Source organism: Microbacterium sp. NFH-22A-Y, assembly GCF_021401375.1.
GTDB lineage: Bacteria > Actinomycetota > Actinomycetes > Actinomycetales > Microbacteriaceae > Microbacterium > Microbacterium hominis.
Window position 1 is genome coordinate 964,104 of sequence record NZ_JACBGF010000001.1, and the last position, 225,799, is coordinate 1,189,902.

General features: G+C 71.6%; 210 protein-coding genes, 6 tRNA genes and 1 pseudogene (2 of these 217 only partly in view). 117 read left to right on the forward strand and 100 right to left on the reverse strand.

The genetic code is table 11. The annotated features are described in order from the left end of the window. From L0965_RS04560 to L0965_RS04590, 7 genes are all read left to right on the forward strand, one after another. On the forward strand, positions 1-994 hold the 3' portion of the coding sequence (locus L0965_RS04560) for a hypothetical protein (RefSeq protein WP_061782356.1). Its footprint begins 167 nt before the window's first position; 994 of the gene's 1,161 nt are visible here — the last part of the coding sequence; its start codon lies off the left edge, out of view; it ends in the stop codon at positions 992-994. Between the two features lie 40 nt (positions 995-1,034). Continuing rightward, on the forward strand, positions 1,035-2,651 hold the full coding sequence (locus L0965_RS04565; protein ID WP_101305807.1) for an anti-sigma factor: 1,617 nt from the start codon (positions 1,035-1,037) through the stop codon (positions 2,649-2,651). A gap of 175 nt (positions 2,652-2,826) precedes the next feature. Further along, complete coding sequence (locus tag L0965_RS04570) at positions 2,827-3,924, forward strand: DUF916 domain-containing protein (protein WP_232784002.1); 1,098 nt, start codon at positions 2,827-2,829, stop codon at positions 3,922-3,924. Continuing rightward, a complete protein-coding gene (locus L0965_RS04575) occupies positions 3,921-4,691 on the forward strand; it encodes a hypothetical protein (RefSeq protein WP_101305809.1) in 771 nt (256 codons plus the stop codon). The genes L0965_RS04570 and L0965_RS04575 overlap by 4 nt, the downstream gene beginning before the upstream one ends. After that, positions 4,688-5,653 carry a sortase gene (locus L0965_RS04580; protein WP_101305810.1) on the forward strand — a complete coding sequence of 322 codons (966 nt, stop codon included), beginning with the start codon at positions 4,688-4,690 and terminating at the stop codon, positions 5,651-5,653. Before L0965_RS04575 ends, L0965_RS04580 begins: the two co-directional genes overlap by 4 nt. Before the next feature lie 192 nt (positions 5,654-5,845). Beyond that, positions 5,846-6,661, forward strand: a complete 816-nt coding sequence (locus L0965_RS04585; protein WP_191009640.1) for a phosphate ABC transporter ATP-binding protein — start codon at positions 5,846-5,848, stop codon at positions 6,659-6,661. 5 nt (positions 6,662-6,666) lie between these two features. Continuing rightward, the gene (locus L0965_RS04590; protein WP_157831570.1) at positions 6,667-7,551 is read left to right on the forward strand and encodes a lytic murein transglycosylase; all 885 of its coding nucleotides are present in this window, start codon (positions 6,667-6,669) and stop codon (positions 7,549-7,551) included. On the opposite strand, the gene L0965_RS04595 is transcribed toward L0965_RS04590, so the two are convergent. Next, positions 7,436-7,924, reverse strand: coding sequence for a hypothetical protein (locus tag L0965_RS04595; RefSeq protein WP_101305811.1), 489 nt, complete (start codon positions 7,922-7,924; stop codon positions 7,436-7,438). The two genes, L0965_RS04590 and L0965_RS04595, sit on opposite strands and share 116 nt — an antisense overlap. 122 nt (positions 7,925-8,046) lie before the next feature. Here L0965_RS04595 and L0965_RS04600 point away from each other — a divergent pair, with 122 nt between their 5' ends. From L0965_RS04600 to L0965_RS04615, 4 genes are all read left to right on the forward strand, one after another. Beyond that, a complete protein-coding gene (locus tag L0965_RS04600) occupies positions 8,047-9,348 on the forward strand; it encodes an aspartate kinase (RefSeq protein WP_101305812.1) in 1,302 nt (433 codons plus the stop codon). Between the two features lie 146 nt (positions 9,349-9,494). After that, positions 9,495-10,568: an aspartate-semialdehyde dehydrogenase gene (locus L0965_RS04605; RefSeq protein ID WP_060958315.1), complete on the forward strand. Its 1,074-nt coding sequence runs from the start codon at positions 9,495-9,497 to the stop codon at positions 10,566-10,568. A 123-nt stretch (positions 10,569-10,691) separates the two neighbouring features. Next, on the forward strand, positions 10,692-12,167 hold the full coding sequence (locus L0965_RS04610) for a malate:quinone oxidoreductase (RefSeq protein WP_101305813.1): 1,476 nt from the start codon (positions 10,692-10,694) through the stop codon (positions 12,165-12,167). Positions 12,168-12,186: 19 nt separating this feature from the next. Beyond that, the gene (locus tag L0965_RS04615; protein WP_101305814.1) at positions 12,187-12,789 is read left to right on the forward strand and encodes a thymidine kinase; all 603 of its coding nucleotides are present in this window, start codon (positions 12,187-12,189) and stop codon (positions 12,787-12,789) included. Here L0965_RS04615 and L0965_RS04620 read toward each other — a convergent pair. Continuing rightward, positions 12,782-13,618 carry a DUF1295 domain-containing protein gene (locus L0965_RS04620; RefSeq protein WP_101305815.1) on the reverse strand — a complete coding sequence of 279 codons (837 nt, stop codon included), beginning with the start codon at positions 13,616-13,618 and terminating at the stop codon, positions 12,782-12,784. The genes L0965_RS04615 and L0965_RS04620 overlap by 8 nt on opposite strands. Positions 13,619-13,721: 103 nt before the next feature. Between L0965_RS04620 and L0965_RS04625 the strand changes: the two genes are divergently transcribed. Next, positions 13,722-14,459 carry a FadR/GntR family transcriptional regulator gene (locus L0965_RS04625; RefSeq protein WP_101305816.1) on the forward strand — a complete coding sequence of 246 codons (738 nt, stop codon included), beginning with the start codon at positions 13,722-13,724 and terminating at the stop codon, positions 14,457-14,459. An 18-nt stretch (positions 14,460-14,477) separates the two neighbouring features. On the opposite strand, the gene L0965_RS04630 is transcribed toward L0965_RS04625, so the two are convergent. The 4 genes from L0965_RS04630 to L0965_RS04645 all read right to left on the reverse strand — a co-directional run bounded on the left by L0965_RS04630 (position 14,478) and on the right by L0965_RS04645 (position 18,973). Further along, entirely contained in the window at positions 14,478-15,242 is a 765-nt protein-coding gene (locus tag L0965_RS04630) for an HAD-IIB family hydrolase (protein ID WP_101305817.1), read from the reverse strand. A gap of 72 nt (positions 15,243-15,314) precedes the next feature. Next, a tRNA-Pro gene (locus L0965_RS04635) sits at positions 15,315-15,388 on the reverse strand. A gap of 16 nt (positions 15,389-15,404) precedes the next feature. After that, the gene (locus L0965_RS04640; protein ID WP_060958321.1) at positions 15,405-16,400 is read right to left on the reverse strand and encodes a metallophosphoesterase; all 996 of its coding nucleotides are present in this window, start codon (positions 16,398-16,400) and stop codon (positions 15,405-15,407) included. After that, entirely contained in the window at positions 16,397-18,973 is a 2,577-nt protein-coding gene (locus tag L0965_RS04645; protein ID WP_101305818.1) for a transglycosylase domain-containing protein, read from the reverse strand. Before L0965_RS04645 ends, L0965_RS04640 begins: the two co-directional genes overlap by 4 nt. 88 nt (positions 18,974-19,061) lie before the next feature. Here L0965_RS04645 and L0965_RS04650 point away from each other — a divergent pair, with 88 nt between their 5' ends. The 4 genes from L0965_RS04650 (at position 19,062) to L0965_RS04665 (ending at position 25,292) form a co-directional block, all read left to right on the forward strand. Then, on the forward strand, positions 19,062-19,280 hold the full coding sequence (locus tag L0965_RS04650; RefSeq protein WP_061782358.1) for a DUF4177 domain-containing protein: 219 nt from the start codon (positions 19,062-19,064) through the stop codon (positions 19,278-19,280). Continuing rightward, positions 19,277-19,744: a RidA family protein gene (locus tag L0965_RS04655; RefSeq protein WP_101305819.1), complete on the forward strand. Its 468-nt coding sequence runs from the start codon at positions 19,277-19,279 to the stop codon at positions 19,742-19,744. The genes L0965_RS04650 and L0965_RS04655 overlap by 4 nt, the downstream gene beginning before the upstream one ends. A gap of 214 nt (positions 19,745-19,958) precedes the next feature. Next, entirely contained in the window at positions 19,959-20,426 is a 468-nt protein-coding gene (locus L0965_RS04660; protein WP_101305820.1) for a hypothetical protein, read from the forward strand. A 120-nt stretch (positions 20,427-20,546) separates the two neighbouring features. Further along, entirely contained in the window at positions 20,547-25,292 is a 4,746-nt protein-coding gene (locus tag L0965_RS04665) for an HtaA domain-containing protein (RefSeq protein WP_101305821.1), read from the forward strand. Here the strand turns inward: L0965_RS04665 and acs are convergent. Further along, positions 25,276-27,249: an acetate--CoA ligase gene (gene acs, locus L0965_RS04670; RefSeq protein WP_101305822.1), complete on the reverse strand. Its 1,974-nt coding sequence runs from the start codon at positions 27,247-27,249 to the stop codon at positions 25,276-25,278. The genes L0965_RS04665 and acs overlap by 17 nt on opposite strands. A 377-nt stretch (positions 27,250-27,626) precedes the next feature. Between acs and L0965_RS04675 the strand changes: the two genes are divergently transcribed. The 9 genes from L0965_RS04675 to L0965_RS04715 all read left to right on the forward strand — a co-directional run bounded on the left by L0965_RS04675 (position 27,627) and on the right by L0965_RS04715 (position 36,904). Continuing rightward, positions 27,627-28,694 (forward strand): TadA family conjugal transfer-associated ATPase, encoded by a 1,068-nt coding sequence (locus L0965_RS04675; protein WP_101305823.1) that lies wholly within the window; start codon positions 27,627-27,629, stop codon positions 28,692-28,694. Beyond that, positions 28,691-29,584 carry a type II secretion system F family protein gene (locus L0965_RS04680; protein WP_234057949.1) on the forward strand — a complete coding sequence of 298 codons (894 nt, stop codon included), beginning with the start codon at positions 28,691-28,693 and terminating at the stop codon, positions 29,582-29,584. The genes L0965_RS04675 and L0965_RS04680 overlap by 4 nt, the downstream gene beginning before the upstream one ends. Before the next feature lie 74 nt (positions 29,585-29,658). Next, positions 29,659-29,898: a DUF4244 domain-containing protein gene (locus tag L0965_RS04685; RefSeq protein ID WP_060960476.1), complete on the forward strand. Its 240-nt coding sequence runs from the start codon at positions 29,659-29,661 to the stop codon at positions 29,896-29,898. Further along, on the forward strand, positions 29,895-30,230 hold the full coding sequence (locus L0965_RS04690) for a TadE family type IV pilus minor pilin (RefSeq protein WP_101305825.1): 336 nt from the start codon (positions 29,895-29,897) through the stop codon (positions 30,228-30,230). Before L0965_RS04685 ends, L0965_RS04690 begins: the two co-directional genes overlap by 4 nt. Before the next feature lie 28 nt (positions 30,231-30,258). After that, positions 30,259-30,585, forward strand: a complete 327-nt coding sequence (locus tag L0965_RS04695; RefSeq protein WP_101305826.1) for a helicase — start codon at positions 30,259-30,261, stop codon at positions 30,583-30,585. A 127-nt stretch (positions 30,586-30,712) separates the two neighbouring features. After that, positions 30,713-33,364 (forward strand): type I DNA topoisomerase, encoded by a 2,652-nt coding sequence (gene topA / locus L0965_RS04700; RefSeq protein WP_232784043.1) that lies wholly within the window; start codon positions 30,713-30,715, stop codon positions 33,362-33,364. Next, positions 33,361-33,984, forward strand: a complete 624-nt coding sequence (gene tmk / locus L0965_RS04705; RefSeq protein ID WP_061782570.1) for a dTMP kinase — start codon at positions 33,361-33,363, stop codon at positions 33,982-33,984. Before topA ends, tmk begins: the two co-directional genes overlap by 4 nt. A gap of 152 nt (positions 33,985-34,136) precedes the next feature. Then, positions 34,137-35,312 carry a DNA polymerase III subunit delta' gene (locus L0965_RS04710; protein ID WP_101305828.1) on the forward strand — a complete coding sequence of 392 codons (1,176 nt, stop codon included), beginning with the start codon at positions 34,137-34,139 and terminating at the stop codon, positions 35,310-35,312. Beyond that, positions 35,309-36,904, forward strand: a complete 1,596-nt coding sequence (locus L0965_RS04715) for an alpha/beta hydrolase (RefSeq protein ID WP_374198327.1) — start codon at positions 35,309-35,311, stop codon at positions 36,902-36,904. Before L0965_RS04710 ends, L0965_RS04715 begins: the two co-directional genes overlap by 4 nt. 18 nt (positions 36,905-36,922) lie before the next feature. Here the strand turns inward: L0965_RS04715 and L0965_RS04720 are convergent, their stop codons facing one another. The 3 genes from L0965_RS04720 to L0965_RS04730 form a co-directional block, all read right to left on the reverse strand. Then, the gene (locus L0965_RS04720; protein WP_060960471.1) at positions 36,923-37,582 is read right to left on the reverse strand and encodes an ABC transporter permease subunit; all 660 of its coding nucleotides are present in this window, start codon (positions 37,580-37,582) and stop codon (positions 36,923-36,925) included. Beyond that, positions 37,575-38,612 (reverse strand): methionine ABC transporter ATP-binding protein, encoded by a 1,038-nt coding sequence (locus L0965_RS04725; protein WP_060960470.1) that lies wholly within the window; start codon positions 38,610-38,612, stop codon positions 37,575-37,577. Before L0965_RS04725 ends, L0965_RS04720 begins: the two co-directional genes overlap by 8 nt. A gap of 79 nt (positions 38,613-38,691) precedes the next feature. Then, the gene (locus tag L0965_RS04730) at positions 38,692-39,585 is read right to left on the reverse strand and encodes a MetQ/NlpA family ABC transporter substrate-binding protein (RefSeq protein ID WP_060960469.1); all 894 of its coding nucleotides are present in this window, start codon (positions 39,583-39,585) and stop codon (positions 38,692-38,694) included. Positions 39,586-39,828: 243 nt separating this feature from the next. Here L0965_RS04730 and L0965_RS04735 point away from each other — a divergent pair. The 5 genes from L0965_RS04735 (at position 39,829) to L0965_RS04755 (ending at position 44,041) form a co-directional block, all read left to right on the forward strand. Further along, positions 39,829-39,904 (forward strand) — tRNA-Thr (locus L0965_RS04735). A 26-nt stretch (positions 39,905-39,930) separates the two neighbouring features. Continuing rightward, positions 39,931-40,326 (forward strand): hypothetical protein, encoded by a 396-nt coding sequence (locus L0965_RS04740; protein ID WP_101305829.1) that lies wholly within the window; start codon positions 39,931-39,933, stop codon positions 40,324-40,326. Between the two features lie 62 nt (positions 40,327-40,388). Continuing rightward, a complete protein-coding gene (locus tag L0965_RS04745; protein WP_101305830.1) occupies positions 40,389-42,671 on the forward strand; it encodes an efflux RND transporter permease subunit in 2,283 nt (760 codons plus the stop codon). Between the two features lie 45 nt (positions 42,672-42,716). Next, positions 42,717-43,301, forward strand: coding sequence for an isochorismatase family protein (locus L0965_RS04750; RefSeq protein ID WP_101305831.1), 585 nt, complete (start codon positions 42,717-42,719; stop codon positions 43,299-43,301). Then, on the forward strand, positions 43,298-44,041 hold the full coding sequence (locus tag L0965_RS04755; protein WP_101305832.1) for a DUF2510 domain-containing protein: 744 nt from the start codon (positions 43,298-43,300) through the stop codon (positions 44,039-44,041). The genes L0965_RS04750 and L0965_RS04755 overlap by 4 nt, the downstream gene beginning before the upstream one ends. 30 nt (positions 44,042-44,071) lie before the next feature. Here L0965_RS04755 and L0965_RS04760 read toward each other — a convergent pair whose 3' ends face one another. The 3 genes from L0965_RS04760 to L0965_RS04770 form a co-directional block, all read right to left on the reverse strand. After that, positions 44,072-45,301 carry a serine/threonine-protein kinase gene (locus L0965_RS04760; RefSeq protein WP_101305833.1) on the reverse strand — a complete coding sequence of 410 codons (1,230 nt, stop codon included), beginning with the start codon at positions 45,299-45,301 and terminating at the stop codon, positions 44,072-44,074. Between the two features lie 28 nt (positions 45,302-45,329). Next, a tRNA-Lys gene (locus L0965_RS04765) sits at positions 45,330-45,405 on the reverse strand. A 100-nt stretch (positions 45,406-45,505) separates the two neighbouring features. Then, positions 45,506-46,168: a fasciclin domain-containing protein gene (locus L0965_RS04770; protein ID WP_060960478.1), complete on the reverse strand. Its 663-nt coding sequence runs from the start codon at positions 46,166-46,168 to the stop codon at positions 45,506-45,508. A gap of 332 nt (positions 46,169-46,500) precedes the next feature. Here L0965_RS04770 and sigK point away from each other — a divergent pair, with 332 nt between their 5' ends. From sigK to L0965_RS04790, 4 genes are all read left to right on the forward strand, one after another. Next, a complete protein-coding gene (gene sigK, locus L0965_RS04775; RefSeq protein WP_060960451.1) occupies positions 46,501-47,100 on the forward strand; it encodes an ECF RNA polymerase sigma factor SigK in 600 nt (199 codons plus the stop codon). After that, a complete protein-coding gene (locus tag L0965_RS04780) occupies positions 47,097-47,921 on the forward strand; it encodes an anti-sigma factor domain-containing protein (RefSeq protein ID WP_198553681.1) in 825 nt (274 codons plus the stop codon). Before sigK ends, L0965_RS04780 begins: the two co-directional genes overlap by 4 nt. 61 nt (positions 47,922-47,982) lie before the next feature. Then, complete coding sequence (locus L0965_RS04785) at positions 47,983-48,621, forward strand: hypothetical protein (RefSeq protein ID WP_060960450.1); 639 nt, start codon at positions 47,983-47,985, stop codon at positions 48,619-48,621. Between the two features lie 244 nt (positions 48,622-48,865). Further along, positions 48,866-49,750, forward strand: coding sequence for an aminodeoxychorismate lyase (locus tag L0965_RS04790; RefSeq protein WP_101305834.1), 885 nt, complete (start codon positions 48,866-48,868; stop codon positions 49,748-49,750). Positions 49,751-50,152: 402 nt separating this feature from the next. On the opposite strand, the gene L0965_RS04795 is transcribed toward L0965_RS04790, so the two are convergent. The 5 genes from L0965_RS04795 to L0965_RS04815 form a co-directional block, all read right to left on the reverse strand. Then, positions 50,153-50,989, reverse strand: coding sequence for a type IV toxin-antitoxin system AbiEi family antitoxin domain-containing protein (locus L0965_RS04795; protein ID WP_101305835.1), 837 nt, complete (start codon positions 50,987-50,989; stop codon positions 50,153-50,155). Between the two features lie 653 nt (positions 50,990-51,642). After that, complete coding sequence (pstB, locus tag L0965_RS04800) at positions 51,643-52,422, reverse strand: phosphate ABC transporter ATP-binding protein PstB (protein WP_060960447.1); 780 nt, start codon at positions 52,420-52,422, stop codon at positions 51,643-51,645. A gap of 15 nt (positions 52,423-52,437) precedes the next feature. Continuing rightward, complete coding sequence (gene pstA / locus L0965_RS04805) at positions 52,438-53,538, reverse strand: phosphate ABC transporter permease PstA (RefSeq protein WP_060960446.1); 1,101 nt, start codon at positions 53,536-53,538, stop codon at positions 52,438-52,440. Continuing rightward, positions 53,535-54,536, reverse strand: a complete 1,002-nt coding sequence (gene pstC / locus L0965_RS04810) for a phosphate ABC transporter permease subunit PstC (RefSeq protein ID WP_060960445.1) — start codon at positions 54,534-54,536, stop codon at positions 53,535-53,537. Before pstC ends, pstA begins: the two co-directional genes overlap by 4 nt. A gap of 171 nt (positions 54,537-54,707) precedes the next feature. Beyond that, a complete protein-coding gene (locus L0965_RS04815; protein WP_060960444.1) occupies positions 54,708-55,835 on the reverse strand; it encodes a phosphate ABC transporter substrate-binding protein PstS in 1,128 nt (375 codons plus the stop codon). 192 nt (positions 55,836-56,027) lie between these two features. Here L0965_RS04815 and L0965_RS04820 point away from each other — a divergent pair, with 192 nt between their 5' ends. The 3 genes from L0965_RS04820 to L0965_RS04830 are packed head-to-tail and all read left to right on the forward strand — an operon-like array spanning position 56,028 to position 61,886. Beyond that, positions 56,028-56,657 carry a hypothetical protein gene (locus tag L0965_RS04820; protein ID WP_223848860.1) on the forward strand — a complete coding sequence of 210 codons (630 nt, stop codon included), beginning with the start codon at positions 56,028-56,030 and terminating at the stop codon, positions 56,655-56,657. A 1-nt stretch (position 56,658) separates the two neighbouring features. Further along, positions 56,659-60,588: a Pls/PosA family non-ribosomal peptide synthetase gene (locus L0965_RS04825; protein WP_101305837.1), complete on the forward strand. Its 3,930-nt coding sequence runs from the start codon at positions 56,659-56,661 to the stop codon at positions 60,586-60,588. Next, positions 60,585-61,886 carry a M1 family metallopeptidase gene (locus L0965_RS04830; RefSeq protein ID WP_101305838.1) on the forward strand — a complete coding sequence of 434 codons (1,302 nt, stop codon included), beginning with the start codon at positions 60,585-60,587 and terminating at the stop codon, positions 61,884-61,886. The genes L0965_RS04825 and L0965_RS04830 overlap by 4 nt, the downstream gene beginning before the upstream one ends. Before the next feature lie 144 nt (positions 61,887-62,030). Here the strand turns inward: L0965_RS04830 and L0965_RS04835 are convergent, their stop codons facing one another. The 4 genes from L0965_RS04835 to L0965_RS04850 all read right to left on the reverse strand — a co-directional run bounded on the left by L0965_RS04835 (position 62,031) and on the right by L0965_RS04850 (position 66,448). Then, complete coding sequence (locus L0965_RS04835; RefSeq protein ID WP_234057950.1) at positions 62,031-62,573, reverse strand: chemotaxis protein CheY; 543 nt, start codon at positions 62,571-62,573, stop codon at positions 62,031-62,033. A gap of 3 nt (positions 62,574-62,576) precedes the next feature. After that, positions 62,577-63,515, reverse strand: a complete 939-nt coding sequence (locus L0965_RS04840; protein ID WP_060959917.1) for an NUDIX domain-containing protein — start codon at positions 63,513-63,515, stop codon at positions 62,577-62,579. After that, positions 63,512-65,680, reverse strand: coding sequence for an RNA degradosome polyphosphate kinase (locus L0965_RS04845; RefSeq protein WP_101305840.1), 2,169 nt, complete (start codon positions 65,678-65,680; stop codon positions 63,512-63,514). The genes L0965_RS04840 and L0965_RS04845 overlap by 4 nt, the downstream gene beginning before the upstream one ends. Before the next feature lie 69 nt (positions 65,681-65,749). Next, a complete protein-coding gene (locus tag L0965_RS04850) occupies positions 65,750-66,448 on the reverse strand; it encodes a response regulator transcription factor (RefSeq protein WP_060959915.1) in 699 nt (232 codons plus the stop codon). A gap of 124 nt (positions 66,449-66,572) precedes the next feature. On the opposite strand from L0965_RS04850, the gene L0965_RS04855 reads away from it, so the two are divergent. The 4 genes from L0965_RS04855 (at position 66,573) to L0965_RS04870 (ending at position 69,853) form a co-directional block, all read left to right on the forward strand. Beyond that, complete coding sequence (locus L0965_RS04855) at positions 66,573-66,860, forward strand: hypothetical protein (RefSeq protein WP_061782262.1); 288 nt, start codon at positions 66,573-66,575, stop codon at positions 66,858-66,860. Between the two features lie 134 nt (positions 66,861-66,994). Continuing rightward, entirely contained in the window at positions 66,995-67,600 is a 606-nt protein-coding gene (locus L0965_RS04860; RefSeq protein ID WP_061782263.1) for an FABP family protein, read from the forward strand. Positions 67,601-67,607: 7 nt separating this feature from the next. Continuing rightward, positions 67,608-68,705 (forward strand): folate-binding protein YgfZ, encoded by a 1,098-nt coding sequence (locus tag L0965_RS04865; protein WP_101305841.1) that lies wholly within the window; start codon positions 67,608-67,610, stop codon positions 68,703-68,705. A 5-nt stretch (positions 68,706-68,710) separates the two neighbouring features. Then, positions 68,711-69,853 (forward strand): aromatic acid exporter family protein, encoded by a 1,143-nt coding sequence (locus L0965_RS04870; protein ID WP_082808069.1) that lies wholly within the window; start codon positions 68,711-68,713, stop codon positions 69,851-69,853. 21 nt (positions 69,854-69,874) lie between these two features. On the opposite strand, the gene L0965_RS04875 is transcribed toward L0965_RS04870, so the two are convergent. Continuing rightward, complete coding sequence (locus L0965_RS04875; protein ID WP_101305842.1) at positions 69,875-70,714, reverse strand: class I SAM-dependent methyltransferase; 840 nt, start codon at positions 70,712-70,714, stop codon at positions 69,875-69,877. 41 nt (positions 70,715-70,755) lie between these two features. On the opposite strand from L0965_RS04875, the gene L0965_RS04880 reads away from it, so the two are divergent. After that, positions 70,756-71,505, forward strand: coding sequence for a phosphoglyceromutase (locus L0965_RS04880; RefSeq protein WP_101305843.1), 750 nt, complete (start codon positions 70,756-70,758; stop codon positions 71,503-71,505). Positions 71,506-71,587: 82 nt separating this feature from the next. On the opposite strand, the gene phoU is transcribed toward L0965_RS04880, so the two are convergent. Further along, on the reverse strand, positions 71,588-72,289 hold the full coding sequence (phoU, locus tag L0965_RS04885) for a phosphate signaling complex protein PhoU (RefSeq protein WP_060959911.1): 702 nt from the start codon (positions 72,287-72,289) through the stop codon (positions 71,588-71,590). 90 nt (positions 72,290-72,379) lie between these two features. Here phoU and L0965_RS04890 point away from each other — a divergent pair, with 90 nt between their 5' ends. Together L0965_RS04890 and L0965_RS04895 are read left to right on the forward strand one after the other, a co-directional pair. Then, the gene (locus L0965_RS04890) at positions 72,380-73,651 is read left to right on the forward strand and encodes a cell wall metabolism sensor histidine kinase WalK (protein WP_101305844.1); all 1,272 of its coding nucleotides are present in this window, start codon (positions 72,380-72,382) and stop codon (positions 73,649-73,651) included. Further along, a complete protein-coding gene (locus L0965_RS04895) occupies positions 73,648-74,331 on the forward strand; it encodes a response regulator transcription factor (protein WP_060959909.1) in 684 nt (227 codons plus the stop codon). The genes L0965_RS04890 and L0965_RS04895 overlap by 4 nt, the downstream gene beginning before the upstream one ends. A 28-nt stretch (positions 74,332-74,359) precedes the next feature. Here the strand turns inward: L0965_RS04895 and L0965_RS04900 are convergent, their stop codons facing one another. Further along, positions 74,360-74,827 (reverse strand): hypothetical protein, encoded by a 468-nt coding sequence (locus tag L0965_RS04900; protein WP_060959908.1) that lies wholly within the window; start codon positions 74,825-74,827, stop codon positions 74,360-74,362. Between the two features lie 145 nt (positions 74,828-74,972). On the opposite strand from L0965_RS04900, the gene L0965_RS04905 reads away from it, so the two are divergent. Both L0965_RS04905 and ispD read left to right on the forward strand, forming a co-directional pair. Next, on the forward strand, positions 74,973-75,455 hold the full coding sequence (locus L0965_RS04905; protein ID WP_023954865.1) for a CarD family transcriptional regulator: 483 nt from the start codon (positions 74,973-74,975) through the stop codon (positions 75,453-75,455). 48 nt (positions 75,456-75,503) lie between these two features. Beyond that, the gene (gene ispD, locus L0965_RS04910; protein WP_101305845.1) at positions 75,504-76,694 is read left to right on the forward strand and encodes a 2-C-methyl-D-erythritol 4-phosphate cytidylyltransferase; all 1,191 of its coding nucleotides are present in this window, start codon (positions 75,504-75,506) and stop codon (positions 76,692-76,694) included. Positions 76,695-76,722: 28 nt separating this feature from the next. Here the strand turns inward: ispD and L0965_RS04915 are convergent, their stop codons facing one another. Further along, positions 76,723-77,196 carry a GNAT family N-acetyltransferase gene (locus tag L0965_RS04915; protein WP_101305846.1) on the reverse strand — a complete coding sequence of 158 codons (474 nt, stop codon included), beginning with the start codon at positions 77,194-77,196 and terminating at the stop codon, positions 76,723-76,725. A gap of 57 nt (positions 77,197-77,253) precedes the next feature. Here L0965_RS04915 and cysS point away from each other — a divergent pair, with 57 nt between their 5' ends. From cysS to L0965_RS04930, 3 genes are read left to right on the forward strand one after another with little or no spacing between them, the layout of a single operon-like run. Then, on the forward strand, positions 77,254-78,657 hold the full coding sequence (gene cysS, locus L0965_RS04920) for a cysteine--tRNA ligase (RefSeq protein WP_101305847.1): 1,404 nt from the start codon (positions 77,254-77,256) through the stop codon (positions 78,655-78,657). Beyond that, on the forward strand, positions 78,650-79,642 hold the full coding sequence (gene rlmB, locus L0965_RS04925) for a 23S rRNA (guanosine(2251)-2'-O)-methyltransferase RlmB (RefSeq protein ID WP_101305848.1): 993 nt from the start codon (positions 78,650-78,652) through the stop codon (positions 79,640-79,642). The genes cysS and rlmB overlap by 8 nt, the downstream gene beginning before the upstream one ends. Before the next feature lie 29 nt (positions 79,643-79,671). Continuing rightward, positions 79,672-80,310 (forward strand): NAD(P)-dependent oxidoreductase, encoded by a 639-nt coding sequence (locus tag L0965_RS04930; protein ID WP_060959904.1) that lies wholly within the window; start codon positions 79,672-79,674, stop codon positions 80,308-80,310. A gap of 82 nt (positions 80,311-80,392) precedes the next feature. Here L0965_RS04930 and L0965_RS04935 read toward each other — a convergent pair whose 3' ends face one another. Continuing rightward, the gene (locus L0965_RS04935) at positions 80,393-81,703 is read right to left on the reverse strand and encodes a DUF4032 domain-containing protein (protein WP_060959903.1); all 1,311 of its coding nucleotides are present in this window, start codon (positions 81,701-81,703) and stop codon (positions 80,393-80,395) included. An 87-nt stretch (positions 81,704-81,790) separates the two neighbouring features. Next, positions 81,791-82,891 carry an ABC transporter ATP-binding protein gene (locus L0965_RS04940; protein WP_060959902.1) on the reverse strand — a complete coding sequence of 367 codons (1,101 nt, stop codon included), beginning with the start codon at positions 82,889-82,891 and terminating at the stop codon, positions 81,791-81,793. Between the two features lie 246 nt (positions 82,892-83,137). Between L0965_RS04940 and L0965_RS04945 the strand changes: the two genes are divergently transcribed. The 4 genes from L0965_RS04945 (at position 83,138) to L0965_RS04960 (ending at position 85,429) form a co-directional block, all read left to right on the forward strand. Beyond that, complete coding sequence (locus tag L0965_RS04945) at positions 83,138-84,082, forward strand: thioredoxin domain-containing protein (RefSeq protein ID WP_101305849.1); 945 nt, start codon at positions 83,138-83,140, stop codon at positions 84,080-84,082. A 35-nt stretch (positions 84,083-84,117) separates the two neighbouring features. Further along, positions 84,118-84,190 (forward strand) — tRNA-Thr (locus tag L0965_RS04950). A 102-nt stretch (positions 84,191-84,292) separates the two neighbouring features. Beyond that, complete coding sequence (locus L0965_RS04955; protein WP_157831571.1) at positions 84,293-84,508, forward strand: hypothetical protein; 216 nt, start codon at positions 84,293-84,295, stop codon at positions 84,506-84,508. A 378-nt stretch (positions 84,509-84,886) separates the two neighbouring features. Then, on the forward strand, positions 84,887-85,429 hold the full coding sequence (locus L0965_RS04960; RefSeq protein WP_198553682.1) for a barstar family protein: 543 nt from the start codon (positions 84,887-84,889) through the stop codon (positions 85,427-85,429). Positions 85,430-85,544: 115 nt separating this feature from the next. Here L0965_RS04960 and L0965_RS04965 read toward each other — a convergent pair whose 3' ends face one another. From L0965_RS04965 to L0965_RS04980, 4 genes are all read right to left on the reverse strand, one after another. Continuing rightward, complete coding sequence (locus L0965_RS04965) at positions 85,545-85,787, reverse strand: hypothetical protein (RefSeq protein WP_101305851.1); 243 nt, start codon at positions 85,785-85,787, stop codon at positions 85,545-85,547. Between the two features lie 8 nt (positions 85,788-85,795). Further along, entirely contained in the window at positions 85,796-86,716 is a 921-nt protein-coding gene (locus tag L0965_RS04970) for a hypothetical protein (protein WP_101305852.1), read from the reverse strand. 319 nt (positions 86,717-87,035) lie between these two features. Continuing rightward, entirely contained in the window at positions 87,036-87,740 is a 705-nt protein-coding gene (locus L0965_RS04975) for a metal-dependent transcriptional regulator (protein WP_198553683.1), read from the reverse strand. 10 nt (positions 87,741-87,750) lie between these two features. Further along, a complete protein-coding gene (locus L0965_RS04980; protein ID WP_232784003.1) occupies positions 87,751-89,010 on the reverse strand; it encodes a sodium:proton exchanger in 1,260 nt (419 codons plus the stop codon). Between the two features lie 397 nt (positions 89,011-89,407). Here L0965_RS04980 and L0965_RS04985 point away from each other — a divergent pair, with 397 nt between their 5' ends. After that, positions 89,408-90,064 (forward strand): hypothetical protein, encoded by a 657-nt coding sequence (locus L0965_RS04985; protein ID WP_232784004.1) that lies wholly within the window; start codon positions 89,408-89,410, stop codon positions 90,062-90,064. On the opposite strand, the gene L0965_RS04990 is transcribed toward L0965_RS04985, so the two are convergent. Then, positions 90,061-91,005: a LysR family transcriptional regulator gene (locus tag L0965_RS04990; protein ID WP_101305855.1), complete on the reverse strand. Its 945-nt coding sequence runs from the start codon at positions 91,003-91,005 to the stop codon at positions 90,061-90,063. The two genes, L0965_RS04985 and L0965_RS04990, sit on opposite strands and share 4 nt — an antisense overlap. Positions 91,006-91,109: 104 nt before the next feature. Between L0965_RS04990 and L0965_RS04995 the strand changes: the two genes are divergently transcribed. The 7 genes from L0965_RS04995 to L0965_RS05025 are packed head-to-tail and all read left to right on the forward strand — an operon-like array spanning position 91,110 to position 97,795. After that, on the forward strand, positions 91,110-92,138 hold the full coding sequence (locus tag L0965_RS04995) for an amidohydrolase family protein (RefSeq protein WP_060959874.1): 1,029 nt from the start codon (positions 91,110-91,112) through the stop codon (positions 92,136-92,138). A 10-nt stretch (positions 92,139-92,148) separates the two neighbouring features. Then, positions 92,149-92,841, forward strand: a complete 693-nt coding sequence (gene ligK, locus L0965_RS05000) for a 4-carboxy-4-hydroxy-2-oxoadipate aldolase/oxaloacetate decarboxylase (protein WP_060959873.1) — start codon at positions 92,149-92,151, stop codon at positions 92,839-92,841. A gap of 3 nt (positions 92,842-92,844) precedes the next feature. Beyond that, entirely contained in the window at positions 92,845-93,813 is a 969-nt protein-coding gene (locus L0965_RS05005) for an amidohydrolase family protein (RefSeq protein WP_101305856.1), read from the forward strand. A gap of 1 nt (position 93,814) precedes the next feature. Beyond that, a complete protein-coding gene (locus tag L0965_RS05010) occupies positions 93,815-95,167 on the forward strand; it encodes a protocatechuate 4,5-dioxygenase subunit alpha/beta (RefSeq protein ID WP_060959871.1) in 1,353 nt (450 codons plus the stop codon). Continuing rightward, positions 95,164-96,120, forward strand: a complete 957-nt coding sequence (locus L0965_RS16715; RefSeq protein ID WP_198553684.1) for a Gfo/Idh/MocA family oxidoreductase — start codon at positions 95,164-95,166, stop codon at positions 96,118-96,120. The genes L0965_RS05010 and L0965_RS16715 overlap by 4 nt, the downstream gene beginning before the upstream one ends. Continuing rightward, complete coding sequence (locus L0965_RS05020; protein WP_223848869.1) at positions 96,117-97,091, forward strand: aldo/keto reductase; 975 nt, start codon at positions 96,117-96,119, stop codon at positions 97,089-97,091. Before L0965_RS16715 ends, L0965_RS05020 begins: the two co-directional genes overlap by 4 nt. Continuing rightward, positions 97,088-97,795 (forward strand): substrate-binding domain-containing protein, encoded by a 708-nt coding sequence (locus L0965_RS05025; RefSeq protein ID WP_101305857.1) that lies wholly within the window; start codon positions 97,088-97,090, stop codon positions 97,793-97,795. Before L0965_RS05020 ends, L0965_RS05025 begins: the two co-directional genes overlap by 4 nt. 10 nt (positions 97,796-97,805) lie before the next feature. Here the strand turns inward: L0965_RS05025 and L0965_RS05030 are convergent, their stop codons facing one another. From L0965_RS05030 to L0965_RS05045, 4 genes are read right to left on the reverse strand one after another with little or no spacing between them, the layout of a single operon-like run. Beyond that, complete coding sequence (locus L0965_RS05030) at positions 97,806-98,837, reverse strand: Gfo/Idh/MocA family protein (RefSeq protein ID WP_198553685.1); 1,032 nt, start codon at positions 98,835-98,837, stop codon at positions 97,806-97,808. Positions 98,838-98,848: 11 nt separating this feature from the next. Beyond that, complete coding sequence (locus tag L0965_RS05035; protein WP_101305859.1) at positions 98,849-100,492, reverse strand: FAD-dependent oxidoreductase; 1,644 nt, start codon at positions 100,490-100,492, stop codon at positions 98,849-98,851. Beyond that, on the reverse strand, positions 100,489-101,532 hold the full coding sequence (locus L0965_RS05040) for an alcohol dehydrogenase catalytic domain-containing protein (RefSeq protein WP_101305860.1): 1,044 nt from the start codon (positions 101,530-101,532) through the stop codon (positions 100,489-100,491). The genes L0965_RS05035 and L0965_RS05040 overlap by 4 nt, the downstream gene beginning before the upstream one ends. After that, a complete protein-coding gene (locus L0965_RS05045) occupies positions 101,532-101,825 on the reverse strand; it encodes a YciI family protein (protein ID WP_101305861.1) in 294 nt (97 codons plus the stop codon). Before L0965_RS05045 ends, L0965_RS05040 begins: the two co-directional genes overlap by 1 nt. 122 nt (positions 101,826-101,947) lie before the next feature. Here L0965_RS05045 and L0965_RS05050 point away from each other — a divergent pair, with 122 nt between their 5' ends. Continuing rightward, a complete protein-coding gene (locus tag L0965_RS05050; protein ID WP_101305862.1) occupies positions 101,948-102,688 on the forward strand; it encodes an SDR family NAD(P)-dependent oxidoreductase in 741 nt (246 codons plus the stop codon). On the opposite strand, the gene L0965_RS05055 is transcribed toward L0965_RS05050, so the two are convergent. The 7 genes from L0965_RS05055 to L0965_RS05085 form a co-directional block, all read right to left on the reverse strand. Further along, the gene (locus L0965_RS05055; RefSeq protein WP_060959864.1) at positions 102,682-103,545 is read right to left on the reverse strand and encodes a shikimate dehydrogenase; all 864 of its coding nucleotides are present in this window, start codon (positions 103,543-103,545) and stop codon (positions 102,682-102,684) included. The genes L0965_RS05050 and L0965_RS05055 overlap by 7 nt on opposite strands. Before the next feature lie 73 nt (positions 103,546-103,618). Continuing rightward, positions 103,619-105,028: an MFS transporter gene (locus tag L0965_RS05060; protein WP_082734171.1), complete on the reverse strand. Its 1,410-nt coding sequence runs from the start codon at positions 105,026-105,028 to the stop codon at positions 103,619-103,621. A 147-nt stretch (positions 105,029-105,175) separates the two neighbouring features. After that, positions 105,176-106,072 (reverse strand): LysR family transcriptional regulator, encoded by an 897-nt coding sequence (locus L0965_RS05065; RefSeq protein ID WP_060959925.1) that lies wholly within the window; start codon positions 106,070-106,072, stop codon positions 105,176-105,178. A gap of 40 nt (positions 106,073-106,112) precedes the next feature. Continuing rightward, entirely contained in the window at positions 106,113-106,574 is a 462-nt protein-coding gene (locus tag L0965_RS05070; protein ID WP_101305863.1) for a VOC family protein, read from the reverse strand. Beyond that, the gene (locus tag L0965_RS05075; RefSeq protein WP_101305864.1) at positions 106,571-108,376 is read right to left on the reverse strand and encodes an FAD-dependent oxidoreductase; all 1,806 of its coding nucleotides are present in this window, start codon (positions 108,374-108,376) and stop codon (positions 106,571-106,573) included. The genes L0965_RS05070 and L0965_RS05075 overlap by 4 nt, the downstream gene beginning before the upstream one ends. Further along, complete coding sequence (locus L0965_RS05080; protein ID WP_101305865.1) at positions 108,373-109,245, reverse strand: sugar phosphate isomerase/epimerase; 873 nt, start codon at positions 109,243-109,245, stop codon at positions 108,373-108,375. The genes L0965_RS05075 and L0965_RS05080 overlap by 4 nt, the downstream gene beginning before the upstream one ends. Then, positions 109,245-110,969, reverse strand: a complete 1,725-nt coding sequence (locus L0965_RS05085) for an FAD-dependent oxidoreductase (RefSeq protein ID WP_101305866.1) — start codon at positions 110,967-110,969, stop codon at positions 109,245-109,247. The genes L0965_RS05080 and L0965_RS05085 overlap by 1 nt, the downstream gene beginning before the upstream one ends. Positions 110,970-111,300: 331 nt before the next feature. Here L0965_RS05085 and L0965_RS05090 point away from each other — a divergent pair, with 331 nt between their 5' ends. Then, positions 111,301-112,275: a DMT family transporter gene (locus L0965_RS05090; RefSeq protein ID WP_101305867.1), complete on the forward strand. Its 975-nt coding sequence runs from the start codon at positions 111,301-111,303 to the stop codon at positions 112,273-112,275. On the opposite strand, the gene L0965_RS05095 is transcribed toward L0965_RS05090, so the two are convergent. Next, complete coding sequence (locus L0965_RS05095) at positions 112,250-112,885, reverse strand: nitroreductase family protein (RefSeq protein WP_101305868.1); 636 nt, start codon at positions 112,883-112,885, stop codon at positions 112,250-112,252. The two genes, L0965_RS05090 and L0965_RS05095, sit on opposite strands and share 26 nt — an antisense overlap. Continuing rightward, positions 112,882-113,298 carry a peptide-methionine (R)-S-oxide reductase MsrB gene (msrB, locus tag L0965_RS05100; protein WP_060959858.1) on the reverse strand — a complete coding sequence of 139 codons (417 nt, stop codon included), beginning with the start codon at positions 113,296-113,298 and terminating at the stop codon, positions 112,882-112,884. Before msrB ends, L0965_RS05095 begins: the two co-directional genes overlap by 4 nt. 65 nt (positions 113,299-113,363) lie before the next feature. Here msrB and L0965_RS05105 point away from each other — a divergent pair, with 65 nt between their 5' ends. From L0965_RS05105 to groL, 5 genes are all read left to right on the forward strand, one after another. Continuing rightward, positions 113,364-114,374 carry a DUF2332 domain-containing protein gene (locus tag L0965_RS05105; RefSeq protein ID WP_101305869.1) on the forward strand — a complete coding sequence of 337 codons (1,011 nt, stop codon included), beginning with the start codon at positions 113,364-113,366 and terminating at the stop codon, positions 114,372-114,374. An 8-nt stretch (positions 114,375-114,382) separates the two neighbouring features. Further along, a complete protein-coding gene (locus tag L0965_RS05110) occupies positions 114,383-114,652 on the forward strand; it encodes a DUF3263 domain-containing protein (RefSeq protein ID WP_060959857.1) in 270 nt (89 codons plus the stop codon). Positions 114,653-114,661: 9 nt separating this feature from the next. Then, positions 114,662-115,234, forward strand: a complete 573-nt coding sequence (locus L0965_RS05115) for a LytR C-terminal domain-containing protein (protein WP_101307179.1) — start codon at positions 114,662-114,664, stop codon at positions 115,232-115,234. Positions 115,235-115,381: 147 nt separating this feature from the next. Beyond that, a complete protein-coding gene (locus L0965_RS05120; RefSeq protein ID WP_005051075.1) occupies positions 115,382-115,585 on the forward strand; it encodes a cold-shock protein in 204 nt (67 codons plus the stop codon). Between the two features lie 168 nt (positions 115,586-115,753). Continuing rightward, positions 115,754-117,373 carry a chaperonin GroEL gene (groL, locus tag L0965_RS05125; RefSeq protein ID WP_005051072.1) on the forward strand — a complete coding sequence of 540 codons (1,620 nt, stop codon included), beginning with the start codon at positions 115,754-115,756 and terminating at the stop codon, positions 117,371-117,373. Between the two features lie 60 nt (positions 117,374-117,433). Here the strand turns inward: groL and L0965_RS05130 are convergent, their stop codons facing one another. From L0965_RS05130 to L0965_RS05140, 3 genes are all read right to left on the reverse strand, one after another. Continuing rightward, a complete protein-coding gene (locus tag L0965_RS05130) occupies positions 117,434-117,721 on the reverse strand; it encodes a WXG100 family type VII secretion target (RefSeq protein WP_060959856.1) in 288 nt (95 codons plus the stop codon). A 116-nt stretch (positions 117,722-117,837) separates the two neighbouring features. Continuing rightward, entirely contained in the window at positions 117,838-119,562 is a 1,725-nt protein-coding gene (locus tag L0965_RS05135; RefSeq protein ID WP_061782273.1) for a cell wall metabolism sensor histidine kinase WalK, read from the reverse strand. A 10-nt stretch (positions 119,563-119,572) separates the two neighbouring features. Next, complete coding sequence (locus L0965_RS05140; protein ID WP_060959854.1) at positions 119,573-120,265, reverse strand: response regulator transcription factor; 693 nt, start codon at positions 120,263-120,265, stop codon at positions 119,573-119,575. Positions 120,266-120,322: 57 nt separating this feature from the next. On the opposite strand from L0965_RS05140, the gene L0965_RS05145 reads away from it, so the two are divergent. Continuing rightward, on the forward strand, positions 120,323-121,351 hold the full coding sequence (locus L0965_RS05145) for a CPBP family intramembrane glutamic endopeptidase (protein WP_232784006.1): 1,029 nt from the start codon (positions 120,323-120,325) through the stop codon (positions 121,349-121,351). A 210-nt stretch (positions 121,352-121,561) separates the two neighbouring features. Here L0965_RS05145 and L0965_RS05150 read toward each other — a convergent pair whose 3' ends face one another. From L0965_RS05150 to L0965_RS05160, 3 genes are all read right to left on the reverse strand, one after another. Further along, positions 121,562-123,205: a DNA repair helicase XPB gene (locus L0965_RS05150; RefSeq protein ID WP_060959853.1), complete on the reverse strand. Its 1,644-nt coding sequence runs from the start codon at positions 123,203-123,205 to the stop codon at positions 121,562-121,564. Between the two features lie 70 nt (positions 123,206-123,275). Next, positions 123,276-125,027, reverse strand: coding sequence for a helicase-associated domain-containing protein (locus tag L0965_RS05155; protein WP_101305870.1), 1,752 nt, complete (start codon positions 125,025-125,027; stop codon positions 123,276-123,278). A 1-nt stretch (position 125,028) separates the two neighbouring features. Then, positions 125,029-125,319 carry a hypothetical protein gene (locus L0965_RS05160; protein WP_060959179.1) on the reverse strand — a complete coding sequence of 97 codons (291 nt, stop codon included), beginning with the start codon at positions 125,317-125,319 and terminating at the stop codon, positions 125,029-125,031. 121 nt (positions 125,320-125,440) lie between these two features. Between L0965_RS05160 and L0965_RS05165 the strand changes: the two genes are divergently transcribed. Next, positions 125,441-125,824, forward strand: coding sequence for a cold-shock protein (locus L0965_RS05165; protein WP_060959180.1), 384 nt, complete (start codon positions 125,441-125,443; stop codon positions 125,822-125,824). Then, positions 125,808-126,407: a DUF3027 domain-containing protein gene (locus tag L0965_RS05170; protein WP_101305871.1), complete on the forward strand. Its 600-nt coding sequence runs from the start codon at positions 125,808-125,810 to the stop codon at positions 126,405-126,407. The genes L0965_RS05165 and L0965_RS05170 overlap by 17 nt, the downstream gene beginning before the upstream one ends. 65 nt (positions 126,408-126,472) lie before the next feature. Here L0965_RS05170 and serC read toward each other — a convergent pair whose 3' ends face one another. Then, a complete protein-coding gene (gene serC, locus L0965_RS05175) occupies positions 126,473-127,591 on the reverse strand; it encodes a phosphoserine transaminase (RefSeq protein WP_061782276.1) in 1,119 nt (372 codons plus the stop codon). A 101-nt stretch (positions 127,592-127,692) separates the two neighbouring features. Between serC and L0965_RS05180 the strand changes: the two genes are divergently transcribed. The 3 genes from L0965_RS05180 to L0965_RS05190 all read left to right on the forward strand — a co-directional run bounded on the left by L0965_RS05180 (position 127,693) and on the right by L0965_RS05190 (position 130,367). After that, on the forward strand, positions 127,693-128,400 hold the full coding sequence (locus tag L0965_RS05180; RefSeq protein WP_060959166.1) for a metal-dependent transcriptional regulator: 708 nt from the start codon (positions 127,693-127,695) through the stop codon (positions 128,398-128,400). Between the two features lie 409 nt (positions 128,401-128,809). Next, a complete protein-coding gene (locus tag L0965_RS05185; protein WP_223848874.1) occupies positions 128,810-129,523 on the forward strand; it encodes a M23 family metallopeptidase in 714 nt (237 codons plus the stop codon). 346 nt (positions 129,524-129,869) lie between these two features. Continuing rightward, complete coding sequence (locus tag L0965_RS05190) at positions 129,870-130,367, forward strand: HNH endonuclease (protein WP_101305872.1); 498 nt, start codon at positions 129,870-129,872, stop codon at positions 130,365-130,367. A 6-nt stretch (positions 130,368-130,373) separates the two neighbouring features. Here L0965_RS05190 and L0965_RS05195 read toward each other — a convergent pair whose 3' ends face one another. Genes L0965_RS05195 through L0965_RS05205 form a run of 3 tightly spaced genes read right to left on the reverse strand, consistent with a single transcriptional unit; the run spans position 130,374 to position 133,200 of the window. Further along, positions 130,374-131,030, reverse strand: coding sequence for a pyridoxal 5'-phosphate synthase (locus tag L0965_RS05195; protein WP_101305873.1), 657 nt, complete (start codon positions 131,028-131,030; stop codon positions 130,374-130,376). After that, the gene (locus tag L0965_RS05200; protein ID WP_060959170.1) at positions 131,027-131,830 is read right to left on the reverse strand and encodes a creatininase family protein; all 804 of its coding nucleotides are present in this window, start codon (positions 131,828-131,830) and stop codon (positions 131,027-131,029) included. The genes L0965_RS05195 and L0965_RS05200 overlap by 4 nt, the downstream gene beginning before the upstream one ends. Further along, a complete protein-coding gene (locus L0965_RS05205) occupies positions 131,827-133,200 on the reverse strand; it encodes an FAD-binding oxidoreductase (RefSeq protein WP_232784007.1) in 1,374 nt (457 codons plus the stop codon). The genes L0965_RS05200 and L0965_RS05205 overlap by 4 nt, the downstream gene beginning before the upstream one ends. 34 nt (positions 133,201-133,234) lie before the next feature. Here L0965_RS05205 and L0965_RS05210 point away from each other — a divergent pair, with 34 nt between their 5' ends. Then, positions 133,235-133,858 carry a helix-turn-helix domain-containing protein gene (locus tag L0965_RS05210; protein WP_082808072.1) on the forward strand — a complete coding sequence of 208 codons (624 nt, stop codon included), beginning with the start codon at positions 133,235-133,237 and terminating at the stop codon, positions 133,856-133,858. A 5-nt stretch (positions 133,859-133,863) separates the two neighbouring features. Here the strand turns inward: L0965_RS05210 and L0965_RS05215 are convergent, their stop codons facing one another. Together L0965_RS05215 and L0965_RS05220 are read right to left on the reverse strand one after the other, a co-directional pair. Beyond that, on the reverse strand, positions 133,864-134,928 hold the full coding sequence (locus L0965_RS05215; RefSeq protein WP_101305875.1) for a methylenetetrahydrofolate reductase C-terminal domain-containing protein: 1,065 nt from the start codon (positions 134,926-134,928) through the stop codon (positions 133,864-133,866). Beyond that, the gene (locus L0965_RS05220) at positions 134,925-136,058 is read right to left on the reverse strand and encodes a methylenetetrahydrofolate reductase C-terminal domain-containing protein (protein ID WP_082808073.1); all 1,134 of its coding nucleotides are present in this window, start codon (positions 136,056-136,058) and stop codon (positions 134,925-134,927) included. Before L0965_RS05220 ends, L0965_RS05215 begins: the two co-directional genes overlap by 4 nt. 163 nt (positions 136,059-136,221) lie before the next feature. On the opposite strand from L0965_RS05220, the gene L0965_RS05225 reads away from it, so the two are divergent. After that, positions 136,222-136,830 carry a cyclodeaminase/cyclohydrolase family protein gene (locus L0965_RS05225; protein WP_101305876.1) on the forward strand — a complete coding sequence of 203 codons (609 nt, stop codon included), beginning with the start codon at positions 136,222-136,224 and terminating at the stop codon, positions 136,828-136,830. A 66-nt stretch (positions 136,831-136,896) separates the two neighbouring features. On the opposite strand, the gene L0965_RS05230 is transcribed toward L0965_RS05225, so the two are convergent. The 4 genes from L0965_RS05230 to L0965_RS05245 form a co-directional block, all read right to left on the reverse strand. Continuing rightward, positions 136,897-138,102 carry a hypothetical protein gene (locus L0965_RS05230; protein WP_060959174.1) on the reverse strand — a complete coding sequence of 402 codons (1,206 nt, stop codon included), beginning with the start codon at positions 138,100-138,102 and terminating at the stop codon, positions 136,897-136,899. 97 nt (positions 138,103-138,199) lie between these two features. After that, the gene (locus L0965_RS05235; RefSeq protein ID WP_061782279.1) at positions 138,200-139,144 is read right to left on the reverse strand and encodes an ABC transporter permease; all 945 of its coding nucleotides are present in this window, start codon (positions 139,142-139,144) and stop codon (positions 138,200-138,202) included. After that, complete coding sequence (locus L0965_RS05240) at positions 139,141-139,941, reverse strand: ABC transporter ATP-binding protein (RefSeq protein ID WP_198553686.1); 801 nt, start codon at positions 139,939-139,941, stop codon at positions 139,141-139,143. Before L0965_RS05240 ends, L0965_RS05235 begins: the two co-directional genes overlap by 4 nt. Next, entirely contained in the window at positions 139,938-141,218 is a 1,281-nt protein-coding gene (locus tag L0965_RS05245; RefSeq protein ID WP_101305877.1) for an amidohydrolase family protein, read from the reverse strand. Before L0965_RS05245 ends, L0965_RS05240 begins: the two co-directional genes overlap by 4 nt. Before the next feature lie 220 nt (positions 141,219-141,438). On the opposite strand from L0965_RS05245, the gene L0965_RS05250 reads away from it, so the two are divergent. Further along, positions 141,439-142,443 (forward strand): PDR/VanB family oxidoreductase, encoded by a 1,005-nt coding sequence (locus tag L0965_RS05250; protein WP_101305878.1) that lies wholly within the window; start codon positions 141,439-141,441, stop codon positions 142,441-142,443. Between the two features lie 391 nt (positions 142,444-142,834). Here the strand turns inward: L0965_RS05250 and L0965_RS05255 are convergent, their stop codons facing one another. Beyond that, entirely contained in the window at positions 142,835-144,187 is a 1,353-nt protein-coding gene (locus L0965_RS05255; protein WP_101305879.1) for an amidohydrolase family protein, read from the reverse strand. A gap of 158 nt (positions 144,188-144,345) precedes the next feature. Between L0965_RS05255 and L0965_RS05260 the strand changes: the two genes are divergently transcribed. From L0965_RS05260 to L0965_RS05275, 3 genes and pseudogenes are all read left to right on the forward strand, one after another. Beyond that, on the forward strand, positions 144,346-145,047 hold the full coding sequence (locus L0965_RS05260) for a hypothetical protein (RefSeq protein WP_061782283.1): 702 nt from the start codon (positions 144,346-144,348) through the stop codon (positions 145,045-145,047). 1 nt (position 145,048) lies between these two features. Then, a pseudogene (locus L0965_RS16720) lies at positions 145,049-146,724 on the forward strand (DNA polymerase Y family protein). Continuing rightward, the gene (locus L0965_RS05275; RefSeq protein ID WP_101305881.1) at positions 146,724-150,269 is read left to right on the forward strand and encodes an error-prone DNA polymerase; all 3,546 of its coding nucleotides are present in this window, start codon (positions 146,724-146,726) and stop codon (positions 150,267-150,269) included. Before L0965_RS16720 ends, L0965_RS05275 begins: the two are co-directional and overlap by 1 nt. Positions 150,270-150,425: 156 nt before the next feature. Here L0965_RS05275 and budA read toward each other — a convergent pair whose 3' ends face one another. Then, on the reverse strand, positions 150,426-151,157 hold the full coding sequence (gene budA / locus L0965_RS05280; RefSeq protein WP_101305882.1) for an acetolactate decarboxylase: 732 nt from the start codon (positions 151,155-151,157) through the stop codon (positions 150,426-150,428). 38 nt (positions 151,158-151,195) lie between these two features. Beyond that, positions 151,196-152,953: an acetolactate synthase AlsS gene (alsS, locus tag L0965_RS05285; protein WP_101305883.1), complete on the reverse strand. Its 1,758-nt coding sequence runs from the start codon at positions 152,951-152,953 to the stop codon at positions 151,196-151,198. Between the two features lie 107 nt (positions 152,954-153,060). Here alsS and L0965_RS05290 point away from each other — a divergent pair, with 107 nt between their 5' ends. Together L0965_RS05290 and poxB are read left to right on the forward strand one after the other, a co-directional pair. Continuing rightward, positions 153,061-153,984 (forward strand): LysR family transcriptional regulator, encoded by a 924-nt coding sequence (locus tag L0965_RS05290; protein WP_232784008.1) that lies wholly within the window; start codon positions 153,061-153,063, stop codon positions 153,982-153,984. A 507-nt stretch (positions 153,985-154,491) separates the two neighbouring features. Next, a complete protein-coding gene (gene poxB, locus L0965_RS05295) occupies positions 154,492-156,231 on the forward strand; it encodes a ubiquinone-dependent pyruvate dehydrogenase (RefSeq protein WP_101305884.1) in 1,740 nt (579 codons plus the stop codon). On the opposite strand, the gene L0965_RS05300 is transcribed toward poxB, so the two are convergent. After that, on the reverse strand, positions 156,113-157,159 hold the full coding sequence (locus L0965_RS05300) for a DMT family transporter (protein WP_232784009.1): 1,047 nt from the start codon (positions 157,157-157,159) through the stop codon (positions 156,113-156,115). The genes poxB and L0965_RS05300 overlap by 119 nt on opposite strands. A 71-nt stretch (positions 157,160-157,230) precedes the next feature. Between L0965_RS05300 and L0965_RS05305 the strand changes: the two genes are divergently transcribed. The 4 genes from L0965_RS05305 (at position 157,231) to L0965_RS05320 (ending at position 161,001) form a co-directional block, all read left to right on the forward strand. Continuing rightward, entirely contained in the window at positions 157,231-158,127 is an 897-nt protein-coding gene (locus L0965_RS05305) for a LysR family transcriptional regulator (RefSeq protein WP_101305885.1), read from the forward strand. Positions 158,128-158,187: 60 nt separating this feature from the next. Beyond that, the gene (locus L0965_RS05310) at positions 158,188-158,406 is read left to right on the forward strand and encodes a PLDc N-terminal domain-containing protein (RefSeq protein WP_205282542.1); all 219 of its coding nucleotides are present in this window, start codon (positions 158,188-158,190) and stop codon (positions 158,404-158,406) included. Positions 158,407-158,501: 95 nt separating this feature from the next. Next, positions 158,502-160,913 (forward strand): acyltransferase family protein, encoded by a 2,412-nt coding sequence (locus tag L0965_RS16725; protein ID WP_101305887.1) that lies wholly within the window; start codon positions 158,502-158,504, stop codon positions 160,911-160,913. A gap of 13 nt (positions 160,914-160,926) precedes the next feature. Next, positions 160,927-161,001 (forward strand) — tRNA-Arg (locus tag L0965_RS05320). Positions 161,002-161,427: 426 nt separating this feature from the next. On the opposite strand, the gene L0965_RS05325 is transcribed toward L0965_RS05320, so the two are convergent. The 4 genes from L0965_RS05325 to L0965_RS05340 form a co-directional block, all read right to left on the reverse strand. Then, complete coding sequence (locus L0965_RS05325; RefSeq protein WP_101305888.1) at positions 161,428-162,252, reverse strand: hypothetical protein; 825 nt, start codon at positions 162,250-162,252, stop codon at positions 161,428-161,430. A 7-nt stretch (positions 162,253-162,259) separates the two neighbouring features. Beyond that, positions 162,260-162,412: a hypothetical protein gene (locus L0965_RS05330; protein WP_234057951.1), complete on the reverse strand. Its 153-nt coding sequence runs from the start codon at positions 162,410-162,412 to the stop codon at positions 162,260-162,262. Positions 162,413-162,661: 249 nt separating this feature from the next. Then, entirely contained in the window at positions 162,662-163,024 is a 363-nt protein-coding gene (locus L0965_RS05335; RefSeq protein ID WP_101305890.1) for an ester cyclase, read from the reverse strand. A gap of 45 nt (positions 163,025-163,069) precedes the next feature. Beyond that, complete coding sequence (locus L0965_RS05340) at positions 163,070-163,849, reverse strand: SDR family oxidoreductase (protein ID WP_198553687.1); 780 nt, start codon at positions 163,847-163,849, stop codon at positions 163,070-163,072. A gap of 56 nt (positions 163,850-163,905) precedes the next feature. Between L0965_RS05340 and L0965_RS05345 the strand changes: the two genes are divergently transcribed. Both L0965_RS05345 and L0965_RS05350 read left to right on the forward strand, forming a co-directional pair. Continuing rightward, positions 163,906-164,652 (forward strand): TetR/AcrR family transcriptional regulator, encoded by a 747-nt coding sequence (locus L0965_RS05345; RefSeq protein ID WP_101305891.1) that lies wholly within the window; start codon positions 163,906-163,908, stop codon positions 164,650-164,652. Between the two features lie 69 nt (positions 164,653-164,721). After that, positions 164,722-164,922 (forward strand): hypothetical protein, encoded by a 201-nt coding sequence (locus L0965_RS05350; RefSeq protein ID WP_060960099.1) that lies wholly within the window; start codon positions 164,722-164,724, stop codon positions 164,920-164,922. Between the two features lie 28 nt (positions 164,923-164,950). Here L0965_RS05350 and L0965_RS05355 read toward each other — a convergent pair whose 3' ends face one another. The 5 genes from L0965_RS05355 to L0965_RS05375 all read right to left on the reverse strand — a co-directional run bounded on the left by L0965_RS05355 (position 164,951) and on the right by L0965_RS05375 (position 170,050). Continuing rightward, the gene (locus tag L0965_RS05355) at positions 164,951-165,925 is read right to left on the reverse strand and encodes a Dyp-type peroxidase (RefSeq protein ID WP_101305892.1); all 975 of its coding nucleotides are present in this window, start codon (positions 165,923-165,925) and stop codon (positions 164,951-164,953) included. Between the two features lie 70 nt (positions 165,926-165,995). Next, a complete protein-coding gene (locus L0965_RS05360; protein WP_101305893.1) occupies positions 165,996-167,210 on the reverse strand; it encodes a cupin domain-containing protein in 1,215 nt (404 codons plus the stop codon). Between the two features lie 136 nt (positions 167,211-167,346). Further along, on the reverse strand, positions 167,347-167,631 hold the full coding sequence (locus tag L0965_RS05365) for a hypothetical protein (RefSeq protein ID WP_101305894.1): 285 nt from the start codon (positions 167,629-167,631) through the stop codon (positions 167,347-167,349). A 54-nt stretch (positions 167,632-167,685) separates the two neighbouring features. Beyond that, positions 167,686-169,332, reverse strand: coding sequence for an MFS transporter (locus L0965_RS05370; RefSeq protein ID WP_157831572.1), 1,647 nt, complete (start codon positions 169,330-169,332; stop codon positions 167,686-167,688). Further along, complete coding sequence (locus L0965_RS05375) at positions 169,325-170,050, reverse strand: alpha/beta hydrolase (protein WP_060960094.1); 726 nt, start codon at positions 170,048-170,050, stop codon at positions 169,325-169,327. Before L0965_RS05375 ends, L0965_RS05370 begins: the two co-directional genes overlap by 8 nt. A gap of 268 nt (positions 170,051-170,318) precedes the next feature. On the opposite strand from L0965_RS05375, the gene L0965_RS16730 reads away from it, so the two are divergent. Further along, positions 170,319-171,380: a helix-turn-helix domain-containing protein gene (locus tag L0965_RS16730; protein WP_157831573.1), complete on the forward strand. Its 1,062-nt coding sequence runs from the start codon at positions 170,319-170,321 to the stop codon at positions 171,378-171,380. 93 nt (positions 171,381-171,473) lie between these two features. Next, on the forward strand, positions 171,474-172,598 hold the full coding sequence (locus tag L0965_RS05385; protein WP_101305897.1) for an FAD-dependent monooxygenase: 1,125 nt from the start codon (positions 171,474-171,476) through the stop codon (positions 172,596-172,598). On the opposite strand, the gene L0965_RS05390 is transcribed toward L0965_RS05385, so the two are convergent. The 4 genes from L0965_RS05390 to L0965_RS05405 all read right to left on the reverse strand — a co-directional run bounded on the left by L0965_RS05390 (position 172,568) and on the right by L0965_RS05405 (position 177,222). Then, on the reverse strand, positions 172,568-174,874 hold the full coding sequence (locus L0965_RS05390; protein ID WP_101305898.1) for an XRE family transcriptional regulator: 2,307 nt from the start codon (positions 174,872-174,874) through the stop codon (positions 172,568-172,570). The two genes, L0965_RS05385 and L0965_RS05390, sit on opposite strands and share 31 nt — an antisense overlap. A 64-nt stretch (positions 174,875-174,938) precedes the next feature. Next, entirely contained in the window at positions 174,939-176,162 is a 1,224-nt protein-coding gene (locus L0965_RS05395; RefSeq protein ID WP_101305899.1) for an MFS transporter, read from the reverse strand. A 3-nt stretch (positions 176,163-176,165) separates the two neighbouring features. Then, positions 176,166-176,702 carry a thioredoxin domain-containing protein gene (locus tag L0965_RS05400; RefSeq protein WP_060960090.1) on the reverse strand — a complete coding sequence of 179 codons (537 nt, stop codon included), beginning with the start codon at positions 176,700-176,702 and terminating at the stop codon, positions 176,166-176,168. A 13-nt stretch (positions 176,703-176,715) separates the two neighbouring features. Next, complete coding sequence (locus L0965_RS05405) at positions 176,716-177,222, reverse strand: redoxin domain-containing protein (protein ID WP_060960089.1); 507 nt, start codon at positions 177,220-177,222, stop codon at positions 176,716-176,718. A 260-nt stretch (positions 177,223-177,482) separates the two neighbouring features. On the opposite strand from L0965_RS05405, the gene L0965_RS05410 reads away from it, so the two are divergent. Continuing rightward, positions 177,483-178,319 (forward strand): alpha/beta fold hydrolase, encoded by an 837-nt coding sequence (locus L0965_RS05410; RefSeq protein ID WP_101305900.1) that lies wholly within the window; start codon positions 177,483-177,485, stop codon positions 178,317-178,319. Between the two features lie 62 nt (positions 178,320-178,381). Here L0965_RS05410 and L0965_RS05415 read toward each other — a convergent pair whose 3' ends face one another. Both L0965_RS05415 and L0965_RS05420 read right to left on the reverse strand, forming a co-directional pair. Further along, positions 178,382-179,533 (reverse strand): GDSL-type esterase/lipase family protein, encoded by a 1,152-nt coding sequence (locus L0965_RS05415; protein ID WP_101305901.1) that lies wholly within the window; start codon positions 179,531-179,533, stop codon positions 178,382-178,384. Next, entirely contained in the window at positions 179,530-180,633 is a 1,104-nt protein-coding gene (locus tag L0965_RS05420; RefSeq protein ID WP_101305902.1) for a LacI family DNA-binding transcriptional regulator, read from the reverse strand. The genes L0965_RS05415 and L0965_RS05420 overlap by 4 nt, the downstream gene beginning before the upstream one ends. Positions 180,634-180,709: 76 nt before the next feature. On the opposite strand from L0965_RS05420, the gene L0965_RS05425 reads away from it, so the two are divergent. Next, the gene (locus L0965_RS05425; RefSeq protein WP_061782087.1) at positions 180,710-181,927 is read left to right on the forward strand and encodes a serine hydrolase domain-containing protein; all 1,218 of its coding nucleotides are present in this window, start codon (positions 180,710-180,712) and stop codon (positions 181,925-181,927) included. Between the two features lie 30 nt (positions 181,928-181,957). Here the strand turns inward: L0965_RS05425 and L0965_RS05430 are convergent, their stop codons facing one another. After that, positions 181,958-184,540, reverse strand: coding sequence for a glycoside hydrolase family 2 protein (locus L0965_RS05430; RefSeq protein ID WP_101305904.1), 2,583 nt, complete (start codon positions 184,538-184,540; stop codon positions 181,958-181,960). A gap of 162 nt (positions 184,541-184,702) precedes the next feature. Here L0965_RS05430 and L0965_RS05435 point away from each other — a divergent pair, with 162 nt between their 5' ends. From L0965_RS05435 to L0965_RS05455, 5 genes are all read left to right on the forward strand, one after another. Then, entirely contained in the window at positions 184,703-186,085 is a 1,383-nt protein-coding gene (locus L0965_RS05435; protein ID WP_157831574.1) for an ABC transporter substrate-binding protein, read from the forward strand. A gap of 108 nt (positions 186,086-186,193) precedes the next feature. Continuing rightward, a complete protein-coding gene (locus L0965_RS05440; RefSeq protein WP_101305906.1) occupies positions 186,194-187,081 on the forward strand; it encodes a carbohydrate ABC transporter permease in 888 nt (295 codons plus the stop codon). Then, positions 187,078-187,953 (forward strand): carbohydrate ABC transporter permease, encoded by an 876-nt coding sequence (locus L0965_RS05445; protein ID WP_060960081.1) that lies wholly within the window; start codon positions 187,078-187,080, stop codon positions 187,951-187,953. Before L0965_RS05440 ends, L0965_RS05445 begins: the two co-directional genes overlap by 4 nt. A gap of 96 nt (positions 187,954-188,049) precedes the next feature. After that, complete coding sequence (locus L0965_RS05450; protein ID WP_101305907.1) at positions 188,050-190,122, forward strand: right-handed parallel beta-helix repeat-containing protein; 2,073 nt, start codon at positions 188,050-188,052, stop codon at positions 190,120-190,122. Positions 190,123-190,226: 104 nt separating this feature from the next. Continuing rightward, on the forward strand, positions 190,227-192,443 hold the full coding sequence (locus L0965_RS05455) for an alpha-L-rhamnosidase (protein WP_101305908.1): 2,217 nt from the start codon (positions 190,227-190,229) through the stop codon (positions 192,441-192,443). A 28-nt stretch (positions 192,444-192,471) separates the two neighbouring features. Here L0965_RS05455 and L0965_RS05460 read toward each other — a convergent pair whose 3' ends face one another. Next, entirely contained in the window at positions 192,472-192,843 is a 372-nt protein-coding gene (locus L0965_RS05460) for a metalloregulator ArsR/SmtB family transcription factor (RefSeq protein ID WP_060960077.1), read from the reverse strand. Between the two features lie 85 nt (positions 192,844-192,928). On the opposite strand from L0965_RS05460, the gene L0965_RS05465 reads away from it, so the two are divergent. Further along, positions 192,929-194,245 (forward strand): FAD-dependent oxidoreductase, encoded by a 1,317-nt coding sequence (locus tag L0965_RS05465; RefSeq protein ID WP_101305909.1) that lies wholly within the window; start codon positions 192,929-192,931, stop codon positions 194,243-194,245. 130 nt (positions 194,246-194,375) lie between these two features. Continuing rightward, a complete protein-coding gene (locus L0965_RS16795) occupies positions 194,376-194,582 on the forward strand; it encodes an N-acetyltransferase family protein (protein WP_371836320.1) in 207 nt (68 codons plus the stop codon). Positions 194,583-194,585: 3 nt separating this feature from the next. On the opposite strand, the gene L0965_RS05475 is transcribed toward L0965_RS16795, so the two are convergent. After that, a complete protein-coding gene (locus tag L0965_RS05475; protein ID WP_101305910.1) occupies positions 194,586-195,260 on the reverse strand; it encodes a helix-turn-helix domain-containing protein in 675 nt (224 codons plus the stop codon). Between the two features lie 50 nt (positions 195,261-195,310). Here L0965_RS05475 and L0965_RS05480 point away from each other — a divergent pair, with 50 nt between their 5' ends. From L0965_RS05480 to L0965_RS05495, 4 genes are all read left to right on the forward strand, one after another. Beyond that, complete coding sequence (locus L0965_RS05480; RefSeq protein WP_060960074.1) at positions 195,311-196,051, forward strand: aquaporin; 741 nt, start codon at positions 195,311-195,313, stop codon at positions 196,049-196,051. Then, positions 196,048-197,436, forward strand: a complete 1,389-nt coding sequence (locus L0965_RS05485) for an FAD-dependent oxidoreductase (RefSeq protein WP_101305911.1) — start codon at positions 196,048-196,050, stop codon at positions 197,434-197,436. The genes L0965_RS05480 and L0965_RS05485 overlap by 4 nt, the downstream gene beginning before the upstream one ends. Then, a complete protein-coding gene (locus tag L0965_RS05490) occupies positions 197,433-197,864 on the forward strand; it encodes a low molecular weight phosphatase family protein (protein WP_101305912.1) in 432 nt (143 codons plus the stop codon). Before L0965_RS05485 ends, L0965_RS05490 begins: the two co-directional genes overlap by 4 nt. A 117-nt stretch (positions 197,865-197,981) precedes the next feature. Then, the gene (locus tag L0965_RS05495; protein WP_198553688.1) at positions 197,982-198,134 is read left to right on the forward strand and encodes a hypothetical protein; all 153 of its coding nucleotides are present in this window, start codon (positions 197,982-197,984) and stop codon (positions 198,132-198,134) included. Positions 198,135-198,210: 76 nt separating this feature from the next. Here the strand turns inward: L0965_RS05495 and L0965_RS05500 are convergent, their stop codons facing one another. After that, positions 198,211-198,756: a GNAT family N-acetyltransferase gene (locus tag L0965_RS05500; RefSeq protein ID WP_101305913.1), complete on the reverse strand. Its 546-nt coding sequence runs from the start codon at positions 198,754-198,756 to the stop codon at positions 198,211-198,213. Positions 198,757-198,799: 43 nt separating this feature from the next. Between L0965_RS05500 and L0965_RS05505 the strand changes: the two genes are divergently transcribed. Continuing rightward, complete coding sequence (locus L0965_RS05505) at positions 198,800-199,444, forward strand: TetR family transcriptional regulator C-terminal domain-containing protein (protein WP_198553689.1); 645 nt, start codon at positions 198,800-198,802, stop codon at positions 199,442-199,444. On the opposite strand, the gene L0965_RS05510 is transcribed toward L0965_RS05505, so the two are convergent. Next, positions 199,426-200,253: a GyrI-like domain-containing protein gene (locus tag L0965_RS05510; protein ID WP_101305915.1), complete on the reverse strand. Its 828-nt coding sequence runs from the start codon at positions 200,251-200,253 to the stop codon at positions 199,426-199,428. The two genes, L0965_RS05505 and L0965_RS05510, sit on opposite strands and share 19 nt — an antisense overlap. Positions 200,254-200,358: 105 nt before the next feature. Further along, positions 200,359-200,562, reverse strand: coding sequence for a cold-shock protein (locus L0965_RS05515; protein WP_060960125.1), 204 nt, complete (start codon positions 200,560-200,562; stop codon positions 200,359-200,361). 507 nt (positions 200,563-201,069) lie between these two features. Between L0965_RS05515 and L0965_RS05520 the strand changes: the two genes are divergently transcribed. Continuing rightward, positions 201,070-201,870 carry a hypothetical protein gene (locus L0965_RS05520; RefSeq protein ID WP_101305916.1) on the forward strand — a complete coding sequence of 267 codons (801 nt, stop codon included), beginning with the start codon at positions 201,070-201,072 and terminating at the stop codon, positions 201,868-201,870. A 136-nt stretch (positions 201,871-202,006) separates the two neighbouring features. On the opposite strand, the gene L0965_RS05525 is transcribed toward L0965_RS05520, so the two are convergent. After that, positions 202,007-203,272 (reverse strand): APC family permease, encoded by a 1,266-nt coding sequence (locus L0965_RS05525; protein ID WP_101305917.1) that lies wholly within the window; start codon positions 203,270-203,272, stop codon positions 202,007-202,009. A 167-nt stretch (positions 203,273-203,439) separates the two neighbouring features. Between L0965_RS05525 and L0965_RS05530 the strand changes: the two genes are divergently transcribed. Beyond that, entirely contained in the window at positions 203,440-203,727 is a 288-nt protein-coding gene (locus tag L0965_RS05530) for a hypothetical protein (protein ID WP_101305918.1), read from the forward strand. Between the two features lie 83 nt (positions 203,728-203,810). Continuing rightward, positions 203,811-204,554, forward strand: coding sequence for a membrane protein insertase YidC (locus L0965_RS05535; protein WP_101305919.1), 744 nt, complete (start codon positions 203,811-203,813; stop codon positions 204,552-204,554). On the opposite strand, the gene L0965_RS05540 is transcribed toward L0965_RS05535, so the two are convergent. The 6 genes from L0965_RS05540 to L0965_RS05565 form a co-directional block, all read right to left on the reverse strand. Further along, positions 204,538-206,061 carry an MFS transporter gene (locus L0965_RS05540; protein ID WP_060960064.1) on the reverse strand — a complete coding sequence of 508 codons (1,524 nt, stop codon included), beginning with the start codon at positions 206,059-206,061 and terminating at the stop codon, positions 204,538-204,540. The two genes, L0965_RS05535 and L0965_RS05540, sit on opposite strands and share 17 nt — an antisense overlap. 70 nt (positions 206,062-206,131) lie before the next feature. Then, the gene (locus L0965_RS05545) at positions 206,132-207,868 is read right to left on the reverse strand and encodes an amidohydrolase (protein ID WP_101305920.1); all 1,737 of its coding nucleotides are present in this window, start codon (positions 207,866-207,868) and stop codon (positions 206,132-206,134) included. Positions 207,869-207,917: 49 nt separating this feature from the next. Continuing rightward, positions 207,918-209,519 carry a carboxylesterase/lipase family protein gene (locus L0965_RS05550; protein WP_101305921.1) on the reverse strand — a complete coding sequence of 534 codons (1,602 nt, stop codon included), beginning with the start codon at positions 209,517-209,519 and terminating at the stop codon, positions 207,918-207,920. Positions 209,520-209,569: 50 nt separating this feature from the next. Continuing rightward, positions 209,570-210,259, reverse strand: a complete 690-nt coding sequence (locus L0965_RS05555) for a GAP family protein (RefSeq protein ID WP_232784010.1) — start codon at positions 210,257-210,259, stop codon at positions 209,570-209,572. 39 nt (positions 210,260-210,298) lie between these two features. Continuing rightward, complete coding sequence (locus L0965_RS05560) at positions 210,299-212,041, reverse strand: hypothetical protein (protein ID WP_101305922.1); 1,743 nt, start codon at positions 212,039-212,041, stop codon at positions 210,299-210,301. A gap of 10 nt (positions 212,042-212,051) precedes the next feature. After that, positions 212,052-212,702, reverse strand: a complete 651-nt coding sequence (locus L0965_RS05565; RefSeq protein ID WP_101305923.1) for a response regulator — start codon at positions 212,700-212,702, stop codon at positions 212,052-212,054. 82 nt (positions 212,703-212,784) lie between these two features. Here L0965_RS05565 and L0965_RS05570 point away from each other — a divergent pair, with 82 nt between their 5' ends. Further along, entirely contained in the window at positions 212,785-213,192 is a 408-nt protein-coding gene (locus L0965_RS05570) for a hypothetical protein (protein WP_157831575.1), read from the forward strand. Positions 213,193-213,229: 37 nt separating this feature from the next. On the opposite strand, the gene L0965_RS05575 is transcribed toward L0965_RS05570, so the two are convergent. Then, the gene (locus L0965_RS05575) at positions 213,230-214,078 is read right to left on the reverse strand and encodes a LuxR C-terminal-related transcriptional regulator (RefSeq protein WP_061782099.1); all 849 of its coding nucleotides are present in this window, start codon (positions 214,076-214,078) and stop codon (positions 213,230-213,232) included. A 111-nt stretch (positions 214,079-214,189) separates the two neighbouring features. Beyond that, positions 214,190-214,747 carry a methylated-DNA--[protein]-cysteine S-methyltransferase gene (locus tag L0965_RS05580; RefSeq protein ID WP_101305925.1) on the reverse strand — a complete coding sequence of 186 codons (558 nt, stop codon included), beginning with the start codon at positions 214,745-214,747 and terminating at the stop codon, positions 214,190-214,192. A gap of 222 nt (positions 214,748-214,969) precedes the next feature. Here L0965_RS05580 and L0965_RS05585 point away from each other — a divergent pair, with 222 nt between their 5' ends. Further along, positions 214,970-218,662, forward strand: coding sequence for a DNA2/NAM7 family helicase (locus L0965_RS05585; RefSeq protein WP_061782100.1), 3,693 nt, complete (start codon positions 214,970-214,972; stop codon positions 218,660-218,662). Between the two features lie 5 nt (positions 218,663-218,667). Then, positions 218,668-218,859: a hypothetical protein gene (locus L0965_RS05590; protein WP_101305926.1), complete on the forward strand. Its 192-nt coding sequence runs from the start codon at positions 218,668-218,670 to the stop codon at positions 218,857-218,859. A 142-nt stretch (positions 218,860-219,001) separates the two neighbouring features. Here L0965_RS05590 and mscL read toward each other — a convergent pair whose 3' ends face one another. From mscL to L0965_RS05605, 3 genes are read right to left on the reverse strand one after another with little or no spacing between them, the layout of a single operon-like run. Next, complete coding sequence (gene mscL, locus L0965_RS05595) at positions 219,002-219,415, reverse strand: large conductance mechanosensitive channel protein MscL (RefSeq protein WP_101305927.1); 414 nt, start codon at positions 219,413-219,415, stop codon at positions 219,002-219,004. A 29-nt stretch (positions 219,416-219,444) separates the two neighbouring features. Further along, positions 219,445-219,714, reverse strand: coding sequence for an FmdB family zinc ribbon protein (locus tag L0965_RS05600; RefSeq protein ID WP_060960054.1), 270 nt, complete (start codon positions 219,712-219,714; stop codon positions 219,445-219,447). A gap of 19 nt (positions 219,715-219,733) precedes the next feature. Further along, on the reverse strand, positions 219,734-220,330 hold the full coding sequence (locus tag L0965_RS05605; RefSeq protein ID WP_060960053.1) for a 5-formyltetrahydrofolate cyclo-ligase: 597 nt from the start codon (positions 220,328-220,330) through the stop codon (positions 219,734-219,736). A gap of 81 nt (positions 220,331-220,411) precedes the next feature. On the opposite strand from L0965_RS05605, the gene galU reads away from it, so the two are divergent. From galU to L0965_RS05620, 3 genes are all read left to right on the forward strand, one after another. Continuing rightward, complete coding sequence (gene galU, locus L0965_RS05610; RefSeq protein ID WP_060960052.1) at positions 220,412-221,290, forward strand: UTP--glucose-1-phosphate uridylyltransferase GalU; 879 nt, start codon at positions 220,412-220,414, stop codon at positions 221,288-221,290. A 36-nt stretch (positions 221,291-221,326) separates the two neighbouring features. Next, on the forward strand, positions 221,327-221,956 hold the full coding sequence (locus L0965_RS05615) for a GNAT family N-acetyltransferase (protein ID WP_101305928.1): 630 nt from the start codon (positions 221,327-221,329) through the stop codon (positions 221,954-221,956). A 105-nt stretch (positions 221,957-222,061) separates the two neighbouring features. Beyond that, on the forward strand, positions 222,062-222,982 hold the full coding sequence (locus L0965_RS05620) for a large exoprotein (RefSeq protein WP_101307184.1): 921 nt from the start codon (positions 222,062-222,064) through the stop codon (positions 222,980-222,982). Between the two features lie 29 nt (positions 222,983-223,011). On the opposite strand, the gene L0965_RS05625 is transcribed toward L0965_RS05620, so the two are convergent. Next, positions 223,012-224,199, reverse strand: coding sequence for an amidohydrolase family protein (locus L0965_RS05625; RefSeq protein WP_101305929.1), 1,188 nt, complete (start codon positions 224,197-224,199; stop codon positions 223,012-223,014). A 60-nt stretch (positions 224,200-224,259) separates the two neighbouring features. Here L0965_RS05625 and L0965_RS05630 point away from each other — a divergent pair. The 4 genes from L0965_RS05630 to L0965_RS05645 all read left to right on the forward strand — a co-directional run. Beyond that, positions 224,260-224,335: transfer RNA gene (locus tag L0965_RS05630), tRNA-Ala, on the forward strand. 213 nt (positions 224,336-224,548) lie between these two features. Next, positions 224,549-224,887 (forward strand): hypothetical protein, encoded by a 339-nt coding sequence (locus L0965_RS05635; RefSeq protein WP_101305930.1) that lies wholly within the window; start codon positions 224,549-224,551, stop codon positions 224,885-224,887. Between the two features lie 52 nt (positions 224,888-224,939). Beyond that, on the forward strand, positions 224,940-225,248 hold the full coding sequence (locus L0965_RS05640) for a hypothetical protein (protein ID WP_101305931.1): 309 nt from the start codon (positions 224,940-224,942) through the stop codon (positions 225,246-225,248). Positions 225,249-225,359: 111 nt separating this feature from the next. Next, positions 225,360-225,799, forward strand: the 5' end (the start) of a protein-coding gene (locus L0965_RS05645; protein WP_101305932.1) for a hypothetical protein. The gene runs 2,008 nt beyond the window's last position; only the first 440 of its 2,448 coding nucleotides appear in the window; its start codon is at positions 225,360-225,362; its stop codon lies off the right edge, out of view.

Here is a 225,799-nt window from a genome sequence, read left to right on the forward strand (position 1 = left end):
GGGCCCCTCGGTCAAGGCGACCGGCGCGGGCAAGGTCCTGGCATCCTGGGACGCCTTCGCCCTCGGTGTCACCGGCGGCGTCGGCAAGATCCAGACCAAGCCCTTCGGCCCGACGTTCGACCGGCCCAACGGCTCGGGTGCCGGTCGCAACGCGCTGCTCGCGTCGATCGGCGGCGTGGGCGGCAACTCGTTCACGTACAACAACGTCAACATCAAGGACCAGGTCGACCTCGCGCGCAGCTCGTCCGTCTCGGGCACGCAGGGCAGCGTCCTCACCTACATCCCCTTCGGGCAGGACGCGATCTCGTTCGTGTTCAAGGTGGGCGCCTCCGGCAGCGGTGACGCGGCCGCGGCCAAGGACTGGGTGTCGGGTCTGTCCTCCGCCCAGCTCAAGTCGATCTACACGTCCACCTCGGCCTCCCCGGTCGCGGCCGGCTCCTCGGGCTACGTCGTCAAGCCGCTCGCCATCCAGTCGAGCTCGGGCACCTGGACGACCTTCCTCAGCAAGATCGGCGTCACCAGCATCGGCAGCGGTGTGGACACGCGCAACAACTCGATCCCCGAGAACGACGGCACCGTCCTGACCCCGGGGACCGACGAGATCCAGCTGATCCCGGTCTCGGTCGCGAACTACATCGGCCAGGTCAACGGCGCCTCGCGCATCAACACCTTCAACGCGGCCACGCTCGTCGGCACCATCGACGGCCTGCCGAGCCCGTTCACCGGCACGCTGAGCTTCAACGGCACCGCCGGCACCAGCACGCTGGTCCCGAACTCCGACTTCTACAACAGTGCGAGCTGGGGTCGCACCGTCTACATCGTCGTCCCGACGGCGAAGCTCTCGGACGCGGGCCTCGGCGAGCTCCTCGACACCAGCTCCCCGCAGAGCCTCACCTACTGGGGCACCTCGAACTCCCCGGCCACCACCAAGGCCGTGAAGCTCAAGTTCGGTTTCGCCAAGCCCGTCGGTGACACCGTCACCCGCAACGGCTGATCCCCTCGTCGCGCAGACGGAGAAAGAGAACACGATCCTCATGAACACCAACACCCTCACCCGAGGACTGGTCGGCCTCGCGGCCGCCGCCGCCCTCGTCCTCGTCCCGACGCTCGGCGCGAGCGCGGCGATCGTCCCCACCGTCGGCTCCACCCACGACGTCTACCTGATCGATGTCGAGGAGGGCACCCCGATCACGGAGGGCGCGTCGCTCAAGTGGAACAAGGGCGTGCTCGCCGCGCCCGAGGCCAGCGACACGGACTTCAACAGCTACTTCTCGATCCCGGCCGGTGCCGACTCCGTCGTGAAGTTCATCTCGCCCCGTGGCAAGGAGGCGGACCAGTCGCAGTGGAACGCCTACGCGGCGCTCGGCTTCACCCCGAACCCCGGCATCCAGCTCCCCAACCTCCAGCCGAGCTCGCTGACCAGCAACGGTCAGGGCAGCCCGTCCGGCATCCGCTCGGTGTTCACCGCGGCGGGCTCCTACACCGGCGGCGATTACTCGCTCGGCATCGCGTTCCTCAAGAACGGCGGCTCGCAGGTCGTCGAGACGGACTTCGTCTTCGTCGACGTCGTCGCGACGTCCGACTTCAACCAGGGCACCTGGACGTTCTCGACGCCGCACCCCGCCGTCGCCCCGACGGTGACGACGCAGCCCGCCGACGCGTCGGTGATCCTCGGCAACTCCGCGACCTTCACCGCGGCCGCGTCGGGCTCGCCCGCGCCCGCGGTGCAGTGGCAGTCGTCCACCGACAGCGGTGCCAACTGGGCGGATGTCGCGGGTGCGACCTCCGCATCGCTCACGGTCGCCAACACGACGCTGGCGAACAACGCCGCGCGCTACCGTGCCGTCTTCACCAACACGGCCGGCTCCGTCACGACCTCCGCCGCGACCCTGACCGTGATCGACTCGGTGCCCACCGAGCCGACCGGCTCCGACGCGCACAAGGTCACCATCACCGACCCGGCCGACGGGGCGAAGACGATCACCGTGCCCGCGGGCGTGGCCAACGCGAACAAGACGCTGCAGGCGTGGGCCTGGTCCACCCCGACCAGCCTCGGTCAGGTGACGACGGACGCCAACGGCGACGCGCTGGTGAACATCAGCAGCCTGCCGGCGGGCGCGCACACGGTCGCCCTGACGCTCCCGGCCGACCCCGACGTGCTCGCCTGGGGCACGTTCACCGTCCCGGTCGCCTCCTACCCCGACAAGACCGCCACCGCCGACGTGCAGGCGACGGTCACGGCGAGCGACCTGTGGTCGCTGAACGCGGAGAAGTCGGCGATCAACTTCGGCAACGTCGCGCGCAGCGCCACGGCGGCGACCCAGTCGCTCGGCAAGGTCACCGTCGTGGACGACCGCAACGTGCTGAAGGGCTGGGACCTCAACGTCGGCTGGACCTCGTTCACCAACGCCGCCAACGACGAGATCCCCGGCACGGCCCTCACGGTCACCCCGAAGGCCTACACCGGCTACACGCTCCTGGACGGTGTGACGCTCGGCTCGACGGGCACCAAGATCGCCCAGAGCGCCGCGGGCGTGTCCACCCTGACGAGCGGCGCGCTGTTCGACGCCGACCTCGTCTTCACCGCGCCCAAGGACGCGAAGGTCGGCGAGTACCACTCGACGCTGACCCTCACGCTCGCCTCCAAGTGAGTCGAGCCCTCCACTGAGAACCGGTGAGGGGAGGCCGCCTGCGGCCTCCCCTCACTGCGTGTTCGTGCGCAGCGCGGCATCCGTCATCTGCGCGAACGATCTCGATCACTCCCCGTTCACCCCCGCGACGACGCTGCGTCGCCGCCATCTGCGGAAATAGACCGTGCTCTCCTCGTTGACCCGATCGAGGGGCCGCATCCAGCCCGTGCTCGGTGCGTTCCTCCTGCTCGCCCTCGCCCTCGCTCCGCTGGGCGTCCCCGCTGCGGCCCACGCCGACGACGCCGGCTCGACCGACACGACGGTCGGTGTGGCCACCCGCCCCGCCGGCGCGGACGGCCGGCCGGACGATCGCACGCGCTTCGCCTACTCCGCCGACCCCGGCCAGAGCGTCACCGACCAGGTGCTCGTCGGCAACACCGGCACCGAGAGCCAGGACTTCACCGTGCTGGCGACCGATGCCTACAACGGCACGAACGGCGACTTCTCGCTGCTCGCGTCGGCCGAGACGCCGACCTCCGTCGGGGCGTGGGTCCGCTTCGAGAACGGGGAGAACCGCATCCAGTTCTCCCTCGCCCCCCAGGAGGTCCGCCTCCTCACGTTCACCGTCGTCATCCCCGCCGACGCCACCCCCGGCGACCACGTCGGCGGCATCGTCGCGTCGGTCGTCGAAGACGGTCAGCAGGTGAGCCTGGACCGCCGCGTGGCGACCGCCGTGTTCGCCCGGGTCTCCGGCGAGCTGCAGCCCCGGCTCACGCTGGCCAGCTTCGACGCGACCTATCAGGGCGACTGGTGGAACCCGTTCGGGGGCTCCCTGAAGGTCCTCTACACCGTCGACAACCCCGGCAACGTCGCTCTCGCCGCCAACCTGACGATGAGCGCGGCCACCTGGTTCGGCGTCCCCGTCACCGCCGAGCGCGGCGGCAGCATCCCGGTGCTGCTGCCCGGCAACTCCGCGACCTACGAGTTCGAGCTGCCGGGCATCGCGCAGTGGGGCTACCTCAACCCCAGCGCGCTCCTGCATCCCTTCGTCGACGCCTCGGATGCCGCTCTCCAGGTGCCCGTCGCGCCCGTCTCCCGCGACACCGTCGTGCTCGTCCTGCCCTGGAGCGTCGTGATCCTCGTCGCGCTCATCGTGGCGGTCGTCCTCTTCGTGCGCCGGCGTCGCCGTCGTGACGACGAGGCCGCCCGGGAATGGATCGCCTACACGGAGAGCCAGGCGGCCGCCGCAGCGGAGGCGAGGCTGCGCGCCGCCTCCGGGGCGGTCGACGAATGACCGCCCTCCGGCGCACGCCGTGGGCCGTCGCGCTGCTGGGCGCGGTCGCCCTCTTCACCCTGCTGCCGATCGCGGGGCTCGGGGCCCGTGCCGACGACGGCGTGGACGACAGCGGCAACGTGTCGGTGACGGTCGTCGACGGATCGACCCCGTCGCCCAGCCCGTCGTCCACCGCGAGCCCGCGGCCCACGACCCCTCCCGCTCCCGGATCGTCGTCGACGTCCGGCGGGTCCGGAGGCGGGGGAGCGGCCGGCGGCGCGTCGGGAGGCTCGGCGTCGGGCGGCACCGGCGCAGCCGACGACGTCAGCATCGCCGGCATGGTCTACATCGGGGGGATCAACTCCTCGGTCGCCCTCTCGCCCGACCCCGGCAGCGGTGAGGTGACGCTGTGGCTGACCGTGCGCAACGCCTCCACCAGCACGATCGACCTGACGGTGGACTTCTGGATGGAGAGCGTGCTGTTCGGCGTCCCGCTCGATCAGACGCGCGGTGTCGCGGTTCCGGCGCTGCAGCCGGCCGAGGTCCGGGTCGTCTCCACCCGCCTGCACGGCGCCGGACAGTGGGGCCTGGTCGACACCCACGCGACGGTCACCCCGCCGGCGACGGTGGACGGCACGGCGCTGACGCCGGTCACCCGCGACGCGCTGGTCTTCGTCTTCCCGTGGGTGAGCGTGCTCGTCGCGGCCGTGATCGTCATCGGGCTGCTCGCGTGGCGCGCGGTCGCCCTCGCCCTCGCCGCCGAGCCGCCGGCAGAGGCCGCGGCATGACGCTGTTCGAGGAGCGGACCCAGATCGTCGCCCCGGCCCCTGCGGCCCCGGCGAGCCCGCCGCCCCCGCGGCGCCCCCGTCGGATGCCGCGGCCGATCCCGCAGTACGCGCCGCTCACCGCGGGGCAGGCGCTCGCGCGCGGCATCCTGGCGCTCGTCGCCGCGCTCGCGCTCGCCTTCGTGTTCCACCTGCTGATCCTCAGCCACGTCCTCCACTTCGCGGCGCAGCAGCAGCTCTCCGACACGTATCGCGCGCAGCTCGCCGCCGGAACGGCGCCGGTGAGCGAGGGCGACTTCGACGACGTCCTGCTCGCCGACGGCGTGCCCGTCGGGATCATCGAGATCCCGCGCCTGGGCATCAGGGAGGTCATCTCCGAGGGCACCTCCTCGGGGGTGCTGACCGGCGGCCCCGGACACCGCCGCGACACGGTCCTGCCCGGACAGGTGGGGGTGAGCGTCGTCATGGGTCGTGCCGCGGCGTTCGGCGGGCCCTTCGGCCGGTTGCAGTCGCTCCAGCCGGGCGACACGTTCGAGGTCCGCACCGGCCAGGGGGCGCACACCTTCGAGGTGCTCGGCGTGCGCTACGCCGGCGACCCCACCCCGCCGGCCCCGGCGCGCGGGGAGAGCCGTCTCATCCTCATGACCGCGCGCGGGGCTCCGTACGTCCCGACGGGCATCGCCTACGTCGACGCGACGCTCACCTCCCCGGCGCAGCCGGCCGGCGCCCGCCAGACGACGCCGGTGACGCTGCCGCCGTCGGACCGGGCGATGGCCACCGACACCTCCACCGTGTGGGCGCTCGTGTTCGCCCTGCAGTTCCTCGTCGCCGCCGAGGTGGCCGCGGTCTGGGCGTTTCGTCGGGTGGGTGCGCAGAAGACCTGGATCGTCTTCGTGCCGGTCCTCCTCCTCGCGAGCGTCTTCGTCTGCGATCAGCTCGTCCGCCTCCTTCCCAACCTCCTCTGACTCGGAGCCCTCATGTCTGACGACGTCGAACCGTCCCGCGCGGCCCACCGCGCCGAGCGGGCGAACCGCCCCCGCTTCCTCGGCCGCACGAGCGGACGCGCGCCCGCCCCGTCGGAACTGGTGATGGCGGGCGGCGAGTTCGCCCTCTCTGCCGCACCGGGCGGAGCCGTCGTGGTCGGCGGCGCGCCGGCGATGCACGCGGATGCCGTCGGCGCGACGGCGGTCCCGGTGCCGCCGTCGCAGCTCGAGGCGCGCGCCATCTCGGCCTGGTTCGGCGACCACCAGGTGCTCCACGACGTGTCGCTGCAGATGCCCGCCGGTCAGGTGACGGCCCTCATCGGCCCGTCCGGCTGCGGAAAATCGACGTTCCTGCGCATCCTCAACCGCATGCACGAACTGGTGCCCTCGGCATCCCTCGCCGGCGAGGTGCTGCTGGACCACGACGACATCTACGACGCCGGCCACCGTCTCGTGGATGCGCGCAAGAAGATCGGCATGGTCTTCCAGAAGCCCAACCCCTTCCCGGCCATGTCGATCTACGACAACGTCGTCGCGGGCCTGAAGCTGGCGGGCATCCGTGCCAGTCGCAGTGAGAAGGACATGCTCGTCGAGACCTGCCTCACGAAAGCGGGACTGTGGCGGGAGCTGAAGGACCGTCTGCGTGCGCCCGGCGGCGGCCTGTCGGGCGGGCAGCAGCAGCGCCTGTGCATCGCGCGCTCCCTCGCCGTGCGGCCTCGGGTGCTCCTGATGGACGAGCCGTGCTCGGCGCTGGACCCGACCTCCACGCGCGTCATCGAGGAGACGATGACCGAGCTCGCGCGCGAGGTCACGATCGTCATCGTCACCCACAACATGCAGCAGGCGCAGCGGGTCTCCCAGCAGTGCGCGTTCTTCCTCGCCTCGCAGGGCCAGCCCGGTCACATCGTCGAGCACGGCGACACCGACGCGATGTTCTCCTCCCCGATCGACCCGCGCACCTTCGACTACGTCAACGGCCGCTTCGGCTGAGCGCGATGCGGGCGGGCGGATGGTGGTCGCCGCGCGACGGGATGTTGATCGCCGTCGCCGGGGCTCTGATCGCGGTGTTCGTCGGCGGGGTGATCGCCCACGCCGAGACGCCGCGTCCGCCCGCGCCCCTCGCCTCCTCGGCGAGCGGTCCGGTCGAGCCGGTCGCCCCGGTCGAGCAGGTCGCTCCGGTCGTCACGGCTCCCGCCGCACGCGTCGACCCCGCGTGGCTCGCCCGCACCGCCGCGGCCACCGGCATCCCCGCCCGCGCCCTGCGCGCCTACGCGGGCGCCCAGCTCACGGTCGCCGCCGAACAGCCCTCGTGCGGGCTGGGGTGGAACACCGTCGCCGCGATCGGGGCGATCGAGTCCGACCACGGGCGGCACGGGGGAGCGGTGCTGGGCGAGGACGGCCGCTCGACGCCCGCGATCCGGGGGCCTGCGCTGGACGGTGACGGCGTGGCCGCGATCGCGGACACCGACGGTGGGCGGTGGGACGGCGACGCGGTGTGGGACCGCGCGGTCGGCCCGATGCAGTTCATCCCCGACACGTGGGCGCGCTGGGGCGGCGACGCCGACGGCGACGGCATCGCCGATCCGAACCAGATCGACGACGCGGCGCTCGCGACGGCGCGCTACCTCTGCGGTGCGGGCACGATGACGGATGCCGACGGGTGGCGGGCGGCCGTGTTCGCGTACAACCACCTCGACGTCTACGTCGACGATGTCGCCGCCCTCGCGAACCGCTACTCCGCGGCCGCCGCGCGCGCCGCGCGCCTCAGCGCAGCACCTCGACCAGCACCACCCACGACACGAACAGCGCCGAGACGATCGCCGCGATCGCCCCGACCGCCAGCCAGACCAGTCCGCCGCCGGATCCCGTCAGCGCGATGATCCCGCCCGCCGCGTACAGCAACGGCGTGACGAAGGCGACCGCGGCCTTGCCCACCCGCAGGCGGTTCTCCGGGTGATGGTTCTGGAAGATGCGCACCGCCGCGACGGCGGCGAAGACCGTCGTGAGGGCGGCCGCGCCCACGACGACCGCGCCGTATGCGGTGATCGTCAGCTCCGGGAACAGCCCCACGGCGCACACGATGCTCGCGAGGATCAGTCCCGCGATCCCCGATGCGACACGGGACGTCAGGGATGCCGCCGTGATGACGACCTGGATGTTCACGCTGGCCGCGACGATGACCAGACCCGCCAGTGCGGCGGTCGCGCCGAGCATCGCGACGTTGTACTCGTGCCAGTTCTCCAGCGCATCCATGCTCGCAGGATAGTGGCCGCCGGCCGCCGTCACATGGCTCGGCGGGCATGCGCCGCTCTCTAGGATGGGGAGGTGGGCGCGGCATCCGAGTGCCCGTCGACATGTCTTCAGGAGTTCCACACGTGGCGCTGATCGTCCAGAAGTACGGCGGCTCGTCCGTCGCCGACGCCGAGAGCATCAAGCGGGTCGCGAAGCGCATCGTCGACGCCCGACGCGCCGGGCACGACGTCGTCGTGGCCGTCAGCGCGATGGGCGACACGACCGACGAGCTGATCGACCTCGCCGCGCAGGTCGCTCCCATCCCGGCGCCGCGCGAGCTCGACATCCTGCTGAGCTCGGGCGAGCGCATCTCGATGGCGCTGCTGGCGATGGCGATCCACTCGATGGGCTTCGAGGCACGCTCGTTCACCGGCAGCCAGGCCGGCATGATCACGACCGCCGACCACGGCTCGGCGCGCATCGTCGACGTCACGCCCGTGCGGCTGCGCGAGGCGCTGGACGAAGGGGCCATCGTCATCGTCGCGGGCTTCCAGGGCTTCAACCGCGACACCCGCGACATCACGACGCTCGGTCGCGGCGGCTCCGACACGACCGCCGTGGCGCTCGCCGCCGCCCTCGACGCCGACGTCTGCGAGATCTACAGCGACGTCGACGGCATCTTCACCGCCGACCCCCGCGTCGTGCCGAAGGCCCGCAAGCTCGAGGTCGTGTCCGCCGAGGAGATGCTCGAGCTCGCCGCCAACGGCGCCAAGGTGCTCTACATCCGCGCCGTCGAGTACGCCCGCCGGCACGGCGTCATGATCAACGCCCGCTCCACGTTCAGCTCCGGCCGCGGCACCTTCGTGCTCGGCCCCGGCATGACCGTCCCCGAAAGCCTCGCTCCCGACAGCACAGAGGAGTCCCCCATGGAAGAGCCCATCGTCGCCGGTGTCGCCACCGATCTCGGCCAGGCCAAGATCACCGTCATCGGCGTGCCGGACGTTCCCGGCAAGGCGGCCGAGATCTTCACGGTGATCGCCAAGTCGGGGGCCAACGTCGACATGATCGTCCAGAACGTGTCCGCCGCGGCCACGGGCCGCACCGACATCTCCTTCACGCTGCCCAAGTCGGATGCCGCGACCGCCCTGCGGGCGCTCGCCGCCGAGCAGGCCGGCATCGGGTTCGAGAGCCTCGTGCACGACGACCAGATCGGCAAGCTCTCCGTCGTCGGCGCCGGCATGCGCACCCACTCGGGCGTCTCGGCGACGCTGTTCGAGGCGCTGTCGACCGCGGGCGTGAACATCGAGATGATCTCGACCTCGGAGATCCGCATCTCGGTCGTGCTGCGCGGCGACGACCTCGCCCAGGCCGCCCGCGTCGTGCACACGGCCTTCGGCCTGGACAGCGACACCGAGGCCACGGTCTACGCCGGCACCGGCCGCTGACGGCCCCATCACACGGCATCGCGCCCGGAGCGGGCCGTCCGCCCCACACGGGCCGATATGGCGGGCATCCGCCGTCCTTCGGCAGATCGCCTGCCCTCGGCCGGCGATAGAATCACTCAACCCCACCTCTCTCGCAAGGATCCCTCATGACCCGCATCTCTGACTCAGGACTGAACGTCGCCGTCGTCGGCGCCACCGGACAGGTCGGCACGGTCATGCGCGAGATTCTCGCCGAGCGCTCGTTCCCGATCCGCGAGCTGCGGCTGTTCGCGACGGCCCGCTCGGCCGGCACGGCCGTCGAGTTCGGCGGCGAGACCGTCATCATCGAAGACATCGCCACGGCGGATCCGACCGGCATCGACGTCGCCCTGTTCAGCGCGGGTGCCACCGGCTCGCGGGCGCACGCCCCGCGCTTCGCCGAGGCCGGCGCGATCGTCATCGACAACTCGAGCGCGTGGCGCATGGACCCCGAGGTCCCGCTCGTGGTCAGCGAGGTCAACCCGCACGCGACGGTGAACCCGCCCAAGGGCATCATCGCCAACCCCAACTGCACCACGATGGCCGCCATGCCCGTCCTCAAGCCCCTGGATGCCGCCGCGGGCCTGGAACGGCTGATCGTCAGCACCTATCAGGCCGTGTCGGGCTCGGGCCTCGCGGGCGCCCAGGAGCTGCTCGGCCAGGTCGAGGGCGTGCTGGCCCAGGGCCACACGCTCGATCTCGTCCACGACGGATCGGCCGTCGACTTCCCGCAGCCCGAGAAGTACATCGCCCCCATCGCGTTCGACGTCATCCCCTTCGCGGGCAACCTCGTCGACGACGGCGACAACGAGACCGACGAGGAGAAGAAGCTCCGCAACGAGAGCCGCAAGATCCTCGAGCTGCCCGAGCTCCGCGTCGCCGGCACGTGCGTTCGCGTGCCCGTCTTCACCGGCCACTCGCTCTCGATCCACGCGGAGTTCCGCGACGACATCACCCCCGAGCGGGCCCGCGAGATCCTGGCATCCGCTCCCGGGGTCGCGCTGGAGGAGGTGCCGACGCCGCTGCAGGCCGCCGGCAACGACCCGAGCTACGTCGGTCGCATCCGCGCCGACCAGTCCGCGCCCGAGGGCAAGGGCCTCGTGCTGTTCATCAGCAACGACAACCTGCGCAAGGGCGCCGCGCTCAACGCCGTGCAGATCGCCGAGCTCGTCGCCGCGCGCCTCACCGCGACGACCGTCTGACGCCACGGCGCACGCCCGCGGCATCCGCGGAATTGAGCGCGGGCGAAAGAACGGCGAGAGTTCACGGCGAGGGATGCCGCGGCACGCGGAGACCGTGCAAAACGGCACCTAGACTGGATCATTGTGAGTGAACCCGTCGACGTCGTCCTGATCGGCGGTGGCATCATGAGTGCCACCCTCGGAACCCTGCTGACGCAGTTGCAGCCGGACTGGAAGATCGTGGTGCTCGAGCGGCTCAGCGATGTCGCCGAGGAGTCCTCCAACGCCTGGAACAACGCCGGCACCGGTCACGCGGCGCTCTGCGAGCTCAACTACATGCCGGAGGCCGCAGACGGCTCCGTCGACCCGGCCAAGGCCATCGCGATCAACGAGCAGTTCCAGCAGAGCCGCCAGCTGTGGTCCAGCCTGGTGGAGCGCGGCGTCCTGGACGGCCCGTCCACCTTCATCAACGCGACCCCGCACATGACCTTCGTGCGCGGGGAGAAGGATGTCGCGTACCTCAAGAAGCGCTACGAGGCGCTGCGCACGCAGCCGCTGTTCGAGGGCATCGAGTACTCCGAGGACTCCCGCGTCATCAACCAGTGGGCGCCGCTGCTGATGCAGAAGCGGAAGAAGGCCGACGAGCCGTTCGCCGCCACGCGCGTGCCGGCCGGCACCGACGTCGACTTCGGCTCGCTCACGCGCCAGCTCTTCTCCCACCTGCAGGAGCAGGGCGTGGAGGTCGTGACCAACCGCGAGGTGCGAAAGCTCCGCAAGAACGCCGACGGCACCTGGAAGGTGTCGTACCGCCACACGCTCGGGCGCACGCCCGGCAGCTTCTCGGCGCGGTTCGTTTTCGTGGGCGCCGGCGGCTGGGCCATCAAGCTCCTGCAGTCCTCGCGCATCCCCGAGATCTCCGGCTACGGCGTCTTCCCGATCGGCGGGCAGTGGCTGAAGACCTCGAACCCCGCGATCGTCGCGCAGCACAAGGCGAAGGTGTACTCGCAGGCCTCGGTCGGCGCGCCGCCCATGTCGGTGCCCCACCTCGACACGCGCGTCGTCGACGGCGAGGCCTCGCTGCTGTTCGGCCCGTTCGCGACCTTCAGCCCGAAGTTCCTCAAGAACGGTCGCATCACCGACATCGTCGCGCAGGTGCGCCCCGGCAACATCGGCCCGATGCTCAAGGTCGCCGTCGACAACCCCGGGCTCATCAAGTACCTCGTCAGCGAGCTGCTGAAGAACCACAAGAAGAAGGTCGACTCGCTCCGCGACTTCATGCCCACCGCGAAGGACGAGGACTGGGAGCTGCTCCAGGCCGGCCAGCGCGCACAGGTCATGAAGAAGGACCCGCAGAAGGGCGGCGTCCTGCAGTTCGGCACCGAGGTCGTCACCTCCGCGGACGGCTCGATCGCGGGTCTGCTGGGTGCCTCCCCGGGGGCGTCGACCGCGGCATCCATCATGCTCGGCCTTCTCAAGACGTGCTTCCCCGACCGCATCGCCGAGTGGGAGCCGGAGCTGCGGGCGCTCATCCCGAGCTACGGCTCGACGCTCAACGGCGACCCGGCTGCCGCGGACGCGTCGCTGACCGCGACCTCCGCCGTGCTGGGCATCAACCGCTGACCCGCGGCATCCCCCTCGCATGGCCAAGCTCTATTTCCGCTACGGAGCGATGAACTCCGGAAAGTCGACGGCGCTGCTGCAGGCCGCGTTCAACTACGAGGAACGCGGACAGCACGTCCTTCTGGCCAAGCCGGAGATCGACACGAAGGGTGCCGACCAGATCTCCAGCCGGCTCGGGGTGGAGCGCGAGGTCGACTTCCTCATCGCTCCGGATGCCGATCTGCGTGCGCTCGTCGCCGAGCACGCCGCCCGCTACGACGGCGCGGTCGCCTGCCTGCTCATCGACGAGGCCCAGTTCCTGACGCCGGAGCAGGTCGACGACCTGTTGCGGATCGTGGTCGACGACGGCATCCCGGCTCTCGCCTACGGCATCCGTACGGACTTCCAGACCCGTGCCTTCCCGGGCTCTGCGCGCCTGCTCGAGCTCGCGCACAGCCTCGAAGAGCTGAAGACGATCTGCCGGTGCGGGAGGAAGGCGCTGTTCAACGCGCGGCTCGTGGGCGGGCGGTTCGTCTTCGACGGCGATCAGGTCGCGATCGACGAGCTGTCGCACGAGAAGGTGACCTACGAGTCGATGTGCGCGGAGTGCTATCTGCGCGAGTCGGGCGGCCGCCTCAGCTGACGGCGTCGCCCGACGCGCCGCGGCGTCGGGGGAGCGGCACGAGCATCGACGTCGTCCGGCGGTAGTCGGCGTATTCCGGATACTTGCTCGCCGAGATCGACTCGGTGAACACGGTCGAACCCAGGAACAGCAGGGTCAGCAGCACGGCGCCGACGATGGTGGGATTGATCACCCCGCCCCAGAAGCCCGCGCCCGCGACGACCGCCGACGTCGCCCCGATCGCGTAGAAGACCCACCACTGCGCCTGTTCGAAGAAGAAGTTCGGATGCCGGCTGTAGGCGAACAGCCCGCGGGCGAGGAACCCGGTCGCCTCTCCCCGCGCTTTGGCGCGATGGAACTCCCACTGCTGCTGGTCGGCGACGGTCTCTGCGCTCAGCAGCCCGAGGAAGAGCAGGGCCAGGATGACGTCTGCGGGTGCGAGCGGGGCGGGATGCTGCCAGGCCGTCCAGGCGGGCAGGGTGATGAGCACCAGGAGCGTCATCTGGTACACGACGATGAACAGCAGGTTGAAGAGCTGGAAGAGTGCGGCCGGCATGCGCGCGCGGAGGATCGCCCACCGGTAGTCCTCGACTCCCGAATATCCGCCCTTGCGGGCGAAGTTGAACGTCAGCCGGGCGCCCCACGCCGTGACCAGCACGGCCATCAGCACGAGTCTCACGGCATCCTGACCCGACGCGAGCCCGGCCGCGGCGAAGATCCAGACGTACACGACGGGGACGATCGACCACAGCCGGTCGACCCACGACGTGTCGCGGGTGAGGAGCGAGGCGATCCAGCAAAAGGCCGACGCGAGCGCGGCGACGACGATGACGGCCAGAAGCGGGTTCATTCTCCGAGCGTAGGGCCGGAGTCCGACACGGCGAGGATTTTTGCCGGTCGGTCCGACGTGCGCTAATGTGGCCTGACCATATAGGAAGCGGCGGGAGGCGACGATGGCGGAGAACGCTCCGGCGCGCGCATGGCGTGTGGTGCTCGAGAAGATCGAGGCCGATCTGCTGAGTGGGGCCCTCGGCCCCGGCGACCGGCTGTCGCCCGAGCGCGAGCTCGCCGCGACCCTCGGCGTGGGGCGCTCCAGCGTGCGTGAAGCGCTGCGCGTGCTCGAGGTCATGGGGCTCATCCGCACCGCGACGGGCTCCGGTCCGACGGCGGGCGCGATCGTGACGGCGACGCCGCACGGCGGTCTCGCCCAGCTGCTGCGCCTGCAGGTGGCCGCCCAGGGCTTCCCGATCCCCGACGTGTACGAGACGCGGCTCCTGCTGGAGGAGTGGGCGGTCGCGCATCTGGCCGATCTCGACGAGCCCGATCTGGCCGAGGCGCGCGCGACGCTCAAGGCGATGGAGGATGCCGGCCTCACGGCCGACGACTTCCTCGCGCTCGACGCCCAGTTCCACCTGCGCCTGACGGATGCCGCGGGCAACGTGGTCGTCGCCGCCACGATGGCGGGCCTGCGCACCACCATCGAGAGCTACATCCGTGCCGGCGCCCGCCGGATCGATGATTGGGACGCCACGGTCGCGCGGCTCCACCGCGAGCACGGCGACATCCTCGCCGCCATCGACGACGGCGACGCCGCGCGTGCCCGCGACCTGGTGCGGGCGCACATCACGGCCTACTACGCCGACGCGGGCATGCCCGCGCCCTCCGACGCCGTCGTCCCGACGGAGGGTTGAGCCTCCGCCCGCGGGGCGTTAGCGCAGCGGGAGCGTCGGGATCAGCGCCGTCAGGTATTCGGCGGTGTGCTCCCAGCCGTCGACCGCCTGGCAGGTCACGCCCATCGCGAGCACCGGGTAGTCGTTGCCGTGCTCGTCCAGACGGTCGCCGACGAAGAGCATGTCGTCGAGCGGGATGCCGGTGACCTCGGCGAGCTTGCGCATGCCGTAGGCCTTGTCGATGCCGCGGTGGGTGATGTCGACCGAGGTGGAGCCGCCGGAGCGGACCTCGAGGTCGGGGATGCGAGCCGCGACGGCGTCGCGAAGCGCGTTCTTCTTCTCGCCCGTCGGGTCCCAGGCCATCTTGGCCTCGAGCGGGGCGGTCTGTCCGAGCGCCGAGAACGTGATCTGGGAGCTGCGATCCTCGAGGATGTCGCCCCAGGGCTCGGCCTCCCACAGCCCGAGGCGCTGGGCCTCCTCCTCGACGGCGGCGAGGGCGCGGGACTTCTCGTCCTCCGTCAGCGCGTGCGCGTACACCGTGCGCACCCCGTCCGCCTCGAGCCGGTAGTACTGCGTGCCGCACGTGGGCATGAGGTGGAACCGGTCCAGCGTGGCCGCATCGGCGGCCGGGAGCCGGTCGACGACCTGCGTCTGGAACTGCTGCAGCTGCCCGCCGGAGATGATCGCCACCTCGACGCGTGCAGCGAGGTCGAGGAGCAGATCGCCGATTCGCGCATCGATCGCGCTCTTGGACGGCGCGAGGGTGTCGTCGAGATCGAAGGCGATCAGGCGCGGGGTGGTCATCGGGTGTGCTCCCATCCGGTGAGTGAGCCACGAGAGGCTCCGCCTGACGATACAGGCGGAGCCTCTCTGCTGTCGGGGTGACAGGATTTGAACCTGCGGCCTCTTCGTCCCGAACGAAGCGCGCTACCAAGCTGCGCCACACCCCGTGGCAACCCCCCGAGTCTACCCCGGCAGGGGCCGTGCTGACGAATCGAGAGGGCCATCGATTGCGTCGCGGGCGCGCAGGGTGAGCACCGAGGCCTCCGGACGGCATCCGAAGCGCACCGGCGCGTAGATCGAGTGTCCGAGTCCCGCCGACACGTTCAACGGGACGCGGCGACCGGCGGCGCTCCAGCTGCTGAGGCCGCGCGCCTGGTCGAGCGGGATGTCGCAGTTCGCGACGATCGCCGACCGCGAGAAGGGGACCCGCACCTGTCCGCCGTGCGTGTGGCCCGCGAAGATCGCCTCGGCTCCCAACTCGACGAAGCGGTCGAGCACGCGGCGGTACGGGGCGTGGGTGACGCCGACCGCGAGGTCGGGGGCGGGCGAGCGCCGGAAGGCGCGGGGGCGTCGAGCGGCGTCGAGAGCACCGGGGAGGGCTGACAAGTCGTCCCACTCGCGGTGCGCGTCGCTGACGCCGAACGTCTCGAGTCGCAGGCCCGCCACCTCCAGCATCGCGGCCGTGTTGTTGAGATCGGTCCAGCCCAGCTCGTCCGTGAAGTACGCGTTCATCGCGGCCGTGTCGAGCCGCTCCGCGCGGTGCGGACGTGAGGACGGCCCCTGGAAGTAGCGCAGCGGGTTGCGCGCCGACGGACCCGTGACGTCGTTCGAGCCGTGGACGAAGACGCCCGCGACGGAGCGGAGAGGAGCGAAAGCGGTGCGGATGCCGCGCAGCCCGTCGGCGTGACCCAGGTTGTCGCCGGTGTTCACGACGAGGTCGGGCTGGGTCGCCTCGGCCAGGCGCGCGATCCACTCCTGCTTGCGGTGCTGCCAGGGCGCCATATGCGCATCCGACAGATGGAGCACGGTGATCGACGGCGAGCCGACCGGAAGGATCGCGAGCTCATGGCGGCGCACCGTGAACAGGAACCGCTCGATGCACGTGCCCCAGACGGTCGCCCCGACGGCGACCGCCCCCGCCGCCGAGACGGCAGCGAGGGCGGTACGACCGGGCGTCACGAACGTCCGCCGCAGTTCTTCGCCTGATACTGGACGGTCACCTGCGCGCCACGGCTCACCACGGTTCCGGCGGCCGGGTCGGTCCCCGTCACGGTCCCGTCGTCGCTGGCCGTGGGGGAGACGGTGCACTGACCGGTGACGGCGAAGCCGGCGGCCTTCAACGTGTCCTGGGCGTCCTTCCAGGTCGTGAACCCGCCCGGCACCGCCACGCCCTGGCCGTTGCTCGGACGGATGGTCACCGTCGTGCCGCCCGCCACGCGACCGGCGCCGGGGTCCTGCTGGATGATCGTGCCGGCCGCTTCCGTGCCGTCCACCGCGTCGCCGACCGTGACCGAGAACCCGGCCGTCTGCAGCGTCTGGGTGGCCCGGTCTACCGTCATGCCGATCACCGAGGGGAGGTCGGCCAGCTGGCGCTTCGTGAGCGCGGCGTCGGGGCCGGGGAACGCGTCTCCGCCGAACTTCGCGTTGGCGGCGCCCTGCATGGCGGGCCAGATCGAGTTGCGGATGCGCGAGAGGACGTAGCCGTTCTCGTAGTGGTCGCTCAGGAGCGCGTCGCCCTCCACGTTGCCGACCCAGACCACGGTCGCGACCTTCGTCGACGAGCCGTCCATCCAGGTGTGCAGGTACTCGTGGATACCGGTCTTGCCGAACACCGGGACGCCGTCGCCGATCCGTGCGCCGGAACCCGTGCCGCTCATGACGCCCTCCAGCGTGTACGCGGCGGTGTTCGCCACGGCCTCGCTCATGGCGGGGGAGCAGCTCGTCTGCGGCGTGATGTCGTTGCCGTCCGCGTCGAGGGCCTTGTCGATGGACTTCGGCTGGCAGAGCACGCCCTTCGCGGCGATCGAGGCGTAGACCTCGGCCATGTCCAGCGGCGCGACGGGCTGGTCGCCGAGCACGTTGTACGCGAGGTTTGTCTGATCGAGCGGGCTGCCGTCACCCATCATGACGCCCATCTTCATCGCGAGCTGGTTCGTCGAGCAGACCGAGATCTTCTCGGCCATCGTGAGGAAGCCCGAGTTCAGCGAGTCGCGGGTGAAGTTGTAGACCGTGCCGGTGTAGCCGGGGTTGTTCTCGAAGTTGCCGACCTGTCCGCCGCCGCTGTTACCGGCGACCACGTTCTGGATCGTGCCGTTGCACTGGTCGATCTTCTTGGCTCCGACGCGCCCGTTGAGGGTCTCGTTGACGGAGTGTCCCTGCTCCAGCCAGTTCAGCAGGCTGAAGACCTTGTAGGTCGATCCGGCCGAATGTCCGCCGCCGCCGCCGTTGATGGCACGCACGTTGTAGTTGACCTGGGTCGTGGGACCGTTGGTCGCGGCATCCTCGATCGAGTACGGACGGTTCTGGACCATCGACAGGATGCGGCCGGTACCCACCTCCACCTGCACGCCGGAGGCGCCGAGGTTCATGTAGTCGACGGTCGCCGGGACGATCGAGATCGCGTTGAGCCCGTCCTGCTGGAGAGTCGGGTCGAGCGTCGTGTAGATCTTCATCCCGCCGCGCCGGAGGTTGGCGGCGCGCGTGTCGTCATCGTCGCCGAAGGCGGGGTCGGTCAGCAGGATGGTGCGCACGTACTCGCAGAAGAACTCCGCGCCGGCCGCCGTCTGGCAGCCCTGCGTGCGGTCGGTGATCTTGGGCTCGATCGGCGAGGCCTTCGCGGCGTCGTACTCCTCCTGGGAGATCTTGCCGTTGTCGAGCATCCGGCCCAGGACGTAGTTGCGACGCTCGAGCGTCAGCGCGTAGCCGTCGGCGGCGCTGTTGACGGGATTGCCCGCCTTGTCGGTCGTCGAGCCGTCGGGGCGGTCGATGCGGTACACGTTCGGCGCCTGCACCATGCCGGCGATGGTCGCGGCCTGCGCGATGGTGAGGTCGGCGGCCGAGACGCCGAAGTAGTGCTGCGCAGCGGCTCCGATGCCGTAGACGAGGCCACCGAAGTTCGTGATGTTGAGGTAGCCGAGGAGGATCTCGTCCTTCGAGTACATCTTCTCCAGCTGGATGGCGTAGCGCATCTCCTGGAGCTTGCGCTGGTAGCCCTCGGCGCCCTCGTTGGCGGTCGTCGTGGCGTAGCAGGCGCTCACTTCGTCGTCGTTGGTGGCCTTGCGCTCGCAGTTCTGCTGCAGCACGTTCTTGACGTACTGCTGGGTGATGGAGGATCCACCGCGGTTGGAGCCGCTGGAGGCGTTGCCGACGAGCGCGCTCACGGTGCCGAGCAGGTCGACGCCGCCGTGCGTGTAGAAGTTCTTGTCCTCGCTGGAGATGATCGCGTCGTACATGACCGGGTTGACCTGGTCGAACGTGACCGGGATGCGGTTCTGGTCGTAGAACTCCGCCATCAGCATGTCGTTGCCGTTGGCATCCTTGCGGTACATCTCGGTCGGCAGCATCAGCGGGTCGATCTGCAGGAAGCCCGGCATGTTCTCGAACGTGTCGAGAGCGCTCGAGGCCGCGTACCCGGAGACCGCGATCGCGGGAGTCACTGTCGCGGTGATGAGGATGCCGGCGACAGCGCTCAGACCGACGAGTCCCGCGAGGCCACCGAGCACACCGGTGGCCGTCCGTTTGAGTTGGGGCATAGGCTTGATGGTAAGGGACAACCCTGGGGGATCCCTCGGTGCGCCGGGGCGCGCCCCCCGCTCCATCGCACCGATTCCGGGAGTTCGCATGACCACGTGGGAGTACCTCACGACGCCCCTGTTGATCCACAACACGGCCGCCATCCTGAACAACTGGGGCAAGCAGGGGTGGGAGCTCGTGCAGGTCGTGCCGGGGCCGGAAGGCGGACTGGTCGCCTACTTCAAGCGGCCGGTCGGCGGCGGCGCCGCCAACGGCGGGCTCGGAGCCGCGGCCGTGGCCGCCCAGCAGTTCGGGGAGGACGCGTGAGCATCGCCGGTCGCCTGAGCGAGCTCGGCATCGAGCTGCCCGCCGTCGTGCCGCCGGTCGCCGCGTACGTGCCCGCCGTCGTCCACGGCGATCTCGTCTACACGTCGGGCCAGCTGCCCATGATCTCCGGCGCGCTTCCGGCGACGGGCAAGGTCGGCGAGGGGGAGGGGCTCGTCCCGGCATCCGAGGCGCAACGTCTCGCGCGGCAGAGCGCGCTGAACGCCCTGGCGGCCGCCGCCGCGGCGGTCGGCGACCTCGAACGCCTCACCGGTGTCGTCAAGCTCACCGGCTTCGTCGCGTCGGTCCCGGACTTCACCGGGCAGCCCGGCGTGATCAACGGAGCGAGCGAGGTCCTCGGCGAGATCTTCGGCGAGGCCGGCCGACACGCACGATCAGCGGTCGGCGTGCCCGTCCTTCCCCTCGACAGCCCCGTCGAGGTCGAGGTCGTCTTCTCCTTCGCCTGACCCGTGCCCAGGGGGAGGCGTCGGCGATGACGCACTTCCGCCGGGCCGTGAATTAGGTTAGCCTCACCTAAGAGCTTGGTGAGAGCCGGGGCGGCGACTGTTGGTAGCGGCAGCCGCCCCGGCGCCTCATCGGCTCATCGAGCGCCCGCACGTGTGCGGGCGCCGCACCGAGTGCCGAGAGGCACTCCAACCCTACTGATTGGAGTACTCCCTCATGTCCCGTACCCTGCGAAAGCGCACGATGGCCGCCTCGATCGCCGGCCTCACGCTCGCCCTCGTCGGACTCGTCGGCGTCCCCGCGTTCGCGGCGACCGGCCTGAGCCCGGCGCCGTCCGTGGATGCCGCCGGCAACCGCTACTTCGTCGACGGCGACAGCACGACGACGACCGTCACCGGCCTCGCCGCCAACACCGACTACTACGTCGGCCTGTGCTCGAACACCAGCTATCTCTTCGGCATCCCCGCGTGCGCCGGCTTCCAGACCGTGACGACGGACGCCTCGGGTGCGTTCACCGCCACCGTCGCCCTGGAGAGCAACGGCGCCAACACGCACGCCTCCGCACCCGGACAGCCCGCGACGGTGAACTGCACCGCCACCAACGCGTGCGCGATCAAGGTCGCGACCCACGGCACCAGCAAGCAGATCGTCGACCAGAGCGTCTCGTTCCGCGTCGAGCAGTAGTCGCACCCCCTCCCCGGACGGGTGGGGCCGGTCGCCGCGACCGTGTCCCCACTGCGGCGCGCCCCGGCGCCGGTCCCACCCGTCCTCCCCTTCTCCTCCACCCGACCGAGGTACTTCCGCATGTCCGCGCGCCGCCGCATCCCCGCGTTCACCGCCGTCCTGGCCCTTCTGGCGGGACTGCTCGCCGTCCTCGCCCCGGTTCCCGCCGTGGCCGCCCCCGCCGAGATCGGCGCGGGGAGCGTGCACTGGGGCATCAAGGAGTCCTGGCGCAACTACATCGGCGCCGGGGTGATCATGACCGGCGGCGTGACGCGGGCGGCGGACGGCGCCTTCGACTTCCCGGTCACGGCAGGCTCGTTCGGCGACGGCAACGCGCTCACGGTGCAGCTGGGCGGCACGGTGCGTTTCGCGGCGTACTGCGACGACAACGTAGCCTTCACGTCGTGCCTGCTCGACTCGACGTTCTCCGGCCTGCAGCTGACCATCTCCGCCGACAGGCAAGAGCTCCGAGGAGACTACGAGGGCATCTCCCGGGACACGCCCGGGGGCGCGATCACGCGCTACGAGGACGTCGTGATCGCCACGATCGATGCGCTCGGGGCGAGCCCGGTCGTGGGCGACGGCACGACGGCCTGGCCCGCCATGCCCACGGTGGCCGGCGACGGCTTCCCGCTCTATCCGGTCGGCACGACGATGGATCCGGTCTCGCTCACCTACGCCGGCCCCGGCGGGGCGCCCGATCTGGGCGAGCACTGGAGCGTTCCGGGCGCGCCCGCCTTCACGCCCGCCGCGACCTGGGTCGGCGCCGTCAATCCGGCCAGCCGCGATGCGTTGGTCGGCGCGACGGCGCTGCACGTCGTCGAGCGGGCGACGAGCACCGCGACGGCGCTGACCGTGAGCGCGCTCGATCCCGCGACCCTCCAGCCGGCCGGCGCGGTCGAGGTGCCGCTCGCCGCGAACGCCGCGTACGCCGTCGCGAACGACCCGGCATCCGACCGCGTGTTCGTGCTCACCCAGGTGCGCACCACTGTCGGCGGGGTGCGCGGCGGCGACGCCACCCTGACCGCGCTCACCTGGACGGGCGGCAGCTACGAGACGGCCACCGTGGGGACGATCACGGGGACGGCGTACACCCTCAACGCGATGGCGTGGAACGCGGTCGCGAACGAGATCGCCGTCATCACGCAGGTGCGCGGCACCGCGGCCGACCGCTTCACCCTCACGCGGTCGGCAGGCGGCACGGGTGCCCTCGTCTCCGTGCCGATCGTGCTGCCCGCCGATGCGACCGACGCGCAGCGCGCCGCGGACCTGTTCGGAAGCTCCGGCCCGAAGGCGGGCGGCACACTGGTCGCGCTCCGCGACGGCAGCTACCTCGCCGTCGGCAAGCTCGCCGAGGGCATCCCGCTGCCGGCGCGCCACCTCGTCGTGGGCGCCCAGACGGCGACCGCGGCCTTCGTCGCCGACACCGTTCCGACCACGCAGCCCTATGCGGCCGAGTGGAACCAGTACTTCACCTACGAGCTCGCCGCGACCGCGGCCGACGGGGCGGTGATGCTCTACAGCGCCAACTGGACGGGCGTCGTCGGCTACGCGGATGTGATCGCGGGATCGGTCCGCATGCTCGCGAACGACGTCGGCATCGGCGTCCAGGGCTACGCGGACCAGGCGGGCTCCGACGCCGCGCACGGCCTCGACTACGTGCTCAGCCAGACGGCGGCCTCGATCGACGTGCTCCGCGACCACCGCCTGGTCGCCAGCATCCCGATCGCCGGATTCGCCCGCGACGCCCTCAGCCGCGACGTGTTCGCCGTCCTTCCCGACGGCTCCGTCATCGTGCAGGTCGCGGATGCCGCGACGGGACGGCGGGCGCTGCAGCGCCTCGAGCTCGCGGGCATCGCTCCCGTCGTGACCTCCGACCCCGCCGACCGTGCCGTAACGCTCGCCGCCGGCACGGCGTCGACGGCCATCGCTTTCCAGGCGACCGGCACCGGTCAGGTGCAGTGGCAGATCCGTCCGTCCGGCGCCACCCGGTTCGCCGACATCTCGGGGGAGACCTCGCCGCTTCTCGCGCTCGAGGCCACCGTCAACACCGACGGCACCCAGGTTCGTGCCGTCTTCGCCACCCCCGGCGGCCGCGTCGCCACCGCGCCGGCGACGATCCGGGTCACGACCGCCCCGATCGTCGAAGCCCAGCCGACGGCGCCGACGGTGTATGTCGGTCAGCCTTACGAGCTCTCGGTGCTCGCGTCCGGCAACCCCGCTCCCACCGTGTCCTGGCAGCGCCGCTCGGGAGAGGACTGGGTCGAGGTGGCCGCGGGCGTCGACGGGAGCAGGCTGACGGTCGACGCGGCGCCGTTGAGCGACGACGGCGCCGTGTACCGCGCCCGGCTCTCGAACAGCGTCGACACCGTCTACAGCGCCGAGGTGCGCGTGAGCGTGCGGGAGCGGCCCTCGGTCCCCGAGACGACGACCTACACGGGAGTCGTCCTCGAGTGGACCGGCGCTCCGGAATGGCAGCACCGTCCCCCCAACGGCAGCGCCGCGAACTACTTCTCGGCGGGCGTCTCCGACGGGACGACGGCGACCTACCGTGCGCGCGGCGACGGCGCCGAGATCGTGCAGCGCGCCGCCGACGGCTCCACCGCGACCGCGACGTGGGACACGCGCGGCAGCCATGTCGACGCGGGCGGGCAGGCCGCGCAGCTGATGCGATTCACCGACGGCACCGCGGTGCTCGATGCGAGCGGCGCGGCCACCATCACCTGGCCGGGTGAGGTGAGCGTGAACTTCTACGACGGGCTCGTGCCGTTCACCCTCTCCCATCCCCGGCTCGAGGTCTCGGCCGACGGCGTCGGCTCCCTGACGGCCGATCTCTCCGGCTACGCCGGCGACATGTCCGATCCGGACAAGCCGAAGGAGGCCGTCGCGCCGCAGACGGGCGTCACGGTGGCCACGCTGCGCGGCGTCGTCGTCGACGCGCAGCGCGGCTTCGTCGTCACGCCGGACTTCGCGGGCGTCGAGATCGACGCGCGCGGCGGAACCCCGCAGATGCGGTCGGGCTCCGGGTGGGGGTCGTGGCCCCAGCCGTTCGTCGACTTCCACGCGACGACCCATCTGGCCGCCTACTTCTATTCGACCGGCGGATCGATGGATGCCGCGAAGCGGCCGGCATCCTTCGCCGTCGGGTTCTCCGGAGCGACCCCGACCACCCCGACCACCCCCGAGGTCCCCGTCGTCACGCCACCCGTGATCGCGCCGAGCGCACCGACCACGGTCGTGCCCACCCGCGAGGGCGCCCTGCTCTGGGGCGTGAAGTCCTCCTTCCGCAGCTACATCACCGGGCCGATCGCCAAGGGGGCCATCGCGGTCTCCGGCGGCGCGAGTGCGGCGGACGGCCGGTTCCGCTTCGGGCAGACCGGGCGCGACCTCGCCGACGGGCGCGGCACCGCGAGCTACGGCGGTGCGGTGCGGTTCACCGGACACTCCGGCGTGCTCGACCTCACCTTCAGCGACCCGCAGGTGCGGATCGACTCGGCATCGGCCGGAGCGCTGATCGTCAGCGTGGGCGGTCGACGCACCGAGCTGGCCGCGCTCGACCTGTCCGCCGGCACCCGCAGCGATGCGGACGGCGCGATCGCCTACACCTCCGTGCCCGCGACCCTCACGGCGTCGGGCGCCGGCGTGTTCTCCTACGGATCGTCGCAGTTCTACGGCGCCGGCACGGCGATGGACGCGGTCACCTTCGTCGTCGGCGCGGATGCGGCGCCCGGCTCCGCCGCACCGTCGCAGACGGTCGCGTCCGCCGCCGCGGGCGCGGCGTGGGTCCCTCCGGCCGACCCGCCCGCCCGCACCGGGCTCACGGTCGACCCCGCCTTCGCTGCCGGCGTGCCCGCGGGCGGCGAGATCGCGGCCTCGGGAAGCGGCTTCGCCCCCGGCGAGACCGACATCAAGGTCGTCGTGTACTCGAGCCCGGTGGTCCTCGAGTTCGCGCTCACCGCGGACGAGAACGGTGTCGCCGCCTGGCGCGGGCTGCTCCCGGCGACGCTGGCGCCGGGGGAGCACACCCTGACCTTCCAGGGCGCGCAGCTCGCTCTCGGTGCGCCGATCACCGTTCTCGCCCCGCTCGCGATGAGCGGCTGCACCGTGCGGGACGCGTCGCTCGACTGGGGGTTCAAGGAGTCGTTCCGCTCCTACATCTCCGGCTCGATCGCCCACGGCGAGTGGACCGTGGCCGACGGCGCCGCCTACAGCACACCCGTCTTCCAGTGGCGCGGCGGCACCGGGACGGCCGACATCGCCGGGGGGACCGGTCAGGTCGACTTCACCGGAACGGTGACCTTCACGGGCCACGACGGCCTCTTGCACACCACCGTCGGAAATCCGCGCATCCGCCTCATCGACTCGACCCGGGCCCAACTGCTCCTGGACGTGTCGGGGCTCACGATGGACGACGCTCTGGCCGGGCGCACGGAGAACGTCGTGACGGCCGTCGCGGTGCCCTTCGCCGATATCGACCTGACGCAGGGCGACGTCTCCCGCACCGCCGACACGATCACGGTGACCGGGGCCGCCACGACGATCACGGCAGAAGGCTCAGCCGCCTTCCCGAACTACCCGGCGGGCACCGCGTTCGACCCGATCGACTTCTCGGTCGCGGTCACCGACTGCGCCGCGCAGGTGCTCACCGACGGCGACGTGCCGCAGGCGACGCAGCCGACGGCGGATGCCGGGACGCCGGCGCTCCCGGTGTGGGCGTGGCTCCTGATCGCCGGCATCGCGCTGCTGTGCGCGGCCGCCGGCTCCGTGGGCACCGTCCTGGTGATGCGCCGGCGCGGGAAGGCCGGTGATCCTACGACGTCGGCGTGATCTTCGACTGGATGGTGGACATGACCATCGTGTCGGCGAGGGTCGTGGTGTCGCCGACCTCGCGTCCCTCGGCCACGTCGCGCAGCAGCCGCCGCATGATCTTGCCCGAGCGGGTCTTCGGCAGCTCGGTGACGATGTAGACGTCGCGCGGACGCGCGATCGGGCCGATCTGCTCACCGACCCAACGGCGCAGGACATCGACGATACCCGCGGCGTCGTGCGCCTTGAGGAAGGACTCCTTCAGCACGCAGAAGGCGACGACCGCCTGGCCGGTGGTCTCGTCGGACGCGCCCACCACCGCCGCCTCGGCGACGGCCTCGTTGCCGACCAGCGCCGATTCGATCTCGGTCGTCGAGAGCCGGTGGCCTGAGACGTTCATGACGTCGTCGACGCGCCCGAGGAACCAGACGTCGCCGTCCTCGTCGAGACGTGCGCCGTCGCCGGCGAAGTAGAAGCCCTTGTCCTGGAACTTCTCCCAGTAGGTCTCGACGAAGCGCTCCGGGTCGCCCCAGATGCCGCGGAGCATCGACGGCCACGGCTGGGTGATCACGAGGAGGCCGCCGTTGCCGTTGCCGACGTGGGTGCCCTCGTCGTCCACGACGTCGATGCCGATGCCGGGGAGCGGCACCTGCGCCGAGCCGGGTTTGGTCTCAGTCACGCCGGGCAGGGCGGAGACCATGATGGCTCCCGTCTCGGTCTGCCACCAGGTGTCGACGATGGGAGCGGTGTCGCCGCCGATGATCGAGCGGTACCACATCCATGCCTCTGGGTTGATCGGTTCGCCCACCGAGCCGAGCAGGCGCAGCGATGACAGGTCGAAGCGCTGCGGGATCTCGCGGCCCAGCTTCATGAACGATCGGATGGCCGTGGGCGCCGTGTAGAGGATCGTCACGCCGTACTTCTCGACCAGTTCCCACCAGCGGCCGGGGTGCGGGCTGTCGGGAGTCCCCTCGTACAGCACCTGGGTCGCGCCGTTCGCGAGCGGACCGTACGTCACGTACGAGTGACCGGTGATCCAGCCGATGTCGGCCGTGCACCAGAAGACATCCGTCTCGGGGTGCAGGTCGTGGACGACCCGGTTGGTGAACGCGGCCTGGGTGAGATATCCGCCCGAGGTGTGCAGGATGCCCTTCGGCTTTCCGGTGGTCCCCGACGTGTACAGGATGAAGAGCGGGTTCTCGGCGGGGAACGGCTGCGCCTCGTGTTCGGCGGATGCCGCCGGCACGGCGTCGTGCCACCAGATGTCGCGCCCCTCGATCCAGGCGACCTCGTTCTCGGTGCGCCGCACGACCAGGACGTGCTCCACCGTCTCCTGCGGTCCCGCACCGCGGTCGCCGAGCGCCTGATCGACCGCCGGCTTCAGCGGGGACACGCGGCCCTTGCGGTAGCCGCCGTCGGCGGTGATGACGAGCTTCGCGCCGGCGTCGTCGATGCGGGAGCGCAGGCTGTCGGCGGAGAAGCCGCCGAAGATGACCGAGTGGATGGCGCCGATCCGCGCGACGGCGAGCATCGCCGCGATCGCCTCGGGGATCATGGGGAGGTAGATCGCGACCCGGTCGCCGGCGCCGACGCCCAGCTCCTGCAGCACGTTCGCCGTGCGCTTGACCTCCTCGGTGAGCTGCGCGTAGGTGATGCGGCGCTCATCGCCGGGCTCGCCCTCCCACAGCAGCGCGACGCGATCGCCGTTGCCCTCCGCCACGTGGCGGTCGAGGCAGTTGTAGGCGACGTTGAGCTCTCCGTCGGCGAACCACCGGGCGAAGGGCGGCTGCGACCAGTCGAGGACCTCGGTGAACGGGGTGTGCCAGTGCAGCGCGCGGGCCTGCTCGGCCCAGAACGCCTCACGGTCGGCATCCGCGCGCGCGTACAGGTCGGCCGTGGCGATCGCGTCGGCGGCGAACGCGGGGGAGGGGGCGAACCGACGGGTCTCGTTCAGCAAGTGGTCGATCTGGCTGCTCATCTGCGCGCTCCTTTGCGGCGGGGACGGGACCGTGTCCCGGACGATTCACGAAATCTAGCGACGGCCTCCGACGTGCACCACCTCCGGAAGTGGGGAGCGACGGACATCCGATATATCAGTGGAAACACGCGGTTTCGATTGGAGTGGTGCCGCGCGTCTGCGTAAGCTCGATCCGGCCGAACTTCGATTCAGGCAGCGCGACTCCCGACCACCCCCGATTCCGGGATGTCGCGTGGCGGCATCCCATCTCCCCCTATGGGATGCCGCCTTCTCTCTTTCCGGCGAAGACTCCTCCCCAACGTCGCGCCGACGGGCACTGTCCACGGATGCCGCCGCCCACCCCGAGCGCAGGCGTCGGCCGGACCTACCGTCGAGGCATGTCCGAGCCGTTCGTCGTCCGTCGCCGCGAGAGCCGGCGCGTTCCCGAATCCGTGCGCCGGACCCCGATGGTCGATGCGGCGGCGGCCGCGGCGTCACCGGCGGCTCCGCTGCGGCGGCCGGAGCGCAGACCGCTGCCCGACCATCCGGCACTCGACCCCCTCCGCCATCTGCTGGGCGATCCGCAGATCACGGACGTGTTCATCAACGGCGTCGACGGCCTCTTCGTCGACCGTGGTCGCGGCGTCGAATCCGTGGAGGGTTGGCGCCTGGGAGCGGACGACCTGCGCGCGCTGGCCGTCGCTCTCATCGGCGTCGGCGGACGCCACCTCGACGATGCCACACCGCTCGTGGACGTCCGGTGGGAGCACGGCGCACGGGTGCACGCGGTGCTCCCGCCGGTGGCGTGCTCGGGCACGGCCATCTCGATCCGTCTCCCGCAAGTCGGCATCCCCGATCTCGACGAGCTCGTGCGCGGCGGTCTGTGCGATGCCGAGACCGTCCGCCGCCTCGACGCGCTCGTGACGGCGCGCCGGAACGTCCTCATCTCCGGTGCGACCGGGGCCGGCAAGACCACCCTGCTGTCGGCGCTGCTGGGACGTGTTCCCGCCCGGGAACGCATCGTGACCATCGAGGACGTCGCCGAACTGCGCATCCGGCATCCCCACCACGTCCGCCTCGAGGCGAGACAGCCCAATCTGGAGGGCGCCGGGGCGGTGCCGTTGGCGCGGCTCGTCCGCGAGGCCCTGCGGATGAGGCCCGACCGCCTCGTCGTGGGGGAGTGTCGCGGCGAGGAGGTGCGAGAGCTCCTCACCGCGCTCAACACGGGACACGACGGCGGCGCCGGCACCGTCCATGCCGGCAGCATCCGCGACCTTCCGGCCCGGCTGGAGGCGCTGGGCGCGCTCGCGGGCATGGACGATCGATCGATGGCGCGTCAGGTCGTCAGTGCCATCGGCGTGGTGGTCCACGTCGAGCGGGGCGCCGACGGCATCCGGCGCGTCTCGGGAATCGCTCGGCCCGCGCTCGACGACAGTGGCCGCCTGCGCATGGAGGTCGGATCGTGAGCGCCCGTCGGCCCGCAGAGGCCTCCGACGCCGCGGCGACCGTCCAGAAGGTGTCGGTCCTCCTCGAATCCGGCGTCGCGCCCGGCCGGGCGTGGGAGCTGCTGGCCGAGGACGGTGATCCCGTCGCGCTGCGGGTCGCGACGGCTCCCGACGGGCCCGGCGCCTCCGCCGCGCTGCGCGCACTGGGCGGCGCGTGGGTCGATGTCGCCGCCGCGTGGCAGGTCGCGGAGACCGTCGGCGCGCCGCTCGCATCCAGCCTCCGGCGGTTCGCCGACGCGCTGCGCGGCGCCCAGGAGGCGCGCGACGACGTGCGCGTGGCGCTGGCCGACCCGACGGCCACCGCGCGTCTCGTCACGTGGCTCCCGGTCGTCGCGGTGCTCCTCGGCATGACGCTGGGCTTCGACCTCGTCGCGGCGCTCACCCAGCCGATCGGCATCGCGTGCGCGGTCGCAGGCGTCGCACTGATGCTCGCCGCACGCGGCTGGACGAAGCGCCTGGTGGCGCGCGCCCAGCCCGACGACCGCCTCGCCGGCGTGCAGGCGGAAGTCGTCGCCATCGCCCTGTCCGGGGGCGTGTCGATCGATCGGGCGCTGGCGACGGCGGAGGGTGCCGGCGCCGGACGGATCGCGCCCGACGTGCACGCGGTCCTGCGGCTGTCGCAGCGGGCCGGCGCCCCGGCCGTCGACCTCCTCCGGGCGGGTGCCGCGGAGCAACGCCGTGCCGCACGCACGGAGGGCCGGTTGCGTGCGGCCCGTCTGGGCGCGTCGCTGCTGCTGCCGATGGGCGTGTGCACCTTGCCCGCCTTCCTGCTGCTGGGCGTCGCCCCGCTGCTGCTCTCGGTGGTCGGCGGCGCATCCCTGCCGCTCGGCGCACCATCGGCACCGCCCTAGCCCTCGCCGACTCGGCGGCACATCGCCGCCGTCACCCCGTGCCCGCTCGTCCACCGTCACGAAAAGGAGATCCCATGTCACTCTCATCACTCGACCGCCCCTCGCCGAGGACCGCGACCGCGTCGCTGCCGCCGTTGAGCGCTCGACGCGCCCGCGCCCTGTACGCCGACGAGGACGGTGCCGCCACGGCGGAGTACGCCGTCGCGACGATGGCGGCCGTCGCGTTCGCGGGGCTGCTCGTCGTGATCATGCGCAGCGACGAGGTGCGCGGCATCCTCACCGATCTGGTCCGCCGCGCACTCACGGTCGCATGAGTCGCCGGGACGATGACGGCGGTTCGGCGACCGCAGAGTTCGCCGTCATCGTTCCCGCGGTGCTGCTGCTCGTGGCACTGACCGCGGGCGCCGTGTCCGCGGTGGGACGGCAGGTGCGGCTGGAGCATGCGGCCGCGCAGGCCTCGAGGCTCGCCGCGCGCGGCGAGCCCGATCGCGCCGGCGAGATCGTGCAGGCGATCGCCGGTGGACACGTCGCCGGGGTCACCGCCGACGGCGATCTCGTGTGCGTCACCGCGACGGCGTCCCCCGGCATCCCGCTTCCGCTGCCCGAGCTGCGGGCCCGCTCCTGCGCCCTCGACGGCGGACGGTGACGACAGTGACGATGAGGGGGGATCGCTGATGTCGGGGGCAGCGGCCGCGCTCGCCGCGGTCGCCGTCGCGTCCGCCGTCGCGGTCGGTGTCGTGACCGCCGGGGCGGCGGCGGTCGTCGGAGCCCGCGCGGCCGGCATCGCGGATGCCGCAGCCCTCGCCGCCGCCGATACGGCCGCGGGCCTCGTGTCGGGGACGGCGTGCCAACGCGCCGTCGATGTCGCGGCCGTGGCGGGTGCCGCGGTCGTGGCGTGCACCGTGGTCGGAACGACCGCGACGGTCCGTGTCCGCCTCGGGTCGGGGGTGCTTGCCGCGGAGGCTCGCGCGCGGGCCGGGCCCCCTCCCGGTGATGGGTGAGGCGGCGGCTCCCAGCGTCCTCCACGTCGAGCGGTGTGTATGGTGTGCATCGGAGAAAGGACGCCACGTGGCAGCTGTCAAGAGTGCTGGGGGCAAGAAGCTCGTCATCGTCGAGTCGCCGACGAAGATGAAGTCGATCCAGGGATACCTGGGCGACGGATACGAGGTGCTCAGCTCGGTCGGTCACATCCGTGACCTCGCGGACAAGAAGGACATCCCCGCCGAGCTGAAGAAGACCTCGGTCGGAAAGTACTCGATCGACATCGAGAACGGCTTCACTCCTCTTTATGTGGAGAGCGAGCGCGGCAAGAAGACCGTCGCCGAGCTCAAGCGCGCCCTCAAGAACGCCGACGAGCTCCTGCTCGCCACCGATGAAGACCGCGAAGGCGAAGCCATCGCGTGGCACCTGCTCGAGGCCCTCAAGCCCAAGGTCCCCGTCAAGCGCATGGTGTTCCACGAGATCACCAAGGACGCCATCCGCGCCGCCGTCGATAACACCCGCGAGCTCGACCTCGCCCTCGTCGACGCGCAGGAGACGCGCCGCATCCTCGACCGTCTGTACGGCTGGGACGTCTCCGACGTCACGCGCCGGAAGGTCGGACAGGGCACCTCCGCCGGGCGCGTGCAGTCGGCTGCGACGCGCCTCGTCGTCGACCGCGAACGCGAGCGCATGGCCTTCGTCTCGGCGTCGTACTGGGATGTCGAGGCGCTCGCCGCCTCCGGCGGCGAGTCGTTCGCCACCCGCCTGGCCCGCCTCGACGGCGCTCCGCTGGCGCGCGGCACCGACTTCGACGATGCCGGACAGCTGAAGAAGGCCGTCGTCGTCCTCACCGAATCGCAGGCGCGCGAGCTGGCCGCCGCGATCGAGGCGGGCGGGGAGGCGACCGTCACGGCCGTCGAGGCCAAGCCCGGAACCCGCAGCCCCAAGCCCCCGTTCACGACCTCCACGCTCCAGCAGGAGGCCGGTCGCAAGCTCTCGATGAGCGCGAAGCACGCCATGGGCGTCGCTCAGCGGCTCTACGAGAAGGGGTACATCACCTATATGCGCACCGACTCGACCGCGCTGTCCACGCAGGCGGTCACGGCGGCGCGTACCCAGGCCGTGGCGCTGTACGGCGACAAGGCGGTGCCGGCCAACCCGCGCAGCTACCGCAACAACAGCAAGAACGCGCAGGAGGCGCACGAGGCGATCCGTCCCTCGGGCGACTCCTTCCGCACCCCGGCATCCGTGTCGTCGTCGCTGGACCGCGACGAACTGCGCCTGTACGACCTCATCTGGAAGCGCACCGTCGCCTCGCAGATGTCCGACGCCAAGTACGAGACCACCACGGTGACGCTCGAGACCGAGGCGGCCGGCCGCACGGCGTCGTTCACGGCATCCGGCACCGTGTACACCTTCAAGGGCTTCCTCGAGGCGTACGAGGAAGGGCGCGACGAGAAGCGCGGCGACGCCGACAAGTCCGACGACCAGTCGCTGCCGCCGCTGGCCGTCGGCGACGTGCTCTCGCTGCACGACGTCGAGCCGAAGGGGCACGCCACCAGCCCCAAGCCCCGCTACACCGAGGCGTCGCTCGTGAAGGCGCTGGAGGAGAAGGGCATCGGTCGTCCCTCGACGTTCGCGAGCATCATCGACGTCATCATCAACCGCGAGTACGTCACCAAGCGCGGTCAAGCGCTCGTGCCCAGCTGGTTGGCGTTCAGCGTCGTGCGGCTGCTCGAGGAGCACTTCGCCGACCTCGTCGACTACGACTTCACGGCCGCGCTCGAAGACGACCTCGACGCGATCGCGCGCGGCGAGCAGCAGCGCGTCGCGTGGCTGCAGGAGTTCTACTTCGGCTCCGAGAACCACGTGGGCCTTCGTCACATCCTCGACAACCTCGGCGAGATCGATGCGCGCGAGATCAACGCGACGAAGATCGGCGAAGTCGCCACCCTGCGCTTCGGCCGGTACGGCCCCTACCTCGACGTGCCCAACGAGGATGGCACGTCGCGCATCGTCAACGTCCCCGGCGATCTGGCCCCCGACGAGCTCACCCCCGAGAAGGCGCGCGAGCTCATCGACGCCCCGATCGCCGGCGACCGCGTGCTCGGACAGAACCCCGAGAACGGGCGAGACATCGTGGTGAAGGACGGTCGCTTCGGTCCCTACCTCGAAGAGGTGCTCCCCGCCGAGCCCGAGCCGGAGCCCGCGCCCGTCGCCGAGGCCGCGGCCGAGTCGGCGCCGAAGAAGCGGGTCGCGAAGAAGAAGGTCGAGGCGCCCAAGCCGCGCCGCGCCTCGCTCTTCAAGAGCATGTCGCCCGAGACGATCGACCTCGAGACCGCGCTGAAGCTCTTCTCGCTTCCGCGCACCGTCGGTGTCGACCCCGAGACCGACACCCCGATCACGGCGCAGAACGGCCCCTACGGTCCGTACCTGAAGAAGGGCACCGACTCGCGTTCGCTCGCGGGCGAGGACCAGATCTTCGACATCACCCTCGAGCAGGCGCTCGAGATCTACGCGCAGCCGAAGTACGCCAACCGCGCCGCGAGCTTCCTCAAGGAGTTCGAGGCCGATCCGGTGTCGGGCAAGCCCATCCGCATCAAGGACGGCCGCTTCGGCGCGTACGTCACCGACGGGACCACGAACGTGACGATCCCGCGCGGGCAGACCGCCGACGACATCACCTTCGAGGTCGCGGTGCAGATGCTCGCGGACAAGCGTGCGAAGAGTCCCGCGCCCAAGCGCACGACCCGCCGGACGACCACGACCACGCGCAAGCCGGCCGCCAAGAAGAAATGACCCGCGGACTGTGGGTCACGTTCGAGGGCGGTGACGGCACCGGGAAGACGACGCAGGCGAGCCTCCTCGAGCGCTGGCTGCGCGATCAGGGGCGCACGGTCCTGCGCACCCGTGAACCCGGCGGCACGGAGGTCGGCGTCCTGATCCGCGACATCGTCCTGCACCACCGGGGCGAGGTCGCCCCGCGCGCGGAGGCGCTGCTCTACGCGGCGGATCGCGCCCAGCACGTCGCGACGCTCGTGCGACCCGCCCTCGACCGCGGCGAGGTCGTCATCCAGGACCGCTACCTCGACTCGTCGGTGGCCTACCAGGGTGCAGGGCGTGTGCTGGATGCCGACCAGGTGCGCGAGCTGTCGCTGTGGGCCACGGAGGACGCGCTTCCGGACGTGACGGTGCTCCTCGACCTCGATCCGGCCGCCGCCCGTCGGCGACTGGATGCCGCCGACAAGCCCTTCGACCGTCTCGAGGCGGAGAAGGCCGAGTTCCACGATCGTGTCCGCGTCGCGTTCCTGAGCCTGGCCGCCGCCGATCCGCAGCGGTTCCTCGTGCTCGACGCCGCGCTCCCCGCCGCCGAGCTGGCCGCCGCCATCCAGACCCACATCGCCCACCGCCTCGCCTGACCCACCCACCCCACCCCGCCGAGCCGCCATCCCGCGCCCGAGCCGCCACGCCCCGGGCCGGACGCGCCGTGGCGGCTCGCACAAGACATGGCGGCTCGCCGCTGGGGGGAGAACTCCCTGGGGGTGTCCGTGCGGGCACGTAGGCTGGGGGCATGATTGCGGATGCTCCGATCGCCGAGGGGGAGCCCGGGACGGAGGTCCCGTGGGGCGAGGTGTGGGGCCAGGGCGAGGCGTTGCAGCAGCTGCGCGCCGCGGCATCCGATCCCGCTCAGCTCGCGCATGCGTGGCTCATCACCGGCCCGGCCGGCTCGGGCCGCTCGACCCTCGCGTACGCGTTCGCCGCGGCGCTGATCGCCGAGCCGGGGGATGAGAACGCGATGCGTCAGGTGCTCGCCGGCACGCACCCCGACCTCACCGCGTTGCGCACCGAGGGTGTGATCATCTCGATCAAAGACGCCCGCGCGCTCGTCGAGCGCTCCTACTTCTCCCCGTCGCTCGGCCGCTACCGCGTCATGGTGATGGAGGATGCCGACCGGATGGTCGAGCGCACCAGCAACGTGCTCCTCAAGGCGCTCGAAGAGCCGCCGGAGCGGACCGTGTGGATCCTCTGCGCGCCCAGCGACGCCGACCTCCTGCCCACGATCCGCTCGCGCGTGCGCACGCTGCGTCTGCGTGAACCCGATGTCGCCGACGTCGGACGCCTCATCGTGGCACGCACCGGCGTCGACCCGGCCACCGCCGAGCAGGCGGCGCGGCTCGCGCAGCGCCACATCGGCATGGCGGTGCGCCTGGCCACCGACGAGGGCGCGCGCGCCCGCCGCGACGAGACGCTGCGCGCCGTGCTGTCGGTCCGCGGCGTCGGGGGAGCGGTCGAGACCGCGGCGCGGATCGTGCAGCTGGCCACCGACGACGCCAAGGCGCTGACGGCCGAGCGCGATGAGGCCGAGCGCGCGTCGCTCCTGCGCACCCTCGGCATCGTCGCCGGCGCGGCGGTGCCGCCCGCCGTGCGCGGTCAGCTCAGCGCGCTGGAGGACGACCAGAAGCGGCGCGCGACCCGCAGCCTGCGCGACGGCATCGACCGCGTGCTCACCGATCTCGAGTCGATGTTCCGCGATGTGCTCATGCTGCAGTTCGGTCGCGGCGACGATCTCATCAACCGCGAGCTGGCGTCCGAACTGCGCGCCCTCGCCGATGCCTGGTCGGCCCCCCGCACGCTGGTGGTGCTGGACGCGATCTCGCAGACGCGCACGAACCTGGAGGGCAACGCCGCCCCCGCCCTGGCCCTGGAGAGCATGCTCGTGACCGTCGCGAGCGGGAGGACACTGTGACCGAGACATCCCACCGCCGTCGTCGTTCCGTCGTCGGCCGATCCGTCGTCCGGCGCGCCGTGGTCACGATCGCCGCCCTCGCGGCGGCGACCACGATGCTGTCCGGCTGCCTGTACGCGGCCATCCCCCCGGAGAGCGCCGCCACGCCGGCGCCCAGCCGCGAACCCGACGTCGACGGGGCTCCCGCCGGCTTCGAGGAGTTCTACGGGCAGCAGCTCGACTGGCAGGCGTGCAGCGGCGCGGATGCCGGGAGCTTCGACTGCGCGACGGTCACCGCACCGCTGGACTGGACCGATCCCTCGGTGGGGACCATAGATCTCGCCGTGATCCGCCGCGCTGCGACCGACGGCGACGCCATCGGGTCGCTGCTGACCAACCCCGGCGGACCCGGCGCGAGCGGTTACGATCTCATCGCGCAGTCGTCGTCGTTCGCGGTCGGTGCGGCGCTCTCCGACGTGTACGACGTCATCGGGTTCGACCCGCGCGGCGTCGGCCGTTCCACGGCGGTGCGCTGCTTCGATGCCGCGGAGATGGACGCCTACCTCTTCGACATCCCCGCCGATCCGCGGGGCAGCCAGGGCTGGACCGACGAGCTGACGGCCCGCAACCAGGACTTCGTGAAGGCCTGTGAAGCGGGAAGCGACGGCATCCTGCCGTACATCACGACCGACAACGCGGCGCGCGACATGGATCTGCTGCGCGCCGTGCTCGGCGACACGAAGCTCAACTACCTGGGCTACTCGTACGGCACCTTCCTCGGCGCGACGTACGCCAAGCTGTTCCCCGAGCGCGTCGGGCGCCTCGTGCTCGACGGCGCGATCGATCCGTCGGTGTCGGGACTGGACGTGAGCACGACGCAGGCCATCGGATTCGAGTCGGCGCTGCGGGCGTACATGGCCGACTGTCTGCAGGGCCGTTCCTGCCCGTTCTCGGGCAGCGTCGACGAGGGCATGGCCGCTCTCGGCACGCTCCTGGCGAGCGTGGACAGCTCGCCGCTGACCGGCTCGGACGGGCGTGAGCTGGGCGCCGACACGTTGATGACCGCGATCATCGCCGCCCTGTATTCCCAGGACAGCTGGTCCTACCTCAGCAAGGCCCTCACCGACGCCCTCGCCGGTGACGCCGACACCGCGCTGACGCTGGCCGACTTCTACTACGCCCGCTCCGATGGCACCTATCAGGACAACTCGACCGAGGCCTTCCGGGCCTACAACTGCATGGACTACCCCCTCGACTCCTCGCAGGCCGACAAGGACGCCGCCGACGCGCTCGTGCGTCAGAAGGCGCCGACCATCGCTCCGTACTGGCAGGGTGTGGATGTGTGCGAGGTCTGGCCCTACCCGCCGACGGGCGTGCGCGAGAAGATCGCCGCCGACGGCGCCGCACCCATCGTGGTGGTCGGCACCACCAACGATCCCGCGACGCCGTACGAGTGGTCGGTCTCGCTGGCCGAGCAGCTGTCGTCGGGGGTGCTGGTGACCCGCCAGGGCGAGGGGCACACCGGCTACAACAAGGGCAACACGTGCGTCGACACGGCCGTGGAGGACTACCTTGTCGACGGCACGGTGCCGCAGAACGGGCTCACCTGCTGAGCTCGCGCGGAGGGTCGCTCAGCGGCGCAGGACCCGGCGGGCGAGCGCGTTGCCGACGAACTGCACCAGCTGGACGATCACGACGATGACCAGCACGGCCGACCAGGTCACCCACGGGTTGAACTGCTTGAAGCCGTAGTTGATCGCGAACTCGCCGAGTCCGCCGGCGGCGACGGCGCCGGCCATCGCGGTCATGTCGACGAGCGCCACGACGACGAAGGTGTATCCGAGCACGAGCGGGCCCAGGGATTCCCGGGGGACGAGCCGGAAGAGGATCCGCGACCGGCTCGCGCCCGCCGCGCGCGCGGCCTCGATGACCCCGGGGCGCACGGTCAGCAGATTCTGCTCGACGATGCGGCTGATGGCGAACAGCGAGGCGATCGTGATGGCGAACACCGCGAACGGCACGCCGATGCCGGGCACGCCGACCCCGCGCGCGATGGGCTGCACGGCGGCCAGCAGGATGATGAAGGGGATCGGTCGGATCGTGTTCACGATGACGTTGAGCACCCCGAACACCGCGCGCTGCGGGAAGAGGCTGCCCGGGCGGGTCGCGTAGAGGGCGAGACCGAGCAGCAGGCCGCCGGCACCGCCCAGCACCAGCGCCGCGCTCGCGACGTACAGCGTCTCCAGCGTCGCCTCCCAGAGCTGGGGCAGCAGCGTGATGAGCCTATCCACGGGGGTCCTCCTCGGTCAGGGGCGCGTGCGCGGATGCCGCGGCCAGCGCGCGCGTGACGGCATCCGCGTCACCGGTCACGGCGAGCGTGAGGTGTCCGAAGACGCGGCCCCGGATGTCGTTGATGCCGCCGTGCACGACCTCGAAGCGCACGCCGTGGGCGGCCAGGGCGGCGAACACGTCCGCCTGTGCGGCGACGCCGTCGCGGACGTCCAGCGTGACGATGCGTCCGTCGTGCCGAGCGCGCAGGGCGGCGAGGTCGTCGCCGGTGGGGACGTCGTCGATGACGCTGGCGACGAAGCGCGCGGTCGCCGGATGCTGCGGGGCGGAGAGGATGTCGAAGACGGTGCCGGTCTCGATGACGCGGCCCTGCTCCATCACGACGACGCGATCGGCGAGGGTGCGGATGACCTCCATCTCGTGCGTGATGAGCACGATGGTGACGCCGAGCTCCGCGTTCACCCGGCGGAGGAGGCCCAGGACCTCCTGGGTCGTGTCGGGGTCGAGCGCGCTCGTCGCCTCGTCGGCGAGGAGGATGCGGGGGCTCGTCGCGAGAGCGCGCGCGATGCCGACCCGCTGCTTCTGCCCGCCGGACAGCTGCTCGGGGTAGTTCTGCGCCTTGGCGGACAGGCCGACGAACTCGAGGAGCTCCGCGACGCGTGAGCGGATCTCGCCACGGGGGCGGCCGGCGACCTCCAGCGGATAGGCCACGTTCCCGGCGACCGTCCGCGAGTCGAAGAGGTTGAACTGCTGGAAGATCATGCCGATGTCCGCGCGCAGCCTCCGCAGCTCCCGCTCACCGAACCGGGTGATGTCGGAGCCGTCGATCTCCACGCGTCCCGACGACGGCGTCTCCAGCGCGTTGATGAGACGGAGCACGGTGGACTTGCCCGCGCCGGAGTATCCGATGATGCCGCAGATCTCACCCGCCGCGACGTCGAGGGAGACGTCGTCGAGGGCGACCACGGGCGGTGCCCCCTTCGTCTGCGGGGGGAAGACCTTCGTGGCCGATGTCAGTCTGATGATGCTCATGGGCTCCCGATCCGGGTCGAGGCGGAGACGACGCACGCGTGTGCGGCCCGCCTTCCGACGGGCCGCACACGCGGGGCGATCACTGCTGGGCGCGGATGTCGTCCTCGGTCTTCTTCAGCGACGTCACCAGATCGGCGACCGGCGTCTTCAGGAGCACCGCGGTGCCGCCCGAGGCCTCCAGCACGCCCTCCTGGACAGCGGCGGTGTTCTGGTACAGCTCGACGAGCTTCGCGTAGGTCGGGTTGTCGGCGTCCGCGGCCTTGGCCGCGAAGATGTTGATGTACGGGAACGCCGACGAGTCCGCCGGGTCGTCCTGCGCGAGCAGCTGGTCCTTGGTCAGTCCGGACTTGGCGACGAAGTCGTTGTTCACGACGGCGCCGGCGAAGTCGGGGAGCGACGAGGCGGTGAAGTCGGCGGCGACGGCCTCGACCTTGACCTTGGAGCCCGGCTCGATGTCGGCGACCGCCGAGAAGATCGACCCGCCGTCCTTCAGCGTGATCAGGCCCGCCGACTGCAGGACCAGGAGCGCGCGCGCCTGGTTGGACTCGTCGTTGGGGACGGCGATCGTCTCACCGGCGGGGATGTCGGCGACGCTGGCGTACTTGGTCGAGTACAGGCCCAGCGGGTAGATCGCGGTCGCCCCGATCGGCACCAGGTCGTCTCCGGCCTTCACGTTGTAGGTGGCGAGGTAGATGATGTGCTGGAACTGGTTCAGGTCGAGCTCGCCCGCCGACAGAGCCGGGTTCGGCTGGTCGTAGGAGTCGAAGTTCACGATCTCGACGTTGATGCCCTCGGCGGCAGCGGCTTCCTTGTAGGTCTCCCAGTAGGGGTCGCCGGCGCCGACGACGCCGATGCGCACGGGGTCGGAGGAGGCCCCCGCGGAGTCGGAGGGCGATGCGGCGCCGGAGGCGCACGCGCTCAGCAGCAGGACGAGCGGCAGCGCCAGAGCGGCGGCCAGGGTCTTCTTGGACATGGGTGGTGCTCCTTGTGGGTCGGGGCACCGCGTGGCGCGGGAGGACTGCAGGGCCGGCTTCCGCGCTCGCCTCGTCGCGGTGCCTCATCGACGGTAGGCAGATCCGGCGTCCAGATCAGAATCGGGACGTAACACGACGACACCGCCGGATCGGGTCGGCGTCGCCGGCGCCGGCGACCGGTTCGCGAGAGGCGCCCCGACCCTGTAGGATCGATCATCGTGCATGGCGCTCCGGCTCCCTGCGCCGCCTTAGCTCAGACGGCAGAGCGATTCACTCGTAATGAATAGGTCAAGGGTTCGATTCCCTTAGGCGGCTCCACACTTCCCCTCGCCCAGGGAGACTCCATGGATCACGCGATCGACGCGCTGATCGAGATCTTCACGTGGGTCGGACTCGGCGCGTTCGTCGTGCTCGCCGCCGCGGCTGTCGTCGTGTGGGCGGCCGACGGCACGTGGCTCCCGGCGGAGGCCATCATCGACCGCGACGGTGAGCATCCGCTCGCGCGGTGGTTCGACGCGGACGGCGACGCGAACAGTGCGCCCCTGTCGGCGGCGGATGCCGCGGCTATCGGCGACGCCGACGCGGCATCCATCTGGTACCGCCACGGCTGGCAGGGACGCATGCGGCTGCAGCGGCGCCCCGCCGGGCTGCGTGCGCTGACCTGGTCGGCGGCGGGGATGCTCGCGCTCGGCATGATCAGTCTCGTCACGGGCTGGGTGCTCTACTTCGTCCGCGGGTGAGTGCGCGTCCCCGCGCATCACGGCGCTGGCATGCGGGACTTATTACTAGATAAGCTAGCGACATGATTCGTCGCACCGACACCCCGACGCGCTGGCTGCGTATCGGCATTCCCGTTCTGCTGGTCCTGATCTGGCTCGTCGGCGGATCCATCGGCGGCCCCTACTTCGGCAAGGTCGACGAGGTCGCGACCAACGACCAGTCCTCGTTCCTGCCGTCCTCGGCGGAGTCCACGCAGGTGCAGGAGCGGCTCTCGCAGTTCACCGGCGGCGACAGCATCCCCGCCGTCATCGTCGTCACCGGCGACGGGGCGCTCAGCGCGGCGCAGCTCACCCAGATCTCCGACCTTGCCTCGACCATCTCCGGCGTCGAGGGCGTCGAGCAGGTGTCGCCGGCCATCCCGTCCGAAGACGGCGAGGCGGTGCAGTTCTTCGTGCCGATCTCGACCGCGGGCGACGTGGGCGAGACGGTCACGGCCGTCCGCGAGAGCATCGAGAAGAACCTGCCGTCGGGCCTGGAGGCGTGGGTCACCGGCCCCGCCGGGTTCACCGCCGATCTGGTGGCGGGCTTCCTCGGTATCGACGGCCTGCTGCTCGCCGTCGCGCTCGGGGCGGTGTTCATCATCCTGGTGATCGTCTACCGCTCCCCGCTGCTGCCGGTGCTCGTGCTGCTCACCTCGACCTTCGCCCTGTGCGTCGCGCTGCTGACGGTCTGGTGGCTCGCCAAGGCGGGCATCTTCGTGCTGAACGGGCAAGTGCAAGGCATCCTGTTCATCCTCGTCATCGGTGCCGCCACCGACTACGCCCTGCTCTACACGGCACGCTTCCGCGAGGCGATCGGCACGGGGGCCAAGCGATGGGATGCCGCGATCACCGCCTGGCGCGGCGCGTTCGAGCCGATCATCGCCTCGGGCGGCACGGTCATCGCCGGGCTGCTCTGCCTGCTGCTGAGCGATCTCGCCAGCAACCGGGCGCTCGGGCCGATCGCCTCGATCGGCATCGCGTTCGCGGTGCTGTCCGCCCTCACGTTCCTGCCGGCGCTGCTCGCGATCTTCGGGCGCGCGGCGTTCTGGCCCTTCATCCCGAAGGGCGCCGACGGCGACCCGGGGGACAACGCCGAGCGGCTCGTCACCGACCCGCACGCCCCCGTCCGCGGTTTCTGGGGCCGCCAGGCGCGGCTGGTCGCGCGCCACGCACGGCCCGTGTGGATCATCTCGACGGTCGTGCTGCTCGCGGCATCCGTCGGCGTGCTGCAGCTGAAGGCCGACGGGGTGCCGCAGAGCGACCTGGTGCTGGGCGCGTCGCAGGCGCGCGACGGGCAGGACGTGCTCGCCCAGCACTTCGCCGCGGGATCGGGCAGCCCGGCGTACATCGTCGTGCCCCAGGACCGGGTGGCCGACGCCGTGACCGTGCTCGAGAAGGCGCCCGGCATCGAATCCGTCGCCGCGACCGCGAAGGACACCGCGTCGGGTCAGATCGGCGTCACGGTGCAGAACGGCGCCCCCGTCTACACGCTGGCCGGTCCGCCGAGTGCGACGCCGCCCCAGCCCACGATCGTCGACGGCGACGTGCTGCTGGTGGCGACGCTGTCGGACGAGGCCGACTCGCTGGCCGCGGAGCAGACCGTGCGCGATCTGCGGACGAGCTTCACGACCGAGCTCGGCGCGGACGTCGCCCTGGTCGGCGGGCCGACGGCGATCGACCTCGACACGAATGACACCTCGATCCGCGACCGTACCCTCATCATCCCGGTGATCCTCGCCGTGATCCTCGTGATCCTGATGCTGCTGCTGCGGGCGGTCGTCGCCCCGGTGATCCTGATCCTGAGCGTCATCCTGTCGTTCGGCGCGGCACTCGGCGTCAGCGCGCTCGTCTTCGACAACCTGTTCCACTTCCCGGGGGCGGACCCCGCCGTGCCCCTGTACGGCTTCGTCTTCCTCGTGGCACTCGGCGTCGACTACAACATCTTCCTGATGTCGCGCGTGCGGGAGGAGTCGAAGCGTCACGGCACACGCCCCGGCATCCTGCGCGGGCTCGTCGCGACCGGAGGGGTGATCACCTCGGCGGGGCTCGTGCTGGCCGCGACCTTCGCCGCGCTCGGCGTGATCCCGATCCTGTTCCTCGCCCAGCTCGCGTTCATCGTCGCCTTCGGCGTGCTGCTCGACACGTTCGTCGTGCGCTCGCTGCTGGTGCCGGCGGTCGCGTACGACCTCGGCCGGCGGATCTGGTGGCCCTCACGCCTCGCGCGGGCCGACGTCGATGCCGGGCGAAACTCCTCCATTCCGGTCGCGGCGGGCGCGACACGCCGGTCGCGGCGGCGTGGTGGAGGCGATTCGGCGGAGTTGTGACCGGGGCGCCGACCGCAGCCGCCCCGAGGGATTAGCCTCGGTGGTATGACCAGAGCACTGTTCATCGTCGACGTCCAGAACGACTTCACGGAGGGCGGAGCGCTCGCCGTCGCAGGCGGTGACGCGGTCGCGCGCGGTCTGACGGCGTATCTGTCCGCGCACGCCGACGACTACGCGCTGATCGTCGCGTCGCGGGACTGGCATGAAGGTCACACCGACAACGGCGGCCACTTCGCCTCCGATGCGGCCCCCGACTTCGTGGACACCTGGCCGGTGCACTGCGTCGCCGGCACGGCCGGAGCGGACTACGACCCGGAACTCGTCACGGACGCCGTGACCCACCACGTCAAGAAGGGACAGGGCATGCCCGCCTACTCGCTGTTCGAAGGAACCACGGATGCCGGTGAGAAGGTGTCGTCCCTGCTGAGCGCCCACGGCGTCACGCAGGTGGATGTCGCCGGCCTCGCCACCGATCACTGCGTGCGCGCGTCGGCGCTCGACGCGATCGCGCACGGGCTGCACGTCCGCGTCCTGACCGACCTCATCGCGGGCGTCGCGCCGGAGAGCTCGGATGCCGCGCTCGCCGAACTCGCCCACGCCGGTGCCGAGCTGGTCGGAGCGGCCTCGTGAGCGCCCCCGCCGGCTGGTACCCCGACCCGGCGGATGCCGCCGCGCGCCGCTGGTGGGACGGCACCCAGTGGACCGCGCAGACGGCGCCCGCGCCGCGGTTCGGCGAATACGCACCGAATCCCGCCGCACCCGCCGCGCCGGTCGCACCCGCCGCGCCGGTCGCTCCGGCGTATCCGGCCTACCCGACGGCTCCCGCCCCTGCGGGTCCGGGGGCCACCCCGCCGGCCGTCGACGTTCCGACCCAGACGATCTGGGTGTGGCTGGCGGTCGCCGCATCCGTGCTGCCGATGCTGTCGATCTTCCTTTTCGACTGGAACGGCTACCTCTCCCTCATCGCGGCGATGATGCGCGCGGCGGAGTCGGGCTCGGGGACGGCCGCGGCCGCCGCGGACCTGACGTCGTGGGAGATCCGCACTCTCGGCATCTCCCTGATCGGCTGGGCGTGCTACGCCGCGTTCATCGTGTTCAGCTGGCTCGACTGGCGCGAGCTGAAGCGCCGCGGCGTGCCGGCGCCGTTCGGTTGGGCATGGTCGTTCTTCGTGCTGGTGAGTGCAGGATCGGCCGTCTACATGATCGGGCGCGCGGTGGTGCTGCGGCGGCGGACCGTCGCCGGCGGCTGGGCTCCGTTGTGGACGTGGGTCGCGGCGACGGTCGTGGGCTTCGTCGCCGCGATCTCGCTCGGCGTGTGGCTGTTCGGCGAGATCCTGCAGGTCGTGTCCGTCGGCACTCTGGGCAGCTGACCGCGGCATCCGTCCGGGGGAAGGGGCGGCTCAGCCGCCGTCCTTGCCCGGGCCGCCGCCCTTGCCGCCGTTGTTCTCGCCCGGTCCGCCCTTGTCCTTGCCTTTGTCCTTCGGGTCGGCGGGAGCGACGGGGTCGGGGTTCGACACCGTGCTCGCGTCGGTCGCCGCGGGCGTAGGCGTCGATGACGGCGTCGTCGTGGTCGGTGACGGTTCGACGCTCGGCGCCGACGACAGTCCCGACCATGCCGACAGGGCGATGACGATGGCGGCCACCGCCGCGCCCGCGCCGATCAGCAGCGGAGCGCGGCGCCACCACGGGCGTGCCCCGGCCGCATCCCGATCGAACCGCGCCGCGGCTGCCGCGGCGGGCTCCGCCGGCGGCAGCGGCGGGATGAGGACGCGGGTGTCTTCGGCACCCGCCGCGCGCGGGGGAGCAGCGAGGGTGTCGGCGATCGCGGCGGCGCTCGGGCGCGCCGCCGGGTCGCGGTCGAGCATCGCGGGCAACAGCCCCGCCCACAGGGGCGGGAGCTCCGCGGGGATGTCAGGATCCTGCGCCAGTCGGGCGAGCAGCTGGCTCGCGCCCTGAGCGGACGGGAAGGCCCGCGCACCGCTGAGCGCCTCCAGCAGCACGAGGCCGAGGGAGTACACGTCGGATGCCGGGGCCGGAGCGTGACCGAGAGCGACCTCGGGAGCGAGGTAAGCGGCGGTGCCGATGAGGGTGCCGGGCTGCGTGATCCGCTCCGAGCCGAGCAGATGAGCGATGCCGAAGTCGGCGAGCTTCGCGCGGCGCGGCCGGCTCGGTGTCGCGCCGGGCGCGAGCAGGATGTTGGAGGGTTTGATGTCGCGGTGCACGACACCGGCGGCGTGGACGGCGCTCAGCGCCTCGGCCAGCTCGCCGGCGATGCGGGTGAGCTCGGCATCCGTCAGCGGTCCTTCGGCGAGCCGCGCCGACAGCGAGGGGCCGTCGACACGTTCCATGACGAGGTAGCGGGGGCCGGGACCGGTCAGGCGCGCGTCGTGCAGCACGACGAGGTTCGGGTGGGTGAGCGCCGCGAGCGCGGCCGTCTCGACCCGCACCCGGTGGCCGGCATCGAGATCATCGCCTGTCGCCGTGATGATCTTGATCGCGACCGTGCGACCCAGCGTGAGGTCGTGCGCCGCGTAGACACGCGACATGCCGCCCGTGCCGATGAGCGCATCGATGCGGTAGCGCGCATCGAGCAGCATCCCGACATCCACAGCTGACGTCCGATCGTCCACGTTCCGAGGCTAGCCGCGCGCGGCCCACTGGTGGGCCCCGTGGGGCTCGAACCCACGACCCGCGGATTAAAAGTCCGATGCTCTACCGACTGAGCTAGAGGCCCCAGGCATCCCAGCGTACCGGCTGCGGGCGGGGCACGGACGCGACGAGGCCGCCGGCGCACAGTGCGCCGGCGGCCTCGGCCGGGGTGTGACCGGGAACGATCAGTTGGTCGGCGTCAGAACCGTGTCGATGAGGTACACGGTCGCGTTGGCCGTCTGGACGCCGCCGCAGATGACGGTGGCGTCGTTGACCTTCAGGTTGTCGCCCGAACCGGTGACGGTCAGGTCGCCGCCCTCGACGGTCTTGTGGGTGCCGACGACCTGCGACGGGTCGAGCTGGCCGGGAACCACGTGGTACGTGAGGATCTTGGTCAGCGCGGCGCTGTCGGTCTTCAGCGAGTCGATCGTGGCCGCGTCGATCTTGGCGAACGCGTCGTCGACCGGCGCGAAGACGGTGAACTCACTGCCGTTGAGGGTGTCGACGAGGTTCACGTCGGGGTTGAGCTGGCCGCTCACGGCCGCGACGAGGGTCTTCAGCAGCGGGTTGTTCGAGGCGGCGACGGCCACCGGGTCCTGAGACATGCCCTCGACCGAACCGGCGCCGGACGGCACGGCCTCGGCGTACGCGGCGCATCCGGGGCCCACGAGGTTGGCGGCCGGGTCCATCGTGGACGGCGACGGCGCCATCGACTGGGTCTCCTGCGTCATCGCGGGGGGCGTGGTCTCGGCGCTGGTCGAGGAGCCCATCGAACACGCCGAGAGCGCGAACGCGCCGGCGATCGTGAGCGTCAGGGCCGCCGTGATCTTCTTCGTGGTGCTGAGCATGATGTCCTCCATGTGAGCTGACGTGCGGTTGTTGGTCCTGCCGAGCCGCAGGTGCGGTCTCGACAAGTCCTTCGGAGCCCGCCGCGCATCGGATGGGAAAAAGTTCCGAATCCGTTTGCGCCTCCGCATCCGCCCCCCCTTATAGACCGAGGGTCTCTTCGCCCGTCTCGGCCTCCGTTCCGGCGGCGCAATCCGATCCCGGTCCGGCGACGAACAGCACATGACCCGAGCGCATCGCGACCTCTGCGGTCGGGGGCGGCCGGAGCATACTCGTTCGCCGCCGGATGGGCCACCCGCGGCCGCGATGCACGACAGAGGGACGGTGATACGGCATGCTGAGAGAGATGGTCATCGACGGTGTGGACGTACCCGAGGACTCACCGGCGCGTGATCACGCCGGGGAGCTCCTGGTGCGCATCGCGGCGGGCGACCGGACGGCTTTCGGGCAGCTCTACGACATGCTCGCCCCCCGCGCCTTCGGTCTGATCCTGCGGGTGCTCGTGAACCGCGCGCTGAGCGAGGAAGTGCTTCAAGACGTCTTCCTGGAAGTGTGGCAATCCGCTTCCGGTTTCGCTCCGAATAAGGGTCAGGGACGGTCCTGGGTCCTCACCATCGCCCATCGTCGCGCTGTCGATCGCGTGCGCTCCACACGCGCAAGCACGGAGCGAGACGAGAAGGCGGGTCTGCGCGAACTGAACACGGGCCAGGACAGCGTCGACGACCAGGTCGCCCTGCGCATCGAGAGCAGGCGCGTCGCCCGGGCGATGGACGCACTCCCCGACCCTCAGCGAGAAGCGCTGCTGCTCGCTTATGTCGGGGGATATTCTCAGAGCGAGATCGCCGCGTTGGTGGGATCGCCCCTGGGGACGATCAAGACGAGAATGCGCGACGGTCTGTCGCGCCTGAGGCAGGAGATGGGGGTGACGTCATGAACGACCGCGACCACCGAGACATCGGAGAAGACGAGTTCGCCGAGCTGTCGGCAGGGCACGCGATGAACGCGCTGTCGGCCGATGACGAGCGCGCCTATCAGACCGCCCTCGACGCCCATCCCGAGTGGGACGACGTCGTCGCCCTCGACGCTGCCACGATCGACATCCTCGCCGACGCCGTCGCGCCGGTCGCGCCGCCCGTCGACCTGCGTTCGCGACTGATGCGTGCCATCGAGGTCGACCCGTCCGCGCCGACGGACGACGGTGCGGATGCCGCGGCATCCGCGGACGAGACGGATGCCGCTCCGCCCGCCCCCGACGCCGAGGAGCCGCCGCCCACCGACGTCGTCCAGACGGTCGAGCGCCGCGCGTGGACGCGTGGGCTGTTCGCGCTCGTCGCCTCCGTCGCCCTGCTGATCGGGATCGGCTGGGGCACGGGTGCGGTCACGAGCCTGTGGCGCACGCCGGCCGCCGTGACGGCGTTGGAGCAGATCCAGTCGGCGCCGGATGCCGCATCCGCACAGGTCGACTTCCAGGGCGGCGAGGCGACCGCGCACTGGTCGCAGAGCGTGGGCAAGGTCGTGCTGGTGGCCGAGGGCCTGCCGGAGATCCCCGCGGATCGCACGTTCGAGCTGTGGTTCGTGCGCGGCGATCAGCCGATCGCGGCCGGCACCTTCGACGCCTCCGGTGCGAAGGCCACGGCTCAGCTCGACGGCACGATGCAGCCCGGAGACACCATCGCCGTGACCGTGGAGCAGGCCGGCGGCTCGCCCGACGGCTCGCCGACGACCGCGCCGATCATCGCGATCCCGACGGTGTGACCGCGACTGCGGCGATCGGGGCCTCGGCCCCGCCCCGGCAGGCCGCCGGTAGCCTGGAGCGATGAGCGACGACTCCCGGGACTATCACCGCCCCGTCCGTCGACCCGCGGACGCGTTCGACCGCCGATTCGGGTCCACGGATCCGGCCGACGTCTCGCGGATCGCGCATGCCACGGCATCCGCCCTGGTGACGAGGGTGCGCAACGAGCCGACCGACGCGGTCGTCGACCGCCTCGTCACCTTCACCGATGCCCACGGGCTCGAGACGGTGGCCGAGCTGTGGTCGCACTCGCCGGCGAAGTCGCTTCCGGGCACGCTGTGGCGGCTGTATCTGCTGCAGTTGATGGTCCGGGACGACGCGGCGACCGCCGCGCTGCTCTACGAGCGCGGGCGGGTCGTGCTGCCCTCCGTCGACGACGTCGTCGCGGGCGCGCCCACGCCGGCCGGGCCGGAAGAGCTCATGACGCTCGTCGACGAGATCCTGCGGGGCGTGTTCACGGGCGACTTCGCGGTCGCGCTGGAGCGTGCCGCGTCGTTCTGTCGGGTCGAGGCGGCGGGCGCCGCCGATGTCGCCGACGACTACGACGCGGCCGAGCCCGAGCGGGCGAGCGCGTTCACGACCCGCGCCCTGCGCCTGGACACCTACGCCGGAGACCTGACCGCGTGCGCGGGCCTCTGGCGACGTGACGCGTTGACCTGACCCGGCGGCTGCTCCCGGTGGCGGGTGGCCCGTGGGCGGTGGCCGGTCGTTGGGCGAGGAGCGCAGTGGCGAGTCGAAACGTGGATGTCTCGGGTGCCCGGCACAGAAGTGCCGGGCCGCAGAACGCCTCTCGGCGCGAGGCCGCTCGGAGCGGCGAAAGATGGAGCCCGGGGTTACTGCGGCCCGGCTGTTCCAGTGTAACGGACGCCCCCTGAGGGGTATTCCCGCGGTCTAGGCTCGGGGCATGGCCTGGCACTTCGCGCTGATGATCGACCCCGCCGACGTGGACGACACCCGCTCCGACTTCGCAGCGACCTTCACCGAGGTCGATCCCGCCGCCCCCGCGCTGACCGTCGGAGAGCTCAGCACGCAGCGCGGCGACGGCATCTTCGAGTCGATCGGCGTCATCGACGGTCACCCGCAGGAGGTCGAGGCGCACCTGTCCCGGCTCGCCCATTCGGCGCAGCTGTGCGACCTCCCCGTGCCCCACGCGGAGCAATGGCGCCAGGCCGTGGCCCTCGCCGCGTCCGCCTGCGGTGCGGGGGAGGCGGTCATCAAGCTCATCCTGAGCCGGGGAATCGAGCACGGTCCCACTCCGACCGCGTGGGTGACCGCGGCCCCGGCCGCCGACTTCTCGATCGCGCGGTCGCGCGGCATCCGTGTCGTCACCCTCGACCGCGGGTACGCCCTCGACGTGCCGTCGCGGGCGCCGTGGCTGCTGTTGGGCGCGAAGACGCTGTCGTACGCCGTGAACATGGCGGCGCTGCGCGAGGCCCGCCGGCGCGGCGCGGACGACGCAATCTTCACGACGAGCGACGGCTACGTGCTGGAGGCGCCGACCGCGTCGCTCATCCTGCGCCGCGGAGATGCCTTCCTGACCCCCGCGCCGAACGCCGGCATCCTGCACGGCACGACGCAGCTGAGCCTGTTCGAGCACCTCGCCGCCCAGGGCTTCGAAACCGGTTACGAGACGATCCCCGTGGCGGAGCTGCACACCGTGGATGCCGCGTGGCTCGTCTCCAGCGTGCGCCTCGCGGCGCCGATCACGGCGATCGACGATGTCGACGTGCCGATGGATGCCGCTCTCACGGCATCCATGAACGACTACCTGCTGAGTCCGCGGGACTGAACCGGCACACGGGGCTGGGGCTGGGGCTGCGCTCTGCGCTCGCGGCCCGAACTGCAAGGCCTCGCGGGCGACGCGCCGGGGTGGATGCGGAGGCGCCGGCGTGTCGCCGCGCTGCCCTTGCAGTGCGGTCAGGGGCGTCGGGTGCGGGGTGGCGGCGCTGCCCTTGCAGTTCGGTGCGGGGCGTCGGGTGCGGGGTGGCGGCGCGGGCGCGAACGCGACGGTGTGGCGAGCGGTGAGGGCAGGCGCAGCCGTGGCCGGGCGCTCGCGGCCCGAACTGCAAGGCCTCGCGGGCGACGCGCCGGGGTGGATGCGGGGCCGCCGGCGTGTCGCGGGGCTGCCCTTGCAGTTCGGTGAGGGGGTTGGGTGCGGGGTGGCGGCGGAGGCGCGGGCGTGGCAGTGCGGTCAGAGGTGATGCTGCTCGGCGCGGCCGAGTGTCGCGAGGGCGCCGACGATCGCAGCTTCGACGAGGTCCCAGTCGTGGACGATCATGGCGTAGTCGAACCGCAGCGTCATGAAGCCCCAGATGGCGGCGGTGGCATCGCGGACGAGGTCCTTATGGCGGTGCGGCGCGCCATCGTGATTGTCGACGCCGTCGGCCTCGACGAGCAGCCGGTCGCCGATGAGCGCGTCGACGACGCCGACCCCCGCGATGCGCCGTTGGGTCCGTACGCGAAGGCCGAGGTGACGAAGCCGCCACCGCAGCAACGACTCGAGGCCGCTGTCCGCGTCATCCCGTGCGAGGTCGAGCGCTTCGCGCATCGCGGCGGTGCTGCGCTGTCGCAGCCACCGACGGCCGCTGTCGTCGAGCTGACCGAGCCGCAACGCCGACTCGAGCACGACGAAGAACTCCTCGACGCCGTGGCACCGCGCGATCTGCAGCAGCAGCCGCGGGATCGACGGCGTGCTCCCCGGCGGGCCGAGCGGCCCGTCGTCCCAGTGCTCGACGCATCCGCATCCGTTGGCGTGATACGTGCGCTGCCCATCGCAGAGCCAGACGTGCGCCCGCGGGTCGGCGGTCAGCACCCAGAGCCCGAGGTGCTTCGCGGCTGTGACGCAGGCGAGTCGCCCTCCGTGCCCGGCCACCGCACGCGCGGCATCGCACGCATCGGCGATGACGTACACGCCCCGGCGTCGGCGTTCGAGGATGCCGGCTCGCAGTTGCTCTCGCAGCTGGGTGCGCGACAGGCCCGACCGCCGCAGCATCGCGGTCGTCATCACGGCCGGTCGGACATCGCACATGCCGACATCGTCGCCAGTCTGCGTGACGGTGACGGGCGAAGTCCCGGCATCCGTGGACGGAGTCGTGTGTCGGCCGTCTGTGGAGGAGCCTGTGGCCGGCTCATGCCCGACCCGAACTGCAAGGTCGGGGGAGGGACACGCCGGGGTGGATGCCGGCGTGGCGTCGTGTCGGGTCGGATCCCTTGCAGTTCGGTTCGGCGCCCGAGTAGCCGAGCGGCCCGGCGGCGCAGGTGGGTGCCTGGGGTGGTCATAGCTCGGGGGACCGAACTGCAAGGTCGGGCGAGGGGCACGCCGGGGTGGATGCTGTGGTGCCGGCGTGTCGTGGGGGAGCCCTTGCAGTTCGGTTCCGCGCCCGAGCAGCCGAGTGCCCCAGCGCACCAGCGCCCGAGCACCCGGGCGGCCCGGCGCCCCGGGGCGGGTGCGTGGGGTGGTCACAGCTGCGGCGGCATCCGGGGAACCGAACTGCAAGGCCGGGCGAGGGACACGCCGGGGTGGATGCTGTGGTGCCGGCGTGTCGCGGGGGAGCCCTTGCAGTTCGCACCCGAACCGAGCCGGGACACGACCCCAGCCCGCCCCCCGACCCCAGCCCCCACGACCGACGCGGCCCCGCGGCGCACGGAGCGCGGCAGGGCCGGACAGCGATCAGCGGTCGCTCACCCGAAGCGGCCGGAGACGTAGTCCTCCGTGGCCTGAACGGACGGGGCCGTGAAGATCGTGTCGGTGTTGTCGTACTCGATGAGCTTGCCGGGCTTGCCCGTGCCGGCGATGTTGAAGAACGCCGTCTTGTCGGAGACGCGGGAGGCCTGCTGCATGTTGTGCGTGACGATGACGATCGTGTAGTCGGACTTCAGTTCCTGGATGAGCTCCTCGATCGCGAACGTCGAGATCGGGTCGAGGGCGGAGCAGGGCTCGTCCATGAGGAGCACGTCGGGGGAGACGGCGATCGCGCGCGCGATGCACAGACGCTGCTGCTGGCCGCCCGACAGGCCCGCACCGGGCTTGTCGAGGCGGTCCTTGACCTCGTTCCACAGGTTCGCGCCCTGCAGGGAGCGCTCGACGAGAGCATCCGCGTCGCTCTTGGAGATGCGCTTGTTGTTGAGCTTCACGCCCGCCAGCACGTTCTCCTTGATCGACATCGTGGGGAAGGGGTTCGGCCGCTGGAACACCATGCCGACGTGGCGGCGCACGAGCACCGGGTCGACGCCGGGACCGTACAGGTCGTCGCCGTCGACGAGGACCTTGCCCTCGACGTGGGCGCCGGGGATCACCTCGTGCATGCGGTTGAGCGTGCGCAGGAACGTGGACTTCCCGCAGCCCGACGGGCCGATGAACGCCGTGACGGCGCGGGGCTCGATATCCATCGACACGCCCTCCACGGCGAGGAAATCGCCGTAGTAGACGTTGAGGTTCTCGACTTCGATGCGCTTGGACACTGGTGCCTTCCTTGCTTAGCGTGCCTTCGGCGCGAAGACCTTCGCGACGATCCGGGCGATCAGGTTGAAGATGACGACGAGGATGACCAGCAGCAGCGCGGCACCCCAGGCCTGGGCCTGGGAGGCGTCGATGTCCTGTCCGGGGAAGCTGTAGGCCGTGTAGGCCATGACCGGAAGGGTCTGCATGGGTCCGTTGAACGGGTCGGAGTTGAAGTTGTCGGTGAAGCTGGCCGCGATGAAGATCGGTGCGGTCTCGCCGATGACGCGGGCGACGGCCAGCACGACACCGGTGATGATGCCGCTCGCCGCCGTCCGCAGCACGACCTTGATGATCGTGGTCGACCGCGGCACGCCGAGGGCGAACGACGCCTCGCGCAGGTCGGCGGGCACGAGGCGCAGCATCTCCTCCGTCGAGCGGATCACGATCGGGATCATGAGCACGCACAGGGCGATGGATGCCGAGAAGCCGCTGAACGCCTTGGGTCCGACGATCAGGGCGAACAGCGAGAACGCGAACAGACCGGCGACGATCGACGGGATGCCGGTCATCACGTCGACCAGGAACGTGATGGCGCGTCGCAGCGGGTTGTTCGGCTGGGCGTACTCGACGAGGTAGACGGCCGCCAGGATGCCGATCGGCACGGAGATCAGGGCGGCGATCCCCGTGATGATGAGGGTGCCGACGATGGCCTGGAGCGCGCCCGGGGTCGAGACGACCGCCAGCGTGTCGGGGTCGAACGTCGTGCCGCCGACCTTCGTCACGAAGTCCCACGACATGACGCCCATGCCCTTGGACACGACGGTCCACAGCGTGGAGATCAGCGGTGCGACGGCGAGCACGAAGGCCGCCGTGACCAGGCCGCGCACGACGCGGTCGGTTGACTTGCGCCGGCCCTCGACGATGGCGGAGAACACCCCGATCGCCAGCAGGTAGACCAGGGCGCTGAAGATGAGCCACGTCGCGACGTTGAACCCGCCGAGCACGAGCTGCAGCGCCGCGATCACCGCGAGCGAGACGGCGAGGACGATCGGCTCGATGAAACGGGGCAGCTGGCCGCTGGTCAGTGACAGCGGCGGCGTCGAGGTCGTTGCGACGGGCGTGCTGAGCTCGGTCACGAGCGCTTTCCTCTCTTGCGGCCCTTCGAGCCTGGACCGGTCGCCCCGATGATGTAGCGGGCGAGCATGTTCACGGCGAGCGAGACGACGAACAGCATCAGGCCGGTGCCGATGAGGGCGGAGCGCTGCAGATCGGTGGCGATGGGGAAGTTGAGGGCGATGTTCGCCGCGATCGTCTGCGAGTTGTAGCCGTCCGTGAGCAGCGCGACGGAGAAGATCAGGCTGGGCGAGATGATGAGCGCGATGGCCATCGTCTCGCCGAGGGCGCGCCCGAGGCCCAGCAGCGTGGCCGAGACCATGCCGCTGCGGGCATAGGGGATGACGGCCAGGCGCACCATCTCCCAGCGGGTGGCCCCGAGGGCGAGGGCGGCCTCCTCGTGCAGGCGCGGTGTCTGCAGGAAGATCTCGCGGGTGATCGAGGTGACGATGGGCAGGATCATCACGGCGAGCACGACACCGCCGGCGAGCATCGTCGATCCCGTGCTCGAGACCGGACCCTGGAACAGCGGGATCCACCCCAGGTACTGGTTGAGGAAGTCCGCGAGCGGCAGCAGCAGCGGCCGCATCACGATGATGCCCCAGAGGCCGAACACGATGGAGGGGACGGCGGCCAGCAGGTCGATGATGTAGCCGAGGAAGCCGGCGATACGACGCGGGGCGTAGTGCGAGATGAACAGCGCGATGCCGATCGCCACGGGGGTGCCGAGGACCATGGCGATCAGAGCTGCCCAGATGCTTCCCCAGAGCAGCGGGGCGACGTAGTCCCAGAAGCTGGTCCAGTCCTTGTTCTGGTACCCGGCGAGGTCGCCCTCGCTCCAGTTGGCCGTGATCGCCGGCAGACCCTTGAGGATCAGGAAGATGGCGACACCGGCCAGGATGATCATGATCGACACGGCCGCGGTGGTCGACAGGCCGAGGAAGACGGAGTCCCCGGCGCGACGCTTTCCGACGATGTTGGATGCCGGTTTCTGCGCGGGTGCGGTCTTGACGTCAGCCACGACGAACCCCCAGGTCGGGCAGGGTCATGTGTTCTCCTCGGGTCGGGAAGATCGCAGAGTCGGGCTGTGCTGTCCGGCTCAGCAGGACCGTCGATCCGGGGATCGACGACCCTGCTCAGCCAGGTCCGGTCTGCGCAGCGTGAGCCGCGCAGACCGGACCTGGACGAGGTGTTACTTGATCGCCGCGAGCGTCTTCGCGGCGTCGGCCAGCACCGACTCGGGAAGCGGCGCCGATCCGGCGTTCTTCTCCGCGACCGACTGGCCGAGCGAGCTGGTGACGAAGCCGAGGTACGACTTCACGAGCTCCGCCTGCGCGGCGTCCTTGAAGGTGGAGCAGACGACAGCGTACGAGACCAGCGGGATCGGGTACGACTCCGGGGTCAGCTTGCTGTAGTCGAACTTCTTCGACAGGTCGCCGGCGACGCCGTTGGAGTTGTCGACCGCGGCGGCCTCGAAGGTCTTCGAGACGGCCTCGCCGCTGTACGCGACCGCGGTGCCGTCGGTGACGATCGAGGCGGCGTTCAGCGTGCCGATCGCGGAGTGGTCGGCGTAGCCGATGGTGCCCGAGCCCGCCTTGACGGCCTCGACGACGCCGGAGCCGCCCTTCTGCTTCGAGACGTTGCCCTCGACCGGCCAGTCCTTGCCCGCGGGGAAGGTCCACACCGACGACTGGGTCGCGGCGAGGTAGTTGGTGAAGTTCTGGGTCGTGCCGGAGCCGTCCGAGCGGGCGACCGTGGTGATCGCGCCGGCGGCCAGAGCGGTGCCGTTGTCCTTCGTGATGGCCGGGTCGGACCAGTCGGTGATCTGGAGGGCGAAGATCTTCGCGATCGTCTCGCCGCTCAGCTGCAGCTTGGTGACGCCGGGGATGTTGAAGATGATCGCGACGCCGTCGAGGTAGATCGGGATGTTGATCCCGCCCTCGGTGCACAGCGCCTTCGACTGCGCCGTCTGGTCGGCGTTCAGCGGCGAGTCGGAGCCGGCGAAGTCGTACGCGCCGCTCAGGAAGTTGGTGACGCCGCCGCCGGAGCCCTGCGACTTGTCGTAGTTGATCGTCACGTTCTTGGCGGTCGCGTTGTAGGCGGTCGTCCAGGCCTGCTGCGCGTTGGACTGAGCGCTCGAGCCGCCGGCGGTGATCGTGCCGCTCAGGTTCGGGTCGATCTGGAAGGCGACGTCCGAGCTGGTCGCCGTCGGGCTCGCGCTCTCGGCCGGCGTGTTGCCGCCGGACGACGCGCAGCCCGTCAGGGCGAGGGCGGCGACGGCCGCGAGAGCGCCCAGCTGGGAGATACGGGTGAGCTTCACTGTGAATCCTTCACGTTGTTCGGGAGATGCGGCCCGGTGCAGGGCACGCCCCGACGCTAGACAGCGACTCTTACCGGCCGGCGCTGTGGAGGTGAACGACGGGTTAACGATGCCGTGCGATCGCGTGCTCCCGCCGTCGCGGCGCGGCACCGGTTCTCCGACGGTTCACCTGGCACGCCTACGATGAGCGCCATGGGCACCAAGAGCACCTCCGAGCGCGCGGCGCGCGACGCCGTCACCGATGCATCCGCGGCAGCGAAGACAGCGGCCAAGACGGCGAAGAGCCTTCCCAAGAAGCTCGCCGCCGGCCTGGAGGAGTACATCGAGGAGGCGCGCGACGCCGCGGACGTGTCGAAGAAGCGTCTGCGCCGCAAACCACGCGCCGTGACCCGCGAGGCCGAACGCGCCGTGCGCCGGCTGGAGCGCGCGGTCGCGAAGGCCGTCTCGGCGGCCGACCGCAAGGCGCGGCTTCGCGCCGAAGCCCGCCAGAGCGCGGCGGAGGCCGAGCGGGCCGCCGCCCGGGCTGCCGCCGAGGCCGCGGAAGCCAAGGCGTTGAAGAAGGCGGCCCGCCGTGCGGAGCGGGCCGCGGCGCGCGCGGATGCCGAGGCCGTCGCGGCATCCGACGCACTCGCGTCCGAGCTGGCCGCTCCGGGCGCCACCGCCGCCGCGAGCACCCCCGCGGACGCCGACGCGGAGCCGGGCGGACCGGCGTCGGAGCTCGCGGCGCTCACGGTCGCGCAGCTGCGCGATCGCGCCCGCACCGACGGCCGCTCCGGGTACTCGCGTCTGACCAAGGCGCAGCTGATCGATCTGCTCTCCTGACGTGACGGGCTCTGCGCAGACGGCACTGGACCGGTCGGCCGCCGCGCCGCCGGCCCGGACCCTTCTGGACGTCCTCCGGGCGACCACGCTCGCCTTCCCCGAGGCGTCCGCGATCGACGACGGCTCGGGTGCGCTGAGCTACCGCGAGCTGATGGCGCGGGTCGGGGCGACGGCCGCCCGTCTGCACGACGCGGGGGTGCGCCGCGGCGACCGCGTGGGCGTGCGGATGCCGTCGGGGTCGAAGGAGCTCTACATCGCGATCCTGGGGATCATCGCCGCGGGCGCCGCCTACGTGCCCGTCGACGCGGACGACCCCGACGAGCGCGCCCAGCTCGTCTTCGGGGAGGCCGGCGTGAGCGGCGTCGTCTCGGGAGTGGGGGAGTACTCCCCGGCATCCGGCGACGCGGCCGTCGGCCGCGGCCTGTTCGACGGGGCGGCGCCGCACCCGGCGACGCAGGCGATCATCGCCGTGCCGCCGCCGAGCGTCGACGACGACGCCTGGGTCATCTTCACGTCGGGGTCCACGGGCGTGCCCAAGGGCGTCGCGGTCAGTCACCGCTCCGCGGCCGCGTTCGTGGATGCCGAGGCGCGCCTGTTCGTGCCCGATGCGCCGCTCGGGCCGCAGGACCGCGTGCTGGCCGGGCTGTCGGTGGCCTTCGACGCGTCGTGCGAGGAGATGTGGCTGGCGTGGCGTCACGGTGCATGCCTGGTGCCGGCGCCGCGGTCGCTCGTGCGCTCGGGGGAGGATCTCGCGCCGTGGCTGCTGCGGCAGGGCATCACGGTGGTCTCCACGGTGCCGACCCTCGCCGCGATGTGGCCGGCCGATGCGATCGAGAACGTGCGTCTGCTCATCTTCGGCGGCGAGGCCTGCCCGCCCGAGCTGGCCGCGCGCCTCGTCGCCGACGGCCGGGAGGTGTGGAACACCTACGGCCCCACCGAGGCGACGGTCGTCGCGTGTGCGGCGCCTCTCGACGGCTCGGTGCCGGTGCGCATCGGCCTGCCGCTGGACGGGTGGAAGCTCGCGGTCGTCGACGCCGACGGGCAGCCGGTCGCCGAGGGCGGTGTCGGTGAGCTCATCATCGGCGGCGTCGGTCTCGCGCGCTACCTCGACCCCGCCAAGGATGCCGAGAAGTACGCCCCCCTGCCGACGCTCGGATGGGACCGCGCCTACCGCTCCGGCGACCTCGTCCGTTACGAGTCCGAAGGCCTCGTCTTCCAGGGGCGCGCCGACGACCAGGTGAAGGTCGGCGGACGTCGCATCGAGCTCGGCGAGGTCGAGGCGGCGCTGCAGGACCTGCCCGGTGTCACCGGCGCCGCGGCCGCCGTGCGCACGACCGAGGCCGGGGTCCCCGTGCTCGTCGGCTACCTCGCGGCGCCGCCCGACTTCGACCGCCTGGCGGCGCGCGCCGACCTCGCCGCACGTCTGCCCGCGCCCATGGTGCCGCTCCTCGCGGTGGTCGATGAGCTGCCGGTGCGCACCTCCGGCAAGGTCGACCGTGCCGCGCTGCCGTGGCCGCTGCCGAACGTCGAGCTGCCGGCCTCCGACCTCTCCCCGGGCGAGGCCTGGCTCGCGCAGCAGTGGCTCGCGGTGCTCGGGATGCCGGTCGTCGATCGGAAGGCGGACTTCTTCGACCTGGGCGGCGGTTCGCTCGCCGCGGCGCAGCTCGTGTCGCGGCTGCGCACGCGTGTGCCGGAGTTCTCGGTCGCCGACATCTACGACGTGCCCCGTCTCGGGGCGATGGCGAAGGCGCTCGGATCGGGCCTGCAGGAGGAGGCGTCGACCACGTTCCACCGCCCCGAGCCCACGCCGCGGCGCGCGCAGTGGGCGCAGACCGTGCTCGCCGTCCCGCTGTTCATCCTCTCCGGCATCCGATGGATGCTGTACCTGCTCACGGCCGCGGCCCTGCTGCAGCTGGTCCCCGGCTTCGACGTCCTGCCCGATGCGCCGCTGTGGCTGCTGGTGGTCGGCCTCGTCCTCTTCGCGACGCCGTTCGGTCGCATGGCGATCGCCGCGGCATCCGCTCGACTGCTGCTCGCCGGCGTCCGCCCCGGCGACTACCCGCGCGGCGGCTGGGTGCACATCCGACTCTGGCTGGCCGAGCAGATCGCCGACCAGGTGGATGCCGTCGGGCTCGCCGGAGCGCCGTGGGTGAGCTACTACGCACGGGCGCTCGGTGCCCGCATCGGCAGCGGCGTCGATCTGCACGCCCTGCCGCCGATCACCGGCATGCTCGACATCGGGGACGGCGCGGCCATCGAGCCCGAGGTCGACCTGTCGGGGTATTGGATCGACGGCGATGTCGTGCGCATCGGCGGCATCCGCATCGGCGCCGGAGCCACCGTCGGCTCGCGCAGCACGCTCGCTCCGGGAACGCGCATCGGCCGCCGAGCCGAGATCGCTCCGGGCTCCGCCGTGTTCGGCCGCGTCCGCGCCGACCAGACCTGGGCCGGCTCGCCGGCGGTGCGCGTCGGCGGCACGTCGGCGCAATGGCCGGTCGAGCGGGCGCCCGCGCCGAACCGCTGGCTGTGGGCCTACGCCGCGTCGGCGCTGGGTCTCGCCCTGCTGCCGCTGGTCGCCTTCGCGGCGGGCGGGCTCGTCGTCGCCCGCGGCATGGTGGGCGCCTCGTCGCTGGCGGCGGCGCTCGGCGGTGCGCTGGTGTGGCTCGTGCCGGGCGTCATCGTCGCGGGGCTGGTCTTCGCCGCCGTCGTGGTGCTCGCGGTGCGCCTGCTGTCCGTCGGGCTGCGGGAGGGCGTCCATCCCGTCCGCAGCCGCATCGGGTGGCAGGCGTGGACGATCGAGCGCCTGCTCGACTCCGCCCGCACCATCCTGTTCCCGCTGTACTCGAGCCTGTTCACGCCGGTCTGGCTGCGTCTGCTCGGGGCTCGGGTGGGCCGTGACGTCGAAGCATCCACCGTGCTGCTGATCCCCTCCCTCACCCGCATCGAGGACGGTGCCTTCCTCGCCGACGACACGATGGTCGCCTCCTACGAGCTGCACGGCGGCTGGATGCGGCTCGGGCCCGTGCGCATCGGCAAGCGCGCGTTCCTCGGCAACTCCGGCATGGCCGCGCCGGGGCACCGCGTGCCGCGCGACGGCCTCGTCGCCGTCCTGTCGGCCGCGCCGGTGAAGGCCAAGCCGGGATCGTCGTGGCTGGGCTCGCCCGCCGTCCGGCTGCGGCGGCGCTCCGCGGAGGGCGACGAGTCGCGCACCTACCGGCCGCCCGTGCGGCTGCGGGTCGCGCGCACGCTCTGGGAGCTGTGCAGGTTCGTCCCCGTCGTCGTCACCTGCGCGATCGGGCTGCTGGTCGTCTTCGTGCTGGCGGCCCTCATCGAGGTCGCCGGACTCGGCGTCGCGATCCTGCTCTCCGGCGTCGTCCTGCTGTGCGCGGGCGCCGTCGCCGCGGGCGTGTCCACGGCCGCGAAGTGGCTGATCGTGGGCCCAATCCGCGCCGGCGAGCAGCCGTTGTGGTCGAGCTTCGTATGGCGCACCGAGGTGTCGGACACCTTCACCGAGATGGTGGCCGCGCCGTGGTTCGCGCGGGCCGCCACCGGCACTCCGGCGCTCGCGGTCTGGCTGCGCTCGCTCGGCTCGCGCATCGGCCGCGGCGTCTGGTGCGACAGCTACTGGCTGCCCGAGCCCGACCTGGTGACTCTCGGGGACGGATCCACCGTGAACCGGGGATGCGTCGTGCAGACGCACCTTTTCCATGATCGAATCATGAGCATGGACACCGTCGAACTCGCGGCCGGGGCGACCCTCGGACCCCACAGCGTCATCCTCCCGGCGGCCAGTATCGGCGCCCACGCCACGGTGGGCCCGGCATCCCTGGTCATGCGCGGCGAGACCGTGCCGGTGGGATCGCGCTGGAGCGGCAATCCCATCGGTCCCTGGAACGCCGTCACGGTGCGCGCGTACCAGTCCACCTCGTGAGCGGGCACGACCCCTACGCCCCCGAGAGCGGCGATCCGGGCTTCGACGTCGAGTCCTACGACGTGGCGATCGACTACCGTGTGCGCACCAACCGGCTGGAGGGGCGCGCGACGATCAACGCGGTCGCCGCCGCACCGGTGTCGGCAGTCAGCATCGACCTCGTGGGGCTGCGGGCCTCGCGGGTGCGCGTCGACGGCGACCGTCGCACGCGGTTCGCGCAGGGTCCGCGCAAGCTCCGCGTCACGCTGCCGCACCGCATGCAGCCCGGGGAGCGGTTCTCGATCGAGGTGGTCTACGCCGGCGCCCCCGCCCCGCGGCGCTCCCGCTGGGGCACGATCGGGTGGGAGGAGCTCGAGGACGGCGCGCTCGTGGCCTCGCAGCCCACCGGGGCGCCCACGTGGTTCCCCTGCAACGACCGTCCCGACGCGCGGGCGCCGATGCGACTGGCGGTGACGACGGATGCCGGCTACCTCCCCGTGCTCACGGGACGACCGGCCGCGCAGGCGACGGCCGGCGGACGGGTGACGGTCACGTCGGTGTCCGCCGTGCCGGTGGCCACCTACCTCGTCGCGGTGCACATCGGCCCGTACGAGCAGACCCTGCTCGGATCCCGCGGCGACGGCGACGGGGTGCGGGTGTTCGCCCCCGCCGGGCTCCGCCGCGAGGTGACGCGGGCGTTCGCGGACGTCCCGCGCATGCTCGCGTTGTTCGAGGAGTCCTTCGGCCCGTATCCGCAGGAGGCGTGCACGCTCGTCGTGACGCCCGACGAGCTCGAGATCCCGCTGGAGGCCCAGGGCCTGGCGGTCTTCGGCAGCAACCACCTGGTGCCCGAGGAGCAGCGGTTGATCGCCCACGAGCTCGCCCACCAGTGGTTCGGCAACAGCGTCGGCATCGGGCGCTGGAGCGACATCTGGCTCAACGAGGGCTTCGCCTGCTTCGCGGAGTGGCTGTGGTTCGAGCGGTCCGGCGCGGCGACGGTGGCGGAGAAGGCGGCGAAGCATCACGCCCGTCTGCGGGCGCTGCCGCAGGATCTGCTGCTCAGCGATCCCGGACCCGATCTCATGTTCGACGACCGCGTCTACAAGCGGGGCGCGCTCACCCTCTACGCCCTGCGGTGCCGCATCGGTCCTCCGGCGTTCGCGCGGGTGCTCCACGACTGGGTCGAGACGTATCGGCACGCACTCGCGACGACCGACGACTTCCGCGCGCTCGCCGAGCGCGTCGCCGGCCGCGACCTCGACGACGTGTTCACGCCGTGGCTCGACCGCGCGGAGCTGCCGTCGCTGCCGCGGCCGTAGGCCCGCCGCCGCGCCCGCACCCGCCGCGCCTGCGCCCGCGCCCGCGGCCGCGCCGGTAGCCCGTGACGAGCGTCGGAGTTGTGATCGCGCCGACGCCGATGGCCGCGTGTCGCGAGCGCTTTCGGCACGAATCTCCGACGATCGTCACGCGCCCGCGGCGACTCGTCCCGCGTCGGTGAGAACGGCGGCGCAGACGAGGACCCCGGGGGGACCCTCGACCTCCGCCCCGTGCACGACCCGCGCGGTGCCCGGCAGTCGGGCGACCCAGCGATCGCCGTCGTCGCCGGCGATCGCGACGGATGCCGCATCCACCGCCAGTCCGCGGCCGTCGGCCTTCAGCGCGGCCTCGGCGCGAACCCACCGCCGCAGCCCTCCCGGGATGCCGCCGGCCGCCTCGCGCACCGGATCGTGCAACGGCTCGGCGTCGAGGGCGAACCCGTCGGCGGCGTCGCGGGGGAGGATGCCGACGACCGCCGTCGCCCCGGCGTAGGTCACCGCCGCCCACCAGGGCGCACCGCGGAGCTGCACCGGGCCGTGCGCACCCCCGCACCGGGGGCACGGGTTGGTCAGCACGACCTCGGGCGCCCCGGCCTCCGCCAGCAGCGTCCGCAGCAGCGCCCACGCGGCCTCGCGCCGAGCGATCCGCCCGGGCGGCACCGGACCCCACGCGAGACGCAGGCCCTCCACCGGCTACAGCTTCGGCTCGTGCGTCTCGATCGCGATGATGCCGGACCCCGGATTGGTCGCCGACAGGTGCACGACGGAGAACGCTCCCGTGTCCAGCGCCGAGGCGCTGCCCAGGTACGACCCGTGCAGGGTGCCGGTCGCGAGGGCGAGCTCCGACAGGATGCCGGGAAGCACCGGTCCGTGACTGCACAACACCGCGGGCTTGCGCGAGCGCACGCGCCGGCCGATGACGGCGCGTACGTCGGAGGTGCCGTCCTCCCACGCGTCCTGGCTGAGCGCGCTCGTGCGGTGGATCTCCTTGCCGAGGCTTGCGGCCAGCGGCGTCACGGTCGTGACGCAGCGGACCGCGTCGCTCGACACGATCTTGCGCACGCCGAACGCGCGGAGTGGACCGACGGCGGCCGCCGCCTGCTTCGCCCCGCGTGCGGTGAGGGGACGCGCCGCATCCGCACCGTCCCAGTCCTCGCGGGGGAGCGCTTTGGCGTGGCGCAGCACGACGATCGGGAACGTCGCGAGCACACCGTCGTCGACGTAGCGCAGGAACTCCTCGAGGATCTCCACGTCGACCGGGTACGAGAGCTTCGCGAGCGCTTTGCGCGGCGACAGCCACTCGATCGCGGCGATCTCCTTGTTGGGCACGAACGCGGACGCGCGGATCGCGGCATCCGTCGCCTCCGCCGACCAGTAGTGCACGATCTTCTGCCGCTTGTTGGGCATGCGGTAGCGCGAGACGCCGACCGGGATGCCGAGCGCGACCCGGATGCCGGTTTCCTCGAAGATCTCGCGGACGGCGGTCTCGGCCAGGCTCTCGCCGGGATCGACCTTGCCCTTCGGGATGGTCACGTCGGCGTAGGCCGTGCGGTGGATCACGAGGACGCGGAGCTTGCCGTCGACGACGCGCCAGACCACTCCGCCGGCGGCGTAGACGGCGGTGTCGGTCATCGCACCGCCCGGGCCCGCCGCCGACGCTGCACCTGCGCCATCGTGCGGTCCTGCAGATCGATGAGCGGCCTGCCCTCGGCATCCGTGCTGTGTCGCTGCCACTCGCCGCTGGCCTGGAGGTGCCAGGAGCTCGTCTCGTCGCTCATCGCCAGATCGAACAGGTCGACGAGCTCTTTGATCTGGGCCGGCGCCACGACGCGGACCAGGGCCTCGACGCGGCGGTCGAGGTTGCGGTGCATCATGTCGGCGCTGCCGATGAACACCTGCGGTTCGCCGGCCCCGGCGAACGCGAAGATGCGCGAGTGCTCGAGGTAGCGGCCGAGGATCGATCGGACCGTGATGTTGTCGCTCACGCCGGGCAGCCCCACCTTGAGCGAGCAGATGCCGCGCACCCAGACGTCGACGCGCACCCCGGCCTGGCTGGCGCGGTACAGGGCGTCGATGATCTGCTCGTCGACCATCGAGTTGACCTTGATGCGGATGTGGGCCGGCTTGCCCTCGAGGGCGTGGCGCCGCTCGTTCTCGATCTGGCGCAGCAGTCCCTTGCGCAGGTGCAACGGGGCGACGAGGAGGCGCTTGAACTTCTTCTCGATCGCGTAGCCGCTGAGCTCGTTGAACAGGCGCGTGAGATCACGGCCCACCTGCTCGTCGGCGGTGAAGAGCCCGAAGTCCTCGTAGATGCGGCTGGTCTTCGGGTTGTAGTTGCCGGTGCCGATGTGGCTGTAGCTGCGCAGCATCCCGTCTTCCTCGCGGATGACGTGCAGGAGCTTGCAGTGCGTCTTCAGCCCGACGAGGCCGTACACGACGTGCACGCCGGCCTTCTCGAGCTTTCGGGCCCAGACGATGTTCGCCGCCTCGTCGAAGCGCGCCTTGACCTCGACCAGCGCGAGCACCTGCTTGCCGCGTTCGGCCGCGTCGATGAGCGCCTGGACGATCGGGCTGTCGCCCGAGGTGCGGTACAGCGTCTGCTTGATGGCGAGCACGTGCGGGTCGCGCGCCGCCTGCTCGAGGAAGCTCACGACGCTCGTCGTGAACGACTCGTACGGGTGGTGCACGAGCACGTCGCCCTTGCGGATCGCCGCGAAGAAGTCGGCACGGCCGTTCTGCTCGAGCGGCTGGAACGCCGGCGCCGTCGTCGGCACGTGGGCCGGGTAGTGCAGTTCGGGCCGATCGATGCGGGAGAGGTCGAACAGGCCCCGCAGGTCGAGGTGGCCCGGCAGGCGGTACACCTCCTGCTCGGTGATGTCGAGCTCGGCGATCAGGAGGTCGAGCGTGACGTCGTCCATGTCCTCGGTGACCTCGAGGCGGATCGGGGGACCGAAGCGTCGGCGCAGGAGCTCCGCTTCGAGGGCTTGGATGAGGTTCTCGGTCTCGTCCTCCTCGATCACGACGTCCTCGTTGCGCGTCAGACGGAACGTGTGGTGCTCGAGGATCTCCATGCCCGGGAAGAGGTCGCCGAGGTGGTTGGCGATGAGCTGCTCCAGCGGCAGGTAACGCGCCCGCCCGGGCTCGCCGGGGACGGCGACGAAACGGGGCAGCATCGGCGGAACCTTCAGACGCGCGAACTCCTGACGGCCCGTCTTGGCGTTGCGGATGCGGATCGCGAGGTTCAGTGACAGGCCCGAGATGTACGGGAAGGGGTGCGCCGGGTCGACGGCCAGCGGCATGAGCACCGGGAACACCTGCGACTGGAAGTAGTCGGAGAGCTCGTCGCGGTCGGCGGCGGTCAGATCGTCCCAGGAGATCACGTCGATGCCGGCGTCGGACAGGGCCGGCTGCACCATGTCGAGCCAGACGGCCGCTTGACGCAGCTGCAGCGCGTGGGCGGCATCCGAGATGTCGGCGAGCACGTCCTGAGGAGCGCGGCCCACGTTGGTCGGCACGGCGAGCCCCGTGACGATGCGTCGCTTGAGCCCCGCGACGCGGACCATGAAGAACTCGTCGAGGTTGCTGGCGAAGATCGCGAGGAAGTTCGCGCGCTCCAGGACCGGCAGCGAGGGATCCTCCGCGAGCTCCAGCACGCGCTGGTTGAACGCGAGCCAGCTGAGCTCGCGGTCCATGTAGCGGTGCTCGGGAAGCTGCGCGTCGCCGTCTTCGACCATCTCGTCGAAGTCGTCGTCGTCCTCGTCGCCCAGCCCGGTGTCCAGAACGTCGGTGTCGATCATTACCTCATCATGTCAGGGCCAGGTGACCGCCGCGTTAACCGCGTGGTCGATTGTGCGCCCGCGACGAGATCAGGCCTGGGAGGCCTCGCGGGGCGACGGGATCTGGTCGTCCTCGTAGACGTTGAACCGGTACCCGACGTTGCGGACGGTGCCGATGAGCTGCTCGAGGTCGCCGAGCTTGGCGCGCAGACGCCGCACGTGCACGTCGACCGTGCGCGTGCCGCCGAAGTAGTCGTAGCCCCACACCTCGCTCAGCAGCTGCTCGCGCGTGAAGACGCGCGAGGGGTGCGTCGCGAAGAAGTGGAGGAGCTGGAACTCCTTGTAGGTGAGATCCAGCGGCTTGCCGTGCACCTTCGCCGAGTAGGACGACTCGTCGATCGTGATGCCGGAGGTCTGGATGCGGCTGGACACCTGCGCCGCCGACTGCCGCCCCACCGCGAGCCGGATGCGCGCGTCGACCTCGGCGGGGCCCGCGCCGACGAGGATGACGTCGTCGATGCCCCAGTCGGTCGACACGGCCGTCAGTCCGCCCTCGGTGACGACGAGCACCAGGGGGGCGTCGAGCCCCGTCGTGTTGAGGATCTTGCACAGCGACTTGGCGCCCACCAGGTCGGTGCGCGCATCGACGAAGATCACATCGGAGCTCGGCGCGTTCACGAGCTGGGCGGGCTCGGCCGGGATCTGCCGCACGCGATGGCTGAGCAGCTCGAGCGCGGGCAGGACGGGACTGCCGCCCGGGGCGGAACTCAAGACGAGCAGCTGAGCCAATGGGGTCCCTTCCGGTCCTGATGCCCGAACCGTGCCCCCATCTTAGAACCCGGGCGCGGCGGCGACGTGCGCACGTGCGGACGCGGTGAGTGCGCGGACGCGGCGCGTCGGTGAGAATGGACCCATGACGCTTCCCGGATTGGCGCCCCGCGCCGGATACGGCGGCATCGTCGGGGTCTGGGTCGCCGGCGCCGTGATCGCGATCGCGATCGGCATCCTCGCCCCCGACGAGTGGCGCGCCGCATGGATGCCGGTCGGCATGGCCGCCTGCCTCATCCTCGCGTTCGTGGTGCAACTGGTGCAGGGGCACTCGCAGGGCTTCCTCCGCCGTGTAGCCGCGAGTGCGCTGGGCGCGTTCGTGGTGATGGGGCTGATCGGGCTCGGCCTCGGACTCTCCAGCATGTTCTCGTGAAGGTAGAGTGAGGGTATGGACCTCGTTGCGCTCGAACTCTTCTTCGTCGGGTTGCTCGCGCTCGCCTCGCTCGCGATCGTCTTCGTGTCGGGTGTCGTGATCAAGAACCTCTACCGCGGCCAGCGCTGACGACCATGCTGGACCTGCCGACCGACCTGCCGGCGGATCTCGTCCCGCTCTCGTGGCTCCTGGGCGTCTGGGAGGGCACCGGGGTCATCGACTACGAGGCCGACGACGTCTCGTTCGGCGGCGAGTTCGCCCATCGCGTGAGCTTCAGCCACGACGGCGGCGACTACGTGAACTACTCTGCGAGCGCCTGGCTCCTCGCCGACGACGGCGCGCGCACGCCGCTCGTGGCCGAGACCGGCTACTGGCGCCTCGCCCGGCCCGCCGACGGCGGCGACGCGGGGCCGGCGCTGCTGCCGGCGTCCGTCGCGCGCGCGACGCCGCGCACCGCGGACGACGTCGAGCTGCTGCGCAACGCGGAGGGCGGATTCGACCTCGAGGTGGCGCTCGTCCACTCCGACGGGGTCAGCGAGCTGTACGTCGGACAGGTGCGCGGGCCGCGGATCGACATCGCGACGGATGCGGTGGTGCGTCCGGCCAGCGCCAAGGCGTACACCGCCGCGACCCGCATGTACGGCCTCGTCGACGGTCATCTGCTGTGGGCCTGGGACATCGCCGCGCTCGGCGGAGAGCTCGCCTCGCACGCCTCGGCGCGACTGGCGCGGGTCGAGTGATCGCGCCGTGACCGACGACACCGCATCCTCCAGCCCCTTCGCCCGCGTTCCCGGCGCGGTCGTCGACGAGCGCGGACTGGCGCACGTCGCCGCCCCCACCCGTGAACAGCGCGATCTGATCGCGGGTCGTGCGCTGGCGCCCCTCGATGACCGGGTCGTGCTCGCCGTCGACGGGGTCGACCGGCTCACCTGGCTGGACTCCATCACGTCTCAGGCCCTCGCCGCGCTCGCCCCCGGCGTGAGCACCGAGCTGCTGGTGCTCGATCCGCAGGGGCACGTGGAGCACGCCGCATCCGTCGTCGACGACGGTGAGCGGACCTGGCTCATCGTCGACCGCTCGCACGCCGACGCGCTGCTGACGTGGCTCACGCGCATGCGCTTCCGCCTGCGCGTCGAGCTGCACGACCTGTCCGACCGGATGCGGGTCATCGGCGGCACCGGCGACGCCGTCGCGGCGCTTCCGGCGCTCGCCGTCTGGCGCGATCCCTGGCCCGAGGTCGGCGTCGGTGGGTGGGGCTACGCGCCCGCGACCCCGCATCCCGGCACCGCCTACGACTGGTCCGAGGCCGTCGTCACGGTCGACACCGCCGCCGACATCGCCGCCGCCGCGGCCTCCGGATCGCAGGCGGTGGCCGGGTGGATGGCCGTCGACGCGGTGCGCGTCGCCGCCTGGCGTCCGCGCGCCGACACCGAGGCCGACGGCCGCGCGCTGCCGCACGAGGCCGACTGGCTGCGCAGTGCCGTCCATCTGGACAAGGGCTGCTACCGCGGGCAGGAGACCGTCGCGAAGGTGCACAACCTGGGGCATCCGCCCCGGCGTCTGGTGTCGCTGCAGCTCGACGGGAGCGACGCGCGGCTTCCCGAACGGGGAGCGGAGGTGTTCTTCGGCGAGGATGCCGTGGGCGCCGTCACCTCGGTCGCGCGCCACCACGAGGAGGGGCCGATCGCGCTCGCGTACGTCAAGCGGACGACGCCGACGGATGCCGAGCTCACCGTCGCCGTCGACGGCGGTGTCGTCGCCGCCGCGCAGGAGGTCATCGTGCCGCGCGACGCGGGCCGCACGGCCGCCGTGCCCCGCATGCCGCGGCTGTCCCGGCGTCGCTGACCGCGGTGGCCGCCGTCCCTCCTCCCGAGCCGCCCGGGAAGCCCCGGCCCCCCGCGTCGCCGCCGACCGCGGCGATCGCCACCGGATGGCGTGCGCGCTGGCATCCCCGCGTCGGCGTGGACCGCGTCGTCGCGTCGGCCCCCGCGATCGTCCAGATCGTCGTCGCGGCGACGGTCTCCTTCTCGTTCGCCCACTACGTGCTCGGCCACGCCGCGCCGCTGCTCGCAGCCACCGTCACCGTCTCGAGCCTGGGGTTGGTGCGCGACGCGCGCCCGCGCCGCGTGCTGGAGACGGTCATCGGCATGATCGTCGGCATCCTCGTCGCCGAGATCATCGTGCTGGTCGCCGGCATCGGCTGGTGGCAGCTGGGTCTCACCCTCGCGGCATCCCTCGTCATCGCCCGCTTCCTGTCGCCGCAGCCGGCCTTCGCCATCGCGGCGGCGATCCAGTCGGCGATCGTCATGGTGATCCCCGTGAGCGTGCCGTTCCTGCGGATGATCGACGGCGTGGTCGGCGGCGTCACGGCCCTGCTGGTCACGGCGCTGCTGCCGCGCAGTCCGCTGCGTGCTGTGACGCGGGAGGGGGCGGAGCTGTTCGCGGCGTTCGACGGCGCCCTCGCGACCCTCGTGCAGGCGCTGCGTCGCGGTGACCCCGGTCGGGCCGAGCGCGGGCTCAGGAAGGCGCGGGCGCTGCAGGGGCTCGTCGACCAGTGGCGCGCGGGCATCGAGTCGGGCTCGGAGATCGCACGCATCTCGCCGTTCCTGCGTGCGCAGCGCCCGGAGTTCGAGCGTCAGGAACGGGTGCGCGTGCACGTCGATCTCGCGACGCGCAACCTCCGGGTGATCGCGCGGCGCATCGTCTACCTGTGCGACGACCGCACCGCGCGGCCGATCGCCGCCGACCTGCTCAACGAGCTCGGCGCGGGTGCGCGGCTGATCGCCGACGCGCTCGGCGACATCTCCTACGAGCCGGCGGCGCGGGAGGCCGTCCGCGCGGTCGCGGGCCGCCTCGATCCCGGGGTGCTCGCGGACCGGAGCTCGGCCGTCGACCAGACCCTCATCGGGGCGATGCGTCCGCTCGCCGTCGACCTCATGACTGCGGCGGGCATGCCCGCGGATGAGGCGCGTGCCGCCATCCCGCGGGTCTGAGCGGGATCGCCGAGCGGTCGGTCAGGAGGCCGGGGCGACCAGCGTCCACGGCACGGTGACCTCGCCGAGGCGCCAGCGTGCGCGTCCGCCGACGGGCCAGCCGGCGCCGTGCAGCGCGAGCAGGGCCGTGCGCCACCGATGGACGGGACCGAACGGCGCGGTCGCGACGGCGCGCGTCCACTCCTCGTCGAGCGCCCGCAGGAAGCCGTGCACGGGCTCGCCCGGGACGTTGTGGTGGATGAGGGCCTTCGGCAGCCGCTCGGCGGCGATCGCGGGGGCTTCGAGCGCGGACAGGCGCAGCGACAGCGTCAGGGTGCGCGGCACGGCGTCGGCGCCGATCTCGAGCCAGGTGCACACCCGCCCCTGCTCGTCGCACGTGCCTTCCACGAGGATGCCGTCGGGCTGCAGTCGTCGCGCCATGCGCGACCAGGCCGCCGGCACGTCGGTCTCGTCGTACTGCCGCAGCACGTTGAACGCCCGCAGCACGGCGGGACGCCGATCGTGCGGCGCGGGCACCTCGAACCCGCCGCGGGCGAACGCGACCCGCGCGTCGGGGGCGAACGGGGCGCGGCCCGCGCGCACGCCGTCGAGTTGGGCGCGCGCCCGTTCGACGCGGCCGGGATCGATCTCCAGTCCGAGCACGTCGACATCGGGACGCACGCGCCGCAGCCGCTGCTCGAGCTCCAGCACGGTCACGGCGCTCGCCCCGTAGCCCAGGTCGACGACGAACGGATCCGCGGCGCGGCGCAGCACCGGATGCCGCGCGATCCAGCGGTCGATGCGGCGCAGCCGGTTGGTGTTGGTCGTGCCTCGCGTGATCTGACCGACGACGCCGCGGGCGGGGGCTTTCTCCGGCGGCATCCCCCCATGATGCCAGCGCCCGCGCCGGTAGGATGACGAGCATGACCGCGCCGTACACGCTGATCCTCCTCCGCCACGGGCAGAGCGAGTGGAACAAGACCAACCAGTTCACCGGATGGGTGGACGTCCGCCTCACCGAGCAGGGTCGCGGCGAGGCCGCGCGCGGTGGTGAGCTGCTCAAGGAGTCCGGCATCCTGCCCGACGTGCTGCACACCTCGCTGCTGAGCCGGGCCATCCAGACCGCGAACATCGCCCTCGACACCGCCGACCGTCTGTGGATCCCCGTGAAGCGCTCGTGGCGCCTCAACGAGCGTCACTACGGCGACCTGCAGGGCAAGGACAAGGCGCAGACGCTCGAGGAGTTCGGCGAGGAGCAGTTCATGCTGTGGCGCCGCTCGTTCGACGTGCCGCCGCCGGAGCTCGCCGACGACTCGCCCTACAGCCAGGTCGGCGACCCGCGCTACGCCGGCATCGACGGCGACGTGCCGCGCACCGAGTCGCTGAAGATCGTCATCGACCGTCTGCTCCCGTACTGGGAGAACGAGATCGTCCCCGACCTGAAGGCCGGTAAGACCGTGCTCGTCACGGCACACGGCAACTCGCTGCGCGGCCTGGTCAAGCACCTCGACGGCATCAGCGACGCCGACATCGCCGAGCTCAACATCCCGACCGGCATTCCGCTGGTGTACCGCCTCGGCGAAGACCTCATGCCCGTCGCACCGGGGGAGTACCTCGACCCCGAGGCTGCGGTCGCCGGTGCCGCCGCCGTCGCGAGCCAGGGCAAGGGCTGAGCGCGGCGCGAGCGCAACGACGAAGAGGGGGGATGCCGACCGGCATCCCCCCTCTTCGTGTACGCCCCGGCGGGGCGGAGCCTCACTCGACGTCGTCGAGCGCCTCGCCCTCGGCGATGATGACCGCGATGGTGTCGGTGTCCGGCGTCCAGTCCCCGGTCGCGAGGTAGGCGACCTTCTTGGCGACCGAGACGGCGTGATCGGCGAAACGCTCCAGGTAGCGGCTGGCCAGGGTCGCATCGACGGTCGCGCCCGCCTCGCCCTGCCAGTTCTCGCTGAGCACCTTCTCGAAAACGGAGAGGTGGTGGTCGTCGACCTTGTCGTCCAGCGTGCGCAGCGTCTCGACGAAGGAGAGGTCCTCAGTGCGCAGCAGCTCGGTGAGCGTCTGCGCGACCTCGACGTCGAGCTCGCCCATCTTGGTGAACGTGCCCTTGAGGCCCTTCGGGATCGCGCGCTCCGGGAAGCGCATCCGGGTGAGCTGGGCGATGTGCTCGGCGATGTCGCCCATGCGCTCGAGGGAGGCCGACACGCGCAGCGCCGCCACGACGATGCGCAGATCGCGGGCGACCGGCTGCTGGCGCGCGAGGATCTGGATGGCGAGCTCGTCGAGGGCGACCGCCTTCTCATCGATGACCTGATCGGCCTCGATGACCTCCTCCGCGAGAGCGACGTCGCTCGTGCCGAAGGCGCGCGTGGCCTTGTCGATGGCCTCCGTGACGAGTTCGGCGATCTCCACGAGACGCGACTGCACGTCCTCGAGCGACTGGTGGAAAACTTCGCGCATCAGGGTGCCTCTCTTCCGGCGGGCAGGCACGGTGCCGTCCGCTGACCCGGCGATCATCGCGGGCCAAGGTTAACGATCGGTGCCGCAGCGATGAACGTTGCGGCCGGGGTGTCGGGCGGTGATCCGCAACGTGAATCTGCGGTGTCCGTCCACCCTACGCTGGGAGGCATGGACTCCCTGCAGCCGGTGATCGCCCTGATCCTCGGCCTCGTTCTCGGCGGCGGTGTGGCGACGCTCGTGCTCATCGCGCTGCGTGCACGCGACCGCGCGCGCGTGGCCGCGTCGACGGCGCTGCCCGACGGCACCGCCGCCGTCCTGCAGGGGATGGACGAGGTCGCGGTCGTCGTCGACACCTCCCTGCAGATCGTCGCGGTGTCCGCTCCGGCCGCGCTCTTCGGCATGCACGAGGACTTCGCCCTGCCGGACGACGACCTGCGCGCGCTCGCCCGGTCGGTACGGCGCAGCGAGATGCCCGAGACGCAGACGATGCGGCTGCGACGCGGGGTCGAGCCGCGTCTGGTGTCGGCGCGGGCGAGCGTGATCACCCCGCGCCTGATCCTCATCGTCATCCGCGACATCACCGAGCGCGAGCGCGTCGAGGAGATGCGCCGCGACTTCGTGGCCAACACCAGTCACGAGCTGAAGACGCCGGTCGGCGCGGTCAGCCTGCTCGCGGAGGCCGTCGAGTCGGCCGCCGACGACCCGGACCAGGTGCGCCACTTCGCCGGCCGTCTGAGCGCGGAGGCGGCGCGGTTGAGCCAGCTGACCTCGCGGATCATGAACCTGTCGCGGCTGCAGTCCGCCGATGACCTCACCGAGCTGCGCGACGTCTCGGTCGACGAGGTGGTCGCCGCCGCCATCGAGTCGCAGTCCGTCGCCGCCGACTCCGCTGCGATCTCCGTCGCCCGCGGCGGTGCGCGTCACGCCTACGTGCGCGGCGACGTGCAGGTGCTCACCGAGGCGATCGCCAATCTCGTGGCCAACGCCATCGCGTACTCCCCGCAGGGCGGCCAGGTGGGTGTCGGCGTCAAGACCGACGGGGAGATCGTGGAGATCGCGGTCACCGACCGTGGCATCGGCATCCCCGAAGACGAGCAGGAGCGCGTCTTCGAGCGCTTCTATCGCGCCGATCAGGCCCGTTCCCGCCGCACGGGCGGCACGGGGCTGGGCCTGTCGATCGTGAAGCACGCGGTGCAGCGGCACGGCGGCGAGGTCGAGGTCTGGTCGCGTCCCGGTCGGGGTTCGACCTTCACGGTCCGCCTTCCCGCGGTCGCTCCGCCCGACGACCTCCCGGTCAAGAAGAAACGCAAGAAGAAAGCCGCCCGCGACGTCTCGCGGGCGAAAGGAGACAAGAAGCGATGACCCGCGTCCTGATCGTCGAGGATGAGCCCGACCTGGCCGACCCGCTCGCCTACCTGCTGCGTCGGGAGGGCTTCGAGGTGGAGATCGCCGAGGACGGCCCCGCCGCCCTCGAGGCGTTCGCGGCGCGCGGGGCGGACATCATCCTGCTCGACCTCATGCTCCCCGGGATGCCGGGCACCGAGGTGTGCCGCGTGGTGCGGACGAGCTCGAAGGTGCCCATCATCATGCTGACCGCGAAGGACTCCGAGGTGGACATCGTCGTCGGCCTGGAGCTGGGCGCCGACGACTACGTCACCAAGCCGTACTCGTCGCGCGAGCTCCTCGCGCGCATGCGCGCCGTCCTGCGCCGCAGCGAGGGGCCCGATCTCGGCCTGGACGACAGCATCGTCGACGGCGGCCGCGTCGTGCTCGACATCGACCGGCACACGGTGTCGGTCGACGGGGAGACGATCCCGATGCCCCTGAAGGAGTTCGAGCTGCTCGAGGTGCTGATGCGCAACGCCGGCCGGGTGCTCACCCGCGGCCAGCTCATCGACCGGGTGTGGGGCAGCGACTACTTCGGCGACACGAAGACGCTCGACGTGCACATCAAGCGGATCCGGTCCCGCATCGAGCGCAACCCGAGCGAGCCGGTCATGCTGCTGACGGTGCGCGGGCTGGGATACCGGTTCGAGGCCTGAGCGCCTCCGGGCGCCCGGCCCGCGGCGATCAGCTCGCGGGGACGAAGTCGGCGAGGTAGGAGAGCGTGCCGTCGAGGACGGGCACGCGATCCTCGACCGCTTCACCGGTGCCGGACTGGAAGGACACCTTCACGTCGGTGCCGGGCTTCGAGGACAGCCCGGTGAACAGCAGCGGGTCGGCGCCGTCGAAGCCCAGGCTCACGGTGGAGCGCGCGGGCACGCGCACGCGCTGCGTGGTGCCGTCGACGCCGACGAGCAGGCTCTCGGCGCTGTCGGTGTCGTTGACGATCGCCGCGAGGAAGTTGGCTTCGGTGCCGTCCTCGTTCGCGACGAAGAGGGCGTTGCGCACCTTCAGCGGCTCCGAGTGGGCGATGTTGACGCCCTCCGCGGGGGAGTAGGTGATGGTGGTGGCCTGCGGCGAGATCATGCTGCAGCCGGCCGTGGAGAGGACCACAACGGCGGCGAGGGCGACGGACGCGAGACGGCGCGTGTTCACGGATCCTCCTGGACGAGTCGGTGTGTCCTCATTCTATGCCGGGAGCCGGCGCCGCCCCCGCCGCCCGGCGGCTCGGCCCCGAACCGGCGAACCTTAGCGTATGTCGCCTGTGGTATTCTGGACTTTGCCGAAAGGACATAACTGCATGCTTTTTGAGGTTGGCGAGACGGTCGTCTATCCGCACCACGGGGCCGCGACGATCATCGAGGTCAAGGACCGGATCATCAAGGGCGAGACCAAGAAGTACCTGAAGCTGAACGTGACGCAGGGAGACCTCATCATCGAGGTCCCTGCCGACAACGTCGACCTGGTCGGCGTTCGTGACGTGATCGGCAAGGACGGTCTCGAGCGGGTCTTCGACGTGTTGCGCGCGCCGTTCACCGAGGAGCCCACCAACTGGTCCCGCCGGTACAAGGCGAACCTCGAGAAGCTCGCCTCCGGCGATGTGATCAAGGTGAGCGAAGTGGTGCGCGACCTGTGGCGCCGCGATCAGGACCGCGGCCTCTCGGCGGGTGAGAAGCGCATGCTCGCCAAGGCACGTCAGATCCTCGTCTCGGAGATCGCTCTCGCGCTGAAGGCCGACGAGGACCACGCCTCGGGCGTGCTCGACGAGGTCCTCGCGAGCTGACCGCCGCGCGGGCTCGCCCGCGCGGACGCGGCTCGGTAGGGTCGCGATGTGAGTTCCGAACTTCTTCCCGTCCCGCACGTCGCCGTCATCGTCGTCGCCGCGGGCTCCGGCCAGCGTCTCGGCGTCGGTGTGCCGAAGGCCTTCGTCGGACTCGATGAGCACACCGTGTTGCGTCATGCCCTCGACGGCGTCTTCGCGGCGCCGGCCGCTCAGGTGATCGTGGTCGCACCCGCCGACCGTGTCGGCGATGCGCTCACGGACGCACTCGCCGCGGCCGGCCCCCGCCGTGACCTGGTCTCGGTGGTGGCCGGCGGCCCGACGCGGCAGGCCTCGGTGGCGGCCGGTCTGCATGCCGTGTGGCCCGACGTCGAGCGGGTGCTCGTGCACGACGCAGCCCGCGCGCTCACGCCGCCGGAGGTCTTCTCCCGCGTGATCGACGCGCTCGAGCACGGGAAGGACGCCGTCCTGCCGGTGCTGCCGATGGTCGACACCGTCAAACGGGTCGCGGGCGAGGCCGTGCGCGAAGCCGTCGACCGGTCTGACCTCGCGACCGCGCAGACCCCGCAGGGCTTCTCGCGCACCGTCATCGATGCGGCCTACGCCGCGGCATCCGCCGATCACACCGACGACGCCGCGCTCGTCCAGAGCGCCGGCACCGCCGTCTGGACCGTGGCCGGCGACGAACGGGGCTTCAAGATCACGACGCCGGCAGACCTCGACCGTGCTCGCGCACTCCTCGGCGCCCGTCCTGCCGGCACCGTGGCGGCGGCGCTGCCCCGCGTCGGGATCGGCACCGACGTGCACGCCGTCGGCGGCGAGGGCGAGCTCTGGCTGGCGGGACTCGCCTGGCCGGGCGAGCCCGGACTGCAGGGTCATTCCGACGGGGATGCCGTGGCCCACGCGATCGTCGACGCCGTGCTCGCCGCCGCCGGCCTGGGCGACATCGGCACCCACTTCGGCACCGACCAGCCGGAGTACGCGGGTGCCCACGCGGCAGTCTTCCTCGCACGGACCCGCGCGCTCGTCGCCGAGGCCGGCTACGCGGTGGGTAACGTCTCGGTGCAGGTGCAAGCGCGCCGGCCGCGCTTGTCCGCACGTCGGGCGGAGGCGGAGAGCGTGCTGTCGGCGGCGCTCGGCGCCCCTGTCACGGTGTCGGCGACGACGACCGACGGACTGGGATTCACGGGCACGGGCGAGGGCGTCGCGGCGTTCGCCGTCGCGGTCGTCGTCCCCCGCTGAGCGGTGGACGGGCGCGACTCCCGCGGTGCTAGATCTCCCGCGTCATGAACGTCGAGAACGGGTCGAGCACGTAGTCGTCGAACGGGCCGCACACGACGAAGCCCTCGCTGGCGTAGAGGTGCCGCGCCGCGGCGAACTCCTCGGTCGTGCCCGTCTCCAGCCACAGGCTCGACATCCCCGCTGCGGCCGCCTCGGCCATGATGTGGCGGAGGAGCGCACGACCGACCCCGCGGCCCAGGAACCGCTCGGCGGTGCGCATCGACTTCAGCTCCCCGCGGTGCGGGTCGCGCCGCTTCAGTGCGCCGATCCCGGCGATCTCGCCGGCGATCCACGCCGACCAGAACGAGACGGCCGGGTCGCGCAGCGCGTCGATGTCGAGCGCGTGGACGCTGCAGGCGGGCGACGCGGCGTGCATCCCGCTGAGGTGGGCCGCGACCAGAGCACGCGTGGCCTGCCCGGTGAGGTCGTCGGGGCGGATGAGGATGTCGTCGGGGGCGTTCATCGTCCGCCAGTGTCCCACGCCGCCGTCCGTCGGCGCCCGCGCCGGTAGGCTGGAGCGGTGACGGTCCGGCTCTACGACACCCAGGTGCAGGCGTTGCGCGACTTCGCCCCGCAGGATCCGGCGAACGTCACCATGTACGTCTGCGGTCCGACGGTGCAGTCGGGTCCCGGCATCCATCATCTGCGTGCCGCTCTCGCGTTCGATCTGCTGCGGCGCTGGCTGGGGCGACGGTTCGGCCGGGTCACCTTCGTGCGCAACGTCACCGACATCGACGACAAGGTGCTGCAGAACGCGACGGCCGACGAGCCGTGGTGGGCCCTCGCCTACCGCATGGAGCGCGAATTCGGCCAGGCGTATTCCGCCATCGGCATCCTGGCGCCGACCTACGAGCCGCGGGCGACCGGGTCGATCCCGCAGATGCAGGAGCTCATCGAGACCCTCATCGCGCGCGGGCACGCCTACGCCGCCGCCGGCGACGTCTACTTCGACGTGCGATCGTGGCCGTCCTACGGGGCACTCACGCATCAGAGCATCGACGCGATGGAGCCCGCCGCCGACGCGGATGCGCGCGGCAAGCGCGACCCGCGCGACTTCGCGCTCTGGAAGGGCGCCAAGCAGGGCGAGCCTGCGGATGCCGTCTGGCACAGTCCCTGGGGGCCCGGTCGTCCCGGCTGGCACATCGAATGCTCCGCGATGAGCAGGCGCTACCTCGGCGCATCGTTCGACATCCACGGCGGCGGCATCGACCTGCGCTTCCCGCACCACGAGAACGAGCTCGCCCAGTCCACGGCGGCCGGCGACGCGTTCGCCCGCTACTGGGTGCACAACGGGCTCGTCACCGTCGGCGACCAGAAGATGTCGAAGTCGCTCGGAAACCATCTGCTGGCGGCCGATGTCCTCGCCGAACGCGATCCGCTCGTCGTCCGCTACGCGCTGGGCGCCGCCCACTACCGCTCCACGCTCGATCTCACCTCCGCGTCGTTCGACGACGCCGAGGCGGCCCTCGATCGGATCCGTACCTTCCAGCAGCGCGCGACCCGCGTGCTCGGGACCCCGACCCCGCTCGTCGTCGCCGACCTGCCGGAGGCCTTCGCCGCCGCGATGGACGACGACCTCGGCGTTCCGCAGGCGCTGGCCGTCGTGCACGAGACCGTGCGGGCGGGCAATGCGGCCCTCGACGCCGGCGATCGGGATGCCGCCGCGCGCGCGCTCGTCGAGGTCGGGCGGATGACCGGCGTGCTCGGCATGAACCCCGCGGACCCGCGCTGGCGCGGCGACACCGACGACGCACAGGGCCGTGCGCTCGACAGCCTGCTGCAGGCGATGATCACCCAGCGCGCCGAGGCGCGCGCGAACAAGGACTGGGCGAGCGCCGACCGCCTCCGCGATGCGATCGCGGCGGCCGGCGTCGTCCTCGAAGACGGTCCCGACGGGACCCATTGGAGTCTGAACGATGGCTAAGCCGGGCAACCCCTCCGCGGGCAAGGGCAAGAAGAAGGGCCCGCTCAAGGGCACGGGCGGTCACGGGCGCAAGGCGCTCGAGGGCAAGGGGCCGACCCCCAAGGCCGAGGACCGCAGCTGGCACGTCGCCGGCAAGCGCAAGGCCGCGGCCGAGCGCTACGCGGCCGCGGGCGGCAAGGGACGGCCGGGACAGAAGCCGGGGCCGTCGCGCGCCCCGAAGGCGAAGGTGGGCGACGACACCGAGAACGTCACCGGGCGCAACTCCGTGCTGGAGGCGCTGCGGGCGCGCATCCCGGCCACCGCCTTCTACATCGCGCAGCGCGTCGAGATGGACGACCGCGTCAAGGAGATGCTGTCGATCGCGACCCAGCGCGGCATCCCGGTCATGGAGGTCACGCGGCCCGAGCTGGACCGCATGGCCGGCTTCGACGGCGTGCACCAGGGCGTCGCCCTCAAGGTGCCGCCGTACGAGTACGCGCACCCGCAGGACCTTCTCGAGCAGGTGATCGCCACGGGCCAGACCCCGCTGCTGGTCGCGCTCGACGGCGTGACCGACCCGCGCAACCTCGGCGCGATCATCCGCTCCACGGCGGCCTTCGGCGGCCAGGGCCTGATCATCCCGCAGCGTCGTTCCGCGGGCGTCAACTCGGCGGCGTGGAAGACGAGCGCCGGAGCCGCCGCCCGCGTTCCGGTCGCCATGGCACCGAACCTCACGACGACCCTGAAGGAGTTCAAGAAGCAGGGCGTGTTCGTCCTCGGTCTCGACGGCGGCGGAGACGTCGCCCTGCCGCAGCTCGAGCTCGCCGACCGCCCCGTCGTCATCGTCGTCGGCTCCGAAGGCAAGGGCCTGTCCCGCCTGGTGACGGAGACCTGCGACCAGATCGTCTCGATCCCGATCTCTTCGGCCACCGAGTCGCTCAACGCCGGCATCGCGGCATCCGTCGCGCTCTACCAGGTCGCCACCATCCGCGCCGCGTCCGAGTGACGCGGAGTCGAACGAAAGGATCGCTCCACATGGCCATCATCGCTGTTCTGGGAGGCACCGGCTTCGCCGGCCGTCACATCGTCTCGGAGGCCGTCGACCGCGGGCACACCGTCCTGTCGGTGTCGCGCTCCGTCGCCGCCGACCGCGTTCCGGGCGCCACCTACATCGAGGGCACCCTGCTCGACATCCCCGGCCTCGTCGCGCAGCTGGAAGGCGTCGACGTCGTGGTCAGCACGGTCGCTCCGCGCGGTGCGATGGAGGGACTCGTGCGCCCCAACCTCGAGGCCCTCAACACGGTGCTGCCGGAGAGCGTGCGGCTGGGCGTCGTCGGCGGCGCGGGCGGAAGCCTCGTGGCACCGGGCGGTCAGCGCGTGATCGACCTGGGCTTCCCCGAGGAGTTCAAGGCCGAGGCCCTGGAGATGATCGGCGTGCTGGAAGACCTGCAGGCCGAGCAGACCGGCCGCGACTGGTTCTTCATCCACCCGGCCGGCGGCTTCGGCGCGTTCAACCCGGGTGAGCGGACCGGACGCTACCGCGACGGCGGCGACGTCCTCGTCACGGATGCCGAGGGGGAGTCGTTCATCTCCGGAGCCGACCTCGCCGTCGCCATCCTCGACGAGATCGAGAACCCGAAGCACGTCCGCGAGCGCTTCACCGTCGGCTACTGACGGGCGGGGGCGTTTCGACGCGGCGCTGCGCGCCGCGCTCAACGGACGGGGTTCGACGGGCGGGGTTCGACGAAACGCCGCGTCAGACGAGATCGCGCCAGTCGACGTCGTCATCCTCGTCGTCGTCGATCGTGCCGATCGCCGCGGTGATCACCGGAATGGCCATCGTCTCCGTCGGCGGACCCATGACGGTGGCCTCGTCGCGGCGGTGACGCAGCACATCGTCGATGTAGGACGAGACGACCTCCGCGATGGGAACCGACTGTCCGCGCGCCTGCGACATGTACCAGCGGTGCTCGAGCACCTGGTGGAAAACCTCGGCCGGCTCGAGCTTCGCCCGCAGATCCCACGGGATCGCCTTGATGACGGGCTCGAAGACGCGGGTCAGCCACTCGTGCGCGACCATCTCCTCGTCCGAGCCCAGCCGCGACACGCGTGCGCGGAACTCGTCCATGTCGTTCAGGAGCCGCCGCGCCTGGTTCTCCTCGACGTCCAACCCGGTCAGGCGCAGAAGGCGGCGCTGATGGTGCCCCGCGTCGACCACCTTGGGCTGGATCGACACGCTCGTACCGTCGGACGTGGTGCGGATCGACATCTCGCCGATGTCGAAGCCGAGGTCGTTCAGGCGCTTCACCCGCTCGGTGATGTGCCAGGCCTCGCCCGCCGCGAAGCTCTCCTTGTCGGTGAGGGCCGCCCACAGCGAATGATACGACGACATGATGCCGTCGGCGATGGCCACGGCATCCACCCCGCCCTCGAGCCGTCCGCCGGCTTCGAGGTCCATGATCTCGCCGGCGATGTTCGTGCGCGCGACATCGAGGTCGTGCTCGCGCTGGCCGCGCGTGAGGCCGCCCTCATGCAGCTCGCCGGTCTCGGCGTCGACGAGGTAGGCGGCGAAGGCTCCGGCATCCCGGCGGAACAGGGTGTTGGAGAGCGAGACGTCTCCCCAGAAGAAGCCGATCGTGTGCAGGCGCACGAGCAGAGCCGCGAGGGCGTCGACGAGACGCCCGGCCGTGTCGGGGCGCAGCACCTGGGTGAACAGCGCGCGGTAGGGGAGGGAGAACTTGAGGTGGGCCGTCACCAGGGCCGCCGGCAGCGGCTCGCCCTTCGGCGTGCGGCGGCCGTCGATGACCGCGACGCGTTCGACGCAGGGGACGTCGAGGCGGCCGAGCGAGCCGAGCATGTCGTACTCACGACGGGCCATCTCTCCCGTGGTCTCCTTGACGGCCACCACACGTCCGGACAGGTCGGCGAAGCGGACGAGGTGGCGGGACAGGCCCTTCGGGAGCGAGACGATCGTGTCTTTGCCCCACTCGTCGAGAGGAGTGGACCAGGGCAGGGCGAGCAGGCCCGCGTCGACGCTGCTCGCAGTGATCGTGAGGGAGTGGACCACGCCGGTCTTCGCTTTCGTCGGGGGATACGACGCGGCGCGGGGGCCGGTTCGCTGAACCGGAGCCACCCGCGCCGCGTCGTCGTCGGATCAGGCCGAGGCGATGGCCTTCTTGGTGAGGCGCTCGCCGGACTCGATGTCGAACGCGTGCACGTGGTGCGGCACGGGGGCGAGGACGACCGTCTCGCCGGCGTTCGGGTGGCTGCGACCGTCGACGCGCGCGACGATGTCGGTGCGCTTGCCGGCGATGTCGGTGTGGCCGTAGAGGTAGCCGTCCGCGCCGAGCTCCTCGACGAGGTCCACCGTGACCGACAGGCCGAGGCCGTCGGCGGGGTTCACGATGATGTCCTCGGGGCGGATGCCGGCCGTGACCTGCGTCGCGCTCGTCGGGCGGTCGATGTCGGCGTCGACGACGGCGGTGCCGAACTGGATGCCACCCGCGCTCGCGAGGTCGACCGGGAACAGGTTCATCGCGGGCGAGCCGATGAAGCCGGCGACGAACACGTTGTTCGGCTTCTCGTAGAGGTCGCGCGGCGTGCCGACCTGCTGCAGGAGGCCGTCCTTGAGCACGGCGATGCGGTCACCCATCGTGAGGGCCTCGGTCTGGTCGTGCGTGACGTAGACCGTGGTGACGCCGAGGCGACGCTGCAGCGACGCGATCTGCGTGCGCGTCTGCACGCGCAGCTTGGCGTCGAGGTTCGACAGCGGCTCGTCCATGAGGAAGACCTGGGGCTGGCGGACGATGGCGCGACCCATCGCGACGCGCTGACGCTGACCACCCGAGAGCGCCTTCGGCTTGCGCGTCAGGTACTCCTCGAGGTCGAGCAGCTTGGCGGCCTCGAGCACGCGCTGGGCGCGCTCTTCCTTGCCGACGCCGGCGATCTTCAGGGCGAAGCCCATGTTCTCGGCGACCGTCATGTGCGGGTACAGCGCGTAGTTCTGGAAGACCATCGCGATGTCGCGGTCCTTCGGCGGGATGTCGGTGACATCGCGGTCGCCGATGAGGATGCGGCCCGAGTTGACCTCTTCGAGGCCGGCCAGCATGCGCAGCGAGGTGGACTTACCGCAACCGGAGGGGCCGACCAGGACCAGGAACTCGCCGTCGGCGACCTCGAGGTTCAGCTTGTCGACCGCGGGGCGGGTGCCGCCGGGGTAGAGGCGGGTTGCGTTGTCAAAGGTGACGGACGCCATGTTTTCTTCTCCTTCACCGGCAGGTACGTGCCGGACGATCCGTAGTGATGGAATGAGCGGGGGCTTGACCCGCACGCCCTTCGGTGGACGCGCTCTCAGTATCGCACGTTCTCGCGGGTGAGGAGGAGGCTCCGTCTGGGCATTTCCCAGGCTGGCTGACTAGCATCGAGGCATCGCCCAGCCCCGTCCGCGACGATCGCGACGTGTGGCGGCACGCACCCCGAGCTGCTTCTCTCAGAAGGTCCCATGTCCCACGACGACACTCCGAACGAGCCCACGCCTGCCGGCCGCCGCGATGCGGTCCGCGAGAAGGCGCAGCTCGTGCACGCCAAGCAGTCGCGTGTCCGACTCGTCCAGCGGTTCGCGCTGGCGGTCGGAGTCGCGGCCGCGGTGGTCGTCGTCGCGGTGGCCGTGTCGTGGGCGATCCGGTCCAACGACGACCGTCCGCAGCTCCAGCCCGCCGATGCGACCGCAGACGGCTTCGCGGTCACGTCCGTCTCGGTGACATCGTCGGGTGATGAGATCGACGGCGCCACCCCCGAGCCCACCGCTGCGGCCGAGCCGGGCGCGACGCCGGCACCGAGCGCCTCGGCATCCGTCGTCAACATCCACGTCTACGTCGACTACCTCGCGCCCGCCGCGCGCCAGTGGCAGCTCGCGAACGCCCAGCAGCTGTCGTCGTGGGTCTCGGACGGTGCCGCGACGCTGACCTACCACCCGGTGTCGATGCTCACCGCGAAGTCGAACGGGACCAAGTACTCGCTGCGCGCGGCGAGCGCCGCCGCGTGCGTCGCAACCCTCGACCCCGCGAAGTTCTTCAGCTTCAACAATGAGCTGCTCACCCGCCAGCCCGCCGTCGACTCGGACGGGTTCTCCAACAAGGAGCTCGCCGACATCGCGCAGGCCAACGGGTCGGACGACCCCAAGAAGCTGCGCGAGTGCATCGAGACGGAGTCGTACTCGGCGTGGGTGAAGGGCGCGACGGAGCGTGCGATCAGCAGCATCCCGGGCACCGACGGTCTCACGCTGACGGGCACGCCGATGGTCGTCGTCAACGGCCAGCAGTACGTCGGCGACATGTCGGATGCGGCCGAGTTCTCGCAGTTCGTCCTCACGAGCGCGAGCGGGTCGTACTACAAGTCGCAGACCGCGACCCCGACGCCTTCCCTCACGCCGACGAAGGCGCCGTAAGCGGCCCGGACCGCTGGCTAGACTGGAGCGGCCCCGCCGGCTTGGCGCAATTGGTAGCGCACCGTACTTGTAATACGGGGGTTGCAGGTTCAAGTCCTGTAGCCGGCACCGTTTTCTGACACCCTGACCAGCTGACTTCCGCGATCCTCGCGGGTGGGTGTGGTTGGCGGGTTCGCCTGCTCGCCTGTTCGAGATGGCTAGGTTGTTGTCGTGGCAAGGACGAGGAGAAGGCGCGGCGCGTGGCTGACGATGCTCGGCGGCTTCGGCATCCTCCTGATCGCCATTCTCGCCGGTTTCAATCCTTCATACGGTCCCCTTTACGCCCTTTGGTTCGGATGGATCGCCCCGGTGCTCATTCTGTTCGGCGCTGTCACCTTGGCGAGAGGATCGGGCGGTCACGACGATGATGAGGACCCGGATGCGTGATCGGCGTTACCCCCCGATCCGGCGCCATCCCGTTTTCGACCTCTGACCGAGTGCCAGCATGTCTCGAACTTCGGTTCGGTGCAGAAAGTCAGTTGATCAGAAGACCGCCACGGTAATTCGGGGGTTGCAGGCTCACATCCTGCGGCCTGCGCTTTTATAAGCCCTGACCGGCTGACTCCTTCGCCCTACCGTGCTCGAGATGTAGGGTCTGGGGTATGGATGCCGCCTCGTTCATCATGGGCGCCTCCGTGGCGTCAATCGTCTGGATCTCGATCGGGGTCTTCGTGACTCGGCGCGGCGGCGACTCCGGGGATGTCTGAGCGCCAACGGCGGATCTGGAAGTCCGGTGTCGGCGGATCACGCTCGAGGAGTGGCGGAGTGACAAGTCTTGCGGAACCGGTCCACGAGGGCGCTGGCACCGCATTCGTGACACTTGCTGGTCAGCGTAAAGAAGTCGCGAAGGCCAGGTGGAACTGGAACACGGAATTGGGGCTCGCGGTGCGAGTCGTGCGCGGGCGGAAGATGAGAGTATTGGCGGGCGTGTTCAACGAGTTCGCGGCCGCGCTACAATTTCCGACGTACTTTGGAGAGAACAAAGCCGCGTTCGACGAGTGCATCCGTGAGGCGGACGAGTTTTCTCGTGATGCGGGGCTAGTCGTTCTCCTAACGGAGCCGGATCAGATACTGGCCGATGAGCCGGTGGAGTCTCTGAGCTGGTTGATTTGGACGCTCGAGGCTGCTGCTGTGGAGTGGGGAATGCCGATCGCATTGGGAGAATGGTGGGACCGCCCGGCTCTTCCCTTTCACGTAGTTCTCGCCGGTGACGATCCCACAATCGCGGACTCGACCTCACGATGGGAGGCGGCCGGTCTCTCGCGTCCCGGTACGGTGGATGCGACTGGAGAGATCAGCTCGTTGTGATGTCCAGCGGCGTTGTCGCGTGCATCGCTGTTGAGTCAGGAGGCAGCGGACCATTTTCACGGGCGCCGCCTCAAGGCGGCGCCCGCGTGTTGCTTCTCAGGGGTGGGATGGTGCCCTAATCATCGCCGGCGTCTCGTTGGGCTCCGCGCGTGATGTCGCGGTCCAGCCAGACGGAGCCGAGGTAGACGACGAAACCGAAGATCCCGATTCCGAGGATAGGGAACACCCACCACGGTACGAACTGCTCGGTGAGGATCGTGAACAGATAGAACGCGAGCCAAATCCCTACGAATATCAGGATGCGGGGAACGGTCTTGAACAGCGCTTGTGCTGCCTGGAGGCTGAGAACTCTTCTCATTCTCGTCCTTACCTGCAGTAGCTGTCTTTGTACTCAACGCCGCCCAGGATGCCCGGACCGATAAGGACCTGGAGGCAGTTGCCATTACCGTAGAAGGCTCCAGCCTTTGCGGTCAAGACGGCAAGGCTTACCGCGCAAGGCCCCGCAACGGCAATGCCGGCAACGCCGCCGATGGTCCCGCACAGTGCGAGCTTTGAGGGCAGGGACCCGTAGCGCATGTTGTATGTCTCACTCCGGTTGAGTTTCACGGTGGGGACGATACCCATCCAGGCGAATTGCGGGTCGGCCACCACGGGGTAGGCGATACCCGGGCCTGAGTGGTCCACGTATTGGACCAGCTTGTCGCCCTCTACGGCGTAGTGAGTCGGTACATCCAAGCCGTTCGAGTCTTTCGCCCAGGCTGGAAGGATCATCACCACGGGATTGCCGTCCTCATTGAAGACAGCCGCCGCTCCTCCGCCGACTTCCTTGAGGGCTCCGCCCGCGGGGACGTCTATCGAGTACTCGTACCGGGCCGGCGCATTCGGGCCCGCGATCGTGGTGAGCATCTGGACGCCCTGTTCCGAAGCGATGACGGAGTTGCTGAACGCTCGGGCCGAGTAGGTGACGGTTCCGTCAGCGAGAGGAACGCCGTCTTCAGCCGCGCTCGCCCCCGGAAGCCCGATCTTCAGATCGACGCCCTCGATCGCGACGGTCACTCCGTCCGCAGGGTCAGCCGGGATATGCACCGTCGCCGCCGTGAGATCGGTGGTGCCCAGGCCGGCTCCGTCCGCGGGCGTGAGCTTGAGGCTCCCGTCGATTCCAGCCAGCGCCGCCGCCGTGCCGTCTGTTGAAGAGATGTCCCCCTCCGCCGCATTTGCGGGCGCTGCCATGCCTGCGCTGATCAGAATCATCGCGGCCGGGATAACCAGGAGGATTTTTTTCTTCATCTGGGCAACGTATCCGGGGTGCTGCTCACAGTGACAGCGACTTTGGTCTACTCGTGTGTCCCGCCCGGGTGTAATTGTGATTCTTTCGTGTCAAATTTCGGGTCTCTCGGGCGCTGAGCGGCTTTCGTAAACTCGCACGATGACGGAGGCATCATGGGCGAATTCTTGCCCGTGCGAGCGCGGGCCTCTGACGTGACATCTGACCATTCTGACTCGGTCGCCCCGAGTATGGTCCGCACGTGCGACCGGTGGGTGCGGCCTGATCTGATGTACCCACCGATGCCCCGCCCTATCGGCGCAGTGTCACGGCGAGAAGGGCTCAGCGTGGCCGGTCGCGCTCTTCGGTCTCGCCGCCGTCGGCCGGGACGACTCGTACGTGTGCGGCGGCTTCGGCCGTCAGCTCGCGCCGGTCGTCTCCGATCGTGACGACGAGGGCGCCGGCGGCGAGCGAGTGGTGGATGACGGTCAGGGTCGTACCAAGGGCGATGCGTTTGTCGGTGAGGTAGCGCAGCACGTCGGCATGGCGGTCGGAGATGCGGATCACCGTGACGCGTTCTCCCGTCGCGACCTGCGTGAGAAGCCGCGAGTCCACGGTGGCGACGGATCCGTCGCGGGCCGGTATCGGGTCGCCGTGCGGATCGAACGTCGGGTGGCCGAGCACCTCGTCCATGCGATCCAGGACGAGGTCGGACACCGCGTGCTCGAGGCGGTTGGCCTCGTCGTGCACCTGGTCCCAGGTGAGCCCGAGCCGTTCGGTCAGGTAGGTCTCGATGATGCGGTGCCGACGTACGATCTCGACGGCGACCGTGCGACCCGCGTCGCTGAGGGCGATCGAGCCGTAGGGCTCGTAGGCGATGAGGCCGTCGCGGGCGAGCTTCTTCAGGTTCGCCGACACGGTCGACGCGGTGACGCCCAGGGCGGCGGCCATCTCCGTCGTGGATGCGGACGTTCCCGGCCACTCGTGGGCCTTCCAGATGAGGGTCAGATAGTCCTCGGCCATGCGGCTCACGACGGGTTTCGACATTCCCGTCATCCTAGGCAGTCGCGCGTTGCGGGGGGAGGGATGCCGCATCCGACGTGCGCGCCGACGGTCGACGGAACGGAGCCGAGAGCGTGACCAGGAGGTGTCGGCGGTGCACGAACAGCACCACGATCGCGGCGGACGCGTGGATCGCGCTCAGCACGTAGCGGCCGCCGGCGTCGGTCACGAAGAATTGCACCGCGAACAGCGCCGCCAAAGACAGGGCCGACCAGAGGTGGAAGCGCAGCGCGAGGATGATCGCGACGCCGAGGAGGGTCTGGGTCGCCGTCAGGACGAACTCTTCGACCTGGCGGGCATCGAGGGCGAGGGCGAGGTCTCCGCCGCCGAAGAAGTGGGCGATGGGGAGCGATCCGACCAGAAGGCTCCATTGGTTCACCTTCGACGCGATCAACGTGCCGATCGCGGCTGCCCCCATGCCGCGAAGAGCGAACATCACGGCGATGATGAACTCCGGCGCTTCCGAAGCGAGGGGAGCAAGCCACTGGACGAGGAAGTAGCTGTCGATTCCGAGCGTGCTGCCCGACGCGACGAGCGCCTCGGCGAACGGCTCGGCGCAGGCGAGGATGATCGCCGCCGACACGACGAACAATCCGACGACCGTGGCGCGCCGAGCCCGCCTCGGCAGATCGACGATGAGCGCGGCCGCGCCGACGAACTCCTCCTCGCCGTCGGACGGGACCTGCCCGGCGCGCCAGAGGTACGCGATGAACACGGCGATCAGGACGACGCCGAACCAGATCGGGATGGCGCCCAGGAGCGGAATCGCGAAAGCCGTGAGGGCGAGGAGTGCGAGGAAGCCGATGTCGAGGCGACTCTCCGACGGCAACGCGAGGAATCGCGGCGCCCGGGCGCCGGTCCGGCGCGCGGCCCGGCTCGCGACGATGATCCCGACGATGACCACGAGCGGCCACCCGAAGCCGAGCAGCAGCCGGTTCGACCCGGTCATGTTCGCGGCGGCGAACGGAAGGTAGGCGGCATCCGACCCGGAGCGGAACGCGTAGTAGAGGTCCACCGCGTATTCGGGCAGCACCGCGATGAGGGCGAGGATGGCGATGGCGAGCGCTCCGGAGATGTCCTTCTGCGCCGCTTCGGCGGCCCACGCGAGAAGGAATGCGGCGGCGACCACGGCAGCGCCGAAGATGAGCATGTCGAGCACGGGCACGGTGTGGGTGCCGGTCATGCGCAAGCCGATGGCCGGGGCGGCGATCGCGAGGCATACCGTGATCCGCAGGATGAGGGCAGGGGGCATCATCGTCTTTCCGTCGGGGCGACCGAGGAAGGACCACGGCCGCGACAAAGGGCCGAAGGTCTCGTTCGCCTCGAGAGTCGAGGTGCTGCGCCGGACGGATCATCGTGATCGTCAGCATGTCGACGCAGACGCGCCCGCAGAGCCGGGCGGAACTACTCCCCTTCGCCTCTGAGCCTTCCCGTCGCGCCTCGGGTGTGTCTACGGGCACCTGAGAGTTGGACGCGTCACACACGTTCGCACGGGGTGCGGGTGTGACGCCCGCGCGGCGTCGGCGGGTGGTCGGCGGTGGGCCGCAGTCGATAGTGTGGGGGCGTCGCACCGCGCATCGCGGTGCCACGGCCCGGCCCAGAGGTGGCTCCCGTCGTGCGGGGGTTTCAGGTTCGAATCCTGTCGCCGGCACGTGTCTCAGCCGCAACCCACGCCCGCGACCGCATGGGCGACCTCGTCGCCCGAGCGGGTGGCGGACGTGCTCGAGCAGACGTCCGCGCGGTGGTGGCTCTCGGGCGCGGCGGCACTCGACCGCTGGCTGGGAGAGACCATTCGCCCGCGCACGAACCTCGACGCGAGCACGACGGCGCGCGAGCTCCCGGCCCTGATCGCCGCGCTTCCCGACGGCCACAGCGTGTGGGTGTCGGGCGACGAGGGCGAGTTCGTGCCGTGGGAGCGGATCGCCGCGGATGCGGACGTGCAGCGGGTGCTCGTGCACGACGACGCGCGTGGACAGTGGCTGCTGCGACTCAACGTGGAGGACGGCTCGGACCGGGCGTGGCTGTACCGGCGCGACTCGCGCCTGCAGCTGCCGTGGGATGCGGCGGTCCTCGACCTGGACGGCATCCCCACGGGAGCTCCGGAGGTGCAGCTCGTGTGGAAGGCGCTGCGTCCGCGGCCGGAGGACGACCTCGACAAGGATGCCGTGCTGCCCCACCTGTCGGAGGAGAAACGGTCTTGGTGGCAGCGGGCCATCCTCACCATCCATCCCCACTCCACCTGGGCGATCCACGTGCGCAGTCCGCTGACCCCGGCCAAATCCAGCTGGAACCGGGGGCGGGCCGTCTAGTCCTCGAGCGGTCGCCGGTCGGGCTCTGCGGAGTGACCCGGCTCGTACTCGCCGGAGGTCACGGCGGTGAGCACGAGTGAGCGGAACCAGCGCTGCGCCGGCGTGAGGCTCGCCTCGCGCCGACTGTAGAGGGCGACCGGGGAGCTCTGCGCAGGCCACGGCAACTCGGCGATCCGCAGCTCGGGGAACCAGCCGCAGAAGACCTCGGCGACGTGTCGGGGCAGCAGCACGACGAGGTCGGTGGCGGAGAGCACCGCCGGGACGGTGGCGTACTCGACGACGCTGAGCGCGACCTGGTCGATCAGGCCCTGCTCGGCCAGCGACTGCTCGGGGAAGATGTGCCCGCCGCGCGAGGAGACCTGCACGAAGCGTCGCCCGGCGAACATGTCCGCACCCGTCTCGGGGAGCGGGTGGGCGCGCGAGGAGAGGGCGACGTACTCGACGCTGCGCACCCGCGAGCGCCACAGCCGCGCGCTCACGAGGTGCGAGACGGAGATGGCGACGTCGACGGTGCCCCGCACCAGCTCGTGCTCGACGTGGTCGGCGTCGACGCGCTCCACGCGCAGCCGCGGATGAGCGGCGGCCCGCTCGAGGCTCGCCATGATCGGCGGCAGGAACGTCTGCTCGCCGATCGAGGTGAGCCCCAATGCCAGTTCTCCGCTGAAGGATGCCGGATCGAACACGTCGGCCTCGCTCACGGCCGCGTCGATCTGCGCCAGCGCCTCGTGCAGCGGCGCGAACAACGCGGTCGCACGCGCGGTGGGCACCATCGCGTTCGCCTCGCGTCGGAAGAGCACATCGCCGAAGCGCTCGCGCAGGCGGGCGAGCGTGTAGCTGACCGTCGGCTGCGTCACGTGCAGCCGGTCGGCGGTGGCCGTCAGGCTGCGCAGCTCGTACAGCACGACGAACGTGCGCAACTGGTTCAGGTCGGGAAGCGACATCTATAGAGGATATCGATAGATGTCTTACGCAGAATCTATTGGACCGCAGTGACGGCGCTGGCTACCGTCGCTGTAAGGCAACATCCGAACGGCGAGGACCAGCGTTGATCATCGACATCCACGGCCACTACACGACGGCACCGGCACAGCTGGGCGCCTGGCGCGACCTGCAGATCGCCTTCGCGGCCGGCGAGGGGGCGGAGCCGGACCCGGCCGCGCTGCGGATCTCCGACGACGACATCCGCGAGACGATCGAGGCGAACCAGCTGCGGCTCATGGACGAGCGCGGCAGCGACGTCACGGTGTTCAGCCCGCGGGCGTCGTTCATGGCGCACCACATCGGCGACGCGACGGTGAGCGCCACGTGGGCGCGCATCTGCAACGACCTCTGCGCGCGCGTGAGCGCGCTCTTCCCCGACCGGTTCCTGATGGGGGCCATGCTGCCGCAGTCGCCCGGGGTCGACCCGGCGACGACGATCGACGAGCTCACCCGGGCCGTGGAAGAGCTCGGCGCGGTGACCGTCAACCTCAATCCCGATCCGTCGGGCGGACGGTGGGACGCGCCGCCGCTCACCGACCGCTCCTGGTATCCGCTGTACGAGAAGCTCGTCGAGTTCGAGATCCCGGCGATGATCCACGTGTCCACGTCGTGCAAGCCCCAGTTCCACACGACCGGGGACCACTACCTCGGCGCCGACACGACGGCGTTCATGCAGCTGCTGAAGGGCGACCTCTTCCGCGACTTCCCCGACCTCACCTTCGTGATCCCGCACGGCGGCGGCGCCGTGCCCTATCACTGGGGCCGTTTCCGGGGCCTCGCCATGGCGCTGGGCAAGCCCGAGCTCGAGGAGCACCTCCTCGGCAACGTGCTGTTCGACACGTGCGTCTACCACCAGCCCGGCATCGACCTGCTCACCCGCGTCGTGCCGACCGAGAACATCCTCTTCGCGAGCGAGATGATCGGCGCCGTCCGCGACGTCGACCCGCGCACGGGCCACTACTTCGACGACACCCGGCGCTACGTGGATGCCACGCCCACCCTGACCGCGCCGCAGCGGGAGCAGGTCTTCGAGGGCAACGCGCGCCGCGTCTACCCCCGCATCGATCGGGCCCTCGCAGCCCGCGGTCTCTGAAAGGCACCCCATGCGTCTGAACGATCTCGGACTGGTCCGCACCGTCATCGACCGCCCCGATCCCGCCGACGTCGAGCGGCTCTCGCACTTCGGCGTCGCGACCGTCCACGAGGCGATGGGGCGGGTCGGGCTGCTGCGCCCCTACATCCGCCCCGTCTACACGGGCGCGACGCTGTGCGGTCCGGCGGTCACCGTGCTGCTGCAACCGGGCGACAACTGGATGTTCCACGTCGCCGCCGAGCAGGTGCGGCCCGGTGACGTCATCGCCGCCGGCTGCACCACCGAGAGCGAGGACGGGTTCTTCGGCGAGCTGCTGGCGACCTCGCTCGCCGCCCGCGGCTGCGCCGGCCTGGTGATCGACGGCGGCGTGCGCGACGTCGCCGACCTCGAGCGGATGGACTTCCCGGTCTTCTCCCGCGCCATCAACGCGAAGGGCACCGTGAAGGCGACGCTGGGCTCCGTCAACGTCCCGGTGGTCGTCGCCAACGCCCTCGTCAATCCGGGCGACGTCATCGTCGCGGACGTCGACGGCGTCGTCGTCGTCCCGCGGGCGCTGGTCGGCGCGGTGGCCGACGCCGCGGCCGCCCGCGAGGCCAACGAGGAGAGCAAGCGGCAGCGGTTCCGCGACGGCGTCCTGGGGCTCGACCTGTACGGGATGCGCGAGCCGCTGGCCGCGGCCGGCCTGGAATACGTGGAGGACTGAGAGATGACGGCATCCGACGCGGCCGTGCGGCACGGACAGACTACCGGCGGGTTCGAGAAGACCCCCGGCTGGCTCGACTGGTTCGACGGTCCCCGCACCCCCGCCTTCGTCCTGCCCGCCGGTGCCGTCGACGCGCACTGCCACGTGTTCGGCCCCGGTGCGCAGTTCCCGTACGCGCCGCAGCGCAAGTACACCCCGTGTGACGCCTCGGCCGATCAGCTCTTCGCCCTGCGCGACCACCTCGGTTTCGCGCGCAACGTCATCGTCCAGGCCACCTGTCACGGCGCCGACAACCGTGCTCTCGTCGACGCGCTCGAGCGGGCCGGCGACCGGGCGCGCGGTGTCGCGACGGTGCGGGCCGACGTCGGCGACGACGAGCTCGCCGCCCTGCACGCCGCGGGCGTGCGCGGCGTGCGCTTCAACTTCGTCAAGCGGCTCGTCGACACCGTTCCCACCGATGCGCTCTCGCGCATCGTCGAGAAGGTCGCGCCGTGGGGGTGGCATGTGGTGATCTACTTCGAAGCCCAGGACCTCCCGGACCTGTACGACTTCTTCAGCGCCATCCCGACGGACGTCGTCGTCGACCACATGGGCCGCCCCGATGTCACGAAGGACGTCGACGGCGAGGAGTTCGGGCTGTTCCTACGCTTCCTGCGCGAGAACGCCAACGTGTGGACGAAGGTCAGCTGCCCGGAGCGGCTGAGCGTCACCGGCCCCCGTGCCCTCGACGGCGAGCAGCACGCCTACACCGATGTCGTCCCCTTCGCCCGTCGCGTCGTCGAGGAGTTCCCCGACCGCGTGCTGTGGGGCACCGACTGGCCCCATCCCAACCTGAAGGACCACATGCCCGACGACGGACTGCTGGTCGACTACATCCCGCAGATCGCGACCACCGCCGAGCTGCAGCGCAAGCTGCTCGTCGACAACCCGCTGCGGCTCTACTGGCCCGAACTCTCACGCGAAGGAGCATGACATGGCACTCGACAAGCCCTACCAGAAGATCCCCGGCACGATCATCTTCGACGCCGATCAGGCGCGCAAGGGTTATCACCTCAACCAGTTCTCCATGTCGCTGATGAAGCCCGAGAACCGCGAGCGCTACCTCGCCGACCGCGAGGCGTACCTCGACGAGTGGCCGCTGTCGCCCGCCCAGCGCCAGGCCGTGCTCGACCTCGACCTCAACGCGATGATGGCCGAGGGCGGCAACATCTACTTCCTCAGCAAGATCGGCGCCACGCACGGCATGAGCTTCCAGCAGATGGCCGGCTCGATGACCGGCATGAGCGAAGCGGCCTACCGCGACATGATGGTCGGCGGCGGCCGGCGCCCCGAGGGGGCGCGGCTGAAGGATCTCGACGGGTGGACGCCGCCGTCGACCGAGAAGGCCGAGACGATGCGCGAGGACGCGCCCGCGAGGTTCACCTCGGCCCTGTTCACCTCCCACGTCCCGGCGATCGGTGCGGCCATGGACCACGGCAAGACCGAGGAGCCGTACTGGAAGAAGGTGTTCGCCGGGTACGAGTGGACGCGGCGCTGGGCGAAGGAGAACACGCCCGACGTGATCATCCTGGTGTACAACGACCACGCCACCGCGTTCGACTCGAACATCATCCCGACCTTCGTGCTCGGCACCGGCGCCCACTATCCGGTGGCGGACGAGGGCTACGGCCCCCGGCCGGTGCCCGACGTGAAGGGCTATCCCGAGCTCGCCGCGCACATCGCCCAGTCGGTCATCCAGGACGATTTCGACCTCACCCTCGTCAACGAGATGGTCGTCGACCACGGCCTGACCGTCCCGCTGTCGCTCGTCTTCGGCGACGTCGACGAGTGGCCGTGCCGCGTCATCCCGCTGCCGGTCAACGTCGTCCAGTACCCGGTGCCGTCCGGGCGCCGGTGCTACGAGCTGGGCAAGGCCATCCGCCGCGCCCTGGACAAGTGGGACGGTGAGCCGCTGAACGTGCAGATCTGGGGCACCGGCGGCATGAGCCACCAGCTGCAGGGCCCGCGCGCAGGGCTGATCAACGAGGAATGGGACAACGCCTTCCTCGACCACCTCATCGCCGACCCGCTGGGTCTGACGGAGTGGTCGCACATGGAGTACGTCGACGAGGCGGGGTCGGAGGGCATCGAGCTCGTCGACTGGCTCATCGCGCGCGGCGCGATGGACGACCAGTTCGGCGGCGGTGCGCCGGACGTGCAGCACCGGTTCTACCACGTCCCGGCATCCAACACCGCCGTCGGCCACCTCGTCATCTCGAACCCGACGGCGCCCGCACCGGTACTGTCTCAGAGCGAGAGCCGTCCCGTCGAAGAGGTACCCGCGTGAGCGCCGAGAAGATCCGTATCGCCGTCGTGGGTGCCGCCGGCGCCTTCGGGAGGAAGCACCTCGACGGCCTCATGAACATCCCCGACGCCGAGGTCACGGTCGTCAGCGGCACCGACCCCGGGGCGACCGAGGCGGTCGCGCGTCAGTACGACGTCGCCACGGCCGTGACCGGCCTGGACGCCGTGCTGGAGCGCGACGACGTCGACGCCGTCATCCTCGCCACCCCCACGGGTCTGCACGCGGCGCAGACGCAGGCGGTGCTGGCGGCCGGCAAGCACGTCCAGGTCGAGATCCCGCTCGCCGACTCGTTGGCCGATGCCGAGGAGACGCTCGCGGCGGCGCTCGCCTCGGACCGGGTGTCGATGGTGGGGCACACGCGGCGCTTCAACCCGTCGCACCAGTGGATCCACCAGCGGATCGCCGCCGGGGCGTACGACATCCAGCAGATGGACGTGCAGACCTACTTCTTCCGGCGCACGAACACCAACGCGAAGGGCGAGCCGCGCAGCTGGACCGACCACCTCCTGTGGCATCATGCGGCCCATACGGTGGATCTGTTCGGCTATCAGGCGGGCAGGATCGTGCAGGCCCACGCGATCCAGGGGCCGTTGCACCCGGAGCTCGGGATCGCGATGGACATGTCGATCCAGCTCAAGGCGGAATCCGGCGCGATCTGCACGCTGTCGCTCTCGTTCAACAACGACGGGCCGTTCGGCACCTTCTTCCGCTACATCGGCGACACCGGCACCTACGTCGCCCGCTATGACGATCTCGTCGACGGCAACGAGACGCCGATCGACGTCTCGCACGTCGCGGTGAGCATGAACGGCATCGAACTGCAGGACCGGGAGTTCATCGCGGCGATCGGGGAGGGGCGCGAGCCGAACTCGTCGCTGCGTCAGGTGTTCGACTGCTATCGCGTGCTGGGGATGCTCGAGGAGCAGCTCGCGTGACCCTCGCCCGCGTCGGTCTCGGCTGCATGCCGCTCAGTCACGCCTACGGGGTCGCGCCGCCCGTGGAGGACGGCGTCGCGTTCGTGCGGCGCGCGCTGGATGCCGGGGCCGCCTTCCTCGACACCGCGACGCTCTACGGCGGCGGACGCAACGAGGAGCTCGTCGGTCGCGCCATCGCGGGACGTCGCGACGAGGTGCTGCTGGCGAGCAAGGGAGGCATGGCGATCGTCGACGGCGTGAAGCGGATCGACGGACGCCCCGAGACCCTCCGCGCCCAGGTGGATGCGTCGCTGCGCCGGCTCGGGGTCGATCACATCGACCTGTACTACCTGCATCGGTGGGACAAATCGGTGCCGATCGGGGAGAGCGTGCACGCCCTCGCCGGCGCCGTCGCGAGCGGCAAGATCGGCGCCATCGGGCTGTCGGAGGTGTCGGTCGCGCGGCTGCGCGAAGCGCAGCAGGCGGCGCCCATCGCCGCGGTGCAGAACGAGTACTCGCTGTGGAGCCGCAACCCGGAGCTCGGGATGCTGCAGGCCACACAGGAGGACGGGATCGTCCTGGTGGCCTTCTCGCCGGTCGCTCGCGGCTTCCTCGCCGATGCGATCCGCGACCCCGACCTCCTGCCCGACGGCGACATCCGCCGCGCGATGCCCCGCTTCCAGGGAGAGAACTGGTCGGCCAACGCCGCGCTCCTGCCGGCGTGGCGGCGCCTCGCCGCCGAGAGCGGATACACGCCGGCCCAGCTCGCGCTGGCGTGGGTGCTCTCGCGCGGCCCGCACGTCGTGGCGATCCCGGGGACGACGCGTGCGGACCATCTGCGCGACAACCTCGATGCGGCCGACCTCCGCATCGCCCCCGACATCCTCGACCGTGCGAGCGCGCTGATCGACACCGCGACCGTCGCGGGGGCGCGGTACAACGACCGCGGCGCGGCAGAGGTGGATGCCGAGACGTTCGAGGATGCCGCGTGAAGGCGATCTCGTCGATGGCGACCCGGCACGTGCTCGCCGACCTCGCCGCCGCGGCGGAGGCGGCCGGTCTGCCGGCCGTGGAGCTCGAGTCCGTCGGCGGAGTGGATGCCGGGCGCCGCGTCGCGGCGGGGGAGAGGGTCGACCTCGTGTTCCTGGCGGACGACGCGTTGCGCGCACTCGCGCGGGACGGCCATGTGCGCGCCGACACGGTGACGCCGCTGCTGCTGTCCCACGTGGCGGTGGCCGTCCCCGCACCCGAGGATGCCGTCGCCGTCGCGACCGGTCGGCCCGCCTTCGACGACGTCGCGGCGCTGCGTGACGCGCTGCGCGGGGCGCGGCGGATCGGCTACTCGACCGGTCCGAGCGGGGTGGCCCTCGTGGCGCTGATCGCCGAACTGGGACTCGACGACGAGCTGCGCGATCGCCTCGTCCAGGCGCCGCCCGGCATCCCCGTCGCCCGCCTGCTGCGCGAACGCCGCGTCGACCTCGGCTTCCAGCAGGCGAGCGAGCTCGTCGGCGAGCGGGGAGTGCGTCTGCTCGGCGCCCTGCCCGCCGCCGTCGCCATCGACACCGTGTTCTCCGGGGCGGTCGCGACTGCCGCGACCGCCCCCGAGGACGCTGCCGCGGTGCTGGCCGCCTTCGGCGATGACACCGCCGCCGCCCTCATCGTGTCGCACGCCTTCGACGTCCCCGGCGGGCACTGAGCGGCGCGCCTCACACCGCGCGCACCGTCGCGGTCGTCCCGGTCGCGACGGCCCGCGCGACGGCATCCATCACCGCGAGGTTTCGGGCGCCTTCGCGCGCACTGACGAGAGGCTCCGTCCGGCGTGCGACGACCTCGCCGAAATGGCGCAGCTGCCGGACGTATGGGCTCGTGTCGCCGTCCTCGACGCGCCGATCGGCGGGCTGCGGGTGCATCCGGTTCGTCCAGGTGCGCTCGCCGTCGTGGCGCCACACCTCCAGGGTCGGCAGCGTCAGCGACGCCTCGACGCCGCCGACACGGTGCGAATCGACCGGATGGGCGGGGAAGCGCGGCGAGTCGCCGGCCGTCAGATCCCAGCTCCACGGCCCCGCGACGGTGTCGGAGACGATGAGGGTGCCCAGTGCCCCCGAGTCGAACGCGAACGCGAGCGCGCCGGTGTCCTCGACCTCCAGGCCGCGGGTCGCGGTGGAGGCGAGGGCCGTCACCGCGGTGATCTCGCCGACGAGGTAGCGGAGCAGATCGATCTCGTGGATCAGGTTGATCAGGAACGTTCCGCCGGTGCCGGCCGTGCGGTGCCAGGCGATGTCGAAGTAGTCGTCCGGCTTGGCGAGGAACGAGGTGACGCTCACGGCGACGAGGCGTCCCAGGGTTCCGGCCGCGATGATCTGCTTCGCCCTCGCGGCGACCGGATGATGGCGCCGGTGATGCCCGACGAGGACCGGCACGTCGGCGGCATCGGACGCCGCGACGAGGGTCAGGGCGTCGGCCAGGTCGACGGCGACCGGCTTCTCGACGAGGACGGGGATGCCCGCGGCGATGAAGTCCAGCGCCTGGGGAACGTGCAGCTCGTTCGGCGTGCCGATGATGGCGGCGTCGGGTCGTTCCGCTTCGATCAGCGTCCGATGGTCGCGGTGGTGCCGCGTCCCGTACCGCTCGGCGACGAGCCCGGCCGCGTCGAACGGGTCGGCGATGCCGGCGAGGTCGAACCCGGCGGTCGCGGCGATCGTGTCGGCGTGCGTGCGCCCGATCGCGCCTGCTCCCACGAGCGCGACCCTCATCGCCCGGCCCCCACGAGCGTGCGCGCGGCGCGCGCCGCGGCCGCGGCCGCAGGACCGGCGACGAAGGCGCGTGCGACGGCGGAGCCGAGCGTCGCACCCCCTCCCGGATAGGTGCCCCGGAAGACCCCGGCGGAGACGTTGCCCGCGGCGAACAGACCCGTGATCGGGGTTCCGCTCCACGAGAGCACGCGGCTGTCGCGATCGGTCAGAAGGCCTCCCGAAGTGCCGAGTGCCCCGGCCCGCACGGGGACGGCGGCGTACGGCGGCGTGGACAGGGGGGCCAGGCACGGGTTCGGGGTGTGCGTCGCGTCGCCGAGGAACCGGTCCTGGGCGCTCGCGCCCCGTCCGAACACCGTGTCCACGCCGGTGGCGGCATCCCGGTTGAAGCGGGCCACCGTCGTCTCCAGCCCGTCGGGATCGACGCCGATGGCGATGCCGAGCTCGCGCACCGACGGCGCGGTCACCGCCCAGTCCGGGGCCGCGCCCGTCGCCGACCCGGCGATCGGGTAACGCTGGGCGAACGCCGCGTCGAACACCAGCCACGCCGGGCTGTTGCGCGGCCGGCCGGTCACGGGATCGGTGTCGCCGAACATGCGGCACGTGTCGGCGTACGCGAGGGCCTCGTTGACGAAGCGCTCGCCGGCCGCGTTGACCGTGAGCGAACCCGGCAGCGTCATCTCGACGTTGCCCATCCGTCCCGACGGTGCGCCGTCGTAGACCTGCTCCGGAGGGGTGAGCACCGGCACGCCCCAGATCTCGGTCATGTCCGCGACTGCGGCGCCGAGCGCCAACCCCAGCTCGAGCCCGTCGCCCTCGTTCGACGGGGCACTGATCGGGGTGACGTCGAAGGGGAGGAAGGCGGCCCGCAGGTGCGCGTTCCACTCGAAGCCCCCGGTCGCGACCACGACCGCGCCGGCGGTGACGGTCGTCTCGGCGAAGGAGACCCGCCACCGGTCGCCCGCACGTTCCAGTCCGTCGGCGCGGACGCCGCGCACCACCCGGATGCCGCGGTCCAGCGCACTCGCGACGAGAGACCCGACGAGGGCTCCTCCCATCGTGCGCACGCCGCGGGCGGCGCGGTCGGCTAGCAGGGTCGGATCGGCGGCCCGACCGTCCAGGTCGTCGCGCTCGGCCATCGTCAGCAGCGGGAAGTAGGACGGCGGACGAAGCGCCTCCGCGAGCCCGGGGAAGGGCGCGGGGTCGAACGGCTCGTTGTCCAGCGAGCGTCCGCCCGCGGCCGCTCCCGGCCATTCGCCGCGATAGTCGGGACGGGCCAGGGGAGCGAGACGGACGCGCGTCGCGGTGTCGAGATAGGCGATCGCCTCCCGGATCGTCTCCACGTACCACTCGATCGTCTCGGCATCCATGACGTGCCCGGACGCGGCGGCGAGGTAGTCGCGCCCCGCGCGGGGGCTGTCGGCGAAGCCCGCTGCGGCCGCGATGTCGGTGGCGGGGGCCCAGATGACACCGCCGCCGGCGCACGTGGTGCCGCCCAGGCGGTCGGCCTTCTCGGCGACGCAGACGACGGCGCCGGCATCCGCCGCCCGCAGGGCCGCGACCAGACCGGCCGCCCCCGAGCCCAGCACGAGCACGTCGACGGCGGGCGGCAGCTGCTCGACTCCCGCGAGGACGCCGCTCACGCCGTGGCCTCCGTCTCCGCAGAGAGCAGGACGAGGATCTTGCCGGTGGGAATGGACGGGTCGGCCATCGTGCGGAACGCCTCCGGGAGGTCGCTGAAGGGGAAGCGGTGGGTGAGGAGCGCCGCGGTGGCCGCGGGGTGGCGCGCGAGCATCGCGAGACCGTCCGGGATCAGGCCTCGGCTGTTGCGGCTGCCGTGCAGCTCGATCTCCTTGTCGGTGAGGTCTTTGACCGTGATGCGGGCGGGGCGGGGCGAGATCCCGACCTGCACGATGCGCCCGCCGGCCGCGATCAGGCGGACGGCGTTCTCCAGCGACGCAGGCACCCCCGTCGCTTCGATGACGACATCGGGTCCGGCGCCGTCGGTGAGGGCGGACAGCAGCGCTCGCTGCTCGTCGTCGGGGAATCCGTCGGCCACGCGGAGCGCGTGAGCCGCGCCGAACTCCCGCGCGAGGGCGACGCGCTCGGCGTCCGTGTCGGCCGCGATCACCGTCACGCCGCGTTCGGTCAGTCCGAGCGTCGCCAGCAGCCCGATCGGCCCGCATCCGAGGACGAGCGCCGTCTCGCCGGGCTGGGCTCCGGCGCGTGCGACGGCCTGCAGGGAGATCGACGCCGGTTCGCCGAGGGCCGCCGCATCCAGCGCGAGGTCGTCGGGCACCCGGTGCAGCCGGTCGACCGGGACGCTCACGACCTCGGCGAATCCGCCGTCCTCGTAGCATCCGCGCACCGACAGGTGCGGGCAGACGTGAGAGCGCCCGCGCCGGCAGGCGGGGCAGTCGCCGCACGCGACCAGCGGATCGATCGCGACACGCTCGCCGCGGGAGAATGCGGCGGCGGGGTCGGCGTCGATCACGGTGCCCGACATCTCGTGCCCCTGCACGAGGGGCAGCTGCGTGGGGAAGTCGTCGTCGAAGATGTGCAGGTCGGTGCCGCACAGGCTCACGGCGTGGATGCGCACACGGGCGTGGCCGGCGCGCGGCTGCGGCTCGGCGATCTCGTCGAACGAGAGCGTTCCGCGGGCGACGGTGCGGGCGGTGCGCATCAGGAGACCGTGTTCCGCGGATCGAAGAACACGTTCCACTCGGCGACGGTGCGCTGCGCGATGAGGCCCTCGGTGAAGAACGGGTCCTCGTCCAGACGGGCGCTCAGCGTGTCGCGGTCGGTGTCCTGGAGGATCAGCAGCGCGCTTGGGTCGGTGCTGGCGAGGGGGCCGCTCATGTACAGGATGCCCGCACGGTGCAGTCCCTGCAGGAAGGCGAGGTGGGCCGGGCGGTGCGTGGCGCGGGCCTCCTCGCTGCCGGGCGCGTAGGCGTATGACACGGCGAACGTCGGCATGATGACTCCTTCGTCTGGGCTCACGGACTCCAGTATGTGACGAAGATAGTGTGAACAGAACGACTGAATCAGTCATTGTTTATGCTTGATCCCGTTCAAATGGGCGCGCTACCGTGGCGGGCATGTCACAGGTGACTTTCGACTTCCGAGACACGTCCGTCGTCATCACGGGAGGGGCGCGCGGGATCGGCGCCGGCATCGGGGCGCTGTTCGCGGCATCCGGTGCCGACGTGTCCGTGTGGGATCGCGAGCCCGCCGCCTTCGCCGGATCGTGGGAGCCTTCCGCGCTGCTGACGGCGGACGTCACGGACGAGCGGTCGTTGCGCGACGCGATGGACCAGACGCTGCGCCGCGTGGGCAAGGTCGACGTCGTGGTCTCCTCCGCGGGGATCACTGGCCCGGTCGGACCCCTCTGGGACTACGACGCGGACGCGTGGCGACGGGTGGTCGATCTCGACCTCACCGGCGCCTTCCTGACGGCCAAGACCGTCGTGCCGCACCTGCGCGAACGCGGCTACGGACGCGTCATCACGGTCGCCTCGATCGCCGGCAAAGAGGCGACCGCCTCGCTGTCGGCCTACACCGCCGCGAAGCACGGCGTCGTCGGCATGACCAAGGTGTTGGCGCGCGAGCTGATCGCCGACGGCGTGACCGTGAACGCCATCGCGCCCGTCATGGTGCGAACGGAGCTGTTCTCGCAGCTGACCGACGAGTTCATCGAGCGCACGCGCGCCCTCATCCCGATGGGGCGCTTCCTGACGGTGGAGGAGGTGGCGGCGACCGTCGCCTGGATCGCGAGCGATCAGTGCGGCTTCACGACCGGAGCCACCTTCGACCTCTCCGGCGGCCGCGCCGACTACTGAGTCGCGCCCGTCAGCGCGAGGAAGCGGGCCCGCATCCGCTCCGGATCCGCGTCCCGTCCCGTGATCAGCCGGAAGGTGTCGGCGGCCTGGCCGACCACCATCCGCCCGCCGTCGAGAACCGCGCACCCGAGGGCCTGCGCCGTCTCGATCAGCTCCGTGCGCAGCGGCCGGTAGATCGCGTCGGCGACCCAGAGGCCGGAGTGCAGCAGCGACGGGTCGACAGGGATGCCGGGGTGGCCCACCATGCCGATGGGGGTCGCGTTGACCAGTCCGTCGGCCGCTCCGATCGCCGCCGCGAGCTCGTCGGCGCCGATCGCCACGATCTCCGCTCCCGGGAAGGCCGGGCCCAGCGCCGTGCGCACCGCCCGGGCGCGTTCGACGACGGGGTCGAAGACCGACAGCACCCGCGTGCCGGCGTTCAGGAGGGCGAAGGCGATGGCCGAGCCCGCTCCGCCCGAGCCGAGGAGGACGACGCGGTCGAGCGCGGGGGAGTCCAGCCCGTCGCGCAGGCCCTGGGCGAAGCCCGAATGGTCGGTGTTCGCGCCGATCGCGCGGCCGTCGCGGAACACCACCGTGTTCACGGCGCCCAGCAGCTCGGCGTCGGGGGAGAGCTCGTCGAGCGCCGACAGGACGGTCTGCTTGCAGGGGTGGGTGATGTTCAGTGCGTCGTAGCCGAGTTCCTGCGCCTGCCGCACCAGTTCGGCGCCGTCGGCGGCCGTCCGGCCGAGGGCGTCGATGTCGATCGTGCGGTAGAGGTAGCGCACGCCGTGCGCGTCGGCCTCGCTCTCGTGCAGGGCGGGCGTCGACGACGACCCGATCCCCGAGCCGATGAGTCCGACGAGGTAGGAGCGTGTCATGGGGTTCCGTTTCTGGGGACGCGGATGCCGGGAGCCGCGCCGGTGACGGCGGCGGCGCCCGGCATCCTGGTGTTCAGCGGCGGCTGAAGCGGTCGTAGGGCGTCGTGCGCACCGACTGCGTGAGCGCCTCGCCGGTCTCGGTGCGGCGATCGATCTCCGCGAGCTGACGCCGGCTCAGACCGAGGTGCGCCGTGGGCGTCCGCGAGGTCTCGGGGGCGAACACGGTCGCGATTCCCGAGATCAGGACGATGCCGATCGTGAAGAACGCGACCGCGGGCCAGTTCTGCTCGTTGCCCTCGCCCGTCACGAAGCCCTGCGCGATCGCGGGCGTGAAGCCGGCCAGGACGAGCCCGAGCATCAGGCTGACCGCCATGCCGGTGTAGCGCACGCGCGCCGGGAACTGCTCCGGGAAGTAGGCCGGGTACACCGAGTTGGACAGGGTGTAGGCGATGCCGATGAGGAAGATGCTCAGCGCCCACACCAGCGGCATGTTCGCGGCGTCGACGGCGGCCAGCACGGCGTAGATCGTGATCGACTGCAGCACGAGGCCGACGAGGAAGACGGGCTTTCGTCCGATCCGGTCCGACAGTGCCCCGGCGATCGGGCCGAAGCAGACCGCGGCGAAGTTGGCGACGGTGATGATGATGAGCATGTTCGCCCGCGGGATGCCGGCGACGGTCGTGCCGTAGGCCAGGACGAACACGTTGAACATCGTGTTGACGACGGTGAACAGCGACATCAGCGTCACGCGCAGGACGGTGCCGCCGTTGTAGCGGAAGAGGGTGACCAGCGGGATCTTCGCGACCTCCTCGGTCTCCTTCACCTCTTCGAACACCTCCGGCTCGTCCAGCATGCGGCGCAGGACGATCGCGACGACGGTCACGGCGAGCGATGCCCAGAACGGCACACGCCAGCCCCAGCTGAGCAGCGCGTCCTCGGGGAGGGCCGCGATCGGGATGAACACGAGGCTCGAGATCACGATGCCGAACATGATGCCGGACATCGTCCAGCTCGTGAAGAAGCCGCGGTGACGGTCGGGGGCGTGCTCCAGCGTCAGTGCGCTCGAGCCCGGGGACTCACCGCCGGCCGACACGCCCTGGATCAGGCGCAGCGCGACGATGATGATCGGCGCGGCGACCCCGATCGCGTCCCACGTCGGCAGGCAGCCGACGAGGAAGGTCGCCACGCCCATGATGGACAGGCAGGCCAGCAGCGCCTTCTTGCGTCCCCACCGGTCTCCGACGTGTCCCCACAGCACGGCACCGAACGGGCGGGCGACGTAGGCGACGCCGACCGTGGCGAACGACAGCAGCGTCGCCACGCCGGGCTCGCCGGCGGGGAAGAACAGGTGCGGGAAGATCAACGCCGCGGCGGACGCGTAGATGAAGAAGTCGTAGTACTCCAGTGCGCTGCCGATGAATCCTGAGACGGCGGCGATGCGCGCGTTGTTCTTCTTCCGGGGAGGAGATGTCGTCGTTGACATGTGCTCTGCCTTCGTTCGAGGGCGCTGAGGCCAGACGCCGTTGTTCTGTGGGGTGCGGTCGCGTGTGCGATGCGCTCCCGACAGCGTGGCATCCCTATTGTGTCGCGTCCAGAACTAGGTTTGTCTGAAACAAAGAGGATTCTGCGCTTAATCTTCCGGTGTCGGCAGGATGCGCTCCGCGAGGTCGAGCACCGCCCGGAGCGCGGCGCTCTGGTCGTCCTTGAGCCAGGCGATGCCGTGCCGCATGTACTGCGGCTCGTCGAGCAGCTCCACCCACCGGGCCCCCTGCGGCATGATCGGCGCCAGATCCTCGGCGGTGATCGTCACGCCGATGCCCGCCGCGACGAGGGTCAGCATCATGTAGGGGTCCGCCACCTCCTGCACGATGTTCGGGCGGAAGCCCGCGGCGACGCAGCAGCGGATGAGCCCCTCGGCCATGGCGGACGAGCCGTCCGTCGGCATCGAGAGGAAGTCGTCCTCGGCCAGCTGACGCGCGTGGAGTGCCGGCTCATCGGCCAGGGGATGATCGATCGGCAGGGCCGCGCCCAGACGCGTGCGGGCGATCATGCGGGAGTCGATGCCCTCGGCGGCGACCGGCAGCCCGACGAACGCCAGGTCGAGGGTGCCGCTGCGCAGCTTGGCGAGCCCATCGCGGGTGCGGACGCGACTGACCAGCTGCAGGTCCACCTCCGGCAGCTCCCGCCGGGCCGCGCGCGCCAGCGCCGGCAGGGTCAAGTGGTTGAACGCGCCCGAGAACCCGATGCGCACGGTGCCGCGGATGGCGCCGGAGGCCGCGCGCGCGGCCTCGGTGGCCAGGGCGAGGTCCTGGATCACGCGGTAGGCCATCGGCAGCAGTGCCCGCCCGGCCGGCGTCAGCGCGACGCTGCGCGTGTTGCGCTCGAAGAGCTCGGTGCCGATGCTCGCCTCGAGTCGGCGGATGGTCTGACTCAGCGGCGACTGCGCGACGTGCAGGCGTTGGGCCGCGCGTCCGAAGTGCAGCTCCTCGGCGACGACGACGAAGGCTTCGAGCCAGCGGATCTCCACCTCGCGAGCATAACGGCTGCCGATGTCCATGTCGGAGCGCTCACACGGGCGTGGACAGGATCTCGAGGAAGAAGCCCAGCGTCGGGCGCGCGTCGAAGTAGGCGTAGCGGACGCCGCCGCCGCGCACCGAGTCCCCCTCCTGATGCACGGGCATGCCCGCCGCGGCCATCGCCGCGACGACGGCGTCGTGATCGTCCACCGCGAAGCGGATGTGGTGCAGTCCCGGGCCGTGGTCGTCGAGGAACTCCTGCCAGATGTCGGGGCCGCCGCGGGGCGCGAGGAACTCGATCTCGATGCCGAACAGGTCGTAGAAGAGCGCATCGACCTCCGTGTCCAGGCTCGACCCGCGATAGCGTGCACCGCGGTAGCGGGCAGTGGTGCGCAGCCGTGGCTCGATGCCGAACGCCGCGCGCATCCCCGCCGCGGCGGCATCGAGGTCGGCGACGACCACGCCGATCTGGTCGAGTGCGGTGGCGAGGGTCCGCAGGTTCGGGGCGGTCATGACCGTGCCTCCGTCGTCGCGATCCCCACGGCACCCTCCGCGGGGGAGGAAGGCGCGGCGGATGCCGCGTGGCGCGCGGCGATGTAGCCGAAGGTCATGCCCGCGCCCACCTGCCCGCCGGCGCCGGGATACTCGGAGGCCATCGGGGAGTCCGCGTCGTTTCCGGCCGCGTACAGCCCGGCGATCGGTCGGCCGTGCGCGTCGAGCACGCGGGCCTCCGTGTCGATCCGCAGTCCCCGCGCGGTGCCGAGCGGGGTCGGGACGAGGGGAAGGGCGTAGAAGGGCGCCCTGCGGATCGGTCCGAGGTTGACGTTGGGGCGGTGGCGCGCGTCGCCGTACTGATGGCCGAACGGGCTCGTGCCCTTTCCGAACTCCTCGTCGACGCCCGTGACGGCGGAGCGGTTGTTGACCCGGACGGTCTCGGCGAGCCCGTCCGGGTCGACGCCGATCCGTCGCGCGAGCTCGGCGATCGTTCCGGCGCGGTGGATGTAGCCGTCCGAGACATAGCGGCGCAGCGCGCGCCCGGGGGTGTGCGGGCGGATCATGCCGAGGCCGTACTCGCGCAGGGCGTGGGCATCGATGATCAGCCACGCCGGGATGGCCTCGTCGCGGGCCTGGGCGGCGTACATGGCGCGGACGAACCGGTGGTACGACACCGACTCGTCGACGAAGCGGCGTCCCGAGGCGGTCACCGCGACGATGCCGGGCTTGGCACGGTCCCAGATGTGCGGGAAGACGACGAGCGACCCGTCGCGGCGCCGGCCGATGGAGCTGGGGAACCAGAAGCCGTTGTCGCCGTGATCCGGTCCGAGCGCGGCGCCCGCGGCGAGGCCGAGGGCGAGCGTGTCGCCCGTGGCCCCCTCGGCGGCGCGGGTGAACTGGGGCGTCGGGGCGGGCAGATGCGCCTCCCGCCACGCGTGGGAGGCCGCGAACCCGCCGCCGGCGAGCACGACGCCGCGCCGCGCGAGCACGCGCCGCTCACGCCCGTCCGCCTCCACGATCGCGCCGACGACGCGGCCGTCCTCGATCAGCAGCTCCTTCGCGGTGCTGCTGAACGAGACTCGGCCGCCGCGCGCCGTGAGGGTGTGGAAGAGGTTCGCGACGAGGGCGTTGCCCATCGCCAGACGGGTGCCGCGGGGGTAGCGCAGGCGATCGAAGAACCAGCGGATGCCGAGGGAGAGCGCCGTGGCGGCCGCCCGCGGCGACCAGCGGAACAGCTCCAGCAGGCGGTTCACCTCCGCCCGGCGCACCATGAGCGTGCCGCCGAACAGGGCGAACTCCGGCACGGGCGGCCGGACGCGCCGGAAGTCCTCGTAGCCCAGGCGGCGCCCGTCGAAGGTCTCCGGCTCCAGGGCGCGGCCGACACCGGCTCCGTCCTCCTCGGGGTGGTAGTCGACCACCGTGCGGGAATGCCAGAACCGCACTCCCAGGTCGTGGAACCAGTCGATCATCTCGGGGCCGCGGTCGAGGTAGGCCTCCCGGATCTCACGGGGCGCCTTGTCGCCGACCACCGCGTCGAGGTAGCGCGAGGCCTCCGCTCTCTCGTCCGCGAGCCCCTGTGCGCGCTGATGACGGTGACCGGGCACCCAGCAGGTGCCGGCGGAGTAGGCGGTCGTCCCCCCGAGGTACTCGGTCTTCTCGAGCACCAGCGTCTCCAGCCCGCTCGCGGCGGCGGTGACGGCGGCCGACAGGCCTGCGGCCCCCGTGCCGAGCACGAGAAGATCGACGACCGTGTCGCCGGGGCGCGCCGTCGCGGCGACCGCGCTCTCGGCATGCGGGGTGCGGGGGGTCGTGGCGGTCATGAGCGCTCTCCTTCGACGACGATGTGCCCGGCCGCCTCCGCGGCGGGCGAGGGTTGGGTCCGATCGACGCGCTCCAGCAGGTCTCGGGTGCTCCGGGCGACCCGGCGGGCGTAGGCGAGCGGATGCAGGCGCGCCTGCAGGCGCGCGTGGGGGATCTCGACGCTCACAGGAGTGCCGGGCCGTACGGCCTCGAGGAGCTCCGCCAACGGCAGCCCGCCTTCGCCGACCAGCAGCCGCTGCGCGCGGGCTTCGCCTTGCAGTGCGGCCACCCGGTCGTCGCCGCACGGGGCGGTCGGCGGCGCGTCGCACAGTTGGAGCACCGGCACGAGCGACGCTTCGAGGCCGCGGATGTCGTCGAGCGACGATCCGCCCCGCCAGATGTGGAGCGGGTCGAGCATCAGGGCCGCGCCGGTCTCACGGGCGATCGCGGCGGCGTCGGCGACGCGGCCGACGGGTTGATAGGAGATCGGCTCCAGCAGCGGGCGGATGCCGTGGGCCGCGGCATCCTGCGTCAGTGCCGCGAGCGTGTCGATCAGCCGTGCGCGGTCGGGGTCGGCCCCGGTGACCGTCAGCGCCGACGCGCCGAGGGCGGCACCGGCTTCAAGGGCGGGGAGCCACTGCTCGCGTCCGACCCCGGCAGTGAGCGGCAGGAACTCGACGTCGCGGACGGTCAGTCCCGTGTGCTGGAGTCTCGCGAGCGTCTCGGCGAGCATCGGCGAGCCCGGTCGCATGTCGAACGCGCGTTCCTGGGTCGTGACGGCCCGGACGCGGATGCCGACGAAGCCGAAGCCGGCCGCGGCCGCGATGTCGACCAGCTCGGGCGGCGTGAGCGTCAGCAGCGTGAGGTGCGCCACCCCCATCTCGCGCATCACCGGACCGCCGCCGTCTCGATGCGGGCGAGGTCGCGTCCGACGACGTAGCCGAAGGTCAGCGCGGGCCCGATGTTGACGCCGCCGGCGGGGTAGTGGCCGCCCATGACGTTGGCCTGGTCGGCGCCGACGGCGTAGAGCCCCGGGATGGGGCGGTCGTCGGCATCCACGACGCGCGCGCTCGCATCGGTGGCCAACCCCGCGAAGGTGCCGAACGAGCCGGGCAGTACGCGGACGGCGTAGAACGGCCCCTTCTCGAGGGGGGCGAGCGAGGGGTTCGGCGTGACGGAGGCGTCGCCGCCGTAGCGGTTGAAGGCGGTGCGTCCCCGCCCGAACCGGGTGTCGACGCCGGCGCGGGCGTCGCGGTTGAACTCCGCGACGGTGCGTTCGAGTCCGTCCGGATCGATCCCGCATCGCGCGGCGAGCTCGCGCAGGGTCGGCGCCTTCACGAGGTAGCCGTTGCGCAGGTAGGGCAGCAGCGGCACGGGGCGCGGCCGGGCCATGCCGAGCGGGAACCGTCGCACGAAGGTCGCGTCGGCGATCTGCCACGACTGGACCGGCTCGCCCGCCGGCACCGCCGCGAACATGCCGGTCACGTAGTCGTAGTACCCGTTGGCCTCGTTGACGAACCTCTCGCCCGTGCTGATGACGCCGATGCTGCCGGGCTTGGCGCGGTCCATGATGTGCGGGAACACGCCGGTGCGCCCCGTCGTGCGATAGGTGATGAGCGACACGGGGCACCACGCGCCGGCGGCGGCGCCCTGCTGGAGGCGTCCGCCGACGCTCTCTCCGAGCGAGATGCCCGTGCCGTCGGCGGTCGCCGGCGCCAGGGTCCAGTGCTCCGTGCCCGTGGGGGTGCGGGGGAACCGGTCGCGCCGACGTTCGACGTCGTTCGGGAAGCCTCCGGCGGCCAGCACGACGCCGGCGCGCGCGACGAAGGTGCGTTCTCCGTCCGGCGTCTGGGCGACGACCCCGGTGACACGGCCCTCGGCATCCGTCGTCAGCGCGCGGGCGGGGGAGCTGACGCGGATCTCGACTCCCGCGTCCTCCGCGGACTGCAGCAGTCTGCCCACCAGGGCGGTGCCGTTGACCAGCTGCATGCCGCGACGGTGGAGCACGAGATCGACGAGGTGGAGCCCGACCCGCCACGTGCAGTGCCACAGACCCCGCAGGTCGCCGCGGGCCGCCGCGAGGAACGCGCCGAGGTCCGGTCCGGCCATGATCCCCATCCCGAGGAAGGACGTCTCGTAGAGCTGACCGCGAAGGAGCGCCCGCACCGAGCGGCTGAGCCGGCGTGCGTTGATCGGTTTCGGGGCGGCGGAGCGGTTGCCGGTGCCGGCATGGGGCAGATCGCCGTAGATGTCGTGGATCTTCGAGCCGGGCACGAACTCGAGCGCGGTCCGGGTGTGGAAGAACTCGATCATCTCGGGGGCCGCCTCCAGGAAGGCCCGCACCCGGTCCTCCTGGTAGTCGTCCCCGAGCACGGCACGCAGGTAGGCGCTGACGTCGTCCAGCGACTCATCGACGCCTTCGCGGGTGGCGAGCAGTGACCGCGGTGCCCACAGCCACCCGCCCGACCATGCCGTCGCGCCTCCGCAGACCTCCGCCGCCTCGAGCACGAGCACGGAGCTTCCGCCGTGAGCGGCGGTCACGGCGGCGGCGAGCCCACCTGCTCCCGCACCCACGACGACGACGTCGTACTCCGAGACGGGCGATGTCTGCATCAGGGGTCCTCCGTTGGCTCCGCGATGATCATGATCCCGAGGGACACAAACTGTGACGTTTGGTGTATATAATCAGGGATCGATCGTGTAGAAAAGAAGATATAGCGGTCGTGTGCGTCGTGCAACCCGCGTCCAGAGGTCGGCGCGCGGAGAGCGTTGTCGTTATGCACGGCGATGCGGCTGGCCTCCCGCGTCGGACGCCCCTAGATTCGATCTCGTGGACGAGCACGACCCGCGTACCGAACCCGACCCGATCACCGAAGCGATCTGCATCCTCGGCTACGACTGAGCAGCCGGGTCCCGCCGTCCTGCCCGGATAGGCTGAGGACTCGTGACACCTCCGACGACGCACCGGCTGCCCGCCGGCGTCGCCCTCGGGGGCGCCGTGCTCGTCGGTGTGCTGACGGCCATCCAGGCGCGCATCAACGGCCAGCTCGGTCTGCACATCGGCGACGGCTTCGTCGCCGCCGTCGTCTCTTTCGCCTCCGGCTTGGCCGTGCTCGTCGTGCTCTCTGCCGTCCTGCCGGCCGGCCGTCGTGGCGTCACGGCCCTCGTCCTCGGCATCCGTGCGCGCACGATCCCCTGGTGGATGCTGGGTGGCGGCCTGGCCGGAGCGCTCACCGTCGCCACGCAGGGGCTCGCCGTCGCGGTCATCGGCGTGTCGCTGTTCACCGTGGGTGTCGTCGCCGGGCAGACGCTCAACGGACTCGTGCTCGACCGCATCGGCTACGGCCCGGCCGGCGTCGTCGCCGTCACCATGCCGCGTGTCGCGGGCGGCATGCTCGCGCTCGTCGCCGTCGGCATCTCCCTGCAGGGCGGCGTGCTCGACCGCATCCCGTGGTGGATGCTGCTGCTGCCGTTCCTGGCGGGCGTCGGCATCGCGTGGCAGCAGGCGACCAACGGACGACTTCGTCAGCGCGTGGGCACGCCCCTGACGGCGACCTTCGTCAACTTCCTGGGCGGGACGATCGTGCTCGCGATCGCGGCGGCCGTCCACGTCGCGCTCGTGGGACCGCCCGCCGAGCTCCCCGCGGCCGGCTGGCTGTACCTCGGAGGCGTCGTCGGCGTCGCCTACATCTTCCTGTCGGCGGCTCTCGTCGCCCACACGGGTGTGCTGCTGCTGGGCCTGGGGGTGGTCGTCGGCCAGCTCGGCACCGCGTTCGCGATCGACGCCCTGTGGCCCGCCGATTCGGGCTCGGGCTGGGTCACGGAGCTGCTGATGGTGCTCGTGGCCGGGGCGTCCGTCGTCATCGCCGCCGCGCCGTGGCGGCGCCGGCGGACTAGTCCTTCTTCTTCTTCTTCTTGACCTTCTTCTTCGCCTTCGCCGCGGCGGCGTCCGCCTTCTCGCCGGAGACCGTCGCCGCCGGCATCCGCGTCAGGTGCGATCGAGGGTCGACCGAGGTCCGCCGTCCCGGGCGCGCGCCCTGCGGCTTGCCACCGACGTAGAGCCACCCGAGCAGCTCCTCGTCCGCGCCGAGGCCGTGCGCCTTCGCGACGGCCTTGGCGCGGGTGTAGCGACCCGTGCGCCAGATCACGCCCCAGCCCGCTTCGTCCAGCAGCAGGCTCAGCATGTGCGCGACGCCCGAGGCGACGGCCTCCTGCTCCCAGCGGGGCACCTTGTCGCTCTTGCGGTAACTGGCGACGATCGCGAGCACGAGGGGTGCCCGCAACGGCTTCGTCGAGGGCTTGTCGTCGCCCTCGGCCGTCGCGATGGCCGCACCGAGGGCCAGTCGGTCATCGCCGCGCAGCTCGATCACCCGCCACGGGCGCAGAGACGAGTGGTCGGCGACGCGGCCGGCCGCCGACACCAGGGTGAGCAGCTCGGCACGGGTCGGGGCGGCATCCGTCACCTTCGACCACGACCGCCGCCCGCGCACCGCCGCGAGGGCGGGGTAGTCGGTGACCGCGTCGATCACGACGCGTCCGCCTCGCCCTGCGGCGTGAACGAGAGCGACAGCGAGTTCATGCAGTACCGGTCGCCGGTGGGCGTGCCGAAGCCGTCGGGGAAGACGTGGCCCAGGTGGGACCCGCAGTTCGCGCAGCGCACCTCCGTACGCACCATGCCGTGGCTGCGATCCTCGATGAGCTCCACGGCCTCCGGCCGCACCGACTCGTAGAAGCTCGGCCACCCGCAGTGCGAGTCGAACTTCGTGCCGCTCTGGAAGAGCTCGGCGCCGCACGCGGCGCACGTGTAGAGACCCGCGCGGCTCTCGTCGAGGAGCTCGCCGGTCCATGCGCGCTCCGTCCCCGCCTGACGCAGGACGGCGTACTGCTCGGGGGTCAGCTCCGAACGCCACTGCTCGTCGGTCTTGGTGACGTGGTAGGTCATATCTGGCTCCTTAGTCCACCTCCATTCAACCCGACGTCGCGGGGGCGTGCTCCGTCCCGGCGAGAATGGAGCCCGTGGATGCAGAGATCGCCGCGGTCGCGGAACGCTACGCGCGCTTCGCGCGGAAGGAGGCGCCCGGGCGCTCGGCCGTGTACGCCGACTGGGCGGCCGGCGTCGCCGCAGACCGGACGGTGCAGTCCGTCCTGGCGCGGATCGCCCCGATGCACCGTCAGCCGCCGCTCGTCTTCGCCGTCGCGCGCCTGCTGGGCTCCGGCGAGCCGCCCTACGCGGTGTGGCGGGAGTGGCTCCTGCGCCACGCCGACGAGGTCGTCGGGGAGTGCGCCCGCCGGTCGCTCCAGACGAACGAGCCGCTGCGGTGCGCCGCTCTGCTGCCCGCGCTCAGCCTCATCGAGGGGCCGATCGCCCTGCTCGAGATCGGTGCGAGCGCCGGACTCTGCCTCTACCCCGACCGCTATTCCTACCGTTACGCGACCCCGGACGGCGAGATCGCCCTCGACCCCGACGACGGCACGTCGGAGGTGGTCCTGCACAGCGTGCTGCGCGGCCCGCTCGTACCGCCGCTGCGCTCTCCGACGATCGTCTGGCGCGCCGGGATCGATCTCGCACCGCTCGCGCCGACCGATCGCGCGACGGCCGCCTGGCTGACCGGTCTCGTCTGGCCGGGCGAGGAGGGCCGCGTCGAACGCGTCGCCGACGCGCTGCGCATCGCGGCGGCCGACCCGCCGCTGCTCCTCGCCGGCGACGGCTCCGCCCAGCTCGCCCGCGCCGTCGCCGCGGCGCCGCGGGAGGCGACACTCGTCATCCAGACCCCGGGGGTGCTGGCCCACATCCCGTGGGATGCCCGCCACGTCCTCATCGACGACGTGCGCGCTGCGGGACGGTGGATCACCCTCGACGCCCCGACGCTGCATCGCGGCTGGCAGGTGGGAGCGCACGCGCAGGAGCCGTCGTCGGACGGGTTCGCCCTCGCCCTCGACGGGCGCATCGTGGCGATGGCCGATCCGCTCGGCTCCTGGCTGGAGTGGCGCGAGGGGGAAACGTCCTCGCCGCGTTAGCGTGAAGTGTGCCCCTCGCCGACCGTGACCGCCTGCTCCTCGACTTCGAGTCGCGCTGGAGCGGTCACGATGCGGCCAAGGAGGAGGCGATCCGCGCGGAGCTCGGGCTCGCGCCGGCGCGCTACTACCAGCTCCTCGGCCGGGTCGTCGACCAGCCGGATGCGGCGGCCTACGATGCGATGCTCGTGCACCGGCTGCGCCGGTTGCGCGAGGCACGCGAACGCGAGCGCGCAGGCCGCGCCGCCGTTCCCGCGGTTCCCACGGGAACGGGCCGATAGCATTCTGTGGTGCCGAGAACCCCCGCTCACCAGGACCGCTTCGATGATCTGCCCCTCGACGGGGGCCGCATCGGTGCTCATCGCGCCGAGAACCCGCGGATGCGCGGGGGCGTGGTGGTGCTGTGGTCGGCGATCGCGATCGTCGTCCTCGTCGCCGTGGGCATCTTCGGCACGCTGGTCGCGACCGGGCGCGTGACCCTGTTCCCGACGCCGAGCGCGACCCCGACGCCGATCGCGACGGCCGAGCCCGTCGTCGACCCGTCGTTCAAGGTGACCGTGCTCAACGCCACCACGCAGTCGGGGCTCGCCGGCGCGCTCGCCCAGACCATCGTGGCCGCCGGTTGGGCCGCCGACGACGTCACGGCCGGCGATGCCGGCTCGACGGGGTTCCAGACCACCACCGTGTTCTATTCGGATCCCGCCGAGGAGGGCGCCGCCCGCGGCCTCGCGCAGGTCATCGGCGGTGCGACGGTCTCCCTCAGCGACGCCTATGCGGGGCTGGCCGGCGGCGACGGCAGCACGCTGCTGGTCGTCGTGATCGGCGCCGATCGCACGGATGCCGGCGCCACGCCGGCCGGCTGACACCGCGCGGACGCGACCTCCGCGGGGGAGTGTTTCACGCGTGTGAACACTTCGATGCGCGCGTGTCAACAGTTGCCGGATCGGCGTTTTCGCGCCGCGAGCGCTGGTTAGCATTGCGACGTCCCACCGCAGCATCAGGAGATTCGCATGGCCCAGGGTACCGTCAAGTGGTTCAACGCCGAGAAGGGTTTCGGCTTCATCACCGTCACCGATGGCCAGGACGTCTTCGTCCACTACTCCAACATCGACATGTCCGGATTCCGGGTGCTCGAGGAGGGGCAGACGGTCGAGTTCACCGTCGGTGCCGGCCAGAAGGGCCCGCAGGCCGAGTCGGTCCGCGTCGTCGCCTGACCCCGCGTCGACCCTCCTCCCGCGCGCCTTCGGCGGCGGTTCGGCGCGTGTCGCCGCGCCGGGCGTCGGCGGCTTGCACTCGTCATGCCAGAGTGCCAGAATGAGTTAGCACTCCATCCTCGCGAGTGCTAAAGACTCATCCTCACGTCCGGGAGGGACGACACACTTATGGCAAAGATCATCGCTTTCGACGAGGAGGCCCGCCGCGGCCTCGAGCGTGGCCTGAACATCCTGGCCGACGCCGTCAAGGTGACCCTGGGCCCCCGCGGTCGCAACGTCGTGCTCGAGAAGAAGTGGGGCGCCCCCACGATCACGAACGACGGCGTCTCGATCGCCAAGGAGATCGAGCTCGACGACCCGTACGAGAAGATCGGCGCGGAGCTCGTCAAGGAGGTCGCCAAGAAGACGGACGACGTCGCCGGTGACGGCACGACCACCGCGACCGTCCTTGCCCAGGCGCTCGTTCGCGAGGGCCTGCGCAACGTCGCCGCCGGGGCCGACCCCATCTCGCTCAAGAAGGGCATCGAGAAGGCCGTCAAGGCTCTCTCCGACGAGCTGCTCGCATCGGCGAAGGAGGTCGAGACCAAGGAGGAGATCGCCGCCACGGCATCCATCTCCGCCGCCGACCCCGAGATCGGCGCGCTGATCGCCGAGGCCATCGACAAGGTCGGCAAGGAGGGTGTCGTCACCGTCGAGGAGTCGAACACCTTCGGCACCGAGCTCGAGCTCACCGAGGGCATGCGCTTCGACAAGGGCTACATCAACCCCTACTTCGTCACCGACCCGGAGCGTCAGGAAGCGGTGTTCGAGGACCCGTACATCCTCATCGCGAACCAGAAGATCTCCAACATCAAGGACCTGCTGCCGATCGTCGACAAGGTGATCCAGGAGGGCAAGGAGCTCGTCATCATCGCGGAGGACGTCGAGGGTGAGGCCCTCGCGACCCTCGTGCTCAACAAGATCCGCGGCATCTTCAAGTCGGTCGCCGTCAAGGCCCCCGGCTTCGGCGACCGTCGCAAGGCCCAGCTGCAGGACATCGCGATCCTCACCGGCGGCCAGGTCATCACGGAGGAGGTCGGTCTCAAGCTCGAGAACGCCACCACCGACCTGCTCGGCAAGGCGCGCAAGGTCATCGTCACCAAGGACGAGACCACGATCGTCGAGGGTGCCGGCGAGTCCGCGCAGATCGAGGGTCGCGTGACCCAGATCAAGCGCGAGATCGAGAACACCGACAGCGACTACGACCGCGAGAAGCTGCAGGAGCGCCTCGCCAAGCTCGCCGGCGGCGTCGCCGTCATCAAGGCGGGTGCGGCCACCGAGGTGGAGCTCAAGGAGCGCAAGCACCGCATCGAGGACGCCGTCCGCAACGCGAAGGCGGCCGTCGAGGAGGGCATCGTCCCCGGTGGTGGCGTCGCGCTCATCCAGGCCGGCAAGCGTGCGTTCGAGAAGCTCGAGCTCACGGGCGACGAGGCAACCGGTGCGAACATCGTCAAGGTCGCCATCGAGGCCCCGCTGAAGCAGATCGCGCTGAACGCCGGTCTCGAGCCCGGTGTCGTCGCGAACAAGGTGTCGGAGCTGCCCGTCGGCCAGGGCCTGAACGCGGCCACCGGCGAGTACGTCGACATGTTCGCCGCCGGCATCATCGACCCGGCCAAGGTCACGCGCTCGGCGCTGCAGAACGCCGCGTCGATCGCGGGTCTGTTCCTCACCACCGAGGTCGTCGTCGCCGACAAGCCCGAGAAGGCTGCCGCGCCCGCCGGTGACCCCACGGGTGGCATGGACTTCTGAGTCCGACCCTCATCGGAAAGGCCCCTCCTCGGAGGGGCCTTTCTGTGTTCCCGGATGCCGTCAGCGGAACAGGCCCGCCGCCGCGACCTCGGTCTGCGCGTACTGCGCGCCCGCGTGACCGAGGGCGGTCCCGATGTCGGTGAGGGCGCTCTCCAGCTCGGTCTGCGCGCTGCGCCAGCGATCGACGAGACTCTGGAACGCGACGGCGGCGCCACCGGTCCAGGTGCCCTGGAGCTGGGTGAGCTGACCCAGCATCGCGGCGGTCTCGGCCTGGAGCCGGTCGGCGGTGCCGCGGATCGCACCGGTGGCGGCGAGGACGGCGTCCGCATCGACGCTGAAGGCGGTCATGGGATCTCCTTTCGACGGGGCCCCCACGCTACGCGGCGCGCGTGGCCGCGCGCGGGGCGGGCGCCGCTCCCGTGGACGGCGTCGGGCGCCAGCCGTGCGGGGAGGAGGCGGCGCCCTCAGGAGTCCGCGTGGAGGCGCGGCAGCGGCTGGGTCTCGATGAACAGGTGCTCGGCGGCATCCCGCGCCTGGGCCAGCGGGAAGGCCACCCGGAAGGTCGCGCCGCCGCCGGGCGTCTCGCTGACCACGATGGATCCGTGCAGCGCCTCGACCACGGAGGCGACGATCGAGAGCCCGAGGCCCGAGCCTCCCGTCTCGCGCGTGCGAGAGGTGTCGGCGCGCCAGAACCGCTGGAAGATCTTGTCGCGGAGCTGGGGCGGGATGCCGTCGCCGTGGTCGATGACCGAGATCCAGCCCATGCCCGCCGGCTCGTCGACGCCCACGGCCAGCTCCACCGGCGAGCCCTCCGGCGTGTAGCGGCGGGCATTGCCCAAGAGGTTCGCCACCACCTGGCGGATGCGGTTCTCGTCGCCGAGCACGATGGGCTCCCTCGCCGCCAGAACGGGAGGCCGTTCCGCCGGCGCGGGCGTGCCGGTCTCTTCGCCCGGGCGCGGGCGCCGACGCAGCAGCGCGCCGATCGCGGCCGTCGGCGGACGGCGCCGCGTCGGCGAGCTGCTCGTCGGGGGAGCGGATGCGGGGCGCAGCAGTCGCGGCGCGGGAGCGTCGTCCAGGAACGACACCGTTCGCTCCGGCGCGGTCGCCCGGGCATCGAGCACCGCGTCGCGCGCGATCGGGCGCAGGTCGACGGGGGCGACGACGATGTCGCGGCGCTCGTCGAGGCGGGCGAGGGCGAGGAGGTCCTCGACGAGGCCGCCCATCCGGATCGCCTCCTTCTCGATGCGCTCCATGGACTGCGCCGTCTGCTCGTCGCCCGAGATCGCCCCCATCCGGTACAGCTCCGCGTAGCCGCGCACGGTCACGAGCGGGGTGCGCAGCTCGTGGCTGGCATCGCCGATGAAGCGTCGCATCTGCAGCACGGTCGCATCGCGCTGCCCGAGGGCGTGGTCGACCCGGTCGAGCATCGCATTGATGGCGGTTTTGAGCTTGCCCACCTCGGTGCCCGGGGCGATGTCGCCCATGCGCTGACCGAAGTCACCGCGTGCGATCGACATGGCCGTCTGCTCGACCTGTCCGAGACTGCGGAACGCGAGCGTCACGAGCCACCGGGTGAGCAGGGCGCTGGCGAGGATCGTCAGGATGGCGAGGATGCTGTAGATGCCGACGAAGCTGGCCACGGTCTGGGTGACCGGAGTCAGCGGCAACGCCAGCAGCTGCACGTTGTTCTCCCGCGCCCCCGGGATCTGCAGCACGTCCACGGCGGCGTGGTACACCGTCTCGCCGTCGGCGGAGAACAGCTCGAACGGTGCCGTGCCCTGCATGAGCGTCCGATCGAGACCGAAGGTCGCCGGGAACACCGGACCGTCGCTCTGGGCCGGCCCGCCGGTGGCCAGCAGGGTGCCGTCCGGGCCGTAGACGGCGATCGAGAACGAGGTGAGCGGCGGATAGTCGGCCGGCTCGAACTGCGCGACGCCCTCGACCACCTCGACGTTGAGCAGGCTGCTGGCCTGATCGAGCGTGACGGTCTGGCTGATCGACTGGTCGCGTTCGGCGATCTGGGCGTTGCGGAGGAAGACGGCCGTTCCGAAGCCGGCCGCGAGCAGGCCCACGGTGAGCACCGCGACCGTGACGCCCGTCACCTTGGCGCGCAGGCTGATGCCGCGCCACCACGACGTCAGGCGATCGTTCTTCTTCGCGTGCGCCGCGTACACCCCGTCCACCGTCATGGGCGGGCGGTCAGGAGGACTTGCCGGCCTTCAGCATGTAGCCGAAGCCGCGCTTGGTCTGGATGAGCGGCTCCGACGAGTACGGGTCGATCTTGCGGCGCAGGTAGGAGATGTAGCTCTCGACGATGCCGGCATCGCCGTTGAAGTCGTACTCCCACACGTGATCGAGGATCTGCGCCTTGCTGAGCACCCGGTTCGGGTTGAGCATCAGATAGCGCAACAGCTTGAACTCGGTCGGCGACAGATCGATGGAGACGTCGCCGACGGTCACGTCGTGCGTGTCCTGGTCCATCGTGAGCTCACCGGCACGGATGGTGGACTCCTCGTCGGCCTGCATCGTACGGCGCAGGATGGCCTGCAGACGCGCGACGATCTCGTCCAGCGAGAACGGCTTGGTGACGTAGTCGTCGCCGCCGGCGTTGAGCCCCTCGATCTTGTCCTCGGTCTCGTCCTTCGCCGTCAGGAACAGGATCGGGGCGGTGTATCCCGCGCCCCGCAGACGCTTGGTGACGCTGAACCCGTTCATGTCGGGAAGCATGACGTCGAGGATGATGAGGTCGGGTTCCTCCTCGAGGACGGCCGAGATGGTCTGGGCGCCGTTGGCGACGGCGCGCACCTGATAGCCGGCGAACCTCAGGCTCGTGACCAGCAGGTCCCGGATGTTCGGTTCGTCGTCCACGACGAGGATGCGCGGTGCGGTCATAGGCCCATCCTGGCATCGCAACCCTTCCCTTTGCTGGATATCGGCGAAGATGGGTGAATGACGACGCCCGCGCCGCAGGTCCCCGTCCCTCCGTCATCACCGTTGTTCGCGCCGCCGATACCGCCCGTCGCGCCGCCGATCGCGCGTCCGGCCCGTGCCCTCCCGGGCGACGCCCTCGTCGGCGGCCTCGCCTTCCACCGGCTGATCTTCGCGCGGCGACGCTCGGGCTGGTGGACGCCGCTGGTCACCGGCATCCTGGGGCTGGCGATCTACGTCGCCTTCCTCGTGTTCGCCATGGTCGTCGTCGGCATCGCGCTGTTCCGCGACCCGGAGCGGCTGGACAGCCTCGCGCGCCTGGGCCAGTCGGGCGGTGTCGACATGGGCGACCCGCTGATGGTCGCGATCCTGCTCGGCACGATCGCCCTGATGCTGCCGGCCTACATCCTGGCGTCGCTGATCGTGAACGGGCGGCGCCTCGGGCTCGTCTCGTCGGCCGCGGGCCGGCTGCGCTGGCGATGGATGCTGCTGTGCGGCGCGCTCGCCGTCGGCGTCTCGGCGGTGCTGACCGCGGTGGGGTTCCTGCTCCCCGGCGGCATGGAGGAGCCGGTCGCGGGCGGCCCGGCCCCGACCTGGCCGATCACCGCGGTGGTCGTGCTGCTGCTGGTGCCGGTGCAGGCGGCCGCGGAGGAGTACATCTTCCGCGGATATCTCATGCAGGCCATCGGGCGATGGCTGCGGCATCCGGCGTTCGCCATCCTGCTGCCCGTGCCGCTGTTCGTCCTCGGCCACGGCTACGACGTGCTCGGCCAGATCGGCGTGGGGCTGTTCGCGGTCGCCGCCGGCTGGCTCACGTGGCGCACCGGGGGCCTGGAGGCGGCGATCGCGCTGCACGTGGTGAACAACCTGACGGCGTTCCTGCTGTCGCTCGCGTCGGGATCGAGCCCGACGGAGAGCACGACCGGCATCGTCAGCTTCCTGTGGTCGTTCCTGCTGATCGGCGGCTACGTCGCGGTGGTCGAGTGGATGCTGGTGCGTCGCCCGCTGCCGCGGACGCTGCTGCTGCCGCCGCCCGCTCCCGCGTGGTGAGCATCCCGCTCGTCGGGGCGTTTCGACTCGCTCCGCTCGCTCAACGACCGGGGGTGCGGTGCGGTTCCGGGCGTTGAGCGAGGAGCGCAGCGACGAGTCGAAACGCGGTGCGGTTCCGGGCGTTGAGCGAGGAGCGCAGCGACGAGTCGAAGCGCGGGCGCTTTCCGGTCGTTGAGCGAGGAGCGCAGCGACGAGTCGAAACGCGGTGCGCTACGCGGCGGCGATGCCCTCGGCATCCAGGATCGTGTAGCTGTACCCCTGCTCGGCGAGGAAGCGCTGCCGATTCTGGGCGAAGTCCTGGTCGACGGTGTCGCGGGCGATGAGCGTGTAGAAGCTGGCGGTGTGCCCGTTCGACTTGGGACGCAACAGGCGGCCCAGACGCTGCGCCTCCTCCTGGCGCGAGCCGAAGGATCCCGACACCTGGATCGCGACCGACGCGTCGGGCAGATCGATCGAGAAGTTCGCGACCTTCGAGACGACCAGCACGGGCACGCGGCCCTCCCGGAATGCGGCGAACAGTTCCTCGCGCTCGTCGACGGGCGTCGCGCCGGTGATCTTGGGGGCGTCCAACGCCTCGGCGAGCACGTCGATCTGGTCGAGGTACTGCCCGATCACCAGGATCTGCTCTCCGCTGTGGCGGGCCACGAGGTCCTTCACGACGCCGATCTTGGCGTGCGCGGTGGCGGCCAGGCGGTAGCGCTCGTCATCGGCGGATGCGGCGTATTCGAGGCGGTCGGAGGGCGGCAGGTCCACACGGACCTCGTAGCAGACGGCGGGGGAGATGAAGCCCTGGGCCTCGATCTCCTTCCACGGCGCGTCGAAGCGCTTGGGGCCGATGAGACTGAACACGTCGCCCTCGCGGCCGTCCTCGCGCACGAGCGTCGCCGTCAGGCCCAGGCGGCGGCGCGCCTGCAGATCGGCGGTGAGCTTGAACACGGGTGCGGGCAGCAGGTGCACCTCGTCGTAGACGATGAGTCCCCAGTCGAGCGCGTCGAGCAGCGCGAGGTGGGCGTACTCGCCCTTCCGCTTCGCCGTCAGGATCTGGTAGGTCGCGATCGTGACCGGCTTGACCTCCTTGGTCTGGCCGGAGTACTCGCCGATCTCCTCGGGCGTCAGCGACGTGCGCTTGAGCAGTTCGTCGCGCCACTGGCGGGCGCTGACGGTGTTGGTCACGAGGATCAGGGTGGTGGTCTTCGTCTCGGCCATCGCGGCCGCGCCGACGAGGGTCTTGCCCGCGCCGCAGGGGAGCACGACGACGCCGGAGCCGCCCTCGCTGAAGATGTCGACCGCCTGGCGCTGATAGGGGCGGAGGGTCCAGCCGTCCTCGTGCAGGTCGATCTCGTGCGGCGTCCCGGGCGTGTAGCCCGCGTGGTCCTCGGCCGGCCAGCCGATCTTCAGCAGCTCCTGCTTGATGTGCCCCCGTGCCCACGCGTCGATGAGGTACGTGTCGGGGGACGGGCGACCGACCAGCAGCGGCTGGATGCGCTTGTTCTTGCCGACCTCGGCGAGCACCGCGGGGTCGGTGCCGCGCAGCACGAGCGCGCCCTCGGCATCCCGCTCGATGACGAGCCGTCCGTAGCGGTTCACGGTCTCGCGGATGTCGATCGACACCGAGGCGGGCACGGGGAAGCGCGACCAGCGATCGAGCGTCGCCAGCATGTCGTCGGCCGTGTGGCCGGCCGCGCGCGCGTTCCACAGCCCCAAGCGCGTGACGCGATAGGTGTGGATGTGCTCGGGTGCGCGCTCGAGCTCGGCGAAGATCGCGAGCTCGTGTCGCGCCGTCTCCGCCTGCGGGTGCGCGACTTCGAGCAGCACGGTACGGTCGCTTTGCACGATGAGGGGGCCGTCAGCCATAGCGTCCCAGTCTACCGGCGTCGGCGCGGGTGCCGGTCGGTCGTCCCGGCGGCGGATGCCGCGGGGTCGCTCAGGCCGTTCCGGCGGGGCGGATGCCGCTGATGCTCGAGACGGGGAGGGTGCGTTCCACGTCGACCGTGCGATCCAGTCCGCGCAGGCGCCCGCCGCCGAGACCGGTGGCCTCGATGATGAACTCGCGGTCGCTGCCGTCGGGCATGCGCACCGCGACCACGATGGTCGCGCGGGCGCGGACGGCCTGGTCGAGCTCACGGCCGAGCCACGCGGCGTCGGCGTCCTCCGACGGTGCGGCGCGCAGGCGGGAGAGCAGGACGGCGTAGGTCTCCTCCCGCGGGGCGGCAGCGGGAGGCGCCGATGCGAGGCGATGGCGGTCGAGGCGGCGTCGCCGTCCGCCGGCATCCACGGCCACCACCGGGTAGCGGGCGTCGGCGATCATCCAGAAGGCCGTGTCGGCTCCGCTGCGGGTCACGAGGTCGGCGCCCTCCGGCACGAGGCCCAGGGGACGCAGGGCCTGGTCGACGGCGAGCGTGCGCAGCAGGGCGTCGTCGTCGCTCGTGACACGCGTGCGGCCCTCGCTGTCGGGGCCGACGCGGATCGTGCCGTGGGTGCGGGCCGTCCGCTCGATCTCGTAGGCCAGCGGCTGGGGGAGCCCGGTGAGGGACAGCTTCGTGAGGAACTCGCGCAGGGACTCGGCGCTCTCGCCCGAGGTGAGCGCGTCGGCGATCGTCTCCGGCGTGAACCGGTAGGTGGATGCCTGGGCGTGCGATTCGCGGCGGGCGACGGAGCGCAGCCGCATGTCCAGGTGGGGAGCGAGCGGTCCGGGAGCGATGGCCGTCAGGTCGTTCTGCAGGTAGACCCGATCGACCTCGCCCGGGAGCAGCCCCGCCAGGGCGTCGAGGTCGAGCGCACCGGTCACCGGGGTGTCGTCGCCCGCCGCGGCGAACACGTCGCGCGCCCAGCTCGTCGGGCGGCCGGCATCGTCGAGGAGCGCCCATCGCCCGAGCAGCGCGCGCAGCGCGGCGGCGCGCTCCGACCACGCCGAGTCGAACGGGTACGCCGCCGCCCAGGCGTAGGGCGGCAGCCAGCCGCCGCCGCACCGGCGCACACCACGCGGGAGCGCGTCCAGCAGCGCCGCCGCGACCTCCGCCCAGCGTGAGAGGGTGTCGCTGTGCAGCCACTGCGCTCCGCGCGGGGTCACCAGCCACGTCTTGTCCTGCCCGGACAGCAGCCCCGTGCGTTCGGCGATCACGACCAGTTCGTCGGCCGCGACGGCGTCGTCGACGATGCCGGCCTCGATGAGGCGGCGCCGGTCGGCGGCGCCGAGCGTGCCGGCGCCGATCCGCCCGAAGGGATGGGCGAGCGCGGCGTGGAGGATGTCGGCGAGCGAGCCGAGCGAGGCGAAGGCCCGCTCCGCGGCGCCGGCATCGTCCGACCCCTCGGCGGCGGGCGGGGCGACGGCGCCGGATGCCGTGGCGACGCCGCGCCGGCGGATCGTCTCCAAAGCGGTGCGCACCGCCGTGTACGGGGTCCCGTCCGCGTCGATCAGGGCGCGCTCGTGGAGCGTGTCGCGCACGGGGCCGGGCGGGACCGGCCCGTCGCCGGAGAGCGCGTCCACCTCGTCGCCGGTCAGCGCGACGAGCGCGCGGTCGAGGGAGGCGGGGTCCAGGAGCGCCTCGGCCGCGTCGAAGGCGTCGTTCCATCCGACGGTGGGGGCGATGTGCCGGGCGGCGAGCAGGCTCGCCAGCGCGTCGTCGCCGCGCTGCACCAGGTGCTGTGCGAGTGCGCGCGCGTCGGAGGCGGTCACGTCAGCGGCCCTTGCCGACCCGGGCCTTCCGGATGAAGGTCATGATGAGCACCGCCATCAGCAGCGCGAAGGCGACGATGGGCGCGATGTAGACGAGGGTGCCGACGAGCGGCCACAGTCCCTGGCCGAAGTCATCGTGCTTCATGCCGGTTGCCGAGCCGATCATGATCGCGACGAAGCAGACGACCGACAGCAGCAGCAGACCCAGGGACATGAACGCGAGGACGCGGTCGATCCGCCGGACCGGGAGATCGTCGGCGGCGCCGGGAGTGCGAGAGGACGAAGAGGGCATCGGGATCACCCTACTGCGTCCCCGCCGCAGTCGTGGTGGTGCCGTAGGCTGGAGACAGGGGCAGAACGCCCCCATGTCACCGCGTCCGCATGTTCGGGCGCCGATGAGCGAGGTCAGTGCGATGCCCACCGGCAAGGTCAGGTTCTACGACGACGAGAAGGGGTTCGGCTTCATCACCACCGATGACGGCCAGGACGTCTTCCTGCACGCCACGGCCCTCCCCGCGGGCACCGAGGGACTCAAGGCCGGCACGCGCCTGGACTTCGGTGTGGCCGACGGCAAGCGCGGGCTGCAGGCCCTCGCGGTCCGGGTGCTCGACGCGCCCGTGAGCCTCGCCAAGCGCAACCGGATGAAGCCGGACGACATGGCCGTCGTGGTCGAAGACCTCGTCAAGCTGCTCGACAAGGTCGGCGGCGATCTCCGCCACGGCCACTACCCCAATGCGGGTCAGGGCAAGAAGGTCGCGGCGATCCTGCGCAAGGTGGCCGATGAACTCGACGCCTGAGTCCGTCGACTCCGGCGCGGCCGAGCCGGAGGGCTCGGCTCCCGTCGTCGCCGACGAGCGTCTGCTCGCGGCTCACGACCTGGCGCTCGCCGCGCTGTCGGAGATCACCCCCGCCGCCACGGTGGGCGCCCCCGCGGGCTACACCGTCGAGGACGGCGGCGTCGTGTCGTTGCGGTTCGGCAACACGATGGAGGGCTACCCGGGCTGGTACTGGACGGTGAGCCTCGCCGTGGTCGAGGACGCCGAGCCCACCGTGCTGGAGGCTGAGCTGCTGCCGGGCGCGGGCGCGCTGCTGGCTCCCGAATGGGTGCCGTGGGCGGTGCGACTGGCCGAGTACCAGGCCGCACAGGCGGCGCTGGCCGCCGAGCGCGGTGCCGACGCCGAGGACGACGCGGAGGACGAGGACGGCGTGTCCGACGACGACCTCGACGAGCTGGACGACGAGCTCGACGACGTCGACGATCTGGATGCCGCGGACTTCGACGACGACGGGTCGCCGATCCTCCACGCGGGAGACGTCGACGGCGTCGACATCGACGTGCTCGATGACAGCGACGACGACGAGGACGACGACGAGGGCTGAGGCCGCTCCGGCCCGCCCTCGCCGCGGACGCTCACCCCACGGGTGACGCGCCGCCCCGGCGGGACTCAGCCGTGCGTGTGCGCGATCGTGTAGTCGATCGCCTTGATCAGCTGACGCACGTCGTCGGGCTCGATCGAGACGAAGGTGGCGATCCGCAGCTGGTTGCGGCCGAGCTTGCGGTACGGCTCGGTGTCGACGATGCCGTTGGCGCGCAGGCTCGCGGCGATGGCCGCGGCATCCACGGTCTCGTCGAAGTCGATCGTGACGACGACCGGCGAGCGGTCGGCGGGGTCGGCGACGAACGGCGTCGCCACGGGCGAGGCCTCGGCCCACGCGTACAGCGCGCTCGACGACTCGGCGGTGCGCGCGGCGGCCCAGCCCAGACCGCCGTTGCCGTTGATCCACTCGAGCTGCTTGTCGAGCAGGATCAGCGTCGCCACGGCGGGCGTGTTGAGCGTCTGGTTCAGTCGCGAGTTGTCCAGGGCGTTCTTCAGGCTCAGGAACTCGGGGATGTAGCGACCGGATGCCGCCACGCGCTCGATCCGCTCGATCGCCGCGGGGGAGACGGCGGCGAACCAGAGCCCGCCGTCGGAGCCGAGGTTCTTCTGCGGCGCGAAGTAGTAGACGTCGGTCTGCGAGACCGCGAAGTTGATGCCGCCCGCGGCGCTCGTGGCGTCGATCACCGTGAGCGCGCCGTCATCGCCCGCGACGCGAGCGATCGGCGCCGCGACGCCGGTGGAGGTCTCGTTGTGGGGCCACGCGTATACGTCCACGCCCTCGACGGCCTCGGCGACCGTGCGGGTGCCGGCATCCGCCTTGCGGACGTCGGGCGCCTCGAGCCACGGCGCCGCCGCGGCCGCGGCGAACTTCCCGCCGAACTCGCCGAAGACGAGGTTCTGCGCGCGGCGTTCGATCAGGCCGAACGCGGCGGCGTCCCAGAAGGCGGTGGAGCCGCCGTTGCCGACGATGATCTCGTAGCCGTCGGGCAGACGCAGCAGGTCGCTGAGTCCCATCCGCACCTGGCCGACCAGGCTCTTGATCGGAGCCTGGCGGTGCGAGGTGCCCATGAGCACCGAGCCGGGACCGGCCAGGGCAGCCAGCTGCTCCGGGCGGATCTTGGACGGTCCGCAACCGAAGCGACCGTCGGCGGGCAGGATCTCGCGGGGCAGCGTGACGTGGGCCATGCTCCCGATTCTAGGGTGAGCGCGGGGGCGGCCCCGCCGGGACGCCGTGAGAAACGGATAGGCTGGCAGTACACCCACGAACGCGCACCGAGGCCTGCCACATGACCGATCTGATCGACACCACCGAGATGTACCTGCGTACGATCCTCGAGCTCGAGGAGGAGGGCATCGTCCCCCTGCGTGCGCGCATCTCCGAGCGCCTCGGGCACTCCGGGCCCACGGTGTCGCAGACGGTGGGACGCATGGAGCGCGACGGCCTCGTGGTCGTCTCCGACGACCGCTCGCTCGAGCTGACCATCACCGGCCGGCAGAAGGCGGTGGACGTGATGCGCAAGCACCGCCTCGCCGAGCGCCTGCTGAGCGATGTGATCGGCCTGGACTGGGCCTACGTCCACGAAGAGGCCTGCCGCTGGGAGCACGTGATGAGCGAGCTGGTCGAGCGCCGGCTCATCGAGCTGCTCGGTCACCCCACCGAATCGCCCTACGGCAACCCGATCCCCGGGCTGGACCAGCTGGGCGACGTGCCGGCGCGCACCTTCCACGACGGGGTCGTCGGCCTGGTGCGGCTGCTCAACGAGACCGGCGGGCCCGTCAGCGGGACCGTGCGCCGACTCGCGGAGCCGGTGCAGGTCGACCCCGAGCTGCTCGACCAGCTGCGCGACGCGGGCGTGGTGCCGGGCGGGGTCGGAGAGTTCCGTTTCAGCGAGGGCTACGTGCTCGTCCAGATGGCCGGCAAGCCCGACGGACTCGAGCTGCCGGTCGAGGTCGCCTCGCACATCTTCCTCGTCGACGCGGTCCCGCAAGCCTGAGCATCGCCAGGGAAGGGCCTGCGTACGAAGAACTCTGCGTGACTTATTCGTTACCTTCCGCTAGCCTCGAAAAGTCCACGTGGCGAGAAGCCCGCCACGGACCTCCGCACGGATTGCCTCATCGGTTCGTCGTTCGCGCGGTGAAGCCCGTACATCTGTGCCCTGACACCGAGTGCCGACGAACCAGCATCCTGCCTCCGGGGAGGACTGCAGAGGCGCCGGAGGACAATTGGCTGATCAGTTCGACCCGTCGCAGGAGAAACCCGAGTCCGAAGCGACGACACCCACTCTCCGGAGCCGCGCGCGCCGTTTCACGCTCGCCCGCTCCGCATCCACCTCTCCCGCCGTCCGCGCAGACGCCGCCGCGACCCCCGCACCGGCACGACGTGCACGCCGCACGGGTCACCCCGTGCGCAGCTTCGTGACGGTCGCCGCCGTCGGCGGCCTCATCGCCACCGTCGCCATCGTGCCCGCGTTCGCCGCCACGAGCTCCGGCTCGGCGGAAGCCGTCACGCTGCAACAGGTGGCCGCCGAGAACGCGCAGTCGCTCGTCATCGCCTCCGAGGCCACGCCCACGGCCCTCGCGCGCGACAGCTACTCGGCCACCACGCCGGAGGAGATCCAGACCAAGAAGGACGAGGATGCCGCGAAGGCCGCGGCCGCTGCGCGGATCGCGGCGGCATCCACGGCGTCCGCCGTCTACTCCGGATCGCTCGCCGAGACCATCGCGCCCGCCGGCTCCGTCGTGCGCCCGCTGCCGTTCTTCAACAACTTCGGCGAGCCCTACGCGGGGCACAAGGGCACCGACTACATGGTCGACCGCTACACACCGATCTACGCGATCGCGGACGGCGTCGTGGTCGAATCGACCGAAGATGGCCCCGGCTGGGGCGTCTACGTGAAGATCGCCCACAACATCGGCGGCAACACCGTCACGTCGCTGTACGCGCACATGTCCTACGGCACCCGCCGTGTCGTCGTCGGCGACACCGTGCGGGCCGGCCAGATCATCGGCCAGGTCGGCGACACCGGTCGTGCCTACGGCACGCACCTGCACCTGGAGATCTACGTGAACGGGTCGTGGACCAACGCCGAGGACTTCCTCGTCGCGAACGTCCGCTGATCGCGCATGAACGGATGCCGCGTGTCGCGGCCCGGTGACCGGGCCCGACACGCGGCATCCGTTCATCTGCCATTCGCCCGCGTCGTCGCTGCGTGCATTAGCCTGATCCCGACGCTCGCACAGCCGAGGGGGAGCCGCATGGACACAGGACCTCGCATTCGAACCGTGAATGCGCTCGGCCGCTATGTCCTTCGGCATCGTGTGCACGACTGCCGCGACATTCGTCGCGGGTTCAAGGCGCTGTCTTCATGACAGCGCCTTTTTTCGTGCCTGCGCCGCCCCGTCCGTGCCGCGTCGACAACGGAGAGCCGTCGAAGCCATCGACGGCCGTTCGAGAGGAACGCGCATGCGCACACTGGTGCTGAACGCCGGATACGAACCCCTGGCCGTCGTCTCGTTCAAGAGAGCCCTCGTGCTCGTGATGAACGAGAAGGCGACCGTCATCGAGCGCATCGACGGGAATCCCGTGTGGGGGATCCGTGGCTCGTGCGACCGTCCGGCGGTGATCGTGCTCACGCGGTACGTGCGCGTGCCGGGGGCCCGTCGCGTGCCGGTGACCCGACGCGGCGTGCTGCGTCGGGACGCCCACCGCTGCGCGTACTGCGGCAAGAGCGCGACCACGATCGATCACGTCCTGCCGCGCTCGCGCGGGGGCGCCGACTCGTGGGAGAACCTCGTGGCCGCGTGCCTGCGCTGCAACAACATGAAGGGCGACCGCACCCCGCAGGAGATGGGCTGGGAGCTGCGCTGGCTGCCCCAGCCGCCCCGCGGCCCGCAGTGGACGGTGCGCGGCACCGAGCGCTCCGAGCCGGCCTGGGAGCCGTATCTGTCGCTGGCCGCCTGACCGCGGTCAGCCGGGCAGGGCCTCCGACCTCCACCCGTCGCCCACGCGCGTGTAGGCGAGGCGGCGGCTCGCCGCGGACGGGTTCGACACCCAGAACACCAGGCGATGGGGCGTCACGGCGTAACCCGCCCAGGTCTCGGGCGGCGTGAAGGCGGGGTGCTCGGCGCCGCCGTGGGCGGCGAGGAACGCGCTCCACTGTGCGCGCCGCTCGGCGAGCGGCAGAGGCGCATACGCGGCGGTGTTCTGCCAGGCGAGCTGCTGGAGGTAGGGCGATCGACGCCGGTAGGCCTCGTCCGACTCCTCACGCGGCGACCGCGTCGCGGTGCCCTGCACGACCAGCTGGCGGGTGAAGCCCGGCCACAGGAGGGTGAGGGCGACGCCGGGGGAGGCCGCCAGCTCGGCGGCCTTGCGGCTGTCGGCATCGGTGTGGAAGAAGAATCGTTCGCCGTCGAAGTCGCTGAGCATGGTCGTGCGCGCGTCGGGGATGCCGTCCAGCCCGATGGTCGACACCGTCATCAGCAGGCGGTCCTCGCCCGGCGCGGGCAGCCAGTCGGCGGCGAGGGCGAGGGGATCGCTCCACGCGACATCCGACTGCACCGGGTCGCTGTCGTGGGCGATCACGACGGGCGCGGGAGGGATGCCGGGGGCGTACGACGCGGTCATCCGAACACGAACCCGTCGATCTCGGCGAGGGCCTCGCAGACGAAGTCCACGCCCCGGTCGTACAGCTCCTTGCCGTGCGCCGCGTTGGCGCCCGTCGCGTCGCCGATCACGCCCTCGGGGCCGAAGTCGTCGCTCGTCCACCCGAACATGACCGGCTTGCGGTTGAAGCCGATGTGGGTGAGGCCGGCGATGTGCTCCGGGACGTTCCGGGCGGGCATGTCGGGGGCGACGAGGTGGGGGGCCAGGTGCATGACCAGCGACGTCTCGGAGAAGCCGCCGTGGATGCCCTGTCCCTTCTCGTCGGGGCGGCCGTCGATGCCGTCGCCGGCCCCTCCGGCCGTCGCGGGCATCGAGAAGGTGCGCAGACCGAAGCGTCGACGCAGCTCGCGGTTGGCCCAGCCGAGCAGCATGACGTTGCCGCCGTGGCCGTTGACGAACACGACCGTCTTGGCCGGCGTCATCGCGATCGAGCGGCCGATGTCGACGAGCTGGTCGAGCACGGTCGTGCCCTCGAGCCAGATGGTGCCCGGCGCCCAGTGGTGCTCGTCGGACTTGGCGTAGCTGATCGTCGGCAGCACCCAGGCGTCGATCCCCGCGGACGCGACGCGCGCGACGGCCGCCGTCGCGATGGTCTCGGCGACCAGCGCGTCGGTGCGCAGCGGCAGGTGCGGACCGTGATGCTCGATCGCGCCGATGGGCACCACGGCGATCGAGCGCTCGGTCAGCAGCGCCGTGAGCGCGGGGCCGGACAGGTCCGCCCAGTGGCGAGACGTCGGGGTGAAGGGGAACTCGCCGGTCATCGGATCGCCCCCTTCACGGGTCCGCCGTAGGCGGGATCGAGCTTGCCGGGGTTGAGCAGCCCCCGCGGGTCGGTCGTCCGGGCGAGCTGCACCGTCTCGGAGAGGCGGAAGTCGACGTTCCACTGGTGGGGGCTGTGCACGCCGACTCCGAGCGCGGTCAGGGCCGCGATGCCGTCGGCGACCTGCTCCGGGCTCTCGTAGACCCCCGCGAGCATGCCGATGGGACGCGTCGCGGTCGCCTCGATGTGCAGGTGCGCGCCCGGGTAGACCGCCATGACCTCGTCGTGACGGTCGATGAGGGCGTCTCCGCCGACCTCGACGTGGAAGTACACGCCGGGCTCGGACTTCTGCAGCCACTCGATCGGATGGTTGTAGCTCAGCACCGAGATGGCCGCCGACACCTGGGGGCCCTCCCGCACCTCTTCGATGCGCCCGCCCGCCGCGGTGATGAGGGCGGTCGCCTCGTCGACGAGGGACGCGTCGATGATCGTCCGCAGCGAGCTGCGCCCCTCGGGGAACGCGGGGTCGGGCGGCAGCTGGGCGGACACGTGCGGGTCGTCCGCGGAGACGAGCCGGGGGAAGGGACGGAGGGCGGCGAGTCGCTGCAGCACCGACATCGAGCCGGTGAAGTCGTCGAACGACGCGTACAGGCCCCGCCAGTCGTTCATCGGCTCCAGACGCACCGTCGCCCGCGCGATGATGCCGGCCGTGCCGTAGTTGTGCACGAACCCGAGGGCATCGTCACCCTCCACGTGCACCAGTTCACCGCCGGATGCCGGGGTCACGACGTCCAGGGCGAGCACGAAGCCCTCGTGGTTGCTGCCGTGCGCGATCGAGCCGGTGCCGCCCGAGCCGCCCGAGATGAACCCGCCCACCGTCGAGTGCACGGTCGAGGGGTACATCCACAGCTGCTGGCCGTGCTGGCGGGCCGCCTGCTCGAGCGCGGCCATGGGCGTACCGGCCTCGGCCGTGATCCACCCGTCGCCCACCTCGACGATGCCGCGGGCGCGCGAGGTGTCCAGCACCAGGCCGCCGGGCATCGGGATCGCCTGACCATAGTTCCCGGTGCCCTTGCCTCGAGGCGTCACGGGGGCGCCGTGCGCGACGGCGATGCGCACGACGTCGGCGATCTGCTGCGCGTCGGCGGGGAACGCGACGAGGTCGGCGACGCCGAGGGGCAGCTGTTCGGCGATGATCGGCGACATCCGGGCGCCGTCGACCGAGGCCTTCTCCCGCTGCCGGGGGTCGCTGGAGACGCCCCGGACGCCGAGGACGGCCGCCAGGTCCGCCTCGAGGGCCGCGTAGTCGGGGGAGGCCGCGGCAGTGAGAGCCGCGGGTTCGAGCATGTCGGTGGGTGTCGCGCCGGTCATCTCGGTTTCCTTTCGTGTGTCATAGTCTTCACTCATGTCCGATGCCGCCTCGTCGCGCCGCCGTGCCGCCGACGCGCCCCTGGCCGACGACGGCCCGGCCTCGGCGGCCCGCGCGCTCGGTGCGCGGATCCGCGCGCTCCGCCAGCGCCGCGGGATGACGCTCACCCAGGTGGCGGCGCAGGCCGAGCTGTCGCACTCGTTCCTCAGCCAGGTCGAGCGCGGGCTCGAGCGGATGAGCATGACCTCGCTGTTCCGGGTCGCCCAGGCGCTCGGCACGACCCAGCAGGCCCTGCTCACGGACGACGCCGACGCGGCGGTGCGCACCCAGGGGGAGTTCCACGTCTTCCGCGCGAGCGAGGCGACGCCGCTGGATGCCGGGGGCAGCCCCCTGCGCGTGCTCGCGCGCGACCACCCGCGCTTCGTGCCGATGGTCATGTCGGGGACGTTCTCGGAGGACCTGTGGTGGGTCCACGACGAGGAAGAGTTCGTCTACGTGCTCGAGGGTCGCCTCGTCGTCGTGCTGGAGGATCAGGAGTTCGCCCTCGAGGTCGGCGACGCCGTGTATTACCACGGCGGCATACGCCACCGGTGGCGTACCGAGCCGGGCGAGTCGACGCGCGTGCTGACCGTCAAAGAAGGCAGCGCCGGAGCGCACTGACCCGCTCACGTGCCGCCCCCTAGCTCTCGGGCCACCGTGGCGAGGTCGGCGGCGTAGGAGACCTCCTCGCCCAGACGGGCACCGCCGGCGATGACGACGCCGCCGACGAGACCGGTGTCGAGGAGTGCGCGGCCGTATTCGATGGCCAGGCGGATCCCCTCGGCGCGCACGTCCCGCGCCGCGAAGAGACGGTCGATGAAGCCCCGCGGCAGCTTCGCGGCGTGGAAGGAGGCGAGCAGTCCCGCCCCGTCGCGGTCGATCACCAGAGGAACGCCCGGGAGCACCGGAGCGGTGGCGCCCGCCGCGCGGCACTGCGCGACGAAGTCGGCGACCTCCTCGGCATCCCCGGCGTACTGCGTGAGGCACAGCCGACCGCCCGCGCCTTGCTTCTGCGCCACCCGGGCGCCGCGCTCGGCGACGGGCGGTGCCGCGGGGGACTCCGCGAACGAGGTGAGCAGGCCGAGGGCTCGCGCGCGGGGCAGCATCGTCGTGGATTCGAGATCGAAGACGGGTCGCGCGTCGGCCCGGTCGCCCGTCTGCGTGTGGTCACCGGTGACGCAGTGCACCCCGGCCACCCCCAGTGCGCGCAGCGACAGCAGCTCGCGCTCGAGCGCCGTGCGATTGCGGTCGCGCGCGTTGAAGCCCATCCACAGCCGCAGGCCGGTCGCCGCGATGAGCGCAGCCCGGTACGACGGCGGGAACTGCACGCGCGAGCGTCCGGCATCGCCGGAGAGCACGGCATCCACGCTGCCGGACAGGGCGTCGGCGGTGGGGCGGACGGCGTCGGAGCGCAGCGCGCGCACCGGGAATCCCGTGAACACCAGCGGTCGACGCTGAGCGATCTCGGCTACCTCGCGCCCCGCGGCCGTCGTCACCGCGTCGACCGGGTCGCGGTCGACGGGAGCGTCGCCGTTCCCGTCCCAGCGCACGGGAAGGTCGCGCCGGAGGAAGACGCAGGGCGTCGGATCGACCTCGCAGGTGCCGTCCGGGTTCACGCCCCCGCAGGGGCCGTAGGCCATCGACTTCGGACACCCCGCGACGCGCGGCGCCGTGCCCGCGGCGAGGCTCATGCCGCGGCTCCCGTCGCCGTCGCGTCGGAGGAAGGGGCGCGGCCCGCGCGCAGGAGCGTCGCGGTGCGCACGATCGCGTCGACCGCGGCCAGGCCGGTCGGGTCGGCCTCGTCGACGACGGCCGACAGGTGCACGCCCACCACTCCCGGCACCGTGAGGGCCTCCCGTGCCGCCGCGACGGCGGCGTGCACGCCCGCGTCGTCGACGGCCGCGGCCGCGGTGACCGCCGTCACGAGCCCCGACGGCAGGCGGACCCCGGGCAGCGCCGCGAGTCGCAGGGCCGCCGATCGCGACGTGATCACGGGCACCGAGGCGACGAGGGGGATGGCTGCGCCGGTCGCGGCCAGCGCTCCGGCGAAGCGGACGAGATCGGACAGGTCCCCGCAGAGGTTCAGGATCGCCAGCTCCGCCCCCGCGCGCGCCTTCAGCGCGAGCCGGACGGGCCGGTAGTCGATCGGCGGTGCGGCGGGCTGCTCGGCCACCGCCACGAACAAGCCCGCGCGGCGGGCGAGGGCCGCCACGCGCGTCGAGTCGAGGTCGAACACCGGCTGGGCGTGCGGGAGCGCGGTCGATGCCGGGTGGTCGCCGGTCACGGCCAGCACGCCCGCGACGCCGAGATCGGCGAGGGCCGCGAGCTCGCCCTCGATCGCGACACGGTTGCGGTCGCGACAGGTGATGCCCGCGATCACGGTGGCGCCGGCGCCGCCGAGCACCAGCGCCTTGTGGGTCGGGCTGAGCGACGCGCGGAGGCCGGGCGGCTCGCCCGCGATCACCGCCGTCAATCCGGCCAGGCGCGCGCCCGCCTCGGCGAGCACGCCGGCATCCGCCGAGCGCACGGGAAGATCGGCGGTGACGAGCAGCCCCTCCGAGACGCGCGTCGCGAAGGCGGCCGCCGCCGTCCGGCGCGGGGAGAGGGGCAGCGCGTCGCCGCTGGGCTCGGCGCTCTCGGGGGCTGCGACGTCGGCGGCGGAGACGTCGAGCGTATGCAGGAGGTCGGGGTCGGCGGCGAACGAGCAGCGGATGCCGGGGACCTCGCAACCGCCGTCGGCGCCGACGCCGCCGCACGGGCCGTAGACCATGCGTTTGGGGCATCGTCGCGACGCATCGCGCAGGCGCAGCTGGACGGTCACGGTGCCTCCTCTCGCGGGTCGCTCGCGTTCGGCGATCCAGGAATCGATGTTGGTCTCGCCAACAATGTCACTGTAGAAGCGCGCCGTTTCGCGGGTGTTACGGTCGCGTATGCGTCGATGTCGCCCCCCGATCGGTGCGGCCGCCCGCCCCTAGAGTGGGCGCATGTCCGCCCCCGATCTCGCATCCGCACGCCTCGACGACTGGCTGGCGGCGCTCGCCGCCCCCATCCCCGAACCCGGCGGCGGAGCCGCTGCGGGCGTCGTGATCGCGACAGGGGCCGCGCTCGTCGCCATGACCGCCGGCTACGCCGTCGCCCCGCACCGGGACGCGGTGCTCGCGGACGCGACGCGGGCGCGCCGCGACGCGCTGGTCGCCGCGGAGCACGACGGGCGGATGTCGGCGGCGCTGGTCGCCGCCTTCCGCCGTCCCGCCGGTGACGCGCAGCGCCCGGCGGCGATCATCGCCACGACGGTGGCCGCCGCTGAGGCGAGCGCCGCACTGGTCGACGTCGCGGCATCCCTGGGGTCGGCCCTCACCTGGCTCGAAGAGCACGGCGAGCCGCGCGTGGCGCCCGACGTCGCCGTCGCGGCGCGGATGCTCGCGTGCGGCATCCGTGCGACGGCCGTCAACATCCGCTGCGACACGACGAGCGCCCGCGACGCCGGGGCGGAGGTCGAGACGCTCGCGCCGCTGCGCACCGCCCTTGCGGAGGCGCTCGCCGTCGCGCAGCGCTTCGACACGCTCGCCGACCGCGTCACCGCGACACTCTGACGCCCCGACCGACGCGAACGCCCTGCCCCGACGATCGTGGGGCAGGGCGTTCGCGTGCGGACGGTGTCAGTCCATCTTGATCGAGGTGTCGATGAACTCGTTGGTGTAGAGCGCCGACGGGTCGATCGCCGACGCGGCCGCCTGCGTGATGCTGCCGGCCGTGACGAGGAAGGGCGTGAAGTCCTTCACGATCGAGGCCATGCGGTCGGGGTCGAACTGCCCGAAGACGCCGGACGCCTCGTCGTTGGCGACCAGGCCCAGCTCCTTCTGCTGCGCCACCGAGAACTCCGCGACGCCCTCCGAGTAGGTCCAGCCGGTGTCGTACTTCTCGACGAGGTCGAGGATGACCGCGTTGCCGTGCTCCGGCGCGTTCAGGAAGTCGATCTGCGACTGCTGCATGATCGGGACGAGCTTCTTCAGGCAGTCGGCCTTGTCGGTGACATCGGCCTTGCGCACCGCGAGGGGCTCGGGATAGATGTTGTACCCCAGCTCGGACAGCAGCTGGTAGCCGACGTCCTTGCCCCACTGCGAGATCTCGTTCTTGTAGATGTAGGGCTCGGCCGTCGCGAAGCCCTGCTGCAGGATCTTCGGGTCGGACACGAAGCGCTGCGGGGTGCCTTCGTAGCTCGTGTCGATCTGCGACGAGGTGATGATGCCCTGCGACAGCAGCAGGTTGGGGATCACGTCGCCCGACGTGACGATCGGGTCGCCGGCGGCGGCGGCCTCCTTGATCGTCTTGGCGCCGTCGTGGCTGGCGGGGTCCCACATGAGGATCTGCGGGCTGAAGGTCAGCTGCGACGTGACCGCGACGGTCGGCTGGTCGGCGTCGGCGACGATCGCGGCATCCGTGTTGACGGCGCCGATGAGGATGTCGGTGTCGAGGTACATGAGCGCGGGCACCGGCTGGAAGTTGACCGCAGGGCCGCCCGAGCGCACCTCGATCTTCACACCCGTGTCGGTGCCGTTGACCACGAGCGGGCCGGTCACGGTCTTCTTGTCGGTGTCGACCGTGTACCCGTCTCCCACCAGGTTGTACATGGCGCCGTGCTCCGACTCCGGCTGCCAGTCCTGCTGCATGACGACGGTCGCGGGGCAGACGCTCGCGAGGTCGAGGGGGCCGCCCTTCTCGGCCGCGGTCGCGGCCGAGGTCGTGGCCGGAGCCGCCGCCTCGGTGCTGGAACATCCCGCGACGGCGAACACCGTGACGGCGAGGGTGCCGACGGCGACGCTGCGCGCCATCAGACGACGGGAGAGAAAGGTGGGCTGTGACACGGTGTCCTCCTGGACGGGCTTCGGGTGCGGTGCGGACAGACGGGTGGTGCGATTCGTGGTGCGGGTGAGGAGAAGCGGTGCGGGCGGCGGGGCGCGATCAGCGGGTCGCGACGCCGAAGAGGCGTCCGACGACCAGCCGATCGAGCGCGGCGAAGATCGAGAAGACGATCACGCCGAACAGCGCCGTGAAGATGATCGCGAGGAACAGCGGCTCCATGTTCAGGCGCAGCGTGTAGGTGCGCAGCAGTCCGCCGATGCCCTGGCTGCCCTGCTGGAAGAAGAAGTCGCCGACGATCGCGCCGATCACGGCCAGACCGGCCGACTGGCGCAGCCCCGTGAAGATCGACGGGATCGCCGCGGGGAGCATGAGCTTCGTCATCCGCTGCCACTTGCTGGCCTTCTGCAGGGTGAACAGGTCGTGCGCCGCGGGCGTCGCCGACTGCAGACCGAAGAGGGTGTTCGAGATCATCGGGAACACCGCGATGATGACGCAGACGACGATGCGCGCCGGCAGGCCGTAGCCCATCCAGATGCCGATGAGAGGGGTGAGCGCGAGGATCGGGATCGTCTGGAGGATCACCGCGTACGGGTACAGGATCTTCTCGGCGAGGGTCCACTGGGACATCACGATGGCCCAGCCCATGCCGATCACGACCGCGATCGCGAGACCGACCAGGGCGACGGAGATCGTCTGACCGAGCGCGGCGATCATGGGTGCGATCACCTTGTCGTTGCCGACCGTCTCGGCCAGCACCTGGTGCGGCGGCGGCAGCAGGAACCGGCGGCTCTCGCTCAGCAGCAGGTACGACACCGCGTACCAGATGGCGATGATCCCGAGCAGTGCGGCGACGATCGGGAACGCGCGCGACCAGGCGCCGCGCACGACGCCCGCCGCGCCGCGAGGCCGCCGGCGCGCCGCCATCACGGCGGTCGTCGTCTCGGCGGATGCCGCGGCATCCGCGGCCGCTTTCGACGGGCTCACCGGGCCGGCCGACGTGTCGGCGTGCGCCGTCGGCGCCTTCAGGGCGAGGTTCTGGCTCACGAGTGTGCCTCCAGTGCGTGCGAGAGGTGGCCGACGATGCGCCCGAACTCGGGTTCGTAACGCAGTTCGGGCGAGCGGGGGTAGGACCAGGGCAGTTCGATGTCGTCGACGATGCGGCCGGGCCGTCCGCTCATCACGAGCACGCGGCTCGACAGGTAGACGGCCTCGGAGATGGAGTGGGTGATGAACATCGCCGCGAACCCCTTGAGCTGGAACAGCCGCTGCAGCTCGGTCTGCATCTTCAGGCGCGTGATCTCGTCGAGGGCGCCGAACGGCTCGTCGAACAGGGCCAGCTGGGGCTCGGCGACGAGGGCGCGGGCGATCGAGACCCGCATGCGCATGCCGCCCGACAGCGCCCGCGGATGCTGGTCCTCGAAGCCCGACAGGCCGACGAGGTCGAGCACCTCCGCGGCACGACGCCGACGCTCGGCCTTGGCGACGCCGGCGAGCTCCCCGACGAGCTCGACGTTGCGCTGCGCGCTGCGCCACTCCAGCAGGGTCGCCTCCTGGAAGACGAAGCTCGTGGTGTCGGCGCGGACGTCGATCTCGCCCTCCGTGGCGGCGTCGAGCCCGGCCGCGAGGCGCAGAAGCGTCGACTTGCCGCAGCCGGAGGGGCCGACCACCGACACGAACTCGCCCGGGCGCACATCGATCGACACGTCCTCCAGGGCCCGGGTGCCCGTGTCGAAGACCTTGGCGACGTCGCGGAAGGCGAGCGTGGGTGTGGAGGTCGGCCGGGCGGTGTCGGCGGCGCCGGCGTGCGAACGCGGATCGGCGGGTGCGGTGACGGTGGTCATAGGAGGGCTCCCTCGGAGGTCGGGGCGGACGGCGGGGCCGGCAACGGGCGGAGATCGAGCACGCTGCCGACGACGCGGCGGCGCACCGCGATGACGCGGCCGTCGCGGATGACGATGCGATCCGGTGCGCGCTCCGCGAGCGCCTCGGCGGTGTGCGCGGCGCGCACGAGCACGATGTCGGCGACGTCGCCGACCCGTCCGCGGGCGGGCGGCAGTCCGAAGGCGGCGCGTCCTCCGTTGGAGCTGACGTGCCAGGCCTCGGCGGGGGTGAGGTGACCGGCGACGACGAGCTCGGAGGCGACGTCGACCATGTCGGCGTTGCCGAGCGGGTTGAACGGGTCCTGCACGTTGTCGCCGCCGGCCGCCAGCGTGATGCCGGCCTCCAGGATCTCGCGCAGCGGGGGGATGCCGCGCGGCGTGCCGACCGGATGCTGCCACCCCTGGAGGTAGAGGTTCGTCAGCGGGTTGGTGACGATGGAGACACCGGCCTCCGCGACGGCGGCGAGGGTGCGGGCGCGGGTCTCGGCATCCTGCGTGGACAGGCTGACGCAGTGGCCGGCGGAGCGGATGAGCCCGGCGGGCCAGTGGCGCGTGCGGGCGGCGAGCTCGGCCAGGCCGGTCGAGGCGGGATCGAGCGTCTCGTCGGTGTGCAGGTCGAGGCCCAGGCCGAACTCCTCGGCGAACGCGGCGGCGCGCTCGAGATCCGCCGCGGGGTCGTCGGCGAGGTGGGGGAAGCCGCCGACCAGGTCGATCCCGAGGGCGACGGCGGCACGCCCCAGATCGTCCGGGCCGTCGGAGGGCCCGGGGCTCGCGACGACCTGCAGGTCGACGAGCCCGGCGAACTCGGCGCGCAGCTCCACGAGCGCACGGACGCCGCGCAGCGGGTCGTCGCCGAGGTGGTAGTTCGTGTGGGAGCGCACGGCGGTGACGCCGGCGTGCAGCGCGGCGACCAGGTGGCGGCGCGCGCCGGCCGTGATCGCCTCGTCCGTGTGGCTCTCGCCGTGGTCGACCCAGCACGCGATGGCGTCCTCGAGCGAGCCCTCGGGCTGGCCGAACGCGCTCCACGTGTAGCCCTTGTCGAGGTGGGCGTGCAGGTCGGCGAGCGGTGGCAGGGCGACCCAGCCGGTGGCGTCGATCGTCTCGCCGTCGGCATCCGCAGCCCCCGCGTCGACGACGCGACCGCCGGCGAAGGCGAGGGTGTCACCGACCTCTCCGGCCGGCGAGAGTCCGGTGACGGCGCCGATGCGCTGGCCCGGCTCGAGGAGTTCGGCATCCATAGGGGCTTCTCCTCACGTGGCGATGACGGCGGGCGGTGGCGGTGACGGCGGGCGGTGCGGTGTTGTTGGTATGACCAACATCGGGTGAGAATCAGTAAACGCCCGACGTGTTTCCTGGCAGGCCTGTCGGGATTGCAGCCGTGTTAAATCCGCGCGAAGAGTGCGGCCGGTCGCCGCCCGCGGGCGGGACGGCCCCGCGCGAATGGGAAGAGTGGGATCCATGAGCTACTTCAGTGACGTCGAGCGCGACCTCGTGGTCGCCGCCCGCACCGTGCTCGCCGACGGCGTCGTGGCACTCGACCTCGTGGCCCACAACGGCCGCGACCTTCCCGTCTGGGCGCCCGGGTCGCACGTGGACCTCATCCTCGCCGACGGCCGTCAGCCCGGGACGGAGCGCATCGAGCGCCAGTACTCGCTCTGCGGCGACGCCGCGGACCGGTCGACGTGGCGGGTCGCGGTGCTCCGGGAGGACGACGGGCGCGGAGGGTCGGTGCGCGTGCACGACGACGTGCAGGTGGGCCAACGGCTGCGGGTGCGCGGACCGCGCAACCACTTCTCGTACGACATGGTGCCCGAAGCCGTGCACCGCTTCGTCGCCGGCGGTATCGGCATCACCCCGATCCTCGCGATGGTGCGCGCCGCGGCCGCCGCGGGGGCCGCGTGGACGCTCGACTATGCCGGGCGGTCGCTGTCGACCATGGCCTTCGTCGACGACGTGCGCGCGCTCGACGACGGCACGGGCCGCGTGCGGCTGCATCCCTCCGACGAGGGCTCCCGCCTCGACGTCGCCGCACTCGTGGCTGCCGCCGCCGCCGACGGCGGTCCCCTCTACGCCTGCGGTCCGGCGCGACTGATCGCGGCCCTCGAGGAGGGCTTCGGGGCGGCGGGGCGCGCCGAGGCGCTGCACGTCGAGCGGTTCGAGGCGATCGCGTACGGCGAGCCGGTCTGGTCGGAGCCGTTCGAGGTCGAGCTCGCGATGACCGGCGACGTCGTCACGGTGCTGCCCGGCCAGTCGGTCCTGGAGGCGATCGAGGAGCAGAGCCCGACCGCGATGGTGCTCTCCAGCTGCCGCCGCGGCACGTGCGGCACCTGCGAGGTGCCGGTGCTGGAGGGAGAGGTGGAGCACCGCGACTCGGTGCTGACCCCGCTCGAGCGGGAGCAGGGCGCCGTCATGATGGCTTGCGTCTCGCGTGCGGCCTGTCCCCGGATCGTGCTCGACGTCTGAGCGGGTGCCGCGGGGGCTTGGGCTGGGGTTGGGGCTTGGGTTGAGGTTGGGTTGGGTGGTGGTGACGATCGTCGGACTTTCCCGGCGTGAGCCCCGAACCGAGGGATGGTGTGGTGTCATCCACAGGGTTTCTCCGGCGTACGTCACGTCGCGCTCGCCGCGCTTCTGTGCGGGCCGGACGGCCGCGCCGACGGTGGAGGCATCGGGGGAGCTCGGGCCAAGCGGGGCCGATCCTGTGACGAACGTCGGAGGTTGTGCCCTGCCCGCGGCGGAAGGGGGCCGCGGTGGGCCGATCCTCGCGGAAACTCCGACGGTGGTCACGGCTCCGGGGCGCCGACGCCGGGGCGCCGGAGCCGGCCGGCGCCAGGGCTCCGGGGTGGCGGCGCAGGCGTCAGCGGCCGACGCGGGCGCGGAGCGCGGCGGTGAGCGCGGTCTCGTCGCCGCTGACCAGCCGGTAGTCGCGGACGACCACGCGTCCGCCGACCACGACGTGCCGCGGCCGGCGCCCCGGGTGGGCCCACAGCAGTCCGGCGACCGGATCGGCCACGCCCGCGTCCGCGACGCCGGAGACGTCCCAGACGCACGCATCGCCCGCGGCTCCCGGGGTCAGGATGCCGAGCTCCGCCCGACCGAGACCCGCGGCGCCGCCCGACGTGGCCATCGTCAGGACGTCTCGCGCCGGGAGCGTCGGCCCGACGAGGCCCGACACCTGCATTGCGAGGCGGGCGTCGGCGAGGAGGTGCCCGGCGTCGTTCGATCCGCCGCCCGAGGTGCCCAGCCCCACGGCGATGCCGTGCGCCCGCAGGCGGGCCACGGGGGCGACGCCCCAGCCCATCGGCACGTCGCAGCCCGGTGCGTGCGTGGCGGTGACGCCGGCGGCCGCGAGGCGTGAGATCTCGGCATCCGTCACGTCGCACAGGTGCGCGATCGTCACGTCCGGCTCGAGCCAGCCCCACTCCTCGAGCAGGTCGAGGGGCCGCCGGCCGTACCGGGCGAGCGCGATCTCGGTGTCGACCTGCTCGTTCGCCTGGGTGCGCCGGCGCAGACCGTGGCGCCGCGCCACGTCGCCGAGCGCGCGGAAGGTCTCCGCGGAGTCGGAGTGCACGCCCGCCGGGCCCACTGCGAGCTGCAGCATGCCGTCGGCGCTCGTGCCGCCCGGGACGTCGGCGGCGGAGGGGAGGAGGTCGCGGACGATCGCCTCCGCGCTCGCCGCCGCGGCGGCGGGGGTGTCGCGGGCCGATCCGCGGACGAACACGAGGCGCGCGCCGAGCTCTGCGGCCGCTCCGGCGATGGCGTGCGCGATCGCGACGGTGTCGTCGACCGGAGTGGAGGATGCCGCGGGGTCGGGCCAGTTGAGCTGGTGATCGGCGACGGTGGTCACTCCGCACAGGAGCGACTCGGCCAGCCCCACGCCGGCCGTCGCGCGGACGAGGGAGGCGTCGATGCCCGCGGCGGCATACGCGGCGGCCATCGCGGGCAGCCACTCCCGCATGGGCACTCCCCGGGTGCCCGGCAGGGTGCGGAAGCCCGACTGGAGCAGGTGGTGGTGCGCGTTGACGAGACCGGGGGTGACGAGGCCGCCCTCGGCGTCGAGGGTGTCGTGCGCGGATGCGGCGGGCTCCGCGGTCGGGACGCCGACGCGGCCGTCCGCGCCGATCACGAGGTCGCCGGTGCGGTCGAGGTCGGGCTCGTCGAAGCGCTCCACGATGAGGGAGGCGCCCGTGATGGTCAGCGTACGGGTCATGGCGTCCGTCCTATCAGTCGCATGTTTCGCGCAGATGAGCCGTCCGGCGCGGCCGGTCGAGGGATGCGGCGCGCAATGTCCGAACCCGTTCTTATCTTCGACGCAGAGGCATTGAAGTACTAGAACACATGTTCTAATCTGTCGAAGTGAGGCCGATCGTGGGGAACGTCGCTGCCGCGGACGTCGCGGGCACCGTGAGCACCCTGCGCGCGCAGATGGAGCGCATGCAGGGGCGTCGCCTCGACACGCCCGTGCTCCCGGTGCCGCCGGCGCTGGCGTCGCTGCTGCCCGGCGGAGGCCTGCGCACGGGGGGAGCCTACGCGCTCGGGCGGTCGATGTCGCTGCTGTTCGCTCTGCTGGCCGAACCCTCGCAGACCGGCTCGTGGTGCGCCGTCGTGGGCATGCCGCACGTCGGTGTGGAAGCGGCGCGCGCCGCCGGCGTGGACCTGTCGCGGCTCGTCCTGGTGCCCGATCCGGGCGAGCGCTGGCTCGCGGTGACCTCGACGCTCGCCGATGTGCTGTCGGTCGTGGCGGTGCGGCCGCCGGCCCGGGCGAAGGATGCCGACGTCGCCCGGCTCGCCGCGCGCATGCGTGAACGCGATGCCGTGCTGCTCGTGCAGGGACCCTGGCCGCAGACCGAGGCGATGATCGACGTCTCCGATCCGTCGTGGTCGGGCCTCGGCGAGGGCCACGGCATCCTGTCGGGACGAGAGCTCACCGTCACGGTGACCAGCCGGCGCGCGCCCGTGCCGCGATCGAACCGGCTCCTGCTTCCCGACGAGCAGGGCCGCCTCGGCGGGGGGGAAGGCGCCGGCCGCTCGCGCGTGCCCGCGCCCGTGCCGATGAGACGGGCGGTGTGAGATGGATGCCGATGTCCGGGGCGGCCCGCCCCCTCCGCGCAGTCTGGTCGTGTGGGTGCCCGACTGGCCGATCGTCGCGCTCACCCGCGACGGCGACGACCCGCTGGACGCCGACGGGCCTATCGCCGTGTTCGAGAAGGGGATGGTCGTCGCCTGCTCGGCGGCGGCGCGCGCCGAGGGCGTCCGGCGACGGATGCGTCGCCGCGATGCGCAGGCCCGCTGTCCGCAGCTGACGGTGGTGGATGCCGACGCCGTACGCGATCATCGGGCGTTCGGGCCCGTGATCGCGGCGATCGAGGAGGCCGCACCGAACGTGCAGGTGATGCAGCCCGGACTGTGCGCCCTGCACGCGCGCGGGCCGGCGCGCTATTTCGGCGGTGAGGCCGCGGCGGCGACGGTGCTCGCGGGCGCCGTGGCGAGCCTCGGCGTCGATGACGTGCGGGTGGGCATCGCCGACGGCACCTTCACCGCCCAGCAGGCGGCCCGCGGTGGCACGCGCCGGGAGGATCCGGTGCGGATCGTGCCGGCCGGTTCGGCCGCGGCCTTCCTCTCGCCGCTGCCGGTGGGGGTGCTCGACGAGGAGCTGGCCTCGCTGTTCGGCCGGCTCGGGGTGCAGACGCTGGGTGAGGTCGCGGCCCTCGGCGCCGACCGGCTCGTCGAGCGGTTCGGCGCGCGCGGTCAGCGGCTGCACGCGCTGGCCGCCGGCCGCGACCCGCGCCCGGTGACGGCGCGCACGCCGCCGCCCGAGCTGCACCGCGAGGTTGCGTTCGAGCCCCGGTCGAGACCGCGGACCAGGTCGCGTTCGCCCTGCGGATGCCGGCCGCGGAGTTCGTCTCCCGGCTCGGGGAGCAGGGGCTCGTCTGCACCGAGCTGCGTGTCGTGCTCACCGGCGACCGAGGGGAGCGCAGCGAGCGCGTGTGGCTGCATCCCGGGGCTTTCGACGCCGCCGCGGTGGTCGACCGGGTGCGCTGGCAGCTCGCCGAGCAGGGCGCGGCGACGGGCGCCGGGGGCACGAGCGGCGCCGGGGGCACGAGCGGCGCCGGGGGCGCAGGGGGCGCCGGGGGCACGAGCGGCGCCGGGGGCGCCGGGCGCGGCGGGACGGGACGGGCGCTTCGCAGTGCGGTCGTGCGGGTGCGCATCGAACCCGAGGCGGTGGATGCCGCCGCCCACCACACCGCGCGGCTGTTCGGGTCGGGTCCCGAGGAGCGCGTGCATCGCGCGCTCTCGCGCGTGCAGGCGATGCTCGGACACCAGGGCGTGCTCACTCCCGCGGTCGGCGGCGGTCGGTGGCTCGCGGAACGACAGCGGCTCGTGCCCTGGGGGGACGTCGCCGCCGATCTGCGCACGGGCGAGCGTCCCTGGCCGGGGAGCCTTCCCGATCCGCTGCCGACGACGGTGTTCGCCGAGGGGATGCCGGTCGCGGTGCTGGATGCCGACGGCGACATGATCGCCGTGGATGCCCGCGGGGAGCCGACCGCCGTCCCCGCGGCGATCGAGCTCGGCGGGCGGCGCCGCGGCATCCGCACCTGGGCGGGACCGTGGCCGGTGATCGAACGCGCGTGGGATCCCGAGCGGGCTCGGCGGGCGCACCGCTTCCAGGTGGTCGACGTCGCGGAGGGCGCCTGGCTGCTGGTGTGCGAGGAAGGCGTCTGGCAGATCGAGGGGAGGTACGACTGATGGGGTTCAACAATCCGTCGGTCCGCTGGTCGGAGATGGCGCGCCTGCTCGGTGCGCCGGTGATCGGCGGCGACCCCGCACCGGACGGCGGCGACGGCCCCGCCTTCTCCCGCAAGCGCGGTGCCTACGAGCGGCCGCCGATCGAGCGGCCCACGGATGCCGTGCCGTACGCCGAGCTGCACGCGCACTCGTCGTTCTCGTTCCTCGACGGGGCGTCCTCGCCCGCCGAGCTCGCCGAGGAGGCGGAGCGGCTGGGTCTGCACGCCCTCGCGATCACCGACCACGACGGCTTCTACGGGATCGTGCGTTTCGCGGAGGCCGCCGAGCAGCTTCAGGTGAAGACCGTGTTCGGGGCGGAGCTCTCGCTCGGGGCAAGCGGCGGCGCGGGGGAAGGGGCGGGGCGTGCGACGGGCCTGCTCGCCGGTCCGAGTGCCGCGCGGGCCGGGGCGCCCGACCCCGCCGGCTCGCACCTGCTCGTGCTCGCCCGCGGCGAGGAGGGCTACCACCGGCTGGCGGCGGCTCTCACCCACGCACAGCTCGCCGGCGGGGAGAAAGGGCGGCCCTGGTACGACCTCGACGACCTCGCCGCGCGCGGTGACGGGCACTGGGCGATCCTCACCGGATGCCGCAAGGGCGCGGTGCGTCAGGCGCTCGCCGCCGGGGGAGCCGATGCCGCGGCCGCCGCGCTCGACCGGCTCGTCGCGCTGTTCGGCGCCGACGCGGTGAACGTCGAGCTGATCGACCACGGCGCCCCCACCGACACCCGCGACAACGACGTGCTCGCCGCGCTCGCCGCCGCGCGCTCGCTCCCGGTGCTGGCGAGCAACAACGTGCATTACGCGGTGCCCGACCGCGTGCACCTGGCGGCCGCCGTCGCGGCGGTGCGCGCCAATCGCGGCCTCGACGAGCTCGACGGCTGGCTGCCGTCGCACGCGAGCGCGCATCTGCGTTCGGGCGCCGAGATGACGCGGCGTTTCCGCCGCTACCCGGGCGCGGTCGCCCGCACGGTCACGCTCGCCGACGAGCTCGCCTTCCCCCTGCGCCGCGCCAAGCCGGCCCTGCCGAAGATGGCCGTCCCCGACGGGCACACACCGATGTCGTGGCTGCGCACCCTCGTGTGGGAGGCCGTGCCGCGCAAGTATCCCGACCTCACCGAGAAGAACCGCGCGCGCATCGAACGCGAGCTCGACGTCATCGCGCAGAAGGACTTCCCGGGCTACTTCCTCATCGTCCACGGCATCGTCGCCGAGGCCCGTCGCCGCGGCATCCTGTGCCAGGGACGGGGCTCGGCCGCCAACAGCGCCGTCTGCTACCTGCTGGACATCACGGCGATCGACTCGATCTACTACGACCTGCCGTTCGAGCGGTTCCTGTCCGCGATGCGCGAGGAGGAGCCCGACATCGACGTCGACTTCGACGCCGACCGGCGCGAGGAGATCATCCAGTGGGTGTTCGGCGAGTACGGGCGCGAGCGGGCGGCGCAGGTCGCGAACGTCATCCAGTACCGTCCGAAGAACGCGGTGCGCGACATGGCGAAGGCGCTCGGACACTCGCCCGGTCAGCAGGACGCCTGGTCGAAGCAGGTCGAGCGGTGGGACGGCGCCGTCGCGGGCTCGCACGACATCCCCGACCGCGTGCTCGAGTACGCCGCCGAGCTGTTGAAGGCGCCGCGACATCTCGGCATCCACTCGGGGGGCATGGTGCTCACCGAGCGTCCCGTGGGCGAGGTGGTGCCGATCGAGCACGCGCGGATGGAGAACCGCACCGTCATCCAGTGGGACAAGGACGACGCCGCGTGGATGGGGCTCGTGAAGTTCGACCTGCTGGGGCTCGGCATGCTCGCCGCGCTGCAGCACTGCTTCGATCTCATCGCCGACGCGACGGGGGAGCGGTGGACGCTCGACACCCTCCCCAAGGAGGAGGCCGCGGTCTACGACATGCTGTGCCGCGCCGACTCGATCGGGGTGTTCCAGGTGGAGTCCCGCGCGCAGATGGGGCTGCTGCCGCGGCTGCAGCCGCGGCGGTTCTACGACCTGGTGATCGAGATCGCCCTGATCCGGCCGGGTCCGATCCAGGGCGGCGCGGTGCACCCGTACGTGCGCCGCAAGCTGGGGCTGGAGGAGCCGACGTACGCCCACGAGAAGCTCCGACCGGTGCTGGAGCGGACCCTCGGCGTGCCGGTGTTCCAGGAGCAGCTCATGCAGATGGGGATGGCCGTCGGCGACCTCACCGGAGAGGATGCCGATGTGCTGCGCCGTGCCATGGGCTCCAAGCGCGGCATCGAGCGGATCGAGTCGGTGCGGCAGAAGCTGTACGACGGGATGGCGCGGCACGGGCTGGTCGGACAGGTCGCCGACGACATCTACGCGAAGATCCAGGCGTTCGCGAACTTCGGCTTCGCGGAGAGCCACTCGCTGTCGTTCGCGCTGCTCGTCTACGCGTCGTCGTGGCTCAAGCTGCACTACCCGGGCGCGTTCCTCGCCGCGCTGCTGCGTGCGCAGCCCATGGGCTTCTACTCTCCGGCGACCCTCACCGCCGACGCCCGCCGGCACGGTGTCGTCGTGCGTCGCCCCGATCTGCACGCCTCCGGGGTGGATGCCGGTCTCGAACCCCTCGACGAACCCGCTTCCCCGGTCGTCGCCCCGCCGAGCGCAGCCCCCTCCCCGGTCGTTGAGCGAGAGAGCGCCCCCTCTCCGGTCGTTGAGCGAGAGAGCGCAGCGAACGAGTCGAAACGCGTCCCCACCGGCATCCCCGCCTGCACCGACCGCCACCAGCCGCCGGTGCCGCCGTTCGATGCCGCCGCGCCCGACGCGTCGGCCGCCCATCGCCGCGACGGCCGTTTCGCTGTCCGACTGGGGCTGGCCGCGGTCACGGGGGTGGGAAAGCCCCTCGCGCAGCGCATCGTGTCGACGCGCGAGAGCGACGGCCCCTTCCGTGACCTCCGCGACCTCGTGCGGCGAACGGGCGCCACGGCCGCCCAGGTGGAGGCGCTGGCGACGGCGGGGGCGTTCGAGAGCATGGGCATCACGCGGCGCCAGGGGCTCTGGCTGGCCGGCGATGCGGCCCAGGATCTGCCCGAGTTCCTTCCCGACTCTCTCGTCGCCGTGCAGCCCCCGCTGTTCGGCGACCAGTCCACCTACGACGTGCTCGCCGCCGACCTCTGGGCCACGGGCATCTCCACCGACGACCATCCCCTCACGCATTACCGGGCGCCGCTGGAGGCGCGCGGGGTGCTCACCTCTCGCGAACTGCGCACGCACGAGGTCGGGCGGCGGGTCGAGGTCGCGGGACTGGTGACGCACCGGCAGCGGCCCGCGACGGCATCCGGGATCACCTTCATCAACCTCGAGGACGAGCACGGCCTCGTCAACGTCATCTGCTCGAAGGGCGTCTGGGACCGCTATCGCCGGGTGCTGCGGGATGCGCCGGCGCTCATCGCGCGCGGCATCCTCGAGCGTTCACCCGAGGGCGTCACGAACCTCGTCGCTGATGCGTTCGAAGACCTGCGCGTCGGCGTGCGCCACCGCTCCCGCGACTTCCGCTGACCCCCACCCCCACCCCGCCGAGCCGCTATCCTCCGGCCGAGCCGCCATGCTTTGGACTGCCCGCGACATAGCGGCTCGGCCACAGCATGGCGGCTCGCCGGAACGCGCGGGGCGCGGCGCGGGGCGCGCGCGGCGCGCGGCGCGCGGCGCGCGGGGTCAGGGGAGGGGAGCGTGCTGCTCGGTCTTCGCGAGCTGGGCGGCCAGGTCCTCGGGGGCGAGGGCGGCCTCGCGGAACTCCGTCGTCAACGGCAGGCGCAGATGCAGGTCGGTGCACAGGCACAGCTCGACCGTGCCGTGCTCGAGGGTGAAGTCGAGCACGTGGCCGCCGCGGGTGCGTCCGTCGTCGATGAAGTGCGCGTGGCATCCGGGCACGCCGATGCCCTGCTCGTACAGAGGCGTGCGGAAGGCGACGATCGTGCCGTCGACGTCGTCGAACTCGAGCACGGCGTCGTCGTCGGTCGCCTCCGTCATGGGGCGGTACGGCTTCTGCTGCCGGGTGACCGTCCGCGCCGTCACGCGGCGGAACCGCCCGGTGATGCGCAGCGCGTACATGTAGTTGGCCGACGCGGTGATCGCATCGATCGCGGCCGAGGCCTCCGCGCGCGTGGCCCCGTCGGGCAGCGAGCGGGTGATCGTGGGGACGAAGTCGGTCACCACCGCATACGGCGTGGCGGAGTCGGCGGATGCCGCGGCCGCCGTGCCGTCGCCGCGCAGCCGGTACGCGACACCGTCGACGACGACCATCTCTCCGTCGAGGGCGTTGAACGTGCCGATGCCGAAGTCGCCGTGGCCGAGCAGCTCGCCGACGGTCATGTCGTCTTCGTAGATGCCGTCCAGCAGCGCGGCCATCAGGCTCGTCTGGAACAGGGTGTGGCGTTCAGCGCTCATGCGCGGTCCTTTCGGGACGGGAGGCGAAGAGAAGGAGGTCACAGCAGCACGTCGGCGAGGAGGTCGCCGCCGAGACGGCGGAGATTGTCGCGGTAGTCGACGGGCACGTCGATGACGGACGGCCCGGGCTCGGCGAGGGCCGCGACGATCGTCGGGACGAGATCCTCGACCCGGGTCACGCGATGTCCGTGCGCCCCGAACGACTCGGCGAAGGCCACGACGTCGTAGGCGCCGAGCTCCACGGCCGCGGTGCGCCCGTACTTCTCGACCTGCTGGAACGCCACCATGTCGTACGCCGAGTCGTTGAAGACGATGTGCGTGAAGCTCGCCCCGACCCGCACCGCGGTCTCCAGCTCGACGGCGGAGTAGAGGAAGCCGCCGTCGCCCGAGACGGAGAGCACCGGGTCGCCCGCGTCGGCGAGACTCGCCGCGATCGCCCACGGGAGAGCCACCCCCAGCGTCTGCTGCCCGTTCGAGAACATCAACGAGCGCGGCCGGTAGGTGCGGAAGTGGCGCGCCATGTACAGGTAGTTCGACCCCACGTCGCAGAGCACGGTGGCCTCGTCGGGCAGGGCGGCGCGGATGCCGGCGACCACCGCGACCGGATCGAGACCGAACGCGTCGTCGTGGTGCGGGTCGCCGAGGTCGGTGTTCTCCGCCAGGCGCGTGCGTTCGCGTTCGACGATGACCGCCGTCGCCGCATCGCGCTGCGGGATGCCGCCGCGCGTGTGCAGCGCGCGCGTCAGATCGGTGAGCGTGGTGGCCAGGTCGCCGAGGAGCTCGACGTCCGGCCGGTAGTCGTTGTCGATGTCGGCCGCGACGGTGTCCACGTGAACGATCCGGCGTTCCTTGCCGAGGTTCCACTCGGCGGGCACGAACTCCACCGGGTCGTAGCCGAGCGTCAGCACGAGATCGGCGTGGTGCAGAAGGACGTCGCCCGGCTGGTTGCGGGCGAAGCCGACGCGGCCCAGGTAGTGGTCCTCGAGGTCGCGCGAGATGATCCCTGCGGCCTGGAACGTCTCGACCACCGGCAGGCCCGTCGCGCGCAACAGCGCGTGCAGCGCGTCGACCGTGCGCGGGTCGCCGCTGCGCGCCCCCGCCAGCACGACCGGGAACCGCGCCTCGCGCAGCAGCGCCGCGGCCCGGTCGACGGAGGCGGCGGCCGCCCCGCCCACCGCCGCCGGCACGATCGGCTCGGTGAAGCCGACGGCGGTCGTCGCGGTCGACACGTCGTAGGGGAGCACGACGGCCGCCGCGCCGCGCGGCTCCCGCGTGGCGGCGCGGAACGCGTTGACGATCGCTTCGGCGACGTTGTCGGCCGCGGTGACCTCGGCGGCCGAGACGGTCACCGTCTGCAGCATGCCGACGGCATCCATCGCCTGATGGGCCCGCTTGAGGTGCTGCGACCGCGAGACGGCGCCGCAGATCGCGACGACGGGGTCGCCCTCGGTCGTCGCCGTGAGCAGTCCCGTCGCGAGGTTCGCCGTGCCGGGCCCGCTCGTGACGAGGACGACGCCCGGGATGCCGGTGAGACGCCCCACCGCGGCGGCCATGAAGACCGCGTTCTGCTCGGTGCGGCAGGTGATCAGCTGCGGTGCACCGGCGACGCCCTGAACGGCGGCGAGGGCGTCGAAGACGGGGTCGATCTTGGCGCCCGGGACGCCGAACACCCAGCGCACGCCGTGGGCGCGCAACACCTCGACGACACGGTCGGCGGCACGGGTCCCGACGGGCGGGGCGGTGACGGCGGCGTTGGCAGCCGCTGGGGACGGGGCGAGGACCGGCGCGATGCTCATGACTCCATGCTCCGCCCGGCGAGCGGTGCGAGGAAGACGGCGTTCGCGATGCGACTCATCTGCTGTGCAGATGATTTCGGGCTGCACGGAGGGAGGATGATCGAGATATGGATGTGCGTCACCTCTCCGTGTTCGTCGCGGTCGCGCAGGAGTTGAGCTTCACGCGCGCCGCCGATCGCCTGCTGCTGGCGCAGTCGGCGGTATCGACGACCGTGCGCGATCTCGAACGCGAACTGGGGGTCGAGCTGTTCGACCGTTCGCATCGGCAGATCCGCCTGACGGGTGCGGGTGAGGAGCTGCTGACCCGCGCGCAGCAGGTCCTCGAGCAGGTGCGCGAGCTCGGGGAAGCCGTCGCGGCGGCGGCCACAGAACTGCGCGGCGCCGTCACCATGGGGCTCATGACGGGGGTCGACCTCGTCGACGTGCCGGGGCTGCTGGGTCGCTATCACGAGCGGCATCCGGCCGTCGCGGTGCAGCTGCGGGCGACCGGGCTCGGCTCGACGGGCCTGGTGGCGCAGTTGGAGAGGGGTGAGATCGACGTGGCGCTCCTCTCCGTCGTTGACGGGCTTCCCGCGACCCTGCGGGGCGAGGTCGTCGCCTCGTCGCCGTACGTGCTCGTCGTGCCGGACGGCCACCCCGCGGCAGAGCGCGACCGCGTCGCTCTCGGCGAGCTGGAGGGGGAGAGCTTCATCGACCTGCCGCCCGGCTACGGGTCGCGACGCATCGTCGACGACGCGTTCGCCCACGCCGGAGTGTCGCGGCGTGTGCTCATCGAGGTCGCCGATCTCTCGACGGCGGCGACCTACGTGCCGCAGGGCCTCGGTCTGGCCATCGTGCCGGAGTTTGCTGCGGCTGCGGCATCCGCGCGGGCGTCGGCGGCGCACCGCGGCCGGATGCCGGTGCGCACCGTGCCGCTGGACGGCGCCGTACCCGCGTTCGCCGTCTCGCTCGCGTGGGCGCGGCGACGTCCGCTCAGCTCCGCCGCGCAGGCGCTCGTCGAGCTCTTGCGCAGCGAGCTGCTCCCCGCGTGAGGCCGCCACGCGCGGATGGCGGGGGTGGGGCGTTTCGACTCGGGCCTGGGGCCCTCGCTCAACGACCGGGAGGCGGTGACGTGCGGGTGGCGGGGGTGAGGCGTTTCGACTCGGGCCTGTGGCCCTCGCTCAACGACCGGGCAGCGGTGACGCGCGGGTGGCGGGGGTGGGGCGTTTCGACTCGGGCCTGGGGCCCTCGCTCAACGACCGGGCGGCGGTGACGCGCGGGTGGCGGGGGTGGGGCGTTTCGACTCGGGCCTGTGGCCCTCGCTCAACGACCGGGAGGTGGTGACGTGCGGATGGCGGGGGTGGGGCGTTTCGACTCGGGCCTGTGGCCCTCGCTCAACGACCGGGAGGTGGTGACGCGCGGGTGGCGGGGGTGAGGCGTTTCGACTCGGGCCTGTGGCCCTCGCTCAACGACCGGGAGGCGGTGACGTCCCAGCGGGCGCGCACGTTTCGACCGACGTCGAGGCCCGCCGTGCCGACAAGCGGCGTAGCGTCGAGGGCATGGCGAATGTTGCGGACTTCTTCATCGAGACTCTCAAGCGTGCCGGCGTCACCCGCATCTGGGGGCTCCCCGGCGACTCGCTCAACGCGTTCACCGACGCGCTGCGCCGCGACAGCGCCGGCGACGCGATCCGCTGGATGCACATGCGCCACGAGGAGGCCGCGGCCTTCGCCGCCGGCGCCGAGGCAGAGCTCACCGGCGAGCTCGCCGTGGTCGCGGGCTCGTGCGGTCCGGGCAACCTGCACTTCATCAACGGCCTGTTCGACGCGAACCGCAACCGCGTGCCGCTGCTGGCGATCGCATCCCACATCCCTTCGGCCGAGATCGGCAGCACCTACTTCCAGGAGACGCACCCGCAGGAGCTGTTCCGCGAATGCAGCGTCTACACCGAGCTCGTCGCCGACCCGTCCCAGCTGCCGTGGGTGCTGGAGATCGCCATGCGCACCGCGGTCGAGAAGCGCGGGGTCGCGGTGGTGGTCGTCCCCGGCGACGTGTTCTTCGCCGACGCGCCCGACCGCCGTCCCACCGCCCCGATCCGGGCGACGGGCTCTACCGTGCTGCCCGCGGCATCCGCCCTGGCCGCCGCCGCGACGGCGCTCAACGATGCGAAGAAGGTGACGATCCTCGCCGGATCGGGCGTCGCCGGCGCGCACGACGAGGTGCTGGCCCTCGCCGAGGCGCTCCAGGCGCCGATCGTGCACGCCCTGCGCGGCAAGGAGCACATCGAGTGGGACAACCCGCACGACGTCGGCATGACGGGACTGCTGGGTTTCGCCTCGGGCTACAAGGCGATGGAGTCGTGCGACACGCTCCTGATGCTCGGCACCGATTTCCCGTACCGGCAGTTCTACCCGTCGAAGGCGACGGTCATCCAGGTGGACGTCCGCGGCGAGCAGCTGGGGCGGCGCACGCCCATCGACGTCGGCCTCGTCGGCGGGGTGAAGGAGACGGCGAACGCGCTGCTGCCGCTGCTGCAGCGGGACCGCTCCTCGTCGCACCTCGAGGAGAGCGTCGCGCACTACCGCAAGACCCGCGAGCGGCTGGACGATCTCGCCATCGACGACGGCAAGGCGCCCGTGCGGCCCGAGTACGTCGCCCGCGTCATCGACGAGCTCGCCGCCGAGGATGCCGTGTTCACGGCCGATGTCGGAAGCCCGGTGATCTGGGCCGCGCGCTATCTGCGCATGAACGGGCGCCGGCGGCTCATCGGTTCCTTCGCCCACGGGTCGATGGCCAACGCCATGCCGCAGGCGCTCGGAGCGCAGGGTGTCGACCGGTCGCGTCAGGTGATCGCGCTCGCCGGGGACGGCGGCCTCGCGATGCTGCTGGGCGATCTGCTGTCGATCCGCCAGAACGACCTGCCGGTGAAGATCGTGGTCTTCAACAACTCCTCGCTGAACTTCGTCGAGCTGGAGATGAAGGCCGCCGGCATCGTGAACTTCGGCACCGGGCTCGAGAACCCGAGCTTCGCGGCGATCGCGGAGGCGATGGGCATCACCGGCATCCGCGTCGAGAAGGCGAGCGAGCTGCGCGGCGCCGTCGCGCAGGCCCTCGCCGTCGACGGGCCGGTGCTGATCGATGTGGTCACCGCCCGGCAGGAGCTCGCGATCCCGCCCGCGATCACGCTCGCTCAGGCGAAGGGGTTCTCGCTGTGGGCGCTGCGGACGGTGCTGTCGGGTCGGGGCGACGAGCTGATCGACCTCGCCGAGACCAACGTGTGGCGCCGTCTGTTCCACTGACCGCTCGGGCGGTGCGGTGCGGCTCACCCGCCGCCTCGCGGCGACCGAGGCGGTGGCGGCGCTCGATCGCCTGACCCGCGTAGCTGGCGGCGACGATGAGGGCCGCGCCGCCGATGCCGACGACCCCGATCGCCTCCCCGCCGAGGGTCACGCCCACGACGAGCGCCCACACCGGCTCGGTGCCCATGAGCATGCTCGCCCGCGCGGCGGAGGTGCGCCGCACCGCCCACAGCTGCACGACGAACGCGAAGACCGAGCAGAGCAGACCGAGGAAGACGACGTCGGCGACGGCCGCGGCATCCAGCGCGCCGACCGCGCGGGGCAGCGCCGGGCCCGCGAGGAGGGTGAACACGGCGCTGCCGACGACCAGCTGCACGAACACGACGCCGAGCGAGCCGTCGGCGCGTGAGCGCGTGAGGTGGCCGCTCGCGGTGACGTGCACGGCGCGGACCACGGCGGCCGCGATGACGAGCAGGTCCCCGGCGGTGGGTGGGCGGATGCCGTCGCCGGAGACGAGCAGGGCGACGCCGACGACGGCGGCGACGGCCGCGACGAAGTAGGAGCGCGGCAGCCAGACCCGCGAGACGATCCCCTCGAGCGCGGGCGTCATCACGAGGGCCAGGCTGATGAGCAGGCCCGCATTGGTCGCCGAGGTCAGGCTCACTCCCCAGGTCTCCAGGCCGATGATCGCGGCCTGCGAGATGCCGAGGATCACGGCGATGAGCAGGCCGCGTCCGCGGGGCAGGCGCTGTCGCGCGAGCAGGCACAGGATGCCGGCGCCCGCCGCGGCGACGAGGAAGCGCAGCGCGTTGGCGCTCGGGACGCCGGTGACGGCGATGAGGTCCTTGGCGGCGAGGAAGCTCGCGCCCCACACGACGGCGACGGCGAGGAGGGCGAGGTCGACGAGGAGGTCGGCGCGCCGTGTCATGGAGTCAGAGTGGCAGCATCCGGCGTGAAGAACATCGGGCAATGTCTTCATCGATGTGTTAGAGATTGCTTATGGATCCGATGCGGCTGCGGCTGCTCCGCGAGCTCGGCGACCGGGGAAGCGTGACGGCGGTCGCCGCCGCGCTGCACGTCAGTGCGTCGGCCGTGTCGCAGCAGCTGGCGATCCTGCAGGCGGACGTCCCGGTGCCGCTCACCGTGAAGCAGGGGCGCACGCTCGTGCTCACGGATGCCGGGCGCGCGCTGGCCGCAGCGGGGATGCGGGTGGAGGAAGCCCTGGTGCTCGCGCGGGAGAGCGTCGGCGCCTACCTGGCGCACGACCCGACGCCGGTGCGCGTCTCGGCGTTCCACAGCGCCGGCGTCGCCCTGTTCGGACCGCTGCTGGCCGCGGTGGGCGGCGATGCCGTCGCGTTCGCCGACGCGGATGTCGCACGGGAGGACTTCGCCGGTCTCACCGCCGATCACGATCTGGTGATCGCGCACCGGCTCGCCCACGATCCGCCCTGGCCGCGCGAGCGGGTGCGGGTCACGCCGCTGTTCGCCGAGCCCCTCGACGTCGCCCTTCCCGCGGCCCATCCGTTGGCGGCCCGAGACGCGATCACCCCCGCGGAGCTGCGCGGTCAGACGTGGATCTCGACCCATGACGGTTTCCCGCTGGCCGGGGTACTCCATGCCATCGCCGCCGTCGGCGGCGAGCCTCCCGTGATCGGTCACCGGGTCAACGAGTTCTTCGTCGCGGCCCAGATCGTGCGTGCGGGCGCGGCGATCGCGATCATGCCGCGCTACACTGCCCGGGCCCTCGCGACGGAGGGCATGGTGCTGCGCCCGGTCGCCGGGCTCGCGCTGGTGCGCCACGTCGACGTGCTCGCTCGTCCCGACGCGCTCGCCCGCGCGGCGGTCCGCCGCGTGCTCGGTGCGCTCGCCGACATCGCCGCGGATCTCGCACGGTGAGACTGCGGGATGTCGGGCCGACCCCGTGAGTTCCGTCGCCGTGTCGGGCATGCTGGGGGCATGGTGGTCTCCGGCTGGCACGTCCTGATCCTGATCGCGGTGCTCGCGGGCATCGCGTTGTTCATCGCGGCCGTCGTCAGCATCGCCTCGTCGGCGGCGACGAGCTTGGAGAAGACGCTCTGGATCCTCGTCACACTGATGTTCCCGCTCATGGGTCCGATCGTGTGGTTCGCCGTCGGGCGGCGTTCGATCGTCGCCAATCCCGCCGAGCGACGTTGAGCGGTGTCGAGCGGCGGAGCGCGGTCCTGCGCCGCCGCAATGGGAGCGTTCCCTTAGGCTGAGTCCAGCCCCTCTTCCCGTCCCCGGTCTCCTCCGTGCCTCTACGTCGCGACATCCAAGGTCTGCGCGCGCTCGCCGTGCTGGCCGTCATCGGCGCGCACGCCGCCGGCTGGCCGCGGGGCGGGTTCGCCGGTGTCGACGTGTTCTTCGTGATCTCCGGTTTCGTCATCACCGGGATGCTGCTGCGCGAGCAGCGGGAGACGGGCCGCATCGGCTTGGCGCGCTTCTACGGCCGGCGGGCCCGGCGGCTGCTGCCGGCCGCGCTCGTCACGGTCGGCGCGGTCATCGGTGCCGCGTTCGCCCTCTTCGGTCGTGCGCGGGCCGAACAGGTGCTGTGGGACGGTGTCTCGGCGCTGCTGCTGGTGTCGAACTGGCGGTTCACGCAGCAGGGCACCGATTACTTCCACGCCGGCGATGCCGTGTCGCCGCTGCAGAACTTCTGGTCGCTGTCGGTCGAGGAGCAGTTCTACCTCGTGTGGCCCGGTCTTCTCATCGTGTCGCTGCTGTTCGTGCCCGCCGTCGCGCGCCGCGGCCGGGCGGTCGCCGCGGTGGTGGCGGCGTGGGCGGTCGTCGTGATCGCGGCATCCTTCGGCTGGGCGCTGCTGCAGGGGGCGTCGGCGCCGACGGCGGCGTACTTCTCGACAGCGACCCGGGCGTGGGAGTTCGCTCTGGGCGCCCTGCTCGCCGCCGGTGTGCCGGTGCTGCGTCGGATTCCCGCGGCCGCCGCGGCCCTGCTCGCCTGGATCGGCGTCGCCGGTGTCGTCGCATCGCTCCTGCTCATCGACCCCGCGAGTGTGGGCTTTCCCGGACCGTGGGCTGCCGCGCCGACGGCCGCGACCGCGCTGGCGCTCGCCGGCGGCGTCGCCGCATCGCCGCGGGCGCTGTTCCCGTGGACGAACCCGCTGGCGGTCGTCGTCGGCAACGCCTCGTACTCGCTCTATCTGTGGCATTTCCCCGTGGTCGTGTTCGCCGCCGCCCTGCTTGCGGCGTCGCCCTGGTCGATGCCACTCACCCTCGCGATCGTCGCCGTGATCGGCTTCGCGTCGTACGCGATCGTGGAGCAGCCGCTGCGCTACGCGCCGTTCCTGGGCGGCCGGGTTCCCGTGGCGGATGCGGGCGCGGGCGCTGACGCGGCGCCGGACGTGGGACTGGATGCCGCGCCGGCGACATCCGGTCGAGTGGCGCCGGCTGCCCCCGCTCCGCGCACCCCCGAGATCGCGACGCGCCGGCCCGCGGGGTGGCAGCCGGGCACCCGCTACTACCCGGGCGGCGCGCGTATGGGGGCCGAGGCTGCCGCACCGGGCGCGGAGGCGGTGCCGGCGGCATCCGTCGTCGAGGCGATCGTCGCGGAGCGGCTTCCGGAGCCGGCACCCGTCGCTCCGACACCGCCGGTCCTCGACGCCGCCGGGGCGGTGGCGAGCGTTGCTCCGATGGTGGCCTGGCGGGAGCGGTTCCGCACGCAGGTGTCGCTCGCGACCGCGGGGCTGGTCGCCGCGGCGCTGCTGCTCGTGCTCGCCGTGCAGGTGCAGCAACCGCGTCCGGTTCCGCCGAGTGCCGACGCGGCCCAGGCGGCGCCCGCGATCGACGACCCGACGGCTGCGCTGCAGGCAGACCTGGCCGCGGCGGTGTCGGCGACGACCTGGCCGGAGCTGCATCCGTCGCTCGATGAGGTGATGGCCCAGTCGTCGGGGGCCAACCCGGCGCACGACTGCTTCGCGCCGACGCCGCTGCCGGATGCCGCGGCGTGCACGTGGGGGAGCGGCGCCGCGCCGCGCCACCTCTACCTCGTGGGCGACTCGACGGCGATGGCCTACGCGCCGGCGCTGAAGGCGCTCGCGGAGGAGAGCGGGGGTGCGATCCGCGTCACCACCGTGGGGCTCTACGGATGCCGGTTCACGGACGTCTTGGTGCAGAACGACGACCCCGCCGTGATGCAGGCCTGCACGCAGCGGAAGAACGACGTCGCGGCGATGATCGCGGCCGACCAGCCCGAGAAGGTGCTCGTCTCGAACGCGTACACGCTGGGCCGCACCGCCGACGGGCGCGATCTCAGCGCGGCGGAGCTCACCGCCGCCGAGGCCGCGGAGATGGCACGCTACGGGATGCCGGGGCGCATCGTCTATCTCGAGGCTCCGCCGGAGGGCGCCCCGCTCGGCAATTGCTACACGCGCCTCGGCTCGCCCTACGCCTGTGCGACGAGCATCACGCCGACCTGGCGCGACATGCAGGCGGCGACGACCGCCGCGGTGGCGTCGTCCGGTGATCGCGTGGTGGATGCCCTGGCCTTCACCTGCTGGCAGGACGTGTGCCCGGCGTTCGCGGGGACCCTGCCCATCCGCTACGACCAGACGCACCTGACGGTCGCCTACTCCACACATCTCGCTCCGTACCTGCGGTGGGCGCTGGACGGGGGCGGCGGGGCCGGTGCCGCGGCGCCGCCCGGGTAGAATCGACGCGCCAGCCTCTGTAGCTCAGTGGAAGAGCCACTCCGTCCTAAGGAGCGGGTCGGGGGTTCGAATCCCTCCAGGGGCACCAAATGTTCGTCTTTAGAACCCTTTGAGGCCGAGAACCCCGTGTTCTCGGTCTCTTGTCTTTCCTGGGCCTGTGTTTCGGGGGAGGCGGTGAGCACGAGTTCGAAGAGGTCTTGGAGTTCGCCGCTGGCGGGCTCTTCCTCCCAGATCAGAATCCGGTTGAAGAAGGCCTGGTTGTAGATGCGGCGCAGTGCATCGGGAGCGCGGCGGTAGGAGTCGTAGCAACTGGCGGCCAGTTCGATGGCGAAGATGATCGGGTCCACCTATTTCGTGGCCACTGTAGTCCTTGAAAGAGACAGATTGTCTGATTGGATGCACTCCTTGACATCCGGCTGTTCGCTTCCCTCGTCTGCTCGCGGTCTCTGTGCCGAGTGGCGGACGTGATACATCGGCGCTTCACCCACCGTCCTTGCTGGGAGATGCCTCGAACTCAGAACCAGCCCATCGATTCGTCTCCGGGGCGATTCCGAAAGTACAGCCGTTCGAAAGGTTGGACTACCAGCTCGGCGATGCGTTGGTTGGACTCATTGGTTCGTAGGAGATGCGTTGGGCGCCATGCGGCGGCGTTACCCGGCACGGGCTCGACCACCGTGCCGCCCATGACGACTTCATGGTTTTCGACAGCACCGATCCAGCCGGGGAAGCGGTAGGTCAGCGTGAACACTCTCACTTCGTGAGGCGGAGCGACCGTCTGGTCCCCATTCATCCACTGAGCCAGTTCCACCCAGCGCGCAAGACTCTCAACACGTTCCACCCCGATGGTCGTTGACTCTCCAGGTGGGAGATCAAGTTGCTCGGGCTGAGCGCTCTGGTTGGCGAGGCGCGTGAATGTTGCTTGCATATGGCGCGGGCCGTCGTTGATGATCTTCACCGTGGCACGCACGGAAAGCTGCTTCTGCGCGTCGCGGGGGAGCACATATTCCGACTGAGTAACTCGCTCAGGGCGTTCTCGGTGATCGTCTGCGAATAGGACCGGGAAGCGAGGCTCCTGCGGATCTGTTGCTTCCGCGTGAAGATGGGCTGTCACGGTGATGCGCGGCATCTCCGCATCAATCTGGCTGCGAAGCGCATCTTCCCGTGTCTTCTCGCCCTGCTCCAGCTCTGCCCGGGCGACATTGACGGCGTCAAGCGCGACTTGGGTGCTGCGTCTGGTCTGCACCGCCTGCCAGGCGATGATCGCGGCGCTGATCGCAGAGATGATAGCCGCGGTGATGGCCACCGCTACCTGAATGCTGTTGAACTCGGAATCACTCACATCTGCATCATGCCGCGACCTGAAGGCCCGCGGGTGCCGCGCCCACCGCGAACTCGAACCCCTTCGGAACGGCGGCGGATCCGGCGGCTGACCAGACGAGAGTGGCGCTGTCGTCGTTCTCGCCGTCCATCCGTTCGAGCGTGATGGAGGAGAGCGTCACGGGAAGGCACATCGGAACGGTCGTCGGCCCGTCCGCCCGCGCGAAGAGGACGCGGTCCGCAGCCCAGCTGTCACATCCGGCGAGCGAGCCGGCGGCGGCGGCGCACGTCACCACAGCCGCCAGACGAGCCAGAAGGTGCGCTCTCCGATCCCGCTCATGACCGCACGTAGTGCCCACCGCCATCGACGCAATCGTCATGAGTCCGCCGCTTCTCGCCGGCACGCAGGCGATGTCGTCGACCACGCCGCGTCACGCCGCCAGCTCCGCCGCGACGCGGCCGTGGTCGTCGAAGGTGACCACCGCGATCATCTCGAGGTCGATGACGCGTCCGGTGGCGGCGAACCCGCCGTAGACGCCGTCGTGGGTTCCGTCGAATCGCACGAGCATCGCGCCGGTGTCGCCCTCCTGTCCGAGCGGGGTGATCGTGGCGCGCAGATCGCTGAACGCGGCGAAGAGCGCCTCTTCTCGTTCCTGCAGGGCGTGCAGCCCGCTCTGCGCACCGGTCAGGGGGGAGTGGTAGGCGGCGGGCTCCGCCCACAGTGCGACGACGGCGGCCGGGTCGTGCGCGTTGACCGCGGCGGCAGCGGCGCGGGCGAACTCGTGGATGTGCATGGTGATCTCCTTCGATCGGGGTGAGGATGCCGGGGACCCGGCGGTTCAGGGACGGACGGAACGTTCTGCGAGCGTGAGGGACAGTCGCTCGGGAAGTCGCGGGGCGAGCCAGGACACGAGCGCGTTGCCGCGGCCGTCGACCACCGAGGGGCGGCCGCGTCGCAGGGCGCGCAGCGCCGTCTCGACGACCTGCTCGGGTGTGCGGCGGGCGCCGACGGAGGCCGCGTCGCCGGCCGTCGCGAAGAACGCGGTGTCGGTGGCGCCGGGGCAGAGGGCCAGCACGTCCACGCCGGTGCCGCGGGTCTCGCGCCACAGGGCGCGGGTGAAGGTGAGCACATACGCCTTCGAGGCGGAGTAGACGGCCATGTGGGGGACGGGCTGGAAGCCCGCGGTGCTCGCGACGTTGATGATCGTGCCCCGGCCCCGCGCGAGCATCGGCGGGAGCAGCAGCGCCGTGAGCGCGGTGAGGCTGTTGACGTTGACCGCGATCTGCGTGGTCGCCGAGCTCAGCGGCTGCGTCGCCACGTCACCGTGGATGCCGAGCCCCGCATTGTTGACGAGGGCGTCGACGGCGATCTTCTCGCGCTCGAGGCGGGCGACGAGCTCCTGCGCGGCATCCGGGCGGTCGAGGTCGTGCGCCATGACGGTCACGGAGACCGTATGCCGTGCCCGGAGGTCGGCGGCGAGCTCGTCGAGCACGTCGGCGCGACGCGCGACGAGGACGAGGTCGCTGCCGAGGGCGGCGAAGCGGTGGGCGAAGGAGCGCCCGATTCCGGAGGAGGCTCCGGTGATCAGGGCGGTGGTCCCTGCGGTGATGGTGCGCACGATTCTCCTAAATAAACAAACCGGTCGGTCTAATAAATCAGGACTATAGTGGGAACATGCCTGCGCGTCCAGTCGCCGAAGCCGAAGCCGGTCGAACCGCCGCCCGCCGCGTGGGGCGTCCGGCCGGGCCGACGGCGCAGGGTGCGGCGTCGCGAGAGGTGATCGTCGACGCCGCCGCGGGTGTGTTCGCCCGCCTGGGCTACGACCGGGCGCGGATGGCCGACATCATCGAGGCGAGTGGGATGTCGAAGGGGTCGGTGTACTTCCACTTCGACAGCAAAGAGGCTCTCGCGGTCGCCGTGCTCGAAGACCGGCACGAACGGTGGATCGCCGCCGTGGAGAGTGCCGTCGCGGACGTCGACGCGGGGCAGCCGAGGCTCTCGCGGCTCCTTCCGGCGATGCTCTCGCTTCACCGTGAGGATCCCGACGCCTGGGTGATCTCGCGCCTCACGCAGCGCCTCGCCGACGCCGAGCCCACCCGCGATCTCGCGGCGGCGGTGACGCGGCGGTGGATCGACCTCGTCGCGAGCCTCATCCGCGAGGCTCAGGGCGTCGACGTCAGCGCAGAGTCCGTGGACGCGGCCGCCCTCGCCACGGTGCTCGTGGGCGCCTTCGACGGTCTCAAGATGACCGTGGATGTCGTGGGCACCGGCGACCGCACCGACGACGGCCGGCTTCTCGCCGAGGGCGGTGCCGTTCTCGAGCGGATGCTGTTCGAGACCGTCGGGATCGTGCCCGCCGAGAAGTCGCGACAGAAGTCGAACGTTCGCCCGACCTCGAGCCGGGCTGCCCGAGTACCGTGAGGTCAGCGACCGCGCCGGTGTTCGCCGCGGCGGTCACCTCCGGCGGCATCCACGGATATGAGGAGTGACATGACTGAGACGAACGGCTCCGGCCCGGCAGACCTGAGCGGCACCGTGGACGAACGACTCGCACAGCTGACGGCTCTGGAATCGGCCTCAGAGCCGCTGAGTGCGCAGTGGCTGCATCGTCAGCTCCGCTCCGCGCTCAACGCCTGGGCCGAGGATGCGACCACGGTCGACATCGACCTGGAATCCCGCACGGACTACTGATCGCGCGGCTACCCCGGCTGCCGCCCGGCTACGCAGGCGGCGTCGCCGGGTCGTCGGCGAGCGCGCTGAGGGCATCCGCCGACGGCACGAAGAACGTGCAGCCCATCACCGGCGTCGAGAAGTCCAGGATCCGGTCGTGGAGGCCGGGCGGGTCTCCGATGAACATCCGCTCCAGCATCTTCTCGATGACCCACAGGTGGCGCGCGTATCCGATGAAGTAGGTGCCGAACTCCGACGCGCCGGGGCTGCCGAACGGCATGTTGTCGCGGAGGATGTCGTGTTCGACACCGTCGACCACGATCGTCGACAGCGTCTTGTGCGACTTCTGCCCGGTGTCGGCGTCGTCCAGTTCGACGTTGTCCGCCTTCTTCCGACCGATGATCGCCTCCTGCTGCTCGGTCGTGAGGGCCTGCCACGTGTCGAGGTCGTGAAGGTACTTCTGGATCACGACGTAGCTGCCTCCCGCGTTGTCGGGATCCTCGTCGCCGATCAGTGTCGAGTCGGCGACCGCGTTGCCGACGGGATTCGAGGTGCCGTCGACGAAGCCCAGCAGGTCACGGACGTCGAAGTAGCGGAAGCCGGTCGTCTCGTCCACGACGGTCACGGCGTCCCCGAGCGCATCCATCAGCTGGCGCTCGAACTCGAACGTCAGATCCTGCCGGTTCGCGCGGATGTGGAACAGGATGTCGCCCGGGGTGCTCGGCGCCGTGTGCGTCGCGCCGGTGACCGCCGTGAAGGGGTGGAGCCCGCGGGGAGCGGCCCGCGACGTGAGGCGGGGCCACACCCGCGAGCCGATGCCCACGGTGCAGGAGAGCTGGGCGTCGAGGTCGCGGAATCCGACGTTCTTGATGATGTCGTCGATTCCGCTGATGGTGTCGCGGACGGTGGCCGCGGCATCCGCGTCGTCGTTGACGGTCACGACCAGGAAGGTCGCACTGGAGGTGAGAGGCGCATCGACTTTCTGGGCCTCGATGGGAACGCGTCTCGACGAGGAGTTGCTCATGCTCCCGAACCTAGGGCACCGGGTGGGGAATGCGTTCCGACGCCTGTCGAGCACCTCCGCCCCAGGCGGCCTACGTGCGGAGGGGTGTGATGCCCTGCGTGCCCCGCGGGAACGTCGCGAGGGTCGCCGCATCGATGTTGAGATGCGCGGCCACCAGCGCGGGCGGGACGTGGCTCAGCCAGTTCGCCAGCGAGATCTCCTCGTACTTCGGCGCCTTGAACACCTCGAGGAACTGCAGCACGTCATCGCCGGTGTTCTCGACGTAGTGGCCGAAGTTCTTCCTCACCACGCCGACGTCGCCCGCGCGGAAGTCCGTGGTGTTGGCGTGGGGGCCGGTGTTGAACACCGTCATCCGGGCCGACCCGCGGAGGTAGTACTGCCACTCGTCGGCGTTCGGATGCCAGTGCAGCTCGCGCATCGACCCGGGCTCGACGGTCACCAGCGCGGCGGCGACGGTGCGCGAGAGCGGGAAGTTGGTGCTGTCGGCGATCTGGATGCTGCCGCCCGAGTTCTTGTGCAGGGGCTGCGACCGCGACAGGCGGAAGATGATCGGTTCCGAGGCGCCCCATTCCACGCCCGCATCCGTCTGGTCGGTCGCGAGGTCGCCGGGCTCCTCTCCGGGGAAGATCCAGAGGTTGTGCAGCGGGATGTCGGCGAAGACCTCCTGTGCGACGCCGAAGTTCTTGGCGAGCACCTCCGGGGGAGTGTGGGCGAACCAGTCCGTGAGCAGGAGCGTGTTCGACTCGGACTGCTCTCCGTCGTCGAACGCCAGCACGAACTCCGCGCCGTCGGGCCCGAGCCCCTGCAGCGAGTGCGGCGTCCCACCCGGGAAGAACCACAGGTCGCCTTCTTCGACGTCCTCGACGCTCGGAAGGCCGGAGCGGCCGAGGGTCGTCACGCGGCACCGGCCGCGGGTCATGACCGCCCACTCGGCCGTCTGGTGCCAGTGCAGCTCGCGGATGCCGCCGGGCTCCAGATACATGTTGACCCCGGCGATCTCGTCGGAGATCGCGAAGTCCTGCTTCGTCAGCTCGCGGGCCCACCCGCCGCGCTGTACCCGGCGCGGGGAGATGTTGAACGACGACCAGAACAGCGCCTGCGTGGAGATGTCCGTTCCGGGCGCATCGATCTGGTCGGGGAACTGGCTCTCGATGACCGGGTTCCGGGGCCCGGTCATCGTGAGGCTCGCCGGGTCGTCCACGGTGTTGGACTCGCCCTCCGGGGGGAGATCGGGGTTGCCGAACACCGGCGACTCGTGGTGCGGGGTGGGGGTGTTGTCGTGCATGGGGAGCTCCGTTCGTTCTCGCGGCCGTCGTGCGGGCATCGGCCCGCCCTCTCAGCACAGTCGTCGGGAGGGGACGCGGCCTCAGACAGATGCAGAAGATTGCCCGGATGCCGAAGGTCGCGGCCCCGTTCGGCGCCTACTTCTTCGTCGTGAAGATGCCGTTCTCGCGCAGCAGGCGGCGCACGTCCAACACCATCTGCTCGTCGACGTCCTTGTGACGCGGTCTGGTGAGGAAGAGCTCGGACTGCCCGAGCCGGACCCGGAACGTCCCGTCGTGTCCGGCGGTCACATCCGCGATCTCCTCGAGGAGGGAGAGGATGTCGTGCCATTCGAGATTGTGCGAGGTGGGGTGCTGTTCGAGGTGGTACAGCGTGGTGCGGTGGTGCTCGGACAGGTGCGCGGTGAGCGGCTCGTCGGACATGTGTGTCTCCTTCGTCGGATGCGGGGTGGGGTGGGTCTGTCGGTGCGGATCTGATCAGGCGGGGGTGGATCGGGGGTGTCGGCGCGGGTGCGTCCGTCCGATGTCGAGGAGGTGCGTCGCTTCGGGGGCGACCGCGCTCATCGCCCACGCGCGGGAGATCAGCTCGCCGTCGAACGCGGTCGTGCGCCCCTCGTGCTGGCTCACGTGCTCCCGCCACGACCCGACGGTGTACGCCTCCACGAGGATGTCCGCGTCGTCCGCATCCGCGTAGACGCGCCACTCGCGGCCGCCGGTGCGCAACCGGGTCTGCTTGACCTGCGACAGGAGAGCGAGGAACTCCGTGCGCCGGTCGCGGGGGACGGCGTAGCGGATCAGGACGAGCACGGCCGCGTCGTCGCGGCCGTCCGCCCGCGGCTCGTCCTGGACGCCCGGGACCTCGACGATGTCGCGTCCGATTCCGGTCGTCGTCGGCAGGGGCCACACGAGCAGCGACAACGCACTCAGGATGCAGAGAACCCCCGCGCCGACGACGACGGCCCCCGACCCCCATACGGCCGCGAGGATGCCGGCGAGCGCGGCGCCCGCCGCCGTGCACCCGTAGAGGACCAGCTGATAGAAGGAGAGTCCGCGGGTGCGCACCCACACGGGCAGGAACGCCTGGATGGTGCCGTTGATGGTGGCGATCACGCCGATCCACGCCAACCCCGTCGCGACCAGGACCGGGAAGGTCAGCCAGAGCGTCGGGGAGACGACCAGGATCACCAGCCCCGCACCGAACACGGCGGAAGACGCGAGGACGACGCCGTTGAGCGCGGCGATGCGGCGAGCCCACGGGAGCACGAACGCCCCGATGATGGAGCCGGCGCCGAGGGCGGCCAGCAGGAGGCCGTAGCCGGTGGCGGCGAAGCCCAGGGAGTCTTTCGCGATGGTCGGCAGGAGTGCCCACAGGGCGTTCGCGGGGATCAGGAAGATCGCCAGTCGCAGCAGGGTGAGCCGCACGACGCGGGAGTGGAGCACGTAACGCGTGCCGGCGCGGGTGGCGTCGACGAACGGTTCGTGACGGGCGGCGGGCGGGCGATAGGTCTTCCAGAACAGCAGGACGCCGAGGAACACCACGAACGAGGCCGCATTCAGGAGGAAGACCGCGACGACCCCGAACTGTGCGACGACGAGTCCGGCGACCGCGGGGCCGACGGCGCGCGCGATGTTCACGCCGATCGACGAGAGGCTGGCCGCGTCGACGAGCATGTCGCGCGGGACGATGTCGGGCACGAGCGCCTGGAAGGCGGGCAGCTGCACGGCCGAGATGGTGCCGAGGACGAAGGTGCACGCCAGCAGGATGGTCGGGGTGGTCTGGCCGCTCCAGGTCAGGAAGGCCAGCACCAGCACGACGACGAACTGGACGGCCTGCGAGTACAGGAGCACGAGTCGCCGGTTGAGGAACTCGCCGATGACGCCGGAGGGAATGGCGAAGATCAGCACCGGCGCCGCCGATGCCGTCTGCACGAGCGCCACGAGCAGGGCGGAGCTGTTCGTCTCGACGAGCAGCCACTGCGCACCGACCGTCTGCATCCAGCTTCCGACGTTGCTGACGAGGGAGGCCAGCCACACCAGTCGGAAGATGCGCACGGTCAGCGGCGTGAATCCGGACGCCCAGACGCGGGGCCCTGCGGGAGGCCGTTCGGCCGGCGCGTCAGTCATCGGCGGCGACGTCCCCGAGGATGGTGTCGATGAAGCCCACGATCTCGGCGGCATGGGTCTGTGTGACCAGGTGCGGCGCGGCGAGGGCGACGACGTCGCGGCAGTGCGCGCGCCGGTACCCGAAGCGCTGCACGTCGGGGTTGATCGCGCGATCCTCCGTGGCGACGACGCCCCAACTGGGCCTGCCGCGCCAGGCCTCGACGCGCGCGCGCTCGCTGAACACCGACACCGACACCGGCCGCTGCGAGACGGCGAGCACCGAGGCCTCGTCGGCGGGGAGACCCTCGGCGAGCAGGCGGGGGAACGCGTCGACGGCGACGGTCACCTCCGTGCCGGGAACGCCGTGGTCGTCGCGGAACATCGCGGGGACGAGGTGCTGGGAGACCTCGTCCGGGGCGAAGGCGTCGCGCATCTCGCCGATGCTCTCGCCGCGCTCGAGCGCGTAGCCGGCGATGAAGAGCAAGCCGGTGACGTTCGCCGCGTCTCCCGCGACGGTGATGACGGCCGCCCCGTAACCGTGCCCGACGAGCAGCACCGCCCCGTCGATGCGCTCGACGACGGTGCGGATGTAGGTGCAGTCGCCGTCGAAGCTGCGGCCGACCAGGGGAGGGGCGAGCACGGGATGCCCGCCTCCGAGCAGGCGCAGCGCGATCGGCCACCAGCTGGACGCGTCCAGGAAGGCGCCGTGAACCAGGACGACCGTCGTACGTGCTGTCATGTGGATACCTCGTGGTGGTTGTGCCGGCCCTGAGACGAATCTAGGAACGAGTGCGCCGACAGCACTCCGACAGGAGTCGGAGACGTGGCCCGGCCGGCGGACGGTGCCCACGGTGGATGCGGAGACGTCGCACTTCTGCCTGTTTTCTTCCTGGTGCTGCCGTCGCGGACGCGGTCGGATGGCTGTGACTCGACTTCGGTGTGGCTGCGTGTCGGCTACTGCCGGCGCGCCGCCTCATGGTGGGCCCGGCCCGGATAGGAGTGCATCCGTGAAAGCCAGCGAGAGCAGTGCCGTCGTGCCTGCCACGTTGCAGGGCATCGCCGAACAGCTCACCGCCGCGCTCGGACGTCCGGTGTGGGTCCGCGGCGGACCGCCGTCTGCGCCCGCCGGCGTGTGCGGCGCGACGGATCCGTCGCTCGCGGCACCGCGCCGGCTCGACGTGACGGTGGAGGACCGGGGCGTCGTGGTGGCGCACATCGCCGTGCAGACGGAGGGACGATCCCTCGGCCCGTCGGACTTCGAGGCGCTCGATGCGGCATCCCTCCTCGTGCGAGACCTGTTGCGCGCGGAGGGAGGGACGAGCCGCGAATCGGTGCTGCACGATCTCCTGCACGACGACGAGGGCGTTCGGCGGAGCGCGTACGCCCGCGCGGTGCAGCAACGGTGGCTGCACCGCGACGAGGGCACCGTCGTGCGCGCGTTGCTCGTCGATGCGACCGTCACGGACATCCATGCCATCGCCTTCGCCCGGCACCTCGCGAATCTGCGCCCCGTCCCCCACCACTTCATGGCCCTGCACGCCGGCATGGTCATGCTCGTGGGGCAGCCGTCCGATCGCGGCATCGACGACGTGATCCTCCGGGAGGCGACCGCGCGCGGCATCCGCGTCCTGGGAATCGGCTCGGCCTCTCCTGCGCCGGGGGCGGAGGACGTGCGTGCCGCGGCCGACGAAGCGGTCATCGCCGCTTCTCTCGCCGCCGCGCTTCCGCAGTTCCATCCGGCCGTCGACGCCAGTGAGCTCGGCGGCTGGCTGCTGCTGGCCTCGGCCTCGGCGAACCCGGAGCACCTGCGCATCATCTCGCCGGCCGCGCATGCGCTGTACGTGCACGGCGACGGCAGCCAACGAGAGACCATCGAGACCTACCTGGATGTCGGCGCGAACGTGGTGGCGGCGTGCGAGATCCTCTTCGTGCACCGCACGACGCTGTACTACCGGCTCGAGCGGATGCCGGAGGTCGTCCGCGACGCTCTGAGCGACGGCATCAAGCGCAGCACGCTCCACGTCGCGCTGAAGCTCATCCGGCTCTGGGAGGCGACCGGACGTGCTTGATCGTGTGGGGGCGGACTTCCGGCGAACGTCGAAGCGCCGCGTGCGGCCGGGGCGATACCGTCGACCCATGCCCCGCTCAGGAGAGGTCGGACGATGAGGACGGCGTTGCGGGTGGGCGTGATCGGCGGGTCTCTCGGGGGCCTGTTCACCGCTGCCCTGCTGCATCAGGCAGGTCACGACGTCACCGTCCTCGAACGGTCCCGCGCGGGGCTGGCCCGACGCGGCGCGGGCCTGGTCGGTCAGCAGGACCTGTTCGACGTCCTCGCGAGGCTGGGGTTGACTTCGGTGCTGCGATCCGGCGTGGAGGCGCGCGAACGCATCACGCTCGGCCGCCGCGGCGAGGTGCTCCATCGCGACCCGACGCCCCAGACGCAGCTGTCGTGGGACTACATCTACGACGGCCTGCGGGCGCTCATCCCCGCCGGCCGCTACCGGCTCGGCAGTGCGGTCACGGAGGTGCGGTCGGACGGCCGGCACGCGACCGTTCGCATCGAGGACGGGACGACGATCCCGTTCGACCTGGTCGTCGGCGCCGACGGTCTCAACTCCGTCGTCCGCCGCGCCGTCGCGCCCGAGCGGTCGGACAACCGCTACGTCGGCTACCTCACCTGGCGCGGGCTCGTGCCGGAGGCGGCGCTCCCGGAGCGGGCCGCGGACATCCTGCTCGAACGGTTCGCCTTCTACACGGCGCCGGGCGCCCACATGCTGGGCTACCTGGTCCCGGGGCCGGACGGGCAGACGGCGCCGGGGCGGCGTCGGTACAACTGGGTCTGGTACCGGTCGCTGCCGTCACCGGAGCTGGAACGTCTGATGGTCGCGTGCGGGCACGGTGCCGCGAGCACCTCTCTCGCACCGGGAGACCTCCCGGCAGACCTCCGGCAATCGCTCGTCGCGGCCGCCGCGGCAGAGCTACCGGTGCCGTTCGCGGATGCCGTCGCGGCCGAGCCGCGACCGTTCCTGCAGGCCCTCTACGACTACGTCGCGCCGCGGATGGCGGCGCCGTCCGTCGCGCTCGTCGGCGACGCCGCCGTCGTCGTGCGCCCGCACACCGCGATGGGCGCGGCCAAAGCCGCGGGAGACGCGATGGCGCTGGTGGACCTCCTGGGCACCGAGCTCTCCCTCGCCGACGCGCTCGCGACCTACGACCGGGACCGGCTGCCGGTGGGCCGCGCCATCGCCCGCTACGGTCAGGAGCTGGGCGACTCGCTCCCGCTGTGAGGCGCATCTCGCGCGGTCGTCCGTCCCGCCGTCATCCCCGCGATCTCTCGGCGGAACCGGGCGAAGATGAACGCCTCGCTGCTGCCCGGGCCGAGCAGGCGCAACGCCTCCTCCGCCTCGGCCATCGCCGCTTCCGACTCCCCGGCTTCGATCAGCGCGCGGATGTGGCGGCGCATCATCAGGGCGACCCGCATGTCGTCGTTGAGCGAACGGGCGATCTGGATGCCGATCGCGCCCGCCCGGATCCCGTCGTCGTAGCGGCCGACGGCGATGTACGCGTCGACGAGGTCCAGATAGGCCGCGTATCGCGTGATGAGCGTGAGGAAGCCGTCGGCCTCGGGTTCGGCCTGGATGCGCGCGAGCGTGGACTCCAGCTCCTCGATCGCCGCGAGGTGCTCACCGCGGGTGTTCATGATCATCGTCGTCAGCAGGCGCGCGTTCTCCAGTCCCACCTTCTCGCCCGCGAGTGAGAACGCCCGGATCGCGCCCTCGGCGGCGTCTGCGGCCTCGACGACACGGCCGAGCAGCCAGCTCGCCCATCCCACGTAGTAGTTCGCCCACCCCTCCTGCGTGGCGTCGCCGGCGCTCAGCGCCGCGCGGAGTGCCGAGCGTGCCGTCAGGACGGCGCGCTCGCGGTCTCCGACCTCCACGATCTCGGCCCACGCGAGGTAGCCGAGATGCGTCGCCTCCATCAGCGGATTTCGCAGACTCTGCGCGGCGGTCACGGCGAGGGAGAAGAACCGATGCCAGTTCCCCCAGGAGAGCCAGACGTCGGAGTACCAGTGGAGGGCGTCGGCGACGTCGACGACCGTCTCGTTCTCGCCCAGCTCGGCGGCCTCCGCATACGCCGGCCACCAGTGCTCGGCTTCCGTGCGGATCCACAGCGCCGCCGCCTCGGCGCTGACGAAGCCGCGACCGACCCGGCTCGCCGTGTGCTGCTCCCTCTCCGGCTCGAACCAGGCCCCCGCCCGTTCCAGGCTCCCCAGGATCCAGGCGCGGATGTGCGCGCGGCGCCGTTCGAGCTCGTCCGCACCGACGACGTCGCGCAGCCTGTTCAGGCCGAACAGCCGCATGAGGTCGTGCAGGCGATAGCGGTCGCCGCCGCGCGCTTCCAGCAGCCCGAGGTCGGTCAGGTCGTCGAGTCGGAACTCCACTTCTGCGACCTCGGTCGAGCGGACCGCGGCGGCGGCCAGCTGCGCATCGAAGGTCTTGCCGCCGATGAGCGCGACCCACCGGAAGAGCGCGGCCGTGCGAGGGTCGAGCTCTTCGTAGGAGAGGGAGATGGCGGCTTCGACCGCCAGGTCGCCGGCGACGAGCAGCCGCAACCGGTCCTCGGTGGTCCGCAGTCTCCGCAGCAGGTCCTCGACGTTCCATTCCGGCCGGCTGGCGATGCGGCTGCCCACCACGCGCAGTGCGAGCGGGACGTCGTCGCACAGCCCGGCGACTTCGTCGAGCGCCTCGTCGTCGGATCCGGCCTGCGGGATGAGGCGGCGCAGGAGTGAGACGCTCTCGTCGCGTTGCAGAGGACCGAAGCGCAGCCGCCGCACTCCTTCCAGCCCGGCGAGGCTGCGGCGCGACGTCACGACGACGATCTCGCCGCTGCAGATCGAGAGGATCGGGCGGACCTGCGACTCGTTCGCGGCGTTGTCGAGCAGGACGCGCACCGGACGGGCGTCGACGGCCGCGCGCCATTGCCGAGCGGCGACGTCGAGATCCGCGGGCGCCTTCTGCTGCGTCCCCTGCAGCTGGCGGAGCATCGCGGTGATGATCTGGAGGGGCGTCAGCGGCGAGGCGTTGAAGCCGTCCAGGCCGACGAAGACGGTGGGATCCTGGGCGGATCGGCCGCGGGCGAGGATCTCGACGGCGCCCGTCGTCTTGCCGATGCCGGGGGCGCCGCCGATGACGAGCGCCGGGCGGCTCTCGCCGGGCTCGCGTTCTCCTTCGAGGATGTCGAGGGCCTCACGGATCTCGCGCTCTCGCCCGGAGAAGTCGAACACCCGATGAGGCGAGACGCCCCCGGTCGCCTCCGCGGCGTCGACGCCGCGGGGACGGGCGCGGGCCGCCCGGAGGAACGCGTGTCGCGCGGCGACGTCCAGGCCGAGCCCCTGGGCCAGTGCCTCGACGGTGCGACGCTGGGGCGAGGTGCTGGCGCCTCTCTCGAGGTCGCCGATGGTTCGTACGCTCACACCGGAAGCGGCCGCGAGGGACTCCAGCGTCGAGTTCTGCCCGACGCGCAGCGACCGGAGCAGCTGGCCGAACGGTGACGGCTCGGTCACGACGCCCTCCCTCTCACAGCCGTCAGTCTGACAGAGCCGGCCGCCGACGAGCCGCCCGCTCCTCTCACGCGCCGGATGCCGCCGCGCGGCGCATGACCAGCGCCGCGGAGACGGTCGCCACCAGCACGGCGGCGGAGAAGACGAGGAGCACGATCGCCTGCGGGGCGACGGTGAGGCTCACCCCGATCGCGAGCACCGGAAGGGCCAGTCCGCAGTACGCCACCAGGAAGATGAGCGCGAGGGTCTCCCCGCGGCGGCCCGGCTCGGCCAGCCCCGCGGCGGTGGCGATGGCGGACTTGAACAGCACACCGACGCCGACCCCCGACACGACGCCGCCGACGAGGAAGACGCCGAGCGAGGGAGCGAACGCGCCGACGGCGACGGATGCCAGCCCGACCGCGCAGCACACGGCCGCGATGGTCAGCTGGACGCGCAGCGGGACCGCGGCGAGTGCCGCTTGGCCGATCGCCGCCGCGGCGAAGACGCAGGACGCCGCGATGCCGGCGAGGAGGTGGTCGTGCTGATCGAACGTCGCGATGAGGATGGTGGGTGCGAGCGAGGTGAACAGCCCGAACAGGGCGAAGCCCGCGAACGCCCCGAAACCGGCGGCCACGAACGCGGCGCGCCCGCGCGGGGGAGCCGCGATGCGTTGCGGCCGATAGCGCCGACGCTCCTCCGGCTCCGGCACCGTCTCGGGGACACAGCTGACGGCGATCGCCGCGACGATGAGCAGGACGAGGAACACGGCGTGCGGGAGGACGAGCGGATCGGGGAGGAACTCGGCGAAGAGTCCGCCGATCAGCGGACCGAGCGCCAGGCCGCCCAGATTGGCGGCGCCGGCGACCGACGCCGCGACGACGACGCTCTCGGTGGGTCGGGCGTGGGTGCGCAGCTCGCCGAGGTGGGCGGTCGCCGTCGCGGTGAGGATTCCGACGCTCGCCCCGTTCACGAGCCGCGCCGCCAAGAGGCCCGGAACCTCCGTCCAGAGCAGGAACATGCCGGCGGAGAGCGCGGCGACCAGAATCGCCACCGTCAGCATCCTTCGCCGGCCCATCCAGTCGCTCACGTGCCCGAGGAGGAACAGGCTGAGCACGACACCCACCGCGAACGCGGCGAAGACGAGCGTGATGACGGCGACGGGGAAGCCGTCGCGCTCCTGATACAGCGGGTACAGCGGGGTCGGGACGGTCGCGTAGGCCATCACGAGGACGAAGGCGCTCGCGACGACCCAGAACCCCGCCCCGTGCGAGATCTGCGGCAGCCCGAGCGGGGTGGCCCGCTGCGCCATGGGTCAGGACCCGCTTCCGTGGCCGGCGAGCGCCGACCTGATCGCCTCCGCCAGTCCTGCCGTGCCGGCCTCCACGAGGGCGCCGTTGAGGAAGAAGGTGGGGGTGCCGTTGACCCCGCTGCGGATGCCGCCCTCTTCGTCGGCCCGTATCCGAGCGGTGTACCGGTCCTCCGCGGCCGCCTTCCCCAGATCGGCGACGGCGAGGCCGAGCGCCTCGCAGATGCGCTGATAGAGCTGAGGGCCGAGGTCGATCTGATTCTCGTAGAGCAGGTCGTGCGCCTGCCAGAACTCGCCGTGCTCCGCGGCGAACTCCGCGACGAAGGCGGCGTCGACGGCCTCGGGGTGGATCTGCGCGAGGGGGAAGTTGCGGAAGACGAATCGGATCTTCCCGTCGTACTCGTGCAGCAGCTGCTTCACGATCGGGAAGGCCTGGCCGCAGTACGGGCACTGGTAGTCGCCGTACTCGACCAGCGTCACCGGGGCGTCCGGCGGGCCGAAGCTGTGGTCGTGGTCGGAGACGGGGATGCGAAGGTGGGACATGGCGGGTCCGATCTCAGGGGGAGGGCGTAGTGGGCGATGCCAGGGCGTCGAGCGCGTCGAGGACGCCGTCGACGCCCGGGTTCACGTCGATGGGCGACAGGTAGCTCCAGGCGATGACGCCCGAGGAGTCGATGACGAACAGCGCACGCGTGCTCGTGCCGGTGTGGAAGTCGTAGGCGCCGTAGCGCCGGGACACCTGCCCCTTCGGCTCGAAGTCGCTGAGCAGGGCGAAGGTGAAGCCGCGATCCGCGACGAAGGCCCGATGCGACCAGACGCCGTCGACGGAGACGCCGAACACCGCCGCGCCGTGGGCGGTGAGAAGGGGCATCGCCGCGTTGACGACATTGAGCTCGTCGCCGCACACCGCGCTCCAGTCGGCGGGGTAGAAGATGAGCACCACCGGCTGTCCGCGAAGGCTCGACAGGGTGACGGTGTCCTCCGGCGTGCGGTGCAGCGTGAAGTCCGGCGCCGCGGTGCCGGCGCCGAGGACGCTCTTCGGATGGTGTTCGACGTAGCCCATCGTCGGCTCCTCTTCGCATCGGTCGGACGTTGTTCCCCTGCGCCAGACGGTACGCGCGTGCGGGCCCGCTGTCACAGGACAGATGTCGAAACGCGGGCGGGCCGGCGTGCGGGAGCCCTCCCAGAGTCTGAACAAAAGTAGGAGCGCCGCGGTTCTCGTCCGGCGTTATCGTGAACGCGCTCCCGGCTCGATCAGCAGTCGGGAACACCGGATCGTCGTCCCGAGACCGCCTCGGGATCACATAACCCTGGAGGTCGACCATGTCTTTTGTGACGACGGAAGATGGCGCGGAAATCTACTTCAAGGACTGGGGTCCCCGTGACGCCCAGCCCATCATGTTCCACCACGGCTGGCCGCTGTCCTCCGACGACTGGGACGCGCAGATGCTCTTCTTCCTGAACGCGGGCTACCGCGTCGTCGCCAGCGACCGCCGTGGTCACGGACGGTCCTCGCAGATCGCCACCGGCCACGACATGGACCACTACGCCAGCGACGCGAGCGCCGTGGTCGAGCACCTCGACCTCCGCAACGCGATTCACGTCGGACATTCGACCGGCGGCGGTCAGGTCGCGCGGTACGTCGCCCGGTACGGCGAACCCCAGGGGCGCGTCGCCAAGGCCGTGCTCGTCTCCTCGGTTCCGCCGCTGATGGTGCAGACCGCGGCGAACCCCGAGGGCACGCCGCTCTCCGTCTTCGACGGTTTCCGCAGCGCGCTCGCGGCGAACCGCGCGGAGTTCTACCAGGCGGTCGCGTCCGGGCCGTTCTACGGCTTCAACCGCGAGGGTGCGACGGTCTCCGAGCCCGTCATCGCCAACTGGTGGCGGCAGGGGATGACCGGCAGCGCGCAGGCCCACTACCTCGGCATCGCGGCCTTCTCCGAGACCGACCAGACCGACGACCTGACGTCGATCACCGTGCCCGTCCTGGTGCTCCAGGGCGACGACGACCAGGTCGTGCCGTACAAGGATGCCGCGCTCAAGCAGCACGAGCTCCTGCAGAACTCGACCCTCAAGATCTACGAGGGCTACCCCCACGGCATGCTGACGACCCACGCGGAGGTCATCAACCCCGACATCCTCGCCTTCATCCGGGCCTAGCCCGCGGCTCCGCCCTCGCGACAGCGCACTCCGGAGGTCCGGAGTGCGCTGTCCGCGTGGGCTCAGGCGCGGCGTCGCCCGACGGCGGCGAACGGGCCGTCGGGCGCGAACGCGTAGTCGGCGAACCGGGCGCCCATGCGCTCGTAGGCCGCCGCGTTGGGATGCAGACCGTCGTCGAGGTCGCCGATCTCGCTGTCGGGCAGCAGCGCACGACCGTCGAGCCAGAACAGCCGCGGGTCGTCGGCGCGAGCGGCCAGCACGTTCCCCCAGGCCTCGCGGACGATCGCGAGGCTCATCCCGCCGCGCTCGAGCTCCCGCGCGTCGCCGGCGCTCACCGCCTGGCCCGTCGCGGGGTCGATCACGGTGGGGCCCGGCATCCGCTCCAGGGACGGGCAGGGGATCGGCCCGATCGCGACGAGCGGCGTGTCGGGGTGGCCGTCCCGGATCGTGTCGAGCACGCCGTGCAGCACGGGTTCGAACAGGCGCCGGCGCAGGAGATCGCCGTTGACGACGTTGACGCCGATCTCGATGCTGATGGCGTCGGCGGGGTGGTCGCGGATCGTCCGCGCCACGAAGGGATCGCCCACGGCGTTGCCGCTGAAGCCGAGGCTGCGCAGGCTCACCGCGCCCGCCGCCGCGGCCACCGCCGGCCACGTCCGGGTGGGCGCGGAGGCCTCGCCGCACTGGCTGATGGACGAACCGTGGTGCAGCCACACGGGCCGGGCGTCGAGGGGCGGCGCGAGAGGCGCGTCGGCGCACAGCGCCACGAGCTCCACGGCCGTGGTGTGCGGCAGCCACACCTCGACGGCGTGCGCGCCGCGGCCGGGTGCAGGAAGGGCGAAGGAGACCGTCACGGGGGGACGCTCCTGGGTGAGCGCCCCGTCCGCGGCGACGAGGGTCTGCGCCGGGACGGGGACCGAGACGGAGCCTCGGCGCTCGCCGTCGACGACGAGCTCGACGACCGCGGGCGCTCCGGGGGCGATCCCGATCACGACGAGCTCGACGGCGATCGCGCCTGCCGTGGTCGACGTGGCCACGCGCACGCCCGAGGTCATGCCCACCACGAAGTCGAAGCCGGGGTCGGGGATCTGCCGCCGCGTCCACTCCGGCAGCCGCCGCGGGCGCACCCCGTACCTCCCCGGCGCGAAGCCGAGCGCGCCGACCACCTCGACATCGGCCGAGGGGAACGGGGCCGTGTAGGTCAGGGCGCTCATCGCGGGTCGGCGTCGGGTGTGGATGACGAGGTTCCGCGCACCGGTGGGGCGGTCACCGTCCGCAGCAGCGTCTCCACCAGGTGCAGGCGGGCGGCGTCCCCGCCGCGGACCGTCGCGCCCGGGGCGTAGGCGGGAGCGATGGGGGCGGCATCCGCGGTGTCGTCCTCGTCCAGGGCGGCGATGAGGTACTGCGCCGCGCGCTCGCCCACGGCCGTCAGCCGCGGATCGATCGACGCGAGGTACGGGTCGGCATCCTCGCCGTAGCCGGCGACGTGGTCGTAGCCGATGATCGCGATGTCGTCGGGCACCCGCACGCCGGCGGCTTCCAGGCCCGCCGCCAGACCGATCGCGATGGCGTCGCTGCCGGCGAACACGGCGTCGGTGTCGGGCGCCTGCGCGAGCAGCAGCTCGGCGGCGCGGTGCCCCCAGTCGCGGCTGAACTCGCCGTGCAGGATCACCGCGGGCTCCCGTCCCGCCGCCTGCACGGCTGCGGTGAAGCCGTCCGCGCGCTCCCGCACCGACGGTAACGCGGCCGCCGCCGTGACGTGGGCGATGCGCCGCCGGCCGGCCTCGAGGAGGGTCCGGGCCGCCAGCGCCCCTCCGGCGTGCTCGTCGGGGTGGACGCTCACCGCCCGGTCGGGCTCGTGCGGGCCGAACGCGTGCACGACGGGGTGGGAGTCGCTCGCGCCGATGTCGGCGATCGGGACGTCGGGACCCTCGCCGATCACGATGATGCCGTCGACCTGCCGATCGAGCATGTGCCGCACGTGCTGGTGGCGCCGCTGCGGATCGTGGCGCGCGTCGTAGAGGATGCTCGCCAGGTCGTGGTCGCTGAGGGCGCGGTTGATGCCGATCAGCACCGGCATGCAGAACGCGCCCGCGGCGTTCTCGGCGAGCACGCCGATGGTGCGGCTGCGTCCGAGGGCGACGCTGCGGGCCAGGGCGTTCGGCCGGTAGTCGAGGTCGCGCGCGGCATCCAGGACACGCTGTCGGGTCGCCTCGGCGACGCGCCCGGTGTCGTTCATCACCTGGGAGGCCGTGGGCACGGACACCCCTGCGGCCCGGGCGACGTCGGCCAGGCGCGCGGATCTCTGCGGCATGGGCACATCCTCTCGCAAGCGGTGGCGCTTCTGCCGCCCATCCTATGCCAAAGCGCTTCGGCAGTAGACTGGCGGCGTGACGGACGACCCGCAGACCCCCCGCATCCACCCGCGCGCGACCGCCCCGGCCCACGGCCACGTCCATCCCGCCTATGCCGGGGTGGCCGAGGCGTTCGCGCGCGTGCTCGAGAGCGACGCCGCCGGTGCGGCGCTCTCGATCGTCGTCGACGGGGAGACGGTGGTCGACCTGTGGGGCGGCGCCGACCCCCTCTCGGGGCGGGCGTGGGAGCGTGAGAGCGCCACGCTGGCGTTCTCCGCGGCGAAAGGCATGGTGGCCCTGCTCGTGGCACAGCAGGTGCAGGCCGGTGCGCTCGATCCCGCGCTCCCCGTCGCGCACTACTGGCCGGAGTTCGCCGCAGCCGGCAAGGAGCGCATCACCGTCGCCGACGTCCTGACGCACGTCGCCGGCATGCCCACCCTGCCGATCCGCGAGCCCGAGGACCTCCTCGATCCGCTCGCCCTCGCCGCCCGGGTCGCGGCGGCGCCGCCCGACTACGCCCCCCGCAGCGCTCGTGTCTACCACGTGCTCAGCTACGGCGTCATCGCCGCCGAGCTGCTCCGCCGCGTCACCGGGGACGACGCGGCGACCCTGCTGCGCGAACGGGTCGCCGATCCGCTGGGTGCGGCGCTCTGGCTCGGGCTGCCGGCATCCGAGGACCGTCGCTACCTCCCCGCCCTCATGGAGCCGATCGTGCCGCCGCCCGCGCCGGCCGGCACGCCGGAGTCGACCGGCGCAGCCTGCGCGGCCGCCTTCCGCAGCACGGTGCAGATCGTCCCGTTGTTCGAACGGGTCGACGGGATGCTGGGCACCGAGCGGGTCAACGGCCTCCCCTTCCGACGCGCGCTCGTTCCCGGGGGCGGTCTGGTCGCGGACGCACGCGCCCTCGCCCGGGTGTACGGGGCCTGCGTCGCGCCGGTCGACGGGGTGCGTCTGCTCGACGACGACACCGTCGGCCTGGTGTCACGCGACTGGCTCGGCGGCATCCGCGAGCCGCTGTGCCTTCCCGGCGCCGCCGCGACCGTGCGGTGGGGGTTGGGGTTCGAGATCTCGCACGCTCTGAACCGCATGCTCGGCGACGGCTCGTTCGGTCATTCCGGCATGGGCGGCCGGCTCGCCTTCGCCCACGCCCCCTCGCGCACCGGCTTCGCTTTCGTGGGACAGCGGATGACCTTTCCGCCGCCCGGCCAGGACCCGCGGTGGGCGCTTCTGCTCGACGCGCTCGCCGCGGTGTGACGGCCGGGGCGTGAGACGCCCCGGCCGTCGTCAGGACGCGTCCGCTCGCGCGAGCTTCTCCGCCTCCAGCTGCGCGAGACCGCGGTAGCCGGCGTCCGGGCTCGTCGCGGCGCGGGCGGTGCGCAGCGCGGAACGCACCGCCGCGGGCGTGAACGCGTCCGGCGCGGCGGTGCGGATCGTCCACGCCACCGTCTCGCCGGGCAGCAGCGTCTCGAGGGTGCGCTCGGCGTGCGCGTCGGAGTCGATCTGATCGACGAGCAGGGTGGCGTCGCGCAGCAGCGTGCGCGCGGTGAGGTGCACCGACACTCCCGCGGGCACCGCGTCCACCTCCACGTCGAACCGCGGCTCCGGGTCGGGGTGGACGCGATCCGTCTCGCCGAGCAGGACGCTCCGCGACGCGCGCGCCCCGGACGCGCCGGGTGCGCCGGACGCCCCGGGTGCGCCGGCGGCTCCGGGTGCGCCGGTGTCGGCATCCGTCGGGGTGAGCACCGTCGCGACGAGGAGCTCGTCGCCACCGAGGTCGGCGGCGAGGGCGTGCATCGGCACGGCGATCGCCGTGTGCGCCGGCACGTGCGCGGTGGCCTCGGTCTGCCCCGAGAGTGCACCGCGCGTCCAACGCTGCACGTCGACGACCGCGTCCCACGGCTCGGGTGTGCTGTTGCACGCGAACAGGGTGGGTCCGTCGGCCTCGTGTCGCAGGACGACGATGCGCGGGCGGTAGGCCTCGCGCACGGCGTAGGCGACCGGCTTGTAGCGGTCGGCGATGTCGATCATCGACCACGAGAGCGCGGGCCAGCAGTCGTTCAGCTGCCACACGATCGTGCCGCGGCAGAAGGGCTCGAGAGTGCGGAACCGCTCGACGCCGTAGCGCACGGCGCGCGCCTGATCGAGCTGGGCGAGCCAGTACCACTCGTCGAAGTCGGTCGGCACGCCGAAATGGGCGTCGAGCACGTCGTTGATGCGCTCCGTGCCGCCGGCCGCCTTCTGGCGCTGGATGGTCCCCGCCGAGAAGGGTGCCGGCCGCTCGTCGTGGACGACCGCGTCGAAGGTCGCGCGGGCCGGGGGTCCCTGGAACCCGAACTCCGAGACGAACCGCGGGCGTACGTCGTCGTAGGCGCGATAGTCGTCGGGGATCCACCAGTGCACCACGCCGCGGGAGGGATCGTTGGGATCGTCCCACCGTCCGCCCGACGACGGGCTGCCCACGAGATAGGCCCGCGAGGGGTCGAGCTCGGCGACGAGTCGGGGGAGGAGGTCGACGTAGAACGTCTCGCCCCAGCTCGCGCCGTCCAGCACGTGCTCCCAGTCGTGCAGGAACCAGAACCACAGGTTCTCGTTGTTGCCGTTCCAGAGCGCGAGGCTGGGGTGCGGCATCAGCCGGGTGATGTTCTCGCGCGCCTCCGCCTCGACCTCGCCGGCGAAGGGCTCCTCCTCGGGATACGCCGCGCAGGCGAAGAGGAAGTCCTGCCACACGAGGATGCCGGCCTCGTCGCACGCGGTGTAGAACTCGTCCGACTCGAACACGCCGCCGCCCCACACGCGCAGCAGGTTCGCGCCGAGGTCGAGCGTCTCGGCGATCCGACGGCGGATGTCCCGGCTCGTGACGCGGGCGGGCGAGGTGTCGTCGGGGATCCAGTTGAAGCCCCGGACGAACATCGGCACCCCGTTGACCGTCAGGCCGAAGCTGCGACCCTCTGCATCCTCGGTCCGATCGACCACGAGATCGCGGAACCCGATCCGTCGCGTCCAGACGTCCAGTGCGGTGCCGTGCGCGTCGACGAGCGTCACGGTGAGCTCGTGCAGCGCGGGTGCCCCCATGCCGGTCGGCCACCAGCGGGCGGGGTGCGGCACGACGAGCTCGCCCCGGAGGCGGTCGGAGTGCGCGGGCGCGGCGATCCAGGTGCGGGCGCCCCCGACCTCGACGAGCACGCCGAGGTCGCTCTGCCGCCCGGACTCGGCGGTGCGCTCCAGCTCGATGTCGAGCGAGATCACGCCGTCGTCGCCCGCGAGACGCGACGTGGGCCGCACGGCGCTGAGCCGGGCGGTCGACCACGCCTCGACCTCGACGGTGCGCCAGATGCCCGACCCGGGCAGGGCCGGGCCCCAGTCCCAGCCGAACGCGCACGCGTTCTTGCGGATGAAGGGCGACAGCGTGCTGAAGACGGTCCAGCGCGCTCCGAGCCGGTCGCGTTCCGCCTCCGCGGCGGCGACCGGCGAGCGCAGGGCGACGCGCAGCTCGGCGGGGCCCTCGGCGAGCTCGGGAGCGGCGACGCGCCAGGTGCGGTGCATGTTCGACAGGCGCGCGCGCGGGTCGCCGTCGATCAGGATGTCCGCGTGGGTGTCGACGCCGTGGAACACGACCTCGATCCGCTCGGGGGTGCCCGTCACGGCGGGGAGCCGGGTGCGGTACTCCCAGTCCGCTTCGCCGATCCACGTGAGCCGGTGCTCGTTGTCGTCGTCGAACGGGTCGGCGATGGCCCGCGCGTCGCGCAGCGCCATGTGCACGTCGCCCGGCACCGGGGCGTCGAAGGTGCGGCCGACGACGTGGTCGGGGAGGGGGCCCGACGCTCCGCGGAGCTGCCAGACGGCGTCGGTGGGGATACGGGTGAGCACGGCGTCGTCCTCGTCTCTCAGCGGGTGTCACGGATTTCGGATTGCGGTCTTGCGTCCGCCGCCACCCTCGGGCTAATGTGCAAAAGCGCTTTGGCATCTGGCCCGACCAAAGTACATCACGCACCGAGTCGCCTGCAATCCGACTCAGAAAGAGAAGTTTCGATGAAGAGACCACTCCGCTCCCGCCCGTGGGCGAAAGCCGCCGCTCTCGCGGCGATGACGGCCCTGACCGTCGGCGGGCTCACCGCCTGCGGCGCCGGCTCCACCCCGGCCGAGTCCGCCGGACCCGTCGAGATCGTCATCGGCAATCAGCCCGCCGCGACCGAGACCGCCCGCCTCGCCCTGTTCAACTCCCTCGTGGAGACGTTCAAGTCGCAGCATCCGAACTACGTCGTCACGACCACCGAGGACGGCTGGGACGCGCAGACTTTCTCCGCGCGGCTGGCCGCCGGAGACCTGCCGACGGTGATGGGTGTGCCCTTCACCGAGATCCGCGGACTGATCGAGCGCAAGCAGGTCGCCGACCTGACCGACGCCGTCGACCAGCTCGGGGTCACCGACCTGCTGAACCCCCAGCTGGTCGACCTCGTCTCCGCCGACGGCAAGAAGTACGGCGTGCCGACCATGGCCTACGCGATGGGACTCGTCTACAACCGTGCCCTCTTCGAGAAGGCGGGCCTCGACCCCGCCGCCCCGCCCACCACGTGGGACGAGGTGCGCGCCGCCGCGAAGCAGATCACGGACAAGACGGGCGTGCCCGGCTTCGCCCAGGTGACCACCGACAACCAGGGCGGCTGGGTGCTCGGCGCCCAGGTCGCGTCGCGCGGCGGGTCGCTCGTGAACGAGGCCGGAGACGAGATCACCTTCGACGACGCGGCCACCACCGACGCGCTGACGCTCCTGCACGAGATGCGCTGGACCGATGGCAGCATGTCTCCCAACGGGCTGATGGCGGCGCTCGATCTCGCGCAGGCGTTCGCGGGGCAGCAGGTCGGCATGTTCATCCTGCAGTCCGACGCCTACCGGCCGCTCACCGAACAGCTCTCCTTCCCCAGCGCCGACTTCGGCTTCGGGGCCATGCCGACCGTCTCGGCGGGCGACGCGCCCACGACCCTGTCGGGCGGCACCATCGACATCGTGCGCCCCGACGCGTCGCCGGCGCAGGCGAAGGCCGCCGTCGAGTGGATCCAGCTCGCCGAGCTCGGCAAGTACACCGACAAGGATGCCGCGCGCGCCGACGCGCAGGCACTCGCGTCACAGGGCTCCGCCGTCGCGATCCCCGGCCTGCCCGTCGTGACCGCCGCGGCCTACGAGCAGTACCTGTCGTGGATCTCCGATCTGAACAACGTCCCGATCGAGAACTTCCGCCCCTACCTCGACGAGGTCGCCGAGCAGAAGGTGCAGTCGGAGCCGCCGGTGAAGGGGCAGGACATCTACGCGACGCTCGACCCGGTCGTGCAGGCGGTCATCACCGACCAGGGCGCGGACATCCCCACGCTCGTGTCCGGCGCCGCCTCCACGGCTCAGGCGCTGTTGTCCCGCTGATCCGTGCGGGGCGGCGGTGAGCCCGCCCGTCGCCCCGCACCCCCACTACTCCTCGCCGCGCCGCGGCGGGGGAGCCCACCACCCGTCCCCGTCGCACCGAGGAGTCCGATGTCCGTCCGTTCCCGACGTCGCCGCACGTCCCTGGCGGCGCTCGCCGTCGCCGCGCCGACGATCGTCGTGTTCGCCGTGTTCTCGTGGTGGCCGATCGTGCGCGGCGCACTCATGAGCGTGCAGCACCCCACGTTCGTGGGCGCCGTCGAGTGGGTCGGCTGGAGCAACTTCGCCTACGTCCTCGCCGACCCGCAGCTCGGGCAGGCGGTGGGCAACACCCTGTGGTTCACGGTGCTCGCGATCGTCTTCGGATTCCCCCTGCCGCTCGCCCTCGCCGTCATGATCTCCACGGTCCGCGCCCGCCGCCGCGGCCTGTTCGCGGCGCTGGCGTACTTCCCGGTGATCGTGCCGCCGGTGGTGGCGATCCTGCTGTGGCGGTTCGCGTACGACCCCGCCCCGACCGGGCTGTTCAACAGCATCCTGGCGACGGTCGGGGCCGGACCGTTCGCCTGGCTCAACGACGCCGCGCTGGCCATGCCGTCGATCGTGCTGCAGGCAACCTGGGCGGCGGCCGGGACGAGCGTGCTCATCTACTTGGCCGCGCTCACCGCCGTCCGCCCCGACCTCTACGAGGCCGCGGCGCTCGACGGCGCGTCGGTGTGGCAACGCGTCTGGCACGTCACGCTTCCCCAGATGCGCACCATGATCCTCATCATGCTGCTGCTGCAGCTCATCGGCGCGGCCCAGGTGTTCACCGAGCCCTTCCTCATGACCTCGGGCGGACCGCAGAACGCCACGCTCACGATCCTGCTGCTGATGTACCGGTACGCGTTCGGCGGCTCCGCCGACTACGGTGCGGCCACGGCTCTCGGGCTCCTCCTGGCGGCGGCGCTCACCGTGCTGTCGGTGCTCTACCTGCGTCTCACGCGGAGGTGGCAGGCATGAGCGGCGGCCTGCTCACCCCGGCGGAGCTGCGGCGCCCGCGCACGCGGTGGGTGCTGCGCGGCGTGCACGCGGCCGTGCTGGCCGGACTGGTCGTGGCCGGGTTGGGGCCGCTGCTGTGGCTCGTCGCGGCATCCCTCGGCGAGACCACCGACGTCCTGCGCGACCCGCTCGGGGTCTTCGGGCGGATGACCGAGTGGCACCACTACGCCGACGCTTTCCGCGGCGTCGACACCGCGCGCCTGCTGGGCAACACGCTGGCGATGGCGGCGGGATCGGCGGTCACGACCGTCGTGGTGGCCCTGAGCGCGGGATACGTCATCGCGATCATGCGGCCGCGCTGGGCGCCGCTGCTGTCGGCGGGCATCCTGGCGACGGTCTTCCTGCCGGCGATCGTGTCGTTCGTGCCGCTCTACCTCACGGTGGTCGACCTGTTCGGCACCGGCATCTCGCTGCAGAACACCTTCTGGGCGGTGTGGCTGCCCGCGGGCGCCAACGCGTTCGCGGTGCTGCTGGTCACCGGGTACCTCCGCGGCATCCCGCGCGAGCTCATCGAGGCGGCCGAGATCGACGGCGCCGGGCCGCTGCGCATCCTGTGGAGCGTCGTGCTGCCGGCGGCGCGGCCCATCCTCGGTGTGGTCGCCCTGCTGGCCGCGATCGGGGCCTGGAAGGACTACCTGTGGCCCTCGCTGGTGCTCACCGACCCGAAAGTGCGGCCCATCTCGGTCGCGTTGCCGATGCTGGAGCGCACGAACGACCTGACGACCTTCTTCGCGATCCTCGTCGTCTCGGCGCTGATCCCCATCGGGCTGTTCCTGGTCTTCCAGCGTCCCCTCCTGGCCAGCGCCGGGCTCTCCGCGGGGATGAAGGACTGAGACCCGCCGCCGTCGACCCCCCGCCACCGATGCGGCCCCGCCGCCACGAAGCTCCCGCGCGCAACGGTGCGTGCGGACGAGAGAGGAGATTGGTCCATGACCGAACAGCCCATGTCGCGACCGGAGGGCCGCCGCCCCAGGTCGCGCCGCCGCGCGCTGGCCACTGCGCTCGCCGTCGTGCTCGCGACCGCAGGGGGCGTGCTGGCGGCCGAGCCCGCCCAGGCCGCCCCCACCGCGTACTACGTCGACAGTGTGAACGGCAGCGACGCCGCCGCCGGCACCAGCCCGGCGACCGCGTGGAAGTCGCTCGCTCCGGTGAACGCGCACACCTTCGCCGCCGGCGACAGCATCCTGCTCGCGCGCGGCGGCACCTGGACGGGACAGCTCGCTCCGCAGGGGTCGGGCACGGCGTCCGCCCCCATCACGGTCTCCGCCTACGGCTCGGGCGCGCTGCCGCACCTCAGCGGCGCGTCGCTCGCGTCGGGCGGCACCGTCCAGCTGCAGAACCAGAGCTGGTGGACGATCCAGAACCTCGACGTGTCGAACGACTCCGGCACCGACAACTTCGGCGATCCCACGGGTGGCACGCCCCGCTCCGGCATCCTGGTGCGCAACACCGTCGCGAACACCCTGCAGCGCGGGATCGTGATCCGCAGCAACGTCGTCAGCGACGTCAACGGATGCTTCCACTGCGCCGACATCGACGCGCACGACAACGGCGGGATCGTCGTGGACACCACCCAGCTCGGCGCGAGCTTCGACGGGGTGCTCATCGAGAACAACACCGTGCACGACGTCGGCCGCACCGGCATCGTCGTGTGGGACGCCAGCTACTTCACCACCGACATGACGGTGATCGTGCAGTCCGCCCTCACCTCGAACGTCCGCATCCGCGGCAACACCGTGATCGACCCCGACAGCGACGGCATCCTCGCCTTCGGAACCGACGGTGCCGTGCTGGAGTACAACGTCGTCCGCGGGGCGGGCCAGCGCACCACCGATGCGGGCAACATGCCGGCGTCGGCGGGACTGTGGCCCACGCGCGGCATGAACACGCTCGTGCAGTTCAACGAGGTGTCGGGCACCCGCACCCACGGCACCGACGGTCAGGGCTTCGACGTCGACATGGGCAGCAAGAACACCCGCGTGCAGTACAACTACTCGCACGACAACGAGGGCGGCTTCCTGCTCCTGATGGGTGGCTACTCGAGCGACGTGGTGGTGCGTGACAACCTGTCGGTCAACGACGCCTGGGGAGGAGTGAAGGGCGTCTTCACCTTCTCGTGGGGCGTGCCGGGACCGGTGAAGATCTACAACAACACCGTCTACATCCCCGCCGGATCGCCCGCGAACCCCATCTACTGCGACGGCGACGCCGGGGCCTGCGCCTCATCGACGCCGGGCCAGTGGTCGTTCGTGAACAACATCGTCGACAACCACGGCACCGGGTCGTACACGTACCCCGGCATGGGCACGAACGCGACGTTCGCCTCGAACGTGTTCTCGGGCAACCACCCCGCCAGCGAGCCGGCCGATGCCACGAAGATCACCGCCGACCCGCGGTTCGTCGCGGCGGGCACCACCGGCAACGGGTTCGCCGTCGCCGACGCCTACAAGCTCCTGTCGACCTCGCCGGCGATCTCCACCGGGCAGGTCGTGAGCCCCAACGGGTTGCGTGACTTCTTCGGCAACGCGCTGTCGACGACCGCGGCGCCCTCCCGCGGGTTCCACGAGGCCGCACCGCCCGCCGTCGCCCCGGCGCTCTTCGACCCGGTCAACGACTGGAGCATCAGCACGGCGCGCTCGGCGAACATCATGCTGGACACGACCGCTCCGGCATCCAACATGGCCGGCGACACCTCGCGCATCAAGCGCAGCGACGACCAGCCCGGCTGGGTGCGCTGGGATGCGGCGCCCGGCAAGACCGTGACCCTCTCGACCTTCTACTTCAACCAGGGGCCGAGCGCGTTCACGATCGTCGCCCTCGACGGCTCGGGCACCGCCACGACGGTGGCCTTCACCGCGACGGCGGCCACGGCCACGACCAACGGGTGGACCAAACGCACGATCACCAGTGCGGCGCTGCCGGCCGGCACGCGCGCCGTCGAGGTCCGGTTCGGGCTCGTGTCATCGTGGGGCGTGCAGATCGGCGACATCACGATCGGCTGAGTCCCCGTACCCCGAGAGCGGGCTCCGCGTCGTTCGCCGTCCTGGCCGACGCGGGGTCCGTCCTCGCGGGCGGTGCCCGTCGAGGAGAGGCAGGAGGAAGAGGGATGCTGGAGGGTGCGAGCGTGCTCCGCGCGCCGGAGGGATGGCGCGGAGCGCCGGGGTTCGTGCGCGCGTTCTCGGTGCCGGGCGGCGCCGCGCTGACCGCGGCGGTGCTGGAGGTGACGGCCGAGGGGCTGGTCGAGCCGCTGCTGGACGGACGGCCCGTGACCGCCGACGTGCTCCTGCCGGGGTGGACGGCGTACCGCCACCGGCTGCGCGTGGCGACCTACGACGTCACCGCGCAGCTGGGCCCCGGGCGCTCCCACGAGATCGAGCTGCGTGCCGGCAATGGCTGGTACTGCGGTCGCCTCGGATGGAGGGGAGCCCGCGCGCTCTACGGCGATCGGCCGGGTGTCGCCGCCGCGCTGACCCTGCGTTTCGACGACGGCTCGTCGCACCGTCTCGTCACCGACGACGCCTGGCGGACGGTCCGCACGGTGACGCTCTCCGACGACCTCTACGACGGTGAGCACCTCGATCTGCGCACGCGCCGCGGCGCTGCGCATCCGGTCGTCGTGGACCACCTCGACCGCTCCCGGCTCGTGCCGTTCGCGGGGCCCCCGATCGTGCGGACCGCGCGCGTCGCCCCCATCTCGGCGTGGAGCGACGGCCGCGGCGGCACGATCTTCGACTTCGGACAGAACCTCGTGGGCCGGCTGCGGATGAGGGTCCGGGGGCCGCGCGGCCATCGGCTCACCGTGCAGCACGCCGAAGTACTCGAACGCGGAGAGCTCGCCCGCCGCCCGCTGCGCAGCGCCCGCGCCGAGGACGTCGTGGTGCTGTCCGGCGGCGACGACGACGTCGAGCCCGCCTTCACCTTCCACGGGTTCCGCTACGCGCGCATCCAGGGATGGCGCGCGGTGGAGGGCGACGTGGAGGCCGTCGTCATCGGCAGCGACCTGCGCCGCACCGGACGCTTCGCCTGCTCCGATCCGGTGCTCGACCGCTTCCACCGCAACGTGGTGTGGAGTCTGCGCGGCAACACCGTCGGCATCCCCACCGACTGCCCCCAGCGGGACGAGCGCCTGGGATGGACGGGCGACATCGCCGTGTTCGCCCCCACCGCCTGCTTCCTCTTCGACATGGACGGGTTCCTCCGGGAATGGCTCACCGACCTTCGGTGCGAGCAGGACGATGCCGACGGGCGGGTGCCCTATGTCGTGCCCGATGCGCTGCCGGGGTGGAGCGTGCGCGCGGGGGAGCCGCCGGAGGCGGTGGGCGTCTGGAGCGACGCCGCGGTGTGGGTGCCGTGGGCGCTGTGGGAGTCGTCGGGCGAGCCCGCCGTGCTCGCGGAGAGCTGGGCGAGCATGACCGCGCACGTCGAACGGGTGCTCGGCCGGCTCTCCGCCGACGGGGTCTGGCGCGACGACTTCCAGTTCGGGGACTGGCTCGATCCCACGGCTCCGCCCGACGACCCGTTCGCGGCGATCGCCGACCCGGGTGCGGTCGCGACGGCCGCGCTGCACCGCAGCATCCTGATGCTGTCCCGCGCCGCGAGCGTGCTCGGCCGTCCCGGCGAGCAGAGGCGGTGGGCGGCCCGCGCCCGGCGGCTGCGCGACGACTTCCGGCGGGCGTACGCCGAGCCCGGCGGGCGGCTGCGCTCGGATGCGCCCGCCGTGTATGCGCTCGCGATCGTCTGCGAGGTGCTCGACGGGTCGGATGCCGCGAAGGCCGGGCAGCGGCTGGCCGAGCTCGTCCGCGCGTCGGGACACCGCGTCATCGCCGGTTTCGCCGGTGCCCCCTACCTGTGCGACGCCCTCACGGCGACCGGTCATCTCGACGACGCGCTGGCGCTGCTCGTCAACCGCGAGACGCCGGGGTGGCTCGCCCCGGTCGACCTCGGAGCCACCACCGTGTGGGAGCGATGGGACGCGCTCCTTCCCGACGGAACGGTCAACCCGGGGGAGATGACGAGCTTCAACCACTACGCGTTCGGCGCCGTCGCCGACTGGATGCACCGCGTCGTCGGCGGACTCGCTTCCCTCGCTCCGGGGTGGGCGCGGGTGCGGGTCGACCCGCGTCCGCCCGCCGGCCTCGCCTGGGCGCGCACCTCGATCGACACGCCGCGGGGCACCATCGGCGTGCACTGGGAACGGGATGCCGAGGGCGCGCTCCACGTGGACTACGCCGCGCCCGAGGGTGTCGAGGTCGAGCTGGCCGAGGACATCGCCGAGCGCGCGCGCCGCGTCCCGTCTGCGGCGCTCGCTCCGGCGACGGCATGACGCCGGAGCGATCCGCCGCCTACGGCCGCTACCCAGAGCTGCGGCTGGGCTCAGCGTTGATCAGCACCCCGGCGACCTGCTCGAGCGCGGTCGGCACGAGACGGTAGTACGCCCACGTTCCCCGCTTCGCGCGGGTCAGGAACCCGGCATCCGTGAGCACTTTGAGATGATGCGACACGGTCGGCTGCGACAACCCGATCGGCTCGATCAGGTCGCACACGCACGCCTCCTGGTCGAGGCTGGACGCGACGATCGACAGCAACCGCAACCGGGCCGGATCTGCAAGAGCCTTCAACGTCTGCGCCAGCTGCTCCGCGTCAGGCTGCGACAACGGCTCGGCGACCAGCGGCTGGCAACACGTCACCGTGGAGACGTCGTGGACCTCGAGCATCGCACCCATGCATCGATGATAGTCGATATTGACAGTCATCGATAGATGAGTCGATACTTGCATCGACGCACATCGATATCTTGGAGGTCACGTCGTGATTCTGTTGGATCTGACTCCCCGCGCCGTGCACAGCGATCGTCTCGCGACGCTGCCCGTGGTGATCATCGGCGCGGGGCTGGTGGGGCTCGCAGCGGCCGCAAACCTCGCCGAGCGCGGCATCGACTTCGTCGTGCTCGAGGCGGCGGATGAGGTCGCGGCGTCGGTGAGGCTCTGGGGCCATACGCGCCTGTTCTCGCCGTGGCGGCATCTGATCGATCCGGCCTCGCAGCGACTCTTGGAGGAGGCCGGATGGGTCGCTCCGGCATCGGATGACGCCCCGACGGGCGCCGAGCTCGTGGAGGCCTACCTTGCCCCGCTGGCGGAGCTGGAGGCGATCGGGTCGCGGATCCGGTTCGGGGCGCGGGTCGTTGCGGTCAGCCGGGAGGGCATGGATCGGACACGCACGGCGGGCCGCGCACAGGCGCCGTTCCTGCTGCGGCTGCGACACCGTGACGGGTCGGTGGAAGACATCACCGGGCGGGCCGTGATCGACGCATCCGGCACCTACACGACGCCGAACCCGCTCGGTTCATCCGGGCTCTCCCCGATCGGCGTCGAGGCTGCCGGCGATCTGGTCGTGCACGCTCTCCCGGACGTGCTCGGCGCGGACCGGTCCCGGTTCACGGGCCGGCACACCACTGTGGTCGGCGCCGGTCACTCGGCCGCGAACACGCTGATCGCGCTAGCAGAGCTGGCGAAGACCGCGCCGGGAACCCGGGTCAGCTGGCTGATCCGCAACGCCTCCGCGATCCGCGTCTCCTCGTCCCCTGACGACGAGCTGGAGAACCGCGCGCTGCTGGGCTCGCGGGTCGACCAGCTCGTCGCGACCGGGCGCATCGACCTCGTCGACGGGTTCGAGATCTCCACCCTCCACCGCGGCAGCGACGGCGTGGTGCTGCACGGCTCACGGCGCGGGGAACCCGCGCAGCACAGCACCGACCTGGTCGTCAACGCGACCGGGTTTCGGCCCGACCTCGACATGCTCCGCGAGGTGAGGTTGGAGCTGGATGACATCGTGGAGGCCCCGCGCCGGCTGGCGCCCCTGATCGACCCGAACGAGCACTCCTGCGGCACGGTCGAACCGCACGGGTTCCGCGAACTCACCCACCCGGAGCCCGGATTCTTCCTGGTCGGCATGAAGTCCTATGGCCGCGCACCGACCTTCCTGCTCGCGACCGGTTACGAGCAGGTCCGCTCCATCGTCGCCTGGATCGATGGCGACATGCCCGCCGCCACCCAGGTCGAACTCGTCCTGCCCGCGACGGGGGTCTGCTCCACCGACATCGGCAACGGCAGCTCCTGCTGCTCATGACTCGTATCCGGCCGATGACCTCGGAGGACTGGGCCGCGGTCGAGGAGATCCTCGCTGCGGGGATCGCCGGGGGTGAGGCGACTTTCGAGACCACGGGCAGGGCATCGGCGCCGCGCTGCTGCACGCGTTCATCCACGTCGCCGACGACGCCGGCTACTGGACCATCCAGTCGAGCATCTTCCCGGAGAACACCGCGAGCCTCCGCCTGCACGACCGGGCCGGGTCCCGGCGCATCGGCACGCGGGAACGCGTCGCGCTCATGACCGTCGGCCCACACGCCGGCACCTGGCGAGACACCGTCTCGATCGAACGCCGCTCCACCCGCAATGGCGGCTGAGGGTCAGGTCAGGGCGAGTATCCGCGGTGCCAACCGCGTCACCCGCGCGGACAGATCCGCGAACGTCGCCTCGAACGCCTCGTCCGTCGCGACCGGCACCGGGTCGGGCACCGACCAATGCACCATCCCTGCGGGGAACTCCTCGTGCGCGCGGTCACACACCGTGATCACGAAATCCGTGTCCTTCACCAAGCCTTCGATCTGCTGCGGCGCCGCGCCGGCAAGATCCAGACCGTGACGCGCCGCGGCGGCGACGGCACCGGCAGCCACGTCGGCTGCGGGATGCGTCCCCGCGCTGACGGCGGGGATCTCGCTGACGTCGTTCCACAGCGCCTGTGCCAGCTGAGACCGAGCCGAGTTGGCCGAACACACGAACACGACCCGGTCGGCACCGGCCGTCGCGAACGATCCCAGTTCGACCAGTGCGCCCGGGATGAGCGCCACATACATCCTCCGGCCGTCGCCCTCGGACCGAGTCCGCGACACGATGCCCACCCGCTCCAGCACTTTCAGATGATGCGCGAGCAGGTTCGAGGTCATCCCCGGCAGCTCGTGCAGTAGCTCGGTCGGAGAGAGATCTCCGAAGGACAGCAGGTCCAGCATCCGCAGCCGCGCCGGATCGGCCAGGGCGGCGTGTTTCGCAGCCCGCACCTCGAGAGAATTTCGCTCAACGTTCATTACCTCAATCTTGACTGAGTTATAGTCGTGTCGTCAAGATGAGGGAACCCATGAACACGATCGCGTTGCTGCGCCGCGTCGGCGCCGAGCTCCTCGGCACCGGGCTTCTGGTGACCGTCGTCGTCGGCTCCGGGATCGCCGCCGCGCGGCTCTCAACCGATTCGGGCCTGCAGCTGTTGGAGAACTCGATCGCGACCGCGCTCGGCCTTGCGGTGCTGATCCTGCTGCTCGGCCCGGTCTCCGGCGCGCACTTCAACCCCGTCGTCTCCCTCGCTGACACCCTCCTCGATCGTCGGCACGGCACCGGCATGCCGTTGCCGCTCTCGGTGTTCTACATCGTCGCGCAGGTCGCCGGGGCGATCCTGGGGGCGATGCTCGCCAACGCCATGTTCGAGATCCCGACCTCCATCGCCACCACCGCCCGCGCCACTGCGGGGACGTTCCTCGCGGAGATCGTCGCGACCGCCGGGCTGGTGCTGCTGATCTTCGGCCTGGCCCGCGCGCGCCGCACCGCCCCGACGATCGCTGCGGCGGTCGGGGCCTACATCGGCGCCGCGTACTGGTTCACCAGTTCCACCTCGTTCGCCAACCCCGCCGTGACCATCGGCCGGATCTTCACCGACACCTTCGCGGGCATCGCCCCGACGTCGGTGCTCCCGTTCCTGGCTGCGCAGCTGTTCGGCGCCGGCATCGGTGTCGCCCTCGCGGTGCTGTTGTTCCCGCGCGCCACCGTCACTGCGGACGACCTCGCCGTCACTCGTACCCTCACCGACCCCAAGGAAGCCTCATGACCCACATCGTCGCCATCGGCGGCAGCGACGCCGGCATCTCCGCCGCGCTGCGCGCCCGCGAACTCGACCCGACCGTCGAGGTCACCGTCGTGGTCGCGGACGCCTACCCGAACTACTCCATCTGCGGCATCCCGTACTTCTTCTCCGGCGACGTGAAGCCATGGCAGTCCCTCGCGCACCGCACCCACGCGGAGCTGGAAGCCACCGGAATGCGCCTGCGCCTGGACACCCTGGCCACCGGCATCGACGTCGCCGGGCAGCGGTTGAGCATCCGCGACCAGCACGGCCGCGAGGAACAGCTCAGCTACGACGAACTGATCGTCGGCACCGGCGCCCTCCCGGCCCACGCCGGCATCACCGGCCTCGACACCCTCGGCCCCGACGACGGGCTGCACGTCATCCACTCCATGGGTGACACGTTCGCCCTGCAACGGCAACTCGAGGAACAGAATCCCGGCTCGGCGATCATCATCGGCGCCGGCTACGTCGGCCTCGAAATGGCCGAAGCGTTCACCGCACGCGGCATGCACGTGCTGGTCCTGCAGCGCGGACCCGAAGTCCTCTCCACCCTCGACCCCGAGCTTTCCGGGCTGGTCCGCACCGAACTCGAAGACCACGACGTGCTCGTGCACACCGGCACCACCGTCCACACCGTCGAGAAGACCGCCGAAGGCCTCATCGTCCGCGGCACCCGCAACGGGCAGCCCGTCACCCACACCGCGCAGCTGGTCCTCGCCGTCGTCGGCGTCCGCCCCAACACGACCCTCCTCGAACAGGCCGGCGCGACCCTCGGGCCCGGCCGCGCCGTCGTCGTCGACGAGCAGATGCGCACCGGCCTGCCACACGTCTTCGCCGCCGGCGACGGCGTCATCACTCACCACCGCCTCCTCGGGCTCACCTACCTGCCCCTCGGCACCACCGCCCACAAGCAGGGCCGCGTCGCCGGGGAGAACGCGCTCGGCGGCACCGCCCGATTCGCGGGATCCGTCGGCACCCAGGTCGTGAAAGTCTTCGACCTGGTCGCCTCCCGCACCGGCCTGCGCGAGGACGAAGCCATCGCCGCCGGCTACCGTCCCGCGACCACGCAGATCGCCGCCGACGATCACAAGCGCTACTACCCGGGCGCGCAGCCCATCAGCATCCGGATCACCGGCGACACCCAGAGCGGCCTGCTGCTCGGCGCGCAGCTGGTCGGCCGCCTCGGCACCGAAACCGCCAAGCGCGTGGACACCTACGCCACTGCCCTGTTCGCCGGGCTCACCGTCGAACAGATCTCAGACCTCGACCTCTCCTACACGCCCCCACTCGGCTCCCCGTGGGACGCCGTCCACGTCGCCACACAGACCTGGTCCCGCACCCACACCCCCGCAGGAGTCCTCGCGTGAGTAGCACTCCCACCGTCCTGTTCATCTGCCAGCACAACGCCGGTCGATCCCAGCTCGGCGCACACCTTCTCGCTCACATCGCCCCCGGACAGGTGAACGCGACCAGCGGAGGACTCTCACCCGCCGAGCACATCAACCCGGTCATCGCCGAAGCCCTCGGCGAGTTGGGCATCGACACGAGCGCGGCCGTTCCGCGCGCCGTCACGGCCGCAGACCTCGCCGCGGCGGACATCGTCGTCACCATGAAGCCCCGGCTTGCTCTCCCCGGACCGGTGAGCGGGCGTCTCGTCGAATGGGAGTTCCTCGACCCCGAGAACTGGGGCATCGACGGCGTCCGCGGTCTTCGCGACCGCATCCTCGCCCACATCCGCATCCTGGCAGCTGACCTGGGCACCACGGCCGCGTCGAGCGGGCAGGTCGCCGGCTGAGGGTGCGCTCCACGTGGACTACGCCGCGCCCGCGGGTGTCGAGGTCGAGCTGGCCGCGGATATCGCCGATCGCGCGCGCCGCGTCCCGCCTGCGGCGCTCGCTGGAAGACTGTGACCGTGCCGGGCTTTCATCACGTCGAACTGTGGGTCGCAGACCTTCCGGGAGCGCGTCGCGAGTCGGGCTGGCTGCTGGGCGGACCGGATCACTACGCGGGCTGGTTGGAGAACTCCGCGGGAGCCAAAGCCGAGATCGTCGCCGACGGCCGCTGACGACCCGCTCCTGCGCGGATCGAGCGCGGGCGAGCGCGGCGCTCCGGAGGTGGCCGCACGCGTCCGGCGAGCGGGGTCACGCCGGGGCGAGGTCCTCGCGCACCAGTGCCCACACCTGCTTGTCGTGGAACACCCCGCCGTTGAGCCAGGCGCCGCGCAGGGTACCGTCCAGCGTCATCCCCAGCCGTCGCGCGACCGCGGCGCTGCGCTCGTTGTCGGCCCGGCAGCGCCACTCGACGCGGTTCAGGCCGCGTTCGCGCAGCGCATACTCGACGAGCACCCGGGACGCCGCGGTCACCAGTCCCCGCCCCTCGCCCGCGGGCTCGAGCCAGCATCCGATCTCGCAGTGGCCGGCGGCGGCGCTGAAGGCGACGAACATCACGCCGCCGACCAGGCGCCCGTCCGCCCAGATGCCGAACAGGCGCGCGCCGTCGTCGGCCGCACTCGCCGCGTAGCGGTGCAGCGTGGCGCGGGCGCCCTCGACGGTGTCCGTGACGAACGAGGGGCCTACCCAGGGGCGGATGTGCTCGCGCGCCCGCTCCATGTGCGCGGCGAACTCGTCGGCGTGCCAGAGCTCCAGAGGTCGCAGCTCGGCGGAGGGGGAGAGGACTGGATGAAACATGTACGCCTTCCATAACGATCGTTATGTCGGGCAGTCTAGACCCATGCCTCCTGCCGAGCGGACCCGCCGCGACCGTCAAGCGGAGGTGGCCGAAGCCGTCTGGCGCGTGCTGGACCGCGACGGTTTCGTCGGGCTTTCACTGCGTGTCGTCGCCGCCGAGATGGGCGCGACGACCGGAACCGTGACGCACTACTTCCGCTCGAAGAAGGAACTCACCGACTACGCACTCGACCTGCTCGCCGCGCGCCGGGCCGCGGATGCGGGATCGCCGTCGGAGAGTGCTCGATCGGCGCTGCGGGCGGCGCTGCGCGGCATGCTGCCGCTCGATCGGCCGTCACGATCGGCGACGCGCATCTGGGTGAGCTCGTGGGATGCCGCGCTCGCCGAGCCCGACCGTGCGGCCGCGCACGCCCAGCGCTATCGCGACAGCCGCGCCAGACTCGCGCTCCTCGTGGCGGCGGTCCTCGACGAGACGTCGACCCACCCGGACGATGCGGCCGCGATCGCCGAGCAGCTGCACGCCACGATGCTGGGCATCGCCACTCAGGCGGTGCTCGACCCCGGGGCGTATCCGCCCGAGCGCGTGGCGCGGCTGGTCGAGGCGGCCATCGCCCGATGGGTCACCGATCCGACGGAGGCCGGTGGCCCCTCGGGCGACGGCGCGCCCACTCAGGCGAGCGGTTCGTAGACCTCGGTGATCAGCTCGGCCGGGCCCACCTCGGCGGGCGTGTTCAGGTAGATGTTGAACGCGCGTGCAGCCAGCGCATCGTCGCTGCGCGGACGCAGCCCGTCGGCGGCGATGCGTTGGTTGATGAGGTCGTGCGCGGCGGTGATCTGATCGTAGGGGCCGACCACGCGCGCGACGAGGCAGTCGCGCGCGGGAAGCTCGACGAGCTCGAGCGGGGCCTCGACGCGCGTTCCGGGGGCGACGGGCACGAAGATCGAGAGGTCGACGTCGCGCTCGGTGTACTGATCGTCGTGCTCGATCACGCCGCACGGACCGAGCGGCGCGATCGACTGCGCGCCGAGAGCGGGCATCATCCGCTCCCAGAGCTGGCCCTCGTCGGCGTAGGTGGGCACGGTTCCGCGCAGGCACGCGAGCGTCATCGCGGGAACGGTGGTGCGACTGACAGTGATGGACATGGGTGTTCCTCCGTGGTCGAGCAATCTGTTGATGAGAGAGACACGTCCCTGGGCCGCGCGCTGTTCCTCGAGCAGGGACTCGCGCTGCGGGCGCAGCGCCGTCGTCCATTCCGGGGTGTCGCGGGCGGCGAGGAGGATGCCGATGGCGGAGACGCCGAACCCGACGTCGCGCAGATTGCGGATGTCAGCGGCATCCTGGAGCTGACGTGCCGCATAACGTCGGTACCCGCTCACGCGGTCGACGTCGGCGGGCACGAGGACTCCGTGGAGGTCGTAGTGACGCAGCATGCGCACGGAGAGTCTGCTCAGCGAGCTGAACTGTCCGATCGTCATGAGATCCGTGGTCTCGGCCATGAGGTCATGCTCCCGCGTGACACGGTGTGAGAGTCAAGTCCGTCGCGTGAACGGGAAGAGCCCGCCCCGACGATCGTCGGGACAGGCTCTCTCGCGCGGTCTGGGTCAGAGCGCGCGGATGTTCGCGGCCTGCATGCCCTTGGGGCCACGCTCGGCGTCGAATTCCACCTTCTGGTCTTCGCGCAGCTCCTTGAAGCCGTCGGTGACGATTGCGGAGAAGTGCGCGAACAGGTCGGCGGAGCCGTCGTCCGGCGCGATGAAGCCGTAGCCCTTCTCGGAGTTGAACCATTTCACGGTGCCAGTGGCCATCGTGTCTTTCCTTCTGTTTTTCGGGCCGCCGGGGCGGCCGGGTGTGCCGAGTCGACGAATGCGACGCGGACGTGTGGGGGTCTTGTGAGCGGTCGAGAGCGCCGCGGTCACGGCGGCTCGAGCCAGCAGCGGGCTGGTGTGGATGCCGAGGTCTTCGCCGCGCGCGCCGTGCGCGTGGGCTCCGGCGAGCGTGTCGGCGACGAAGCCGGCGTACTCACCGGCGATCGTGGCGACGTGAACGTCGGCGTCGGCCTGGCGCCAGAGGACCTCTGGCGAGGTGGGAGGGAAGGTCATGAATCGTTTCTGTAGCGCGCGATCACAGTGGTGCGCGGGCGGCGAAGGATGCCGCTGGTCGTAGATGGCGGTCCGAGGAGATGGCTCTCGGCATCGAGAGGGACGGAACGGACGCGTGCCCGAGATACGGGACGGTCAACTGTAGCACCCGATGCCTGTGAAATGGCCGGGCCGGCTCACAGCGGTGGGCGGGTGCTGACATACAGTCGAGGGATGCGACGTTCCCTCCCCGCCGTGTTGATCCTCGCCGCCGCGACCGGAGCCCTCGCGTTCACGTCGTGCGCCGCGGGGGTCACGACGCCCGCCGCCTCGCCCACGACGACCGCCGGCGCGGCCGCGTCCTCGCCGGGGCCGTCCGCATCCGTGTCCGGCGCCGTCGGTGCTCCGGCGGTCTGCGACGCCGTCGAGCTGAAGCCCGGGGCATCGGCCGCGGGCTCGGATCTGGCCGCGTGCGTCGTGGGCTTCTCGCGTGCCGCGGGAAGCGGCCGCGAGACGTTCACGGCCTCCGACGGCAGCTCGGGGCAGGCGGATTTCGTCTTCGGCGACGCGCCCGCGATGGCGGGAACCGTGACGGGGGCGGACGGCTCGACCTCGTTCGTGCTCACGCCCGATGCGGCGTGGATCACGATCGACGGCGTGTGGGTCGAGGGCGACGCGAGCAGCACCGACCCGAAGCGGATGCTGGCGGGCACCGTGGGGCAGGCCTATCGGGCCTTCGCCGATCCGTCGGCCACCACCGCCGTCATCTCGGCATCTGCGTCGTGGACGGTGCAGACCGATCAGGACGTCCTCACGCTTCCCGACGACACCGAGGTCCCCGCGTGGCGGCTCCAGTCCGACGCCGCCTTCACCGCCGTGGGGGCCGACGTCCAGGAGATGGTCGTGTGGCTGACGTCGGCCCACGTGCCGGTCGGCGTCCAGGCGACCGCGAGCGTCGGCGGCATCCAGACCACCACCGTGCAGCACTACTACGGGTGGGGGACGCCGGTCGCGATCACGACGCCGCAGCCGTGAGCGCCGGATCTCGCGCCCAGCTCGCGCGCGTCGCGGCGGTCGCGCTGTCTGCGTGTGCACAACGTCGGAACAATGCCCGCGCCGCCGCCCCGTTTCGCGGGATCTCGCGCGCCCGCCCGCGGTTCTCCGACGTTGGTCACGCGCGCGGCGTGACGCCCTCCGCGCGGCGGCGCAGCGCCCGGTAGCCGACGCCGACCGCCACGACCGCCGCGCCGCCGACGATCGAGGGCCAGGGGAGCGTCGCCACGAGGACGGCGCAGCCCACCGCGCCGACGATCTGCAGCACGCGCGGGAAGCGCCGCGCCGCGGCACCCTGCCGATACGCCGCGACGTTCGCGATCAGGTAGTACAGCAGCACCCCGAACGAGGAGAACCCGATCGCCGCACGGAGGTCGGTCGTGAGGATCAGCACGCTCACGACGGCGGCGAGGGCGAGCTCGGCGCGGTGCGGCACGGCGTAACGCGGGTGGACCGCCGACAGCCACCGCGGCAGGTCGCCCGCGCGGGCCATCGCGAGGCTGGTGCGCCCGATGCCCGCCACGAGAGCCAGCAGCGCGCCCAGGGATGCCGCGGCAGCGCCGACCCGCACGACGGGCCCGGTCCAGGTCCAGCCGCCCGCGGCGGCCAGCTCGGCCAGCGGCGCCGGGGAGGCGGCCAGCCGCTCGGGCCCGAGTGTGGCGAGCGCCGCCACGGCGAGCGCGACGTAGACGATGAGGGCGAGGACCAGCGCGATGACGATCGCGCGCGGGATGGTCCGCTGCGGATCGCGCACCTCTTCGCCCATCGTCGCGATGCGCGCGTAGCCGGCGAAGGCGAAGAAGAGCAGCCCCGCCGACTGGAGGATCCCGTACCAGCCGTGATCACCGGGCGCGATGGTCAGGTTGGCTGTCGTCGCCGCGCCGGATGCCGCGGCGGCCACCACCACGAGGACGAGCACCGACAGCACCACGACGACGATCGCTCGGGTGAGACCGGCCGTCCGCGTCACCCCGAAGGTGTTGACGATCGCGAGCACGATGACGACCGCGACCGCGACCGGCCGCTGCCACGCCTCCGGCACCGCGTACGACGCGAAGGTCAGCGCCATCGCGGCACAGCTGGCGGTCTTGCCGATGACGAACGACCAGCCGGCGAAGAAGCCCGACCAGGGGCCGATCATCTCCCGGCCGTACACGTAGGTGCCGCCGGATGTCGGGAACTGCGCGGCGAGCTGAGCGGACGACGTCGCGTTCGCGTACGCGACGACCGCCGCGATCGCGAGACCGATCAGGAGCCCGCCGCCGGCCGCCGCGGCCGCGGGTGCGAAGGCGGCGAAGACGCCCGCGCCGATCATCGATCCGAGACCGATGGCGATCGCATCGATCAGGCCCAGCCGTCGTGCGAGCGCCCCCGACGCGCTCATCGGGGAGTGCTCGTCGACGACGGTCGTCGGGGCGCGGAGCGGGAGGTCACGCCGGGAGTGTACTCGGCGCCCGGCAACGCCTCGTGAACGGGTGCGCGCGACGCGCGTCGCGCGTGGACGGGGTGCTCTCCGCTACCCTGGGCAGCACCGACGGGAGGAGGCGGGCCATGATCGACACGCTCCGTTCCGTCGTGCGGGAGCTCATCTCCGGCATCGGCATGCTGGCGCCGGACGTCGCGCAGATCGGCGCGCTGAGCGCCGTGGCGGTCGCGGTCGCGACGCTCGCCGTCGTCGTGCTCGTTGCGACCGCCGCCTCCACCCTCGAGGGCGCATCGCCCACGCGCGTGCGGTCGGCGCGGTCGCGACTGCTCGCTGCGCCGCTGGCGCAGAGCGATCCGGACGCTCCGGGGCATGTCCTGCGGCGCGGTCCGAGTCGGGCGGCACCGGCCGCCTAGCCACGCCGCGCGCGCCATCGCGCCTCGGCATCCCTTCGCGGTCGACCAGCCCACTCTGATCGCCTCGTTGGAACGGATGCCCCGTGGACCTCTTCGCCCTGCCGCCGGTGGCGGCCCTGCTCGACCTCGTCTCGACAGGCCTCATGGCCGTGATCGCCTTTCTCACCCCTGTCGCCGGACCGCTCGCGGCCGGCTTCTCCGTCGTGCTCATCACTCTCGGCGTGCGCATGCTCCTCATCCCGGTCGGGATCGCCCAGGCCCGGGCGGAACAGGCCCGCTCGCGGCTCGCTCCCCGTCTGCAGGTGCTGCGGCAGCGGCACCGGACGGACCCCGACCGTCTCCGGCGCGAGACGATGGCGCTCTACCGCGAGGAAGGGGTGTCGCCCTCCGCGGGATGCCTGCCGCTCGTGCTGCAGGCTCCCGTCGTCGGCCTCGTGTACGCCGCCTTCCTGCACGCCTCGATCGCGGGCCACGGCAACCCGCTTCTCGATCAGACGCTCCTGGGCGTCCCGCTCGGACGCAGCTTCGTGGGCGCGGTCCTCGCGCAGCAGCTGGATGCCGCGACGGCGATCGTGATCGGTGTGGTCGTCATCGTGATCGCCGTCGTGGGCGAGCTCACGCGGCGCCTGCTGCTGCCGTCGGCGGACGCGCGGTCGAGCGTCGCCGCGGCGCATCCGGTCGTCGGTGCGCTGCAGTTCGCGACCGCCGTGGTCGCGCTGTTCGTGCCGCTCGCCGCGGCGGTCTATCTGATGACCACCGCTGCCTGGACCCTGGGGCAGCGCCTGATCCTGCGGCGCCGGTACCCGCCGTTCAGCGCGCCGAGGTGAGGCCGCGGTGCGCGCGGGCGATCAGGGCGGCGCCGACGACGCTGACCACCAGGGCCACGACGGCCATGCCCAGCATGAGCGCGCCGAAGCCGTCGCGGTAGGCGCCGAGGGCGGCATCGAACACCGCGGCATCCGGACGGGTTCCGTCCTTCGCGTAGGCGCCGACGCTCGTCAGAGCGGTCTGGACGGCGGCATCCGACATGCCCGATGACGACAGCCGCGAGGTGATGCCGGCCACCGTGAGCTGCGTGACGACGACCGTCGACAGCGCCGTTCCCAGCGAGTAGAAGAGCTGACCGAAGGTGGTGCGCGAGCTCGTGACCGGGCCGTAGAACTCGGCGGGCGCCTCGCTGAGCACGAGGGTGCCGTAGGGGAGCGCGGCGGCCGTGATCCCGAGGGCGATGAGGATGCCGGCGGGGACGAACGCCAGCGGTGAAGCGGCATCGCGGGCGAGGAACGCCGCACCGAACCCGGCCGCGGACAGCACGCCGCCGACGAGCAGGGAGGTCTGCGGGCTCATCCCGCGGGTCATGAGCCGCCCGAGCACGATCGCGCCCAGGATCGAGGTGACCGACACCGGCAGCTGCCACACCGCCACCGTGCCGGGGGTGAGCCCCAGGACGTACTGCCACAGGTTCGAGAGCTGGAGGAAGGCGACCGCCCCACCCGCGTTGAACACGAACCCGGCGCACAGCGCGGCGAGGAACAAGGGCCGGCGAAACAGTGCGACGGGGAAGAACGGATGCGCGACGCGCGTCTGCGACCACACGAACGCGCCGAGAAGCAGCGCACCCAGTGCGATCGCCGCCCAGGTGAGGGGGCTGCGCAGCGAGGACGCGAGCTGGGAGACGCCGAACAGCAGCACGACCATGCCGGTGATGAGGGCGATCTGTCCCCACACGTCGCGCTTCTCGGTGACGCTCGGAGCCACGGCCGGCAGCAGGGCGAGCACCGCGGGGATGCTGAGCGCGGACAGGAGCGGCACGAGCAGGAACGCCAGCCGCCAGTCGGCCCCGGCCAGCATCCCGCCCGAGAACGTGAAGACGACGCCCGCGGCACCCGAACACGCCGCGAACGTCGCGACCGCGGCGGGCAGGCGACCCGGCGCCGCGAGCACCTGGATGTAGGCGAAGGCGGCCGCGTAGACCGCTCCCAGACCGACGCCGGACACGGCCTGCCCGAGGATGTAGACCGCCGGCACCGGGGCGGCGGCGACGATCAGCTGCCCCACGAGCCCCGTGACGAGGGCGGCGACGAGCATGCGCCGACGTCCGATGCGGTCGGCGAGCAGGCCCGTCGTGATGACGGATGCCGCGATCGCGAGAGTTTGCATCGAGGCGGCGAGCGCCTGGTCTCCGCCGACCATGTCGAGGCCGCGGCTGGCGCCGACGAGTGCGGTCGCGGCGATGTTCGGCGCCGAGCCCTGCACGGCGGCGAGGACGCCGAGCAGGGGGACGGCGAGGACGGAGGGGGAGCGCACGACGGACGTCGGCAGGGTGCTGGTCATGAGAGGCCTTCGGGAGAGGGGGGAGGCGAGGAAAGGGGACAGGCGGGAAGGGGGGGTGGGCGGCGAGCGGTCAGGCGGAGAACGCCGGGACGCCGTCGATGTAGGTCGCGTGGACGGCGATGTCGTCCCAGCCGGCGGGATCGCTCGTCCATGGATCGGCGTCCACGACCGCGAAGTCCGCGCGCATGCCCGCGCGGAGGCTCCCGCGATCGTCGGCGTGGATCTGCCAGGCGGCATCCGCGGTGATCGCGGCGAGCGCCTGGGCGGGCGTGGCGCACTCCTCGGGCGCGAGCACCGATCCGTCGGCTTCGAGGCGGCGCAGGACGGCGGTCTGGGCGGCGTGCAGCGGGTGCACCTCGGTGACGTTGTAGTCCGAGTGCAGGCTCGGACGCAGCCCCGCACGCACGGCGGACGCGAGGCGGTCGAGCCGTGCCGCGCGGTCGGGTCCGAGGATCGTGTCGCGGAAGGCGGCACCCCAGTAGTAGACGTGGTCCATCAGGAAACTCGGCGAGATGCCCGCGGCCGCCATGCGCACGAGCTGATCGTCGGTCGTCACGGACGCGTGCTCGAACCGGTGGCGCAGGTCGCCCCGACGCCCGGGGAGCAGCTCCTCGGCGGCGCGCAGCGCGAACTCCACCGCCGCATCGCCGTTCGTGTGGATCATCAGCTGCCAGCCGTCGTCGAGGCCGGCGCGCATCACCTCGCGCAGGCTCTCCGGCGTCCAGTTCGCGTGGCCGCCCGAGGTCTCGCCCAGGTACGGCTGCAGGAAGTAGCCCGACCGGCCCTGGTTGGAGCCGTCGGCGACGATCTTCCAGGCGTCGGCGCGCACCATCTCGTCTCCGCTGAAGGGGGTGACCCCCGCCTCCTTCCACGCGGCGGCGGCCTCGAGCGGACCCGCGCAGCCGGCGAGTGCGGAGAACTGGGCCGTCGACACCCGCACGGGCAGGCGGGCAGCGCCGTTGAGCGCGTGCAGCATCGCGATCTCGCTCACCCCGGCGAGCGTGCCGGTCATCGCCTCGCGCATCGACGTGACGCCCCGGCTCGCGAAGGCGGTGAGCACCTGCCGGATGCCGCGGGCGATGTCCTCGCTCGTCGGCCGGGGCAGCCGCGCCAGCAGCATCGTGACCGCGGGGGACTCGCCGACCACACCGGTGAGGCGCCCGTCGACCTTCTCGAGCGTGCCGCCGACGGGTTGCGGCGTGGCGTCGGTGATGCCGGCGGCATCCAGTGCCGCGCTGTTGGCGTAGGCGAAGTGCATCGACGCGTTCAGCACGATCACCGGGCGGTCCGTCGCGACCCGGTCGAGGATGTCGCGCGTCAGGACGGGCTCGCCGGGGTAGAGGCTCGGGTCGAAGAGCTTCGCGAGGACGTACTGCCCGGGGGGCGTCGCGGCGGCGGCCGCGGTGAGCGCGGCCACGACGTCGTCGAAGCGCGGGCAGGCGCTGTGCGACACGTCGGTCCAGTCGAGGGTGAGCAGCGACACCCAGATGTGCGCGTGGGGCTCGATCAGGCCCGGGATCACGACACCGTCCGGTGCGAGCGTCGTCGTGGCGGGGCCGGTGAGCGCGTCGAGGTCGGCGCGGGAGCCGATGCCGACGATGCGCCCGCCGGCGACCGCCATCGCCTCCGCCGTCGGCGCGGCCGGGTCGCCGGTGGCGATGCGGCCCACGACCAGCAGGTCGGCGGCCGAGGCGGCCGGGTGCGCGGAGGCGTGGCGCGCGGGCGTGATCGTCGCACCCGCCGTGGCGATGGCGGGGGCGAGATGGGTGCGGCTCAGGGGTGCGGCAGCGCTGCACGTGTCGGACATGATGCTCCTCGAGGGGGGTGGGGCGGGGCGAAGCCGGCGCGATGGGGGATCAGTGGAAGTCGAGGACCTGGTCGCCCCAGGCCGCGCGCAGCGGCGCGTCGAGGTCGTCGACGACGCTGTCGTGCCGCTCGATCACCAGTGTGGCGCGGGCGATGTCCGCGGCGTCGGTCGATGCGGTGGCGTAGGCGGGCCAGTGGGGCGCACCGGGCACGCCCTCGGCGTCGGGGGTGCGCCCGTGGGCGAAGGCGGTCCAGCGGTCCTGCATCCGCACGGAGATCTCCTCGCCGGAGCGCTTGCCGCCGAGACGGAACGTGAGGTCCTTGGGGCCGCTGGAGAAACTGCCCCAGAGGTAGGCCAGCTCGCTGCCGTGGGTGGCGCCCAGCCCGATCAGCCGGAGGAAGGGCGTCGCGTGGTCGAAGCGGTACAGCCAGACGTCGGCGACCCGGCTGTGGCCCTCGGCGATCCACAGGGTGGGCATCCGGAAGCCGATGTCGCGGGCGACGCCCAGCCCCACCATGTTGTGGCGCACGTTCTCGTAGGCGGTCTGCACCTGCGCGACCGACGGCAGCTCGACGGTGGGGTTGTCGGCGGCCATGTCGGTGAACATCTTCATGATGCGCTCCTCGGTGATCGGGATGAGCGGCGACTTCATGAACTTGAACAGCGAGGCCTCGTCCTTGTTGGTGCCGATGATGAGCGGCACGGGCAGGCCGCGACCCTCGTGGAGCACGGTGGCGGGCGCCTCCGGCAGCAGCTCGCCGTCGACGATGGGCGCGAAGGCCAGCGTGCCGGGCGCCTCATCGGGCACCTGCGCGTACACGGCCATCCCCGCCGCGACGAGTCGGTCGGCGGATGCCGCGCGCAGCGCGGCTGCGGCGGCCGCGGCATCCGTGGTGTCGATGCCGAGCTCTCGGGTGAAGCGCTCGGCGACGTCGCGGGCGCGGTCCACGCCGTACATGCTGGAGGCGGGGGAGGACTGCGCGATGGCGCGGTGGAAGAGCCCGGCCGCCGACGGTGTCGCGAGCAGCGTCGTGACCAGGCCGCCCCCGGCGGACTCGCCGAACACGGTGACCCGACCCGGGTCGCCCCCGAACGCGGCGATGTTCCCCTGCACCCAGCGCAGGGCGAGCAGCACGTCCTTCAGGGCGAGGTTGCGGTCGAAGCCGCCGTCGGGCAACAGGCCCGACAGATCCAGGAAGCCGAACGCGGCCAGCCGGTAGTTGACGGTCACGACGACGACGTCACCGCGGTCGACGATCGACGTCGCGTCGTACATCTGCTGGCTCGACGCGCCGAAGGTGTAGGCCCCGCCGTGGATCCACACCATCACCGGTCGCGCCGCGGCGGTGTCGGTGCCGGGTGCCCAGACGTTGAGGGAGAGGCAGTCCTCGTCCAGCACCGCATCGTCGCCGAGGGCGATCGCCGGGGTGCGCACCTGCGGGCAGGCGGGGCCGAACGCGGTCGCGTCGACCTCGCCGTCGGCGGTCGCCGCGGCGACCGGGTCGCGCCAGCGGCGATCGCCCGTGGGCGCCTCGGCGTAGCGGATGCCGCGCCAGGAGCGGACGCCCTCGCGGACCAGCCCGCGGAAGGTGCCCGCGGGGGCGGTCGTGACGCAGGCGACGGTGGGGGTGTTCTCGATGGTGTTCGACATGACGGCCTTCTTTCGGGGATGCGCGGGAAGCGGAGAGGGGAGGACGCCGGTCAGGCGACCAGGCGGTGGATGACCTGTGCGGCCTCGTTCGCCGCGAGGATCGCGAACAGCACTGTCATCATGGCGGCGTTGTGGGCGATCAACTGGGATTTCAGTGCCTGCAGGCCACGGTGCACGTGTGCGGAGCCGGTCAGCTCGACCAGGGCGGGCACGATCAGCAGCAGCGAGCCGGTGATCGCGACGGCGAGGCAGAGGATCACGCCGATGAGGGGCGTCACGTGCGCCTCGCCGATGACGGCACCCGCCTTCAGAGCCAGCGGGATGTTCTTGGTGTTGGTGATCGCCATGACCAGCCCGAGGCCCACCGCAGACAGAGGGGTGACGCCATCGATCGCCGCGAGCCATTTCGGTGCGACGGCCGGCTGGCCGTGCGGAGGGCGTCCCGCCCAGCTCGCGATCGCGAAGACCGTGAACCCGATGGTCAGCACGATGGCCAGCACGAGCGAGACGATCCGCGAGTCGGCGCCGTTCGCCGACGATGCGCGGGCGGCGCCCGCGGCGCCGAGGCCGACGACCGCGACCGAGACGAGCGTGAACGCGGCGGTGTACACCGGAGCGCAGGCCCGCCCGCGGGGGGAGAGGAGGATCGCCACCACGGCCACGATCGGCAGGGGGGACAGGAGCATCCCCACGGCGAGGGGGAGGAGGGTGTGCAGCTCGTTCACGTCGGTTCCGTTCATCGGCGGGTCCCGACCGGATGTCGGGGCGCGATGACGACGTTATGACCCGGGTGTCGGCGCCTCTCCGCGATGTTCGGCTGACACGACAGGAGGGGCGGGGGCGAGCGGCAGCGCCGCCTCGAGCACCGCTCCGCCCGCCTCGGCGCGCAGGCGCGCGCCGAGATCGCGCACGTGCGACGCGGGGCGCAGCTGGGCCCCCGTCGGCGCCGTGCCGAAGGAGCGCACCTCGACGCGCAGCCGCGGCCCGGCGCCGGTCGGGGCGACGTCGAGGAGAACGCGAGCGCGCTTCTGCCCGCTGTGCTTGACCGCGTTGAGGAGGCCCTCGGCGACCACGTCGTACGCGTCGCGCGCCGCCCACGGATCCCGGTCGAGCGCCGTCGCCGCCGCCGGGCTGACGCTCGCGTCCAGGTCGATCACGCGCCCCCACGTCTCGGTGAGGGCGGCGAGCGCCGCGGCGTCGGCCCCGCCGTCCCCGGCGGCGTACGTCGACGGCATCCGGTGCAGGAGGTCGCCGAGCCGGTGCTGCAGCAGGGCGATCTCGTCCGGGGTCGCCGCGGGATGCACGAGCACGAACTGCACGCAGGCGCCCTGGCCCTCGCGGTGCAGCAGCTCGGCGGTGCGGCGCAGCCCCTCGCGCACCGGGCGTGCCCCTTCCCTCGTCGCGCGCTGCGCGTGCGCGACCGCGCCGGACAGTCGCCGCTGCTCGCGTCGCAGCGCGTGCAGCGCGCCGGCGCACAGTCCGCCGGCGAGGGAGAAGGCCAGGTAGTCGACGGCCGGCAGCACGGCGACGACTCCGTGGTGGCCGTCCGCGAGGGCGAGCAGCGAGAGCAGCACGCCGGCGCCGGCCGCCGTGCCGAGGTAGGTCGCCGCGGCGGCGTGCGCGCTGCGCGCCAGGGCGCGTCGGCGCGAGACCCCGTCCACGATCGCTCCCGCGAGCGCCACGGCGAGGAGTCCGACCGCCAGCTCGGACGGGGTGCTCGTGCGCAGCGCGTAGGGCAGGGTGCAGGCGATGTAGACGACGGTCACCGCGCCGCGCGGCGGCAGTCGGAACGGCGGAAGTCGCCGGCGCCCGCCGCGCCCCGGGGGGCCGACGGGGGCGGGCGCCGTGACGGCGTCGCCGGGCGCGAGCGGTTCGTCCGCCAGATGCTGCAGTCGATGGCTCCAGGCGCGGAAGCCGACCGCGCCGAGTTCGCGCACCGGGTCGGTGCCGTCGTGCATGCCCAGCCGCTCGACGGCGACCGTGAGCGCGGATGCCGCGGCCTCCACCTCCCGCCGCGCGACGCGGTCGGCGTGGGCGGCGCGCGCACCCGCATCCGCCAGCTCGTGGGCCACCTCGCGCAGGAGCGCGTTGGTGCGCCGGAGGGTGCGCAGCGCGTTCTCGAGCACCGCGACGACGGCCAGCACGACCGGCCACACCACGACGTTCGTCGCGATGCGGAACGGCAGCTGCGCGGCGGCCGGCGCCGGCAGGCCCAGCGCGCTCGCCCACGCATCCTGCACGATGGGACGCAGCGCCGCGCACACGACGATCCCCACCACGATCGACACCGCTCTGACGCGGCGACGGGGGAGGCGCCGCTCCAGGGCGGCGAGCAGGCCGAGCGCCAGCACGAATCCCGCCGTGGTCAGGGCGGTGGCCGGGGCTACCGCTCCGACGTCGACGCCCGCGCCGACCGGGGCCATGATCGTGAGCGAGAGGGGCGCCGTGAGAACGAGCGACCACACGCTCAGGAAGCGCCCTCCCGAGGCGGCGGCGCGCACCGCGAGCAGCAGCCGCCTCATCGGGCGGTGCTCATCGCACGGGGCCGAACGCCGCGAGGTAGATCGCGGCGGCGGCGACGCGGGGACTCACCGTCGGATCGCCCGTGACGTCGAGTCTGTCGAACAGTCGACTGATCGAGCGCTCCACGGCCCGCAGGGTCGATCCCGACTCCTGCGCGATGCGCTCGTTCGACCAGCCACGCGCCACCATCGCCAGGATCTCCAGCTGGTGCCGGGTCAGTGCGTCCAAGCCGTCGCGAGACCCTGCCGCGGGCGCGGCCGTCGCCTCGGGCTCGCGCCGTGTCGACAGTGCGCGCTCCACCGCCGAGACGAGTGTGTCAGGGGAGTCCAGATCCTGCTTGGCGACGAAGACGGCGTGCGCGATCCCCATCGCCGTCGCGCCCGCAGCGGCCCGCGGATAGCTGCTGAGGAAGACGATCGCCAGATGCGGGGCGAGCTCGGCGAGCATCGCCGCCAGCTCGGCCCCGGAGGGGCGGCTGCCCAGGTCGATGTCGGTCAGCAGCGCGTCCGGGTCGAAGTCGGCGAACAGCCGCGTCGCGGTCGCGGCGTCGGCGGCCGACGCCGTCTCGAACCCGTGCCGCTCCAGCAGGTCGCACACGAGCATGCGCAGTGCGGCCTGGTCCTCCACCACGAGCACACGACGCGTCCAGTCCGAGCCCACGTGATCACCATAATGCCCGCGCCGACCGTGTCGTCGCGGTGTGATCCTGGGCATCGGCTGCGCCGGGTGCCATCATGGCGTCATGAGCGTCTCCCGCCGCATCCCGATGGTCGTCGTCGTCGTCGCCGTCCTGGTCGCCCTCACCGCATGCGCGTCGGGCGGGGGCGCGGGCACTGCCACCCCGTCGGGCGGCGGGACCGCCGTGATCGCGCCCGTGACGATGAGCGCGAACGACCTCCAGGGCGCCACCGTCGATCTCGTCGTCGGCCAGAGCCTCAACATCCTCACCGGCGACCTCGCGGGCGACAGCTACACCGCGACGGTGTCGGATGAGCGCGTCGCCGAGTTCGTCCCCGGTGGCACGAAGGGGGGTGCCGAGTTCAATCCCGGTGTCCGCGCGCTCGCGGTCGGCGAGGTGACCGTCGTCCTCGCGAACGCGGACGGCGGCATCCAGGATGTGACCTTCACCGTCGACGTGACCGCCGGCTGATCACCCGAGCGAGGCGGCCTCGCCGGGGCGGGCGTCGTCAGGGGAGCAGTCCCGCGCGGCGCGCCCGGGCCACCGCGGCGTGGCGCGTGCCGGCGTCGAGCTTGGACATCGCCGCCTGCAGGTACGACTTGACGGTCCCCTCGCGCAGGCCGAGCGCGAGGGCGATCTCGGCGTTGGTCTGGCCGAGCGCGGCGCACGACAGCACGTCGATCTCGCGCGGCGACAGCCGGACGTCGAGCGTCTCGACGGCGGTCCCGTCTTCGCGGGTCAGCGCGGCCAGGCGGCGTTCCACCTCGCCGAGTCGTCGGCGGATACCCGCATCCGCGACGTCGGCGGCGATGCCGCGCAGCTGCGCGTAGGCGTCGCGAAGCTCCTCCCGGGCGGCGACGTCGACTCCGGTCGCGGGTGAGGTCGTGAGGGCCAGGCGCCGGCCCACTTCGTCGCGCACGCGCAGCTCGGTCGCCAGATCCGTTGCGACCTGGAGCGCGGTCCGCGCCGTCGACTCGCCGAACGGCGCCGGCGACCACGAGCCGCAGTACAGCACGCCGCGCGCGCGGCCCGAGACGACGACCGGCACCGCGAACAGGGTCGAGATGCCCTCCCCGAGGATGGCGCGGTCGTAGTCGTGGGTGATGTTGCGCGACGACCGGTAGTCCAGCGCGAGACGCGGGCGCCGCTCGACGAGGGCGCGTCCGCCGAGGCCGCGTGTGGCCTGTACGACGAGACCGGACAGATGCGGCGTGCGATTGCCGACCACCGAGGTCACCTCGACCGCGTTGGCGCGTTCGAAGCCGCCGAAAGCGACCGGAAGGCCGGTGCGGGTGGCGAGCTCGCCGACCGCTTGGGCGAGCAGATCGTCGTCGGTAGCGAGCGGCGTCACAGCCATCTCGCCTCCCTCATTTCGGGGGTGACGGCCGCGTCACCCGTGCCGACGACGATACCACCGGCCTCCCGCGGGACGGCGAGCGGGCCCCGCCGGGAAGGCGCCGCGACCGGCCTACACGGTCGCGGCGCCTTCGATCGACGTGGGCGGGACCGCACCGACGCGGGCCTCGAGATCGAGCAGGAAGCGCTTGCGTTCGGGATGCCCGCCGTACTCGCCGATCGAGCCGTCGGCGCGCACGACGCGGTGCGCCGGCACGACGATCGAGATCGGCGTGCGCGCGCACGCCGACCCCGCGGCACGGTGCGCGCCGGGAGACCCCGCCCGCACCGCGACCTCGCCGTACGACGCGGTCTCCGCATAGGGGATCTCGCAGATCGCCTCGAGTGCGCGTCGGGCGAAGCCGTCGACGGTGCCGAGGTCGATCGGCAGCGCGAACGTGCGCCGGTGGCCGGCGAAGTACTCGTCGAGCTGGTCGACGACGTCCGCGGCGGGGCCGTCGTCCGGTACCAGAACGGCACCGAGCCGGGCGCTGATCTCCTCCAGATGTCGTTCGAGCTGGCCGGGCGACCCCTCGAGGACGTCGAGGAAGGCGAGGCCCCCATCGGCGACGACGATGAGGGCCTCGCCGATCGGTGTCGGGTGCACCGAGAATGCGGGAGTCGAGGTCATGCGTCCATGATGGCGTCGGCCGCGGACGCGAGAGCCCCTTCCCCCGTCGGCGGTGGACACTCCGGAGGTCTCCGGGTGTGGGGAGGAGGCGATGGTCCGCCCGCATCCGGCATTCTCATCCGCCACATCCGCCCCAATACCGGCAAAACCCGCCGCGCCAACCGGGAACGCCGTGATCGGGACTTTAAGGTGTCGAGTGTGTGGAGAGCAGACGATGGCGCCGTGCGAGGCGTGGACGACGCCGACCACGGGTACGCCGTGACCCCCGCCGACCTCGACCTGTCGGAGCCGGGCGTCGTCGTGGCGCACGTCGCGGCCGGCGAACGCGCACGGCTGCGCGAGGAGTCGGGCTGGCTGGGCGGGCGCTCGACGCTCCTGCACTACACGGATGCCGGTGACGCCGGCATCGACATCACGAAAGCGCATCCCGGGAGCCTGCCGCAGTTCATCACCGGCCGCTCCACGTTGCTGTCCAACCTCTTCCGCGACGAGGTCGCGCTGCGCACCGCACGCCTGGCCGCCGAGCGCATCGCCGCCAAGGACGTCGAGCTGCGCACGACGCGCGGACTGGACACGGTCCACCTCGCCGTCGGCGTCGCGGCCTGGCGGATCGGCGGCGTCGCCTATGCGGCGCCCGTGCTGCTGCGCCCCCTCGCCATCCGCCGGCACCATGCCGACTTCGACCTCAAACTGCACGGCGCCTTCACGATCAACCCCGAGCTCGTCGTCGCGGCACGCACGCATTTCGGCATCGTCATCGACGGTCGCGCGCTCGCGGAACTCGCCTACGACGCGGGCGTCTTCAAGCCGCAGCCGGTGATCGACCACCTGCGGGCGCTCACCGCCCACGTCGACACGTTCACGGTGCAGCCGCGTCTGGTGGTCTCGACCTTCGCCGACGTCTCCTCCCCGATGGGCCGCGACGCCGAGACCCTCGACCACCCGATCCTGAACGCCCTGGCCGGCCACGAGTCCGATCGGGAGGATCTCACGATCGTGCGGACCCCGCCGCCGAGCGTGAGCTCCGACGAGCGTCCGCCCGCCGCCGACCGCCTGCTCCTCGACGCCGACGCGGAGCAGGAGGCGGTGCTGGCGCGCATCGTCGCGGGCCAGTCGCTCGCCGTCCACACCCTGCCCGGCACGGGCGGCACCCAGACCGTGATCAACGCCGTCGGCGAGCTCGTCCGCGCGGGCAAGCGCGTGCTGGTGGTCAGCGCACGGCGTTCCACGCTCGAGGGCGTGCGGCACCGCCTCGGCGGCATCGGGCTTCCCGGGCTCGCCGTCTCACCCCGCCACCTGCACCGCGACCTGATCCGCGCGATCACCCGCAACGAGAAGGCCGAACAGCCCAAGGTGGCCGACGTCGACGACGCCCTCGTGCGGCTGCGCACCGTGCTGCGTGACTATCGCGACGCCCTCACGCAACGGCATCCGCGGGTCGAGGTCTCGCCGCTCGAGGCGCTGCGCACCCTGACCACGATCGCGGCGATGACGCCGCAGCCGTCGGCATCCACCCGTTTCGACCTCGCCACGCTGCAGTCGCTCGGCACCCGCCGCGCCGAAGCCGCGCAGGCGCTGGCGACCGCCGCCCGCCTCGGCGAGTTCCGCTTCGGCCCCGACGACTCGCCGTGGTACGGGGTCGCGTTCGCGTCCACCCAGGAGGCCCGCGACGCCCACGCCCTCGCCGGACGCCTCCACCGCAGCGACGTGCCGGCGATGCTCGAGCGCGGCTACGAGCTCATCGCCCAGACGCGCATGCGTCCGTTCTCGACGCTCGCCGAACTGGGCAGCTACGTCCAGTTGCTGCAGGGCATCCGCGCGTCTCTCGACCGTTTCAGCATGACGGTGTTCGAACGCCCGCTCGGAGAGCTCATCCAGGCGCACGCTCCGCGTCGTGACGCGCCCGCCATGACCTCGCCGCAGCGCCGCCGGTTGAAGAACCTCTCCCGCGAGTACGTGCGACCCGGCATGCACATCACCGACATGCACGAGTCGCTCGTGCGGGTGCAGCAGCAGCGCACGCAGTGGCAGCAGCTCGTCGACCCGGGTGTCATGCCCGAGATCCCCCTGGGGCTGGACGACGTCGCGATGGCGTGGCAGCGGGTGTCGGCCGACCTCGCCGCGCTCGACCGCGCCCTCGGGCGCACCGAGCCGCTGTCGTCGCTTCCCATCCCGTACCTCCTGCGGACCCTCGCCGGTCTCGCCGCCCGCTCCGACGTGTTCGACAATCTGGTCGAGCGCGCGACGCTGCGCGGTGAGCTGGCCGAGATGGGGCTGGAAGACCTCCTCACCGAGCTGTCGGTGCGCCACGTGCCGGAAGAGCACGTCGCCGCGGAGTTCGAGTTCGCCTGGTGGCAGTCGGCGCTGGAGGCGATGCTGCGCTCGGATCGCGCACTGCTCGGCGCCAACACCTCGGTCGTCGACCGTTTGGAGCGCGACTACCGTCTCGTCGACGAGGCGCACGCCGCCTCGGCCGGACCGCTGCTGGCGGCGGAGCTGGCGACCACCTGGAAGATCGCGGTCGTCGACGAGGCCGGCGAGGCCGCGGCGCTCAAGCAGGTGCTGCGCGGCCCGGGAGCGACCGCGGCGGAGCTCGTCGCCGCGGCGCCGGCTCTCGTGCGCACGCTGGCGCCGGTCTGGCTCGCATCCCCGTACGAGGTGCCGGCGATCCCCGAGACGCCCCTGTTCGACGTGGTCGTCATCGCGGATGCCGCGGCCCTGTGCTTGGCCGAGGCGGCCCCGGCGCTGCGGCGTGCGCGTCAGGTCGTCGTGTTCGGCGACCCGGTCACCCAGCGCCCGACGCCGTTCCGGGTCGGGGCGGGCCACCCGACGCCCGACGACGAGCCCGAGGTGCCGTTCGACCACGTGAGCGTCTTCGAGCGGCTGTCCGAGCTCGTGCCGGTCGAGACCCTCACCCGCAGCTACCGCGCGGGCGGCGAAGACCTGGCAGAGCTCGTCAACGGCGCGTTCTACGGGGGCCGGCTCGTCTCGTTCCCCTGGGCGGGCTCGTACCTGGGGCGCGGAAGCCTCAGCGTCGACTACGTCGAGGGCGGCACCGGCACCCCCGATCCGATCACGGGCGCCGTCGAGAGCCCCGACGCCGAGGTCGCCCGGGTCGTCACCCTCGTCGTCGAGCATGCGGTCAACCGGCCCACCGAGACGCTCATGGTCGTCACCGCGTCGGTGCGCCACGCCGAGCGCGTGCGCGCCGCCGTCGCCGCGGCGTTCGCGGGTCGCTCGGATGTCGCCGAGTTCGTCGGCCGTGACACGGCCGAGCCGTTCGCCGTGCTGGGCCTGGAGGAATCGGTCGCCGAGAGCCGCGACCGTGTCGTGTTCTCCCTCGGCTTCGGACTGACCAAGCACGGGCGTGTCCTCAGCGACTTCGGAGACCTCTCCGGGGCGGACGGAGAGCGTCTGCTCACCGTCGGCATGACACGGGCGCGCCGCTCGATGGTGATCGTCTCCTCGATCCGCCCGTCGGCGTTCGACGAGGGACGGCTGGAGTCCGGCGCGGCGATGCTGATGTCGATCCTCGGCGGCATCGCGGCGCGGGCGCGGGAGTCGCGTCTGGAAGACCTCGCCGACCCCCTCACGCTGACGTTGGCCGGTGAGCTTCGCGCCCTGGGCATCGCCGTCGACGTCGACTACCGCGGACTGCTGCCACTCGTCGCGCAGCACCGCGGCAAGGCCGTCGTCGTGGAGAGCGATTCCGACAGCATCGGCGAGACCCTGCGCGAGAGCCTGCGGCTGCGGCCCCAGGTGCTGCGGCGTCTCGGCTGGCACTACGTCCGCGTGCACGCGTTCGACCTCTACAGCGATCCCGCCGGCGTGGCCGCACGGATCGCGGCGATCCTGGGCGCGTCGCCCGAGACGCCGAAGGCCGAGACGGCGACCCAGCCGCTCGACCTGCGCTGACGGCGATGTCGGACGCCCATCGTCAGCGCGTCGAACGCGTGCCCGGCTCGCGGCGCGCGCGGCTCACGCCGGCACCCGGCACCGATCCGTCGCCGGAGCTGCCCGCGCAAGCGCCCGACGCCCCGCAGCCGACGGGCGGCGGGGCGTCGGGGCCGAACGACGATCGGATGCGGCGGGACGTCCCGCCGCACTACTGAGGGCGTTTCGACTCGCTGCGCTCGCTCAACGACCGGGGGTGTGACGGGCGCTCGCTCAACGACCGGGGGTGTGACGGGCGCTCGCTCAACGACCGGGGGTGCGACGGGTGCTCGCTCAACGACCGGGGGTGTGACGGGCGCGTCAGCGCTGTGCGGCGTTCTGCTCCAGGAGGTCGCGGATCTGGATCAGGAGCTCCTGCTCGGTGGGCAGCTTCGACTCCGGCTCCTCCGCGACGCCGGCCTTGGCGGCCTGCCGCTCCTTGAAGTGGTTCATCGGCACCACGAAGGCGAAGTAGACGACGACGGCGACGGCGAGGAAGCTGATGACCGCCGAGATGAGGGTGCCGATCGGGAAGATCACCTCGCCGTAGAGCCCGTTGACGGGGATGCCGATGTTGCCGTTGGCATCCGCCTTCCAGAAGAGTGCGATCAGGGGGTTGATGATGGCTTCCACCACCGCATTGACGAGCGCGGTGAAGGCCGCGCCGATGACGACGGCGACGGCGAGGTCGATGACGTTGCCGCGCATGATGAAGTCTTTGAAGCCCTTGATCACGGTTCCTCCGATTCTCCGGCTCCCGCCGGTCACGACCCCGACGGTGCGGGCGAGGACTTCGCCTCGGACTTCGATGATGTCGAAGTCGATCCGCCGGCGCCAGGTGCCGCGCCGGAGGTGGACGCACGCGAGTCGGTGCGGTAGAAGCCCGACCCGTTGAAGGTCACGCCGACCGAGCCGTACTGCTTGCGCAGCGCACCGCCGCATTCCGGGCAGACCGTGAGCGCCGCGTCGGCGAAGGACTGGACGGCATCGAAACGGTGGCCGCACTGGGTGCAGGCATAGGCGTAGGTGGGCATGTGTCCTCCGGGGAACGGCTCAGCGTCGCGGTGCCGCGAGCGCGACGGTGCGGGTGGGGGTGACGACGCCGGTGACCGGCTGATCGTGGAGATCGCGCGGCACCTCGTCGAGGATCTCGGCGTCGAAGACGACCGCGTAGACGGGAGGGCAGTGCTCCATCGACCCGAGGGTCTTGTCGAAGTAGCCGCGTCCCCACCCGAGTCGCATCCCCGTGCGATCGACCGCGGCGGCGGGGATGATCAGCAGGTCGACGTCGTTGACGGCGAGGGGGCTGAGCACCTCGCCGACGGGCTCGGGCATGCCGAACAGGCCTTCCGCGATGTCGGCGCCCGGCTCGGCCACGACCCAGTCGAGGAGCCCGTCGGCGCGCGTGACGGGCAGCAGCACGCGGATGCCGCGCGCCACGGCATCCGCGACGAACTCGTGCGTGCCGGGCTCGGTGGGAGCGGAGAGGAAGCACGAGATCGAGCGGGCGCCGAGGCGGTCGACGAGGGCGTCCAGCTGCTGCTTGACCCCGGACGCGTCGGCGGTTCGCATCGCCTCCGACCGCTGCTGACGACGCTCGCGCAGGTCGGCGCGCAGTGCGCGCTTGGCGTCGTCGATCCCGTCGGTCATGGTCCGATTGTAGGCGGCGCGGCGAGCGGGGCGCCCCGCAGACGGCACGGAAGCGTCAGCGGGCCCCGATAGGGTGTCGCCATGTCTTCCCCCGCCATCAAGGCCGTCATCCCCGCCGCAGGACTGGGCACGAGATTCCTTCCCGCCACCAAGGCGATGCCGAAGGAGATGCTGCCCGTCGTCGACAAGCCGGCGATCCAGTACGTGGTCGAGGAAGCGGTGAAGGCGGGCATCGACGACGTGCTCATCATCCTCGGGCGCAACAAGAACAACATCTCCAACCACTTCGACTCCGTGCCCGAGCTCGAGTCCAACCTGCTGACCAAGGGCGCCCACGAGAAGCTCCGCGCCGTCCAGCAGTCCACCGAGCTCGCCGACATCCACTTCGTCCGCCAGGGCGAGCCGAAGGGGCTGGGCCACGCCGTGCTCCGCGCGCGTCATCACGTCGGAGAGGCGACGTTCGCGGTGATGCTCGGCGACGACCTCATCGATGAGCGCGACGAGCTGCTCTCCACGATGATCTCGGTGAACGCGGCCTCCGGGCTCACCGTCATCGCGCTCATGGAGGTCGACCCCGACCACATCCACATGTACGGCGCGGCCGCGGTCGAGCCCACCGACGACCCGGGGGTCGTGCGGGTGACGGGTCTCGTCGAGAAGCCCAAGAAGGAGGACGCCCCGTCCCACTTCGCCGTGATCGGCCGTTACGTGCTCACCCCGGGCGTCTTCGACATCCTCGAGCGCACCGAGCCGGGCAAGGGCGGCGAGATCCAGCTCACCGACGCGCTGCAGGAGCTGGCGGTCACCGACGGCGTGTTGGGAGTGATCTTCCGCGGTCGTCGCTACGACACCGGCGATAGGGTGGACTACATCAAGGCCATCGTCCAGCTGGCGGCCGATCGCGACGATCTCGGCCCCGAACTGCGACCTTGGTTGAAGGACTTTGCGGAGAAGCTCTAGCGCTGCTCCCGACGCGGCGCACACGAGGGGGAGCCGGTGGAGTTGACGGCACCGCGCGAGCACGGTCCGATCTCGATCCGACTCATCAAGCAGCGCGATGCCCGCGTCCTGCAGTCGGAACTGCTCGGCAACCGCGCCTGGCTGCGGCCGTGGGAGGCCACGAGCCCCGACGGCCCCGTCTCGTTCGACATGCGTCTGGGCATCCGGCGGCTGCTGCAGCAGTATCGCGACGGCGGCGGCGTGCCCTTCGTCATGGAGTACGACGGTGAGATCGCCGGTCAGCTGAACGTGTGGGGGATCGCCCGCGGCTCGCTCTCGTCGGCGACGATCGGCTACTGGGTGAGCGAGCGGTTCGCCGGGCGCGGCATCACACCGACCGCCGTCGCGCTGGCGACGGACGTCTGCTTCCGCGAGCTCGGTCTGCATCGCATGGAGATCTGCATCCGTCCGGAGAACCGGGCGAGCCTGCGGGTCGTCGAGAAACTCGGTTTCCGCTACGAGGGGCTGCGGCGGCGCTTCATCCACATCGCCGGCGACTGGCGCGATCACTACGCGTTCGCCCTCGTACGCGAAGAGGTCCCCGACGGAGTGCTCCAGCGCTGGCTGCAGGGGCGCGCGCCCCAGGATGCCGCCACGATCCCTGTGACGGATCGTCCGACGGGCTGAATCGACCTCTCGCCGCGGCGTCGAAAACCTTCAGGTTCCACATGAAGGTCAGACACGCGGTCGGATGTCGCGGCACCGGTGCCCGTCGCCCTTACCGTGGTCACCATGGGTGGTCAGGTTCTCGGCGGTGGGGTGGTCGTCCTCGTCGCCGTCGCGCTGTGGATGATCTACCTGCTGCCGTCATGGCACGGCCGTCATCAGTTCAACGCCGCGGAGCGCAACGCCGTGCGCCTCAACCAGGCCCTGCGCATCCTCGCCGAGACGAGCGAGACGCCCGAAGAGGTCCGCCTCGAACTGAACGCGCGCACGGCGATGGCCCAGCAGCGGTTGGCGCGTCAGGCGCAGGCCGAACGCGAGCAGGCCGAGCTGGCCCGCGTGCGCGCCGAGCTCGAGGTCACCACGCTCCAGGCCCGCGCCGAGGCCGCCGCGGCCCGTGAGGCCGCCGCGCTCGCCGCCGCCCGTGAGCGGGCACGGCCCGAGATCCGTCGCGCGCAGGCCCGTCGACGGGCCCGCCTGGTCATCAGTGCCACCGCGATCGTCGCGCTGGCCCTGGGTGCATGGGGCGGTGTCCGGCTCGCCACGACGGGCTCCCCGCTGATCCTGTGGGCCGCCGGCGCCCTCCTGGTCACCTGTCTCGTGCTGCTGCAGCGGATGTCGCGGGTGCGGCGTCGGGCCGTCGTGCGCGAGACCGTCGTCCCGGTCGCGCGTGTCGCACGCGAGGTGCAGGATCTGGCCGTCGGCTCCGAGCGGGCGTCCTGGGTGCCCCGCGAACTGCCCCGACCGCTGACGGCCTCCGCCGGCTCGCGCGCCGCCGCGGTGCTCGACGAGGTCGACGCCCGCGAGGCGCTGCGTCGCGGCGCGCTCGAAGAGGCGATGCGTCAGCGCGCCGAGAGCCGGCGCCCGGTCGCGCTGCCGCAGCGGCAGGCCGCGCGCGAGGAGGAGCTGGTGGGCGGAGCCGCCGCCGGCGACGCCGCGATCGAAGCCCACGTGCGCCGTCTGCTGGAACGCCGCGCTTCCGGTCAGTGACCCGTCACCGGTACCGGTGACGGCGGCGATCAGCCGACCAGCAGCCGCCCGTTGCCGATGACCGCCTCGCGGCGCGGAGTGCGCACGAGGGCGTCCATGCTGTTCTCGGCATCCACGAGGACGATGTCGGCGCGATCGCCGACCTCGAGACGGTTCACCGGCAATCCGACGAAGGGTGCAGAGCCGCCCGTCGCGATCTCCACGACGCGCCGGAGATCGTCGTCGCGGACGACGCTCGACGCCCGCGCGTACTGCCAGGCGATGCCGAGCAGGTCGCCCGTGCCGTAGGGGCTCCACAGGTCGCGGATGCCGTCGGTGCCGAAACCGAACGCGACCCCGGCAGCGTCGAGCTCGTGAAGCGGAAGCTGGGGGAGCCGCAGCGGCGCGACCGTCGTCATCGTCACGCCGAGCGCCCCCATCCGGGCGAGCAGGTCGCGCCGACGACTCGGATCGAGCTGCGCGACGGCGAACCCGTGGGCGATGTTGACGCGCTGCTGGAGCCCGTATCGCTCCACGCCGTCGAGGATCAGCTCGATCTGGAACGCGCCGAGCTCGGCGGGGTCGTGCAGGTGGATGTCGAGTGCCACCCCGTGCTCTGCCGACAGCGCGAGCAGGGCGTCGACCTGCCCGACGGGGTCGCGGTCGATCGTCGCGGGGTCGAGGCCGCCGATGTGCTCGACGCCGTCGCGGGCCGCCCGATCGAGCAGCGCCAGCACGCCCGGGCGGCGGAGCACGCCGTCCTGCGGGAAGGCGACGATCTGCACGGTGAGCGCGTCGCCGTAGGCGGCCACGGCTTCACGGACGGCGTCGATCCCGCGCAGATCCAGTCCCAGGTCGACGTCGACATGTGTGCGGATCGCGGTGGTGCCGTGCGCGACGAGCTGCTCGAGCACGTTGCCCGTGATGCGGGCCGACGGCATCCCGATCTCGTCACGGTGCGCGCGTTCGTGACGGATCCGTCCCTCGGTGGTCCCCTCCCCGCCGTACGACTGCCAGGGCAGTCCCCACCACGACTTGTCGATGTGCGCGTGCGCGTTGACGAGCCCCGGCAGCGCCAGCAGGCCGCGCCCGTCGTAGCCGTCCGTCGCATCCGCCCGCGCCGGCGTGACCGCGGAGATGACGCCCTTCTCGATCGAGATGTCGACGGCCTCGGACGAGGCGGATGTCGAGAGCCGGACGTTGCGGACGATCGCGGGGGAGTCGGGGGCGGAGCTCATCACTCCATCCTGCCCGTGCATCGAGCACCCGAGACGCGTGATAACCTAGATCCTGTTCATGGGCCTATGGCGCAGTTGGTAGCGCGCCTCGTTCGCATCGAGGAGGTCAGGAGTTCGAATCTCCTTAGGTCCACCACATCGGTCGCTTTGGAACGTGACTTTGTAAGAGCCATTTGCATGTGGCGCTTCTCCTTCGGGAGAGGCGCCGTTTGCTGTTTCGGACACGGTGATGATGCTGGCGAATGGTTCGGCCAGCACACCTTCTACGCTCTCGTCGCGGGTGATGAGGATTCGCTTGAAGAAGGCCTCGTTGTAGGTGCGGCGAGGGGCGTCGGTGCCTGGTGGTCGGGTGACCGTTACCGCCAGCGGATTGGCTCCGAACGAGCACGTCGAACTCTGGCTGCACTCGACGCCGGTGAGGCTATGGAGCGGCGTGTCCAATGCAGACGGCACGCTCACCCAGACCTTGACCATCCCGACCGGGATCGAACTAGGCAAGCACCAGATCGAGGTCCGCGGTGTCATCCGTGGATCGTTGTGGCTCAATCTCACCGTCACCGCTATGCTCGCCGACACCAGGTTCGATCCGGTCTCGGCCAGAGTTGGAAGCGGCGCCGGGCGCCTACTCCTCGCCGGAGGAGTCGCTGCGCTGCTGCTCGCGCGTCGTCGCCGGGTCTCGCGGTCATGATCACTCACGCCGCCGAAGAAGGCTCGGCCATCTTCCACGCCGACGCGCCTGGATGCTGCTCGTTATCACCTGCGGACTGTTCTGCTTCGCCGCGCTCGTCCTCACGATCGTGGGCATCGTGCGCTGGGCACGTCAGCGCCAGCTCCTGGTGTCTATCTTCGGGTGGATCGGCGCGGTGTTCGCGCTGTTCGCCGCGCTGACGCTCGTGTCGTTCCCGATCGCGCTCGCCGGATCGTTCCCGTTCATGCTCTTCGCGCCGTTTGTGGCGCTGCTGTCGATAACTGGGCTGGTTGGATGGATTCTGTCGGCCGTCCTCTCACTGAGGCGACCTGAACCCCGAGAGGTACTCGGAGCGAGGTAAGCCTGAGAAGCCATCCTCTGCAAGCGGGTCCGATGTCGGCCGTATCCAATACAGTCATCACTACCACCCGCCGGATCGGCGAGTGAACTTGAATGCGTTCTGGGGGCTGTCGTGCGACTCGTCAAGGTTGATGTCCGTTTTTTCCGCTCGTTCAACTATGACTTCGAGCTCAAGAGTCGGCCAGATAGCCAGGCAGAGGCGTGGGAGGACACCGTGCCGGCGTGGTATCCGTTCGTGCGCGTGCCGATCGAGAAGGACATCACGGCGATCGTGGGCGCTAACGAGGCCGGTAAGAGCCAGTTGCTGATCGCCATCAAGGCAGCCCTGACCGGGACGCCGATCGAGCGATCCGATTTTTGTCGCTACAGCGAGCTCTACTCGGTCAAGGCTGGAGAGATACGGCGACCGGAGTTTGGTGGCACATTCGCGCTCGACGACGGAGAGGATCCTGGTATCGCTGCGCTGGCTGGCGTGCGCGAGTTCACGCTCTACCGACCCGGCGCTGACTCGCCGTTCCTCGTCATCGACGGCGCGCGGGTCGAGATCGGAAC

What these genes read in the sequence shown, in the direction of transcription:
- L0965_RS04565 (WP_101305807.1), top strand. Translation starts at nt 1,035, where the DNA reads ATGAACACCAACACCCTCACCCGAGGACTGGTCGGCCTCGCGGCCGCC.
- L0965_RS04575 (WP_101305809.1), top strand. Translation starts at nt 3,921, where the DNA reads ATGACCGCCCTCCGGCGCACGCCGTGGGCCGTCGCGCTGCTGGGCGCG.
- L0965_RS04580 (WP_101305810.1), top strand. Translation starts at nt 4,688, where the DNA reads ATGACGCTGTTCGAGGAGCGGACCCAGATCGTCGCCCCGGCCCCTGCG.
- L0965_RS04585 (WP_191009640.1), top strand. Translation starts at nt 5,846, where the DNA reads ATGCACGCGGATGCCGTCGGCGCGACGGCGGTCCCGGTGCCGCCGTCG.
- L0965_RS04590 (WP_157831570.1), top strand. Translation starts at nt 6,667, where the DNA reads ATGCGGGCGGGCGGATGGTGGTCGCCGCGCGACGGGATGTTGATCGCC.
- L0965_RS04595 (WP_101305811.1), bottom strand. Translation starts at nt 7,924, where the DNA reads ATGGATGCGCTGGAGAACTGGCACGAGTACAACGTCGCGATGCTCGGC.
- L0965_RS04605 (WP_060958315.1), top strand. Translation starts at nt 9,495, where the DNA reads ATGACCCGCATCTCTGACTCAGGACTGAACGTCGCCGTCGTCGGCGCC.
- L0965_RS04615 (WP_101305814.1), top strand. Translation starts at nt 12,187, where the DNA reads ATGGCCAAGCTCTATTTCCGCTACGGAGCGATGAACTCCGGAAAGTCG.
- L0965_RS04620 (WP_101305815.1), bottom strand. Translation starts at nt 13,618, where the DNA reads ATGAACCCGCTTCTGGCCGTCATCGTCGTCGCCGCGCTCGCGTCGGCC.
- L0965_RS04625 (WP_101305816.1), top strand. Translation starts at nt 13,722, where the DNA reads ATGGCGGAGAACGCTCCGGCGCGCGCATGGCGTGTGGTGCTCGAGAAG.
- L0965_RS04630 (WP_101305817.1), bottom strand. Translation starts at nt 15,242, where the DNA reads ATGACCACCCCGCGCCTGATCGCCTTCGATCTCGACGACACCCTCGCG.
- L0965_RS04645 (WP_101305818.1), bottom strand. Translation starts at nt 18,973, where the DNA reads ATGCCCCAACTCAAACGGACGGCCACCGGTGTGCTCGGTGGCCTCGCG.
- L0965_RS04650 (WP_061782358.1), top strand. Translation starts at nt 19,062, where the DNA reads ATGACCACGTGGGAGTACCTCACGACGCCCCTGTTGATCCACAACACG.
- L0965_RS04660 (WP_101305820.1), top strand. Translation starts at nt 19,959, where the DNA reads ATGTCCCGTACCCTGCGAAAGCGCACGATGGCCGCCTCGATCGCCGGC.
- L0965_RS04665 (WP_101305821.1), top strand. Translation starts at nt 20,547, where the DNA reads ATGTCCGCGCGCCGCCGCATCCCCGCGTTCACCGCCGTCCTGGCCCTT.
- acs (WP_101305822.1), bottom strand. Translation starts at nt 27,249, where the DNA reads ATGAGCAGCCAGATCGACCACTTGCTGAACGAGACCCGTCGGTTCGCC.
- L0965_RS04675 (WP_101305823.1), top strand. Translation starts at nt 27,627, where the DNA reads ATGTCCGAGCCGTTCGTCGTCCGTCGCCGCGAGAGCCGGCGCGTTCCC.
- L0965_RS04685 (WP_060960476.1), top strand. Translation starts at nt 29,659, where the DNA reads ATGTCACTCTCATCACTCGACCGCCCCTCGCCGAGGACCGCGACCGCG.
- L0965_RS04690 (WP_101305825.1), top strand. Translation starts at nt 29,895, where the DNA reads ATGAGTCGCCGGGACGATGACGGCGGTTCGGCGACCGCAGAGTTCGCC.
- L0965_RS04695 (WP_101305826.1), top strand. Translation starts at nt 30,259, where the DNA reads ATGTCGGGGGCAGCGGCCGCGCTCGCCGCGGTCGCCGTCGCGTCCGCC.
- topA (WP_232784043.1), top strand. Translation starts at nt 30,713, where the DNA reads ATGAAGTCGATCCAGGGATACCTGGGCGACGGATACGAGGTGCTCAGC.
- tmk (WP_061782570.1), top strand. Translation starts at nt 33,361, where the DNA reads ATGACCCGCGGACTGTGGGTCACGTTCGAGGGCGGTGACGGCACCGGG.
- L0965_RS04710 (WP_101305828.1), top strand. Translation starts at nt 34,137, where the DNA reads ATGATTGCGGATGCTCCGATCGCCGAGGGGGAGCCCGGGACGGAGGTC.
- L0965_RS04725 (WP_060960470.1), bottom strand. Translation starts at nt 38,612, where the DNA reads ATGAGCATCATCAGACTGACATCGGCCACGAAGGTCTTCCCCCCGCAG.
- L0965_RS04730 (WP_060960469.1), bottom strand. Translation starts at nt 39,585, where the DNA reads ATGTCCAAGAAGACCCTGGCCGCCGCTCTGGCGCTGCCGCTCGTCCTG.
- L0965_RS04740 (WP_101305829.1), top strand. Translation starts at nt 39,931, where the DNA reads ATGGATCACGCGATCGACGCGCTGATCGAGATCTTCACGTGGGTCGGA.
- L0965_RS04745 (WP_101305830.1), top strand. Translation starts at nt 40,389, where the DNA reads ATGATTCGTCGCACCGACACCCCGACGCGCTGGCTGCGTATCGGCATT.
- L0965_RS04750 (WP_101305831.1), top strand. Translation starts at nt 42,717, where the DNA reads ATGACCAGAGCACTGTTCATCGTCGACGTCCAGAACGACTTCACGGAG.
- L0965_RS04770 (WP_060960478.1), bottom strand. Translation starts at nt 46,168, where the DNA reads ATGCTCAGCACCACGAAGAAGATCACGGCGGCCCTGACGCTCACGATC.
- sigK (WP_060960451.1), top strand. Translation starts at nt 46,501, where the DNA reads ATGCTGAGAGAGATGGTCATCGACGGTGTGGACGTACCCGAGGACTCA.
- L0965_RS04780 (WP_198553681.1), top strand. Translation starts at nt 47,097, where the DNA reads ATGAACGACCGCGACCACCGAGACATCGGAGAAGACGAGTTCGCCGAG.
- L0965_RS04785 (WP_060960450.1), top strand. Translation starts at nt 47,983, where the DNA reads ATGAGCGACGACTCCCGGGACTATCACCGCCCCGTCCGTCGACCCGCG.
- L0965_RS04790 (WP_101305834.1), top strand. Translation starts at nt 48,866, where the DNA reads ATGGCCTGGCACTTCGCGCTGATGATCGACCCCGCCGACGTGGACGAC.
- L0965_RS04795 (WP_101305835.1), bottom strand. Translation starts at nt 50,989, where the DNA reads ATGTGCGATGTCCGACCGGCCGTGATGACGACCGCGATGCTGCGGCGG.
- L0965_RS04820 (WP_223848860.1), top strand. Translation starts at nt 56,028, where the DNA reads ATGGGCACCAAGAGCACCTCCGAGCGCGCGGCGCGCGACGCCGTCACC.
- L0965_RS04840 (WP_060959917.1), bottom strand. Translation starts at nt 63,515, where the DNA reads ATGACCGACACCGCCGTCTACGCCGCCGGCGGAGTGGTCTGGCGCGTC.
- L0965_RS04845 (WP_101305840.1), bottom strand. Translation starts at nt 65,680, where the DNA reads ATGATCGACACCGACGTTCTGGACACCGGGCTGGGCGACGAGGACGAC.
- L0965_RS04855 (WP_061782262.1), top strand. Translation starts at nt 66,573, where the DNA reads ATGACGCTTCCCGGATTGGCGCCCCGCGCCGGATACGGCGGCATCGTC.
- L0965_RS04860 (WP_061782263.1), top strand. Translation starts at nt 66,995, where the DNA reads ATGCTGGACCTGCCGACCGACCTGCCGGCGGATCTCGTCCCGCTCTCG.
- L0965_RS04875 (WP_101305842.1), bottom strand. Translation starts at nt 70,714, where the DNA reads ATGCCGCCGGAGAAAGCCCCCGCCCGCGGCGTCGTCGGTCAGATCACG.
- L0965_RS04880 (WP_101305843.1), top strand. Translation starts at nt 70,756, where the DNA reads ATGACCGCGCCGTACACGCTGATCCTCCTCCGCCACGGGCAGAGCGAG.
- phoU (WP_060959911.1), bottom strand. Translation starts at nt 72,289, where the DNA reads ATGCGCGAAGTTTTCCACCAGTCGCTCGAGGACGTGCAGTCGCGTCTC.
- L0965_RS04890 (WP_101305844.1), top strand. Translation starts at nt 72,380, where the DNA reads ATGAACGTTGCGGCCGGGGTGTCGGGCGGTGATCCGCAACGTGAATCT.
- L0965_RS04895 (WP_060959909.1), top strand. Translation starts at nt 73,648, where the DNA reads ATGACCCGCGTCCTGATCGTCGAGGATGAGCCCGACCTGGCCGACCCG.
- L0965_RS04905 (WP_023954865.1), top strand. Translation starts at nt 74,973, where the DNA reads ATGCTTTTTGAGGTTGGCGAGACGGTCGTCTATCCGCACCACGGGGCC.
- L0965_RS04915 (WP_101305846.1), bottom strand. Translation starts at nt 77,196, where the DNA reads ATGAACGCCCCCGACGACATCCTCATCCGCCCCGACGACCTCACCGGG.
- rlmB (WP_101305848.1), top strand. Translation starts at nt 78,650, where the DNA reads ATGGCTAAGCCGGGCAACCCCTCCGCGGGCAAGGGCAAGAAGAAGGGC.
- L0965_RS04930 (WP_060959904.1), top strand. Translation starts at nt 79,672, where the DNA reads ATGGCCATCATCGCTGTTCTGGGAGGCACCGGCTTCGCCGGCCGTCAC.
- L0965_RS04940 (WP_060959902.1), bottom strand. Translation starts at nt 82,891, where the DNA reads ATGGCGTCCGTCACCTTTGACAACGCAACCCGCCTCTACCCCGGCGGC.
- L0965_RS04945 (WP_101305849.1), top strand. Translation starts at nt 83,138, where the DNA reads ATGTCCCACGACGACACTCCGAACGAGCCCACGCCTGCCGGCCGCCGC.
- L0965_RS04965 (WP_101305851.1), bottom strand. Translation starts at nt 85,787, where the DNA reads ATGAGAAGAGTTCTCAGCCTCCAGGCAGCACAAGCGCTGTTCAAGACC.
- L0965_RS04970 (WP_101305852.1), bottom strand. Translation starts at nt 86,716, where the DNA reads ATGAAGAAAAAAATCCTCCTGGTTATCCCGGCCGCGATGATTCTGATC.
- L0965_RS04975 (WP_198553683.1), bottom strand. Translation starts at nt 87,740, where the DNA reads ATGTCGAAACCCGTCGTGAGCCGCATGGCCGAGGACTATCTGACCCTC.
- L0965_RS04980 (WP_232784003.1), bottom strand. Translation starts at nt 89,010, where the DNA reads ATGATGCCCCCTGCCCTCATCCTGCGGATCACGGTATGCCTCGCGATC.
- L0965_RS04990 (WP_101305855.1), bottom strand. Translation starts at nt 91,005, where the DNA reads ATGTCGCTTCCCGACCTGAACCAGTTGCGCACGTTCGTCGTGCTGTAC.
- ligK (WP_060959873.1), top strand. Translation starts at nt 92,149, where the DNA reads ATGCGTCTGAACGATCTCGGACTGGTCCGCACCGTCATCGACCGCCCC.
- L0965_RS05005 (WP_101305856.1), top strand. Translation starts at nt 92,845, where the DNA reads ATGACGGCATCCGACGCGGCCGTGCGGCACGGACAGACTACCGGCGGG.
- L0965_RS05010 (WP_060959871.1), top strand. Translation starts at nt 93,815, where the DNA reads ATGGCACTCGACAAGCCCTACCAGAAGATCCCCGGCACGATCATCTTC.
- L0965_RS05040 (WP_101305860.1), bottom strand. Translation starts at nt 101,532, where the DNA reads ATGCGCACCGCCCGCACCGTCGCCCGCGGAACGCTCTCGTTCGACGAG.
- L0965_RS05045 (WP_101305861.1), bottom strand. Translation starts at nt 101,825, where the DNA reads ATGCCGACGTTCGCCGTGTCATACGCCTACGCGCCCGGCAGCGAGGAG.
- L0965_RS05050 (WP_101305862.1), top strand. Translation starts at nt 101,948, where the DNA reads ATGTCACAGGTGACTTTCGACTTCCGAGACACGTCCGTCGTCATCACG.
- L0965_RS05055 (WP_060959864.1), bottom strand. Translation starts at nt 103,545, where the DNA reads ATGACACGCTCCTACCTCGTCGGACTCATCGGCTCGGGGATCGGGTCG.
- L0965_RS05060 (WP_082734171.1), bottom strand. Translation starts at nt 105,028, where the DNA reads ATGTCAACGACGACATCTCCTCCCCGGAAGAAGAACAACGCGCGCATC.
- L0965_RS05070 (WP_101305863.1), bottom strand. Translation starts at nt 106,574, where the DNA reads ATGACCGCCCCGAACCTGCGGACCCTCGCCACCGCACTCGACCAGATC.
- L0965_RS05075 (WP_101305864.1), bottom strand. Translation starts at nt 108,376, where the DNA reads ATGACCGCCACGACCCCCCGCACCCCGCATGCCGAGAGCGCGGTCGCC.
- L0965_RS05080 (WP_101305865.1), bottom strand. Translation starts at nt 109,245, where the DNA reads ATGCGCGAGATGGGGGTGGCGCACCTCACGCTGCTGACGCTCACGCCG.
- L0965_RS05085 (WP_101305866.1), bottom strand. Translation starts at nt 110,969, where the DNA reads ATGCAGACATCGCCCGTCTCGGAGTACGACGTCGTCGTCGTGGGTGCG.
- msrB (WP_060959858.1), bottom strand. Translation starts at nt 113,298, where the DNA reads ATGACCTACCACGTCACCAAGACCGACGAGCAGTGGCGTTCGGAGCTG.
- L0965_RS05105 (WP_101305869.1), top strand. Translation starts at nt 113,364, where the DNA reads ATGGAGCCCGTGGATGCAGAGATCGCCGCGGTCGCGGAACGCTACGCG.
- L0965_RS05120 (WP_005051075.1), top strand. Translation starts at nt 115,382, where the DNA reads ATGGCCCAGGGTACCGTCAAGTGGTTCAACGCCGAGAAGGGTTTCGGC.
- groL (WP_005051072.1), top strand. Translation starts at nt 115,754, where the DNA reads ATGGCAAAGATCATCGCTTTCGACGAGGAGGCCCGCCGCGGCCTCGAG.
- L0965_RS05130 (WP_060959856.1), bottom strand. Translation starts at nt 117,721, where the DNA reads ATGACCGCCTTCAGCGTCGATGCGGACGCCGTCCTCGCCGCCACCGGT.
- L0965_RS05135 (WP_061782273.1), bottom strand. Translation starts at nt 119,562, where the DNA reads ATGACGGTGGACGGGGTGTACGCGGCGCACGCGAAGAAGAACGATCGC.
- L0965_RS05140 (WP_060959854.1), bottom strand. Translation starts at nt 120,265, where the DNA reads ATGACCGCACCGCGCATCCTCGTCGTGGACGACGAACCGAACATCCGG.
- L0965_RS05145 (WP_232784006.1), top strand. Translation starts at nt 120,323, where the DNA reads ATGACGACGCCCGCGCCGCAGGTCCCCGTCCCTCCGTCATCACCGTTG.
- L0965_RS05150 (WP_060959853.1), bottom strand. Translation starts at nt 123,205, where the DNA reads ATGGCTGACGGCCCCCTCATCGTGCAAAGCGACCGTACCGTGCTGCTC.
- L0965_RS05160 (WP_060959179.1), bottom strand. Translation starts at nt 125,319, where the DNA reads ATGCCCTCTTCGTCCTCTCGCACTCCCGGCGCCGCCGACGATCTCCCG.
- L0965_RS05165 (WP_060959180.1), top strand. Translation starts at nt 125,441, where the DNA reads ATGCCCACCGGCAAGGTCAGGTTCTACGACGACGAGAAGGGGTTCGGC.
- L0965_RS05170 (WP_101305871.1), top strand. Translation starts at nt 125,808, where the DNA reads ATGAACTCGACGCCTGAGTCCGTCGACTCCGGCGCGGCCGAGCCGGAG.
- serC (WP_061782276.1), bottom strand. Translation starts at nt 127,591, where the DNA reads ATGGCCCACGTCACGCTGCCCCGCGAGATCCTGCCCGCCGACGGTCGC.
- L0965_RS05180 (WP_060959166.1), top strand. Translation starts at nt 127,693, where the DNA reads ATGACCGATCTGATCGACACCACCGAGATGTACCTGCGTACGATCCTC.
- L0965_RS05190 (WP_101305872.1), top strand. Translation starts at nt 129,870, where the DNA reads ATGCGCACACTGGTGCTGAACGCCGGATACGAACCCCTGGCCGTCGTC.
- L0965_RS05195 (WP_101305873.1), bottom strand. Translation starts at nt 131,030, where the DNA reads ATGACCGCGTCGTACGCCCCCGGCATCCCTCCCGCGCCCGTCGTGATC.
- L0965_RS05200 (WP_060959170.1), bottom strand. Translation starts at nt 131,830, where the DNA reads ATGACCGGCGAGTTCCCCTTCACCCCGACGTCTCGCCACTGGGCGGAC.
- L0965_RS05205 (WP_232784007.1), bottom strand. Translation starts at nt 133,200, where the DNA reads ATGACCGGCGCGACACCCACCGACATGCTCGAACCCGCGGCTCTCACT.
- L0965_RS05210 (WP_082808072.1), top strand. Translation starts at nt 133,235, where the DNA reads ATGTCCGATGCCGCCTCGTCGCGCCGCCGTGCCGCCGACGCGCCCCTG.
- L0965_RS05215 (WP_101305875.1), bottom strand. Translation starts at nt 134,928, where the DNA reads ATGAGCCTCGCCGCGGGCACGGCGCCGCGCGTCGCGGGGTGTCCGAAG.
- L0965_RS05225 (WP_101305876.1), top strand. Translation starts at nt 136,222, where the DNA reads ATGTCCGCCCCCGATCTCGCATCCGCACGCCTCGACGACTGGCTGGCG.
- L0965_RS05240 (WP_198553686.1), bottom strand. Translation starts at nt 139,941, where the DNA reads ATGACCACCGTCACCGCACCCGCCGATCCGCGTTCGCACGCCGGCGCC.
- L0965_RS05245 (WP_101305877.1), bottom strand. Translation starts at nt 141,218, where the DNA reads ATGGATGCCGAACTCCTCGAGCCGGGCCAGCGCATCGGCGCCGTCACC.
- L0965_RS05250 (WP_101305878.1), top strand. Translation starts at nt 141,439, where the DNA reads ATGAGCTACTTCAGTGACGTCGAGCGCGACCTCGTGGTCGCCGCCCGC.
- L0965_RS05255 (WP_101305879.1), bottom strand. Translation starts at nt 144,187, where the DNA reads ATGACCCGTACGCTGACCATCACGGGCGCCTCCCTCATCGTGGAGCGC.
- L0965_RS05275 (WP_101305881.1), top strand. Translation starts at nt 146,724, where the DNA reads ATGGGGTTCAACAATCCGTCGGTCCGCTGGTCGGAGATGGCGCGCCTG.
- budA (WP_101305882.1), bottom strand. Translation starts at nt 151,157, where the DNA reads ATGAGCGCTGAACGCCACACCCTGTTCCAGACGAGCCTGATGGCCGCG.
- alsS (WP_101305883.1), bottom strand. Translation starts at nt 152,953, where the DNA reads ATGAGCATCGCGCCGGTCCTCGCCCCGTCCCCAGCGGCTGCCAACGCC.
- L0965_RS05290 (WP_232784008.1), top strand. Translation starts at nt 153,061, where the DNA reads ATGGATGTGCGTCACCTCTCCGTGTTCGTCGCGGTCGCGCAGGAGTTG.
- poxB (WP_101305884.1), top strand. Translation starts at nt 154,492, where the DNA reads ATGGCGAATGTTGCGGACTTCTTCATCGAGACTCTCAAGCGTGCCGGC.
- L0965_RS05300 (WP_232784009.1), bottom strand. Translation starts at nt 157,159, where the DNA reads ATGACACGGCGCGCCGACCTCCTCGTCGACCTCGCCCTCCTCGCCGTC.
- L0965_RS05305 (WP_101305885.1), top strand. Translation starts at nt 157,231, where the DNA reads ATGGATCCGATGCGGCTGCGGCTGCTCCGCGAGCTCGGCGACCGGGGA.
- L0965_RS05310 (WP_205282542.1), top strand. Translation starts at nt 158,188, where the DNA reads ATGGTGGTCTCCGGCTGGCACGTCCTGATCCTGATCGCGGTGCTCGCG.
- L0965_RS05335 (WP_101305890.1), bottom strand. Translation starts at nt 163,024, where the DNA reads ATGCACATCCACGAGTTCGCCCGCGCCGCTGCCGCCGCGGTCAACGCG.
- L0965_RS05345 (WP_101305891.1), top strand. Translation starts at nt 163,906, where the DNA reads ATGCCTGCGCGTCCAGTCGCCGAAGCCGAAGCCGGTCGAACCGCCGCC.
- L0965_RS05350 (WP_060960099.1), top strand. Translation starts at nt 164,722, where the DNA reads ATGACTGAGACGAACGGCTCCGGCCCGGCAGACCTGAGCGGCACCGTG.
- L0965_RS05355 (WP_101305892.1), bottom strand. Translation starts at nt 165,925, where the DNA reads ATGAGCAACTCCTCGTCGAGACGCGTTCCCATCGAGGCCCAGAAAGTC.
- L0965_RS05360 (WP_101305893.1), bottom strand. Translation starts at nt 167,210, where the DNA reads ATGCACGACAACACCCCCACCCCGCACCACGAGTCGCCGGTGTTCGGC.
- L0965_RS05365 (WP_101305894.1), bottom strand. Translation starts at nt 167,631, where the DNA reads ATGTCCGACGAGCCGCTCACCGCGCACCTGTCCGAGCACCACCGCACC.
- L0965_RS05370 (WP_157831572.1), bottom strand. Translation starts at nt 169,332, where the DNA reads ATGACTGACGCGCCGGCCGAACGGCCTCCCGCAGGGCCCCGCGTCTGG.
- L0965_RS05375 (WP_060960094.1), bottom strand. Translation starts at nt 170,050, where the DNA reads ATGACAGCACGTACGACGGTCGTCCTGGTTCACGGCGCCTTCCTGGAC.
- L0965_RS05385 (WP_101305897.1), top strand. Translation starts at nt 171,474, where the DNA reads ATGAGGACGGCGTTGCGGGTGGGCGTGATCGGCGGGTCTCTCGGGGGC.
- L0965_RS05395 (WP_101305899.1), bottom strand. Translation starts at nt 176,162, where the DNA reads ATGGCGCAGCGGGCCACCCCGCTCGGGCTGCCGCAGATCTCGCACGGG.
- L0965_RS05400 (WP_060960090.1), bottom strand. Translation starts at nt 176,702, where the DNA reads ATGTCCCACCTTCGCATCCCCGTCTCCGACCACGACCACAGCTTCGGC.
- L0965_RS05405 (WP_060960089.1), bottom strand. Translation starts at nt 177,222, where the DNA reads ATGGGCTACGTCGAACACCATCCGAAGAGCGTCCTCGGCGCCGGCACC.
- L0965_RS05410 (WP_101305900.1), top strand. Translation starts at nt 177,483, where the DNA reads ATGTCTTTTGTGACGACGGAAGATGGCGCGGAAATCTACTTCAAGGAC.
- L0965_RS05415 (WP_101305901.1), bottom strand. Translation starts at nt 179,533, where the DNA reads ATGAGCGCCCTGACCTACACGGCCCCGTTCCCCTCGGCCGATGTCGAG.
- L0965_RS05420 (WP_101305902.1), bottom strand. Translation starts at nt 180,633, where the DNA reads ATGCCGCAGAGATCCGCGCGCCTGGCCGACGTCGCCCGGGCCGCAGGG.
- L0965_RS05435 (WP_157831574.1), top strand. Translation starts at nt 184,703, where the DNA reads ATGAAGAGACCACTCCGCTCCCGCCCGTGGGCGAAAGCCGCCGCTCTC.
- L0965_RS05440 (WP_101305906.1), top strand. Translation starts at nt 186,194, where the DNA reads ATGTCCGTCCGTTCCCGACGTCGCCGCACGTCCCTGGCGGCGCTCGCC.
- L0965_RS05445 (WP_060960081.1), top strand. Translation starts at nt 187,078, where the DNA reads ATGAGCGGCGGCCTGCTCACCCCGGCGGAGCTGCGGCGCCCGCGCACG.
- L0965_RS05450 (WP_101305907.1), top strand. Translation starts at nt 188,050, where the DNA reads ATGACCGAACAGCCCATGTCGCGACCGGAGGGCCGCCGCCCCAGGTCG.
- L0965_RS05455 (WP_101305908.1), top strand. Translation starts at nt 190,227, where the DNA reads ATGCTGGAGGGTGCGAGCGTGCTCCGCGCGCCGGAGGGATGGCGCGGA.
- L0965_RS05460 (WP_060960077.1), bottom strand. Translation starts at nt 192,843, where the DNA reads ATGGGTGCGATGCTCGAGGTCCACGACGTCTCCACGGTGACGTGTTGC.
- L0965_RS05475 (WP_101305910.1), bottom strand. Translation starts at nt 195,260, where the DNA reads ATGAACGTTGAGCGAAATTCTCTCGAGGTGCGGGCTGCGAAACACGCC.
- L0965_RS05480 (WP_060960074.1), top strand. Translation starts at nt 195,311, where the DNA reads ATGAACACGATCGCGTTGCTGCGCCGCGTCGGCGCCGAGCTCCTCGGC.
- L0965_RS05485 (WP_101305911.1), top strand. Translation starts at nt 196,048, where the DNA reads ATGACCCACATCGTCGCCATCGGCGGCAGCGACGCCGGCATCTCCGCC.
- L0965_RS05500 (WP_101305913.1), bottom strand. Translation starts at nt 198,756, where the DNA reads ATGTTTCATCCAGTCCTCTCCCCCTCCGCCGAGCTGCGACCTCTGGAG.
- L0965_RS05505 (WP_198553689.1), top strand. Translation starts at nt 198,800, where the DNA reads ATGCCTCCTGCCGAGCGGACCCGCCGCGACCGTCAAGCGGAGGTGGCC.
- L0965_RS05510 (WP_101305915.1), bottom strand. Translation starts at nt 200,253, where the DNA reads ATGGCCGAGACCACGGATCTCATGACGATCGGACAGTTCAGCTCGCTG.
- L0965_RS05515 (WP_060960125.1), bottom strand. Translation starts at nt 200,562, where the DNA reads ATGGCCACTGGCACCGTGAAATGGTTCAACTCCGAGAAGGGCTACGGC.
- L0965_RS05520 (WP_101305916.1), top strand. Translation starts at nt 201,070, where the DNA reads ATGCGACGTTCCCTCCCCGCCGTGTTGATCCTCGCCGCCGCGACCGGA.
- L0965_RS05525 (WP_101305917.1), bottom strand. Translation starts at nt 203,272, where the DNA reads ATGAGCGCGTCGGGGGCGCTCGCACGACGGCTGGGCCTGATCGATGCG.
- L0965_RS05530 (WP_101305918.1), top strand. Translation starts at nt 203,440, where the DNA reads ATGATCGACACGCTCCGTTCCGTCGTGCGGGAGCTCATCTCCGGCATC.
- L0965_RS05540 (WP_060960064.1), bottom strand. Translation starts at nt 206,061, where the DNA reads ATGACCAGCACCCTGCCGACGTCCGTCGTGCGCTCCCCCTCCGTCCTC.
- L0965_RS05545 (WP_101305920.1), bottom strand. Translation starts at nt 207,868, where the DNA reads ATGTCCGACACGTGCAGCGCTGCCGCACCCCTGAGCCGCACCCATCTC.
- L0965_RS05550 (WP_101305921.1), bottom strand. Translation starts at nt 209,519, where the DNA reads ATGTCGAACACCATCGAGAACACCCCCACCGTCGCCTGCGTCACGACC.
- L0965_RS05555 (WP_232784010.1), bottom strand. Translation starts at nt 210,259, where the DNA reads ATGAACGGAACCGACGTGAACGAGCTGCACACCCTCCTCCCCCTCGCC.
- L0965_RS05560 (WP_101305922.1), bottom strand. Translation starts at nt 212,041, where the DNA reads ATGAGGCGGCTGCTGCTCGCGGTGCGCGCCGCCGCCTCGGGAGGGCGC.
- L0965_RS05570 (WP_157831575.1), top strand. Translation starts at nt 212,785, where the DNA reads ATGAGCGTCTCCCGCCGCATCCCGATGGTCGTCGTCGTCGTCGCCGTC.
- L0965_RS05575 (WP_061782099.1), bottom strand. Translation starts at nt 214,078, where the DNA reads ATGGCTGTGACGCCGCTCGCTACCGACGACGATCTGCTCGCCCAAGCG.
- L0965_RS05580 (WP_101305925.1), bottom strand. Translation starts at nt 214,747, where the DNA reads ATGACCTCGACTCCCGCATTCTCGGTGCACCCGACACCGATCGGCGAG.
- L0965_RS05590 (WP_101305926.1), top strand. Translation starts at nt 218,668, where the DNA reads ATGTCGGACGCCCATCGTCAGCGCGTCGAACGCGTGCCCGGCTCGCGG.
- L0965_RS05600 (WP_060960054.1), bottom strand. Translation starts at nt 219,714, where the DNA reads ATGCCCACCTACGCCTATGCCTGCACCCAGTGCGGCCACCGTTTCGAT.
- L0965_RS05605 (WP_060960053.1), bottom strand. Translation starts at nt 220,330, where the DNA reads ATGACCGACGGGATCGACGACGCCAAGCGCGCACTGCGCGCCGACCTG.
- galU (WP_060960052.1), top strand. Translation starts at nt 220,412, where the DNA reads ATGTCTTCCCCCGCCATCAAGGCCGTCATCCCCGCCGCAGGACTGGGC.
- L0965_RS05620 (WP_101307184.1), top strand. Translation starts at nt 222,062, where the DNA reads ATGGGTGGTCAGGTTCTCGGCGGTGGGGTGGTCGTCCTCGTCGCCGTC.
- L0965_RS05625 (WP_101305929.1), bottom strand. Translation starts at nt 224,199, where the DNA reads ATGAGCTCCGCCCCCGACTCCCCCGCGATCGTCCGCAACGTCCGGCTC.
- L0965_RS05640 (WP_101305931.1), top strand. Translation starts at nt 224,940, where the DNA reads ATGCTGCTCGTTATCACCTGCGGACTGTTCTGCTTCGCCGCGCTCGTC.